Annotated in this window: 195 protein-coding genes, 1 tRNA gene and 1 riboswitch (2 of these 197 running past the window's edge); of the genes, 75 read left to right on the top strand and 121 right to left on the bottom strand. The window is 58.5% G+C overall.

Annotation, left to right across the window (positions count from 1 at the left end; translation table 11 throughout):
• From CLH62_RS11945 to CLH62_RS11935, 3 genes are all read right to left on the bottom strand, one after another.
• Positions 1-318: the 5' end (the start) of a lysophospholipid acyltransferase family protein gene (locus tag CLH62_RS11945; RefSeq protein ID WP_099618372.1), read on the bottom strand. The gene continues 603 nt to the left of window position 1, outside the view; 318 of the gene's 921 nt are visible here — the first part of the coding sequence; the start codon lies at positions 316-318; the stop codon falls past the left edge of the window.
• A gap of 138 nt (positions 319-456) precedes the next feature.
• Positions 457-1,983: a flavin-containing monooxygenase gene (locus CLH62_RS11940; protein ID WP_099618371.1), complete on the bottom strand. Its 1,527-nt coding sequence runs from the start codon at positions 1,981-1,983 to the stop codon at positions 457-459.
• Between the two features lie 135 nt (positions 1,984-2,118).
• Complete coding sequence (locus tag CLH62_RS11935; protein ID WP_099618370.1) at positions 2,119-3,552, bottom strand: aminotransferase-like domain-containing protein; 1,434 nt, start codon at positions 3,550-3,552, stop codon at positions 2,119-2,121.
• A 127-nt stretch (positions 3,553-3,679) separates the two neighbouring features.
• Between CLH62_RS11935 and CLH62_RS11930 the strand changes: the two genes are divergently transcribed.
• Together CLH62_RS11930 and gabT (CLH62_RS11925) are read left to right on the top strand one after the other, a co-directional pair.
• Positions 3,680-5,146 (top strand): NAD-dependent succinate-semialdehyde dehydrogenase, encoded by a 1,467-nt coding sequence (locus CLH62_RS11930; protein WP_099618369.1) that lies wholly within the window; start codon positions 3,680-3,682, stop codon positions 5,144-5,146.
• Positions 5,147-5,205: 59 nt separating this feature from the next.
• Positions 5,206-6,477, top strand: coding sequence for a 4-aminobutyrate--2-oxoglutarate transaminase (gene gabT / locus CLH62_RS11925; protein WP_099618368.1), 1,272 nt, complete (start codon positions 5,206-5,208; stop codon positions 6,475-6,477).
• 63 nt (positions 6,478-6,540) lie between these two features.
• Here gabT (CLH62_RS11925) and CLH62_RS11920 read toward each other — a convergent pair whose 3' ends face one another.
• The 9 genes from CLH62_RS11920 to CLH62_RS11880 are packed head-to-tail and all read right to left on the bottom strand — an operon-like array spanning position 6,541 to position 14,392.
• Positions 6,541-7,314, bottom strand: coding sequence for a transporter substrate-binding domain-containing protein (locus tag CLH62_RS11920; RefSeq protein WP_099618367.1), 774 nt, complete (start codon positions 7,312-7,314; stop codon positions 6,541-6,543).
• A 25-nt stretch (positions 7,315-7,339) separates the two neighbouring features.
• Entirely contained in the window at positions 7,340-7,801 is a 462-nt protein-coding gene (locus CLH62_RS11915; protein ID WP_099618366.1) for a GNAT family N-acetyltransferase, read from the bottom strand.
• A gap of 3 nt (positions 7,802-7,804) precedes the next feature.
• Positions 7,805-8,527: an amino acid ABC transporter ATP-binding protein gene (locus tag CLH62_RS11910; protein ID WP_099618365.1), complete on the bottom strand. Its 723-nt coding sequence runs from the start codon at positions 8,525-8,527 to the stop codon at positions 7,805-7,807.
• Positions 8,524-9,177 (bottom strand): amino acid ABC transporter permease, encoded by a 654-nt coding sequence (locus CLH62_RS11905; protein ID WP_099618364.1) that lies wholly within the window; start codon positions 9,175-9,177, stop codon positions 8,524-8,526. The genes CLH62_RS11910 and CLH62_RS11905 overlap by 4 nt, the downstream gene beginning before the upstream one ends.
• 35 nt (positions 9,178-9,212) lie before the next feature.
• On the bottom strand, positions 9,213-10,388 hold the full coding sequence (locus CLH62_RS11900) for an acetyl-CoA C-acyltransferase (protein WP_099618363.1): 1,176 nt from the start codon (positions 10,386-10,388) through the stop codon (positions 9,213-9,215).
• Positions 10,385-11,668, bottom strand: coding sequence for an ArgE/DapE family deacylase (locus CLH62_RS11895; protein ID WP_099618362.1), 1,284 nt, complete (start codon positions 11,666-11,668; stop codon positions 10,385-10,387). Before CLH62_RS11895 ends, CLH62_RS11900 begins: the two co-directional genes overlap by 4 nt.
• Positions 11,668-12,321, bottom strand: a complete 654-nt coding sequence (locus CLH62_RS11890) for a 3-oxoacid CoA-transferase subunit B (RefSeq protein ID WP_099618361.1) — start codon at positions 12,319-12,321, stop codon at positions 11,668-11,670. The genes CLH62_RS11895 and CLH62_RS11890 overlap by 1 nt, the downstream gene beginning before the upstream one ends.
• Positions 12,311-13,012, bottom strand: a complete 702-nt coding sequence (locus CLH62_RS11885; protein WP_099618360.1) for a CoA transferase subunit A — start codon at positions 13,010-13,012, stop codon at positions 12,311-12,313. The genes CLH62_RS11890 and CLH62_RS11885 overlap by 11 nt, the downstream gene beginning before the upstream one ends.
• A gap of 6 nt (positions 13,013-13,018) precedes the next feature.
• Positions 13,019-14,392: an aminotransferase family protein gene (locus CLH62_RS11880; protein WP_099618359.1), complete on the bottom strand. Its 1,374-nt coding sequence runs from the start codon at positions 14,390-14,392 to the stop codon at positions 13,019-13,021.
• A 104-nt stretch (positions 14,393-14,496) separates the two neighbouring features.
• On the opposite strand from CLH62_RS11880, the gene CLH62_RS11875 reads away from it, so the two are divergent.
• Entirely contained in the window at positions 14,497-15,432 is a 936-nt protein-coding gene (locus tag CLH62_RS11875; RefSeq protein ID WP_099618358.1) for a LysR family transcriptional regulator, read from the top strand.
• Here the strand turns inward: CLH62_RS11875 and CLH62_RS11870 are convergent.
• Together CLH62_RS11870 and CLH62_RS11865 are read right to left on the bottom strand one after the other, a co-directional pair.
• The gene (locus CLH62_RS11870) at positions 15,429-15,719 is read right to left on the bottom strand and encodes an encapsulin-associated ferritin-like protein (RefSeq protein WP_099618357.1); all 291 of its coding nucleotides are present in this window, start codon (positions 15,717-15,719) and stop codon (positions 15,429-15,431) included. The genes CLH62_RS11875 and CLH62_RS11870 overlap by 4 nt on opposite strands.
• 121 nt (positions 15,720-15,840) lie before the next feature.
• Entirely contained in the window at positions 15,841-16,389 is a 549-nt protein-coding gene (locus CLH62_RS11865) for a YgjV family protein (RefSeq protein ID WP_099618356.1), read from the bottom strand.
• A gap of 143 nt (positions 16,390-16,532) precedes the next feature.
• Here CLH62_RS11865 and CLH62_RS11860 point away from each other — a divergent pair, with 143 nt between their 5' ends.
• Both CLH62_RS11860 and CLH62_RS11855 read left to right on the top strand, forming a co-directional pair.
• The gene (locus CLH62_RS11860) at positions 16,533-17,564 is read left to right on the top strand and encodes a histone deacetylase family protein (RefSeq protein WP_099618355.1); all 1,032 of its coding nucleotides are present in this window, start codon (positions 16,533-16,535) and stop codon (positions 17,562-17,564) included.
• Positions 17,565-17,662: 98 nt separating this feature from the next.
• On the top strand, positions 17,663-18,325 hold the full coding sequence (locus CLH62_RS11855; RefSeq protein WP_099618354.1) for a transglutaminase-like domain-containing protein: 663 nt from the start codon (positions 17,663-17,665) through the stop codon (positions 18,323-18,325).
• A gap of 27 nt (positions 18,326-18,352) precedes the next feature.
• Here the strand turns inward: CLH62_RS11855 and CLH62_RS11850 are convergent, their stop codons facing one another.
• Positions 18,353-19,123, bottom strand: a complete 771-nt coding sequence (locus CLH62_RS11850; RefSeq protein ID WP_099618353.1) for a substrate-binding periplasmic protein — start codon at positions 19,121-19,123, stop codon at positions 18,353-18,355.
• A gap of 176 nt (positions 19,124-19,299) precedes the next feature.
• The gene (gene ahpF, locus CLH62_RS11845) at positions 19,300-20,886 is read right to left on the bottom strand and encodes an alkyl hydroperoxide reductase subunit F (RefSeq protein ID WP_099618352.1); all 1,587 of its coding nucleotides are present in this window, start codon (positions 20,884-20,886) and stop codon (positions 19,300-19,302) included.
• Positions 20,887-21,144: 258 nt separating this feature from the next.
• Here ahpF and CLH62_RS11840 point away from each other — a divergent pair, with 258 nt between their 5' ends.
• Complete coding sequence (locus CLH62_RS11840; RefSeq protein ID WP_099618351.1) at positions 21,145-21,900, top strand: DUF3581 family protein; 756 nt, start codon at positions 21,145-21,147, stop codon at positions 21,898-21,900.
• Positions 21,881-22,357, top strand: coding sequence for a peroxiredoxin (locus CLH62_RS11835; RefSeq protein WP_099618350.1), 477 nt, complete (start codon positions 21,881-21,883; stop codon positions 22,355-22,357). Before CLH62_RS11840 ends, CLH62_RS11835 begins: the two co-directional genes overlap by 20 nt.
• 77 nt (positions 22,358-22,434) lie before the next feature.
• Here CLH62_RS11835 and ahpC read toward each other — a convergent pair whose 3' ends face one another.
• From ahpC to urtA, 20 genes are all read right to left on the bottom strand, one after another.
• Positions 22,435-22,998 (bottom strand): alkyl hydroperoxide reductase subunit C, encoded by a 564-nt coding sequence (ahpC, locus tag CLH62_RS11830; protein WP_099618349.1) that lies wholly within the window; start codon positions 22,996-22,998, stop codon positions 22,435-22,437.
• A gap of 128 nt (positions 22,999-23,126) precedes the next feature.
• On the bottom strand, positions 23,127-24,344 hold the full coding sequence (locus CLH62_RS11825; protein WP_099618348.1) for a BCCT family transporter: 1,218 nt from the start codon (positions 24,342-24,344) through the stop codon (positions 23,127-23,129).
• 209 nt (positions 24,345-24,553) lie between these two features.
• Positions 24,554-26,248, bottom strand: coding sequence for a choline dehydrogenase (gene betA, locus CLH62_RS11820; protein WP_099618347.1), 1,695 nt, complete (start codon positions 26,246-26,248; stop codon positions 24,554-24,556).
• 27 nt (positions 26,249-26,275) lie between these two features.
• Complete coding sequence (gene betB / locus CLH62_RS11815; RefSeq protein ID WP_099618346.1) at positions 26,276-27,745, bottom strand: betaine-aldehyde dehydrogenase; 1,470 nt, start codon at positions 27,743-27,745, stop codon at positions 26,276-26,278.
• A 63-nt stretch (positions 27,746-27,808) separates the two neighbouring features.
• Entirely contained in the window at positions 27,809-28,402 is a 594-nt protein-coding gene (betI, locus tag CLH62_RS11810) for a transcriptional regulator BetI (RefSeq protein WP_099618345.1), read from the bottom strand.
• A gap of 120 nt (positions 28,403-28,522) precedes the next feature.
• Positions 28,523-28,735: an acetyltransferase gene (locus CLH62_RS11805; RefSeq protein ID WP_099618344.1), complete on the bottom strand. Its 213-nt coding sequence runs from the start codon at positions 28,733-28,735 to the stop codon at positions 28,523-28,525.
• Between the two features lie 94 nt (positions 28,736-28,829).
• Complete coding sequence (locus CLH62_RS11800) at positions 28,830-29,405, bottom strand: DUF6647 family protein (protein ID WP_099618343.1); 576 nt, start codon at positions 29,403-29,405, stop codon at positions 28,830-28,832.
• 173 nt (positions 29,406-29,578) lie between these two features.
• Positions 29,579-29,866, bottom strand: a complete 288-nt coding sequence (locus CLH62_RS11795; protein WP_099618342.1) for a hypothetical protein — start codon at positions 29,864-29,866, stop codon at positions 29,579-29,581.
• 88 nt (positions 29,867-29,954) lie between these two features.
• Positions 29,955-30,884 (bottom strand): homocysteine S-methyltransferase family protein, encoded by a 930-nt coding sequence (locus CLH62_RS11790; RefSeq protein WP_143752370.1) that lies wholly within the window; start codon positions 30,882-30,884, stop codon positions 29,955-29,957.
• A gap of 37 nt (positions 30,885-30,921) precedes the next feature.
• The gene (locus CLH62_RS11785) at positions 30,922-31,980 is read right to left on the bottom strand and encodes a ribonucleotide-diphosphate reductase subunit beta (protein WP_099618340.1); all 1,059 of its coding nucleotides are present in this window, start codon (positions 31,978-31,980) and stop codon (positions 30,922-30,924) included.
• Positions 31,981-32,074: 94 nt separating this feature from the next.
• Positions 32,075-34,840, bottom strand: a complete 2,766-nt coding sequence (locus CLH62_RS11780) for a ribonucleoside-diphosphate reductase subunit alpha (protein WP_099618339.1) — start codon at positions 34,838-34,840, stop codon at positions 32,075-32,077.
• A gap of 109 nt (positions 34,841-34,949) precedes the next feature.
• Positions 34,950-35,163, bottom strand: a riboswitch (cobalamin riboswitch).
• Between the two features lie 85 nt (positions 35,164-35,248).
• Positions 35,249-35,602, bottom strand: coding sequence for an FmdB family zinc ribbon protein (locus CLH62_RS11775; RefSeq protein WP_099618338.1), 354 nt, complete (start codon positions 35,600-35,602; stop codon positions 35,249-35,251).
• A 5-nt stretch (positions 35,603-35,607) separates the two neighbouring features.
• Positions 35,608-36,840, bottom strand: a complete 1,233-nt coding sequence (fmdA, locus tag CLH62_RS11770) for a formamidase (RefSeq protein WP_099618337.1) — start codon at positions 36,838-36,840, stop codon at positions 35,608-35,610.
• Between the two features lie 104 nt (positions 36,841-36,944).
• Entirely contained in the window at positions 36,945-37,988 is a 1,044-nt protein-coding gene (locus CLH62_RS11765; RefSeq protein ID WP_099618336.1) for an AAA family ATPase, read from the bottom strand.
• Between the two features lie 15 nt (positions 37,989-38,003).
• Entirely contained in the window at positions 38,004-39,050 is a 1,047-nt protein-coding gene (locus CLH62_RS11760) for an aliphatic amidase (protein ID WP_099618335.1), read from the bottom strand.
• Between the two features lie 158 nt (positions 39,051-39,208).
• Positions 39,209-39,898: an urea ABC transporter ATP-binding subunit UrtE gene (gene urtE / locus CLH62_RS11755; protein WP_099618334.1), complete on the bottom strand. Its 690-nt coding sequence runs from the start codon at positions 39,896-39,898 to the stop codon at positions 39,209-39,211.
• A gap of 2 nt (positions 39,899-39,900) precedes the next feature.
• Positions 39,901-40,659, bottom strand: coding sequence for an urea ABC transporter ATP-binding protein UrtD (urtD, locus tag CLH62_RS11750; protein ID WP_170005792.1), 759 nt, complete (start codon positions 40,657-40,659; stop codon positions 39,901-39,903).
• Positions 40,659-41,858 (bottom strand): urea ABC transporter permease subunit UrtC, encoded by a 1,200-nt coding sequence (urtC, locus tag CLH62_RS11745; RefSeq protein ID WP_099618332.1) that lies wholly within the window; start codon positions 41,856-41,858, stop codon positions 40,659-40,661. The genes urtD and urtC overlap by 1 nt, the downstream gene beginning before the upstream one ends.
• A gap of 9 nt (positions 41,859-41,867) precedes the next feature.
• On the bottom strand, positions 41,868-42,794 hold the full coding sequence (gene urtB, locus CLH62_RS11740) for an urea ABC transporter permease subunit UrtB (protein WP_099618331.1): 927 nt from the start codon (positions 42,792-42,794) through the stop codon (positions 41,868-41,870).
• Between the two features lie 83 nt (positions 42,795-42,877).
• A complete protein-coding gene (gene urtA, locus CLH62_RS11735; protein ID WP_099618330.1) occupies positions 42,878-44,149 on the bottom strand; it encodes an urea ABC transporter substrate-binding protein in 1,272 nt (423 codons plus the stop codon).
• Positions 44,150-44,458: 309 nt separating this feature from the next.
• Here urtA and CLH62_RS11730 point away from each other — a divergent pair, with 309 nt between their 5' ends.
• The 3 genes from CLH62_RS11730 (at position 44,459) to CLH62_RS11720 (ending at position 49,523) form a co-directional block, all read left to right on the top strand.
• On the top strand, positions 44,459-47,842 hold the full coding sequence (locus tag CLH62_RS11730; protein ID WP_099618329.1) for a hybrid sensor histidine kinase/response regulator: 3,384 nt from the start codon (positions 44,459-44,461) through the stop codon (positions 47,840-47,842).
• Positions 47,829-48,734, top strand: a complete 906-nt coding sequence (locus CLH62_RS11725) for a response regulator transcription factor (protein ID WP_099618328.1) — start codon at positions 47,829-47,831, stop codon at positions 48,732-48,734. The genes CLH62_RS11730 and CLH62_RS11725 overlap by 14 nt, the downstream gene beginning before the upstream one ends.
• Before the next feature lie 69 nt (positions 48,735-48,803).
• Positions 48,804-49,523: a DUF3047 domain-containing protein gene (locus CLH62_RS11720; protein ID WP_099618327.1), complete on the top strand. Its 720-nt coding sequence runs from the start codon at positions 48,804-48,806 to the stop codon at positions 49,521-49,523.
• A gap of 18 nt (positions 49,524-49,541) precedes the next feature.
• On the opposite strand, the gene CLH62_RS11715 is transcribed toward CLH62_RS11720, so the two are convergent.
• Together CLH62_RS11715 and nhaB are read right to left on the bottom strand one after the other, a co-directional pair.
• Positions 49,542-50,378, bottom strand: a complete 837-nt coding sequence (locus CLH62_RS11715) for a substrate-binding periplasmic protein (RefSeq protein WP_099618326.1) — start codon at positions 50,376-50,378, stop codon at positions 49,542-49,544.
• Between the two features lie 92 nt (positions 50,379-50,470).
• Complete coding sequence (nhaB, locus tag CLH62_RS11710) at positions 50,471-51,976, bottom strand: sodium/proton antiporter NhaB (RefSeq protein WP_099618855.1); 1,506 nt, start codon at positions 51,974-51,976, stop codon at positions 50,471-50,473.
• Positions 51,977-52,554: 578 nt separating this feature from the next.
• Between nhaB and CLH62_RS11705 the strand changes: the two genes are divergently transcribed.
• The 7 genes from CLH62_RS11705 to CLH62_RS11675 all read left to right on the top strand — a co-directional run bounded on the left by CLH62_RS11705 (position 52,555) and on the right by CLH62_RS11675 (position 60,829).
• Positions 52,555-54,219: an AMP-binding protein gene (locus CLH62_RS11705; protein WP_099618325.1), complete on the top strand. Its 1,665-nt coding sequence runs from the start codon at positions 52,555-52,557 to the stop codon at positions 54,217-54,219.
• Positions 54,220-54,254: 35 nt separating this feature from the next.
• The gene (locus tag CLH62_RS11700) at positions 54,255-55,022 is read left to right on the top strand and encodes an SDR family NAD(P)-dependent oxidoreductase (RefSeq protein WP_099618324.1); all 768 of its coding nucleotides are present in this window, start codon (positions 54,255-54,257) and stop codon (positions 55,020-55,022) included.
• Positions 55,023-55,053: 31 nt separating this feature from the next.
• Positions 55,054-55,836: a 2-ketocyclohexanecarboxyl-CoA hydrolase gene (badI, locus tag CLH62_RS11695; RefSeq protein WP_099618323.1), complete on the top strand. Its 783-nt coding sequence runs from the start codon at positions 55,054-55,056 to the stop codon at positions 55,834-55,836.
• Positions 55,837-55,860: 24 nt separating this feature from the next.
• On the top strand, positions 55,861-57,000 hold the full coding sequence (aliB, locus tag CLH62_RS11690) for a cyclohexanecarboxyl-CoA dehydrogenase (RefSeq protein ID WP_099618322.1): 1,140 nt from the start codon (positions 55,861-55,863) through the stop codon (positions 56,998-57,000).
• Between the two features lie 83 nt (positions 57,001-57,083).
• Positions 57,084-57,545: a MarR family winged helix-turn-helix transcriptional regulator gene (locus CLH62_RS11685; RefSeq protein ID WP_099618321.1), complete on the top strand. Its 462-nt coding sequence runs from the start codon at positions 57,084-57,086 to the stop codon at positions 57,543-57,545.
• Positions 57,546-57,752: 207 nt separating this feature from the next.
• Positions 57,753-58,733 carry a substrate-binding domain-containing protein gene (locus CLH62_RS11680; RefSeq protein ID WP_099618320.1) on the top strand — a complete coding sequence of 327 codons (981 nt, stop codon included), beginning with the start codon at positions 57,753-57,755 and terminating at the stop codon, positions 58,731-58,733.
• Between the two features lie 62 nt (positions 58,734-58,795).
• A complete protein-coding gene (locus CLH62_RS11675; protein ID WP_170005791.1) occupies positions 58,796-60,829 on the top strand; it encodes a diguanylate cyclase domain-containing protein in 2,034 nt (677 codons plus the stop codon).
• Between the two features lie 45 nt (positions 60,830-60,874).
• On the opposite strand, the gene glmS is transcribed toward CLH62_RS11675, so the two are convergent.
• The 16 genes from glmS to CLH62_RS11595 all read right to left on the bottom strand — a co-directional run bounded on the left by glmS (position 60,875) and on the right by CLH62_RS11595 (position 77,643).
• Positions 60,875-62,707: a glutamine--fructose-6-phosphate transaminase (isomerizing) gene (gene glmS / locus CLH62_RS11670; RefSeq protein WP_099618318.1), complete on the bottom strand. Its 1,833-nt coding sequence runs from the start codon at positions 62,705-62,707 to the stop codon at positions 60,875-60,877.
• 30 nt (positions 62,708-62,737) lie between these two features.
• Positions 62,738-64,102 carry a bifunctional UDP-N-acetylglucosamine diphosphorylase/glucosamine-1-phosphate N-acetyltransferase GlmU gene (glmU, locus tag CLH62_RS11665; protein WP_099618317.1) on the bottom strand — a complete coding sequence of 455 codons (1,365 nt, stop codon included), beginning with the start codon at positions 64,100-64,102 and terminating at the stop codon, positions 62,738-62,740.
• Between the two features lie 149 nt (positions 64,103-64,251).
• A complete protein-coding gene (locus CLH62_RS11660) occupies positions 64,252-64,674 on the bottom strand; it encodes a F0F1 ATP synthase subunit epsilon (RefSeq protein ID WP_099618316.1) in 423 nt (140 codons plus the stop codon).
• Between the two features lie 47 nt (positions 64,675-64,721).
• Positions 64,722-66,116 (bottom strand): F0F1 ATP synthase subunit beta, encoded by a 1,395-nt coding sequence (gene atpD, locus CLH62_RS11655; protein ID WP_099618315.1) that lies wholly within the window; start codon positions 66,114-66,116, stop codon positions 64,722-64,724.
• A gap of 55 nt (positions 66,117-66,171) precedes the next feature.
• Entirely contained in the window at positions 66,172-67,035 is an 864-nt protein-coding gene (atpG, locus tag CLH62_RS11650) for a F0F1 ATP synthase subunit gamma (RefSeq protein WP_099618314.1), read from the bottom strand.
• A 77-nt stretch (positions 67,036-67,112) separates the two neighbouring features.
• On the bottom strand, positions 67,113-68,657 hold the full coding sequence (gene atpA / locus CLH62_RS11645; RefSeq protein WP_099618313.1) for a F0F1 ATP synthase subunit alpha: 1,545 nt from the start codon (positions 68,655-68,657) through the stop codon (positions 67,113-67,115).
• A gap of 28 nt (positions 68,658-68,685) precedes the next feature.
• Positions 68,686-69,222, bottom strand: coding sequence for a F0F1 ATP synthase subunit delta (locus CLH62_RS11640; RefSeq protein WP_099618312.1), 537 nt, complete (start codon positions 69,220-69,222; stop codon positions 68,686-68,688).
• Positions 69,223-69,237: 15 nt separating this feature from the next.
• Positions 69,238-69,708, bottom strand: a complete 471-nt coding sequence (locus CLH62_RS11635; RefSeq protein ID WP_211285736.1) for a F0F1 ATP synthase subunit B — start codon at positions 69,706-69,708, stop codon at positions 69,238-69,240.
• Between the two features lie 68 nt (positions 69,709-69,776).
• Positions 69,777-70,034 carry a F0F1 ATP synthase subunit C gene (gene atpE / locus CLH62_RS11630; protein ID WP_012138088.1) on the bottom strand — a complete coding sequence of 86 codons (258 nt, stop codon included), beginning with the start codon at positions 70,032-70,034 and terminating at the stop codon, positions 69,777-69,779.
• A gap of 75 nt (positions 70,035-70,109) precedes the next feature.
• Positions 70,110-70,982: a F0F1 ATP synthase subunit A gene (atpB, locus tag CLH62_RS11625; protein WP_099618310.1), complete on the bottom strand. Its 873-nt coding sequence runs from the start codon at positions 70,980-70,982 to the stop codon at positions 70,110-70,112.
• 19 nt (positions 70,983-71,001) lie between these two features.
• On the bottom strand, positions 71,002-71,400 hold the full coding sequence (locus CLH62_RS11620; RefSeq protein ID WP_099618309.1) for a F0F1 ATP synthase subunit I: 399 nt from the start codon (positions 71,398-71,400) through the stop codon (positions 71,002-71,004).
• A gap of 271 nt (positions 71,401-71,671) precedes the next feature.
• Positions 71,672-72,547 (bottom strand): ParB/RepB/Spo0J family partition protein, encoded by an 876-nt coding sequence (locus tag CLH62_RS11615; protein WP_099618854.1) that lies wholly within the window; start codon positions 72,545-72,547, stop codon positions 71,672-71,674.
• Positions 72,548-72,607: 60 nt separating this feature from the next.
• Positions 72,608-73,402: a ParA family protein gene (locus CLH62_RS11610; protein ID WP_099618308.1), complete on the bottom strand. Its 795-nt coding sequence runs from the start codon at positions 73,400-73,402 to the stop codon at positions 72,608-72,610.
• 49 nt (positions 73,403-73,451) lie between these two features.
• Positions 73,452-74,096 carry a 16S rRNA (guanine(527)-N(7))-methyltransferase RsmG gene (gene rsmG / locus CLH62_RS11605; protein WP_099618307.1) on the bottom strand — a complete coding sequence of 215 codons (645 nt, stop codon included), beginning with the start codon at positions 74,094-74,096 and terminating at the stop codon, positions 73,452-73,454.
• Positions 74,097-74,105: 9 nt separating this feature from the next.
• The gene (gene mnmG, locus CLH62_RS11600; protein ID WP_099618306.1) at positions 74,106-75,992 is read right to left on the bottom strand and encodes a tRNA uridine-5-carboxymethylaminomethyl(34) synthesis enzyme MnmG; all 1,887 of its coding nucleotides are present in this window, start codon (positions 75,990-75,992) and stop codon (positions 74,106-74,108) included.
• 352 nt (positions 75,993-76,344) lie between these two features.
• The gene (locus CLH62_RS11595; protein ID WP_099618853.1) at positions 76,345-77,643 is read right to left on the bottom strand and encodes an MFS transporter; all 1,299 of its coding nucleotides are present in this window, start codon (positions 77,641-77,643) and stop codon (positions 76,345-76,347) included.
• 228 nt (positions 77,644-77,871) lie between these two features.
• On the opposite strand from CLH62_RS11595, the gene CLH62_RS11590 reads away from it, so the two are divergent.
• On the top strand, positions 77,872-79,137 hold the full coding sequence (locus CLH62_RS11590; RefSeq protein ID WP_099618305.1) for an EAL domain-containing protein: 1,266 nt from the start codon (positions 77,872-77,874) through the stop codon (positions 79,135-79,137).
• A 5-nt stretch (positions 79,138-79,142) separates the two neighbouring features.
• On the opposite strand, the gene CLH62_RS11585 is transcribed toward CLH62_RS11590, so the two are convergent.
• The 3 genes from CLH62_RS11585 to CLH62_RS11575 are packed head-to-tail and all read right to left on the bottom strand — an operon-like array spanning position 79,143 to position 83,993.
• The gene (locus tag CLH62_RS11585) at positions 79,143-82,289 is read right to left on the bottom strand and encodes an efflux RND transporter permease subunit (RefSeq protein ID WP_099618304.1); all 3,147 of its coding nucleotides are present in this window, start codon (positions 82,287-82,289) and stop codon (positions 79,143-79,145) included.
• A 3-nt stretch (positions 82,290-82,292) separates the two neighbouring features.
• The gene (locus tag CLH62_RS11580) at positions 82,293-83,387 is read right to left on the bottom strand and encodes an efflux RND transporter periplasmic adaptor subunit (RefSeq protein WP_099618303.1); all 1,095 of its coding nucleotides are present in this window, start codon (positions 83,385-83,387) and stop codon (positions 82,293-82,295) included.
• Positions 83,388-83,432: 45 nt separating this feature from the next.
• Positions 83,433-83,993, bottom strand: a complete 561-nt coding sequence (locus tag CLH62_RS11575) for a DUF3833 domain-containing protein (RefSeq protein WP_099618852.1) — start codon at positions 83,991-83,993, stop codon at positions 83,433-83,435.
• Between the two features lie 246 nt (positions 83,994-84,239).
• Between CLH62_RS11575 and CLH62_RS11570 the strand changes: the two genes are divergently transcribed.
• Positions 84,240-86,060, top strand: coding sequence for an acyl-CoA dehydrogenase C-terminal domain-containing protein (locus CLH62_RS11570; RefSeq protein WP_099618302.1), 1,821 nt, complete (start codon positions 84,240-84,242; stop codon positions 86,058-86,060).
• 9 nt (positions 86,061-86,069) lie between these two features.
• On the opposite strand, the gene CLH62_RS11565 is transcribed toward CLH62_RS11570, so the two are convergent.
• The 8 genes from CLH62_RS11565 to rpmH all read right to left on the bottom strand — a co-directional run bounded on the left by CLH62_RS11565 (position 86,070) and on the right by rpmH (position 93,385).
• A complete protein-coding gene (locus CLH62_RS11565; RefSeq protein WP_228152836.1) occupies positions 86,070-87,998 on the bottom strand; it encodes a bifunctional diguanylate cyclase/phosphodiesterase in 1,929 nt (642 codons plus the stop codon).
• A gap of 39 nt (positions 87,999-88,037) precedes the next feature.
• A complete protein-coding gene (locus CLH62_RS21420) occupies positions 88,038-88,430 on the bottom strand; it encodes a hypothetical protein (protein ID WP_228152835.1) in 393 nt (130 codons plus the stop codon).
• 24 nt (positions 88,431-88,454) lie between these two features.
• Complete coding sequence (locus CLH62_RS11560) at positions 88,455-89,213, bottom strand: tetratricopeptide repeat protein (protein ID WP_170005790.1); 759 nt, start codon at positions 89,211-89,213, stop codon at positions 88,455-88,457.
• A gap of 141 nt (positions 89,214-89,354) precedes the next feature.
• On the bottom strand, positions 89,355-90,725 hold the full coding sequence (gene mnmE / locus CLH62_RS11555) for a tRNA uridine-5-carboxymethylaminomethyl(34) synthesis GTPase MnmE (protein ID WP_099618300.1): 1,371 nt from the start codon (positions 90,723-90,725) through the stop codon (positions 89,355-89,357).
• Between the two features lie 81 nt (positions 90,726-90,806).
• Positions 90,807-92,531, bottom strand: a complete 1,725-nt coding sequence (gene yidC / locus CLH62_RS11550; RefSeq protein WP_099618299.1) for a membrane protein insertase YidC — start codon at positions 92,529-92,531, stop codon at positions 90,807-90,809.
• 4 nt (positions 92,532-92,535) lie between these two features.
• Entirely contained in the window at positions 92,536-92,829 is a 294-nt protein-coding gene (gene yidD, locus CLH62_RS11545; RefSeq protein WP_099618298.1) for a membrane protein insertion efficiency factor YidD, read from the bottom strand.
• Positions 92,829-93,236, bottom strand: a complete 408-nt coding sequence (gene rnpA / locus CLH62_RS11540; RefSeq protein WP_099618297.1) for a ribonuclease P protein component — start codon at positions 93,234-93,236, stop codon at positions 92,829-92,831. The genes yidD and rnpA overlap by 1 nt, the downstream gene beginning before the upstream one ends.
• A gap of 14 nt (positions 93,237-93,250) precedes the next feature.
• Positions 93,251-93,385 carry a 50S ribosomal protein L34 gene (rpmH, locus tag CLH62_RS11535; RefSeq protein WP_008172542.1) on the bottom strand — a complete coding sequence of 45 codons (135 nt, stop codon included), beginning with the start codon at positions 93,383-93,385 and terminating at the stop codon, positions 93,251-93,253.
• Positions 93,386-94,064: 679 nt separating this feature from the next.
• Here rpmH and dnaA point away from each other — a divergent pair.
• The 5 genes from dnaA to gyrB all read left to right on the top strand — a co-directional run bounded on the left by dnaA (position 94,065) and on the right by gyrB (position 101,689).
• Positions 94,065-95,522 (top strand): chromosomal replication initiator protein DnaA, encoded by a 1,458-nt coding sequence (gene dnaA, locus CLH62_RS11530; protein ID WP_407657783.1) that lies wholly within the window; start codon positions 94,065-94,067, stop codon positions 95,520-95,522.
• A 55-nt stretch (positions 95,523-95,577) separates the two neighbouring features.
• Positions 95,578-96,681: a DNA polymerase III subunit beta gene (gene dnaN / locus CLH62_RS11525; protein ID WP_099618295.1), complete on the top strand. Its 1,104-nt coding sequence runs from the start codon at positions 95,578-95,580 to the stop codon at positions 96,679-96,681.
• A 13-nt stretch (positions 96,682-96,694) separates the two neighbouring features.
• A complete protein-coding gene (locus tag CLH62_RS11520) occupies positions 96,695-97,966 on the top strand; it encodes an ABC1 kinase family protein (protein ID WP_099618294.1) in 1,272 nt (423 codons plus the stop codon).
• 126 nt (positions 97,967-98,092) lie between these two features.
• Positions 98,093-99,220, top strand: coding sequence for a DNA replication/repair protein RecF (recF, locus tag CLH62_RS11515; protein ID WP_099618293.1), 1,128 nt, complete (start codon positions 98,093-98,095; stop codon positions 99,218-99,220).
• Between the two features lie 54 nt (positions 99,221-99,274).
• On the top strand, positions 99,275-101,689 hold the full coding sequence (gene gyrB / locus CLH62_RS11510) for a DNA topoisomerase (ATP-hydrolyzing) subunit B (protein WP_099618292.1): 2,415 nt from the start codon (positions 99,275-99,277) through the stop codon (positions 101,687-101,689).
• 93 nt (positions 101,690-101,782) lie between these two features.
• Here gyrB and CLH62_RS11505 read toward each other — a convergent pair whose 3' ends face one another.
• From CLH62_RS11505 to CLH62_RS11495, 3 genes are all read right to left on the bottom strand, one after another.
• A complete protein-coding gene (locus CLH62_RS11505) occupies positions 101,783-102,541 on the bottom strand; it encodes a VC0807 family protein (protein ID WP_099618291.1) in 759 nt (252 codons plus the stop codon).
• Between the two features lie 151 nt (positions 102,542-102,692).
• Positions 102,693-103,970: a 4-aminobutyrate--2-oxoglutarate transaminase gene (gene gabT / locus CLH62_RS11500; RefSeq protein WP_099618851.1), complete on the bottom strand. Its 1,278-nt coding sequence runs from the start codon at positions 103,968-103,970 to the stop codon at positions 102,693-102,695.
• A gap of 89 nt (positions 103,971-104,059) precedes the next feature.
• Positions 104,060-105,790, bottom strand: coding sequence for an ABC transporter transmembrane domain-containing protein (locus CLH62_RS11495; protein WP_099618290.1), 1,731 nt, complete (start codon positions 105,788-105,790; stop codon positions 104,060-104,062).
• Between the two features lie 254 nt (positions 105,791-106,044).
• Between CLH62_RS11495 and CLH62_RS11490 the strand changes: the two genes are divergently transcribed.
• Positions 106,045-107,838 carry an ABCB family ABC transporter ATP-binding protein/permease gene (locus CLH62_RS11490; protein ID WP_099618289.1) on the top strand — a complete coding sequence of 598 codons (1,794 nt, stop codon included), beginning with the start codon at positions 106,045-106,047 and terminating at the stop codon, positions 107,836-107,838.
• A gap of 123 nt (positions 107,839-107,961) precedes the next feature.
• Here CLH62_RS11490 and recD read toward each other — a convergent pair whose 3' ends face one another.
• From recD to recC, 3 genes are read right to left on the bottom strand one after another with little or no spacing between them, the layout of a single operon-like run.
• Positions 107,962-110,217 (bottom strand): exodeoxyribonuclease V subunit alpha, encoded by a 2,256-nt coding sequence (gene recD, locus CLH62_RS11485; protein WP_099618288.1) that lies wholly within the window; start codon positions 110,215-110,217, stop codon positions 107,962-107,964.
• Positions 110,214-113,939 (bottom strand): exodeoxyribonuclease V subunit beta, encoded by a 3,726-nt coding sequence (recB, locus tag CLH62_RS11480; RefSeq protein ID WP_099618287.1) that lies wholly within the window; start codon positions 113,937-113,939, stop codon positions 110,214-110,216. The genes recD and recB overlap by 4 nt, the downstream gene beginning before the upstream one ends.
• On the bottom strand, positions 113,936-117,556 hold the full coding sequence (gene recC / locus CLH62_RS11475; RefSeq protein ID WP_099618286.1) for an exodeoxyribonuclease V subunit gamma: 3,621 nt from the start codon (positions 117,554-117,556) through the stop codon (positions 113,936-113,938). Before recC ends, recB begins: the two co-directional genes overlap by 4 nt.
• 78 nt (positions 117,557-117,634) lie before the next feature.
• Here recC and CLH62_RS21535 point away from each other — a divergent pair, with 78 nt between their 5' ends.
• Positions 117,635-117,757 carry a hypothetical protein gene (locus CLH62_RS21535; protein ID WP_265734807.1) on the top strand — a complete coding sequence of 41 codons (123 nt, stop codon included), beginning with the start codon at positions 117,635-117,637 and terminating at the stop codon, positions 117,755-117,757.
• 5 nt (positions 117,758-117,762) lie between these two features.
• Here CLH62_RS21535 and folM read toward each other — a convergent pair whose 3' ends face one another.
• Entirely contained in the window at positions 117,763-118,470 is a 708-nt protein-coding gene (gene folM / locus CLH62_RS11465; protein ID WP_099618284.1) for a dihydromonapterin reductase, read from the bottom strand.
• A 105-nt stretch (positions 118,471-118,575) separates the two neighbouring features.
• On the opposite strand from folM, the gene CLH62_RS11460 reads away from it, so the two are divergent.
• From CLH62_RS11460 to CLH62_RS11450, 3 genes are all read left to right on the top strand, one after another.
• Complete coding sequence (locus CLH62_RS11460; RefSeq protein WP_099618283.1) at positions 118,576-120,285, top strand: VRR-NUC domain-containing protein; 1,710 nt, start codon at positions 118,576-118,578, stop codon at positions 120,283-120,285.
• Positions 120,282-122,546, top strand: a complete 2,265-nt coding sequence (locus tag CLH62_RS11455) for an ATP-dependent DNA helicase (protein ID WP_228152834.1) — start codon at positions 120,282-120,284, stop codon at positions 122,544-122,546. The genes CLH62_RS11460 and CLH62_RS11455 overlap by 4 nt, the downstream gene beginning before the upstream one ends.
• A gap of 190 nt (positions 122,547-122,736) precedes the next feature.
• Positions 122,737-123,051: a BON domain-containing protein gene (locus tag CLH62_RS11450; protein ID WP_228152833.1), complete on the top strand. Its 315-nt coding sequence runs from the start codon at positions 122,737-122,739 to the stop codon at positions 123,049-123,051.
• A gap of 53 nt (positions 123,052-123,104) precedes the next feature.
• On the opposite strand, the gene CLH62_RS11445 is transcribed toward CLH62_RS11450, so the two are convergent.
• Together CLH62_RS11445 and CLH62_RS11440 are read right to left on the bottom strand one after the other, a co-directional pair.
• Positions 123,105-125,639 carry a chemotaxis protein CheB gene (locus CLH62_RS11445; protein WP_099618282.1) on the bottom strand — a complete coding sequence of 845 codons (2,535 nt, stop codon included), beginning with the start codon at positions 125,637-125,639 and terminating at the stop codon, positions 123,105-123,107.
• Positions 125,639-126,241, bottom strand: coding sequence for a PAS domain S-box protein (locus tag CLH62_RS11440; RefSeq protein WP_099618281.1), 603 nt, complete (start codon positions 126,239-126,241; stop codon positions 125,639-125,641). Before CLH62_RS11440 ends, CLH62_RS11445 begins: the two co-directional genes overlap by 1 nt.
• Positions 126,242-126,466: 225 nt before the next feature.
• Here CLH62_RS11440 and CLH62_RS11435 point away from each other — a divergent pair, with 225 nt between their 5' ends.
• From CLH62_RS11435 to CLH62_RS11425, 3 genes are read left to right on the top strand one after another with little or no spacing between them, the layout of a single operon-like run.
• Complete coding sequence (locus CLH62_RS11435; protein WP_211285734.1) at positions 126,467-126,868, top strand: DUF4398 domain-containing protein; 402 nt, start codon at positions 126,467-126,469, stop codon at positions 126,866-126,868.
• Positions 126,865-127,725: an OmpA family protein gene (locus CLH62_RS11430; protein ID WP_099618280.1), complete on the top strand. Its 861-nt coding sequence runs from the start codon at positions 126,865-126,867 to the stop codon at positions 127,723-127,725. The genes CLH62_RS11435 and CLH62_RS11430 overlap by 4 nt, the downstream gene beginning before the upstream one ends.
• 4 nt (positions 127,726-127,729) lie before the next feature.
• Positions 127,730-129,100, top strand: coding sequence for a diguanylate cyclase domain-containing protein (locus CLH62_RS11425; protein WP_170005789.1), 1,371 nt, complete (start codon positions 127,730-127,732; stop codon positions 129,098-129,100).
• On the opposite strand, the gene CLH62_RS11420 is transcribed toward CLH62_RS11425, so the two are convergent.
• Entirely contained in the window at positions 129,097-129,846 is a 750-nt protein-coding gene (locus tag CLH62_RS11420) for a Crp/Fnr family transcriptional regulator (RefSeq protein ID WP_099618278.1), read from the bottom strand. The genes CLH62_RS11425 and CLH62_RS11420 overlap by 4 nt on opposite strands.
• A 134-nt stretch (positions 129,847-129,980) precedes the next feature.
• Positions 129,981-130,991 (bottom strand): catabolite repressor/activator, encoded by a 1,011-nt coding sequence (gene cra, locus CLH62_RS11415; protein WP_099618277.1) that lies wholly within the window; start codon positions 130,989-130,991, stop codon positions 129,981-129,983.
• 132 nt (positions 130,992-131,123) lie between these two features.
• Here cra and ptsP point away from each other — a divergent pair, with 132 nt between their 5' ends.
• Genes ptsP through CLH62_RS11400 form a run of 3 tightly spaced genes read left to right on the top strand, consistent with a single transcriptional unit; the run spans position 131,124 to position 136,680 of the window.
• Positions 131,124-133,955 carry a phosphoenolpyruvate--protein phosphotransferase gene (gene ptsP, locus CLH62_RS11410; RefSeq protein WP_099618276.1) on the top strand — a complete coding sequence of 944 codons (2,832 nt, stop codon included), beginning with the start codon at positions 131,124-131,126 and terminating at the stop codon, positions 133,953-133,955.
• Positions 133,955-134,920 carry a 1-phosphofructokinase gene (gene pfkB, locus CLH62_RS11405; RefSeq protein WP_099618275.1) on the top strand — a complete coding sequence of 322 codons (966 nt, stop codon included), beginning with the start codon at positions 133,955-133,957 and terminating at the stop codon, positions 134,918-134,920. The genes ptsP and pfkB overlap by 1 nt, the downstream gene beginning before the upstream one ends.
• On the top strand, positions 134,917-136,680 hold the full coding sequence (locus CLH62_RS11400; RefSeq protein WP_099618274.1) for a PTS fructose-like transporter subunit IIB: 1,764 nt from the start codon (positions 134,917-134,919) through the stop codon (positions 136,678-136,680). Before pfkB ends, CLH62_RS11400 begins: the two co-directional genes overlap by 4 nt.
• A 51-nt stretch (positions 136,681-136,731) precedes the next feature.
• On the opposite strand, the gene CLH62_RS11395 is transcribed toward CLH62_RS11400, so the two are convergent.
• The 5 genes from CLH62_RS11395 to CLH62_RS11375 form a co-directional block, all read right to left on the bottom strand.
• Positions 136,732-137,103, bottom strand: a complete 372-nt coding sequence (locus CLH62_RS11395; RefSeq protein ID WP_099618273.1) for a VOC family protein — start codon at positions 137,101-137,103, stop codon at positions 136,732-136,734.
• Positions 137,104-137,163: 60 nt separating this feature from the next.
• Positions 137,164-138,453 (bottom strand): sensor domain-containing diguanylate cyclase, encoded by a 1,290-nt coding sequence (locus CLH62_RS11390; protein ID WP_099618272.1) that lies wholly within the window; start codon positions 138,451-138,453, stop codon positions 137,164-137,166.
• Between the two features lie 26 nt (positions 138,454-138,479).
• Positions 138,480-138,890 carry an EAL domain-containing protein gene (locus CLH62_RS21415; RefSeq protein WP_099618271.1) on the bottom strand — a complete coding sequence of 137 codons (411 nt, stop codon included), beginning with the start codon at positions 138,888-138,890 and terminating at the stop codon, positions 138,480-138,482.
• A 64-nt stretch (positions 138,891-138,954) separates the two neighbouring features.
• Positions 138,955-139,383 (bottom strand): GAF domain-containing protein, encoded by a 429-nt coding sequence (locus tag CLH62_RS21410; RefSeq protein WP_099618270.1) that lies wholly within the window; start codon positions 139,381-139,383, stop codon positions 138,955-138,957.
• A gap of 89 nt (positions 139,384-139,472) precedes the next feature.
• The gene (locus CLH62_RS11375) at positions 139,473-140,741 is read right to left on the bottom strand and encodes an NAD(P)/FAD-dependent oxidoreductase (RefSeq protein WP_099618269.1); all 1,269 of its coding nucleotides are present in this window, start codon (positions 140,739-140,741) and stop codon (positions 139,473-139,475) included.
• A gap of 223 nt (positions 140,742-140,964) precedes the next feature.
• On the opposite strand from CLH62_RS11375, the gene CLH62_RS11370 reads away from it, so the two are divergent.
• A complete protein-coding gene (locus CLH62_RS11370) occupies positions 140,965-141,408 on the top strand; it encodes a DsrE family protein (protein ID WP_099618268.1) in 444 nt (147 codons plus the stop codon).
• A 68-nt stretch (positions 141,409-141,476) separates the two neighbouring features.
• On the opposite strand, the gene CLH62_RS11365 is transcribed toward CLH62_RS11370, so the two are convergent.
• The 5 genes from CLH62_RS11365 to CLH62_RS11345 form a co-directional block, all read right to left on the bottom strand.
• The gene (locus CLH62_RS11365) at positions 141,477-142,079 is read right to left on the bottom strand and encodes a cytochrome b/b6 domain-containing protein (protein WP_099618267.1); all 603 of its coding nucleotides are present in this window, start codon (positions 142,077-142,079) and stop codon (positions 141,477-141,479) included.
• Positions 142,076-143,695, bottom strand: coding sequence for a tetrathionate reductase family octaheme c-type cytochrome (locus CLH62_RS11360; protein ID WP_099618266.1), 1,620 nt, complete (start codon positions 143,693-143,695; stop codon positions 142,076-142,078). The genes CLH62_RS11365 and CLH62_RS11360 overlap by 4 nt, the downstream gene beginning before the upstream one ends.
• A gap of 97 nt (positions 143,696-143,792) precedes the next feature.
• The gene (locus CLH62_RS11355) at positions 143,793-144,338 is read right to left on the bottom strand and encodes a rhodanese-like domain-containing protein (protein WP_099618265.1); all 546 of its coding nucleotides are present in this window, start codon (positions 144,336-144,338) and stop codon (positions 143,793-143,795) included.
• 170 nt (positions 144,339-144,508) lie between these two features.
• Complete coding sequence (locus CLH62_RS11350) at positions 144,509-145,135, bottom strand: peroxiredoxin (RefSeq protein ID WP_099618264.1); 627 nt, start codon at positions 145,133-145,135, stop codon at positions 144,509-144,511.
• Between the two features lie 177 nt (positions 145,136-145,312).
• The gene (locus tag CLH62_RS11345; protein ID WP_099618263.1) at positions 145,313-146,893 is read right to left on the bottom strand and encodes a hypothetical protein; all 1,581 of its coding nucleotides are present in this window, start codon (positions 146,891-146,893) and stop codon (positions 145,313-145,315) included.
• Positions 146,894-147,135: 242 nt separating this feature from the next.
• Between CLH62_RS11345 and CLH62_RS11340 the strand changes: the two genes are divergently transcribed.
• Positions 147,136-149,463 carry a putative bifunctional diguanylate cyclase/phosphodiesterase gene (locus tag CLH62_RS11340; RefSeq protein WP_099618262.1) on the top strand — a complete coding sequence of 776 codons (2,328 nt, stop codon included), beginning with the start codon at positions 147,136-147,138 and terminating at the stop codon, positions 149,461-149,463.
• 11 nt (positions 149,464-149,474) lie between these two features.
• A complete protein-coding gene (locus tag CLH62_RS11335) occupies positions 149,475-150,329 on the top strand; it encodes a phosphate/phosphite/phosphonate ABC transporter substrate-binding protein (RefSeq protein ID WP_170005788.1) in 855 nt (284 codons plus the stop codon).
• Between the two features lie 10 nt (positions 150,330-150,339).
• On the opposite strand, the gene CLH62_RS11330 is transcribed toward CLH62_RS11335, so the two are convergent.
• The 4 genes from CLH62_RS11330 to CLH62_RS11315 all read right to left on the bottom strand — a co-directional run bounded on the left by CLH62_RS11330 (position 150,340) and on the right by CLH62_RS11315 (position 155,658).
• Positions 150,340-152,454 carry an FUSC family protein gene (locus CLH62_RS11330; protein WP_099618260.1) on the bottom strand — a complete coding sequence of 705 codons (2,115 nt, stop codon included), beginning with the start codon at positions 152,452-152,454 and terminating at the stop codon, positions 150,340-150,342.
• A gap of 13 nt (positions 152,455-152,467) precedes the next feature.
• Positions 152,468-153,328, bottom strand: a complete 861-nt coding sequence (locus CLH62_RS11325; RefSeq protein ID WP_099618259.1) for an efflux RND transporter periplasmic adaptor subunit — start codon at positions 153,326-153,328, stop codon at positions 152,468-152,470.
• Positions 153,329-153,337: 9 nt separating this feature from the next.
• The gene (locus CLH62_RS11320) at positions 153,338-153,538 is read right to left on the bottom strand and encodes a DUF1656 domain-containing protein (protein ID WP_099618258.1); all 201 of its coding nucleotides are present in this window, start codon (positions 153,536-153,538) and stop codon (positions 153,338-153,340) included.
• A 452-nt stretch (positions 153,539-153,990) separates the two neighbouring features.
• Positions 153,991-155,658: a methyl-accepting chemotaxis protein gene (locus CLH62_RS11315; protein WP_099618257.1), complete on the bottom strand. Its 1,668-nt coding sequence runs from the start codon at positions 155,656-155,658 to the stop codon at positions 153,991-153,993.
• 143 nt (positions 155,659-155,801) lie between these two features.
• On the opposite strand from CLH62_RS11315, the gene CLH62_RS21240 reads away from it, so the two are divergent.
• Positions 155,802-156,047: a hypothetical protein gene (locus tag CLH62_RS21240; RefSeq protein ID WP_099618256.1), complete on the top strand. Its 246-nt coding sequence runs from the start codon at positions 155,802-155,804 to the stop codon at positions 156,045-156,047.
• A gap of 275 nt (positions 156,048-156,322) precedes the next feature.
• Here CLH62_RS21240 and CLH62_RS11300 read toward each other — a convergent pair.
• The 8 genes from CLH62_RS11300 to def all read right to left on the bottom strand — a co-directional run bounded on the left by CLH62_RS11300 (position 156,323) and on the right by def (position 164,441).
• Positions 156,323-156,399 (bottom strand) — tRNA-Pro (locus tag CLH62_RS11300).
• Positions 156,400-156,434: 35 nt separating this feature from the next.
• Entirely contained in the window at positions 156,435-156,992 is a 558-nt protein-coding gene (gmhB, locus tag CLH62_RS11295) for a D-glycero-beta-D-manno-heptose 1,7-bisphosphate 7-phosphatase (RefSeq protein WP_099618254.1), read from the bottom strand.
• A gap of 2 nt (positions 156,993-156,994) precedes the next feature.
• Positions 156,995-159,076 (bottom strand): glycine--tRNA ligase subunit beta, encoded by a 2,082-nt coding sequence (glyS, locus tag CLH62_RS11290; protein ID WP_099618253.1) that lies wholly within the window; start codon positions 159,074-159,076, stop codon positions 156,995-156,997.
• A 2-nt stretch (positions 159,077-159,078) separates the two neighbouring features.
• A complete protein-coding gene (gene glyQ / locus CLH62_RS11285) occupies positions 159,079-160,104 on the bottom strand; it encodes a glycine--tRNA ligase subunit alpha (protein ID WP_099618252.1) in 1,026 nt (341 codons plus the stop codon).
• Positions 160,105-160,205: 101 nt separating this feature from the next.
• Complete coding sequence (trkA, locus tag CLH62_RS11280; RefSeq protein ID WP_099618251.1) at positions 160,206-161,609, bottom strand: Trk system potassium transporter TrkA; 1,404 nt, start codon at positions 161,607-161,609, stop codon at positions 160,206-160,208.
• Complete coding sequence (gene rsmB, locus CLH62_RS11275; protein ID WP_099618250.1) at positions 161,606-162,907, bottom strand: 16S rRNA (cytosine(967)-C(5))-methyltransferase RsmB; 1,302 nt, start codon at positions 162,905-162,907, stop codon at positions 161,606-161,608. Before rsmB ends, trkA begins: the two co-directional genes overlap by 4 nt.
• Before the next feature lies 1 nt (position 162,908).
• Positions 162,909-163,844: a methionyl-tRNA formyltransferase gene (gene fmt / locus CLH62_RS11270; protein WP_099618249.1), complete on the bottom strand. Its 936-nt coding sequence runs from the start codon at positions 163,842-163,844 to the stop codon at positions 162,909-162,911.
• Positions 163,845-163,937: 93 nt separating this feature from the next.
• A complete protein-coding gene (gene def / locus CLH62_RS11265; RefSeq protein WP_099618248.1) occupies positions 163,938-164,441 on the bottom strand; it encodes a peptide deformylase in 504 nt (167 codons plus the stop codon).
• Positions 164,442-164,867: 426 nt separating this feature from the next.
• Between def and CLH62_RS11260 the strand changes: the two genes are divergently transcribed.
• From CLH62_RS11260 to CLH62_RS11225, 8 genes are all read left to right on the top strand, one after another.
• On the top strand, positions 164,868-165,884 hold the full coding sequence (locus CLH62_RS11260; RefSeq protein WP_099618247.1) for a LysM peptidoglycan-binding domain-containing protein: 1,017 nt from the start codon (positions 164,868-164,870) through the stop codon (positions 165,882-165,884).
• A 62-nt stretch (positions 165,885-165,946) separates the two neighbouring features.
• Positions 165,947-167,095, top strand: coding sequence for a DNA-processing protein DprA (gene dprA, locus CLH62_RS11255; RefSeq protein ID WP_099618246.1), 1,149 nt, complete (start codon positions 165,947-165,949; stop codon positions 167,093-167,095).
• A gap of 44 nt (positions 167,096-167,139) precedes the next feature.
• A complete protein-coding gene (locus tag CLH62_RS11250) occupies positions 167,140-167,712 on the top strand; it encodes an L-threonylcarbamoyladenylate synthase type 1 TsaC (RefSeq protein WP_099618245.1) in 573 nt (190 codons plus the stop codon).
• 8 nt (positions 167,713-167,720) lie between these two features.
• Complete coding sequence (gene hemF / locus CLH62_RS11245) at positions 167,721-168,647, top strand: oxygen-dependent coproporphyrinogen oxidase (RefSeq protein WP_099618244.1); 927 nt, start codon at positions 167,721-167,723, stop codon at positions 168,645-168,647.
• Positions 168,640-169,467: a shikimate dehydrogenase gene (aroE, locus tag CLH62_RS11240; RefSeq protein WP_099618243.1), complete on the top strand. Its 828-nt coding sequence runs from the start codon at positions 168,640-168,642 to the stop codon at positions 169,465-169,467. The genes hemF and aroE overlap by 8 nt, the downstream gene beginning before the upstream one ends.
• 55 nt (positions 169,468-169,522) lie before the next feature.
• Positions 169,523-170,296 (top strand): motility protein A, encoded by a 774-nt coding sequence (locus CLH62_RS11235; RefSeq protein ID WP_099618242.1) that lies wholly within the window; start codon positions 169,523-169,525, stop codon positions 170,294-170,296.
• A 4-nt stretch (positions 170,297-170,300) separates the two neighbouring features.
• Entirely contained in the window at positions 170,301-171,134 is an 834-nt protein-coding gene (locus CLH62_RS11230) for a flagellar motor protein MotB (protein WP_099618241.1), read from the top strand.
• Between the two features lie 114 nt (positions 171,135-171,248).
• Positions 171,249-171,566 (top strand): PA4642 family protein, encoded by a 318-nt coding sequence (locus tag CLH62_RS11225; RefSeq protein WP_099618240.1) that lies wholly within the window; start codon positions 171,249-171,251, stop codon positions 171,564-171,566.
• Between the two features lie 31 nt (positions 171,567-171,597).
• On the opposite strand, the gene CLH62_RS11220 is transcribed toward CLH62_RS11225, so the two are convergent.
• The 3 genes from CLH62_RS11220 to CLH62_RS11210 all read right to left on the bottom strand — a co-directional run bounded on the left by CLH62_RS11220 (position 171,598) and on the right by CLH62_RS11210 (position 174,366).
• Positions 171,598-172,053 (bottom strand): Hsp20/alpha crystallin family protein, encoded by a 456-nt coding sequence (locus CLH62_RS11220; RefSeq protein WP_099618239.1) that lies wholly within the window; start codon positions 172,051-172,053, stop codon positions 171,598-171,600.
• A 188-nt stretch (positions 172,054-172,241) separates the two neighbouring features.
• Positions 172,242-173,789, bottom strand: a complete 1,548-nt coding sequence (locus tag CLH62_RS11215; RefSeq protein WP_099618238.1) for an alkaline phosphatase family protein — start codon at positions 173,787-173,789, stop codon at positions 172,242-172,244.
• A 40-nt stretch (positions 173,790-173,829) separates the two neighbouring features.
• On the bottom strand, positions 173,830-174,366 hold the full coding sequence (locus CLH62_RS11210) for a gamma carbonic anhydrase family protein (RefSeq protein ID WP_099618237.1): 537 nt from the start codon (positions 174,364-174,366) through the stop codon (positions 173,830-173,832).
• Between the two features lie 211 nt (positions 174,367-174,577).
• On the opposite strand from CLH62_RS11210, the gene prlC reads away from it, so the two are divergent.
• Entirely contained in the window at positions 174,578-176,623 is a 2,046-nt protein-coding gene (gene prlC / locus CLH62_RS11205; RefSeq protein WP_099618236.1) for an oligopeptidase A, read from the top strand.
• 138 nt (positions 176,624-176,761) lie between these two features.
• Complete coding sequence (locus CLH62_RS11200) at positions 176,762-177,019, top strand: YheV family putative zinc ribbon protein (protein WP_099618235.1); 258 nt, start codon at positions 176,762-176,764, stop codon at positions 177,017-177,019.
• 56 nt (positions 177,020-177,075) lie between these two features.
• Here CLH62_RS11200 and CLH62_RS11195 read toward each other — a convergent pair whose 3' ends face one another.
• Together CLH62_RS11195 and CLH62_RS11190 are read right to left on the bottom strand one after the other, a co-directional pair.
• Entirely contained in the window at positions 177,076-178,398 is a 1,323-nt protein-coding gene (locus CLH62_RS11195) for a Na+/H+ antiporter family protein (RefSeq protein ID WP_099618234.1), read from the bottom strand.
• Between the two features lie 116 nt (positions 178,399-178,514).
• On the bottom strand, positions 178,515-178,745 hold the full coding sequence (locus CLH62_RS11190; protein WP_099618233.1) for a DUF1653 domain-containing protein: 231 nt from the start codon (positions 178,743-178,745) through the stop codon (positions 178,515-178,517).
• A 158-nt stretch (positions 178,746-178,903) separates the two neighbouring features.
• Between CLH62_RS11190 and CLH62_RS11185 the strand changes: the two genes are divergently transcribed.
• Entirely contained in the window at positions 178,904-180,700 is a 1,797-nt protein-coding gene (locus tag CLH62_RS11185) for a sensor domain-containing diguanylate cyclase (RefSeq protein ID WP_099618232.1), read from the top strand.
• Positions 180,701-180,709: 9 nt separating this feature from the next.
• Here CLH62_RS11185 and CLH62_RS11180 read toward each other — a convergent pair whose 3' ends face one another.
• The 7 genes from CLH62_RS11180 to CLH62_RS11150 all read right to left on the bottom strand — a co-directional run bounded on the left by CLH62_RS11180 (position 180,710) and on the right by CLH62_RS11150 (position 187,714).
• Positions 180,710-181,096, bottom strand: coding sequence for a DoxX family protein (locus tag CLH62_RS11180; RefSeq protein ID WP_099618847.1), 387 nt, complete (start codon positions 181,094-181,096; stop codon positions 180,710-180,712).
• Between the two features lie 75 nt (positions 181,097-181,171).
• Positions 181,172-181,621, bottom strand: a complete 450-nt coding sequence (locus CLH62_RS11175; protein WP_099618231.1) for a group I truncated hemoglobin — start codon at positions 181,619-181,621, stop codon at positions 181,172-181,174.
• A gap of 2 nt (positions 181,622-181,623) precedes the next feature.
• Positions 181,624-182,499, bottom strand: a complete 876-nt coding sequence (locus tag CLH62_RS11170) for a DUF3034 family protein (RefSeq protein WP_099618230.1) — start codon at positions 182,497-182,499, stop codon at positions 181,624-181,626.
• Positions 182,496-184,850: a putative bifunctional diguanylate cyclase/phosphodiesterase gene (locus tag CLH62_RS11165; RefSeq protein WP_099618229.1), complete on the bottom strand. Its 2,355-nt coding sequence runs from the start codon at positions 184,848-184,850 to the stop codon at positions 182,496-182,498. The genes CLH62_RS11170 and CLH62_RS11165 overlap by 4 nt, the downstream gene beginning before the upstream one ends.
• Positions 184,850-185,512: a methylamine utilization protein gene (locus CLH62_RS11160; protein ID WP_099618228.1), complete on the bottom strand. Its 663-nt coding sequence runs from the start codon at positions 185,510-185,512 to the stop codon at positions 184,850-184,852. The genes CLH62_RS11165 and CLH62_RS11160 overlap by 1 nt, the downstream gene beginning before the upstream one ends.
• 16 nt (positions 185,513-185,528) lie before the next feature.
• Positions 185,529-186,179, bottom strand: coding sequence for a hypothetical protein (locus CLH62_RS11155; protein WP_099618227.1), 651 nt, complete (start codon positions 186,177-186,179; stop codon positions 185,529-185,531).
• Positions 186,180-186,385: 206 nt separating this feature from the next.
• Entirely contained in the window at positions 186,386-187,714 is a 1,329-nt protein-coding gene (locus CLH62_RS11150) for an MATE family efflux transporter (protein WP_099618226.1), read from the bottom strand.
• A 203-nt stretch (positions 187,715-187,917) separates the two neighbouring features.
• Here CLH62_RS11150 and coxB point away from each other — a divergent pair, with 203 nt between their 5' ends.
• The 3 genes from coxB (at position 187,918) to CLH62_RS11135 (ending at position 191,637) form a co-directional block, all read left to right on the top strand.
• A complete protein-coding gene (gene coxB / locus CLH62_RS11145) occupies positions 187,918-189,042 on the top strand; it encodes a cytochrome c oxidase subunit II (protein ID WP_099618225.1) in 1,125 nt (374 codons plus the stop codon).
• Between the two features lie 57 nt (positions 189,043-189,099).
• On the top strand, positions 189,100-190,683 hold the full coding sequence (gene ctaD, locus CLH62_RS11140; protein ID WP_099618224.1) for a cytochrome c oxidase subunit I: 1,584 nt from the start codon (positions 189,100-189,102) through the stop codon (positions 190,681-190,683).
• Positions 190,684-190,749: 66 nt separating this feature from the next.
• Positions 190,750-191,637 (top strand): cytochrome c oxidase subunit 3, encoded by an 888-nt coding sequence (locus CLH62_RS11135; protein WP_099618223.1) that lies wholly within the window; start codon positions 190,750-190,752, stop codon positions 191,635-191,637.
• A 9-nt stretch (positions 191,638-191,646) separates the two neighbouring features.
• Here the strand turns inward: CLH62_RS11135 and CLH62_RS11130 are convergent, their stop codons facing one another.
• Positions 191,647-191,850, bottom strand: coding sequence for a twin transmembrane helix small protein (locus CLH62_RS11130; RefSeq protein ID WP_099618222.1), 204 nt, complete (start codon positions 191,848-191,850; stop codon positions 191,647-191,649).
• Positions 191,851-191,930: 80 nt separating this feature from the next.
• On the opposite strand from CLH62_RS11130, the gene CLH62_RS11125 reads away from it, so the two are divergent.
• From CLH62_RS11125 to hrpB, 6 genes are all read left to right on the top strand, one after another.
• Positions 191,931-192,668 carry an SURF1 family protein gene (locus tag CLH62_RS11125; protein ID WP_099618221.1) on the top strand — a complete coding sequence of 246 codons (738 nt, stop codon included), beginning with the start codon at positions 191,931-191,933 and terminating at the stop codon, positions 192,666-192,668.
• On the top strand, positions 192,649-193,299 hold the full coding sequence (locus CLH62_RS11120; protein WP_407657778.1) for a hypothetical protein: 651 nt from the start codon (positions 192,649-192,651) through the stop codon (positions 193,297-193,299). Before CLH62_RS11125 ends, CLH62_RS11120 begins: the two co-directional genes overlap by 20 nt.
• Positions 193,300-193,364: 65 nt before the next feature.
• Positions 193,365-194,426, top strand: coding sequence for a COX15/CtaA family protein (locus CLH62_RS11115; RefSeq protein WP_211285767.1), 1,062 nt, complete (start codon positions 193,365-193,367; stop codon positions 194,424-194,426).
• Complete coding sequence (gene cyoE, locus CLH62_RS11110; RefSeq protein ID WP_099618219.1) at positions 194,423-195,343, top strand: heme o synthase; 921 nt, start codon at positions 194,423-194,425, stop codon at positions 195,341-195,343. The genes CLH62_RS11115 and cyoE overlap by 4 nt, the downstream gene beginning before the upstream one ends.
• Positions 195,344-195,490: 147 nt before the next feature.
• Positions 195,491-196,156: an SCO family protein gene (locus CLH62_RS11105; protein WP_099618218.1), complete on the top strand. Its 666-nt coding sequence runs from the start codon at positions 195,491-195,493 to the stop codon at positions 196,154-196,156.
• A gap of 50 nt (positions 196,157-196,206) precedes the next feature.
• Entirely contained in the window at positions 196,207-198,690 is a 2,484-nt protein-coding gene (gene hrpB, locus CLH62_RS11100) for an ATP-dependent helicase HrpB (RefSeq protein ID WP_099618217.1), read from the top strand.
• On the opposite strand, the gene CLH62_RS11095 is transcribed toward hrpB, so the two are convergent.
• Positions 198,644-199,498, bottom strand: coding sequence for an eIF2B alpha/beta/delta subunit family protein (locus CLH62_RS11095; protein WP_099618216.1), 855 nt, complete (start codon positions 199,496-199,498; stop codon positions 198,644-198,646). The genes hrpB and CLH62_RS11095 overlap by 47 nt on opposite strands.
• Before the next feature lie 141 nt (positions 199,499-199,639).
• Between CLH62_RS11095 and CLH62_RS11090 the strand changes: the two genes are divergently transcribed.
• Together CLH62_RS11090 and CLH62_RS11085 are read left to right on the top strand one after the other, a co-directional pair.
• Entirely contained in the window at positions 199,640-200,458 is an 819-nt protein-coding gene (locus tag CLH62_RS11090; protein ID WP_099618215.1) for an ATP-grasp domain-containing protein, read from the top strand.
• Positions 200,459-200,638: 180 nt separating this feature from the next.
• Positions 200,639-201,814, top strand: a complete 1,176-nt coding sequence (locus CLH62_RS11085; protein ID WP_099618214.1) for a type III PLP-dependent enzyme — start codon at positions 200,639-200,641, stop codon at positions 201,812-201,814.
• Between the two features lie 31 nt (positions 201,815-201,845).
• Here CLH62_RS11085 and CLH62_RS11080 read toward each other — a convergent pair whose 3' ends face one another.
• The 4 genes from CLH62_RS11080 to CLH62_RS11065 are packed head-to-tail and all read right to left on the bottom strand — an operon-like array spanning position 201,846 to position 206,351.
• The gene (locus CLH62_RS11080) at positions 201,846-203,054 is read right to left on the bottom strand and encodes an MFS transporter (RefSeq protein ID WP_099618213.1); all 1,209 of its coding nucleotides are present in this window, start codon (positions 203,052-203,054) and stop codon (positions 201,846-201,848) included.
• Between the two features lie 11 nt (positions 203,055-203,065).
• Positions 203,066-203,461, bottom strand: coding sequence for an ectoine synthase (locus tag CLH62_RS11075; protein ID WP_099618212.1), 396 nt, complete (start codon positions 203,459-203,461; stop codon positions 203,066-203,068).
• Positions 203,462-203,511: 50 nt separating this feature from the next.
• Complete coding sequence (locus tag CLH62_RS11070) at positions 203,512-204,942, bottom strand: GTPase/DUF3482 domain-containing protein (protein ID WP_099618211.1); 1,431 nt, start codon at positions 204,940-204,942, stop codon at positions 203,512-203,514.
• Positions 204,939-206,351, bottom strand: a complete 1,413-nt coding sequence (locus tag CLH62_RS11065; protein ID WP_099618210.1) for a DUF2868 domain-containing protein — start codon at positions 206,349-206,351, stop codon at positions 204,939-204,941. The genes CLH62_RS11070 and CLH62_RS11065 overlap by 4 nt, the downstream gene beginning before the upstream one ends.
• Before the next feature lie 88 nt (positions 206,352-206,439).
• Between CLH62_RS11065 and CLH62_RS11060 the strand changes: the two genes are divergently transcribed.
• A complete protein-coding gene (locus CLH62_RS11060) occupies positions 206,440-206,802 on the top strand; it encodes a DUF6164 family protein (protein ID WP_099618209.1) in 363 nt (120 codons plus the stop codon).
• A gap of 105 nt (positions 206,803-206,907) precedes the next feature.
• Here the strand turns inward: CLH62_RS11060 and CLH62_RS11055 are convergent, their stop codons facing one another.
• Positions 206,908-208,005 (bottom strand): class I SAM-dependent methyltransferase, encoded by a 1,098-nt coding sequence (locus tag CLH62_RS11055; RefSeq protein ID WP_099618208.1) that lies wholly within the window; start codon positions 208,003-208,005, stop codon positions 206,908-206,910.
• A 131-nt stretch (positions 208,006-208,136) separates the two neighbouring features.
• On the opposite strand from CLH62_RS11055, the gene CLH62_RS11050 reads away from it, so the two are divergent.
• The 9 genes from CLH62_RS11050 (at position 208,137) to CLH62_RS11010 (ending at position 222,188) form a co-directional block, all read left to right on the top strand.
• Positions 208,137-209,213 (top strand): GlxA family transcriptional regulator, encoded by a 1,077-nt coding sequence (locus CLH62_RS11050; protein ID WP_211285732.1) that lies wholly within the window; start codon positions 208,137-208,139, stop codon positions 209,211-209,213.
• A gap of 267 nt (positions 209,214-209,480) precedes the next feature.
• Positions 209,481-211,580 (top strand): 3-hydroxybutyrate oligomer hydrolase family protein, encoded by a 2,100-nt coding sequence (locus CLH62_RS11045; protein WP_228152832.1) that lies wholly within the window; start codon positions 209,481-209,483, stop codon positions 211,578-211,580.
• A gap of 147 nt (positions 211,581-211,727) precedes the next feature.
• Positions 211,728-213,140 (top strand): sigma-54 interaction domain-containing protein, encoded by a 1,413-nt coding sequence (locus CLH62_RS11040; protein ID WP_099618844.1) that lies wholly within the window; start codon positions 211,728-211,730, stop codon positions 213,138-213,140.
• Positions 213,141-213,469: 329 nt separating this feature from the next.
• The gene (locus CLH62_RS11035; protein ID WP_099618206.1) at positions 213,470-214,522 is read left to right on the top strand and encodes a TRAP transporter substrate-binding protein; all 1,053 of its coding nucleotides are present in this window, start codon (positions 213,470-213,472) and stop codon (positions 214,520-214,522) included.
• A gap of 117 nt (positions 214,523-214,639) precedes the next feature.
• Positions 214,640-215,278: a TRAP transporter small permease subunit gene (locus CLH62_RS11030; protein ID WP_099618205.1), complete on the top strand. Its 639-nt coding sequence runs from the start codon at positions 214,640-214,642 to the stop codon at positions 215,276-215,278.
• Positions 215,278-216,642, top strand: coding sequence for a TRAP transporter large permease (locus CLH62_RS11025; protein ID WP_099618204.1), 1,365 nt, complete (start codon positions 215,278-215,280; stop codon positions 216,640-216,642). Before CLH62_RS11030 ends, CLH62_RS11025 begins: the two co-directional genes overlap by 1 nt.
• An 11-nt stretch (positions 216,643-216,653) precedes the next feature.
• Positions 216,654-217,433, top strand: coding sequence for a 3-hydroxybutyrate dehydrogenase (locus tag CLH62_RS11020; RefSeq protein ID WP_099618203.1), 780 nt, complete (start codon positions 216,654-216,656; stop codon positions 217,431-217,433).
• 16 nt (positions 217,434-217,449) lie between these two features.
• Complete coding sequence (locus CLH62_RS11015) at positions 217,450-219,438, top strand: acetoacetate--CoA ligase (protein WP_099618202.1); 1,989 nt, start codon at positions 217,450-217,452, stop codon at positions 219,436-219,438.
• A 506-nt stretch (positions 219,439-219,944) separates the two neighbouring features.
• Positions 219,945-222,188: an NADP-dependent isocitrate dehydrogenase gene (locus tag CLH62_RS11010; protein WP_099618201.1), complete on the top strand. Its 2,244-nt coding sequence runs from the start codon at positions 219,945-219,947 to the stop codon at positions 222,186-222,188.
• Between the two features lie 107 nt (positions 222,189-222,295).
• Here the strand turns inward: CLH62_RS11010 and CLH62_RS11005 are convergent, their stop codons facing one another.
• Both CLH62_RS11005 and ybaK read right to left on the bottom strand, forming a co-directional pair.
• Complete coding sequence (locus CLH62_RS11005; RefSeq protein WP_099618200.1) at positions 222,296-223,489, bottom strand: cation:proton antiporter; 1,194 nt, start codon at positions 223,487-223,489, stop codon at positions 222,296-222,298.
• Positions 223,490-223,492: 3 nt separating this feature from the next.
• On the bottom strand, positions 223,493-223,963 hold the full coding sequence (gene ybaK, locus CLH62_RS11000; protein ID WP_099618199.1) for a Cys-tRNA(Pro) deacylase: 471 nt from the start codon (positions 223,961-223,963) through the stop codon (positions 223,493-223,495).
• Between the two features lie 234 nt (positions 223,964-224,197).
• Here ybaK and CLH62_RS10995 point away from each other — a divergent pair, with 234 nt between their 5' ends.
• Both CLH62_RS10995 and CLH62_RS10990 read left to right on the top strand, forming a co-directional pair.
• Positions 224,198-225,379, top strand: coding sequence for a sensor domain-containing diguanylate cyclase (locus CLH62_RS10995; protein ID WP_228152831.1), 1,182 nt, complete (start codon positions 224,198-224,200; stop codon positions 225,377-225,379).
• A gap of 116 nt (positions 225,380-225,495) precedes the next feature.
• Positions 225,496-226,782 carry a serine hydrolase domain-containing protein gene (locus CLH62_RS10990; RefSeq protein WP_099618197.1) on the top strand — a complete coding sequence of 429 codons (1,287 nt, stop codon included), beginning with the start codon at positions 225,496-225,498 and terminating at the stop codon, positions 226,780-226,782.
• A 10-nt stretch (positions 226,783-226,792) separates the two neighbouring features.
• Here the strand turns inward: CLH62_RS10990 and CLH62_RS10985 are convergent, their stop codons facing one another.
• Entirely contained in the window at positions 226,793-227,137 is a 345-nt protein-coding gene (locus CLH62_RS10985) for a hypothetical protein (protein WP_099618196.1), read from the bottom strand.
• A 200-nt stretch (positions 227,138-227,337) separates the two neighbouring features.
• Here CLH62_RS10985 and CLH62_RS10980 point away from each other — a divergent pair, with 200 nt between their 5' ends.
• Positions 227,338-227,589, top strand: coding sequence for a hypothetical protein (locus CLH62_RS10980; RefSeq protein WP_099618195.1), 252 nt, complete (start codon positions 227,338-227,340; stop codon positions 227,587-227,589).
• Here CLH62_RS10980 and CLH62_RS10975 read toward each other — a convergent pair.
• Positions 227,586-228,656, bottom strand: coding sequence for a hypothetical protein (locus CLH62_RS10975; protein ID WP_099618194.1), 1,071 nt, complete (start codon positions 228,654-228,656; stop codon positions 227,586-227,588). The two genes, CLH62_RS10980 and CLH62_RS10975, sit on opposite strands and share 4 nt — an antisense overlap.
• A gap of 172 nt (positions 228,657-228,828) precedes the next feature.
• Between CLH62_RS10975 and CLH62_RS10970 the strand changes: the two genes are divergently transcribed.
• Positions 228,829-230,686 carry the 5' portion of a response regulator gene (locus CLH62_RS10970; protein ID WP_228152830.1) on the top strand. It continues 1,628 nt past the right edge of the window, so the window shows 1,858 of its 3,486 coding nt (coding positions 1-1,858); the start codon lies at positions 228,829-228,831; its stop codon lies beyond the right edge, outside the window.

Genomic DNA, 230,686 nt, shown 5'->3' with positions numbered 1-230,686 from the left:
ACAATAAGGCGTCATGTCCCGCCACCAGGCATGCACGCTTTCAAGCACCCCCCGGGCGGACGCCACAAAAGCATCTTCAACAAGCTGCCTGCGGGCCGTTTCATCCAGTTCCGGCATGCAGGCCGCCAGATTGGCATCCGCGACCCGGGCGCGGGACTTCAGTTTTCGGGAAAGCAGTCTGCCCAACCAGCGACCAAAGCGCTGTTTGACGCTCATCGGCAGGAACGATAACAACCAGAGAACAAAAACCAGAACCCAGGAGCCCCAGAAAGCGGGATGCCAAAGGGCGCGTTTTGCAGTTTTTCCGCGGGAGGCCATACAACGGTCTCTGTAAGGTGCGAACGTCCGGCCAATCAAATGACGAGTACAAAGCCGGCACACAAGCTGCGCAGACTGACATATTCTGCGCCGGTTTGGTAGTTGAGTTCCTCACCGACTGGTTCCACCGTTGACTGATCAGGCCCCGAACAAAGCCGACCGTATTGGCCGCAGGAAGCCACCGGATTCGCCCGCTCTGGCGTGGGTCCGCTTGCCGTCAAACTCCAGGTAACCATCTTCAATCGGCTCGAAGCGCAGGATTTTCACATCCTCCAGGTAATTCTGTGAGGATTTCCAGGGGCCATGGGTGCCCTGTCGTGGCAAGCGATCAGCCGCACGGCGGATGTAGCCGGAATTGAGAGAGCCCAGAATGGTATCGTCGCCACGGCTGTTTTCCGTGTCTCTTGCGACCACGGTTCGGTAACCGCGCCTGTCCATCAGGTTCAACAGGCGGCACAGGTACTCGGCGGCGATATCCACCTTCAGGGTCCAGGAGATATTCGTGTAGCCGAAGATCATGCCGGCATTGGGCACACCCTCGACCATCACGTTCTTGTAGATCACCTTGTCCTTCATCACCACTTCCCGGCCATCAACCGCCGGCCGAATGCCGCCCAGCATCTGGATCTCAAGGCCGGTGGCCGGGATGATGATGTCGGCCTCCAGCTCTTCACCGGATTTAAGACGGATACCGGTTTCCGTAAAACACTCGATGTGATCGGTGGCCACGGATGCCTTGCCGGCTTTGATGGCCTGAAACAGATCCCCGTCCTTGACTACGCAGAGGCGTTGGTCCCAGGGATTGTAGTCCGGCGTAAAGTGGCGCATGTCGGCATTGCCGGCTACCTGTCGCTTGATGATTCCGAGAAACAGCCGCCGCATGAACCGGGGACTTTTTCGGGAGCGCAGGTAGAGAAAACGGGAAATGGCGATATTCCTCGCGCGGGTCAGCCTGTAGGCGGTCTTTTCCGACAGTACTTTCTGCAGAGCCAGGGTTATCTTGTCGGTAGAAGGCAAGGGCATCAGATAGGTGGGCGAGCGCTGCAGCATGGTGACATGGGCAGCCTTCTCCGCCATGGTCGGCACCAGGGTAATGGCCGTTGCACCACTGCCGATCACCACCACCTTCTTGCCGGTATAGTCGAAATCCTCCGGCCAGTGCTGCGGGTGCACAATCTGGCCCCGGAAATCGCCCTCCCCCGGGAAGTCGGGTTTATAGCCGTGGTCATAGTTGTAGTAACCCGTGCAGCCGATCAGGAAACTGGCAGTGAAGTTTTCTGTTTCACCAGTAGCTTCATTCAGGGCAGAAAGCTTCCAGCACTTGTCGACACCGGACCAGTCCGCCGTTTTTACCGCCACCCCATAGCGGATGTGGCGCTCAACATCATGCTCTCTGGCGGTTTCGCGCACATAATTCTTGATGGCAGCACCGTCGGCCAGCACCTTGCCACCTGTCCAGGGGCGGAAGTTGTAGCCGAAGGTAAACATGTCCGAATCGGAGCGGATACCGGGATACCGGAACAGGTCCCAGGTGCCGCCCAGAGACCGACGGCGCTCCAGGATGGCGAAGGGTTTGCCCGGACACTCGCGCTTCAGGTGACACGCCATGCCAATGCCGGAAACGCCGGCGCCGATGATCAGGACGTCAAAATGGTGTTGGCTCATTGTGCTTGCCTCTCTGGTAATAGGCACGTTTCGCCGGCTTTCTGTTGAAGTTTAGACCCGAGCCGGTTCGTTATGCTTCAACAGTAACGAGTTCCCGTGATTCGCAAATTGGCCCTCGCCACACGAGGTCCATGCTCAAACGGTCAGTCGCCTCAGGACGTCCCTGAATCGGATGGCCTCTTTTCTCAACGATTCACGGTTCAGCATGCCCACCCCCATGATCAATCCGCTACGCCTGTCTCCGGCGGCACAGACGGCGCTGAGCGGTTTGACAATAAAATGCTCCCTGAACAACTGCCTGGTGATCAGGATGTCGTCTACTGAATCCGCAAACTGGACACAAAGACTGATCGCGTGGCTGGGAGCGGACAGCTGCGTAATGGCCGGCACCTGGCGGAGCTGGTCGTGCATTACCTGTTGTCGGGCCAGATACTCTTTCTGGATGCGCTGATACCACAAATCCAGATCGCCATTGGCGATAAAGGTCGCGAGCACTGCCTGATCCAGCATTCGCCCTTCACGGAAAACCTCGCTGCGCAGCCGGCTGATCGTGGCCGCCAGGTGGTGCGGAATCACGAGGTAGCCCAGCCGCAACCCGGGAAACAACAGCTTGGAGAAAGAGCCCGCAAGGATGTGCTTCTGCGAACGCGGGTCGAATACCAGCCGGGTATCGCGCTGGCCGTTGAATTCATAATCGTCTTCGATGATGTAATCCGGTGACAGGCGCTGCGACAGGGTCTCCTTGTCCGCCCGCGAGGTAGGCACACTGAGCGGGTAATGCTGGGACCCGGTGAAATATAGCAGTTTCGGCGACGGCTGCGCCTCACCCCTGTGTCCCCCACCGGGATACCAGGGCAACATCTCAAGCGTAAGTCCGCAGGCTGTGAATACATTTCGTGCACCCCAGTAGCAGGGCGACTCCATCACCACCCGGTCGCCGGCATCTGCCAACGCCAGGGCACAGAGTTCCAGACCATTGTGAGTGCCCTCGGTAATGATGATCTGCTCGGGATCGCAGTCAAAATGCCGCCAGCGGCGGAGAAAGTCCCGGATAGCCCGCTTCAACGGGCCATAGCCTCCGGTGGAGTAAGACAACAGTAAGGCATTCTGGGGCACCGTGACACTGGTATAGAGCTGGCGCCATTTACGCATGGGGAACTGCGCTATATCCGGTATCCCGGGCACGAAGGCACCGCTCTGGACCTCCGCCGCCCCCGGCTGGCTGAGCAGTTCACGGGCTCGCCCGGACAGGCCATCCAGGGCTGGTCGCGCCGGCAGAACGGATCCGGACGGGGGCCGATGGGTCCAGGTGCCCTGGCCATGACCGGTCACCAGCAGCCCGTCCTCCACCAGCGTATTGATCGCCCCAGCGAGGGTATTACGGGCCAGTCCCAGCGCACTGCAGATGCGGCGGTGGGAAGGCAGCTTCAGGCCTGATGGCCAGTCCTGCTCGACCAGAAGGCGCAGTGACTGCTGCGCCCTGACCTGTTTGCTGAGGCTCTTCGGCTGTTGCCGGTAACGGCGGACCAGGCTCTCGAGCGGATCGTTGGGTATGAGGTCTTCGGTCATCGGGGCCCTGTGCCGGAATCGACCACATCAAAGTGGTCCAGTTGAACTCGAAAGTGGTTCATGTCCAGGCCCTAGCGTACCTGCTAGGGTGCCTGGCATTCCAGTTACTTTCGAGAGGAATCGGTTCATGTCTCCACTAGATACGCCTTTGTTAACCAGCGTGCTGAATGACGAGGTGCCCGCCCTGATCGGCCAGCACTGGTGCCAGCGCGAGGAGCGCTTTGAGGTCACCAACCCCGCAACCGGCGAGATCCTCGCCAGGGTCGCCGAATGCAATGCAGACGATACCCGCGCAGCGGTTGCGGCGGCGGAGCTTTCAGGTCAGTCCTGGAAACGCGTACCTGCCAAGCAACGTGCCGGCATCCTGCGCCGGTGGTTCGAGCTCGTTACTGCACATACCGATGAGCTGGCCCGCCTGATGACCCTGGAACAGGGCAAGCCGCTGGCAGAAGCTCGGGGTGAAGTAACCTATGGCGCTTCGTTCATCGAGTTCTTCGGCGAGGAAGCCAAGCGGATGGCCGGGGAAACGCTACCGGGCCAGGGTCCGGACAAGCGCATACTGGTGATGCGCGAGCCAGTGGGTGTGGTTGCTGCCATTACCCCCTGGAACTTTCCCATGGCCATGATCACCCGCAAGTGCGCCCCGGCCATTGCCGCCGGCTGCACGGTAGTGATCAAACCCGCCGAAGCCACGCCACTCACGGCCCTGGCTCTCGCCCGGCTGGCTCTGGAGGCCGGCGTCCCGAAGGGCGTAATCAACGTGGTCACGGCTTCCGAACCGGTCGCGGTGGGCGAAGTGCTAAGCACCGATCCGCGGGTGCGCAAACTGTCCTTCACAGGCTCCACCGCCGTCGGCAAGAAACTGTTGGCTCAATGCGCCTCGACGGTAAAGAAAACCGCCATGGAGCTGGGTGGCAACGCCCCCTTTATCGTGTTTGATGATGCCGACCTGGACGCCGCCGTTGACGGAGCAATTGCCTCCAAATTCCGTAATGCCGGCCAGACCTGTGTCTGCACCAACCGTTTTCTGGTGCAGGACGGCGTCTATGACGCCTTTCTGGAGAAGCTGACAACCCGGGTTGCCGAACTGAAAGTCGGCAACGGCCTGGAGGACGGCATCGCCGTTGGCCCCCTCATCAACCGGTCCGCCATCGACAAAGTTCAACGTCATGTGGACGACGCCGTCGCCAAGGGCGCCCGGGTAACCGGCGGAGGTCAGCCGCATGAGCTGGGACCCAACTTTTTCACCCCGACCGTGCTCGCCGATGTAACCCCTGACATGGCCGTCGCCACCGAGGAAACGTTTGGACCGCTGGCGCCGGTCTTCCGGTTCCACACTGCCGAGGAAGCCATTGCCATGGCAAATGACACCCCCTCAGGCCTGGCGGCCTACCTCTATGCCACAGACTACCGGCGTATCTGGCACACCCTCGAGGGCCTGGAGTACGGCATGGTGGGGGTCAACGAAGGCCTGATCTCCAGCGAACTGGCACCGTTTGGCGGGGTGAAGGAATCCGGCCTCGGGCGCGAGGGCTCCCACCATGGCCTGGATGAATTCACCGAACTCAAGTACGTCTGCCTGGGCGGCCTGTAATGGGTGCCCGGGCAGGCTCCTGTGCATGACATCACGCAACACTTACGAGAGATAACACCATGAACAACGCAGAACTCAACGCCCTGAAAGAAGAGTACGTCGCGTTCGGCGCGGCGACTCCCACTACCGAATTTGCCGATCGGGCCCAGAATGCCGAACTCTGGGATGCCGACGGCCAACGCTGGATCGATTTTGCCGGCGGTATTGGCGTGCTCAACCTGGGTCACCGCCATCCGAAAATTGTCGACGCCGTCCGGGCGCAGCTGGACAAGGTCATGCACACCAGCGCCGCAGTCATCTCTTACGCGCCCTACGTCCAGCTCTGCCAGAAGCTTTGCCAGCTGGCGCCGGTACGAGGCCCCAAGCGCAAGGCAATGCTGGTCAACACCGGCGCCGAGGCGCTGGAGAACGCTATCAAGATTGCCAGGGCCGCCACCGGTCGCACCGGCATTGTTACCTTTGATGGCGCCTTCCACGGCCGCACCATGATGACCCTGGCCATGACCGGGAAGGTGCTACCCTACAAGAACGACTTCGGCCCGATGCCCGGCGATGTTTTCCGGGCGCCCTACCCGAATCCGATTCATGGCGTCAGTGAAGAAGCGTCACTGAAAGCCCTGCGCACCCTGTTCAAGACCGATATCGCTCCACACCGGACCGCGGCCATCGTGATTGAACCGGTGCAGGGTGAAGGCGGCTTCTACATCGCCTCCCCGGCCTACCTTAGGGCATTACGTGAGCTCTGCGATGAGCACGGCATCCTGCTGGTCGTGGATGAGGTACAGTCCGGCTTCGCCCGCACCGGCAAGCTCTTTGCTCTGGAACACAGTGGCATCGAGGCGGATCTGCTCACCACCGCCAAGAGCCTGGCCAACGGCATGCCTCTGTCAGCGGTGGTCGGCAAGGCCGAAGTGATGGACGGCTCTGGCCCCAACTCCCTTGGCGGCACCTACAGTGGCAATCCGCTCTCTTGCGCAGCTGCACTGGCAGTGATCGAAGTTATCGAGGAAGAAAATATCCTCGAACGCAGTGCCGTACTCGGAGAAAAACTGGCCGACCGTTTTGCCGCGTGGGAACAACGCTTTGACCGGGTGGGTCATGCCCGCAACCTGGGGGCGATGGCCGCCTTCGAACTGCTCGACAGCGATGGCAATCCCGATCCTGCCCTCACCGGGGCAGTGTGCGCCAAAGCACGTGAGCATGGCCTGATCCTGCTGTCCTGCGGTTTTTACGGCAACACCATTCGTATTCTGGTACCGATCACGGTCGAGGATTGGGTTCTGGAGGAAGGCTTGAATGTAATTGAAGGGGCACTTGAAGCGCTGTGTTAATAAGGTCGGGTCGGGGTAACTCACCCCGACCCGACGGCGCTTTTCGCTCGCTCAGGTGGATGCTTACTCGGCGATATTGCGACCGAAGTACTTCTCGCTGATCTCTTCGTACTTGCCGTTAGCCTTGATCTTTGCCAGAGCCTGGTTGAGCTTCTCAAGAAAGGCCTCGTTGCCCTTGTTGACCGCAATTCCGATGTCATCAACGTAGATCGGATCGCCCAGCGGCTTGACCTCCAGGCCGGCGTTCAGGATGGCATTCTCGCCGATCAGCTGATCGGTGATCACCGCGTCCACGCGACCACCCACGGTGAGATCCCGCAGCGCAGTGACGTCGTCGGTATAAGTGGTGATGTTGTCACTGTACTCGCGGGCGGCCTTGGCGAAGCTGCTGGAAACCAGAACGCCAATGGTCTTGCCACGGATACCCTCAACCTCGGTGATTTCGTCATTATCGGTGCTGACGAAAACCTGAGCCCCGGAGCTGTAGTACGGATCGGTGAAGTTCACCTGTTTCAGGCGCTCCTCGGTGATGGCCATGCTGCCGATAATGGCATCAAAGCGATCCGACTTGAGTGCCGCGATCAGGGTCTGCCAGGGATTGGAGACCGGATTCGGCTGCATACCCATTTCCTCGGCCAGCGCCTGCCCGACCTCCATGTCAAAACCGTAAAGATCGCCGCTTTGACGGAAGCTGAAGGGCGGATAAAGACCGGTCATGGCGTAGGTAAAGACCTCTTTATCGGCGGCCTTCGCGGTGTCCACGTGCGTTATGTTGATGGTGACGGCGATGACCAGCGCACTGGTCGCCCCAATCAAGTTACGGATCAGTTTTTTCATCGTGTTCCCCTCTCTTTGAAGAAGATCAGTGCAATGAGATCTTCATAATTTCCACTGGGTGGTCGTTGAGTTTGTAGTTTTCGACGTTTATCCAACCCATCCGGGCGTAATAAGGGCCCTTATCCTCCGTGATCAGGTAAAGCGCGTCGTGGCCCTGTCGACGCATTTCCGCCTTGGCCCGGTCGATCAGGGCCTTGCCGACCCCCTTGCCTCGGTGTTCCGGTGCCACAAAGATTCGCGATAGCCAGGGCGAATACTGCGGCCGATCCGACGTGTCATGTGCCACCAGGCAGATGCTGCCGACCAGTTCGCCGTCCTCGAGGGCAACGAAGGTGGCCGGTAGCGAACGGGTGTCACAGTGCTCGGCGAGCCGTTTCCGACGGACGGCCTCGTTCACCGAGTCGTCGAGGTGATACCACTGGGCCTGGTGCCAGGCTGCCAGCTGATCGATAAAACGCGGTTCCAGCGCCTGGATCGCGATACTCATGGCTTACAGCACCCGACTGAGAAACTGTTGCGCTTTGGGGTGCCGGGGATTACTGAAGAAGGTTTCCGGGTCCCCCTGCTCTGCAATCTGCCCGTTATCCAGGAAGACGACGCGGTCGGCGACCTCCCGGGCGAAGCCCATCTCATGGGTCACCACCACCATAGTCATGCCGTCGGCGGCCAGGCTCTTCATGACTTCAAGCACTTCGCCTACGAGTTCGGGATCAAGGGCGGATGTGGGCTCATCGAACAGCATGACCGACGGCTCCATCGCCAGAGCGCGGGCAATAGCCACGCGCTGTTTCTGCCCGCCGGACAGTTTCTCCGGGTAGACGTCGCCCTTGTCACCAAGGCCGACCTTTTCAAGCAATTCCCGGCCGCGCTTGAGGGCCTCGGCCCGAGGGACCTTCTTGACGTGGACCGGCGCTTCGATGACGTTTTCCAGCACGGTCATGTGCGGGAACAGGTTGAAATGCTGGAACACCATGCCGACGTGCTCACGCACCTTGTTCAAGGGTGTGGTGGCCGGGTCCACTTCCTTGCCATCAATCAGGATGCGCCCCTGGTTCTTCATCTCGAGGAAGTTGAGGCAGCGCAGCAGCGTACTCTTGCCCGACCCGCTGGCACCGATCATGACCACCACTTCCTGGGGGGCCACCTCAAGGTCGACACCCTTGAGAACGTGGAGGTCACCGAAGTACTTGTGGAGTTGCTCGACTTTGATCATTTGGCTGTATCCATCCGGTTTTCAACGCGGCTCAGAACAAAGGTGACCATGGCGACCATGGCCAGGTAATACAGGCCTGCGATGGTGTAGAACTCAAGCTGCTTGAAGGTCACGGCAGCGTTATCCATGGACAGGCTGAAGATTTCCGTGATGCCAATGAAAGCCACCAGCGACGAGTCCTTGAGACCGATGATGAACTGGTTACCCAGCGGTGGGATGGCCCGTTTCAGAGCCTGGGGCAGGATCACCCGACGCATGGCCAGAGCCCGCTTCATTCCCAGGGATTCCGCAGCCTCCATTTGCCCCTTGTCCACCGACTGGATGCAGCCACGGAAGATTTCGGCGATATAGGCACCGCTGTGAATGGCGAGGGCGATGGTGCCGGCCCAGAAAGCCGAGAGCACAACGATGTTGGTTATGCCGAAGTACAGCCACATGATCTGAACGATCAGCGGCGTACCACGGATAATGCCCACATACCCGTTGTAGATCAGGCCCAGCCAGCGGACACCGGTGACCTTTATCAGTGCAAAAATCAGCCCGATGACCAGGGCCAGGACCAGCGAAACCCCGGTCAGGCGCAGAGTCATCCAGGCGGCTTCCATAAAAGCCGGAAAGGTGGATATCAGGTTTTCAAAAAACGACGTCATTGTTTAATCCTTGTTGGCCGTTGTAGCTGCAAAGGTCAGCACCGCTCGATAATCATCGCGATCCCCTGGCCGCCACCAATGCAGGCCGCTGCGCATCCGTAGCGTTCACTCCGGTGTTGCAAGGTGCGCGCCAGCGTGCCCGCCAGACGAACGCCTGTCGCGCCCAATGGATGTCCGAGCGCCAGGGCGCCGCCGAAGATGTTTACCCGCTCCGGGTCGATGTCCAGAGAACGGATGGCGTAAAGCGGCACGGCGCTGAACGCCTCATTGATTTCCCAGGCTCCGATATCACCGGCGCTCAGGCCAGCGGCCTTGAGTACACGCTTCGCCGCCACCGCCGCGCCGGCGCCCATGCATTCGGGCGTTACGCCGCAGTCGGCAATCGCCACAAGTCTGGCAATCGGCGACAGACCGAACCGGCTCAGCGCGGCCTCGGACATCAGCAGTGCCGCACCAGCTCCAGAGGTCAGTGGCGAACTGTTGCCGGCCGTCACCTGGCCGTCCTCGGAGAATGCGGGCTTGAGTTCGGCGAGGCGCTCAGCGCTGGTGTCCGGTCGGATGTTGGCGTCCTGGGCGACGAGGGCACCGGCCGGATTCCTGAGTGCCAGACGCTCCCCTGCAAACCAGCCGTCCTGCTCGGCCCGGGCCGCCCGTTGATGGGACCGGACCGCGAAGGCGTCCATCTCCTCACGACTTATCCTGGTCTCCCGCGCCAGCCGCTCGGCGGTCAGGCCCATATTCATGGCGACCGTCAGATCAAGCTCTTTCTGTTGCAGGGGCTCCGGGACGGTCAACACCCCCTCCTGGAACAGGCTGGGGCCCATCGGGACGCGGGACATATTCTCGTAACCACCGGCCAGGCCGGTTTCGATCGCCCCGGTCTGGATCTCCCGTGCAGTGGAACGCAGTGCGGCCAGGCCGGAACCGCATTGCTGGTCAATCTGACGGGATGGGCATTGGATGCCCACTCCGGACAGCCACTGGGGGTAGCGGCCGCCAAAACTCCATTGATCCTTGACCGGCAATGCGCAGCCTACACTCAAATCTTCGACCGCGGTTCCCGGCACCCCGGAGCGATCCAGTAGTGCGTCAATTACCTGGCCCAACAGGACGTCGCCGCGCTGACCGGACCAGGCATCGACCTCGGGTTTGCGGGGATGGGCACGGGTGAAGGCCGAGCGGGCGAAGTCGGCGATATACGCGTCGTTCATAGCACGCTCCTTGCAGATTCGGTATCGGTGGACCAGCGACTGAGGAACAGGGCATAGGTAGTCAGAACCTGGCGAATTGACTCGATATCGACACACTCATCCACGCCGTGGATGCGCTGGGCAACGGGGCCATAGCAGGTGCCGTTGATGCCACCAGAGACATGAAAGGCCCGCAGGTCGGTGGTACAGGTCGAGAGGTAATGGGCCGGAGGCTCCCCCACGAGATCCTCGTGGCACCGGGACAGCAGCCGGATGCCTGGGGTCTCGAGATCCACCAGATGGCCCTCGGAGCGAAAGCCATGGAACTCCACGCGTGGCTCCGGGGAGCCATCACCCAGGGCTTGGTGGTGGTCGGCGATCACCTGACGCACCCGGGTCATGATTTCATCGGGCGATGTACCCGGCGGGAAGCCAACCCGGCCTTCCAGAATGGCGTGAGCGGGTACGCTGGAAGCCCAGTTGCCGCCCTCGATTTTGCCGATGCTCAGGTTGAACGGATGCGCCTTGGCCTCGTAGGGCGCAGGACGCGGCAGGCTGTTGATTTCCTCTTCCAGTGCCTTGAACGCTGGCAGGTAGGTCTGAAGCGTCTCGATGGCATTGCGACCGGCCCTGGTGTCCAGTACGTGAGCCGGCACCCCATCGATGCGCATGCGGAACCAGAGCACGCCCACCTGGCCACTGTAGATCTGGGCGCCGAAGGGCTCGGGAATCAGCACAAAATCGCCGGTGTAGCCCTGATGAAGGCAGGCCAGTGCGCCATTGCCGGTACATTCTTCCTCGATGACCGTCTGCAACGTCAATGGGAAATCAATCTCCACGCCGGCCTGGCGCACCGCCTCGACCGCCATCACCATCGCGGCAATGCCTGCCTTCATATCACCGGCGCCACGACCATACAGCCAGCCATCCTTCTCCCAAGGCTCCCAGGGTGACCGGGTCCACATATCGGTCGGCTCAGCCGGCACCACATCCAGGTGGCCATTAAAGATCAGGTGCGGTTTTTTGGAGGAGGGATTAAGACGGGAAACGACGTTGTAGCGGCCTTCACTGGACCATTCGGTGGGGGCGCGATGGGGATGCTCCGAGAAACCGGGGGCATCCAGCGCCACGCGTTCCACCGGCAAATCCAGGCGCTGGAACCAGCTCTCCATGGTTTCCAGCGCGCTGTGCTCGCGGCCGAGAACGCTATACCCCCTCACCAGTTCACGGGTAAGCTCCACGGTGTCGCCCATGAGCTCATCACAACAATCCAGAATGCGTTGTTCGATGGCGGTCAGCATCAGAATCTCCCGAGCCGGCTTTCATCAATGATCAGCTCGGCCTCCGTGGCAGCGCGCAAGCTTTCCACATCCACACCATCTGCGAGATCAATCACTTCCAGCCCTTTCTCCGTCACTTCCATTACCGCCTTCTCGGTCACGATGAGCGAGACACACCGGGGGGCTGTGAGCGGCAATCTGCATTGTTTGAGAATCTTCGGGTTACCGTGCTTGTCGTTGTGTGAACACAGCACCACCAGCTTCTCGACTTTCTGGGCCAGTTCCATCGCCCCACCGATACCCGGAGAGAATTTGCCCGGGATTTTCCAGTTGGCGAGGTTGCCCTGCTGATCCACCTCGAACGCGCCCATGAAAGTCACGTCCACGCGGCTGCGCCGGATCATGGCAAAGGACAGGGCACTGTCGAACACACTGGCACCCGGACGGGTACCGATGTAGGCTCCGCCGGAGTCGATCAGCTCGTAGTCCGGGGCCACGCCCAGTCCCAGAGGCTGACAGCCGAGCACGCCGTTCTCGGAGTGCACCAGCACCTCCAGATCCTCGGGCATGTAATGAAACAAGCGCGTCGGCAGACCGATACCCAGGTTCACTATCTGGCCGGGCAGGATTTCCCTGGCGGCGCGGGCAAGCATTCTTTCCTGATCAGACGGCATGGGCACGTATCCCCTGTTCACTGGTGGCAGGATCGACCCGGACCACATGGTTAACGAAGGCGCAGGGCGTATGAACGGCTTCGGGTTTCAGGCCTCCCGGTGACTCCACCCGGAAGGCCTGGGCAATCACCTTGTCCGCAGCCATGGCCATCAGGGGGTTGAAGTTGATTGCCGTGCCCCGGTAAGCGAGGTTGCCGTAGGTATCGGCGACATCCGCATGAATCAGGGCAAAGTCCGCAGTGATGGCGGGCTCGATGGCACATTTGCGGCCGTTAAGCTCCAGTTCACGCCGTTGCTGCGCGATCTCGGTCTCAAGCCCGATGTCGGTCAGGAAGCCGAGGTGGCCGGCACCGGCACAGCGGATCTTCTCCGCCAGCAGGCCCTGGGGATACATTTCCACCGCCAGCCGACCCTGGTTCATTTCTTCAATCGCCACACGGTTCAGGCCGATGTGCGAGGTGATCAGGCGATCCACACGACCCGCACGGATCAGCCGCCCGATCCCGATATCCGGCTCGTTGGCGTCGTTTTTGATCAGGGTTAGTCCCTTCTGGCCCTGGGCCAGCAGTTCGTCCAGCAAGGCGAACGGGGTGCCCGGTGAGCCAAAGCCGCCGACCATGATGGAAGCACCATCGGGAATCATCGCGATGGCATCTTCGACGGACGTGTATTTCTGGTTCAGCAGTGTCATGCGAGATCAGCCTATGGTGCTTTGGGCATTGGGTTCGGCGATTGTGGCGGCCAGGGGCGCCACCACTTCGCTTTCAAGACGTTGCAGGGCCCGGGTCAGGCGCTCCAGCAGTATCGTGATTTCCTGTTCGGAGATGTTGAGCGGAGGGCTGATCAGGAAATGGTCACCGGCCAGCCCGTCCAGGGTCCGGCGGGGGTAGATCAGCAGTCCCTCTTCCTTGGCGAGGGCGGTCACACTGGCAAACAGGTTGGCCTCCGCAGGAAACGGCGACCTGGTCGCCGGGTCCATGACCAGCTCCACGCCCCAGAGCAGTCCGATGCCGCGAACATCGCCCACGAAGTCATAACGGGCTTTCAGGGCCTCTAGGCCTTCGCGCACCTGCTGACCCCGGGCGACAACGTTATCCAGCAGCTTCTCGTTCCGTATCGCTTCCACGGCAGCCAGACCCGTTGCGCAGGCCAACGGATTGCCGGCATAGGTATGGCCATGCTGGAACCCTCCATTGGCCATGACGGTATCGACAATGTCCTCCCGGCAAAGCAGTGCACCCACCGGGTAATAGCCGGCTCCAAGGCCCTTCGCAGTGGTCAGCAGGTCCGGCGCAACGCCCCAGTGCTGATAGGCAAACCAGGTGCCGGTGCGACCGACGCCAGACAGGACTTCGTCAAAAATAAGCAGACAACCAATCTCGTCACACAGCTTGCGGATGCCTTCCAGGTAGGCCTGGCTGACCATGCGGGCGCCGGTACTGGCACCACCGACCGGCTCCAGAACCACCGCGATAATGCTTTCGCTACCGGCAGAGTCGATCCGTTCACGGGTTTCCCGGAGCACTTTGCGGATATGGGCGTCGTCATCCCCCTCGGTGTGGCGATAGAAATCCGGTCCGGGCACCTTGATGGAAGCTTGGGTAATGTCAGCGAAGGGTGCCTCCAGGGGCTGATAGCCGGTCACGCCGAGCGCGCCAAGTGTACTTCCGTGATAAGACGGGCGCAGGGAGACAAAGTGTCGCCGATGGGATTCACCACGGGCTACGAAATACTGGCGCGCGAGCTTGATCGCGGATTCAACCGACTCCGAACCGCTGGACACAAAGAAGACCTTTTCCAGGTCCCGGTTAGTCATGGTGACCAGTTCTTCAGCCAATGCCATGGCCGGTGCATTCTCGAACTGGGTGCGATAGGTAAAAGCCACCCGGTCCAACTGCGCCAGCATGGCATCACGGATACCGTCATGGTGGTGCCCCAGGTTGCAGGAAATGGCACCTGAGCAGCCATCTAGATATTCCTTGCCGTCCGTATCCCAGAGATAGACGCCACGTCCGTGGGAGACTTCAGGCATGGCCGGGCCGGCCTGGTAGAAAAGAGGAGAAGATGACATGTTGCAATCCGTTATGGTTGTACTGTTGTTGATTTGCAGTCTAGAAAGATATGTAAGAGTATTTCAAGATATGATTTTTTTACCGGATTCGATGACTTTTAATCATGCCTGACGTAAACATTCATTCCCTGAAATCGCTGGCGATCTTCAAGACCCTGCTGGAAGCCGGCAGTGCCTCGCAGGCTGCACGGACGCTCGGCATCACCCAGTCCGGGGTGAGCCGGTCACTGGCTCAGCTGGAGGAAAACCTGGGAATTCAGTTATTCCTGCGGGAGAAAAACCGACTGGTGGCGACACCCGAGGCGCATGAGCTTTACGAGGAAATTCTGCGCCTGATGGGGAATATCGAGGAACTGCGGCACAGCGTCCTGGCGCTGAAAGAGTTTGGCACCTCTCGCCTGCGCATCGCTGCGATTCCGGGGCTCGCATTCGGATTTGTTCCCCGCCTGATTGGCACACTGCTGGAAGTGAATCGCGGTTTCAGCATCAGTTTCGACATGATGTCCAGCCACGATGTACTCCGGGAGGTGGAGTCGGGGCATGCTGACATCGGCTTTGTAACACTGCCTGTAAGCTCCAGGCTGCTCAGGATCGAGGAATGGCTGACAACCGAGGCACGCTGCCTGGTCCCTGCGAAGCATCCGCTGGCACAGAGGGACGAGGTCACCATTGCGGACTTGCAGAACGAGTATCTTGTCATCAGCAACCAGCCAAACGTCGGTGCGGACCCCCTGCTCCATCTGGCCGCCAGCCACTCGATTTCCATTGCCGGCAAAACCGAGTCGAATATCGGCGCCATTGCCTCAATGGTGGCCAACGGTGTCGGGATCAGCGTGATGAATCCAATCACAGCGACGGATCAGCTGGTAGGCCGCACCGATGTGGTCATGCGGCCCTTCTCTCCGCGGATCTCTTTCAGTTTCGGGATGGTCTACCGGGAAGACTGGAAGAACGTGCAGGCCCTCGACTCCATTCGCCGGACAGGCAACAAACTTCTGAAAACCTATCCGGACTGCAAGCCGCGATCGAAAGCTGGCTAGTCATGGTGGCCGATCGGGCCATCCGTGAACAGGAACTCCCGCAGATACTTGTCCATGGTGGGATCTTTGCGGCGGATCCATTCCAGCACCATGGCTGCGTGTTCCTTTTCCTCGTCCCGATTGTGTTCAAGAATCGCTTTGAGTTCAGAATCCTTGCAGGCCGAAGCGCGCTGGTTGTACCAGTCCACGGCCTCGAATTCTTCCATCAGGGAACTGATTGCGCGGTGCATGTCCCGGGTGTCATCAGAGAGCTCTGCTATCGGTTCATGATAACTGTCGCTGGCCATGGTCGGATCCTTTTCTCGGTGGAATTTGGTGGTTCAGCGTGGCGAAACCTCTATGACAATAGTCCAGAATGCAGCATGAGAAAAGCCTGGGAGCACGCGCAGACCGGCCTGATCAGGTCCCTTAGTCGCCTAGCCGGAATTCCGGATACTTTTTCTGCAGCCGGTAGAGCCGGATGATGGTGATGATGTTGGTAACCAGCACCATACCCTCGGCCAGAGTGCCACCCACTGAACCGATGACAATGTTGTTCAGCATCCAGGCCGTGGCTGCCAGACCCAGGATGATCCGCAGGGGAATGCCCCGGAGCATGAACATCCCCACGGTACCGAGTACCGCGGCGGTGAGCGGAAAGATATCCGTGACCGATTTCCAGGTCACCCAGGCGACCACCAGATTCACTGCCAGCATCACCGCCATGATCTGCCAGTTGCCCTGATACTTGCGGGCGAGGGTGATACGCACAATCACCAGCACCGTCAGCGCAGACGCTGTCCAGCTCTCGAAAAAGGCGAACATCAGGGCGAAGGCGACGTTGGCGGAGATCAGCAGCACCATCAGCCGGTCGTCGTTCCTGTTGGCGAAGCCGACAATGCAGAATCCCAGAGCAACCAGACCGCACAGCTGGCCAAGCCCTTCGACCAGGGACATGTCCGCAATCAGATCAGTCATAGCTCATCGGCAAATCATGAGGCGCCATAACGGTAATCCCCTCTCCCTGAAAAGGGCTCCAGCCTGCCACAATTGCGGCAGTTGAGCCACGCCCTCCCGTGTGCCACAGTGATCGCAATCATTCAGTAAGGACTGTCCGACCCATGAAAACCGTTTTCTCACCCCTGCACAGCCTCCGTCACGTGAAGACCGAACTCGACGGTGGCCTGCTGATTGAACCCCACGAGAAACCCTCCCGTATTGAGACCATCCTGGCGCGGGTGAAGGATCAGGCTCTTGGCGAGGTCTTGGCCCCGGAAGAGTTCGGACTTGGGCCCATCAAGCGCGTGCACACTGCAGACTATGTGGCATTTCTCGAGAGCTGCTGGAAGGAGTGGCTGGCAGCGGGCAAGCGCGGTGAGGCCATCCCCACCTTCTGGGTTGGGCGCGGTATGCGTGCCCGACTGCCAAAGGATATCGACGGGCGTATCGGCTTTTACAGCCTCGGAGCAGACACCTCCATCTCGGACGGCACCTGGGAGGCGGCCCGGGCCTCGGCCAATGTTGCCCTCACCGCCCAGAAACTGGTCGCCGGTGGCGAGCGCGCCGCCTTCGCCCTGTGCCGCCCACCGGGGCACCATGCCCACGCTGATGTGTTTGGCGGCTACTGCTTTTTCAACAACGCGGCCATCGTGGCCCAGGCATTCCGGGACCAGGGCTACGGCAAGGTGGCGGTGCTTGATGTGGATTTCCACCACGGCAACGGCACCCAGGCGATTTTCTACGATCGCTGCGATGTCTTGACCATCAGTCTGCACGGCGACCCGGACCTGGTGTTCCCGCACTTCCTCGGGTTTGAGGACGAAACGGGTGAAGGCGAAGGCGAAGGCTTTAACCTGAATATCGTCTATCCGCCCAATACGCCCTACAGTGTCTGGAGCCAGGGGCTCGAAAAAGCCTGTGAGCGGATTCAGGCATTCGCACCGGATGCTCTGGTGGTAGCGCTGGGTGTCGACACCTTCGAGGACGACCCGATTTCCTTCTTCAAGCTGGTCTCGGGCGACTACCTGTCACTCGGCCAGCGCATCGAACAGCTGGGCCTGCCGACCGTGTTTACCATGGAAGGTGGCTATGACGTGGACGCCATCGGCGTGAACGCGGTCAATGTAATGCAGGGATTTGAAGGCAAGGCCTGATCGATGCGGGCAATGGCTTTGGCGGAAATGGCCATTGCCCGTAGGTTGCTAATTGGCCACGATCAAGGCCCGATACCCCCGAAACCGGATAAACACCTATGGAACGCTACCTCCAGCCAACGGCCTTCTTTGATTACGACCAGCCGCAGCTAAAGGCCTGGATTGAAGCACAGCTGGAAGGCGTACCAGCGGAGCCTGTGGAACAGGTCAAGGCGCTCTACCTCTCGGTCCGGGACAGCATCAACTACAACCCCTATGTGTTCCAGACCGATCCGGACACCTTCAGTGCCAGCTACGCCCTGGAAAGTGGTGAGACCTACTGCATTCCCAAGGCGGTTCTGTTGGGTGCCGCCGCCCGTTCCATCGGTGTTCCCAGCCGGCTGGGCCTGGCGGATGTGCGCAACCACCTGTCCAGCCCGAAGCTGATTGAATGGCTACAGTCGGATATCTTCCGGATGCACGGCTTTATCGAGTTATACCTGAACGGGCACTGGGTAAAAGCCACCCCCGCGTTCAACCGGCAACTCTGCGAGCTGATGAGCCTGGAGCCTCTGGCATTTGATGGTATCCACGATTCAGTCTTCCAGGAGTACACGGAATCCGGCCAGGCGCACATGGAGTACATCAACGACCACGGCGTGTTTGACGATGTGCCTCATGCGTTCATTGTCGATGGTATACGAAGCGCCTACCCCCACCTTTTCCCGGAGTCGGGACAAGAGCCGGCGGTGGCCGGAAGTCTGGAAGCGGATCTGGAGTGAATCCTGAATTCCACCAGAGCAGACATCTCAGTTAGCGGAGGATGCTTCGGTGGCAAGAGGGCCGCTTTCAAACTCAACATAGAGACCGCCCGCCAGCTGTTCGTACACGCCCTCTTCCTTAAGGCGCTTCATTTCTGAAGACAGCTTACCCAGGAAGGCACGATTCTCTTCCGTATTGTGGCAGGTCAACCGGTCGTAACTTTCGAGCAGGGGTTGCTCGGGCTCGTAGCTGAGCTTGTCCAGGAAAGGCAGGATGTCGGGAACGGCGGCAATCATGGCGCTGAACCGTTGATGCTCAAGCATGGCCACATTCTGGGCGTCACTTTTAGACCAGATCACATCGATGTTGTGGTTATCCAGAACTTTGTCCAGATAGGTCTCGTGGCCAATGACCGCGCCCACGGCCTTACCCTCCAGGCGCTCAAGAGAGCCGACAGGTTTGCTCCCTTTCGAGGTAAAGAGGTAGTAACTGAACTTGCCGAGGGGGAAGCTCGCAATGATGGCGTCCTCGCCCAAACGCTCCACCAGAACTTCGGTGAAGGAGTAAATGCAATCCGCATCGCCCTGCTCAAAAATCAGCATGGCCCGCTTGTAGGGGTAAAAGCTCTCACGCACCCCCACCTCTGTGGCTTGCAGGGCCCGATGCAGGATTTTCTGGTACACGCCGTCCTGATTTTCGGTCAGGAGGCTGGTTATATCCGGAACGGCCAGCCGGATATCCGAATCCGCCATCACTGGCGCAGTCAGGGAACCGGCGCCTAACAATAGCGCGCAGAAGGTGTAAAGAAAGCGTTTCATAACGTGCGCATCAGTCCGTGACGACCAGTAAGTGAGCATTTTTTATACAGGTTTCGCAGTATGGCAAGGTCGTTTCACAGTGGCCAGAAAAACCTTGTTAAATATGCGGGTTTGCCTGCGACAAAAAGGCACCGGATCGCTCCGGTGCCTCTCTCATCAGTCGGCTTCGACTTCGTTTACGCCGCTTCGTTCTCGCTTTCATCCACGGAGTTGCGGATCAGGAAGTCGAAGGCACTCAGAGCTGCCTTGGAACCTTCCCCCATGGAAATAACAATCTGCTTGTAAGGCACGGTGGTGGCGTCGCCGGCGGCAAAGACCCCCGGAATCGAGGTTTCATTGCGGTCATTCACAATGATCTCGCCGTGCTGGCTCAGCTCGATATCACCTTTCAGCCACTCGGTGTTCGGCACCAGGCCGATCTGAACGAACACGCCTTCCAGGGAAATGTGATGCTGCTCACCGGAATTTCGGTCCTTGTAGTCCAGGCCGTTGACCTTGCCGTTTTCACCAGTAATTTCCGTTGTTTGCCCGGACGTTACAATTTCCACATTCTTCAGGCTACGCAGTTTCTTCTGCAACACTTCATCAGCGCGCATCTCGGCACCGAATTCAATCAGAGTCACGTGGCCAACGATTCCGGCCAGGTCGATGGCCGCTTCCACGCCGGAGTTACCGCCACCGATCACCGCCACACGCTTGCCCTTGAACAGGGGGCCGTCACAATGCGGGCAATAGGCCACACCCTTGTTGCGGTATTCCTCTTCACCCGGCACACCCATCTGGCGCCAGCGGGCACCGGTAGAGAGAACCAGACTCCGGGCTTTCAGGGAAGCGCCGTTGGCAAGGCGCACTTCATGCAGACCACCCCTTTTGGCCGCCGGAATCAGCTTCTCGGCACGCTGCATATTCATGATGTCCACGTCGTACTCTTTCACATGCTGCTCCATGGCAGCCACCAGCTTTGGGCCTTCGGTGTAGGGCACGGAAATCAGGTTCTCGATGCCCATGGTGTCCGCCACCTGGCCACCAAAACGCTCGGCCGCAATACCCGTTGAGATACCTTTACGGGACGCATAGATCGCGGCAGCGGAACCAGCCGGGCCACCACCAACCACCAGCACTTCGAAGGCGTCTTTCTGGTTGATCTTCTCGGCTTCTTTCTCGTCAGATCTGGTGTCCAGCCTGGCGACGATCTCTTCCAGGGTCATCCGACCCTGGCCCCATGGCTCACCATTCATGTAAACGCTGGGTACTGCCATGACTTCCCGCTGCTCCACTTCATCCTGGAACAGGGCACCGTCGATGGAGGTATTCCTGATGTTCGGGTTCAGCACGCTCATCAGGTTCAGGGCCTGAACCACGTCCGGGCAGTTCTGGCAGGACAGGGAGAAGTAGGTTTCAAACTCGAACCTGCCGTCCAGTGCCTGGATCTGCTCGATCACATCCTGGGACGCCTTGGACGGGTGGCCACCGACCTGCAGCAGGGCCAGGACCAGAGAGGTAAACTCGTGGCCCATAGGAATGCCGGCAAAGCGAACGCCGATATCGGAGCCAATCCGGTTGATGGCGAAGGAAGGACGACGCACATCCACGGCTTCTTCAGTCCGCAGGCTGATTTTGGAAGACATCGGCTCGAGTTCTTCCAGCAGCTCCCGGAGTTCCTGGGATTTCTTGCTGTCGTCGTAGGCCGCCACCAGCTCGATTGGCTGCTGCAGCTTTTCCATGTACGCCTTCAGTTGTTCCTTGATGTTGGCATCCAACATAGTTGTACTTCTCCTTTAGATATTGAAACGAGGTATCCGAATGTGAAACGGTCGCTAAGCGAAGATGGTGCAAAGATACGGGCTGGCCAGCCAATGCTCAAATTAATTGACCCAAACTGTTTGATAGGTCCTTGCTATGCCGATTTGTCAGAGGTTCCCGGAGCTTGACCAATAGCGCATATCCACCCGAAGCCTGTACACGTATCATGTGAAAAGGACGTCGCAACATCATTCTCTGGGACCCAGAATAGGCAACGCATGTTTCTAGACCGTTTCCACTCCGTCGAGGACGGACACGTAGTCATCTCAGCCCTACAGGCCAGTCAATTCGCCAAAGAGGTCGCGGGGGACTTCAACCCTATCCACGATCCGGATGCCCGCCGCTTCTGCGTTCCCGGGGACCTGCTTTTCGCGATTATTCTGGCCCGCTTCGGGCTCTCGGAACACATGACCTTCAGATTCCGCAGTCTGCTCGGCGCAGGTGTGCCGCTGCGGTTTGTGGAAAGCGAGAGCACTATTGATGTCTGCGATGACGCAGGGAAGGTCTATATCGAAGTAATCCGCAGCGGTGCCCGGACCCGGGACGAGCAACTGATCGAGGACATTACTCTCACTTATGTGTCGGCCTCCGGCAAGAACTTCCCTCATACTCTCAAGCCTTTAATGGAGTCAAACGGGGTGATGTTCAATCCAGACCGCCCGATGGTCATGTACGAGAGCATGAGCCTGGCCCTGGACAACCTGGACCTGCCATCACCAGGCCTTGAGCTGCACAATGCGACGCTGGATGCGGCCGGAAAGCGGGGCAGCGTTCTGCTGGAGTACCAACTGACTGCAAACGGAAACACCGTCGGTGAAGTTACCAAGCGCCTTGTTCTCAGCGGTCTGCGGCCTTATTGCCCGGAAGCCATGGCCAACGTCATTGAGGAGTTCTATCGCCTCAAGGCCCGGGGCGCGAATTACTTTAATAACGACAATAGCGGAGATCAGGGCAATGCCAATTCGGCCCGGTGACACCCTGCCAGACATCGAACTCCAGGTAATGGGCGAAAATGGCCCGAAAAAGGTCCGTACCAGTGAACTGTTCGCCGGCAAAAAAGTGGTGCTGTTTGCGGTACCCGGTGCTTTCACGCCCACGTGTTCAGCGGCCCATCTGCCCGGCTTTGTGGTGAACGCCGACAAGCTGCGCGCGAAAGGCGTCGACAGCATCATCTGCACGTCAGTCAACGACACCTTCGTGATGGACGCCTGGGGCAAGGCCCACAATGCTGAAGACCTCGTCATGCTGGCCGATGGCCTGGGCGAGTTTGCCAAAGCCCTGGATCTGACCCAGGACCGGACCGCCAGCCAGATGGGCATTCGCAGCCAGCGCTACGCCATGATTGTGAACGACGTTACCGTGGAGCTTCTGAACATCGATGCCCAGGGCCTGGACCAGACCAGCGCCGAAACCATCCTCGACGCGCTCTGAGCCGCCGTTTCCCCAGACACAAAAAAACCCCGGAAAATCCGGGGTTTTTTGCTCTTGGGCGTCTCTCGGGGAGGCGCTTAGATCTTGCCAACCAGGTCCAGAGACGGAGCCAGTGTTGCTTCGCCTTCTTTCCACTTGGCCGGGCATACTTCGCCTGGGTGCTTGCGCACGTACTGAGCAGCTTTCACCTTATCCATAAGATAGTCAGCGTTACGGCCAACACCTTCAGCGCTGATTTCCACGGACTGAATAATGCCATCCGGATCGATCAGGAAGGTAGCTCGGTCTGCCAGGCCCTGGCCTTCACGCATAACACCAAAGTTGTTGGTGATGGTGCCGGTCTGGTCGCCGACCATGTAGTAGCTGATCTTGCCGATGGTCTCGGAGCTGTCGTGCCACGCCTTGTGCGTGAAGTGTGTGTCGGTGGACACGGAGAACACTTCCACGCCAAGCTTCTGCAGCTCTTCGTACTTGTCTGCAACGTCGCCCAGCTCGGTCGGGCACACGAAAGTGAAGTCGGCCGGGTAGAAGAAAAAGACAGCCCACTTACCTTTTACGTCCGCGTCACTGATCTCAACGAACTCACCGTTCTTGAAAGCAGTGGCGTTGAACGGCTTAATCTCGCTGTTAATAATACCCATTAAAGATAACTCCTTGTTGATGGATTCACAGGTTGGTGAATTGACGGTCCTCACCTTACGGATTTTGGCCGTCCGGATAAAATTGATAATACCCAAACCAAAGATAGGCTCTGCCTATATATGGGGGCCTAACTCGCAAGTTCAATCTTATGGAAGTCGAGAATATTCTCTTCCGGTGACGCTTTGATGGCAGCCACTTCCATCCGCTTCTTCGTCAGGATGTAGACAAAGCAGGCGAAATAAAGACCAATGACCAATGCCCCTACCCACTGAATCCGCAGAAAATCCAGCTGGAACAGCAGGGTCAGGCCACACATGGCCACCAGGTTGCTGAGCACATACGGCACCTGACCAAACCGCTTCGCCGTCAGGTTGAGGTTGTCGGTGTACAGCCGGATCAGGGAATCCAGCGAGTTCACAACCATCAGAACCCCCACCGTAATCATCGCAACATTAATGAAGCCGGCAATGTTCATGCCCTCTGCGTGATAGTGATAAAGAATGGTAAACCACGTACCAATAGCGATGGAAGGCACCACCAGCATGGCGATCAGCAACTGCCAGGTCCGCACACCACTGACAAAACGCGCCGTAAACTGGCCAATCATGATGCTCCAGGAGAACCACCAGAACAGGTAGAACTCATGGTAGTCATTCAGCGGCAGCATGAACTGGTGCAGGTTGGTGAAGTATTCGCCGATCAGCCCAACGGTGTTCAGGAAGTCTGACGGGCTGCCGTTCCCCATCAGGAACGCACGTCCCCACATGACCGCAATCAGAGCAATGAAGAGCACGCTCGAACCAATGCTGAGAATACGCACGTATTTGATCTTACTGCTCGAATACACAGCGAGGGCAATGGAGGCCAGCACAATCAGATAAAACGAGGGCACCACCGATTCACCGTCTCCGATTTGGGGCAGGTACCAGGGCAGGTTGACCAGCAGCAAGTAGGCCGTGAAGGCACAGGTACCGATGATCACCACGTTGTTGATGACCTTCACGAGCGGGATTTCGAAAAACTTCACTCTCGGTTCGATGATGCAGAAATAGAAGCAGGTCAGGAAATAAAAGCCCCAGATCAGGAAGGCCCAATAACCGAACTCAATCGCCAGGGGATTGGCAAAACTGTATTCCGGGTTCTCCGTGAGATTGCCATAGCCGCCGAACTCGGTGAGCGGGAACATGATCAGCCCCACGTCGAGCCCCGAGGTGAACAGAATGGCAATAAAGGTAAATGTGCGGACGGGCGTCACACCGATGCACTGCACGTCCCACCACTTGTACATAATCAGCACAATGGTGGCGAAGGTAAAGATCAGGCCTGTTGATAACCAGAGTGTCATAACGCCCTCCGGTTACTTTCTTTCATAGTAATGAACAGCATGGGTGTTCCTCCTCTACTTTTAAGCTGTTGCTCGTTCGAATCGGACACAAACCCAGGACTTGCCTATCCGGCGCCCGATAACGGCAGAACACCGCCTCGCTGATAGGGAAATCCTGAGGGCTTGCAAAACCCCGGGCGCATTGCACGCCCGGGTGGGATGACGACGCGCTATGCCAGCGCGCGCTTTGCCTGTCCCGGTCGCTGCCGCACCTGCCATTGGTCGTCCATCACCACAGGCGCATCAGACGGTTGCAGGGGCTCCCTGCCCCGAATCAGGTCGGCGGCCCGTTCGGCCACCATGATGGTGGGCGCATTCAGGTTGCCATTGGGTATGGTCGGGAAGATGGAGGAATCCACCACCCGCAATTTGCGGATGCCGTGCACCCGGGTGTCCGGGGCCACCACTGCCAGCTCGTCAGTGCCCATTTTGCAGGTGCAGGACGGGTGGTAGGCGCTCTCCACCGCCTGACGAACAAAGGCATCGATTTCCTCGTCGGTCTGAACCTCAATCCCGGGCTGGATTTCAGCACCGCGGTATTCGTCCATAGCCGGCTGGTTGATGATTTCCCGGGTCAGGCGCACACAATCCCGGAAACCTTCCCGGTCGGCTTCGTGTTCCAGATAATTGAAGCGGATGGTCGGCGCCTGCTTCGGGTCGGCCGACTGCACATGCACATAGCCCCGGCTCTTCGGCTTGTTGTGGCCAATATGCAGCTGGAAGCCATCACCGTCGAAGGCTTCCTTGCCGTCATAACGCATGGCGGCCGGCAGGAAGTGGTATTGCAGGTCCGGCCACTCGACACCGGCCTTGGACCGGATAAAGCCGCAGGACTCGAAATGGTTGGTGGCCCCCAGCCCGTCCTTACGCAGGATCCAGCGCACGCCAATCTTGAGCTTGTTCCACCAGTCCAGCTTGCCGTTCAGAGAGACGGGCTGCTTGCAGCGGTACTGGAAGTAGAATTCCAGGTGGTCCTGCAGGTTCTCGCCCACGCCCCGCAGCTCGTGCTGCACGTCAATGCCGGCATTTTCCAGCACCTCGCGTTTGCCGATGCCGGACAGCTGCAGCAGATGCGGTGAGCCAATCGAACCGGCAGACAAGATGACTTCCTCTGCGGCCTTCGCCTCGTGCACCTTGCCGCCCTGCTCGTAACGGACTCCGGTGGCGGTTTTGCCCTCCTGTTCATCCAAAAGCACCTTGTGCACCAGGGCATGGGTGACCACAGTCAGGTTCGGGCGTTCCATGGCCGGGCGCAGATAGGCGTTGGCGGTGGACCAGCGACGGCCGTTCTTGACCGTCATGTGCATGGCACCGAAACCTTCCTGCTGGGCGCCGTTGTAATCGCCGGTCTCGAAATAACCGGCATCCGAACCCGCCTTGATAAAGGCCTCATAAAGCGGGTTCTGCATGTTGTTGCCGTTGTTCACGCCCAGCGGGCCCTTGTTGCCCCGGTAGTCATCGCTACCGAAGGCCCAGGTTTCCGCCTTCTTGAAATACGGCAAGACGTTCCGATAATTCCAGCCGGTAGCACCCTCGGAATCCCATTGATCGAAATCCCGGGCATGGCCACGAACATACACCATGCCGTTGATGGACGATGAGCCGCCCAACACCTTGCCCCGGGGGCAATGCATGCGCCGGTTGTCCAGAAAAGGCTCCGGCTCGGTCTCGAACTGCCAGGCGTATTTTTTGGTGTTCATGGGAATGGACAGGGCGGTGGGCATCTGGATGAAGATGCTCTTGTCGCTGCCGCCGGTTTCCAGCAGCAGCACCCGGTGGCGCGCGTCCTCGGTGAGCCGGTTAGCCAGCACGCAACCGGCGGAACCCGCACCCACAATGATGTAGTCGTATCGGTTTTCTGTCATACGCGTTCTCCTGTGCGGCCTGCGGAATTAAAACGGGGCGTCCAGATCCTGCATTCCGATGTAAACGGACTTGATCTGGGTATAGTGAGCAATTGTCTCGCGCCCGTTTTCGCGGCCGATGCCGGAGAGCTTGTAGCCGCCAACTGGCATTTCCGCCGGGGAGGCGCCGTAGCTGTTGATCCAGCAAATGCCTGCCTGGATCTGATGAATCACCCGGTGGGCCCGGCGGATATCATTGGTAAACACGCCAGCGGCCAGACCGGTATCGGTATTGTTGGCCCGGGCAATCACCTCGTCTTCATTGGAGAACGTGAGCACGGACATCACCGGGCCGAAGATCTCTTCCTTCACGATGGTCATGTCATCGGTGCAATCGGTGAAGATGGTGGGCTCCACGAAATAGCCCCCTTTGGAATCCTCAGGCTCAAAAGCCCGGCCGCCATGGCTCAGGGTGGCACCTTCAGAAAGCCCCTTGGCGATATAATCCAGCACCAGATCCCGGTGTTTTTCGGAGATCAGGGCACCGAAGTTGGTGTTCGTATCCATCGGATCGCCCGGTTTGATGTTCTTGCGGGTGCGCTCCAGCATGCGCTCCATAAAGCGCGGGTAGAGATCCTCGTGAACAAACACCCGGGTGCCGTTGGTGCAGATCTCGCCCTGGGTATAAAAGTTGCCCACCATAGCGGCGGAGATCGCGTTCTCCAGGTCGGCATCGTCAAAGATGATCAGCGGAGACTTGCCGCCCAGCTCCATGGTGACGTCTTTGAGTGTGGAAGCCGCAGCAGCCATCACCTTCTTGCCGGTGGCCACCTCACCGGTGAACGATACTTTGGCAATCTCCGGGTGATGGGTAAGCCACTGGCCAACTTCCGCCGCGCCCTGCACCACGTTGAATACGCCCGCCGGCACACCGGCCTCAACAAAGATCTCCGCCAGCTTCACGGCCCCCATCGGGGTCTCTTCCGAGGGTTTGAAGATCATTGCGTTACCGCAGGCCAGCGCCGGAGCGGACTTCCAACAGCTGATCTGCAACGGGTAGTTCCAGGCGCCGATGCCCGCACAAATGCCCAGCGGCTCCCGGCGGGTGTAGTAGAAATCGCCGCCCAGATCCTGCTGATTGCCTTCAATGGACGGCGCCAGGCCGGCAAAGAACTCGAGAGTGTCGGCACCGGTAACCACATCCACCGCTTCCGCTTCCTGCCAGGGTTTGCCGGTGTCCCGCACTTCCACCGCGGCCAGCTCATCATTCCTCTCTCTCAGGAGCGCCACCGCCCGCAGAAGAATCCGGCTGCGGGCGATGGCGGTCATTGCCGACCATTCCGCGAACCCCGCACGGGCACTTTCAATGGCAGCCTGCTGCACAGACTCATCGGCCACTTCCACTTCGTAAATGGCCTGGCCAGTGGCGGGATTGATCACCGGGAAAGTTTCACCGGTGCGGTTGGCCAGGAAACGCCCATGCACAAAATTTTGAACAACAGGAAGATATTCAGACATAATCAGTAGGTAACCTCGGTTCGGTGTCTTCAGGCCTTGTAGGCCGTTTCAATCTGATAATGCTCAGGTTGTCGCCTGAGCCAGTGTCTCGTGGACAAATTTCTTGCAAAGCCGCTCGCCGGCCTCAAAGCTCTCCGCCGGATCCAGGCTCAGCGCGCTGCGCAGCCAGAAACCATCAATCATTGCCGCCATTTGCCGGGCGGCGGCTGTCGCCGCCTTGGGCGGGAGTGCTTGGGCAAAGGAATAACGCAGATTGCTGTACAGCCTGGCATTGTTGATCTGCTGCAAACGCTTCAGCCCGGGCTCATGCATCGAACGAGCCCAGAAGCTCAGCCAGGTTTTCGCCGCCAACGCCGAGCGCTGAAACTCGGAAAAGTTGGATTCGATGATGCAGTTCAGCCGCTGCTCGGGAGAGCGGTCGGTCCTCGCCATGCGCTCCCGCAATTCCTTACCCAACTGATCCAGCAGGTAACGCAACGCCGCTTCAATCAACCCCTGCTTGCCACCGAAGTAATGGCTGATGATGCCCGAGGACATCCCCGCCCGCTTGCTGATGCTCACAATGGTGGTGTTCTGCATTCCCAGCTCAGCGATGGAGGCCATGGTGGCTTCGATCAACTGCTGTTTGCGTGTGTCTTTTACTCCAACAATCGGCATGGTGGCTTCGCTGTTTTCCGGTTCACGTTTTATTAATTGAACGTTCAATTAACATAAAGCGTACAGAAACATTACGGCGGTTTCAAATTCGATCAAAAAAGAAGCGGAAATTTCCGGGACTTAACGCCGGCGGCGGTAATCAGGGTCCGTCCAGCACACAGGCAACGGCTCGCCGGAGGGGAATACCAACTCGGACTTGGGATACGGTTCCGGATCCTGGGCTTCCTCACCATAGTGGAGGCTACCCTGCACCGCCGTCATATGAGGATCAAACAGGGCATTGGTGTCCAGCACCTCAATCAGGTGCCCGGTGGCTTTCTCGGCAACAAACATGGCAGTCTCCCTGGGATCGGATGTGCTTCCCTAAACTTAACAGAAGACGCCGGATTCTGCCTGTTGACTCTATGGTCCGGGCCCCGATGCGACATTATCTCGGCGAGGCCTCCAGCATGCGGAGCGTTCTTTCGTCGACGCCCAGTTTCGTCATGGCATCGGTCACGTCGTTTTCCACAAGCCAAAGCAGCTGCATTCGAAGCGCCTCGGCCTCCATTACCGGCTTCTGGCGCCTGCTGGGGAGCGAAAGATTTTGCGTCTGAAAATGATGCACCAACTCATGCAGAAGATAACTGAGATCGAGGACGCTGTCGGTGTCGAAGTCGGTATTCAGATAAATGGTATTCGATCGGGCGTCGTAGGCACCTCGAATACGCGGTAGAAGATCATGGGTAAAGCCCGGAAAACACAGCTCCTGCAGACCAGCCTGGGTTTCCAGCAGAATTTCCGGCGGTGCCGGTTCCAGGTAGCTGGTATGAAGGGCTATCCATCCGCTCAGCTCACCGGCGAGCTCCTGAAGCCCGCCCTGAGGTTGCTTCCGGGATTCAGCACTCGCCAAGGTTGTGTTTACCAGCACCAGTACCAGCCAAAGGGACAGCGTTCGCACTCGGATCGCCCTGTGGCAGTCCTCGGGAGGCCGGGATCGTTCATCGTCTGTGTCCCGTGCCATGGCTGCCCCCTTCCCTGAAAGGTTGCTGGATTTCAACCGCACCCGGTAGCCAGGTCGATCAGGCACCTACGGTCGGCAAGCCTCTCGACTGGACAGGGTTCTGACTCATCATCTGGCCCTCCCTGTGTATAAAACTAGACCTTTTGACTGGAGATTTCCAACCTCTGGGGCCACTACTGTTCGAGGATGGAAACACCCTCGATTTCAGCAACGGTTTTGGCATCCGATCGCTCAATAATCTTCACCAGCGTCGATTGGATTGTCTCGTCCTCTCGAGCATCGCTTTCACTCACAAACTTTTGCTTCTGTGGTTCGGCGTTCTCTTCGAGAGTGAATGAAATAACGACGTCCGTTGCAGACTCAGCCGTCTTGCCAAAGTACTCCAGCGAAATCAGGGGATAGCCATTAAAGCCTTTCTTGACCTGCTTTTCGATACGCTTTTTTGCTTTATCCACATTCATAATTGGTTTAACCATCCCCCATAAATTGGAAAGCCTAATAGAGCCTCAAACCCACCGGAAATGGCGAAATCCAGAGTTGGCGGGTTTGTCAGCTTTTCATATTTTCTATCAGGTATTGCAGATGCTCGACACTGGTTCCACAACACCCCCCGAATATCTTCAATCCATAGAGGTTGTTGAGGGTTAACATCAGCTGCCCCCACTCAATTACATCGTCGGCCTGTAATTCATCAGCCTTTTCCAGATCACAGTGATCAAGTGATGAAGCATTGGCCTGGTAGCCGACCAATCGATTGAAAATGTCGCCCGGCTGATGTTCCGGGCACAGGAAGGACGGATGGGCACAATTAACCATATAGCCAAGAGGCGGCCGGCTGGTACCGGAATCAATAAGGTCAATTGCGGCCTCCAGACTCGAGCCATCCAGTACTCGGCCATCTCTGGAGATGACGAAACTGATAATGTACGGAACACCTGTCACCTCCATGGCTTTTGCTATACCGAGCGCTTCCTGAACATTCGGCAGCGTTTCAGCAATCAGGAAATTCACGCCTCCGCTGGTCAGCTGTTGGATTTGCCATGTGTGAAAATGCTGGGCCTCCAGAGCGGACAACCCTTCATCGGGCTGATAGCAATCGTTCTTGCATCCGATCATTCCGCCAATCTTCACAGACGCATCGCAATAACCTTGTGAGTCGCGAAGTTCTCGCATGAATGAAACCGCGTCCAAATTGACGGTATTGCTGACATCGGATTCATACACCCTGTCCCGGTTGGCTCGCCAGGTAGGTGTGCAAACGAGAATTGGTAAACGTTTACTCTGCGCCAGCCTCATGTACTCCAGGTAGATGGCGCTCATGATTTCTCTGGCAGCAGGGTCATATATCAACGGCGCATTTACCAGCGTGTCATGAAGACGTACCTCTCCAGAGCGCCGCAGCTGCTCAACGATTGCGGCTTCCATCAATATAAACGGTTTATTTTCGAGAAGTTGTTTCATATTTTGGGCTGAGGCCAATAGCACGCTCCTGTCGCTGAACTCCGGACCACTGACTCTACCATTCCAACTGCGCCCCGGTCTGATATTCAATCACCCGCGTTTCAAAGAAGTTCTTCTCCTTGCGCAGGGTCGCCTGCTCATCCAGCCACGGTGAGACGTTCTTCGCGCCGGGGAACGGCTCTTCCAGACCCACGGTTCTGGCTCTGCGATTGGCCACAAAGCGAAACTGTTCCGTGTGGTACTCCGCGGAGTAGCCAAGGATCGGATCCCGCAGGATGTAGTTGGCATAGGCACTTTCTGCGGCTTCGGATTCGTCCCACATCTCGCGCACGGCGTTCGGGTCAAAGCGGATGTTTTCCTCCTCCACGATCTGATTCACCACCTTCAAGCCGAAGGAAAAGTGCATGGCTTCGTCCCGGAGAATGTACTGGAGCTGTTCGCCGGTGCCACGCATCAGGCCCCGGCGTTGCAGAGCGAAGATGGGGCTGAAGCCGTTGTAGAACCAGGTGCCTTCGAATACCGCCGCGAAGAACAGGTAGGACATGATGAATTCCTGCAGGTCGTCCCTGTTGCGCAGGTTCATGTCCGGGCGCATGGCGGCGTCCAATCGGCGGTTGGCGATCTTGATCTTGCCGTTGATCGCAGGCACCACCCGATAGCGGTTGTAGATCTCGCTCTGGTCCAGGTTCAGGGTTTCGATGCAGTGCTGGTAGGCCCAGGTGTGCATGGCTTCTTCATACACCTGCCGGGCCTGGTAGATCTGCAACTCCGGCGCGCTCATCTTCTCCATCACCGCCAGCCCGATGTTGCGCATGGCGAGGATGTCGGAGGTGGTGAGGTAGGCCAGTACGTTTTCATAAACGTGCTTTTCCGGCGCTGTGAGCCGGTGGTGGTAATCGGATACGTCCTGGGCCATGTTCACATCGAGTGGCGTCCAGTGGTTCTTGTTGGCGTTCATGAAGTACTCCCAGGCCCAGGGGTACTTGAAGGGTGCCAGCTGGTTGATATCGGTTTCGCCGTTGACGACGCGTTTGTCGTCTACGTTGACGGGGGCCGGGGCGTCTGGATTGACGGCCTTGGTTTCGGTTTTTGGTTCGTCGTCCCAGTTCAGCATTGTTCGCTCCTTTTAATTTGATTTGCCACGGACAAAGACAAAGATGTTTTTTCGTCCGTGTGGGTCCGTGAGTGTCCGTGGCTAAAAAAGTCAGTTACTGACAGGCCTCGCAGTCCGGATTATCGATGCTGCAAACCTGCGGCTGTGGCGCGGATACGGGTGCGGTTTTTTCGGCGCCGGTGGCACCCAGGGAGCGCAGGTAATAAGTGGTTTTCAGGCCACGCTCCCAGGCCAGTTGGTACAGGGCATCCAGTTTCTTGCCGCTGGGCTCGGCCATGTACAGGTTGAGGCTCTGGGCCTGGTCGAGCCATTTCTGGCGTCGGGCGGCAGCCTCCACCAGCCATCTCGCATCGATCTCGAAGGCGGTGGCGTAGCGGGCTTTCAGCTCATTCGGAATGCGGTCAATCTGCTGCACACTGCCGTCGAAGTACTTGAGGTCGTTGACCATCACGTTATCCCAAAGGCCTTCGGCCTTGAGGTCGCGGACCAGTGAGGGGTTCACCACCGTGAACTCGCCGGAGAGGTTCGATTTCACGAACAGGTTCTGGTACGCCGGCTCGATGGACTGGGACACACCCACGATGTTGGAGATGGTGGCGGTGGGGGCGATGGCCATCACGTTGCTGTTGCGCATGCCGTTTTTCGCGATAAGTTCCCGCACCGGTGTCCAGTCCAGCCGGGCGTTGGTGTTCAGGGCCAGATCACCGTCCCTGCGATTTTCTTTCAGCAGGCTGATGGAATCGATGGGCAGGATGCCCTGATGCCACAGGGAGCCTTCATAGGTTTCATAGGCACCGCGCTCACCCGCCAGCGTGGCGGAGGCGCGGATGGCAAAGTAACTGAGTTGTTCCATGGCGACATCGGCAAACTCCACCGCTTCCGGACTGGAATACGGCAGGCCCAGCTGGTACAGCGCGTCCTGGAAGCCCATCAGGCCAAGACCCACCGGGCGATGTTTGAGGTTGGAGTTTCTGGCTTGGGGCACGGCGTAGTAGTTGATGTCGATGACGTTATCGAGCATGCGCACGGCGGTGTTTACTGTGCGTTCCAGGCGCTGCACATCCAGTTCGCCGTTGTGAATGTGGGCGGCCAGGTTCACCGAACCCAGGTTACACACGGCGATTTCATCGGCGCTGGTGTTCAGGGTGATCTCGGTACACAGGTTGGAGCTGTGCACCACGCCCCGGTGCTGCTGGGGAGAGCGCAGGTTGCAGGCATCCTTGAAGGTGATCCAGGGGTGGCCGGTCTCGAACAGCACGGTGAGCATTTTACGCCAGAGCTGCTTGGCGGGAATCTTCTTGAACAGTTTGATCCTGCCCTGCGCCGCCAGCGCTTCGTAATGCTCGTAGCGTTCCCGGAAGGCATTACCGTAGAGATCGTGCAAGTCCGGCGCGTCGCTTGGGGAGAGCAGGGTCCAGTCTTTGTCTTCGCGCATGCGTTCGATCAGCAGATCCGGCACCCAGTTGGCGGTGTTCATGTCGTGGGTGCGGCGGCGTTCGTCGCCGGTGTTCTTGCGCAGTTCCAGGAATTCCTCGATGTCCAGGTGCCAGCTTTCCAGATAGGCGCAAACCGCGCCCTTGCGTTTACCGCCCTGATTCACCGCCACGGCGGTGTCGTTGACCACCTTCAGGAATGGCACCACGCCCTGGCTCTGGCCGTTGGTGCCCTTGATGTGGGATCCGAGCGCCCGCACCGGGGTCCAGTCGTTGCCCAGGCCACCGGCCCATTTCGAAAGCATGGCGTTGTCGCGGATGGCACCGTAGATGTTCTCCAGGTCGTCGCCGACCGTCGTCAGGTAGCAGGACGACAGCTGGGAATGACGGGTACCGCTGTTGAACAGCGTGGGTGTGCTGGCCATGTAATCAAAACTGGACAGCAGGTTGTAGAATTCGATCGCCCTCGCATTCGGGTCATCTTCCCGAAGGGCCAGGCCCATGGCGACGCGCATGAAGAACACTTGCGGCAGCTCCAGGCGCACGCCGTTCCAGTGCAGGAAGTAGCGGTCGTACAGGGTTTGCAGGCCCAGGAAACCAAACTGCAGATCCTGTTCGGACTTGATGGCGGCCCCCAGGCGCTCCAGATCGAAGGCGGCCAGGGCTTCATCCAGCAACTCGTAGCGGATACCGGCGTGGATGAATTTTGCCAGCGCCTGCGGATAAACCTCCGCCAGCGGCAGCTCCCGGGGCAGGCCCAGAGCATCCACGTTCTCCAGACGCAGCTGCTCCAGCAGCAGGCGGGCAGTGACGGCGCTGTAGTCAGGCTCCCGTTCAATGCGGCCGCGGGCGGTCATCACCAGGGCGGAAAGTACGTCGTCCTCGGCGATGCCGTCATAAAGGTTGGTCAGGGCGTCATCCACCAGGGAATCACAGTCGATACCTTCAAGCCCGGTCGCCGCCTGTTCCACCTGAAGCTTCATCAGGCCCAGATCCAGGGGCGCGATGTCACCGTTGGCTTTTTTCACCGTCAGGTGTGGATGGGCTTCCACGGGCGCGTTCAAGGCCCTCTCTCGGGCATGTTCTTCCCGGTACAGCACGTACGCGCGAGCAACTTTCTGTTCCTCTGCCCGCATCAGGGCCAGTTCCACCTGGTCCTGGATGTCTTCGATATGGACCTTGCCGCCAGCTTTCAGGCGACGGCTGATGGCCTGGACCACCTGTTCGGTGATCCGGTGCACAGCATCGTTGATGCGGGCGGACCCGGCGGCCTTGTCGCCTTCCACGGCGAGGAAAGCCTTGGTGACGGCAACACTGATCTTGGACGGATCAAAACCAACGAGGGTGCCGTTGCGTTTGATGACCTGTAGGGATGCGGTTTGAGACTGTGAGGCAGGCTGGGGTTCAGCCAGGGCAGAGGCAGACATGTGAGTTCTCCTGAATACGCGTTGATTCCTTTCACCTTCGCGTAGGCAGAGAGTCGGAGCGGTCTCATCACAGGTCCGACCTACGACTCTGCTCACCTTATACGCGAAGGTGCAGTGATATTCCCTGGCAGGTCTTCGGACTCAGGGGCGTGAATCTCTCGATTCGGCCTTGCGTGGCGACTTCCCGGTTTGCGCCAGTGTCTTGATGCCCCGCTTGTTCCCCAATACCGCTGCGCGTCAGTTCCGGAGTCTCACCGGATTCCCGATACCAAGATGCTCAAAAAAACAACATCTGGTGTTTGACCAAGGATGAAAACACTATATACACGATATTCAGGAGGGACAAGGCGGGGCAATAAAAAAGGCCCCCTAAGGAGCCAAACACGTGACCGACTCAATATCGGTTGATTAGTGGCTGATCATCCAGGGTCGCATGGAAGGGAACATTTTGTTCCCGTCGGCGGTGTAGAACAGCATGGACTTGCCGGGTTTTAGAGAACCACAACCGCAGCTGCGGCTGTGCTCCTTGTCGTGTGCTCTCCGATCCGCGGTAGAAAACACGGGCTCGTGGCGAGAGCGTTCATTTCTCTCTTCGGCCGCGCGTTTCGCCGGGTCCATGCCCGCAATGTGCGATGGCAGCATGATCACTCGCGGCGACAGCGACTTGCAGGTCGGACACTCCGCCGGCTTGGCTGCATCGTCCATGGTTGCCAGGGTATTGAACAGGCCGTGCTCCCGGCACTTGTAGTCGTACACAGGCATGGCGCTTACTCCTTGTCTTTCGACAGCGGCACATCCATGCCCCCACTGACTTTCTTCTGGGGACCATCCGCCGACGGGTTGATGTCGAAATCAAAGATGCCCGTTGGCAGCCAGAGCGTGGCGCAGGCGTTGGGGATGTCCACCACCCCACTGATGTGGCCTTCCACCGGTGCACAGCCGAGAATCGCATAGGCCTGGGCCTTGGTGTAACCGAACTTGGTCATGTATTCGATGGCGTTCAGGCAGGCCTGGCGATAGGCCACGTGCACGTCCAGATAATGCTGGCCGCCGTCTTCATCCACCGAGATGCCTTCAAAGATGACGTAATCATCGTAACGGGGCTTGATCGGGCTGGGCTTGAACACCGGGTTCTTGATGCCGTACTTCTTCACGCCGTCTTTGATCAGATTCACCCGCAGGTGAATCCAGCCGGCCATTTCGATGGCGCCACAGAAGGTGATTTCACCGTCGCCCTGGCTGAAGTGCAGGTCGCCAACAGAGAGGCCGGCACCGTCCACGTACACCGGGAAGTACACCTTGGAGCCACGGGAAAGGTCTTTGATGTCACAGTTACCGCCGTGCTCACGGGGCGGAACCGTACGGGCTGCTTCGGCACCGGCGGCCTTGGCGGCCTCACCGGTCATTTTCCCCATGTGAGCGGTTGAACCGTCTGGCAGGGTTGCCAATTCCGGTACGCGCTCGGGATCCGTCGCGACCAGTCCGGCCTCACGCTTGTTCCAGGTGTCCAGCAGCTCTTTGGACGGCAAACACCCGATCAGGCCCGGGTGAATCAGGCCGGCAAATTCCACGTTGGGGATGTGGCGGGACTTGGTAAACATGCCGTTGAAGTCCCAGATGGATTTCTGAGCTTCAGGGAAGTGTTCGGTCAGGAAGCCACCGCCGTTCTGCTTTGAGAAGAAGCCGTTAAAGCCCCACTGGCTCTCTTCGAAGGTGCCGATGTCGAGGATGTCCACTTCCAGCAGGTCGCCGGGCTCCGCGCCTTCCACGCCAATCGGGCCAGACAGGAAGTGCACCTGGCTGAGATCCACGTCGCGCACGTCGTCGGCGTTGTCATCGTTCTTGATCTGTCCGCCCGTCCAGTCGTAGCACTCCACGATGAAATCATCGCCCGGCTTGACGGTCGCCACCAGAGGGATGTCCGGGTGCCAGCGGTTGTGAATTTTGTCGTTCTCGTAGGCCGACTTGTTCAGATCGATCTTGATAATGGTTTCAGCCATAGCGGAGGCTCCTTGGAATTATTGGCTTGCACGTTTAGGTAACAGCTTCACTATCCGAAATCCGGCGCCGGGGAGGTATTCGCGAAATGCCCCCGGTGCCTACGTCATTCGACGTATTGGTGCACGGTCACTTCTCTGTTTTCCAAGCTGGCTTCAAACCGCTGGCAGTCCGGATGCGCCAGCAACGCCCTGGCAACGGCCGGTTCCAGGCGCTGCCGGAACGCCCGCAGCATTTCCCGGGCGCCATAGCGGGCGTCGTAGCCTCGGCACAGCTCTGCGCGCAGCTCCGGCGACAACGACAGCTCCGCGTGCTTTTTGGCCAGCCGGCGGTTAAGGCCCGCCAGCTCGATGTCCAGCAGGGCCTCCAGCCAGTTCTCGGTGAGGCGATTGAAGGTGAGGATCTGGTCAATACGGTTAAGGAATTCCGGATCGAAATGCCGGCGCAGGGCGGTATCCCTTATGGCTTCGGCCTTTCCGGGGGAGAACCCGAGCCAGCGTCGCCAGCCGCTTTGATAAGTCTGTTCGTGCGCCTCGGCATCCAGCGCCCCGGCGTTGCTGGTCATAAAGATCAGGGTGTTGCGGAAGTCGATCTCCCGATTGCCGGAGGGGAACACCAGCCGGCCGGTATCCAGCACATTCAGCAGGGTGCGGACCACTTCCTTGCTGGCTTTCTCGATTTCATCAAACAGCACTATGCCGGGCTTGCTGAACGAGCCCTGCACCTTGTCCAGATCGAACAGGCTGTGGCCTTCCTTGCTGCCGACATAGCCCGGCGGTGCGCCGGTGAGTGCTGCGGCGTAATGCTCTTGGGCCAGGGTGTTCATGTCGATGCGGCACAGGCCATCGCGGTTGCCGTGGATGGCTTCGGCGATCAGGCGCACGGTTTCGGTTTTACCCACCCCGGTGGGGCCAAGGAACAGGTGCACCGCCAGCGGCCGGTTTTCTTCACCGATATCGGCTTTCACCCGCACCAGCATGGATTCCATGGCCGCGAGGGCCTCATCCTGGCCCACAATCTTGTCCCGCAGGCGGGCCATCACGGCTTCGGGCTCGAAGCGGAACCGGGAAGCACGAACCGGGCCTGAGGCGGCCCGGTCCTTCTCAATGGATTCCCGGTTGGCTTCCAGCCGTTCGTTGATAAACGGCATCAACGCCTCCCGGGCTTAAGCCCCTGCGGATTTTTCCTTGCCATCGAACGGCAGTTCCCCCACCGGGCACTCGGCGGTGCCCACGGTTTTGCGGGTCATGGCTTCCACGTTTTCCTGCGCCTTCTGCGCGTCCATCACCCAGGTGCGATAGAACTCAAACGGGCAGTCAGCCACACCCTTGTCGCCGTCACCAGATGCATGCACGCCGGTGTAACCGCGGTGCAGCAGCTTGAACAGGTGGTTCTGGGACTGGTCGTTGGCACGAGCATCGCGGATCTGGCTAACCGAAAGCTGGGCGTACTGTATGCCCATGTCTTCCTCACCACATTCTCCGAGGGTTCGGCCATCAAAACCAATGATTGCGGAATGCCCGAAGTAGGAATAGACACCGTCAAAGCCAGAGGCGTTGGCCACTGCCACATAGCAGTTGTTGGCCCAAGCCATGCTCTTGGCCATCATCACCTGTTGTTCCTTGGCCGGGTACATGTAGCCCTGGCAGCGCACGATCAACTCCGCCCCCTTCATGGCGCAGTCGCGCCAGATCTCCGGGTAGTTGCCATCGTCACAGATGATCAGGCTGATCTTCATGCCCTTGGGGCCTTCGGTCACGTAGGTGGTGTCTCCGGGGTACCAGCCTTCGATCGGGCACCAGGGAATGCACTTGCGGTACTTCTGGACAATCTCGCCTTCGTTGTTGATCAGAACCAACGTGTTGTATGGCGCCTTTTTGGGGTGGTCTTCATGGCGCTCGCCGGTCAGTGAAAACACACCCCAGGTATTGGCTTCACGGCAGGCGGCGGCGAAGATCGCGGTTTCGTCCCCCGGAATGGTGGCAGCTGTCTCCATCATTTCGTCGTTGTCGTACATGATGCCCATGGTGCTGTATTCCGGAAACACCACCAGATCCATACCCGGCAGGCCCACTTTCATGCCCTTTATCATCTCGGCAATCTTGCGGGCGTTATCAAGCACATCGTCTTTGCTGTGCAAGCGGGGCATCTTGTAGTTCACCACCGCCACGCCAACGGTATCGTTACTGCTGGAAATATCACCGTGTCTCATAAGTTACTCTCCCGAAAATCTTACTCAGAATTTTGGGCCGATGGGGCGGGGCACTTCTTCCGAAACCGTATGCGGCAGGGATGCCGCATCCGAGACTACATGGATGTATTCACGGCGTGTTTCGGAAGAAGTGCCCCGCCGCAGCGGCTTGCACCAAACTAAACGGCCAGATAGCTGGCAATCTTGTCCTGGTCCGCGTCGGCCCGGTTCTCTTCATGCACGATGGCGCCCTTCTCGATCACCAGAATCCGGTCCGCCGCGTCCATCACAAAGCTCAGCACCTGCTCCGACACCACAATCGACAGCCCGCGCTCATCGCGAATCTTCCGCAACGTCTTGGCGATCTCTTTGATGATGTTGGGCTGGATGCCTTCGGTGGGTTCGTCCAGCAGCAGCACCTTGGGCCGAGTGGCCAGGGCCCGGGCGATGGCCAGCTGTTGCTGCTGGCCGCCGGATAGGTTGCCGCCGCGCCGGCTCTGCATTTCCTTGAGCACCGGGAACAGCTCGTACAGATCCTCGGGCACCTTCTTCTCGCCCACCGCCGCCAAGGCCGTCTCGATGTTTTCCCGCACCGTCAGGGTGGGAAAAATCATCCGCCCCTGGGGCACAAAACCGATCCCGGCACGAACCCGCTGGAAGCTCTTGAGGTTGGAGATATTGGTGCCGTCGAGGCTGACTTCTCCGCCCCTGGTCGGCGTCATCCCCACCAGGGATTTCATCAGCGTGGTCTTGCCCATGCCGTTACGACCCACCACGGCGACAATCTCGTTTTTCTCCACATCGAGGTTCAGGTCCTCGATGATGGTGCTCTGGCCATAGGCCACCGAATGATTTTTGACGCTCAGCATGATCAGTGCCCCAGGTAGACTTCGATGACTTTCGGGTCCGCCTTCACGTGCTCGATGGACCCTTCAGATAGAACCTTGCCCTGATGCATGACCGTGACCCGGTCGGCGATGTCGCCGACAAACTGCATGTCATGCTCGATCACCAGAACCGTATGGTCCTTGGTGATCACCTTGAGCAGCTCGGCGGTTTTCTTCCGCTCCGTGACCGACATACCGGCCACCGGCTCGTCCAGCATCAGCAAATCCGGCTTCTGGATCAGCAGCATGCCGATCTCCAGCCACTGCTTCTGGCCGTGGCTGAGCGAGGCCGCCGGCTCGTTCAGGGCGTCGGTGAGGAAGATGGTTTCCGCCACCTCTTCCACGGCTTCAATGACCACCTTGTCGCGCTTGAAGGCCAGCGCCCCCATCACGCTGTGAGCCTTTGGGTAAGACACTTCGAGGTTTTCGAACACGGTCAGGTCCTCAAACACCGACGGGGTCTGGAATTTACGGCCCACGCCCGAATGAACGATCTGGTGTTCCTTGAGTCTGGTCAGCTCCTTGCCGGCAAACTTGATGGACCCGGCGGTGGCTTTGGTCTTGCCACAGATCAGGTCCAGTACCGTGGTTTTACCGGCGCCGTTGGGGCCGATGATGACCCGGATCTCCTTGGGATCGAGGTAGAAGGACAGGTCATCCACGGCCTTGAAGCCATCGAAGGATACGGTCAGGCCCTCGACCGCCAGCAGGAAATCACGGCTCTTGCTCTTGGCTGCGCTCATCACGATTTCTCCGGGCTGTAGGAATCGATCATCGGATCGTAATCATCGGTCTTCTTCGCGACCGGCTTGGTGGCTTCAGGTTCAGCGGCGGCTACGGCTTCAACCTTCTTGCGCTTGAAGATCTTGTCTTCCAGGGGCATCACGTAGGTCTGGTAAAGACCGGCCATACCATTCGGGAAGGCCAGTACCACGCCGATGAACAGGGCGCCCATGGCGAAGGGCCAGAGTTCCGGGAAGGATTCCGAAAACCCGCTCTTGGCCGCATTGACCAGCAGCGCACCGTAGACGGCACCGAGGATGGACAACCGGCCGCCCAGGGCACAGAAAATGACCATTTCGATGGAGCCGACGATGCCGATGAACGAAGGCGACATGAAGCCAACAATCAGGGTGAACATGGCGCCACCGACACCGGCAAACGCGGCGGCCAGGCAGAACACGAAGATCTTGAATGCGGCCACGTCATAACCGGAGAAACGTACCCGGGTTTCCTGAGCGTTCATGGCCACCAGGATGCGGCCCAGTTTGCTGTTCTGGACAAAGCGCGCCACAAACAGGACCAGGAACAGCATGCCGACGCAGACGAAGTAAAGGATGTTCCGGGCTTCGTCGGTTCGAATGTCCCAGCCCTTCAGGGTCTGCAGGTCGGTAATGCCGTTGACGCCACCGGTGAAGCCCTGCTGCCCGATGATCAGGATGGTCAGGACGGCGGCGATGGCCTGGGTGATGATGGCGAAATACACGCCACCGACCCGCCGGGTGAACATGGCGAGTCCGATGACGAAGGCCAGCAACACCGGCACACCGATCACCGCCAACAGGGTGAACGAGAAGCTGTGGAACGGTTCCCAGAACCAGGGCAGCTCGGTGAGCTGGTTCCAGTCCATGAAGTCCGGAATACCGGGGGTGGACTGGATGGCGGTGGCCTCCGGTGTGGAAGCCTCCAGTTTCAGGAACATGGCCATGCAGTAGCCACCGAGGCCAAAGAACACGCCCTGTCCAAGACTGAGGATGCCGGCCTTACCCCAGCACATCACCAGCCCAATCGCGACGAAGGCGTAGGTCAGGTACTTGCCCACCATGTTCAGGCGGAACGGATCCAGGATCAGTGGCAGAATGACGACCAGCAGCGCCGCCAGTCCCAGGTAATACAGTCCCTCGCGGGAGACAAACCATTTCATTGGGGATGAAGTTTTCATCACAATCTCCTAACGACGGACCTTGAGGGCCATGAGTCCTTCCGGACGCAGCATCAGAATGCCGATGACGAACAGCAGGGTGAGTACCTTGGCCATGGAACCACTGAGGAAAAACTCCATGGTGGACTGGGCCTGGGAGATGCCGAAGGCAGACACAATGGTGCCAATCAGGCTCTGCGCGCCGCCAAACACCACCACCAGGAAGGTATCGACGATGTAGGCCTGGCCGGAGGACGGGCCCGTTGACCCGATCATGGTGAACGCAGCGCCCGCGACACCGGCGATGCCACACCCGAGGGCAAAGGTGGCCCGGTCGATACCCGCACTGTTGATACCCACCGCTTCGGCCATGGGGCGGTTCTGCACCACGGCGCGTACTTTCTTGCCGTAGCCGGAGCGGTACATGAGGAGGTAGAGCCCAACGGCAATAGAAAGGGCAATAATCATGACGAACAGGCCGTTAATCGGCAGTTCCACCAAGTCCGTCACCTGGAAGGCGCCCAGCATCCACTCAGGCAGTTCGACACCCACTTCCCGGGCGCCAAAGATGGAACGATAGGCCTGCTGCATGATCAGGCTCAGGCCCCAGGTCGCCAGCAGGGTATCGAGCGGTCGATGATAGAGGTGGCGTATCATGAGCCACTCAACGAGCGCCCCTAAGGCGGCGCAGACCAGGAAAGCCAGGATCATGGCGACAAAGAAGTAGCCTCCAAAAAGCCCCGGCAAATAAGACTGGAAAAAACCCGAAGTCAGGTAGGTTGTGTAGGCGCCGAGGATCATGAACTCCCCGTGAGCCATATTGATCACGCCCATCTGACCAAAGATGATCGTCAGGCCCAGAGCCATCAGTACGAACACTGAAAACAGGGAGAGCCCGGCAAACCCCTGCATGGCAAATATCGACATCAATTCACTGCTGGTGTAGCCATCAAACATGACCCTATCTCCCGTTCAAACCAACCTGCTTCGCGTTGTAACGACAATGGACGCCGGCGCCCGGGGGCGCCGGCTATCCGGACTTACTGGTAACCTTCCGGGAAAGGATCAGGCTCCATCAGCTCTTCGGTCTCGAAGACAACCTTGTACTGGCCGTCAGTCTGGGCCTGGCCGATACGGGTCTTGGACCACAGGTGATGGTTCTCGTGGATGCGCACGTAACCTTCGGGTGCCTTCTTGAACTCGATGCCGGCGAACTCTTCGCGGATCTTGTCAATGTCGAAGGAGCCGGCTTTTTCAACCGCTGCTTTCCACAACCATGGGCCGAGGTAAGCCGCCTGGGTCACGTCGCCGATGACCATGTCATCGCCGTAGGCTTCTTTGAAGGCCGCAACAAACTCTTTGTTGTTGGCATTTTCGAGGCTCTGGAAGTACTTCATTGACGCGTAGATGCCGTCTACGTTCTCACCCCCGATACCGCGGATTTCGTCCTCGGTCACCGAGATGGTCAGCAGCAATGGCTTTTCGTCGGTGAAGTCGATACCGGCCGCTTTCATCTGCTTGTAGAAGGCCACGTTGGAGCCGCCGACTACCGAGGCAAAGATCACGTCCGGCTTCTTCAGCTTGATCTTGTTGATCACCGAGTTGAACTGGGTGTGGCCCAGCGGGTAGTACTCCTCACCGGAAACCTTCAGGCCCAGCTTGTCTTCGATGTGCTTGCGGGCAATCTTGTTGGAAGTACGGGGCCAGATGTAGTCCGATCCGAGCAGATAGAAGCTTTTCGCGCCTTTGGTTTCTGCCGCCCAGTTAAGGCTGGCAAGGATCTGCTGAGTCGCTTCCTGGCCGGTGTAAACCACGTTCGGAGACTGCTCAAGGCCCTCATAGAAAGTCGGGTAATAGAGCATACCGTTGTACTGCTCCATGACCGGCAGTACCGCTTTACGGGACGCTGAAGTCCAGGCGCCGAAAATGGCGGCTACATTGTCCTGGCGCAGCAGCTTGCGGGATTTTTCCGCAAACGTTGGCCAGTCACTGGCGCCGTCTTCCTGGACAAAATCAATCTGGCGGCCGAGTACGCCGCCGGAAGCGTTGATCTGATCAATGGCAAGTTTTTCCGCCTGCACCGAGCCGATCTCACTGATTGCCATGGTGCCGGTAATGGAGTGCAGGATGCCGACCGTGACGGTGTCGTCAGTAACAGCCAGTCCGGTGGTGTTGACCTCAGCCGTGCTCGGCGTCGCCGCTTGCGCGGATGTAGCCAGCATGACGGACGCCGCCAGTGTCATCAGGCTCTTTCGAAACCCTAATCCCTTGCTGAACGACCGCCCGCTGGCGGCTATATCTGTCGTATCCATGGTGAATCCTCGCAGTGTTTGAAAGCCGGTACCGCGCTTCCTTTCGAAAGCACAGCGCCCACGTCAATCATTCTGCTCGGACCCCTCATGGGTGCCCATTCGCCAATCACCCCAGCGCACTACGTCATTTGACGCATTCCGGTCGCCGGCCACACAGGCTAAAACGCAGGTACACGACAAAAATGAGACTGCTTCTTCTGGCGCACCAGGCTATGGCACGGAACTTGATATCACTTTCAGTTCCGGTGCGCCGAACCACAAAACCGCACTAAAACCGGGCACCTCCCAGGTTACACAGGCAAGGCAGCAATGGCCGCACGACAGAACATTTTCCGGGTTCGGCGCAGTTACAACCAATGGGTCGCCAACCAGACGCTGGAAGACTACGCCCTGCGCTTTACCGCCAAGAGCGCGCGGCGCTGGTCTGCCGCCCGGGTCAGTAACACCGCCCTGGGCGCCATCTCGTTTCTCGCCATGGAGGCCATTGGCGGGTCCATTACCTTGCACTACGGCTTCGACAACGCCGTAGCGGCGATTCTGATGGTCAGCCTGGTGATCTTCCTGACCGCCATCCCGATCAGCTACTACGCCGCCCGCTATGGTGTCGATATTGATCTGCTCACCCGGGGCGCCGGTTTCGGCTACATCGGCTCCACCATCACCTCGCTGATCTACGCCTCGTTCACCTTCATCTTCTTCGCCATCGAGGCGGCGATCATGGCGATGGCCCTGGAGATGCTGTTCGACATACCTCTGGTGCTCGGCTACCTGATCTGCGCGGTGGTGATCATTCCTCTGGTGACCCACGGCATTACCACCATCAGCCGGTTTCAGGTCTGGACCCAGCCGGTGTGGATTCTGCTGCAGTTGGCGCCCTTTGTGTTCATCATCTACGCCGATGCCTCCTCGATCAGTGACTGGACCCAGTTCGAAGGGCTGGGGCTCAACGCCGGCCAGGGCCTCAATGTGGTGATGTTTGGTGCTGCTGCTGCCGTGGTGTTCTCGCTGATTGCCCAGATTGGCGAACAGGTCGATTTTTTGCGTTTTATTCCGGAACCCCGGAACCGGGCAGAAAAACGCCGGTGGTGGCTGGCGGTCATGTCCGGTGGCCCGGGGTGGATCGTGATCGGCATGCTGAAGATTCTGGCGGGCTCCTTTCTGGCGGTCCTTGCCCTGAATCAGGGCGTGTCGCCCGAGGAGGCGGCTGACCCGACCCAGATGTACCTGGTGGCGTTCGGCTACATCACCCACTCCCCGGAAGTCTCCCTGGCGGTGGCCGGTATTTTCGTCATCCTGTGCCAGCTCAAGATCAACGTCACCAACGCCTATGCCGGCTCTATTGCCTGGTCCAACTTCTTCTCACGGCTGACCCACAGCCATCCCGGGCGGGTGGTCTGGCTGTTCTTTAACGTCGCGATTGCCCTGCTGGTGATGGAACTGGGGGTTTATCGGGCGTTGGAGGAAACCCTCGGTTTTTACGGAATTATCGCCATTGCCTGGGTCGGCGCTTTGGTGGCCGATCTGGTGATCAACAAGCCGCTCGGGCTCAGCCCCCGGCACATCGAGTTCAAACGGGCCCATCTTTACGACATCAACCCGGTGGGTGTCGGTGCCATGCTCGCCGCCTCCGTGGTGGGCATCGTATGCCACACCGGCGCGCTGGGAGTGTATGCCCAGGCCCTATCGCACTTCATTGCCCTGGGGGTAGCACTGCTGGCGGCGCCGCTGATTGCCTGGAAGACCGGCGGCCGGTTTTATACCGCCCGGCCCTTCGTGCCCCTGGCGACGGACCACCAACTGGTGCAATGCACTATTTGTGAGCACAAATTCGAGCCCGAAGACGTTACCTCCTGCCCGGTCTACGACGGCACCATCTGTTCCCTGTGCTGTTCTTTGGACGCCCGGTGTGGCGACGCCTGCAAGCCCGGCGCCGGTTACCAGGAGCAACTCCAGCAGTTTCTCGGCAAGCTCATGCCCCAGTCGGTGCTTGGCCGCCTGCACTCCCGCCTTGGCCACTTCCTGACACTCCTGGTCCTGATCAACGGCTTGTCGGGCCTCCTGCTGTGGTTAATCCACTCCAAGACGCCAGTGGCTTCGGCGCCCGAGGCTCTGCTGCTGTCGGTCACCCTCTGGAAGGTCTTTTTTATCCTTCTGATTATCACCGGGGTGGTCTGCTGGCTGTTTGTGCTGGCTCATGAAAGCCGGGTGGTGGCCGAGGAGGAATCCGGACGGCAAACCCGGTTGTTGATGGAAGAGATCGTCGCCCACGAGCGCACCGACCAGGCCCTGCAACAGGCGAAGGAACAGGCGGAAGCGGCCAACGGCGCGAAAAGCCGTTACCTGACCGGAATCAGCCATGAGCTCCGGTCACCCCTCAACGCCATCCTGGGCTACGCCCAGCTTATGGAGAATGATGAGACGGTGCCGTCCCATCGCAAGGAAGCCCTGGGTGTGATCCGTCGCAGCGGCGAATACCTGGCCGATCTGATTGAAGGGCTGCTGGATATCTCCAAGATTGAAGCCGGCCGGCTGGATCTGCACCGGGATCAGGTACGCATCGGGTTGCTGATGGAGCAGTTGGTGACCATGTTCCGGCTGCAGGCCGAAGAGAAGGGCCTGGCCTTTGATTACCATTGCCCGAACCCGTTGCCGGAAATGGTGACCACGGACGAAAAGCGCCTGCGCCAGATCCTGATCAACCTGCTTTCCAACGCCATCAAGTACACCGACCGGGGCAGCGTTTCCCTGACTCTGCGATACCGAAGCCAGGTGGCGGAATTTACCGTGCGGGACTCCGGTGAGGGCATTGCCGAAGAAAACATTGAACGTATCTTCCGGCCCTTCGAGCGTATTCGTCTGCCAGGGCAGAGCCGCATTGGCACCGGGCTGGGCCTGACCATCACCCGCCTGCTGACCGAAATCATGGGCGGCGATATCAACGTGGAAAGCGAACCGGGCCAGGGCAGCACGTTCAAGGTCAGCCTGATGCTGTCGAGTCTGCATAGCGCCAGCCCCCGTTCGATCTCGGCTCCGGCCCGCCGGATCTACGGTTACCAGGGCACCCGGCGCAAAGTCCTGCTGGTGGACGACGATACCTCCCACCGCCAGGTCATCCGCGCCATGCTATCGCCACTTGGTTTTGAGATTTTCGACATTGGCAATGCCCTCAAGGTGCGGGAAACCGTCGAAGCCGAACGCCCGGACCTGGTCCTGCTGGACGTCTCCATGCCCGGATACACCGGCTGGGAGGTCCTTCAGCAGTTACGGGCAGACAAGCATACGATGCCGGTGGTGATGGTGTCCGCCGATGCCAATGAAGGCCATCACTCGGCGGACTCGCCCCGACTGCACGATGGCTACATCATCAAGCCGGTGCGGCTCAACCTGCTGCTGGACACCATCGCCCGGGTGCTCGGGCTGGAGTGGCGGTTCGAGAAAAGTGCCGAGCCGTTGGCCGCCAATCCGGTTCCGGAAACCGGCGATCTGCCGCTTCCGGACCTTGTGCATCGACGGTCACTGGCCGACCTTGCCCGCATCGGCCACCGCAAGGGATTGCTGGAGGTGCTGCACGATCTGAAACACCAGGGCGAGGCGATTGAACGTTTTACCGACGAGCTGACCCAGCTCACCAATGATTTCCAGTTTGAAAAAATTCTTGAATTACTCGAGGTAGCCGAACATGAAGCTTCATGATGACCAGAAAACCGTGGTGATGGTCGTGGATGACGCAGTCGACTCCATTCGAATGATTAACGATGCCCTGGAAGAGGCTGGCATGACGGTATTGGTAGCGCTTGAAGGCAACCAGGCACTAACCATCAGCCGTAACATTACCCCCGACGTGGTGCTTATGGACGCCCTCATGCCTCACATGGACGGCTTCGAGACCTGCCGCCGACTCAAGGAAAATCCGGCCTTTGCCGACATTCCCATTATATTCATGACCGGCCTGAGCGACACCGAGCATGTGGTCATGGGGCTGAGTGCGGGTGGTGTGGATTATGTGAACAAACCCATCAACACCACGGAGTTGCTCGCCCGCATGGACGTGCACCTGACCAATGCCCGGATGACCAAGAGTGCCCGCTGCGCCCTGGATACCGCCGGCCAGAACCTGTTTGCTGTAGACCGCGAAGGCAATCTGCTCTGGGGCACCCCCCAGGTCTGCAGATGCCTGCCAGACACCGGACACCCCGAGTTTACCGATGTCCGCGCCCGACTGGAGGAGTGGCTGGGCCACAACCCGGACCCGGGCCACAGTATGCCAGTGGACATCATGGGCACCGCGCGATCTGTCGAATTCCTGGCGCTGGTGGATAACCGCGAATACCTGCTTCGGCTGAAAACGCCCCAGAGCCAGAACAGCGCAACGGCGGCCCTGCGGCAACGGTTCGAACTGACCCTGAGAGAATCCGACGTGTTATTGTGGATCGCCAATGGCAAAACCAACCGGGAAATCGGCCAGATTCTGGACATGAGCCCGCGGACGGTCAACAAACACCTCGAGCAGGTCTTTCGAAAGCTGGGTGTGGAGAACCGCACCGCTGCCGCAGCGAGTGCGATTCGACTGTTGGCCATCCAGTGATGGTTTACGGGCACTTTTGAGCCGCCCGCCGGTCCATCGGATAGCCTTTCCCCGCAACAGAGAAAGACAATGAGGATAACTGCAAGATTTCTGGCACTGCTGGCCTTGTTCAGCCTCTCGGGATCCGTGTTGTCTGAACAGGGACCGGCACTCACGCCGTTTTCCGAAATGCAGTCATTGGGCGACGGCTGGGAGCCGTTGGAATTTCCAAAAATCGACCAGCTCACCCGCTATGAGTTGGTCACCGAGGACGGAATACAGGTGATAAAGGCCACCACGTCAGGCACGGCCTCGGGCCTGATTGCCCGGGTGAATATCCCGCCCTCGGAGTCGCTGGTGCTCCGATGGCGGTGGAAAGTCTCGAATGTGTTCGAGCAGGGCGATGCCCGGAAGAAGTCCGGGGACGACTACCCGGCGCGCATCTACGTGGCCTTCAAATTCCAGCCGGAAAAGGCGGGGTTCTTTGAGCGGGCCAAACGCACAACCGTGGAGGTGCTGTTCGGGGAATCGCTTCCGGGCAATGCCCTGAACTACATCTGGGCCAATACCCTGCCAAAGGGGGAGTTTGCGCCTAACCCCTATACCGATAAAACCATGATGGTAGCCGTCAATTCCGGTGCCGGGCAGGTTGGCGAGTGGGTCACCGTTGAAAGGGATATTATGGCGGATTACCGAAAGGCGTTTGGTGAGGCTCCGCCACCAGTGGTAGGCATTGCCATTATGTCGGATTCGGACAACACCGGAGAAACAGCAACGGCCTGGTACGGCGATATCGTACTGAACCCCTGACCTGCCCCGGAAGCCAGTTTAGCGCAGCAACTGGGGAAAACCGGGAATGACATAGCCCCCGGTAATTTCGCGCACCGGAGGCACTTCACCCTTCTCCACCAGCCGCAGATAGGCGTCATCAAACTCCTCCCGCAGCAACGCTGCACGAGGGTTTGCCAGCGAGAAAACCCACGCGGCATTACGTGTACGCAGTTCTGATTCCCGGATGACACTGTCGGTGGGCTCAGTCAGGATTTCCTTAACCGGTTGCCGGTAATCCAGGAGATAGTCTCCCCGCTTACGCTTCAGCATATCAACAGCGGAGCGGTGGTTCGGCGCTTCGGTTACCCGTATGCCGACACTCTTTTCCAGCCAGGCCAAAAGGCCGCCATAGGTGTAACCGCCAATCACGATCACCTGCTTGCCCTGGAGCTGATCAAAATGGTCAAGGGCCGGGGTACCTTCACAGTACCAGGCACTCAGCTGCGCAGGGAACGGGCTGACCCAGCTCTCCAGGACGTCGTCCTCGAGGTTTGCAACCTCGGTAACACCGGGCCATACATCGATCCCGCCATTGCTCAGGTAGAGATAGGTGCGACTCACCGGCAGGTAGATAAATTCCGGTTCGTAGCCCGCTTCAAGAGCAACTTTGCGAGTAAGTTCAATAAAGCTGCCTGCCGGTGCGCCGTCGTTGGCTTGATAGGTAATGGGGGGGAACTCGATATAGGCCACGCGAAGGGTTTTTGCGCCCGTTTCGGACTGGGCGGTGGCGCTTGTCGATAACAGAGCGGCTATCAACAGGATAAATATCCGGGCGGTAGAGGAGAGCCCGGGTGTCAGAAAGACAAACAAGTTAACTGAAAAGCTGCTGCGCATAGAGTCCGGAGATGTCGGGCCTGTTTAAGTGAAGATTAACAGACCCGACCAAATCTGCACTGACACTAACCGCAAAAAATCCGGACAGATTGTCAAATATAGTTAATTACCATGTACAGGCCGACTCCACCCATCACCAGTGTGTAGGGAAACGCCATGATGACCATCTTGCCATAGGATAAACGCACCAGCGGCGCAATGGCAGATGTCAGCAGGAACAGGAACGCGGCCTGGCCATTCGGTGTCGCCACGCTGGGCAGGTTGGTACCGGTATTGATGGCTACCGCCAGATCCTGGAAGTGCTCGTAACTGATACTGCCAGCATCCAGGGCCTGCTTGACCTCACTGATGTAAACCGTCGCTACAAACACATTATCGCTGATCATCGAGAGAATGCCGTTGGCGATGAAGAACATGCCGGGCTGCTGGCTGACCGGCAACGAGAGCACGTAATCAATGATTGGTTTGAACAGGTGCTGTTCGTGAATCACAGCCACTACGGCGAAGAACACCACCAGCAAAGAGGTGAACGGCAGGGATTCCTGGAACGCCTTACCGATCTGGTGCTCGTCGGTAATGCCGGTAAACGAAGTAATCAGGATGATCACCAACAGGCCGATCAGGCCGACTTCCGCCAGATGGAATGCCAGCCCCACCACCAGAATCAGCGCAGCGGCGGCCTGTACCCACAGGGCTGCCTGGTCGGCCTTGGTGCGTTTGGCGCGCTCGTTATCGGCAAACTCCTCCAGCACCCGGCGAACGGGTTTTGGCAGCCGGCCGCCGTAACCAAACCAGCGTAGCTTCTCCAGGGCCCAGCAGGTGAACAGGCCCGCCGCCAGTACCGGCAAGCTGACCGGCGCCATGTGCAGGAAAAAGCTCGCAAAGTCCCATCCCACCACTTTCGCAATGAGCAGGTTCTGGGGCTCGCCCACCATGGTCGCCACGCCCCCCAATGCGGTACCGATGGCGCCATGCATCAGCAGGCTGCGCAGGAAGGCCCGGAAGTTTTCCAGGTCTTCCCGGTGCAGTTCGATAACCTCATCATCACTACCGGCATTGTGATCGGCGTGTTGATAGCCCTTTCCGGAAGCCACCTTGTGATAAACAGCATAGAAACCCACCGCGACCGAAATAATAACGGCGGTTACCGTCAGGGCATCCAGAAAAGCTGACAACAACGCGGCCGCACCGCAAAACAGCAGCGACAGTGCTGACTTGGACCGAACTCCGACCAGGATCTGAGTAAAAGTGACCAGCAACAGCTCCTTCATGAAATAGATCCCCGCCACCATGAACATCAGCAACAGGATCACCGGGAAGTTGGTCAGCACTTCCTGATATACCGCATCCGGCGAGGTCAGGCCAATCAACAGGGCCTCCACCGCCAGCAGGCCACCGGGCAGCAGCGGATAGCACTTCAGGGCCATGGCCAGCGTGAAGATAAACTCGGCAATCAGAAGCCAGCCAGCCACTCCGGGCCCAAGCACATACATCACAATCGGATTGGCAATCAGAAACAGCAGGATCACCTGCTTGTACCAGACAGGTGCCTTGCCGAGGAAATTGTGGGTAAAGCCGGAGATAACAGTCGTGGGCATTGCGAAAATCTTCTGAGAGAACGGGTTGTTGGTATTGTGTGGCAGAGCGCCAGCATCTTCCTTGATATTTATGTACCGGGGTATGGTCCCAAGGTACATTTTTTGACCGTATTTGGTCTTAATAACAAGAAGAAGGCGAGGTAGGTCTAACCACTACGGATTTTTTACGTAATATTACTTAATTGAAGCAATAGGAGCGTCCGCATTTTAACCGATTCCCGGCGCAATGCGGGCGCTTTGTGAAAAAAATAACAAACCCGGTGTCAGAAGAACGCCTGAATCCCGGTCTGGGCACGGCCGGGAATCAGGGCATGGACATCGTCGATGCCCTTGGCCGAGTGAACCGACAGCCTCACGCTTTAAAGCAACATATTGCCTCAACTCATAACCATCGCTACTAAGATACGATCCTTTATTCCCATATAAACACTACAAAATCACCATATTCAATAAAAACCAGCAACACCCATATATTTTTAAAGCAACATGTTGACTTATTATTTGATGTGAGCGTATTTTTACCTTGTCCTTTCGAGCCGACGCCAACAACAACAAACCGGACACAACAGGTGACTCAGATGGAAACAGGCATCACTCTCAACCCGGACCGCCGCTCAGCCATGCTGGAAAGCGGCGCGTGGAACGACAAACTCATTACCGACTACCTGGACCAGGCCGTGGCCAGCAACCCTGACAGGGAAGCTATCGTCAGCTACCAGGTCACGGGAGATAACCGCACCGCCCTCACCTACCGGGAACTTAACGAGACTGTTACCCGCATGGCCGCCGGCCTGGCCGGGATGGGAATCGAGAAGGGTGATGTGGTGGCCTGCCAGCTGCCGAACTGGTGGCAGACCACCGCCCTGCACCTGGCCTGCATGCGCATCGGCGCTATTCTGAACCCGCTCATGCCCATCTTCCGGGAGCGCGAGCTCCGTTTCATGCTGAAACACGGAGAAGCCAAGCTACTGGTGATTCCTAAGATTTTCCGGGAGTTCAATTACGAAGCCATGGTGGACGGCATCAAGGCCGAGTTGCCCGACCTGAAAACCATTCTGGTGATCGGTGGTGAAGGTGAACGCAGTTTTGAAGACCGCCTGCTGACCAAAGCCTGGGAGCAGGAACAGAACACTGACGCCCTGTTCCGGAAACGCCAGCTGACCGCAGATGACGCCATCCAGATCCTTTATACCTCCGGCACCACTGGCGAACCCAAGGGCGTCATGCACACCTCCAACACCCTGTTTTCCAATGTGCGCCCCTACGCTGACCGGCTGCACCTGACATCGGAAGACAAAGTGCTGATGGCCTCGCCCCTCGCTCATCAAACCGGTTTCCTTTACGGCATCATGATGCCTGTCTATCTGGGCACCACGGCCATCCTTCAGGACATCTGGGACGCCGGCTATGTGTGCAAGGTGATTGCCGCCGAGAAACCCGCTTTCACCATGGCCGCCACACCGTTCCTGGCGGATCTGGTAAAAACCGCACCCAATCACGAAGGCGAACTGGATTCCCTGCGTATTTTTGTCTCCGCCGGCGCACCTATTCCGAGTGCCGTGGTGGAACAGGCCGGCAAGGTGCTGAAAGCGAAGATTGTCTCTGCCTGGGGCATGACCGAAAACGGCGCCGTCACCATGACCTGCCCCGAAGACCCTTCGGAACGCGCCAGCCAGTCTGATGGAAAAGTGCTGCCCTACATGGAAATCAGGATCACCGATTTCCAGGGCAATCCGCTTCCGGCGGGCGAAGAAGGTAACCTGCTTGTGCGCGGTGCCAGCCAGTTCGTGGGCTACCTGAAACGCCCGGAGCTCTTCGGCACTGACGAAGACAGCTGGTTCAGCACCGGCGACCTCGCACGCATGGACAAGGACGGCTACATCCGCATCACCGGCCGTACCAAGGACGTGGTGATCCGCGGCGGCGAGAATATTCCCGTCGTGGAGGTGGAGAACCTGCTCTACAAGTTCCCCGGCATTGTCGATGTCGCGCTGGTGGGTTGCCCGGACGAGCGCCTGGGCGAGCGTCTGTGCGCCTATGTCACCCTCGACGAGAACGCCACTGACCTGACCCTGGACCAGGTCAAGGCCTACCTGACCGAACAGCAACTATCCAGGAACTACCTGCCGGAATATCTGGAAGTGATCGAGGCCATGCCCCGCACCGCCTCCGGCAAGATTCAGAAATTCAAGCTGCGCGAGCAGGCCAGAGAGGTTCGCCTGGAACCGGCCAAGCGCGGTTGATCCCATTGATTTAACAGCAACAGGAGCAAGTCATCATGAGAGGCCTTAACGGAAAAACAGTCATCGTGACCGGCGGCGGGGGCGGCATCGGCCGCGCCGTGTGCCAGCGCTTTGCCCAGGAAGGCAGCCTGGTGGCCGTCCTCGACCGGGATGAGAGTTCGGCCCAGGCCACAGTCGACCTGATCTCCGAAGCCGGCGGCACCGCCCGCGCCTATACCACAGACATCACCGACTACGCCGCCATAACCGAGACCGTGGCGGCCATCGAGAGCGACCTTGGCGTGCCCACGGTGCTGGTAAACAACGCCGGTTTCGACCGCTTCATGCCGTTCCTCAAGACCGAGCCAAAACTCTGGGAGCAGCTGATTGCCGTGAACCTGACCGGCGCCCTGAACATGCACCACGTGGTACTGCCGAAGATGGTGGCTGCCGGCGGCGGCAAGGTTATCAACGTGTCGTCCGATGCAGCCCGGGTCGGTTCTTCGGGTGAGTCTGTCTATGCCGCCTGCAAGGCCGGTCTGGTGGGCTTCAGCAAGACCGTGGCCCGGGAACTGGCCACGAAGAACGTGTGCCTGAACGTGGTTTGCCCCGGCCCCACCGACACTGCCTTACTCAAGGGCGTAGCGGAATCCGCACCCAACCCGGAGAAATTGCTGGAAGCGTTCCGCAACGCCGTGCCCATGAAGCGCCTGGCCCAGCCCGAGGATTACCCCGGCATTATTGCCCTGCTCGCCAGTGACGACGCCAACTTCATCACCGGCCAGGTCATCAGCGTGTCCGGCGGCCTGACCATGGCCGGCTAATGCCTGCTTTCACGAACACGGAGAACACACCATGAATTACGAAGACATCCTGTACGACGAAAATAACGGGGTTGCCACCATCACCATCAACCGTCCGGACCGATACAACGCCTTCCGCGGCCAGACCTGCATGGAACTGCTGGACGCCTTCCACCGCGCCGGCTGGAACAAGGACATCGGCGTCATCGTGTTCACCGGCGCCGGCGAGAAGGCCTTCTGCACCGGTGGCGACCAGGGTGCCCACGAGGGCCAGTACGATGGCCGCGGCCTGATCGGTCTGCCGGTGGAAGAACTGCAGCGCCTGATCCGGGAAGTGCCCAAGCCGGTGATTGCCCGGGTCAACGGTTTCGCCATCGGCGGCGGACACGTGCTGCACGTGATCTGTGACCTGAGCATCGCCTCGGAAACCGCCGTCTTCGGCCAGGTTGGCCCGAAAGTGGGCTCGGTGGATCCCGGTTTCGGCACCGCCTACCTGGCACGGGTCGTGGGTGAGAAGCGGGCCCGGGAAATCTGGTACCTGTGCCGCAAGTACAGCGCGCAACAGGCGCTGGAATGGGGTCTGGTGAACGCCGTAGTCCCACCCGAGCAGCTTGATGCGGAAGTTCAGAAATGGTGCGACGAAATCCTGGAGAAGAGCCCGACTGCTCTGACCATCGCCAAACGCTCCTTCAACGCGGACAGCGACAATATCGCCGGCATTGGTGCCCTCGGAATGCAGGCACTGAGCCTGTATTACGACACAGAGGAGTCCAAAGAGGGCGTGAACGCCTTCAGGGAAAAGCGCAAGCCGGAATTCCGCAAATACTCCAAGTAACGGCCTTACAACCCGGAGAACACCATGAATTTCGGATTCAATGCAGAACAAAACGCGATCCGCGAAGTAGTGGCCCGTTTCAGCGCCGAGGTGCTGGCTCCGGGCTATCGCAAGCGCGACCAGGAAGGCGTCATCGAAAAGGATGTCATCCGCCAGCTCGGCGAGATGGGCCTGCTTGGCGGCGAACTGCCCGAGGAATTCGGTGGCAGCGGCATGGACTGCATCACCAGCGGCCTGATCATCGAGGAAATCTCCAGGGGAGACTTCAACGTCGGCTACATCCCGCTGCTGACCTCCCTGAACGGCCAGATCATCGCCAACCACGCCGCGCCAGACCTGGCGAAGAAGTGGCTGCACGGCATGACCACGGGCCAGAAGGTTGCCTGTATCGCCCTGACCGAACCCCATGGAGGTTCCGACGCTGCCAACCTGCGCCTGAAGGCAGAGAAGAAGGACGACGTCTACGTACTCAACGGTGAGAAGACCTCTATCTCCATGGCCGACCAGGCTGACGTGGCGGTGGTGTTCGCCCGCACTGGCACGGTGGAGCAACGGGCCTCCGGAATCAGCGCGTTTCTGGTCCCGATGGACAGCCCGGGAATCACCACCACCCGGTTTGAAGATAATGGCCAGCGCGCCATTGGCCGCGGCTCCATCTTCTTTGACAACGTTGAAGTGCCGGCCAGAAACATGATGGGCGACGAGGGTAAAGGCTTCAAACAGGTGATGCAGGGGTTTGACTACAGCCGTGCGCTGATCGGCCTGCAGTGCCTGGCGGTGGCCCAGCAATCCCTGGAGGAAACCTGGCAGTGGCTGACCGAGCGCACCGCCTTCGGCCAGCACCTGTCGGCGTTCCAGGGCCTGACCCATCCACTGGCGGAATACCAGACCTACGTTCATGCCGCGCGCATGCAGTGCTACCATGCGCTCTGGCTCAAGGACAACAACCTGCCCCACAACGCCGAGGCTGCCATGAACAAGTGGTGGGGCCCCAAGCTGGCCTTCGATGTGGTGAAACAGTGCCTGCTGGCCCACGGCCACACTGGCTGGGGTGAAGACCTGCCCTTTGCCCAGCGATTGCGGGATGTCCTTGGCCTGCAGATTGGTGACGGTACCGCGCAGATCATGAAGAACATCATCGCCCGCGAATACCTGCCGAAGTGATGCACTCCATGTCCTCTGCGATTCGGGGTGCCAGTGACAGACTGCCCTGGCCTGAAAGCCAGGGCGGCACTACAGGAGCACAGATGATCGTCAACGAATCCGGAGGCATACCCAACCGCCTGTTTTTCCGTCTGTTCCAGACCGGAAACATCCTCCAGCGCCAGGTCCAGAACGAAATGGGCATCAGTGCCGTGCAATGGGCAGTATTGGGCGCACTGTCGCGGGAAGGGTTTGAGGAAGGCACCTCCTTCAACCAGTTGAAGGAATACCTGTACGTCAGCCGGCAGAATCTGGACGGCGTCCTCAAGCGCATGGAACGGGATGGCCACGTGATCCGGATTCCCGACCCCCAGGATCGCCGGGCCAGACTGGTGGTACTGACCGATACCGGCCGGGAATTCTGGGACGGGCTGCAGGACACCATTACCGAATTCTACCGCCAGGCGTTACTCGGGATGAGCTTTGATGATGGCGTCAGCCTGCTGCATCTGCTGAAAAAACTGCAGCATGATATGACCGCGATTTCCTTGGATTCGAAAGACTGAATTTCCCTCACGTTGGCAGTTTCGGGATGTGCTCAAGAAAAGGAGCACAAACCGGTCCCTTCTGCAGTCAATTATGACGTGAATCAAGAATGCCCGGCATTGAGCGAAATACCGAGGGTTTTTCGCTTGATTATTATCAGCCTGACCAAGAACATGTCGCTTACGTATACGCAGTAAACACCTTTTACTCATCGACAGTCCCGAACCATGAAAGCGACCAGGTCCGCTTGCAAAGCGGTTACGAGTTCCCTCGCTTTTTTCTTGTGCCTACTTGGCCCTCATGTCCATGCCCAGGAAAAACGCCTCGCCTATCTTGTGTCTGATGCCCGGATACCGTTCTGGAGCATTATGGCCGATGGCATCAGACACAAGGCCCAAAAGCTGGGTTACAACATATCTGTTTACAGCGCTGACAATCAGGCCAGGCATGAGCTGGAGCTAACCGTAAAGGCCATCAATGAGGGTGTTCAGGGCATCATCCTGTCCCCTACCAACTCCTCAGCAGCGGTGACCATTCTGAAGCTGGCCCAGCGAAATGACATTCCGGTTGTTATTTCCGATATCGGCGCGGGAGCTGAAAATTATGTCAGCTACATCGAGTCGGACAATGACCAGGGCGCATATGATCTGGGCGGTGTGCTTGCCTCAACGTTATCAGAAAAAGGTTGGCAAGACGGCAGCGTTGGTATTATTGCGATTCCCCAGAAACGGGCCAATGGTAAAGCCCGAACCGAAGGGTTTCTGAGAGCTCTGGAGGAACAGGGCATCAGGACGGCCGGAATACTTCAGCAATCTGACTTCTCCTATCGGGAAACTTACGAATTCAGTCGAACTCTCATTGCTCAGAATCCGGATCTTCGGGCCATCTGGCTCCAGGGCTCAGACCGTTATCAGGCAGCTCTGGACGCTATTTCCGAAGAGGGAAAAGAGGGGGACATACTGCTGATCTGTTTTGATGCCGAGCCGGAGTTCGTTGAGCTGATTGCGAATGGCCAACTTGTAGGGGCCGGAATGCAGCAGCCTTTCCTGATGGGTGAAACAGCTGTCGAAACGATGGATCTTTATCTGAATGGTCACAAGGTCGAAAAAATACAGCAGCTCTCTGTGCTGCCGGTATCCAGCCAAAACCTGAAGCAATTGTTACCCGTCATAAATCGAAATGTGCTCGGTAAGGAGGCTGCAAGATGATGGGTGCGTCCAATCGCCCAAACAGGAGCGCGCCGTCCCTTCTTACGCGAGTCACTCTCGCGATGATTGCTGCCATCTTGTTGGTTTTTGCCTTCCATGCCATCTATGTGTATTCCAGTCAGCGGGCCGAGCATATTGCGGAGATGCGACTCGACGTCAGCGAGAGCCTGGAACGGCTGAGCAAGAACATTGCGCCCTTTATCGAGGCCTATTCGGTTAATGAATACGAAAAGCTGGTTGCCACCGAGACTGCACTCAAACAACATTTCGCCGTGGTTGTGCAGGATTACGAAATGGGCGAAGTCACCAACACACCCTACTACGTTTCCGGCCAGGTTCTCACAGAAACCGGGGACTATGCTCCCTACCGGGAGCAGGATCCAGAACTGAACCAGCGACTCAGGCAGGCCTTCTACACCGACACGGCCTCCATACTCGGCTCAAATGGTGAGCCCCTTGGCCAGGTCTCGATTTACACCTCCGACGAGGCCCTGATCGGTAAGCTGAACAGGGTTCTCCTCGAAGAGCTCCTCATCATATTCGTGCTTGCACTGACGCTCTCGCTGTTACTGATTGCCGTTTTAAGACGTTACTTTTTACGCTCAATCATGCACATAGATTCGGCAATAAAAAATTGTGACAGCGGGGGAATTCCCCTGGAACGAATACCCGATTTTCAGTATCGGGAGATCGCCCTCTTGAGTAACACCATTAACACGATGCTGGACTCAATCAGGGAATCCCGGGCGAGGCGGAAAATTGAAAGACTCCGTCTGTACAATACGATCACGGGAACCCGCACTGGAACCTGGGAGTGGAATGTCAGTACGGGCGAAACGGTTTTCAATGAACGTTGGGCTGAAATTGTCGGTTACTCGCTGGAAGAACTGGAGCCAATTTCCATTGATACCTGGATGAATCTCGCCCATCCCGATGATTTGCAGCGTTGCGATGGACTGCTCAATAAACACTTCCGGGGCGAGCTTCCCTACTATGAATGTGAAGCCCGTATGCGGCACAAGGATGGACACTGGGTCTGGGTTCTCGACCGCGGAAGCGTTCTGTCCTGGAGTGAAGACGGGCAGCCCCTGATGATGTACGGAACCCACCAGGACATCAGCGAACGCAAGGAAGCAGAAAGCAGGCTCGCAATGGCAGCAGGCGTTTTCAAGTATGCACGGGAGGGAATCATCTTAACCAGCGCTCAAGGGGTTATTCTGGATGTGAACTCCGCGTTTACAGCGTTGACCGGTTACACTCATGGTGACGTTGTTAACCAAAACTACAGACGCCTTCTTGTACCTGACCTGCGTGGCGATGGTTTCGAAGGGGCAGTTCTGAATTCATTGAAAGAACAAGGCGTCTGGAGTGGTGAGTACTGGGTACCCTGTCACGACGGATCGGCTTTCCCATCCCTAATGACAATTGCCGCTGCCCGGAACAATGCCGGTGATATTCAGCATTACGTTACCCTTTTCGCCGATATATCCCACCTGAAACAAAATGAAGACAAGTTGCGGTTGATTGCGCACTACGATTCGCTCACGGGTCTGCCAAACCGTGTCCTGCTGAGTGAGCGCCTACGCCATGCGGTTTCAATGGCCCGGCGCCATGAAGACGTGTTGGCCGTCGTTTTCCTGGATCTTGACGGTTTCAAGTTGATCAACGACACCTATGGACACGCCGCCGGTGATGAACTTTTGATTGCTCTCGCCAGACGCATGCAGAAAACCCTTCGGGACTGTGACACAGTCGCCCGGCTTGGTGGTGACGAATTCGTTGTGCTCCTGCCAGATTTGTCAGGAAGACGGGAATGCGAACCTGTTCTCGATCGCCTGCTTGCAACCTTGTCGTCCCCCATCAGTCTCGGGGATCAAATTGTCCAGGTATCTGCCAGTCTTGGTGTCAGCCTGTATCCCCAAAACCCCGATGTGGATGCGGACATCTTACTCCGCCAGGCAGATATGGCCATGTATCAGGCCAAGCAGCGCGGCAAGGGTCAATATCGGTTCTTTAGTGAAAAGAACGCCAAGGCCATCGACCGCAGGCCGCTCCAACCTTTAACTGGTGACCGGTCCGGGGAAATTTCAGGATAACGTCAATTGTGAGAAAGGCGATCACACCGCCAATTGTGTAACAGGTTATTCCACCGTCACGCTTTTCGCCAAATTCCGAGGCTGATCCACATCGGTGCCCTTCAGTACTGCAACGTGATAGGACAGTAACTGCAGCGGAACCGTATAAACGATCGGGGCCGTAATCGGGTGCACCGAAGGAAGCTGCATCACATGGATGCCCTCGTCCGGCTTCACGTTCGCCATTTTATCGGCGAACACAAACAGCTCGCCGCCCCGTGCACGAACTTCTTCCAGGTTGGATTTGAGCTTTTCCACCAGGTCGTTGTTCGGCGCTACGGTGACGACCGGCATTTCGCTGTCGACCAGCGCCAGGGGACCATGCTTGAGCTCACCGGCCGGGTAGGCTTCTGCGTGGATGTAGGAGATTTCCTTCAGCTTCAGCGCACCTTCGAGGGCAACCGGGAACTGGGAACCACGGCCCAAAAACAGGCTGTGGTGCTTGTCCATAAACGCCTTGGACATCTCGGCGATCTCGCCATCCAGGGCCAGCACATCGCTCACCTGGCCAGGCACCAGGTGAATGGCCTTAACAATCTCCGCCTCCTGCTCCTCAGGCAGGCCGTTTTGGCGGGCCAGCGCAAGGGTGAAAATCAGCAATGCGGTCAGCTGGGTAGTGAAGGCCTTGGTAGAAGCCACGCCGATTTCCGGGCCGGCCTGGGTCATGATCACCAGGTCCGATTCCCGCACCAGGGAACTGCCGGGTACGTTGCAGATGGCCAGCGCGGCACGGAAACCGGCTTTCTTGGCCTGACGCAACGCGGCCAGGGTATCGGCCGTCTCACCAGACTGGGAGATGCACAGGAACAAGGTGTCCTGCTGGATGACGTGCTTGCGGTATCGGAACTCGGAAGCCACCTCTACGGAGCAGGGCACGCCGGCCAGTTCCTCAATCCAGTAGCGGGCCACCATACCTGCGTGGTAGCTGGTGCCGCAGGCGATGATCTGGACGTGACGAACGTTTTCGAGCAGATTTTCAGCGTCGGTACCCAAGGCCTGCTCCAGTACCCGGGTATTGGTTACCCGGCCTTCCATGGTGGCCTTGATGACTCTGGGCTGCTCGTAGATTTCCTTGAGCATGAAGTGGCGGTACTCGCCCTTGTCGGCGGAATCCGCGCCGTGCTCGAACCGGGTAATCTCCCGCTCCACGCTCTGCCCTTCGCGATCGAGGATGGCAATACCATCCTTGCGAATATCAGCAATGTCGCCCTCTTCCAGGAACATGAACCGGTCGGTTACCGGCAGCAGAGCCAGCTGGTCGGAAGCAATGAAGTTCTCGCCGATGCCGACGCCAATCACCAGGGGGCTGCCTTCACGGCAGACCACGAGATGATCGGGCTCATCCGCGTGAACCACGGCCAGGGCATAGGCGCCCCGAAGTCGGGCAATGGCCGCCCGGACCGAATCATAGAGGCTACCCAGGGAACGGTAGTTCTTTTCGATCAGGTGCGCGACCACTTCGGTATCGGTTTGGGAGGTGAACTCAAAACCCTCGCCACGCAGCTCCTCACGGAGCTCCTGATAGTTCTCGATGATGCCGTTATGAACGATGGCGAGGCGGTCACCGGACATGTGCGGATGGGCGTTGATCTGTGACGGCTCGCCATGGGTCGCCCAGCGGGTGTGAGCAATGCCCAGGTGTCCGGCCAGGGGGTTGGTCTTCATGGCCGCCGCGAGGGAGGCTACCTTGCCCACTTCCCGTGCTCGCTGGACGCTGTGGTCACCACCGATAACCGCCATACCAGCAGAGTCGTACCCCCGGTATTCCAGACGGCGCAGGCCCTCAAGAAGGATGCCCTGGACGTCCCGTTCCGAAACCGCGCCTACAATTCCACACATGTTGCTCTACCTGTCAGTTAATCGTTTGAATCAGTTTTTCCCGGGCTTTTCCCAGCCGGAAATATTGCGCTGGCGGCCCCTTGCCACGGCCAGTTCGCTGTCCGCAACGTCCCGGGTAATGGTCGAACCGGCACCGATGGTGGCGCCTGCCGCTATGGTTACCGGAGCCACCAGGGAAGTGTTGGAGCCCACAAACACGCCGTCACCGATCACCGTGCGGTACTTGTTCACACCATCATAATTACAGGTGATGGTTCCTGCACCCACATTCACATTACGGCCAAGAGAGGCATCACCCACGTAGCTGAGATGGTTGATCTTGCTTCCTTCGCCGACAACGGCCTTCTTGGTTTCGACAAAATTACCAACCTTAGTATTGGCGGCCAGTTCGGTGCCGGGGCGGATACGCGCAAACGGCCCGATCTGGGCGTTGGCACCGATCGTGGCACCTTCAATCACGCTGTTCGCCCTGATTTCAGCGCCCTGGGCAATGGTCGAATCCTTGATCACGCAACCGGGCCCGATCGACACATTGCTGCCAAGTGTGACCTTGCCCTCGAAAACCACATTCACATCAATCCACAGATCGTTGCCGATGGTCAGCTCTCCGCGCACATCAACCCGCGCCGGGTCAGCCAGGGTTGCGCCTTCGGTCATCAACCGGTCAGCCTCCCGACGCTGGAACCAGCGCTCGAGTTCAGCCAGCTGAAGGCGGTTGTTCACACCCTGTACCTCATACGGGTCCTCGGGCTGGGAAACCGAAACGCTCAAGCCCTGTTCCACGGCCATGGCGATAATGTCGGTCAGGTAGTATTCGCCCTGGGCGTTGCTGTTGGACAGCGCAGGTAGCCAGGTTTTCAGATGTTTCGCTGAAACCGCAAGAATACCGGTGTTGACCTCACGGATGGCCAGCTGCTCCGGAGTCGCATCTTTCTGCTCGACGATGGAAACCACCTTGCCTTCCGCATTACGGACAATTCGGCCGTACCCGTGGGGATTGTCCATGGTCACGGTCAGAAGCCCAAGGGTGTTGTCATCCAGGGTGCCAACCAGTGCCTCCAGGGTATCGTGGCGGGTGAGCGGGACATCGCCATAGAGCACCAGCACCCTGGCATCATCGGGAAGGTCGGGAAGCGCCTGGGCAACGGCGTGCCCGGTACCCAGCTGTTCATTCTGGGTTACCCAGTTCACCGAGGCCTCGGTGGTGGTTTCACGAACTTTCTCAGCACCATGCCCAATCACCGTGTGGATCCTCTCGGCGCCGAGCTGCTTTGCCGTGGCAATCACATGATGGAGCATGGGTCGACCGGCCACCGGGTGCAAAACCTTGGGCAGGGCGGATTTCATTCTGGAACCCTGGCCAGCGGCCAGAATGACAACGTGTAACGGGCTCATGGAATGGTCAGGCTCCCGGTGTATTGAATGTCTGAAATCGGAAAATAAAAAAACCGCATTCCTCAGGACTGGAGGTCCAACGCCGGGCGTTGGCCTTCCAGCCGCTCAGGATGCGGCTTCGGTGTTCGGCAAACCCGAAACAGAAATGCTTAGCGCATTTTGTTACGCAGCTGCTGGATGGTACGAAGCTGGGCAACAGCTTCGGCCAGCTCTGCAGCGGCACGGGAGTACTCGAATTCACCGGTCTTGTTGGCAAGTGCTTTCTCGGCTTCTTTCTGAGCCTCAAGTGCGGCTGCTTCGTCCACATCCTTTGCACGAACCGCGGTATCCGCCAACAAAGTCACCAGATTGGCCTGGACCTCCAGATATCCGCCGGACACATAAAGAATCTCTTCTTCACCGCCCTGCTTGATGATCCGAATGGGACCCGGCTTCAGCTCGGTCAGCAGCGGGGTGTGACCCGGGGCAATACCCAGGTCACCTTCAGAGCCCGCTGCGATCAGCATTTCTACCAATCCGGAATAGATCTTTGTTTCGGCACTTACCACATCACAATGCACGGTCATACCCATGTCAGTTGCCTCTTTGATCGATCCGGAAACAAGTTCTCAGGCCCAAATTACTTCTTGGCCTTGCCCTTCATTTCCTTCGCTTTCTCGACCGCTTCCTCAATAGTACCAACCATGTAGAACGCCTGCTCGGGCAATTCGTCATAGTCGCCATTCAGGATGCCCTTAAAGCTGCTGATGGTTTCCTTGAGGGAAACGTATTTACCGGGGGAACCGGTGAATACTTCAGCAACGTGGAACGGCTGGGACAGAAAACGCTCGATCTTACGGGCACGGGCTACGGTCAGCTTGTCTTCTTCTGACAGTTCGTCCATACCCAGGATGGCGATGATGTCTTTCAGCTCCTTGTAGCGCTGCAGGTTTGTCTGCACGCCACGGGCCACTTCGTAGTGCTCATGGCCGATGACCAGTGGATCCAGCTGACGGGAGGTGGAATCCAGCGGATCGATCGCCGGGTAAATACCCTTGGAAGCGATGTCACGGCTCAGTACCACGGTCGCATCCAGGTGCGAGAAGGTGGTCGCAGGCGACGGGTCAGTCAAGTCATCCGCCGGTACGTAGACCGCCTGGATAGAGGTGATAGAGCCGTTCTTGGTGGAGGTAATCCGTTCCTGCAGCTCACCCATCTCCTGGGCCAGCGTCGGCTGGTAACCAACCGCAGAAGGCATACGACCCAGCAGTGCCGATACCTCGGTACCGGCCAGGGTGTAACGGTAGATGTTGTCAACGAACAACAGTACGTCACGACCTTCGTCACGGAACTTCTCAGCGATGGTGAGACCGGTCAGGGCCACACGCAGGCGGTTTCCGGGAGGCTCGTTCATCTGGCCGTAAACCATGGCGACTTTATCAAGGACGTTGGAGTCCTTCATTTCGTAGTAGAAGTCGTTACCTTCCCGGGTCCGCTCACCAACACCCGCGAATACGGAGAGACCGGAGTGCTCTTTCGCGATGTTGTTGATCAGCTCCATCATGTTTACGGTCTTACCAACACCGGCACCACCGAACAGGCCAACCTTACCACCCTTGGCGAACGGGCAGATCAGGTCGATAACCTTGATACCGGTTTCCAGAAGGTCAGCAGACGCGGCCTGGTCGGCATAGCTCGGAGCCTTACGGTGAATGGCCCAGCGCTCTTCTTCGCCGATCTCGCCGGCTTCGTCGATAGGACGACCCAGAACATCCATGATACGACCCAGAGTCTGGGTGCCAACCGGTACCGAAATCGGCTTGCCGGTGTTTTCTGCGTTCAGGCCACGCTTCAGGCCTTCGGTACTGCCCATGGCGATGGTACGTACAATGCCGTCACCCAGCTGCTGCTGGACTTCCAGAGTTGTTTCGCCACCTTCAAGCAGCAGTGCGTCATATATTTTGGGCACGGAGTCACGTGGGAATTCCACGTCGATAACCGCGCCAATGATCTGAACGATTTGTCCGCTACTCATGCTCGGTTCCTCGTTATCTTGATAGTCAATGAAACCAGTTGGATTGTGGGCCGGATCAGACCGAAGCGGCGCCGCTCACAATCTCCGATATCTCTTGGGTAATGGCTGCCTGACGCGCCTTGTTATAAGCCAACTGAAGTTCGTCGATAATGCTACCGGCGTTATCAGTTGCGCTCTTCATGGCGATCATCCGGGCTGCCTGTTCACATGCCAGATTTTCTACCACACCCTGGTACACCTGGGATTCAATAAAACGTGGCAGAAGGCCATCGAGGATCTGCCTGGCATCGGGCTCGTAGAGATAATCCCACTGGTTCTTGATCTCTTCTTCGTCTTCGCTCGGAGGCAGGGGCAGAAGCTGCTGTACCTTCGGGCTTTGGGTCATGGTGTTGACGAATTCGTTGCTCACCACGTACAGGCGATCAATCTTGCCCTCAGAGAACGAATCCAGCATGACCTTGACGTTGCCGATGAGTTTTTCAGAGCTCGGGCTGTCACCCAGGTGGGTCAATGCCGCAATGACATTGCCGCCATAGCTCCGGAAAAAGGAAGCCCCTTTCTGCCCGATGGCGCACAGATCGGTTTCCACTCCCTTTTCTTTCCACGCTTTCATTTCACGGACAAGCGCTTTGAACAGGTTGATGTTCAGACCACCGCAGAGGCCACGATCAGTTGACACCACAATATAGCCCACGCGCTTTACGTCGCGCTCGACCATGAACGGGTGCTTGTACTGAGCATTCGCCTTGGCAATGTGCCCGATCACCTGACGCATCTTGTCGGCATACGGGCGAGTCGCCTGCATGCGTTCCTGAGCCTTGCGCATCTTACTCGCAGCCACCATTTCCATGGCGCTGGTGATTTTCTGCGTGCTCTTGATGCTTGAAATCTGGTTACGTATTTCTTTGCCGATGGCCATAACTCACTGCCTTCTCAAGTTAGACACTCGTTGCTACGAAAAGCGGCCCGCGACTCACATGCCGCAGGCCCATTTTCTTACCAGCTCTGAGTGGTCTTGAATTTCTCAAGTGCAGCTTTTAGGCCGGCAGCGATTTCATCGTTGTAATCGCCTTTCTCGTTGATCTTGTCGAGCAGGTCTTTCTGTTCGGAGCGCATCCAGTCGAGCAGCTGCGCTTCAAACTTCACTACCTTGTCAACATCAACGTCGTCCAGGAAGCCTTCGTTGGCTGCAAACAGAACCGTACCCATTTCAGCCACAGACATCGGGCTGTACTGGTTCTGTTTCATGAGTTCCGTTACCCGCTGACCGTGCTCAAGCTGCTGCCGGGTTGCTTCGTCAAGGTCGGAAGCAAACTGGGCGAACGCGGCCAGTTCCCGATACTGGGCCAGGGCCAGACGGATGTTACCGCCAAGCTTCTTCATGATCTTGGTCTGGGCTGCACCACCTACCCGGGATACGGAGATACCGGCGTTCATTGCCGGACGGATACCGGAGTTGAACAGGTTGGTTTCCAGGAAAATCTGGCCATCGGTAATGGAGATTACGTTGGTCGGTACGAACGCGGAAACGTCACCGGCCTGGGTTTCGATGATCGGCAGTGCGGTCAGGGAACCGGTCTTGCCTTTCACTTCACCGTTGGTCAGTTGCTCAACGTAATCTGCGTTAACACGGGACGCACGCTCCAACAGACGGGAGTGCAGGTAGAATACGTCACCCGGGTAGGCTTCACGGCCTGGCGGACGACGCAGCAGCAGGGAAATCTGGCGATAGGCCACAGCCTGCTTGGACAGATCATCATAGATGATCAGGGCGTCTTCGCCACGGTCACGGAAGTATTCACCCATGGAAGTACCGGAGTACGGAGCCAGGAACTGCATCGCTGCAGGATCCGCGGCACCGGCGGCAACCACAATGGTGTGATCCATCGCACCGTGCTCTTCCAGCTTGCGCACAACGGCGGCAATGGAAGACTGCTTCTGGCCAACGGCAACGTAGATACACTTGATGCCGGTGGCTTTCTGGTTGATGATCGCGTCGATCGCAACCGCGGTCTTACCGATCTGGCGGTCACCGATGATCAGCTCGCGCTGGCCACGGCCGATCGGCACCATGGTGTCGATCGCTTTCAGACCGGTCTGGACCGGCTCGTCAACGGACTGACGAGCGATAACACCCGGTGCAACTTTCTCGACCGGGGAGGTCAGTTCGGTACCAAGGTCGCCCTTGCCGTCAATCGGGTTACCCAGAGCGTCGACAACTCGGCCCATCAGTTCCGGGCCAACCGGTACTTCCAGGATCCGGCCGGTACAACGAACCTTCTGACCTTCCGCCAGATCCTCGTAGTCGCCCAGCACAACCGCACCAACGGAATCACGTTCCAGGTTCAGAGCCATGCCGAAGGTGCCGTTGGCAAATTCAATCATCTCACCGTACATAACGTCGGCAAGACCGTGGATCAGCACGATACCGTCAGAAACCGACAGGATCGTACCTTCGTTTTTTGCTTCCGAAGAGATATCGAGCTGTTCGATTCTCTTCTTGATGATGTCACTGATCTCGGATGGATTCAGTTGCTGCATGCCAATATCCTCAAACCTTGTGCTGAAATCAGGAGCCCAGAGCGTCGGCCAGCTTGGCCAGCTTTCCGCGTACAGAAGCGTCAATGACCAGATCGCCGGTGCGAATAATCACGCCGCCAATCAGTGACTTGTCCAGTGACGCTGCGAGTGACACTTGCCGCTCGAGCTTCTTCGAGAGTGCCTGGGCGAGCTTCTGTTGCTGTTCGTCCGTCAGCTCGAAAGCCGCGGTAACTTCGATATCAACAGTGCGCTCCAGATCAGCCCGGTACGTGTTGAAGAGCGCTGAAATCTCAGGAAGAAGAGTCAGCCGGCGTTTTTCCGCCAGTACAGCGAAAAAGTTCCGGATCTGTTCGGTGACGCCTTCTTCGACGACCTCCAGAATCAGATCAGCCTTCTTCTGCTCTTCGAGACCCGGATTCGCGAGAAGCTGTCGAATGTCTTTGTTCGCGGTGACCTGCCCGGCAACCGTCAGCACCTGTGACCACTCAGCCAGCTGCTTATGCTCCTGAGCGGCACCAAATGCTGCCTTTGCGTAGGGACGGGCCAGCGTTCTCAGTTCTGCCATGATGAACCTCGTCGTTTAGAGTTCTGCCGCCAGTTTGTCCAACATCTCGTTGTGCTTGGAGGCATCGACAGAGGTTTCCAGGATCTTCTCAGCACCGGCGACAGCAATAGCGGCAACTTCTGCACGCAGCGCGTCACGAGCCTGATTCCGCTCCTGTTCAATTTCGGCCCTGGCCTGCTCAATCAGCTTCTGGCCTTCCTTGCGGGCGTCATCCTTGGATGCTTCCACAATCTGGGCCGCACGCTTGTTGGCCTGTTCAATCAGGCCAGCAGCTTGCTGCTTGGCTTCACGCAGTTCCTGTGCTGACTTTTCCTGAGCCAGTTCCAGATCGCGCGAAGCGCGGTCTGAGGCAGCCAGTCCGTCAGCGATCTTCTTTTGACGCTCCTGCAGTGCGGCCATAATTGGCGGCCACACGTATTTCATGCAGAAGACGACAAAGATAAAGAACGCGATGGCTTGACCAATCATCGTCAAATTAATGTTCACGTCTTCACCTCTCGCCTGTTTTGTTAAGAATCATCTGACCGGGGTAACCCCCGGCTCTGGCGACTCGATTAACCGGCGATCTGGCCGACAAACGGGTTGGCGAAAGTGAAGAACAGAGCGATACCAACACCGATCATGGTTACGGCGTCCAGCAGACCTGCAACGATGAACATTTTAACCTGCAACATCGGGGTCATTTCCGGCTGACGCGCGGCGCCTTCCAGGAACTTGCCGCCGAGGATACCAAAGCCAATCGCAGTACCCAGGGCACCCAGGCCAATCAGCAGTGCAACGGCAATAGCGGTCATTCCAACTACAGTTTCCATGATAACTCCCAGTTTTCAGTTAGGTTTTTCAGTTTAAGGGTTTAGGGTTTAGAACTACGGCTTAATGGTGCCCGATCAGTGAGTGTCCTCATGAGCCATGCTCAGGTACACGATCGTCAACATCATAAAGATGAACGCCTGCAGGGTGATGATCAGAATGTGGAAGATCGCCCAGGGTACAGACAGTGTCCACTGCGCCCAGAACGGCAGCAGTGCAATCAGGATAAAGATCAGCTCGCCCGCGTAAAGGTTACCAAACAGACGCAGTGCCAGTGAAACCGGCTTGGCCAACAGGCTCACGCCCTCGAGCAGGAAGTTTACCGGCACCAGCAGGATTTTCAGGAACAGGTTGTCGGATGAGAAGGGGTGCAGGGTCAATTCGCCCAGGAAGCCACCCACACCCTTAACCTTGACGCTGTAGTAGATGATCAGCGCAAATACCGACAGGGACATGCCCAGAGTCACGTTCACGTCTGTGGTCGGAACCACCTTCATGTATTCCAGGCCCATCAGGTGGAACAGCTGGGGCAGGAAGTCCACCGGCACCAGGTCCATCAGGTTCATCAGGAATACCCAGCAGAAAATGGTCAGTGCCAGCGGCGCGATGACCTTGTTCCTGCCGTGGAAGGTTTCCTTGACGCTGTTATCGACAAACTCGATCATGACTTCAACGAAGTTCTGCAGCCCACCGGGCTGACCGGATGTAACACGCTTGGCCGCCAGACGGAAAATGAACAGGAAAATCACGCCCAGGGCGACGGACCAGCCGAGGGAATCGACGTGCAATGCCATGAACCCCATATCGGAGGCTTCAGCCGCATTGTGGGCCATAGTCCACTGCGCTTCCTGCAGTACCGTGCCGTCGGCGCGTTCGTAACCCGCAGGCAACTTGCCATACGTCAGGTTCTGGAGGTGATGCTGGATATATTCGGATGCACTTCCTGCCATAACGGTTTCCCAGGTCCAGTTAGCTTTGCTGCGTATTGCTGCCCGCCAGAAGCGGTGTCAACCAGTTGGTGACCAGCATGATCGCAAATGTTAAAAAAAGTGCCGCTACGTCGAGCGGCTGAATCCATTTGAACACCATCGTGAAAAGGATGGCGCACAGGATGAGCTTGCCGGCCTCACCCTGGTAAAAAGAACTCATGATCTGTCTGGCAGACCGCGCGCCGGAGTAGCGGAATGCCTTGAGCGCAAAATAACCATGGGGGATCAGAAAGATAAGTCCGCCCAGAAGCGCTGAATAACCAGCCACCTGGCCTCGCAAGAGAAACGCCAGGCTGACGACGACAAGTATCACACTTTCTATTACAAACCATCGTGCGATGGGCGGGCGGCGGATACCGCCCGAAGTTGCCTTCGTCATGTTTGTCCCGAAAGTACGGTGCTTTTCGTCCGGTGCCGTTTAAAAAGTAAGCAAATACACCGATACGAGCGCCGCAGATTATATGTGTTCAATGTGCACGAATCAACAAAACCCGGTGCTGGCTGGCCCGTCAGAAGCGGCGTAATGACTGGCTTTTGGCTATTTTCGTCACAAATAGGCGTTCGTTCAGTTTTTCACCACTACATGTTGTGTGCGTAGTGGAATACGAACTTTCGTAGGGGGTCGGAAAGCCCACAAAACCCCGACGTTTTTATTTGATATGGCCGAGAATGCCGTCCAGCTCGTCCAGGGAACTGTACTCAATCACCAGTTTGCCCTTGCCACGCTGACGGTGGTCAATAGACACCCTGGCACCCAGACGCTCCGCCAGGTCATCCTGCAGGGCCCGGATGTTGGGGTCCAGCGTCCCTTTTTTCCGGGATTTACTGTCCGGCGTTTCCTGCTGGACCCGACGCACCAGAGCTTCGGTCTGGCGAACAGACAGGGATTTCGCCACCACCTGTTTCGCCACCTGCATCTGCAGTTCCGGCGCCAGGGTCAACATGGCGCGACCGTGGCCCATCTCCAGATCGCCATGCTCCAGCATGATACGGACATCTTCCGAAAGGCCGATCAACCGTAGCAGGTTGGTGATGGTGGTCCGGGATTTACCTACGGCTTCCGCAACCTGGGCCTGGGTCAGGCCGAACTCGTCCTGCAGGCGCTGCAGGGCAAAGGCTTCTTCAATAGGATTGAGGTTTTCGCGCTGGATGTTCTCGATCAGCGCCATGGCGATGGCGGCTTCGTCCGGAACATCCCGGATGATGGCGGGGATGCTGTCCAGACCGGCCATCTGGGTGGCACGCCAACGGCGTTCCCCGGCAATCAGTTCATAGCGGCCTTCGGCGATGGGGCGAACCACCACCGGCTGCATCACCCCTTGCTGGCGAATGGAATCAGCCAGTTCCTGTAGGGCAGCCGGATCCATATCCCGCCGGGGCTGGAAACGGCCACGCTGGATCAGGTCGATAGGGACTTCGCGGAGCTCACCGTCGTGGTCTTTCAGCTCCTGGTCGAGATTGACCTTCGAGCCCGCCAGCAGGGCGCCCAGTCCACGTTCGCCCAATCCTCGTTTCTTAGCCGCCATGGTGTCAGTCATTCTTCCCGTTGAAAATCGTTGTGCTTCAGTGAGTGACAGGGCGGTATGTTACACCGCAACCGGTGCGGATGTCTTTTTTGAACCATGGCGGCGAACCATCTCGCCGGCCAGGGCCAGATACGCGATAGCACCCTTGGAAGCCCGGTCATACTTCAGGGCCGGCATGCCATAACTTGGCGCCTCGGCCAGACGGACATTACGGGGAATAACCGCACGGTAGACCTTGTCGCCGAAATACTCCGTCAGCTGGCCGGACACATCCAGTGTCAGGCTGTTTCGGGGGTCGTACATGGTGCGCAGGATACCCTCCACCTCGAGATTCGGGTTCACGGTCTCCTGGATCTGCTCGACTGTGTTCATCAGCGCGGCCAGGCCTTCCAGGGCGTAGTACTCACACTGCATCGGAATCAGTACCGCATCCGCTGCGGACAGGGCATTCACCGTCAGCAGACTGAGCGAGGGCGGGCAATCGATCAGGATGTAATCGTAGTTGTCGCGAACGGTATTGAGGGCAAGACGCAGACGGTGCTCGCGGCCGATTTCGTTCATCAGTTCCACTTCAGCGGCGGTGAGGTCGCCGTTGGCCGGCAGGATATCGAAGCCCGACGCTTCTGCAGGAATGATGACTTCGGCGGCGCTGGCCCGTTTGGTCAGCATGTCGTAACCGGAGAGCTGCAGGGTATTTTTATCGACACCGCTGCCCATGGTGGCATTGCCCTGGGGATCCATATCCACCAACAGCACCCGGCGTTTGGTTGCAGCCAGGGAGGCAGCAAGATTGACGCAGGTGGTGGTTTTGCCCACACCGCCTTTCTGATTGGTCACTGCAATCACGCGCGCCATGTCTTGCCTCCTTGTTCGGGGTTACCGGTTATGAATTTCAAGTACAGAGCTACCGGGATTGCGCTGCCCGGGAGATCACCAGTAAATGGCGCTCGCCATCGGCACCGGGGACTTCCAGGGAATATCTGGATTTTACCTGCCAGCCGGCCGGAAGAGCAGCCACTTCATCATCCGGAAACTGGCCTTTCATGGCAAGGAACTCGCCCTCATTTGCCAGCAAACCCCCACACCAGCTCACCAGATTCTGCAGCGCGGTGAAAGCCCGGCTGCTGATCTGGGTAAAAGGCTCGGCAGGGGTGCAGGCTTCCGCCCGGCCGTGAATCACCTTAACGTTGTCCAGGCCCAGCTCCAGAACACACTGGTTCAGGAACCGGGTTTTCTTGCCGTTGCTGTCCAGCAAGGTAAACCGCTTCCCGGGCAGGGCGATGGCCAGGGGTATTCCAGGCAGACCACCCCCGGCTCCGACATCCAGCAGATGATCCGTGGTTACCCAGGGCAGGATACTGAGGCTGTCCAGCAGCTGCCGGGACACCATTTCCCCCTCATCACGCACCGCAGTGAGATTGTAGGCCCGGTTCCATTTGTTGAGCAGGCCAAGAAAGGCCAGCAGCTGTTGCTGCTGGCCGTCGGTCAGGGAGAGACCCATTGCCGCCAGTCCGTCCCGGAGCTGACCCTGCCAGAGCGTATTGGTCATGGGCGCGGATCAGGCTGTCTGTTTGCGCAGCAGGTCGCGCTTTTTCAGGTGCACCAGGATCTGGCTCACCGCCGCCGGGGTCACGCCCTGGATGCGGGATGCCTGGGCCACCGTCTCCGGACGAACAGTCTGGAGTTTCTGTTTGATCTCGTTGGACAAGCCGCCAATCACCTCGTAATCCAGGTCCACCGGCAAAGCGGTGTTTTCGTTCCGGCGCAAACGCTCGATTTCGTCGGTCTGGCGGGAGATATAGCCTTCGTACTTGATCTCGATCTCCACCTGATCAGCAACCACCGGGTCATCCGCCTGCTCAGCACCGATTTCGGCAATGTGGCTGTAGCCGATCTCGGGACGACGCAGCAGTTCAGCCAGGGACTGGTCCCGGGTCATCGGCTGCTTGAGGAAGCCTTTCGCCCGCTCCCCGGCTTCGGTATTCGGATGAATACGAGTGGATTCGAGACGGCTGCGCTCGGTGGCGATGGCCTCGCGCTTGTCGTTGAATTTCTGCCAGCGCTCCTCGTTCACCAGGCCCAGCTTGCGGCCGGTTTCGGTGAGGCGCAGATCGGCATTGTCTTCGCGCAGGATCAGCCGGTATTCGGCGCGGCTGGTGAACATGCGGTAGGGCTCGGAGGTGCCCATGGTAATCAGGTCATCCACCAGCACGCCCAGGTAGGCCTCATCACGGCGCGGGTACCACTCGTCTTTTTCCTGGGCTTTCAGGGCGGCGTTGATGCCGGCCAGCAGGCCCTGGGCGCCGGCTTCTTCGTAACCGGTGGTGCCATTGATCTGGCCGGCAAAGTACAGGCCCTGGATGAACTTGGTTTCCAGGGTGTGGCGCAGGTCCTGGGGGTTCAGGTAATCGTATTCGATGGCATAGCCCGGCCGGGTGATGTGGGCATTCTCAAAACCCGGAATGGAACGCACCGCCGCCAGCTGAATATCGAAAGGCAGGCTGGTGGAGATACCGTTCGGGTACAGCTCGTTGGTGGTCAGGCCTTCCGGCTCCACAAAAATCTGGTGCGAATCCTTGTCGGCAAAGCGGTTGACCTTGTCTTCAATGGACGGGCAGTAACGCGGGCCCACACCTTCAATACTGCCGGCAAACATCGGCGAACGGTCGAAGCCGCTGCGGATGATGTCGTGGGTTTCTTCGGTCGTGCGGGTAACGTAGCAACAGACCTGTTCCGGATGCTGGCTGCGGCTGCCGATGAAGGACATGACCGGCACAGGGTCATCGCCCCACTGTTCCTGCATTACCGAGAAATCCACAGACCGGGCATCAATTCTCGGCGGCGTGCCGGTTTTCAGGCGGCCCACATTGAACGGCAGTTCCCGCAGGCGTTTGGCCAGGGCGTTGGCCGGCGCATCGCCAGCCCGACCACCAGCGTGATGTTGCATACCGATGTGGATGACCCCGCCGAGGAAGGTGCCGGTAGTCAGCACCACCGTCCTGGCGTTGAAGCGGATGCCAGTCTGGGTCACCACGCCGGTCACCTGGTCGTTTTCCACAATCAGGTCGTCGGCCGCCTGCTGGAACAGGGTCAGATTGGGCTGGTTTTCCAGGGTGTGGCGGATGGCCGCCTTGTAAAGCACCCGGTCTGCCTGGGCACGGGTGGCACGGACAGCTGGCCCTTTGCGGCTGTTCAGGACCCGGAACTGGATACCAGCCTGGTCCGTGGCTTCTGCCATGGCGCCGCCCAGTGCGTCGATTTCCTTCACCAGATGGCTCTTGCCAATGCCACCGATGGCCGGGTTACAGGACATCTGGCCCAGGGTTTCAATGTTGTGGGTCAGCAGCAGGGTTTGGGAACCCATGCGCGCAGCCGCCAGTGCGGCCTCGGTACCGGCATGGCCACCACCAATGACAATGACATCGAAACGGGTCGGAAAATCCACAGTTCACCTCGGAAATCGGGCTGAAAAAAAGGTATAAAAACAGGGCGGCGAGTATAACGCCTCACCCGGGAAAATGCAGTCGGAATGTGCAAATTTTAACCAGATCAAAAGGCGGTTGAAAGCCGGACAGGGGTCACAAAGGGCAGGCAGCCGCTTTTTTCACCGATTCATCGGATAGTGGAAAACCGAAATTTTTGGCTTTTCATAGGCTTGGATCGCTCTTCTCAGAAAAGTTTTCAAGAAAGTTATCCACATGCAAGGCTACTTGTTAACCACCTCAAATAACACCTTAACCTATTGTTTTAATTAATATACCTAAAATTAATCCAGAGTCTGTCCTTAGGTTGTCCAACTAATTATCCACAGAACCAGCCGCGGTTCTGCGCCGCAATTGCCAGACCACCACCAGAACCACCCCGTTCAGCAATGACAACAACAGGAAAAAGCCCGGGATGCTCACTTCAAGCAGGCCAAGGACCACAATTCCGCAAAGGGCACTGACCACCATGAACAGGGCATTGATCACATTCAGCGCGGCAATGATCCGCGCGCGTTTGTTTCGTGGGGTTTCATGCTGGATAAAGGCGTACAGCGGCACGATGAACAGACCGCCGCATACCCCGATGCCAACCAGGTCCAGCAGAACTCTCAGGTATACGGGGTCGGTCAGCAGGGTCCACCAGGTGGAGGCAACCGGATCGTCCGGTACCGCGAAGTACAGATCAATCCCCAACAGGCTCAGACCAAGGGCACCCCAGGGCACGGGCACCAGGGTAATCCGGTGTTTGGTCAGCCGCTCGCACATCATCGAGCCAATGGAAATGCCGATAGTGAACATGGCCAGCAGCAGGGTGACCACGGTTTCATCGCCAAGCAAGCTGGTGCGGGCAAAATTGGGAAACTGGGTCAGGTAGGCGGCGCCGAGAAACCAGAACCAGGAAATCGCCAGAACTGCCAGCAGTACCTGGCGTCGCTCCGCCGCCAGGGCCATCAGATTCCAGGTTTCCAGCACCGGCCGAAAGCGAACCGTGATGCCGGAACCGTCGGGCTCGGTTGCGGGAACCTGACGCGCCGACAAATATCCCAGCACCGCCATCACCACCACGGCAACCGCCGTCAGCCTGGCGGCGGTTTCGAAGCCCATCAGCAAACCCGCGGCAATCGTGCCCAGAAGAATGGCGACAAACGTGCCCATGCCCACCAGACCATTGCCCCCCACCAGCTCATCATCCGCCAGCACCTGGGGCAGAATGGCGTATTTCACCGGGCCGAAGAAGGTGGACTGGGTGCCCATCAGGAACAGCAACACCAGCAGCAGCTCGTACCAGCCAAACCAGAGGCCAAGGGCCGCAATAAACATGATGATGATTTCCGCCAGTTTCACATTCCGGATAATCCGGGCTTTTTCGTAGCGGTCCGCCATTTGCCCGGCAATGCCCGAGAACAGGAAGAACGGCAGAATGAACAGGAAGGCTGCGAGGTTGACCACGACATTCACCGACAGCCCCATCAAACCGCCGGCGCTGTAAGTAATCAGCAGCAACAGGGCGTTCTTGAACAGATTGTCGTTAAAAGCGCCGGAGAACTGGGTCAGGTAGAACGGCAGAAACCGGCGCTGACCGAGCAAACGGAACTGACTGTGTGTTGCCATGAAAAATCCTGTTTTGGTGCAGCCTGTTAGACCGGTTTTCTTTTTCGCGCCAATCCGGTGCACCGGAGCGCCGGGTTCCCGGCCCCGGGATTTATTTGACGCCATGAACCACCAAAAAACGCATGATTTCTGGCGTTCTGGTACGGAATTCGCTTTAACCTGCTGTTCAGACACCCAAAACCGTGGCCAGGATGGCTCGAACAGATCCGTAGTATAAGGTTCCTGACCATGAGCAGCGTAGTCCGACTTCCCCGTCGCAGCCATCGCCGGGCTGGCACAGCCCCGGCCCCGGATATTATCCAACGTTACGATTTCAACTCTGTGTACCAGCCCATTCTCAGCCCCACCCACCAGAAACTGGTGGGTTACGAAGCACTGGTCAGGGTCAGCCGGGACAATCAACCGGTGCCTCCCATCGAACTCTTCGAACAGGCCGACAGGCACAACCAGACACCGGAACTTGACCGGCACCTGCTGCAGCTCCACCTGGACAACTTTGTCGCCGGTTCCCAGCCGGTGTGGCTGTTCCTGAATATCAATCCGGCCACCTGCATTCACCCGGAAGCCTCTCTGGAGCGACTTGCCAGTCAGTGCCAGCAAAGTGGCATCCATCCAGAGAAAGTGGTGCTGGAGCTGGTGGAAACCGCATCCGAGAATCCCTCTGCCCTGCTGGAGTTTATCCACAAGGCCAAGGCCCGGGGCTTTCAGATTGCCATTGATGACTTTGGCATGGGTGACTCCAACTTCGAGCGCCTGTGGCGCATCAACCCGCTGATTGTGAAACTCGACCGAAGCCTGCTGGTGAATGCCGAAACCAACAGCCGGGCCCGAATGCTGCTGGAAAGCCTGGTCAAAATGATTCGGGAAAGCGGCAGCCTGGTGCTGCTTGAAGGGATTGAGAACAACGCCCAGGCCCGCATCGCCCTGGATACCGAGGCGGATCTGTTGCAGGGTTTCCTGTTCGCCAGACCCGGTAGCCTGGATGTGCACCAGGCCGAACAGACAGAGCATGGCCTGAGAGCAGTAATTGCCGATTCCAGTGAATGGTCACTGCAGGATGTTCGCGATCAGGAAAGCTATTTGCGGCTGCTGCGTTTCGAGATTCTTGAAGCCTGCCATTCGCTGAGCCGGGAATTACCCTTCGATAGCGCCTGCGGCCGGCTTCTGGCGGTGGACGGTATAAAACGCTGTTTTCTACTCAACGCCCAGGGTATCCAGCAGGGCAACCTGGCCCGGGCCAACCCGGATATCCACCGGGGCAAATTCAATCCGTTATACCACTCGGCCGGGGCCCGGTGGGCGCACCGGGAGTATTTCCGGAACGCTCTGGACCGACCCCAGCACATCAGCAGCTGCCGGCCCTACGTCGGCCTGCCGGATGCCAAACGCACCGTCACGCTCTCGACCATGCTGCCGGGGCAGCGGGTCTTTTGCGTGGATATCCATCCGGACGAAGTGTTCGGCGGCCAGATCAGTTTGCCGGCCACTCTCTAGCAACGTCAAAAATCGTCAGCACGCTTCTGGGGCGCTGCCACCAGTCCCGCGCCGCCGGCCTGGCCTGTGGCCTGACGTTCCAGTTCCTTTTCCACCGCGTTGGAGGACTTGGCAAATCGTGCCAGGAGGTTGTAAAGAACCGGGATGATAAACAGCGTCAGGGTGGTCGCGAAGACCAACCCGCCCAGAATCACCATACCTATGGCCGCCCGGCTTTCGGCCCCGGCACCGGTGGCTATGACCAGAGGAACCGCCCCGAACACCGTGGAAATCGTGGTCATCAGTACCGGCCGGAAACGCAGGCAGGCGCCCTCTAGAATGGCATCCTTCACCTCATAGCCCTTGTCCCGGAGCTGGTTGGCGAACTCCACGATCAATATGCCGTTCTTGGCCATCAACCCGAGCAGCATGATGATCCCGATCTGGCTGTAGATGTTCAGGCTGATGCCCGACCACCAGAGCGCCAGCAGGGCACCGGTCACCGCCAGTGGCACGGACAGCATAATGATCAACGGGTGAATCCAGCTCTCGAACTGGGCCGCCAGCACCAGAAAGACAATCACGAACGCCAGGCCAAAGGTGACGTAGATCGCTGCCGAGGATTCCTGAAATTCCCGGGACAGCCCCTTGTAGCTTACCCGTGCCTCAGGTGGCAGGTTGTCCACCGCCAGATTGTTCAGGTAGGTCAGGGCCGAGCCTAGATCGTAACCCTCCGCCAGGGAGGCACTGATCACCACTGCCGGCAAGCGGTCGATGCGGCGAAGGTCCGGGTTGGCGCCGATTTCCTCCACCGATACCAGTGACTGAAGGGGTATCAGGGTACCGCCCTCCCGGGGCCGCAGGAAGATCTGGCCCAGGTCCGACGGCGTTGCCCGGTCTGCGTCCGCAGCCTGGATAATGACATCGTATTCCCGGCCCCGGTCCAGATAGGTGGTCACCTGGCGGGACGCCAGCATGGTCTGCAGCGTGAGCCCGACATCTTCAATGGTGATATCGAGGTCTGCCGCCCGCTCCCGGTCAATCGACACCCGCAATTCCGGCCGGGTCAGTTCAAAATCCGTCTCCAGGTTGAGCAGGCTGGGATTCTGCTTGGCCAGCTCCACGATTTCCTGGCTCCAGGCCTGCACCGATTCATAATCGGGGCCTGCCACCACAAACTCCACCGGCTGGCTGAAGCCGCGCTGGCCCAGGCCGGGCGGGTTGACTGCCACGGTGCGGATGCCGGAAATCTGGCTCAGCTTGCCCCGCAGCTCGGTGGTGATCGCCTGCTGCTTCACCGACCGTTCTTCCCAGGGCACCAGGCCCATGATCATGAACGCGTTGTCCTCCTCACCTCGGAACCCCACGATGGACAGCAAACGGTTCGCTGAGCCGTCCTCCAGGTAGGGCAACAGAGCCTGCTCGGCCTTGCGCACATAATGGTCAGTGAACTCAACGGTCGATCCCCGGGGCGCACTGGTGGGCATGATGATCACCCCCCGGTCCTCAGTGGGGGCCAGCTCCTGGGGCAGACGCGGGAAAATCACCACGGCAACAATCAGTCCCACGATCCCAAGCCCCAGCAGCAGCCCCGGCTGATTGAGGGAAAAACGCAGCATGCGCTCATAGCCGTTGGTCAGGCCATTGAGGACTTTTTCACTGGCGGCCCAAAGACGATGGCCCTCGGCGGATTCCGGGCTATGCCTCAACCACTTGGAACACAGCATCGGCGCCAGGGTCAGGGCCACCAGGCTGGAAACCACTACGGCCGCCGCCAGGGTAAAGCCGAACTCGGCAAACAGCCGGCCGACATTGCCGCCCATGAATGAGATGGGCACGAACACCGCCACCAGCGTGAGGGTAGTGGCAATAACAGCGAACGCCACCTGTTTCGCGCCCCGGTAGGAGGCCAGCAGCGGCGGCTCGCCCTCATCGATACGGCGCTGGATGTTTTCCAGCATGACAATAGCATCGTCCACTACCAGGCCGATGGCCAGAATCACCGCCAGCAGGGTCAGCACGTTGATGGAAAAGCCCAGGAAACCCAGGCCGATAAAGGCACCGATAACCGCCACCGGAATGGTCACCGCCGGAATCAGTGTCGCCCGCCAGGAGCGCAGGAACAGGAAGATCACCAGAATTACCAGGGACACCGCAATGGCCAGGGTGGTGACGACCTCCTTGATGGAGGCGCGGATGAAGATGGATTCGTCATAGCTTTCGGCGATGGTGACTTCCGGCGGCAGGGTTTCCCGGATCTTCACAAGCTCCGCCCGAACCGCGTCGGACACCGCCACGGTGTTGGCCTTGGACTGTCGGATCACGCCCATGCCGATGGCGGTCTGGCCGTTGGCCCGCAAACGGCTGACGTCAGACTCCACGCCCATCTGCACGTTCGCCACTTCGCCGAGACGCAGCAGATCGTTGCCATCACGGCGTATCACCAGATCCCGGAACTGCTCAACGTCGGTCAGCCGGCCCTCGGCCCGGACCGTGAAATTGCGGGTGGAGGAATCCACCGAACCGGCCGGCAGCTCCACATTATTGGCCCGCAGCGCCCGCTCGACTTCAGCCACCGTGATATCCCGGGCGGCCAGGCGCTCACGATCGAGCCAGACCCGGATGGCGTAACGACGTTCACCACCAATACGGACATCCGCCACCCCGTCCAGTACCGACAGCCGGTCCGCCAGCACCCGTTCGGCAAAATCACTGAGTTCGGCACTGTCCCAGATATCGCTACGCAGGGTGACCCACATCATCGGTCGGGCGTCGGAATCGGCCTTGCGCACCACCGGCGGATCAGCCTCGTCGGGCAACTGGTTGGCAACCCGGGAAACGGCATCGCGAACGTCGTTGGCGGCAATATCCACATCCCGGGAGGTTGAAAACTCGATACTGGTACGGGACTCCCCCTGTTCGGTTGAGGATTCTATGGAGCGGATACCCTCGATGCCACTGATAGCGCCTTCAATTACCTGGGTAATCTGGGTATCCACGACTTCCGCGGCCGCGCCGGTGTAATCGGTGGAAATGGACACCACGGGCGGATCGATATCCGGGTATTCCCGCACTGGCAGGCCCAGCAGGGCCGCGAGGCCAAACACCACAATCAGCAGGCTGAGAACGGTGGCAAAGACCGGGCGCTTGATGGAGATATCAGACAGGATCACGGATCAGGACTCCATGGACTTGGCGAAGCGGTTATCGGGAATGACGTTTTCCCCTTCCTTCACATCAATCCGGTCACCGCTGCTGAGCCGGTCCTGGCCGGTAACAATGATCTGGTCATCCATGGTCAGGCCGTCAACGACCTCAACCCGACCTGGCATCCGCGAGCCCAGGGTGACGGACATCCGGCGGGCAATGCCGTCCTCCGCCACAAACACATACTTTTCATCACCCCGGATCATCACCGCCTGTTCCGGAATCACCAATGCATCCCGCTCCCGCAGGGTCAGGGTGGCGGACATGAACTGACCTGGCCGCAACCGGCCTTCCGGGTTATCGATCAGTGCGCGCACCGGCAGGGTACGGCTAAGCTCATTGATACGGGTACCCAGTTCCGCCAGTTTGCCGCTGAATGTCTGATCAGGATACGCAAGGGACTGGCCGCTGACCGGTTGGTTCAACGCCACCTGGCCCAGGAAGCGCTCGGGAATGGCAAAATTCAGTTCCATTGTATCGGTGCTGTCGAGAGTGGTGACACTGGTGCCTGAGGTCAGGTAGGCACCAATGCTGATGTCGCTGAGCCCCACCACGCCGGTAAATGGCGCTTCGATGCGGTGGTTTTCCAGGCGCACCCGTGCTGACTGGCGCTGCGCCTCAGCCACATCCACGACGGTGCGCAGTTCTTCCACCTGGGATTGCGAAATGCTGTTGTTCGAGCGCAGTTGCCGGGCGCGCTCGTACTGCCGACGGGCATCCGCCAGCTGCGCCTCGATGACCTCCAGATCGGCCCGGGCCTGACGATCGTCCAGGCGCACTAACAATTGGCCCTTATCAACACGGCGGCCGGTTTCCAGATTCAGCTCGATTACCCGGCCACTCACCTCGGTGGTCAGCTCCACGGCATTGAGCGCCTTGAGGCTGCCAACCGCCTTCACCACATCGCGAACGGTGTCGCGTTCCGGAACAACCGTGTTGACCACGCTGGCCGGGCGTTCCCTGCCATCCTGGGCCGCTGTTTCGCTATCCAGATTCTGAAACACAACGGCACCACCGACAGCCACGGCCACCAGCACCAGCGCAATCAACCACTGTTTCAACATAGTATTTCCAGGCTCTTGTCTGTCTCGATTAATCGTTCATTCGGGCTATTTCTTCTGGATCACCAGTACCACCTCACCCACGTCAATTCCCCATTTGCTCATGGTGGTCTCGTTGATCAGGGTGTCCGGGGTTATCAGGTACATCCAGTCATCCATCCGCACATCCAGGGTGTCGTCGCCGTAGGGCACACGGAGCACATAATTCATGTGAATCGCATTGCCGCGCCAGCGCATGGTGCCCGGCTCCACCACATCGCCGGCTTCGGCACGATACCCTTCATCCGAAGGCGTCAGAGTCCAGACTCGGGTCTGGACCTCGCCATCGTTAAAACGGAAGGTTTCATCCAGAGTCCCGACGCCTTTGTCATCCCAGGAGGCGCTGATGTCGGCATCGAAGGTGCGGATCACCTCGCCGGAAAAGTTCTTGACCACACCACGAGCGGAAAGTTCGCCGGTAAAGAACTGCTCAGGGACCAGTTGCGGGGTCCTGTCGGCGTAATCATCCAGCGACGGGCTGGCACAACCACTCAGCAACAGTGCAGAGAACACCATCCAGAGTATAGGAGCCGGTAAGCGTTTCGAAATCCCGGATAATAGGCTTTGCATGACTTTTACACTCTTACTGAGGGTTTTTGACAAGGCATTGGCGCTGAAGAATACGCCGGCCCGCTCTGTAGCGATCATTTAACAACACAGACGGGGCCGACTTCGTCATTTCGGCCAATTGTCCATTCTGACAGTCCCATCAGTGCTTTTCGTCAATGGCAGTGCTCCGGGAATGGCGTAAAACAGCAGGCAAGAGGGCAGAGTTCGCCCCCACCCGATTCCGCGACAGACCCAGAGGATTCCATTATGCCCGTTTATAAGGCGCCCCTGCGCGACATGAAGTTTCTGCTGAACGAAGTGTTCGACTACCCGGGACATTATGCCACCCTGGCCAGTGGCGAAAACGCCACGCCGGATATCGTGGAGGCCATACTCACGGAGTGTGGAAAACTCTGCGAGGAAGTGCTGAGCCCGCTGTACCTGTCAGGGGATGAAGACGGCTGCAAGCTTGAAAATGGTGAGGTGACCACACCGGCAGGCTATCGAGAGGCCTACCAGCAATACGTCTCGGGCGGCTGGCAGGGGCTCTCTGCCCCAGAGGAATTCGGAGGCCAGGGCCTACCCGCCTCCATGGGGCTGCTGAAACAGGAAATGATGGGTACCGCCAACTGGTCGTTTTCCATGTATCCCGGCCTGTCCCTGGGCGCCATGAACACGATCTTCCTGCATGGCTCCAACGACCAGAAGCAGACCTACCTGCCACCACTGACCGAGGGGCGCTGGGGCGGCACCATGTGCCTGACCGAACCCCAGTGCGGCACCGATCTGGGACAGGTGAAAACCCGGGCTGAACCCCAGGCCGATGGCAGTTACCGGCTTACCGGCACCAAGATCTTTATCTCATCCGGCGATCACGATCTGACCGGGAACATCGTGCACATCGTACTTGCCCGCCTGCCGGACGCTCCGAAAGGCACCCGGGGTATCAGCCTGTTTATCGTTCCCAAGTTCCTGCCCGACAGCCAGGGTGGCGTGGGTGAACGCAACGCCGTGGTCTGTAGCAGCCTCGAGAAAAAAATGGGGATCAAGGCCTCTGCTACCTGTGTGATGAACTTCGACGGCGCTACCGGCTTTCTGATCGGGCCGGAAAACGAAGGCCTGAACTGCATGTTCACCTTCATGAACACCGCCCGCATCGGCACCGCCATTCAGGGCGTCGGACCAGCAGAACTGTCCTATCAGTGGGCCCTGGCCTACGCTAAGGAGCGCCGTTCCATGCGCGCACTCTCGGGTAAGAAAGAACCGGACCAGGTGGCCGACAGCCTGATCCACCACGCCGATGTACGCCGGATGCTCCTGACCCAGAAGGCCATCGCCGAGGGCGGCCGGGCTATGCTCTATTACGCTGCCCGTCTGGCGGATCATATGGTGGAGGGCTTTACCGAAGGGGACGACAAAAAAGCGGAGAAGTACGACGACAAACTCGGTTTTCTCACCCCGATCCTCAAGGGTTTTCTGACCGAAATGGGGTACGAGGCGGCTAACCTCGGGGTGCAGGTGTTCGGAGGCCACGGCTATATCCGCGAACATGGCATGGAACAGATTGTCCGGGATACCCGCATTGCCACATTGTACGAAGGCACTACCGGCATCCAGGCACTGGACCTGCTTGGCCGCAAGGTCCTGCTCATGACCCGGGGCGGCGCCGTGCGCGAATTCACTCTGAAAATTGCCAACTTTGCCCGCAAGCACCTGACCGACAAGCGGCTTCGGCCCTATGCCCTGGAGCTTCTCAAGCTGACTGGCCAGTGGAACCTGCTGACCGTGCGCATCATGCTCGCTGCCCGCAAAGACCGGGATGTAGTGAGCTCAGCGGCCTACGATTTCCTGATGTACAGCGGTTACGTCACCATGGCCTATGTTTGGGTCCGCCAGGCTTCGGTGGCTGTGGATAAACTCGACAACGGCGGGGACGAATCCGACGCCTTTTACCAGGCCAAACTGGCTACCACGGAATTCTATTTTGAGCGGTTGTTACCACGGGCCCAAAGCCACGCGTCGACCATGCTCAGCCCAAGCAAAAACCTGATGCAGCTGGCTGTGGATGATCTGGCCTTTACCGGATAGTGTCCCGGTTCAATCCGGATCCGCCGTCGCCAGGCCGAAGTATTCGCCCTGGGAAAAATCGATGCCCAGCTCCCGGACGCACCGCTGCACTGCCTCGCTGTGGACAAATTCCGCAACGGTCTGGATCTCCAGGCTACGGGCAAACTGGACAATACCACTGGTCACCAGATAGGCCGTGCGGTCGGTGTCCAGGTGACGGATCAGGCTGCCATCAATCTTGATGAAGTCCACATTCAGGCTCAGCAGATGGGCAAAATTGGAGTAGCCGGTTCCAAAATCATCAATGGCGATGCGGCAGCCGTATGCCTTGACCCGGTCAATAAACGACCGGATCTCGGCATAGTTCTCGATACCGTCGGATTCCAGAATTTCGAAAATGACCCGGTCACCAATACCGGTCTGCTCCAATGCGTCCAGAACATGAGCCAATGTCTCGGATTCGGCAATGTCGCCGTAGGACAGGTTGATAGAGAATGCCTCGTCCCGGTCCCGGAACCAGGCAAAGCACTTATCGATCATCATTCCGGCAATCTTGCCATTGAGGCGCAACCGGCCGGCGATTTCGATGAACTGGCCAGCATTGGCAACGCGGCCGTCAGGCTCCACCATTCTGACCAGGCACTCATACTTGTTGACCCGTTCATGGTGGTTGTCATAAATCGGCTGGAACCAGGGCACCAGCCAGTCGTGCTCGATGGCGGCTTTCAGGCGGTTGGCCCAGTGCAGATTGCTCTCGTAGTTCTCCTCAACCCCCACTGCCGGATCGTACAGCAGGTAATGACGCGATTGTTCCCGGGCCTGCAACACCGCGATCTTGGCCTGACTGACCAATTGATCCGGGGCTTCTTCCGGCGCCCGGCCGGGCCGGATTGCCATGCCGATACTGATATCCACTGTGACTGGTTGCTGTTGCCAATAGATCTGCTCCCGGGTCACAGAGTCCCGCACCTGGCAGGCGATATCCTCGATCTCTTCCGGCGCCAGTTGCGGCATCAGAATGGCAAACTCATCGCCCGGCAGGCGATACACATCCAGCCTTGCCGGGCTGATCTTCCGGCGCAGATTTTTGAGCCGGGAAGTGACCGCCAGCAATACCTGGTCTCCGCAGACACTGCCAAACAGACTGTTGATTTCCTTGAATCGGTCGAGATTTACTATCAGCAATGACGCCTGAGCCGTTGCCTGCAAATCCCGCAGAAGGCGGACCCGATTAGGGAGCCCGGTCATCTGATCGGTGTAGGAGGCCTGCAGCTCCCGAATCAACTGGGCAATCCGGTACAGCAGATACAGGCTGAGGAGCAGCATGGCCGCCACTGTTCCAGCCAGTATGTTGCGATTGGTCCGCTCCATGGGCAGCAGAACCGCATTGATTTCACTGACCGGCACGCCAGCTCCGTACACCATGCCAGCCATTGTGGCGGCAAAATAGAGCTCGTAATCGTCGCCGTCAATCGTCAGGCGGCGGGTGGTTAACTCTTCCGGCGGATTATCAGTGCCGGTCAGCGGAGAAGACAGGGTATCGCCCAGGTTCAGGGACAGGACGGCGTCAATGATTGCCTGTTCACGGCGAGTGTCCTCGCCCTGGCTGAGACTGGACAGATTCCGGTTATTTCGGTCGTTCAGGAAGGCAAAACTGTGCTCAGTAACATTGATCCGGCTCACCAGCTCAATCACCTGATCCGCACCCCAGGCCGTGGTGGCCATACCCAGCAATCGCCCATCCGGATCAAACATGGGGCTCGCGAGGGTCAGAATTGCCCGTTTTGTGTTGAGGTCGAAGTACACTGGTGACCAGTACACTTCCCCGGCCTTATCCGGTTCCGGGCGCCAGTCGGCGGTCAGTGTGCGCATAAACCAGGGAGCTGCCCGGTATTGGGTGAAACGGCTTACACTGTCCAGTCTCTGTGTCTTGCCGTCGTCGAGGACAAAATACGGCATGAAGCTGGAACCTGATGTCGCCAGTACTCCGGGTTCAAATCAGAGTCCGGCACTGGCTGCGCCTTCGAAATCCAGCAGATGGGCCTGCAGTGTTTGCTCAAGCTGACTTCGCAACTGATCTCGCCCAGCGTCCGAGTCACTATCTTCGGCCAGAGACTGAAAACTCTCACCGACATTGGCCAGCGTTGCGGTATAGCTGGCCAATGCTGACTGACGGGCGTTGATCCGTGCCAGACCGGCGCCAACCACCTCTTCAATCTGCTCCCTGCGGAGCTCCGAAAGTGCCTCCCGGGAATAGGTCAAATTGAGACTGGAAAGCAACAACATGCCAGCCACAAACACCAGCAGCAACAGACCCAGCAACCACATGATGGACTGTCGTGACGACGAACGTTTCCGGAAAAACAGGCTGCTACGAGGCATACCCGACATAGATGATGGCCCTGGGTGTGGAAATCAGCTATCGCTGCCAGACACCCTGTTGCCGTTTCGCTTCAGGATGCCAATGGCCTGTTCGTGGCCCTGACCGGCCGCTTTGGTATACCAGTATACGGCCTGTTGCTCATTGGGTGCGACGCCCTCACCTGCAGCGTACATCTGGCCGAGCAGATACGCTGCCTCACTGGATTGGTCAGCAGCTTCCCGGGCCCATTGGAGCGCCTCCGGATAATCTTCAAACGCATAGGCAATGATTGCCAGATTGGTCTGGGACTGGGTATCACCAGCTCTTGCCGGCGCCAGACATGCCTCCCGGGCAGCACTGAAATTACGAATTGAGGTGAGCAGGTAACAATCGCTCATGGCCCGCTGATCAGGGGAGGGACCAACCGGTTCCGGGCCGGAAACGGTTGGCTCGGGTTCTGCCACGGGCGGGCTGGCCCGGGACCGGGTAACACGCTCGGAAAAGGCCGCTACCCGGGCCGGACAGGAAAAAAGATAGCCCGCCCGAAACTGTGCCAGTATCGGTTCCGTCGCCGGCTTTTCGGCGTATTGGTCGGCAATAACACGGCATCTTCTGTCCCGTTCAGCTCTGACACGGCCCATGGTCGCAGCCCGGTTCTCGTCTTCCCTATGCTGTCTCAGGTAATCCGTCAGTGGATCAATATAAGGTTGTTCGAACAGAGCCCGGAGCTCCTGTTCGTATGTATCGGGGCCGCTCACGATATCGTGCAGGACCTTGCCAGTCCGGTCCAGGAGATCCGACGAGGTGTCCATCAAGCGATCCTCGTCGATGCTCGCGCATCCAGACGTGATTGCAAGGAACAATACCAGGACATAGCGACAGTACATCGGTTCTACCTGCCTGTTACCAGTGGCTTGATGATCAGGATCGCTCTTGATTGCTCAAACACATTATCACTTGCCGATGCAGAAGCTGCTGAAAATCTTGCCCAACAATTCATCCGGTGTCAGGTGACCGGTTATTTCCCCGAGGGCATCCTGGGCCGCTCGCAGGTCTTCCGCCAAGAGCTCGCCGGCACCGAAGCCTTCAAGCTGACTCTGACCCTGCACCAGTAATGCCAGGGCCCGTTCCAGGGCATCCAGGTGCCGTCTGCGGGCCAGGAAACCGCCTTCGGTGGTGCTGGCAAAGCCCATACACTGTTTCAGGTGATCCCGGAGAACCTCCAGTCCCTCAGAGGACCTGGCAGCCAGTCGGATAACCGGTGCACTCTGATGATAGTCCGCGCTAATACCAATCGCTTCACCGGAAAGGTCAACCTTGTTACGGACAACCGTAACCGGTGCGTTGGCAGGCAACTGGTCAATAAAATCCGGCCAGATCTCATGGGGCTCTGTTTTTTCGGTCGTCGTGGCATCGACCATCAGCAAAATTCGGTCCGCTTGCCGGATTTCGTCCCAGGCCCGGGCTATACCGATCTGTTCAACCTCGTCACCGCTTTCCCGCAGGCCGGCGGTGTCTATGATGTGCAGTGGCATCCCATCAATGTGGATATGTTCCCGTAGAACATCCCGGGTGGTGCCTTCAATCGCGGTCACAATCGCAGCCTCCCGGCCGGCAAGAGCATTGAGCAGGCTGGACTTGCCCGCGTTCGGCCGCCCGGCAATGACCACTTTCATACCGTCCCGCAAGATAGTCCCTTGCTGGGCGTCGGCAAGAATCCGCTCAAGCCGGCCAAGCAGAGCCTGAAGATCGCTGGCGACCTTGCCATCGGCCAGAAAATCGATTTCTTCTTCCGGAAAATCAATGGCCGCTTCAACGTAGATCCTGAGGTGGGTCACCGCCTCTACCAGATCGTCTACCTGGCGGGAAAACACACCCTGCATGGATCGCACAGCGCAGCGGGCTGCCTGTTCCGAACTGCTCTCGATCAGATCGGCAATGGCCTCGGCCTGAGCCAGATCCAGCTTGTCGTTCAGGAACGCCCGCTCAGAGAATTCACCCGGGCGTGCCAGTCTTGCGCCCCGGCTACAAACCTCACGGAGCAGAAGATCCAGGATCACCGTGCCACCATGGCCCTGTAACTCGAACACGTCCTCGCCGGTAAAGGAGTTTGGATTGGGGAAAAACAGTCCTATCCCTTCATCGATCAGTTCACCGTTGCTGTCCAGGAAGGGACCGTAGTGGGCATAACGCGGTTTTGGGCGGAAACCCAACATCTGTCGGGCAATCTCGGAAGCCTTGGGACCGGAGACCCGGACAATGCCAACACCGGCCTGCCCGGGTGCCGTGGCAATGGCGGCGATAGTGTCAGAACTCTGGCTCATGTTGGTTGTTCCTCGGGGCCGAAACAACAGAGGCTCCGTGAAGGAGCCTCTGTTTGGTTTAGGTCAGATCAATTGCACGGGTCAGTGCTTCCTGGCTGCCGTTTCTGCTTCAATCTTGCGGGTAATGTACCACTGCTGACTGATCGACAGAATGTTGTTTGTCAGCCAGTACAGTACCAGACCTGCCGGGAACCACAGGAAGAACACGGTAAACACCAGAGGCATCATCTTCATGATCTTGGCCTGCATCGGATCCGGCGGTGTCGGGTTCAGGTGCATCTGCAGGAACATACTTGCACCCATCAGGATTGGCAGGATGAAGTAAGGATCCATTTGGGAAAGGTCATTTATCCACAGCATGAACGGGGCATGACGCAGCTGTACACTTTCAAACAGAACCCAGTACAGGGAGATGAACACCGGCATCTGCACGAGGATTGGCAAGCAGCCACCCAGCGGGTTGATCTTTTCCCGTTTGTACAACGCCATCATTTCCTGTGACATGCGCTGGCGATCATCGCCATAGAGTTCTTTGAGGCGGGTCAGCTGCGGAGCTGCGGCTCGCATTTTCGCCATGGATTTGTAGCTGGTCGCGGACAGGTGGAAGAACACCGCTTTCACCAGAACGGTCAGCAGAATAATGGCAGCGCCCCAGTTTCCAACGATGCTGTGGAACCAATCCAGGATGATGAACAGTGGCAGGGAAATGAAGAATAGCCAGCCGAAATCGACGGTGCGATCCAGATTGGGCGCCATGTTTTCCAGGCGATCAATAACCTTGGGCCCAACGTAGGCACGGGCTCCGATTTCTGCAGTCTGGCCAGGCTCCACAGTAGTGGCAGGGTAGACAAAGCCCATTACATGATAAGGCCCGCGACGGGTAGTCTGGAACTGGGCAGTCTGATCGCGTTCGGGAACCCACGCTGAAATGAAGTAGTGCTGCAGGAAGGCCAGCCAGCCATTGGTGACCGACCGGTTGACTTGTTCTTCCTGAAGATCGTCGAATTCGAATTTCTGGTACGGATCCTCAGGGGAACTGATAACCAAACCCAGGAAGGCCTTGATCCCCATGCTGGCGGAGGATGTCGGGTCGGGGGATTGGTCACGAACTATTTTACCGGTGAAGTTTGCCTGCCAGTTTTCACTGGACTGGTTTTCAACCAGGTATTTCACACCAATTTCGTAACTGTTCCTTTCAAACTGATAGCGCTTGATGATCCGGACGCCGTTGTCGGTCGTGAAGGTCAGGTCAACGGTGAGCTGATTATCGCCTTCGGCCAGTTCATAGCTCGACGCTTCAGTCTGGTAAACCGGGGCCGTACCGTTTTTGCGGCTATCCGGGCCGTCACGGCCAATCAGTCCACTCTCAAGAACATACAACCGGTTTTCAGTGTTATTGAGCAGGGTCAGAGGTTCTTTGCTGTTCAGTGACTTGTCGAAATCCAGAAGTTGCGTGCGGACAAGATTGCCGCTGACACGGTCGATAGTCAGTTCGTAAACATCAGTCCGGACTTTCACGAACTGATTGGTAACGGTGGTACCGGCTTCGGCCTGGCTGACTACGGCTTCTCCGGTTTCCGGAGTGGCGAATTCTTCAGTGCCCTGATTGGGAACGGATAAGCCAGTACTGTCTTCCGGCAGCACCATATTGTCTGAATTGCCTGAGCCGTCAGTGGTTTGTGACGGAGCTGATTGAGCAACCTGGGCGGTCTCCGGTTGCTGGTGATAATCCTCATTCCAGGCAAGCACCATCAGATAACTGACAATAGCCAGGCCGGCAAATAATACGATGCGTTGAATATCCATAGAGTTACTGTCTGGTCTGGGTTGTTGTATGGGAATGATCAGCGTGTACGCAGTGTGTTCCGGATTCCAGGCCCACGGATTGTTCTGTGCCCGGCACCGGATCATACCCGCCTTCCGCCCAGGGATGACACCTTAACAGACGCCGGATTGCGAGAAATAACCCTTTCAGGGCGCCATGATGGGTAATGGCTTCAACGGCATATTGTGAGCAGGTGGGGTGGTGGCGGCAATGGCTGGCCATCATGGGACTGATGGCATATTGGTAGAAGCGAATGGGCAGGAGCAAAAGTTTGCGCATTAACCCGTTCCTCGACCGGCAGTCTCCGATGATGCTGCCCGGGATGGCTGAGATTGAGAGTGTTTTTTTCTGAGCCGTCGCCAGAGGTCGTCCATGGATGCGCGAACGGTTGGGTTGTCCAGGGAAACAAGGCCCTGTCTTCCCAGTACCACAACGTCAAGTCCCGGGAGGTCCGCCTGATGTCGGAAACTTTCCCTGACCTGGCGTTTTATCCGGTTTCTCTGCACCGAGAGCTTCAGGTTTTTCTTTGAAAAAATCAAACCGATCCTGGCGTGACCGAGATTATTCGGTGTCGCCAGGATCAGAAAATTCCTGTGCGGAACTTTCAGCTGCACGTCGTCGAAGACTTTACCGTAATCAGCAGGTCGCAGGAGACGGTTCGATTTCGGAAAACCCAAAGCCTTCATTCGGCGAACAGAGCTTACGCGGACAGACGTGCGCGGCCTTTGGCACGACGACGGGAAATAACCTTGCGGCCGTTGGCAGTTGCCATACGGGCACGGAAACCGTGAACGCGCTTACGCTTCAGGACGCTTGGTTGAAACGTTCTTTTCATGGTGATGATCTCACAATTCGTAAGTTGGGAATTCAGTAACTGGCTGGAAATTGTACAGCCGAAACAGGAGCGGCATTCTATGCAAATAGCGGTGGGAATTCAATGTTTATTCCTACGGTGTTATGAGGAGTTTTGTGCGGAGGATTACGCCGGTGGCTGAAAACGGGAAAAGCTTCGGACAGGTAATAAATTCAGTAGGTCTTTTAGAATTTCTTTAAGAATTAATTATTACTGTTATTAGGGGCGACGTTTTCTGTGGATAAGCAACAATAAGTTCCAAAAAACAACATCTTGTTTGGTTGACAAGGGTATTGACAAAGCGCCTTGAGGGCTGTGGACGACGCAGGGGCGAAATGTGGGTAACACGGTTTGGGCGAATCTGACCGAGTTATCCCCGGTTGTGTCCCAGTCTTCCTAACAGGGTTTAACCACGGTTGTACACACAGGGCTGTGCATAACCTTTTAAGCGGGAATTTTCTGTACACAAGGTTGTAGGTAAGTCTGTATTAAATTGAAATATAACGAAATAAATTTCCACAGGCTGTTCATGAACCGGCTTTAGCTCTTTCACTGAGAGCGCCGGCGGGTTAGAATCCGGGGTCATCTCTCTGGACAGGATGGTCTTATCCGTTCAGCGACATTTCAGGGTTATCGGGAGCAGGCTGTCGTGCCAAACAGTATGTGGCATCAATGTCTTGAAGTACTCCGGGACGAGTTTCCCGCACAACAGTTCAATACCTGGCTCCGGCCCCTGCAATCCGATCACCGGGAGGGGCAGCTGATGTTGTTCGCGCCCAACCGCTTCGTTATGGATTGGGTCAACGAAAAATATCTTCGGCGTATTGAAGAAGTTCTCAAGGATCTGAACGGTGGCCAGGCGCCCCGGGTCAATATGAAGGTTGGATCTGCACCCCGGGAAAGTGATCCGGTCAAGCGTTCGGAAATGCCTGCCCGGGTGAACGGTCAGGTGCTTGAAGAATCAGGGAGTCGGGTCACGGAAGAGGAAAGAGGCGTCGCCGCGATGGTGCCTGGATCAACGTCGGCCGGGTCAACGTCTGTGCGACCCAAAAGCTTTAATGAGCGTCGGCCGGTTCAGATTGAAGGGGACATCAAACACCAGAGTTTTCTCAATGAAGGTTTCACCTTCGAAACCTTTGTGGAAGGTAAGTCCAACCAGCTGGCGCGGGCTGCTTCGATGCAGGTGGCCGAAAATCCAGGTGGTGCCTACAATCCTCTGTTTCTCTACGGTGGGGTAGGTCTGGGTAAAACCCACCTGATGCATGCTATCGGGAACGAGATAGTCCGTCGCAATCCCAGGGCCAAAGTGGCATACCTCAGATCCGAGCGTTTTGTGGCCGACATGGTCAAGGCGTTACAGCTGAATGCCATTAACGAGTTCAAGCGCTATTACCGGTCAGTGGATGCCCTGCTTATTGATGACATCCAGTTTTTTGCACGCAAAGAGCGCTCCCAGGAAGAATTTTTCCATACCTTCAATGCGTTGCTTGAGGGCGGACAGCAGGTCATTGTGACCTGTGATCGTTTCCCGAAAGAAATTGTCGACATGGAAGAACGCCTTAAATCCCGGTTTGGTTGGGGTTTAACGGTTATGGTCGAGCCCCCTGAGCTTGAAACCCGGGTAGCCATATTGATGAAGAAGGCGGAGCAGGCCAACGTCAAGCTGAGCAGCGAAGCGGCCTTTTTTATCGCCCAGAAAATTCGTTCAAACGTTCGTGAGCTAGAAGGGGCGCTTCGTCTGGTGATAGCAAATGCTCACTTCACGGGTTCTGAAATCACGCCCCCGTTTATCCGTGAAAGTCTGAAAGACCTGCTGGCACTTCACGAGAAGCAGGTGAGTATCGACAATATTCAACGCACGGTAGCGGAATATTACAAGATCAAGGTGGCAGATCTGCTGTCGAAACGGCGGACTCGCGTAGTGACCCGGCCACGGCAGGTTGCCATGTCCCTGTCCAAGGAATTGACCAATCACAGCCTCCCGGAGATAGGCGATGCCTTCGGCGGTCGCGATCACACCACTGTGCTGCATGCATGCAAGAAAATCGTGGAGTTGCAGGAGACTGATCCGGGCATCCGCGAGGATTATCAGAATTTTATGAGACTGCTGACTACCTGATGCCGGGCGTTGGCGAACAACATTCACCCTTCCAACATAAAGAAAGCTGAGTGCCATGAAACTGACGATCAGCCGTGAATCCCTGCTTATCCCGCTGCAAAGCATTGCGGGTGTAGTGGAAAAGAAACAGACCATGCCCGTGCTGTCCAACGTACTGCTGGTGGCAGAAGACAACACCCTGACCCTGACCGGGACCAACATGGAAGTGGAGCTGGTTGCCCGGGTAACACCGGTGCATGTGGATCAGCCCGGCCGTATTACCGTCCCGGCCCGCAAGCTTTCCGACATCTGTCGCGCGCTGGGCGATGAGGCACCGATGGAGTTGTCACTGGAAGGTGACCGTTTGCATCTTCGGTGTGGGGCGAGTCACTTCACTCTGTCGACGTTACCGGCCGAGCACTTTCCCAATGTCGAAGACGAAGCAGAGAGTTTCCGGCTGGAATTGCCCCAAAAGGAGCTGAGTCGGATGCTGGATGCAACGGCCTTTGCCATGGCCCAGCAAGACGTTCGTTACTACCTGAACGGGTTGTTGCTGGAAGTGGACAAGGATCATGTGCGGACGGTGGCCACCGATGGTCACCGGCTGGCTATGGCTCACCTGGAACTGCCGACCAATTGTCCGGAACTCCGCCAGGTGATTGTGCCGCGTAAGGGCGTACTGGAACTGGCTAGGTTGCTTGAGGATGTGGAAACACCGGTCACCCTGGTGATTGGTGATAATCACCTGCGTGCCACAGTGGGCGCTTACACCTTTACCTCAAAGCTGATTGAAGGCAAATTCCCGGACTATAACCGGGTAATCCCTCGCGGCGGTGACAAAGTGGTATTGGCAGACCGTGCAACGCTCAAAAACACACTGCAACGGGCCGGGATTCTGTCTCACGAGAATATTCGGGGGGTGCGCCTGAATCTGGCCCCGAACGAACTCCAGGTGTTCGCTAACAATCCGGATCAGGAACAGGCCGAAGACGCGCTGCCTGTGGATTATCAGGGCGAATCCCTGCAGATCGGTTTTAATGTAGGCTACCTGGTGGATGTGATGAACGCTCTGGATGAGGACCAGGTCAAGATGACCCTGTCCAATCCCAACAGCAGTGCGTTGATTGAAGCGCAGAATGATAGCCGTTGCCTGTACGTGGTCATGCCCATGAGGCTTTAGGAGGATGAGATTGATGAGTGCCGTAACGAATGGAATCAAAGGAGCTTTCAGGATTGGCCAGACTGTGTCGGTACTCGGGCGCACAGGAATCAACTGGGTTCGGGGCGATCGTCCCCCGACACCCAGGCTGCTGAGGCAGACATTTGAATCGCTGGGTGCGACCTACATCAAACTCGGGCAGTTTATCGCCAGTTCGCCAACGTTCTTCCCAAAGGAGTACGTGGAGGAATTCCAGAACTGCCTGGATAAGACTCCTAATCTGCCTTTTGGCGTGATCAGGAAGATCATTGCTGACGAACTGGGGCGGCCGCTGGATGAAGTCTATGCGGACATCGATCCTGTAGCCCTGGCGTCTGCCTCTATTGCGCAGGTCCATGCCGCGAGACTGGTGACCGGTGAAGACGTGGTCATCAAGGTACAGAAGCCGGGCGTTGAGAACATTCTGCTGACGGATCTGAATTTTCTGTATTTATCCGCGCGGATTCTGGAGACGCTGGCGCCTAGATTGTCCTGGACTTCCATGTCCGGCATTGTCGAAGAAATCCAGCGGACCATGATGGAGGAGTGTGACTTCATCAAGGAAGCCAATAACCTGAAGGTGTTCCGGGAATTTCTTCACGACACCCATAACGAAGATGCGGCAGTCCCCCGGGTTTTCGAGAATTGCAGTACCCGTCGAATTCTGACCATGGAACGTTTTCACGGGGTGCCATTGACCGATCTGGAAAGCATCCGGGGTTATGCCCGGGATCCGGAACGAACTCTGATCACGGCAATGAATACCTGGTTTGCGAGCCTGACCCAATGTGAATTTTTCCACGCTGACGTTCATGCCGGAAACCTGATGGTCCTGAAAGACGGGCGAGTCGGGTTTATTGATTTCGGAATCGTTGGCAGGATAAAGCCGGATACCTGGCAGGCGGTCAGCGATTTCATTTCCGCAGTGATGGTTGGGAATTTCGAAGGCATGGCGGATGCCATGATCCGAATTGGGATCACTCGTCAGGCGGTCCAGGCGGACGATCTTGCCGGCGATCTTCGCAGGCTCTACCAGCAGATGGACAGGATGGTACCGGATGAGGTTCCGTATGAAGCCGATAAGGCTGAAGACGATGTGAATCATATTCTGATGGATATGGTAAAAATCGGGGAAAGCCACGGACTCCATTTCCCCCGTGAATTTGCCTTGTTACTGAAACAGTTTCTGTATTTCGATCGCTATGTTCACATCCTTGCGCCGGAAATGGACGTGTTTATGGATGAGCGGCTGAATATGCTTCATTGAGGCGGTCGCCTTCAGGCATTGGCTTTTGTACACTAAGGCAGCGTTACCGGGTCCGGTAACGCTGCCTTTTTCATTGTGCGGATGAATTTTTCTTCTCCTTCCTTTCCGCTTCGAGCTCTCTTGTCTATGGCGCTAGTTAAATTCCAGACTGAAAATTTCCGCAATTTGTCCCCGGCGCCCGTGAGTTTTTCTCCTTCCTTTAACCTCATATACGGAGAGAACGGCAGTGGCAAAACCAGTGTACTGGAAGCTATTGGATATCTGGGTTTGGGGAGATCGTTCCGGGTAAACCGGCATCAGGCGGTCGTACGCCATGGTGAACAACGACTGACCGTGTTTGGCGGACTCGATCACGGGCTGACGGACGATGCCGGGCAAAGCGATAATGGTCTTGTACACCGGTTGGGTATCTCCCGGGATGTGGTGCAGAAAGAAACGGCATTGCGGGTCGATGGTGAAGGCGTTCGAAGTCTGTCTTCGCTGGCAATGCACTTACCGGTATCAGTGATTGACCCGGGCGTTTTCGATGTCGTTGCCGGGGGGCCCGGAAAACGACGACAGTTCCTCGATTGGGCAGTGTTCCACGTGGAACCTTCTTTTGCGTCAGTGTGGCAGCAATGCCAGAGAGCGACATCACAGCGGAATCAAACGCTCAGAAATGGTAGACTAGATGAATCCCTGTTGCGGGTCTGGGATCGCCAGTACGCTGCATTGAGTGACCGGATCAATGAAGCCCGGGTGAATACGTTTGTGCGCTTCAAGGCGGCATTTGAAGCGCTGGTCCGGGAAGTTGAAGTGCAGTGGACCGAAGGGCTGAAGCTTGAGTTTTACGCCGGGTGGGATACCACTCAATCCCTGGTGGACGTTTTGTTAAGCCACCGGGAACAGGAGCGTAAAATGGGGCACACCCTTTATGGGCCCAACCGCGCAGATATCCGGTTGAAGTTTCAGGGGCGACCCGTTGCTGAAACCTTCTCCCGAGGCCAGCAGAAAACCCTGGTGATTTTAATGAAGATTGCCCAAGGCATGGTGTTGAGCGACATGGGCAAACAGGTGACCTTTTTGCTTGATGATATCAATGCCGAGCTGGATGAAGGGCACAGGGCGATGTTGGCCAGCAGGTTACAGGCATTGCGTTGTCAGGTGTTTATAACGTCGATCGAGCGGCCTCTGGTTGGGCAGCTTTGGCCGGACGGGAAGGCACCAGAATACAGAATGTTCCACGTGGAACATGGCAAATTGACGGAAGAATAAGACCGGAGCGGAACGCTAAGATGCCCCGGCCTATCACGCTTCAGGAGTTACCGAATGAGCGAATCGAACTACAATTCCTCCAGTATCAAAGTCTTGAAGGGACTGGATGCGGTGCGAAAGCGGCCCGGCATGTACATCGGTGACACCGATGATGGCACAGGCCTTCACCACATGGTCTTTGAATTGGTGGATAACTCCATCGATGAAGCGCTCGCGGGCCACTGCTCCGAGATCGGCGTTATCATTCACCCCGATGAATCGGTTACGGTAAAGGACAACGGTCGTGGTATCCCGGTGGATCTGCACGAAGGAGAAGGCGTCTCCGCCGCCGAAGTTATCATGACGGTTCTGCATGCCGGTGGTAAATTCGATGACAATTCCTACAAGGTCTCCGGTGGTCTGCACGGCGTAGGGGTGTCCGTTGTTAATGCCTTGTCCTCTACCCTCACCCTGACAATCCGCCGGGATGGCAAGGTTTACGAGCAAACCTATACTCACGGTGTTCCTGACGCGCCTCTCGGCCCCGTTGGTGAAACCGAAGCATCCGGTACCAAGGTTCACTTCATTCCGTCACCGGAAACCTTTACCCACATCGAGTTCCACTACGACATTCTGGCCAAGCGCCTGCGGGAACTTGCGTTCCTGAACAGTGGTGTGCGCATTCGTCTCACAGACGAGCGCAGCGGCAGAGAAGAGGTGTTTGAATACGAGGGCGGTCTGCGGGCCTTTGTTGAGCATCTGAACACCAATAAAACGCCGATTAACCGGGTGTTTCACTTCAACCGTGAGCGTGAAGACGGCATTTCCGTAGAAGTAGCGATGCAGTGGAACGATGCCTTCCAGGAAAACCTCTACTGCTTCACCAACAACATTCCCCAGCGGGATGGTGGTACTCACCTGGCCGGCTTCCGCGCCGCCCTGACCCGCTCTCTGAACAATTACATCGAGCACGAAGGCCTCGGTAAGAAAGCCAAGGTCAGTACCTCTGGTGACGATGCCCGGGAAGGCCTGACCGCGATTGTCAGCGTCAAGGTGCCGGATCCGAAGTTTTCTTCCCAGACCAAAGACAAGCTGGTGTCGTCGGAAGTGAAAACGGCGGTCGAGCAGGAGCTGTATCAGAGCTTCGCCGACTATCTCCAGGAACAGCCGAACGAAGCCAGGCTGATCGTCAACAAGATGATTGAAGCGGCCAGGGCCCGTGAGGCGGCGCGCAAGGCCCGGGATATGACCCGTCGCAAGGGTGCACTGGACATTGCCGGCCTGCCCGGAAAACTGGCCGATTGCCAGGAGAAGGATCCGGCACTTTCAGAACTGTACATTGTGGAGGGTGACTCGGCCGGCGGCAGCGCCAAACAGGGCCGGGACCGCAAAACCCAGGCGATCCTGCCATTGAAGGGCAAGATCCTGAACGTGGAGAAAGCCCGTTTCGACAAGATGCTGTCTTCCGCGGAAGTGGGCACCCTGATCACCGCTCTCGGCTGCGGAATCGGCCGCGAAGAATTCAACCCGGACAAGCTTCGCTACCACTCGATCATCATCATGACCGATGCGGATGTCGACGGCTCCCACATCCGTACCCTGCTGCTGACCTTCCTGTTCCGTCAGATGCGCGAAATCATTGAGCGGGGCCATGTCTTTATTGCCATGCCGCCCCTGTACAAGGTCAAGCGCGGTAAACAGGAACAGTACCTGAAGGATGAGAAAGCAAAAGAGGCCTACCTCACCCAGACCGCTCTGGAAGGCGCGCAGCTGTACGTAAATCCTGAGGCTCCAGCGATCAAGGACTCCGCGCTGGAAACCATGGTGAAGGATTACCAGGCCGTGATGGCGATGATCACAAGGCTTCGCCGGGCGTATCCTGCCAAGGTGCTGGAACAGATGCTTCAAAACGTCACTCTCAAGGCGGAGCACCTGAAGGATGAAGAAGCGGTGGCCCGCTGGGTCGCACGCCTGGGCGATGGACTGGATCTCGATACCCGTACCGGTACCAAATACACTTTCTCGGTCACCAAAGATTCCGAGCGTGATCTGTACCTGCCAAAGGTCACCATCTATGTTCACGGGATTCCCCATGAGCACGTCTTCAGCCATGAGTTTTTTGAGTCGTCGTCCTACGGCGCTATTGCCCGCATGGGCGAAACCCTGGATGGCCTGATTGAAGAAGGCGCCTATATCCAGCGTGGTGAGCGCAAGCAGCCAGTTCTTTCCTTTGAAGGGGCTCTGGACTGGCTGATGAAGGAAGCCCAGCGCGGCCTGAGCATTCAGCGCTACAAGGGTCTCGGCGAAATGAACCCGGATCAGCTGTGGGAAACCACCATGGATCCGGAAACCCGTCGCATGATGAAAGTGACCATTGAAGATGCCTTTGCGGCCGACCAGATCTTCACCACCCTGATGGGTGACGATGTGGAACCGCGGCGTAACTTTATCCAGACCAACGCTCTGGAAGTTACCAACCTGGATATCTGATTCGTCAACGTTCTGATGGGTATAAAAAAGCGGCGAAGGTTATCAAACCTTCGCCGCTTTTTTTTGTCTCGAACTTCCCGTTACCAGCGTTCTCTACTTTCCTGACGTTGAATCGGCGGACTTTTTATCTTCCTTTTCAGCAAGATGCGGTGCCATCACCTCTTCCAGAGTAAACCCGGTGAGCCGACGGATGGTGCGCCACAGATAGTAAAAAATGAGCATCATCATCACCATGGAAGGAATGGCAATCATGGGATAGCTGACCAGCGTCATTTGTCCAAGTTCTTCGTTGAACGCCTGAGTGCCCGAAGGGCTGACTACGATCCACTTGGCGAGCACATAATTCATGATCGACGAAAACAGAAAGGTGCCCGCGAAAAAGTAGCTGGCTTTCAGTAACCGTTCCTCAAACTCGGCAACACAATTGTGCTCTTCCAGGGAGCGCTGAATCTTCCCGACATCCAGCACGGTCGGGTTGTAGAGCAGGGTCCGGACCAGCGGGTATTTCGTACGTGTCGATACCAGCACCGCCAGCCCGATGATGGCCGGAATTGCAGCTTCCTTGATCGCCAGCCAGCCGGCATCCAGCTCCAGTAAACCGATGCCACCGGTTAGACCGACACTGATCAGACCCAGCACGGCAATAAAGTTTTTCTTGTGATACTTAACCAGCTCGAACAGTCCCCAGCCCAGTGGGAAAGCGAGCCCGATCAGCAAGGCATTCACATTGCCCAGGTACTCATCGCCACTGAATTTCATCAGGATCACGGACGGAATAATGATACTGACCAGCAGATCGACCCAGGGCCTTGGCTTGTGGTCCGGAATGTTGGAGGAATTCGGAGAGGTCATGGTTTAGCCTGGTTGGTGAAACAGCAGCAGGCCGAACGGCACTGCCGGAGAACTCACCGCAGTATACGATGAATTCGAAGGCTTGCGTAAGCGCACAAAAAAGCCGGGCCCTTGAGCCCGGCTTTGATGTTCGCAGAAAGCTTAATAGGTTTTAAGCCCCAACTTCCTTCAGGCTCTCTTCCACAATCGCGAGCCCTTCTTCCAGCACATCGTCTTCGATGGTCACCGGCATCAGGAACCGCAAGGTATTGCCATACATACCGCAGCTCAGCAGAATCAGTCCCTTCTCCTTGGCCTTCTTGGTAACGGCCGCCGCCAGTTCCGGCTTGGGCGTATGGCTTGATTTGCTTTCCACCAGCTCGAAAGCTGCCATCGGGCCGAGGTTGCGGACGTTATCCACATGCTCGAACTGCTCTTGCCACTGGCTGAAGCGCTTGTTCAGCTTTTCGCCGAGTGCCTGGGCCTTACCAAGGATGTCCTCTTCCTTGAACACATCGAAAACCGCCAGAGCCGCCGCACAGGCTGTCGGGCTGCCAGTATAGGTGCCGCCCAGAGAGTTCGGGCCAGAGGCATCCATGTGCTTGTCCGTACCTACAATCGCGGAAATCGGCATACCATCGGCCATACTCTTGGCCATGGTCATCAGGTCCGGCTCTATACCACTGTGCTCTATGGCAAACATCTTGCCGGTCCGTCCGAAGCCACTCTGAACTTCGTCCACAACCATCAGAATGTTGTTCTCATCGCAGATCTTGCGGATTTCCTTCAGGAAACTGGCCGGAGCTGCGTAAAAACCGCCCTCACCCAGGACCGGCTCGATCACGATGGCCGCGGTAATGTTGGCCGGCGAGTCCGCTTTCATGGTCATCTTAAGACCACGAAGTGCTTCGTCTTCGCTGACGCCGTGATATGGAACCGGGTATGGCGCACGGAAGACCGTACCAGGCATCGGACCGAAATCCGTCTGGTAGGGCGCCGCCTTACCGTTCATGGCCATGGTGTAAAAAGTCCGGCCGTGATAACCGCCATCGAAGCAGATCACGTTGGTTTTGCCAGTCGCGGCCCGCGCGATCTTCATTGCGTTCTCCAGGGCCTCCGCACCGGAGTTGGCCAGCATGACCTTGGCGTGGCCCTTGACCGGAGCCACTTCGCTGAGCTTCTGTGCCAGTTTTACATAGCCCTCATAGGGCATAACCGTCTGGCAGGTGTGCATCAGCTTGTCCAGCTGTGCCTTGACCGCTTCCACCACTTTCGGGTGGCGATGGCCGATGTTGAGGACACCAATGCCGCCGGCAAAATCAATCATGCGTTTGCCGTCTGCATCCCACAGCTCCGCATTCGTTGCGTGGTCGGCAAACTGTTCATTGGGACTTGCCGCGCCCGCTGCAACGTAGCGTTCTTTGAGTGCCTGCAATTCTTTATTGCTCACTTTGCCATTCTCCCTGGGTTCAGGTTCAAAAGTTTCACCTACCAGTGTAAGTAGTACGGTGACAGGAAACAAACCGACTATTGTCGCTGTCAGGCGGCGTTTTCCCGGAACTGCAGTTTTGCCAGCCGCTGATAGAGATCATTATGGCGCATTAATTCGTTATGGCTACCCACGGCCAGCAGGCGGCCCTGATCCAAAACCGCGATGCGATCCGCATCTCTGACCGTTGCCAGTCGATGGGCAATGACCAGGGTGGTGCGCCCGGTTGTAAGTGCCGGCATGGCCTGCTGGATAAGATTCTCACTCTCCGCATCCAGCGCACTGGTGGCTTCGTCCAGCAGCAGAATCGGTGCGTCCGCCAGCAAGGCCCGGGCGATGGCAAGGCGCTGCTTCTGTCCGCCCGATAACCCGAGGCCGGCATCACCTAGTGCTGTCTCATAGCCTTTCGGCAGGCCCTGGATAAAGTCGTGGGCGTGGGCAATCCGCGCGGCCTGTTCCACGTCCTCCTGGCTGGCATCTGGACGGGCATAGCGAATGTTGTCTGCCACCGTGCCATGAAACAGCGCCGGGTTCTGGGGCACCAAGGCAAAACAGCGGCGCAAAGATTCCAGAGACAGCTCGCCCGTATCCACCCCGTCAATCAGAATCCGGCCCTGATCGGGCTGGTAAAAATGCAGCAGCAGATCGAACAGGGTCGATTTTCCGGCGCCGGAGGGGCCCACCAGTGCCAGGGTTTCCCCGGCGGTCACCGCCAGTGAAAAGTCAGTGAGGGCAGGCTGCTCCGATCGCCCGGGGTAACTGAAGCCCAGATGCTCAATGCGGATCTCCCCTTTGATGGGCTCTGGAAGGGCTTTGCCCGCATTGTCTCGAACAAATTCCGGCTCGGTTTGCAGCAGTTCGAACAGCCGCGCCGCCGAGCCTGCCGCTCTCTGCAGTTCACCAATCACCTCACTGATGGCGCCTGCGGCCACGCCCACCAGCAGGCTGTAGAACACAAAGGCGGCCAGTTCGCCCGGGCTGATCCGGCCCTGAATGACATCCAGCCCGCCAATCCAGATCACGATGCCGACGGCCCCCATCACCAGTGAAATGGCAAGAGTGGTCAGCCAGGCCCGTTGCCGGATCCGGGCACGGGCTATGTCAAAGGCCTTCTCCGAGACCTCCGCAAAAAACAGACGGTCATGGGGCTGGTGATTAAAGGCCTGCACTGTCTTTATCTGGGTCAGATTCTCGCCCACGTAACTGCCGACATCGGCCACCCGGTCCTGACTGAGTCGAGACAGCTGCCGCACCCGCCGGCCGAAGAACAGGATCGGCGCGATCACCAGGGGGAACCCCAGCAGGATAATGCTGGCCAGCTTGGCGTTGGTGATAAACAACAGCAGCAAGCCCCCGATCAGCATCAGGGCGTTACGCAGGGCAATGGACACGGTGGAGCCAATCACCGACTGCAGCACCGTGGTATCGGCGGTAAACCGGGACTGGATCTCCAGCGCCCGGTTCTGCTCAAAGAAGCCGGGATGCAGATCAATCAGATGGTTAAAGACCTTTTTGCGGATATCCGCCACCACCCGCTCCCCGATCCAGGACACCAGGTAGAACCGGGCAAACGACCCGAACGCCAGGCCCAGCACCAGCACGAAAAAAAGCCCGATGGCCTTCGCCAGGTTCTCCGGAGATTCCGTGGCTAATCCCTGATCCACCAGAATTCGTAATCCCTGGCCAAGTCCCAGAGTAATTCCGGCCGTGAAAATCAGAGCCACAAGAGCTCCGGCGACAGCCCGGCGGTAGGGGCTGATGAATTCAACAACCAGTTTCAGGGCTTTGCGGTGACGGATGTTAATGGTATGCCTCCTGGATACGCGGTGCTGTAGACTCTGGCAACAATACAGTTTGTACTCGTAACAAGACCTATCATACAGCTACGCAAGAGCGTACGGGGTGGGGCGGCCTGCCAGGACCGTCAAAAGCCAGGGATGGCTTTTGCCGAGCGTACATGGACGTATTCACAGCGTGTCCTGGCAGGCCGCCCCACCCCGTGCGCTCGACTACTCTGAAGCCGAAGGAAGACCAAGTGCGCGCCTACGCCGACAACGACTACCCTGCAGACCATAAACCCGACTGGAAAGTGATCTCCGGTCTATGGCCCTATCTGGCCGAGTTTCGGGGCCGGGTGGCACTGGCTTTCGCATTGCTCGTGCTGGCCAAGCTGGCAACAGTCGCCACACCCCTAGCCCTCAAGTACATCGTGGACTATCTGGACCAGACCCGTGCCGAGGACATGCTGTTATGGATTCCGGTAGTGCTGGTGGTGGCCTATGGTTCCCTGCGCTTCGGGGCAACCCTGTTTAACGAGCTGAGGGATGCGGTGTTTGCCCGGGTGGCGGAGCGGGCCATGCGGCGGGTGTCGTTGCGGATTTTTGAGCACCTGCACCAACGGGAACTGGCTTTTCACCTGGACCGGAAGACCGGCGGTCTGGCCCGGGATATCGAGCGGGGCACCAACGGCATCAGTTTCCTGCTGCGTTTTACCCTGTTCAACATTGTCCCTACCCTTCTGGAAATCCTGATGGTCGCCGGCATCCTGTTTGTGGCGTTCAACGTGGGGTATGTGGTGGCCATACTGGTGGCTGTGGTGGTTTATGTGGTCTTTTCCATCAAGATCACCGAGTGGCGTACCAAATTCGTGCGGGAAGCCAATGCCCGGGATAACCAGTCCAACTCGCGGGCGATAGACAGTCTGCTTAATTATGAAACCGTCAAATACTTCAACAATGAACGCTATGAGGCGCAATTATACGACGTCGATCTGGAGGACTGGGAACAGGCCCGCCTGAAAAACAGGTTGTCCCTGGCGGCCCTGAACTCGGGCCAGGCGCTGATCATCGGCCTGGCGATGATCGTGATTATGGCGATGGCGGTCCGGGAAGTCGCCAGCGGTGAAATCACCCTGGGTGACTTCACCATGATCAACGCCTACCTGCTGCAATTGTTCATTCCCCTGAACGCCCTGGGGTTTGTCTACCGGGAAATCCGTCAGGCGCTGGTGAATGTCGAGCGCCTGTTCAAGCTGCTCGGGGACGAGCCTGCCATTCAGGATGCACCGGACGCCAAAGAACTGGCTGTGGAAAATGCTGAGGTGCGCTTTGAGCATATTCACTTTGCCTACCGCCCGGATCGCCCGATTGTGCAGGATGTGAATTTTACCATTCCGGCCGGTCACACGGTGGCGGTGGTCGGCGCCAGTGGCGCCGGCAAGTCCACCCTCGCCCGCCTGCTGTTCCGATTCTACGATGTGGACAAAGGCACGATCCGCATTGATGGTCAGGATATCCGGCATGTCACCCAGGACAGTCTGCGCTCGGCCATTGGCGTGGTGCCCCAGGATACGGTGTTGTTCAACGATACCCTCTACCGGAACCTCGCTTATGGTCGGCCGGAAGCCAGTGAGGAAGAGGTGTACCGGGCAGCACGCCTGGCCCATCTGGAAGATTTTATCCACAGCCTGCCGGATGGCTATGAAACCAGAGTGGGTGAGCGTGGCCTGAAATTGTCGGGTGGCGAGAAGCAACGGGTGGCCATTGCCCGGGTGATTCTCAAGAACCCGCCGTTGCTGATTCTGGATGAGGCCACTTCCTCCCTGGATTCGCTGTCCGAACAGGCAATTCTGGGGGCTCTGAAAGAAGTCAGCCAGCAGCGCACCACACTGGTGATTGCCCACCGTCTATCCACCATCCGTGATGCCAACACCATTCTGGTGATGGACGGCGGCCGTATTGTCGAGAGCGGCAGTCATAGCGAGTTGCTGGCCCGCGGTGGCCACTACGCCCATCTTTGGGAGCAGCAGCACCGGAGTGGCGAACAGTAAGGGGAGGGGCCCTTCCAAAACACGCTCCTTCGGCACATCCATGTGACGCTCGGGCTCCGCCATCCCTGGCTCCGCACGGTTTTGGAAGGGCCCCTCCCCTTACTGTCGCATCAAGCCTGGGCATTAACGTTCTTCAAGCCGAAGCGCCAGCCCGGAAGCCCGCACCACCTGCTGACCGACGCTGTCTTTCAGCACCTGGGCATCGCCGGTGATCAGGCTGAACCAGTTTTTCGCCCGGGTGATGCCGGTGTAGATCAGTTCTTTGGTCAGTACCGGGCTGAGCCGATCCGGCAGCACCAGGCAGGTGTGGTTGAACTCGGAACCCTGGGATTTGTGCACGGTCATGGCGTATACGGTTTCCAGTTGCTGCAGCCGGCTGGGAGAAATCCAGCGGATGCCACCGGTGCTGTCACCGCTCGGGAAGGCGACACGCAGAGTGTCCCTGGCCTCACCGTTCTCCGTCTTGTCCCAGGGTACTCGAAAGGTAATGCCGATATCCCCGTTCATCAGGCCCAGGTTGTAGTCATTGCCGGTGACCAGCACCGGCCGGCCGGCGTACCAGCCTTCCGCTCTCGGGATCAGCTTTTCCGCCAGCAGATGCCGGGCGACCCGGTCGTTCAGGCCTTCCACGCCCCAGGGCCCTTTGCGCAAGGCACAGAGAATCTGGAAGTCGTTGAAGGCTTCCAGCACCTGTGCGGCGTGGGCGTCCCAGTCGTCCCGGTCGCTGTCAGCACTCAGTCCATGGTTGTGCATCATTGCCAGGTAGTGCCGGTAACCCACCGGTGGCGGCAGTGCCTTATCATTCACGACCCGCCCCTGGCCGGCGTTGCGGAAGGCTTCCGGTGTGCCGTTGATGGCGTGTCGGCAGATCTGATCGAGGGTTTGTTCAAGCTCGGGTTTGGCGTGCTGGCTATTGAGCCAGATCACATCCTCGAATTCCGCCTCCCGGATCTGGCGTAACACCGCGCTGTCCAGAGCGCTGGTATTGACCGCTTCTGCCAGCTTGCGAATGCCACTGTCTTCCTCGAACCGATAGCTCTTGCGCAGCATGGCCACGGCCTGATCCATGGGCTGGCCGTTCGGGTCGATGAGGGTGTCCGGGACCGGATCGCCAGTGATGGCCGCCAGCCACCGGGCGGTGTCCGGTGCGTAATGCGCGTCCAGAGCGCGCTGGCACAGCTCACCCAGTACTGCGCCAGCATCCACCGAAGCCAGCTGGTCCTTGTCCCCCAGCAGAATCAGTTGGGCATTGGCGGGTAGGGCGTCGAACACCGAGGCCATCAGGTCGACATCGACCATCGAGGCTTCATCGATCACCAGAATATCCACCAGCAGCGGGTTGTCCCGGTTGTGGCGGAACTTGCGGGTATCCGGCCGGCTGCCGAGCAAACGGTGCAGGGTGGTGACCCTGGTGGGAATGTCCTCCAGGTGTACCTTGCCCGGCAGTTGGTCCAGTGGCAGACGACTGACCGCACCACCAATGGATTCGTTCAGGCGGGCGGCAGCCTTGCCGGTGGGGGCGGCCAGACGAATGCGGTATTTCCGGCCGGCCCGTTGCGGAGACTCTCCCGCCACCGCCTGCAGGGCTGCCAGCAGGTTTACCACGGTGGTGGTCTTGCCCGTGCCGGGGCCGCCGGTGATGACCGCGAAGCGGTTACGGGCGGCCAGGGCGCAGGCCAGTTTCTGGTAATCAACCGGTTCCGGTGATTGGAACAGTTGGCCCAGGGCTTTGGCCAGGGTTTGGGCCGCAGCGGAATCCGGGTCGGCCAGGGGTGATGGTAAGGCCAGCCGTTGCAGGATGCCGTCGGCAATGCGCTGTTCATACCGCCAGAAACGGCGCAGGTAGAGTCGGGTCTCGTTCAATACCAGTGGCGTAGTCAGTGAGCCATCACTTACCGCTAAAGATCCGCTCAGGGCGACCTGGCAGTCGGCCAGGGTGACCCGCGCAAGCAGATCACCGGGTTTCAGCTGGTTCAGCTCAGCGGCTTTGGATTGAGTGAGAGTATCGCGAGCCGGCTCCTCCGGCGGCAGCGACAAGGTGTTGCCCGCATCCGCCAGCAGGTTGGCCAGATCAATACAGACATGGCCCCGGCCCACCTGATGGGAGGTCAATGCTGCCAGCAGCAGGATCAGCGGGCTCGGAGATTCGCCCTGCTCTTCCGACAGCTCACAAATCAGCCGGGCAAATCCCACATCCAGGGGGCGGATCCATTCCGCCAGTTGCCATTGCTGCAGCAACGCTTCGGTCTGTTCGAGGCTGGCCAGCAAGCCGGATTTATCCACAGCTCTGGATTCGGCGATTGGCGCCGGAGCAGTGGCCGCGGGGTCATCCCCCAAATCCAGGGTTATCTGATTGTCAGTGTTCCGGGTACGGCTCATGCGGCTACCTCCCCAGATACCTGTTCGCCATCAAACAGGGCATCCAGCTGTTCTATCAGGGCCTTTGGCGGTTTGTCGGTGAAGGCTCCCCCACTGGGGGAATGGACCCCTCGCAGGAACAGGTACACCGCCCCGCCTATGTGCTGGTCGTAGTCGTAACCGGGCAGCCGGGCTTTCAGCAGGCGGTGCAGGGCCAGCAAGTAGAGGACGTATTGCAGGTCGTAGCGTTTATTCAGAATGGCGTCACCCATGGTCTGATCGGTGTAGGCGCTGTCGTTCTCACCCAGGGCATTGGATTTGTAGTCGAGCACGTAGTACTGGCCGTTGTGTTCAAACACCAGGTCGATAAAGCCCTTGAGCATGCCGTTGAAGCGGTTCTCTTCGACCCGGGGCCGGTCGGCTCCATTCAGGGTGTGATGGGTCACCAGCTGGTCGAGCTTTTGGATGCTGACATTACGGCTTTCGAACCAGAATTCCAGTTCCGGGCGCAGGGTGGCCAGGTCGGCCAGGCTGACGCTTTCGTTGCCGGAGCGTTGCAGCTGCAGTGGCCGGGTGATCAATGCCAGTAACCACCGTTCCAGCGGTTCCACCCAGTCGCTCCAGCCCTGGGTGCCGCAACGGCGGCTGAGCTGCTCCCGGAGCATGGCTGGGCTATCCACAACCCGCTGGAAGCCGTGCTGGCTGCACCATTCCAGCAGCTCGTGCAGGAAGGTGCCGGGGCCGGCGCCTTTGGGGAAGTTGTGGTGGTTGCGATGGTCCGGTATCGGGGACGTTTGTTCGCCTTCGTCCTGGGCGCTTTCTTCCAGCAGGTTCTGGGTCTGGGCGTCCTCCACCTCGCCGGTGAAGGCGATACCGGTGCCCGCCATGCCGGTGTACTCGATGGACGAGTAACTGGCAATCCACCAGTCCTCTTTCGCCTCACGGGTGGATTCCAGCGCAGGCCCCAGGGCTTCCGGTGCCGGTTCGGTGTACTGGGTCGGTTCGGCCTCTGGCAGCGGAGCTACGGTAATTTCCGGCCGGCCTTCACCCAGCCGGGTCAGGCAGTCGGTGATGCGGCTGGGTGCTGCACTGGCAATCAGATAGCCCAGGCCACTTTGTTGCCAGTTGTCGAGGGCCGCAGCGCCGACCCAGGTGGCAAACCGGGCCCGGGTCAGGGCTACGTAGAGCTTACGGATATCCTCGCCCAGGCGCTCCTGGTCGGCTTTGGCGACGTCGTTGGGAGTGGGATCGAACACGGTGATCAGTTTGCCCTGGCTATCGTGGTAGTGCACAAACGCCTGCTTTTCACTCTGGGCTCGATACGCCGTGCCAAAAGGCAGAAACACCAACGGGTATTCCAGGCCCTTGGATTTGTGCACGGTAATCACTTTTACCAGCCCGGCGTCGCTTTCCAGGCGCAGGGTGCGGTGTTCGTCTTCCTCGTCGGCGGCCCGCAAAATCTGGGTGAAGTGGTGCACCAGGGCGTGTTCGCCGTCCAGTTGCAGGCTGTCCTGCTGCAGCAGTTCAGCGATGTGCAGAATGTCGGTCAGCCGCCGCTCGCCATCGGCCCGTTGCAGCAACCGGCCGGGTACTCCGAAATCCATCAGGAAGCTGCGCAGCATCGGCAGCACACCCTGTTTCTGCCATTGTTGTTGGTAACCCATGAACCGTTCGATTTGCCGCTCCAGGGCGAGTTCATCGGTAAGCAAAAGGTCCAGGGCCTGCCAGGACTGGCCCAGGGTGGGCGTGGCCAGCGCTGCGCGAATATACGCCAGTTGCCGGGGTTCGGCGAAGGCCCGCAGCCAGCACAGCATTTCTTTGGCTTCCTGGGACGTCAGCACCGAATCCCGGTCCGACAGGTACACGCTCTTGATTCGTCGTCGGCCCAGGGCATCCCGCACCGCACCCGCTTCGTTGCGGTTGTTGACCAGAATGGCGATGTCTTTGGGGGCGACCGGTTCCAGGTCAGCGGGGTTGTCCGGCAGCGCAAAGCCAGCTTGCCCGGCCTGACCCAGGGTCAGCAGCCGGGCAATTTCGCTGGCGCTGGTTTCCGCCACATCGGCGGTGGCGGTGCCTTTGGCCAGGCCTTTCGGGGTGCCGTCTTTGCCCTCTTCTCCGGATTCGTGGGTCCAGAACATCAGGCTGGGCTGCCGTTCGCCGTTCACCGACCACAGGCGTTTGGTACCGTTGGCCGCCACGCCCTGGAACGGCAGCGGCGAAGTATCGCCCTTGCCGAACAGGAAGGCGCCATCGCGGCTGTGCTGGTCGCTGTGTTCGAACACCCGGTTCACCGCCGCCACCATGGGTTTGGCGGAACGGAAGTTCGTGCCGAGGGTCCAGGTGCGTTCTTTCACGCCATGGCGGGCCTGCAGGTAGGTATAAATGTCCGCACCGCGGAAGCCGTAGATGGCCTGTTTCGGATCGCCGATCATCAGCAGGCAGGTACTCGGGGCACCATCCGCCACGCTATAGATCCTGTCGAAAATGCGATACTGCACCGGGTCGGTGTCCTGGAATTCATCAATCAGAGCCACCGGGAACTGGCGGCGGATGGTGGCGGCCAGTTGGTCGCCACGAGGTCCGTGCAGGGCATCGTCCAGGCGGGTGAGCAGGTCATCAAACCCCATTTCCGAGCGTTTCTGTTTTTCCGATTCCAGTCGTTCGGCCATCCAGTGGCTGGCGTGGCGCAGGATGTCGGACTTGGCACTGGGCTGATTCTGGGAGAACGCCATGAGTTCTTCGATGGCATCGAAAGCCGGGTGATGAGGCGCGGGATCGTCCCCTTTCAGAATGTTATCCATGCCTTCCGGGGTCTGGTTTTTGAAGCCAGCGACACTCTCCAGCTTGTCCGGCAGCAGGTCATCGGATTCGGCCCAGGTAACGAGCGGGTCCCAGACCTTGAGCATCGCGTTCTTGCTACCGCCGTGGAGCCGTTTGCTCTTGTTCAGATCGTTCAGCAGGTCACTCACGTCTCCCTGCCACTGGGCCCAGGGATAGGCTTTCAGTTCCTGCGATCGGGCCAGGCGCTGGCTCACCACCTGATTGATGGCCTGGTCTACGTCGTTTGGCGGTGTGCCCAGGCTGTCCGGCTCATCGATCAGGTTGCGCACGGCCTTGCGCAATTCCCCCGGGGTTTTCCAGTGACTCAGGGCTTCGTCCATCAGCGCCGGTGGCAATGGGTAAACAAAGGTGCGCCAGTAATCCCGGGCGACTTCGTCCAGCAGTTCACTCTGGTCGGTTTCCAGGGGGAGCTTGAACAGGCTGCCACTGTCGAAGGCGTGTTCGCTGAGCATGCGGTTGCAGAAACTGTGGATGGTGGACACCGCGGCCTCGTCCATCCATTCGGCGGCCAGCAGCAGCTTTTTCCGGCAGTCTGGCCAGGTCGCCGGGTCCGGATAGCCTTCATTCCGAAGCTGGTAAATCAGCGCCGTTTCCGCCGGTGGCTCGGGCTCGTCGGGCGCATCGGAAAACACCTCGGCGGCCTGGGTCAGCCGGGTGCGGATACGATCCCGCAGTTCCTTGGTGGCGGCCTCGGTAAAGGTCACCACCAACAGATTGGGCGGCAGCAGGTTCTGCAGTGGGCTGTCTTGGGTCTGGCCATGGCCCAGCACCAGGCGTACGTAGAGGATGGCGATAGTGAAGGTTTTGCCGGTGCCGGCACTGGCTTCAATCAGCGCGCTGCCGTTGAGGGGTAGCGCTAGCGGATCCAGGTTGGGGTTACGGTTACTCATCTGGTCAGTCATTCCATGCTCCCGATCTGTTCTGCCGCGGACTTGCCCTGCTCCGCTTCCCACAGGGGCACATAGAGTTCATGCAACAAAGCTTCGAACTCGCCACTGGCCAGCAATAACTCCGGGCTTTCAAAGGCCCCGCGCAGATAGCCGGTATCCCGCTCCAGGGCAGTGCTGTAGGCCTGTTCCGCATCGCTGATGGCCCGTTCGTGGTCACCCAGGAATTTCTTGCTCTGGTAGAAGCTGTAAATCCAGGCAAAGCCGGCATCGCAGTGAATCGGCAGTGCCCGGGTGGTGGCGGCCATCCAGCAACTGAGAATCGCGTCGAAATACTGCCTCGCCTGTTCCGGTGCCATTGGCAAAAAGCTGAACTTGCGGCCTTCTTCCTTGCCCAGGATCAGGGTTTCAAACGGCTGCCCGCTGAGCTGTCCGGCCAGGTGCATCACCCAGTCCCGCATCAGGTTGGCGTAGCGGACTTTCTTGCCATTACCGGAGCTGGTCAGCAGGCCGGAACGGGCCACCACCAGCCGGCACAACTGGCCGTCGGCGTTGCAGCGGAGGCTGTCGATCAGATCCACCACGTCCACGACCCCCATTGCGTTTTCAAGCCGGTAGTCGAAGGGCAGGGGCTCGGCCACGGCTTCCGGCCACTCGGCCAGGGCACTCTGATAACGCTCAAACAGATCCGGTAACCGTCCGGACAGCTCCGAGCGCAGCCGGTGTTCAGTTACCCCCATGCCCAGGTCGCCCCGGCGGGCCATGCGGTTGAGGGTGGTTTCCAGACGTTCGTACAGCTCTTCTTCGGAGCCGGCTTTCAGCAGGCCTTGGTGAATCAGTTCGTTATCCAGGCGCCATCGGTCCAGACCGTTCAGATCGAAGTTCTCGTTGTCGGTGTCGTCGTCTTCCACATCGTCAAAACGCACCTGAAGGCGACGCTGGTAGAAAGTGTCGATGGGCTTTTTCAGGAAGCCAGCCAGATCGTTCAGGCTGATGGGCTCCTCCGGCGCCTGATACCACAACGCATCCTGCACCTGATCTGCGGCTTCAACGCCATGGGCGCTGCGCCATTCCCGTTCGTAGGTGAACAGGTTTCGGGCCTGAAGCACCTGGGCCAGGGGTTTGGCTGGGTTGTGCTCACTGTCACCGCCGCCCTCGCCCATGCCATTGGCTTTCGGGAAATAGGCCCGGCTGAAAGGTTGCAGCGGGTGTTGCGTGGTCAGGGCTTTGGTGACGTTTGCATCGGGTTGCCCGGCCACGGACCACAGGCTGTCCAGATGGTCCTGGAGCTGGCCCACCAGCACTGACGGTGGCCGTTCGGAGTCGTCCTTGATGCTGCGCCCTACCCAACTGATGTACAGCTGTTCCCGGGCCGACAGCAGCGCTTCCAGGAACAGGTAGCGGTCGTCTTCCCGGCGGGAACGGTCCCCCGGCCGATAATCCTGCGCCATCAGGTCGAAATCCACCGGTGGCCGGGAACGCGGATAATCACCATCGTTCATGCCCAACAGGCAGACCTTGCGGAAGGGAATGGCCCGCATCGGCATCAGGGTGGCGAAGTTCACCTTGCCGGCCAGGAAGCGCTGGTTCAGACCGCCTTCGTCCAGGCCTTCAAGCAGGACATCCTTGACGATGTTCAGGGGCAGGAGCTGAGTATCCAGACCGGCGGCCAGAGAGTCCTCCAGCCACTGTTCCAGCTGGCGGCGGAAACGGTTGAGCAGCAACAGATCGCTGCCCTCGACCTTGTGGAAAAACTGCCCGAGCATATCCGAGAACAGGATTTCCCAGTCACCAGGGCTTCGTGTGCTTTGCAGCGCCTGCCACAGAGTTTCCAGTTGATGCACGAATTCACTCAGGCGGCCGGCCAGGCTGGCTTGCAGACCGCCGATTTCGCCATAAGGCTCCACGCCGCCCCAGGGCTCGTCTTCGCCCATGCCGTAACCCAATAACATGGCCCGCAGCCCGGATTGCCATGTATTGCGATCCAGGTCGGCGGGAAGGTCCAGGCTTTGCCGGTGTTGGCCGTGCAGGCCCCAACGGATGTTGGCGCCTTCCACCCAGCGCCGGGCCAGGGGAATCTCGTCTTCGCGGATGCCAAAGCGGTTACGGATACCGGGCACTTCCAGCAGGCTGATGATTTCACTGACTCCAAACCGGCTGCGGGGCAGCGACATCAGGGTTTCCAGGGCGATCAGCACCGGCTCGTGGTGGCGCTGGCCCTGGTCGGAAATGGTAAAGGGAATGTGGCGCTTGCGGCCGGGCGGGTAACGGCCAAACACCGCCTGAATGTGGGGCGCGTAGACGTTGATATCCGGCACCATCACGATCACATCCCGGGGCCGCAGGTCAGGATCCGCATTGAAGGCGGCCAGCAGTTGGTCGTGCAGGATTTCCACTTCCCGCTGGGGGCCGTGGGCATCGTGAAACACCAGGGAATGGTCGTGGGTCAGATCCAGCTGGCGGTTCTGCTCGCGGATTTCCTGCAGCGGCGTCAGGTTGTGAATGTCGTTCTGCAGCTGGTGCAGCAGGCAGGGTTTCTCCCCAGCGCCGTGTTCCGAGAAGATGTCGATTTTCTGGTCCGGGGTACGGAAGCTGTCCCGATATTCGTCGGGGTTGTCGAACTCGTCCAGCAGGCGGATATAGTCCCGGCCCTGCTTGCCCCAGGCCGCCAGTAACGGGTTGGCGTGCTGGTGCAACTGGTCCGGATCATCGATCTGTGACAGTACCGGATGGGCCTCGCCCCGCTTGCGCTCGGCTTTCAGCAGCTCCCGGTCGCTGATGATATCGGCCCAGTAGAACTGGCTGGGATTGTGGACACAGAGCACCACCTGGCTGAACCGGCTCAGAACGTACAGGGCTTCCAGGGCTTGTCGGGGCAGTGATGATACGCCAAACACCACAATACGCCTGGGCAGCCGGGCCGGATTGGCCGGAGCGTTGATGCGCTGGCCCTGTTCCATAAAGCGGGTGTGGATTTGCGAACGGCTGGAATGAGCGGCTTCACCCACGTCGTCCACCAGCTTGCGCCAGAGCAGCGGCTGCCAGAGTGTTTCCGGGTCCAGCGCTTTTTCTTCGCCCCGGGCGGTGATGATCACATCCTTGCCCTGCTCCCAGGCTGCCAGCCAGTCGGCCCGGAACACCTGGTACTGATCGAACAGGTCCGCGACTTTCTCAGCCAACTGGAAATTGCGCAGATCCGGGTCGGTGCCGTCCAGAAACCGGGCCAGTGGTGTGAAGGCGTTGTCCTGCCCCACCAGTTCCGGCAGCAACCGGTAAAGGCGCCATACCAGCCGACGTTTGTCGAAGGGCGACTGCTCCGGCACTTCGCCGTCCGGTAACACCGCCCGGTAGGCCTGCCAGATAAATCGGGCCGGGAACAGGAAGTCCATGCCGGCGGCAATACCCAGACCGCCCTCAATGCCATCCTCCGTGCGCTTTTCCGCCAATGCCAGCTTCAGCCACTGGGCAATGCCGTTACTCTGCACCAGAAAGGTTTCGCTCTGCAGTGGCGGCATCGGGTTCTGGCGGCAGATGTACACCACCGCCCGGCGCAGGTCTTCCAGGTGGTTGGCGTGAATGGCGTGAAAGCCGGGTTCGATGGCGGCGGGTTTATCGATGGACGGAGCGGCCATGGGTTTCCTTGTCTGGTGTGCAGTTCAATCCTGATGCCACAGGTTACCGTATGTGACCACAGATGCGGACAGTCTGAAATGTCTGATTACAGTAAAGCTCAGCTTCAGGTTAACGGGTCGTGGCGAGTAGCTGAAGCCGATGAAACGAGCGTCTGGAAAATCGCCGGCGTTCGCCTGCTCCCGGCGGAACAGGGCATCTGAAGCGTTCAAGCCAGGTGACGACCCCCATCCAGGGCGATAGTCCGTCCAGTCAAGTACGGGTTGTTCAGAAGAAAGTGCAGGGCTGCCACGGCCACCCCCACACCGGGTTCTATTCCCATCAGCGATTTTTTCAGAGTTTTTTCCCGATAGGCGTCGCCGTCCCCTTCATTGAACATAATCAGTGAAGGGGCAACACTGTTGACCTTGACTCGCGGCGCCAGCAATCTTGAAAACGACAGTGTGAGGTTTGCCATCGCCGCCTTGCTGGCGGCATAGGCGATGTGTTTTGCACTGCCCTTTTCGACCACATAATCGGTCATGTGGATAATGTCGGTAACGGAATCGCCGTTCTCCAGCAGCCCCCGGCACGCAAGGTTGAGCCGGTAAGGGGTCATGGCGTGAATCTGCATCATGGCATTCATCACCTCCGCGGTGTCAGACTCATCGCTTTCGGGCATCCAGTCCGAGGCATTGTGAATGATGGCCCTCAGGCGGTCGGTTTTCGTCTTGAGGGTTTCAACAAACGCATCAATCCCTTCATTCGTGGCAAAATCCGCGTGGATGCAATCGGCACCGGCTTTTTGCAGGGCGTCGACCGCAGGGCGGTAGCTGCGATAGGTAACGATAACGGGCTGGCCCTGTTCAAGACAGGCTTTGGCAAAGGCAAGACCGATGCGCTGGCCGGCGCCGGTGATCAGAATAGGTGCGGTCATGGGGTTCTCCTGTAATCGAACCTGTCGATACGTTTACGCCGCCCACCCGGGTCATTGCGTCTGCTTAAACCCCGGGGACCACTTGCGAGAGAACTGAACCAGGCTATGGCATTTCAGAGTCCGATGGACACCAGACCGGGTACGGCGGATCTCGAGAATCCGCTGTATTACCTCGAAAACATGGAGACAGTGGTTGGCTGGGTGTTGAATCACCACGCCGATTTGCTGACCACGGAGGAGCAGGACCGGCTGAGAGCATTTCAGGCGCTTTCATTGCCGGCACGGGCGCTGCTGACCCGGATGGTGATGCGTACGGGTGAACTGTTTCGTGCCGATAAACTGCGCTACCCGGAACTCGGCGTGCCGGAAAGCGAAGCGCTGGAAGAACTGGTGGCGGACTACTGGCTGGATGCGGAACCTTTGCTCACCCTCGACCAGTTGTTTCGTCTGTATACCCTGGGGGAATTACGTCCGGTGTTCGCGGCGGCGCTGCAGGAAGCGGGATGGCAAAAAACCCTGCCGAAATGGCAAATGCTGGAGGTATTGCAGCAATCTTTTCCCGATGCGCTGTCGCTGGCGGACTGGCTTGGGATGGACGTGCAACCGGTTGTTTGCATCAATCCTATGGCGCTGTTTGACCGGGTCCGGTTGATGTTCTTCGGTAACCTGCGCCAGAGCTGGTCCGATTTCGTTCTGGTGGAACTGGGCCATCAACGTTACGAGCCGGTGACATTCACCCCGGATTCCAGGGCGTTCCAGCATCGTTCGGAGGTGGACATCTACCTGACCATGCACCAGTGCCGGGAATGGCTGGACGAGGGCGTGCCCGCCCGTGAGGTCTGGCCAGAGGTGCCTGCGCCGTCGGACAACGCCTGGCTGGCCAGCCGCCGGGACCGGCTGTTGCTGGAGTTGGGCCGGCAAGCGGAACGGCAGGGGGAGCGGGAGCTGGCCCTGCAGGCATTCGGCACCAGTGGCCACCGGGAAGCGCGGCTGAAGCAGCTCCGGTTGCTGGAGCGGATGAAACGTCACCGGGAAGCCTGGGCCATCGCCTCGCGGTGGCAAACCCAGGACCTGAGCGACGCCGAGGCCCAGGGGCTGGCACGCATTCTGAAACGCCTTGCCGCAAAGCTGGGTGAGGGACCTCCGCCGGCGCTTACTCCTCCGCCTATCCGGGAATTCACCCTGACCCTGCCAAAACCGGCGCTGGGCTCGGTGGAATTCGCCGCGCAACAGCATCTGTGGCGGGACGATTCGCCGGTGTTCTATGTGGAGAACACCCTCATTAATGGCTTATTCGGGCTGTTGTGCTGGCAGACTATCTTTGAACCCGTGCCGGGTGCCTTCTTCCATCCGTTTCACGTGGGGCCGGCGGATCTGACCCGGGAAGATTTCGTGGCCCGTCGCCAGGCGTCGTTCGACCGGTGTTTCGCCTGCCTGCAGGATAACAGCTACCGGGAGCGCATCCTGGACAATTACCGGGCCAAACAGGGTACCACCAACCCCTTCGTGATCTGGCCGGTACTCACCGAGGAACTGTTGAGCCTGGCGCTGGATTGTATTCCACCGGCGGATCTGGAGCGACTGTTCCGTCGCCTGCTGTTGAATATCCGGGAACACCGCAGCGGTTTTCCGGATTTGATCCGGTTTCACCCTGGCAACACAGGGCCTGATCGCCAGTACGAAATGATCGAAGTGAAAGGTCCGGGTGATCGGTTGCAGGACCACCAGATCCGCTGGCTTGAGTTTTTCGCCGGTGCGGGGATTCCAGCCAGTGTCTGTTACGTACGCTGGCAGGAAACTGGAGTGCCGGAATGACGGTGAAGGTTGCCATCCGCACCCTCTGCGAGTTTGCTGCCCGCCAGGGCGATCTGGATTTCCGCTACACCCCGGCGCCCAGTGCCGAGGAGGGCATTGCCGGCCACCAGGCAATCCAGTCCCGGCGCGGTTACGGTTATATAAGCGAGTACTCACTTACCGGAGAATGTCTGGGATTAGAGCTTTCCGGGCGTGCGGATGTCTATAACCCGCACCGTGGACGACTGGAAGAGATCAAGACTCACCGGGGCGATCTGTCCCGCATCCGCGAACATCAACGGTCGCTCCATCGGGCCCAGCTGAGGGCCTACGGCGCGCTGCTGTGCCGCCAGGAAAACCGGAAAAAACTGGAACTGGCGCTGATCTATTACAACGCCAGCAAGGACCGGGAAACGCCGGTTGTTGAAAACGCCAGCGCGGACGAGCTCTGGCAGGAGCTGGAAGCTCTGTGCGGCCTTTACAAGGATTGGGCTGAACAGGAAGAACACCACCGGGAGCAGCGCGATGCCCTGCTTTCCGGGCTGACGTTTCCCTTCCCGGCGTTCCGCCCCAGGCAGCGGCAGCTCGCGGAGACCGTCTACAAGAACTCGGTGAAGTCCGGCACCCTGCTGCTTGAGGCCCCGACCGGTCTGGGCAAAACCCTCGGTACCCTGTTTCCCGCCCTGATGGCCATGCCGGCGGCACAGCAGGACCGGCTCTTCTACCTGACCTGCCGCAACACCGCCCGCCAGCTTGCCATGGATGCGGTGGCGCGCCTGCGTTCGGCCCAGGTCGCGCCGCACTGGCCCCTGAGAACCCTGGAGCTGGTGTCGAAAGACGACGCCTGTGAACATCCGGACAAGGCCTGTCATGGTGACTCCTGCCCCCTCGCCGAAGGCTTTTTCGACCGCCTGCCGGATGCCCGGGCTGAAGCCGCCCAGACCGAAAGTACCCTTGATAAGGCAATATTGGCGAAGATCGCCGCGGGTCATGACATTTGCCCCTATTTCCTGGCCCAGGAAATGGCCCGCTGGAGTGATGTGGTGGTCGGCGACGTGAATCGGCTGTTCGACCAATCCGCCCTGCTCCACGGTCTGATTCGCCAGAATAACTGGAAGGCCAGCGTTCTGGTGGACGAAGCCCACAACCTGGTGGACCGGGGCCGGGGCATGTATTCGGTGCGGCTGGACCAGCAACGATTGCTAAGGCTGAAAAAAGCGGCTCCCAAGCCGTTGAAGTCGGCAATTGACCGCACGGCCCGGGCCTGGCAGAGCCTGATCCGGGATCATCAGAGGGAGGATGACGCCCCGGTCTTTCTGGAGAGCCTGCCCGCCCAGTTGCTCGGCGCCCTGCAAGCCATGGTCTCCAGTCTTTCCGATTACCTGGCCGATAATCCGCCGGATCTGGCTTTGCAGGAACTACTGTTTGAAAGTGTGGCTTTTATGAAACTCGCAGACTCCTTCGGTGACCACTCCCTGTGCGAGTTCCAGAGGGCCGGTCGGGGCCGCGCCAGTCTGACCATCCAGAACCTGATACCGGCGGATTTTTTACGGGAACGGTTTGAAGCCGCGAACTCGGTGCTGCTGTTTTCCGCCACCCTGAGCCCGGGTGTCTACTATCGGGATCTGTTGGGCCTTCCGGAGGACTCGCGCTTCACCTCACTGCCCAGCCCGTTCAGTGCCGACCAGTTGCAGGTACACTTCACTCCAGGCGTCAGTACCCGTCAGGTTCACCGGGAAGCCTCGCTGAAGCCGATCGCCGACCTTATTGCCCGCCAGTTTCGCGATAGGCCCGGGCACTACCTGGCGTTTTTCAGCAGCTTCAAATACGCCAGGCAGGTCAGTGACGTGCTGGCCCGTGAAGCGCCGGATGTTCCCCAGCGGGCCCAGCAACCGGGTATGTCACCCCAGCAGAGGGCAGCGTTTCTCGCGGGTTTCAAAGAATCAGAGGGCAGTGTCGCATTCGCGGTGCTCGGTGGCGTGTTCAGCGAAGGCATTGACCTGCCGGGAGATCAATTGATCGGCGCCTTCGTCGCCACCCTTGGTCTGCCACCGTTCGACGCCTGGCATGAAATTCTGAAGGCCCGCCTCGAGCAGCGTTTCGGTGCCGGCTACGAGTACACCTACCTGATTCCCGGCCTGCAGAAAGTGGCCCAGGCCGCCGGGCGCGTTATCCGTACGCCGGAGGACGAGGGCGTAATCTGGCTGATTGATGATCGGTTTCTACAGCCGGGGATCAACCGGCTTTTGCCGCGCTGGTGGTTCCCGAAAAGCTCCGTTTAGGGAAGCCGACTATCCGCCAACGAGTGAGTCTGCTCAGTTGCCGGGTTTACCAGTAACCTGTGTTGGCCATCGAACAGATGAGATGTGGAGACAGCGTTAATCTGGGAGTGTGCCCGGTCAGTCAACTGCCGAGGCTCGGCCCCGCCGGGGCCGCATGATGTCGGTGTTGGCGAAAACAGGAGAACAAGATATGGAACGGATAATGCGATCAGTGCCGATGTTGGCAGTAGCAATGTTGTTGGCTCTATTCGTCGGGTGTGCCTCTACCGAGTCCAGTTCTGGCACCGGTGAGTATATCGACGATACGGTGATCACCACCAAGGTCAAGGCGGCGATTTTCAACGAACCGACGCTGAAAAGTGCTGAAATCAACGTTGAGACCTACAAGGGTGTCGTACAGCTGTCGGGCTTCGTGAGCTCGAAGGCCGACATCCAGACTGCGATCAGGGTGGCCCGTAGCGTGAAGGGCGTTAAATCGGTCAGTAACGATATGGAGCTGAAATAGGGACTGGCGATCTATTCAGGGATCCTCCGGAATGCCTCAGGCTTGGCGATGCGTCAGGCCTCGGGCTTATTCCGCAATGAGGATTCCAGATTCTTCGTTTCGGTAATATCCACCAGGGTGATGACGACTCCGTCAATCATATTGTCCAGTCTCCGGTAAGGAATGATCCTTACTGAAAACCAGCGTTCATCGTCGGTGGTAATCTGTTTTTCGCTGACCGCCAGGGTATCCAGCGTATTCCGGGCATCTTCCTGAAGCTTCGGGTAACGAAGGCTGGTGGTCAGGTCGCTCAGCGGGCGGCCGATGTCGCTTTCGCGCAGGTTGATAATGGTTGCGGCCCGCTCCGTGTAGCGCCGTACATTCAGGTCCTGATCGAGGAAAAGAACCGCGATTTCGATGCTGTTGAGCACGTTCTGCATGTCGCTCTGGGCCAGAGCGAGATCATCCAGCTTGGTTTGCAGCTCTGTGTTAATGGTTTGCAGTTCCTCGTTCATTGACTGCATTTCTTCTTTTGACGTTGTCAGCTCCTCATTGGCCGACTGCAACTCTTCATTGGTCGACTGAAGCTCTTCGTTGGACGCCTGCAGTTCCTCCCGTGTCTGTTTTGCCTGCTGCCTGAGGCTTTCAATTTCCTTCTGATACCGCTGGATTTCCAATGCGTAGTCCGATTCGGTCACAGAGGCTGGTTTGCGGCGCCGGGAGACCGCGGGCGTCGGCGCATCTCGGAACACAACCATGGTCATGCCCTTCAGGGCATCGGGTTCACGGAGGGCCTGAAGGGTCACATCAACGGCCTGAGCGCCGGCGCCGGTCTGTACCAACACTCCCGTAAGCTCAAGCGGTTCCGACTGGTCCGAAGCCTGCCGCAAGGCGGTATACAAGGGTTCACGCAAGCCTTCCCGGGCCATGGCATGGATGTTCCAGTTGGCTTTTCCAGCTGCAGGTTCCAGATACTTGCCGGTACGCCCGCTGATATAAACGATATCAGCATCCGCATTGAGCACCACAGCGGCCGGCGCATAGAACTGAAGCAACACATGGTCTGCGGCGGACTGCAGGGTGTTGGTAGCCCCCTCCGGGGGAATGCGGGTAGATTGCACGGGTTGCTCCTGGGGCATGGTTGACATCGGTGGGAACGATTTTAGCAAGAAGTCGGAGTGGCGGTCTGATTCGAAGGGTTTGCATCGGTACAGCCGCATTTTAGGCTTCAGCGGTACAAACAGATGATTCAGCCGGCCGATGGTTTCCGAGCTGCCCAGCATCAACAATCCGTTGGGGCGAAGGCTGTAGTGGAACAGGGGCAGTATCCGTCGCTGCAGTGACAGGTCAAAATAAATCAGCAGGTTGCGGCAGGCAATCACATCCAGCTTGGTGAATGGCGGGTCCAGGATGACATCGTGTGTCGTGAACAGTATCTTGTCCCGTATTGATGGCTGTATCTGGTAATAATTGTCGTGTCTGGTGAAAAAACGCGCCAGCCGGGTCTCGGACACGGTACGTTCAATACTGAGTGGGTACTGCCCCCGCCGCGCCACCGCAATGGCTTCCGGACTGATGTCGGAGGCAAAAATCTGCAGATTCAGTGCCTGCCCAGGCTTGGTGTTTTCCAGTGCCTCTGTAAACGCAATCGCCAGGGAATAGGCCTCTTCCCCGGTTGAGCAACCCACCACCCAAGCTCGCAGCATGTGTTCCTTTGGTTGACTGGTGAGCAGTTCAGGCAGGCCAGTTTCGACCAGGTAGTCCCAGGTTTCCGGATCCCGGAAAAACTGGGTAACACCGATCAGCAGTTCCCGGAACAGCAGTTGCACTTCCTGGTTGTTCTCGGCCAGGAAGTGGGTGTAATCGGCCAGATCCGAAATGCCATGGATGGCCATACGCCGCTCAATCCGGCGGTTCAGGGTTGTGGGCTTGTAGAGGGAAAAGTCGTGCCGGGTGTGCCGTTGCAGGAGGCTGAGAAGTGGGTCCAGCCGCCTCAGCGAGATGTCAGCCTGGTGGTCAGGTTCCGGGCTCTGATTCGGATTCGGTTCCGGAACGCGGCGAACATAGGCCAGTATGCGTGCCGGTAATTCATCAGCCGGCGCCACAATGTCGGCACAGCCGGCGGTTATGGCGCTTTTGGGCATGGCATCAAACTGGGCGGAGGCAGGACTCTGCACCACCGTCAGCCCGCCTGTGGCCTTAATGGCCTGCAGGCCCAGGGTGCCATCAGAGCCCATGCCGGAAAGCACGACGGCAATGGCCCGTTCGTTCTGAGCGCTTGCCAGGGATGAAAACAGCACATTGATGGGCAAACGCAGCCCCCGGTTTTGCGTCGGTTGCTGCAGCTTCAGGGTTTGATCAAGCACCCGCAGCTCGCGGTTCGGCGGGATGACATAGATCGAATCCGCGCGAACTGGCATATTTTGCCGCGCTTCAAAAACCGGCATCTCGGTAAAGCGTTGCAGGAGTTCCGGCAGCAGCGCCTTCTGGGTCGGGTCCAGGTGCTGCACCACCAGAAATGCCATGCCGGTATCGCAAGGCGTATTGCGGAAAAAGTCTTCCAACGACGCCAGGCCGCCAGCGGAGGCGCCGATACCCACCATACGCATCAGGACGTCGCGGCGTTTGCTGTGGCTTCAATCAGTATCATCAGAATGCTGTCCCTGGCAGCTGCAGACCGTGCGATGATTTTCACGCGCCTGCGATCCGGAAGTTCAAACGATGCACTCGCTGGCTCCTCGTTCCCGGAATTCCTGAGCAGTGTATTAACCGTAACTTCCTCGCCTGGTGCCAGAACTGAACTCAAGGCGTTGCCGGCAAGATCCGTGGTGGATTGCCCGAAAAGCACGCTCGCTGCCTGGTTGCCTTCAATGATTTCTCCATCGTTGGCAACGATCAGATAGGCGACAGGCGCCTGCTCATAAAGCGACCTGTAGTGAGCCAGCTCCTCGCTGATTTCGTGTTCGTTGGCCTGAAGCTGCTCATACAGAAGATCAAGCTCGACCTGGTAGGTCTGAAGCTCATGGAGCAATTTGAGGGCGTCCCCAGCGGTTTCGGCTCTGCTGGCTTGCTCGTAAAGCAGTTGCAGCGCATCCACGCTGAGGTTGCCGCCGCAGTGGGGTGGCGATACCCCGTGGTCAATCAGATCCCTGGCACTGCGCCTTAATCGGTCATAGCTTTCGGCATTCGGGTATCGATCCGTGTCCTTCATAGTCCCTCCATGATGTGTCTCCCGAAACCGGCGTCTGGGTTACGTGAAATGAGTTTACTCGACCTTGGGACACCCGAATAGCCGGGTTTGGAAGTTTTTGACAAGGGGGAGCCCGCTGTGTGCGCTAGCGAACAGAAGATCTGTTGGGCGAGGCCTAGTGTGTTTGTAACGGAATGTTGTCGGGCCGCTGAGGCCCGCGTTATACCGTGGCATAAGGAGCCTGCTATGACTATTGACCCAATCCGGTGTGCTTTCAGACGCATCGGTCTTTTCACTGTTTTGATGTTTGCCACACTGACTCTGGTTGCCTGCGCGTCTGCGCCGCTGCCGCCAACGGAGTCCCTGAATGCTGCCAGAGATGCCATCGCCAGTGCCGAACAGGCTGAAGCCCGGCAATACGCAGGGGCCGAGCTGGAGGAAGCGAATCGGCATCTGGCGGCAGCCAATGAGGCTGTTGCAGCGGAACGAATGGCCGAAGCCGAGCGCCTGGCCAAACAGGCGCGAGTTGCCGCCGAGCTTGCAATCGCGAGAACGGAAGCGGCCAAGGCCGCGGCTATCAATCGTGAAATGGGGCGTGGTGCCGAAGCTCTGGATGAAGAAATGCAGCGTCAGGGAGATCAGCAATGAAGATTCCATCGTTTTTGAAACCGGTTTCTGGCGTGAAAACCGGCGCCGTGGTTTTGCTTTCCTCGCTGCTTCTGAGTGCATGCGCCATGTCGCCGACGAGCCCCGACGGCTCGGAGGATGTGCGCGCCAAGCTGACGCAGTTGCAACAGAACCCGGACATGATGACTCACGCCCGCGTGGAATTGCGGGATGCGGAAGCGGCGGTTGTACTGGCCGAACAGCCGGTGGATGACAACGCGGTGGCCGCTCACCGTATTTACATGGCAGACCGGATGGTTGAAATTGCCCGTGCCAAAGGCAAGGCCGGGTCGCTGGAGGCTGAGCGGGAGCTGTTGGGCGAGCAACGGGATGAGGCCCGACTGGCGGCCCGAACCAGGGAAGCAGACCGGGCCCATGCCGAGGCTGAAAGTGCTCGTAGCTCGCAAGCACAGGCGGCCGCTCTGTCTGCCCGTGAGGCCGAGGAACTGCAGCGTCAGATCGACACCCTTGAGGCCGAGGCGACTGAACGGGGGCTGGTCCTGACCCTGGGCGATGTCCTGTTTGCCACCGGCAGTGCGGAGCTTCAGGGCGGCACAAACCAGAACCTGGAAAAACTGGTGAACTTTCTCAAGCAGTACCCCGATCGCCAGGTGTTGATTGAAGGTCATACCGATAACGTGGGCAGCGCCGCCTTCAATCAGACATTGTCCCGTCAACGGGCTGAGTCAGTCCGACGGTTTCTGGTAAACCGTGGCATCGAAAGCAGCAGGCTGTCGGTGTCCGGATATGGCTTTGAGCGACCAGTTGCCAGTAACGACACTGCCATGGGTCGTCAGCAGAACCGTCGTGTCGAGGTCGTCATTGAGAACAAGGAATAATGGCATGCTGCGATATAGAGACTATTTCCCGTTAGCAGCGGATACCCAGGCCAACGCTGGCCTGGGTAGGAGTATTCCGCTGAGCGATGCCCTGCCGCTGGGCATTCTGGTGACCGACCAGGATGGCAAATGCCTCTACAGCAATATCGCTTATCAGAAACTCTGTGGCTGGACCGGTGATGAGCTGATCGGATCGCACTGGAGTGCGGTGATCCACCCCCAGGATCATGAGAGGACTGTCCGGCATTGGGATGCGGCGGTGCTGGGGCACAAGTCCTTCGTATGTGAAGCGCGCTTGAAGTCGGCGAGCGGGAAGGTCATCTGGACCCGCCGCAACGCGGCCCTGCTGACTGACGACATGCCCGGCGAGGGATACGTGCACACCATCGAAGATATCAGCACCTATAAAGCCCATGAGAAGGCCCGGAGAAAGGCCGAGGAGCAGTTGTTCGAGGAAAAGGAGCGGGCTCGGGTCACCCTGGATTCTATTGGCGACGCGGTGTTGTGCACCGATATCGACGGCCAGGTGTCCTACATGAATGTGGTGGCAGAGACGTTGACCGGCTTCAGCCGCCTGGAAGCTATCGGGCGGCCCTTGAGCGAGGTTTTTCATGTGGTGGATGCGACCAGCCACGAGCCGACGACCGATCTTGCCCGGCGAGCCATTCAGACCGACAGCATCGTGGCGCTGGAAGCAAATGCCCTGTTGGTGGCCAGAGACGGTACGGAGCTTGCCATTGAAGACTCGGCGGCACCGATCCATAACCGCTTCGGTGTGGTCGTCGGGGCGGTGATCGTATTCCACGATGCCCGCTTTTCCCGGGAAACCACCGATCGCATGGAGCACCTTGCGCAACATGATGAGCTGACCGGGTTACACAACCGCAACGCCTTTTACGAGCGATTTGACCAGTCTCTGGCACTGGCACGCCGGCATGGCAAACAGATGGCCCTGCTGTTCATTGATCTTGATAATTTCAAAAGCATCAATGACGTTCTTGGCCACAACAGTGGTGACATCATCCTCTCGGTACTGGCGGGTAAACTGAAGAGCTGTGTGAGGGCTGCGGATACGGTTTGCCGGTATGGCGGCGATGAGTTTGTAGTGTTGTTGGGCGAAATTGCGCAGCCCGATCACGCCCATGCCGTTGCCGATAAAATACGGGAAGCCGCCGCATTGCCCATGATTATAGGTGGTCATGAGGTGATGCTTCAGCTCAGCATCGGGGTGAGTGTGTATCCCGAAAACGGGGAAACCGCCGATGAGCTATTAAAAAAAGCAGATATGGCCATGTACCGGGTCAAGATACTGAACCGGCGACCTGTTGCTGAGGACCTGGTGTCAGCGCCGGGAAGTCTGCAACGCCAGACCTAATGACTGACCTGGCGTGAGGTCAGGCGGTCTGTCTCCCGCTTTACTGCGGCGTAGCATTCGCAGCAAAGCTCTTCGAGCCCTGGCCGATTCATCACGGTGATATGGCCGCGATGGTATTCGATAATCCCCAGTTTTTGCAGTTTGCTCGCGGCCTCGGTGACGCCTTCCCGACGGACACCCAGCATGTTGGCAATCAGTTCCTGGGTCATCGTCAAATGATTGTCCGGCAGGCGATCAAGAGATAACAGCAGCCAGCGACACAGTTGCTGGTCAATGGAGTGGTGCCGGTTACACACGGCGGTCTGGGACATCTGGGTAATCAGTGCCTGAGTGTAGCGCAGGGCCAGGAATCGAAGCTCGGGTGTGTTGTCGAACTCAGCCTTGAGCTCCTGGGCCGGCAGCCGGTATGCGAAGCCCTTGCTTTGCACAACCGTGCGGCTGGGGGTGCTGTCTCCCCCCATGAATACAGAAATACCGACCATACCTTCGTTACCCACCACCGAGATTTCGGCGGAAGAGCCGTTAAGCATCACGTAAAGCAGCGAAACGATGCAGTTGGTGGGGAAGTAGACGAACTCAATGGTCTGGCCGGATTCATGAATCACGTCGCCGAGGTTCATTTCAGCCAGTTTGAGCCGGGGGAAAATCCGCTGTTTGGCACTGTCCGGAAAAGCGGCCAGCAAATGATTCTGCTCGGGAGTAATTGAAGCCTTCGACGCAGTCGAAGCAGTTGAAATATCAGGCATAGTCACCTCCCTGGCGAAGCTATTGGCGATCTGCGCATTCCTTTAAGAGATTGATCGCTGACAGGTTCGAGCGGGCCTGCCAATCACCACAAGAAGCTAGCACAAAATAATCATTCTGACTGCAAGATTCTTGCTTAATGTTTGTTCGTGTTTTGCCTGGCTACGGGTCGTTCTTTCAGGGTCCGGTTAACGGTGACGGTATTACCCCCGCTGTCCTGAGCAATGGCGGCGAAAGCCTGCTCCAGGGTCGCCCTGGCAATGGCTTCGTGATTCTGGGGCAGGGAGTTCACCGCAAGCGGCAGAAAGTCCAGCAGACGATCGTCTCCGAATGTCGCGAGGCGCAGGCTGTCCGGCAGCCCGCCGGGTTGTTCCAACAGTACATCCAGAACCCCCTGAAGCAGTGTGTAGGAGGCCGTTACCAGGGCATCCGGCAGGCCACGCTCCCGGAGAATCCGGTTCATCATTGCCGCACCTGAGGCGCGATCATAGTGGGGACCGCTTTCGATGAAGGTGGTGACCCCGGCCTGGCCGGCGGCAGCCAGAAAGCCCTCGCGTCGTTCGCGGGTCATGGCAATCCCGGGCACGGCGTCCAGCCAGGCGATGGTGGTGGTGTCATGCCCCAGCACTGAACGGGTCAGGGCGTCTGCCGCCGCCCGGTTATCGCTGACCACGCATCGGATCACTCCTGGCGACTGGGCGCGGTCCACGGCAATCACCGGCAGGCCATGCTGCTGCAGGTCCGGGTAAAACGGATCGTCCTGGGCCAGGGCACTGGCGACGATCAGTGCATCACAGCGCCTTGCCTTCAAGGCCCGGGCCAGGGATTTCTCGGTTTCCGGGTCGTCGTCGGAGCCGGCAATCAGAAGCTGGTAGCCCCGGGCCCGGGCGCCTTGCTCCAACAGCTTGGCGAGCCGGGCGTAACTGGTGTTTTCCAGGTCCGGCAGGATGAAGCCCAGGGTTCGGCTGGCGCCCCCCCGCAGGGCCGCTGCCTGGGTATCCACCTGGAAATTATGCTCGCGAGCGGCCGCAAGCACCTTCTCGATGGTGTCCGGCTTGATGCGTCGGGCAGCCCCCTGGCCATTAATGACATAACTGGCGGTGGTTCTTGACACGCCGGCAAGCCGGGCAAGTTCCGCAAGGGTCATGGGCAACGGCTCCGATTAAAAGATTGCTTGATTTCTGATCATATCTGTTTCATGATCGATTTTAAGCATGCTGACACGATTCAGCAACAAAAAAGACACGCACGATCAAAACAACAAAGCGAGGCAACGCTCATGCTGACGCTGACCGCCAACGACGTTCGATTGGGTGCCACGGCCACTGACTGGCAAGACGCACTGCAACAGGCCGCCCGGGACCTTGAAGCTGCACGCCGAACCTCCCCCGATTACCTGGCCGGAATGATGGCCCGTGAACGGCAGTCGTCCACGGTGCTCGGTAACGGCATTGCCATTCCCCACGGTACACCGGAAAGCCGGGATGCCGTTCTCAAAACCGGTATCCGCATTCTTCAGTTCCCGCAAGGCATCACCTGGCACGACAATGCCCGGGTGCATGTGCTGGTGGTCATTGCGGCCCAGTCTGATGAACACCTGGATATTCTCCGCCACCTCACCCGTGTCCTGGACAAGCCCGGATTGGCGGAAAAGCTTGCTCGGGCTACTGACGCCACCGAACTGGTTGCCCTGCTTTCCAAAGCCCCTGCGGTGGCCAAATGCGACAACGAGACCCTGTGCCTGGGCATCGACGCTTCCACTCCTAACGAACTGGCCCTGATTGCCGCCGCCCGCCTGCAAAGCTTGCGCTGTGTGAGTACCGATTTTCTGGCGGAAATTATCGGCCAGCCGCCGGTGGCTCTCGGGCAGGGATTCTGGCTAACCCATCATACCGTTGGTGCCAGGCGTCCGACCCTGTCACTGGCCACGCCAAAGCGGGCGACGCCGGAACTCCGGGGTGTGTTCTGTCTGGCCGGGCCTGGCGATGAGTGCCACGACCTGCTGGACCGCATCGATAATTTCCTGGCACGCAATGAACCGATTGACGGCCTGAGTGGAGATGCCCTTCTGGCCCGGTTGTCCGGTGAGGCTGCCGATGCGGTCACCGCAAAAGTGACTCTGCTCAATACCCATGGGCTTCATGCCCGGCCGGCCAAGTATCTGGTGCAGGAGGCGCGACGCCATAACGCCAGCATCCGGATACGCGTGCTGGAAGGGGATGGCAGCGCTGTTTCGGCCACCAGCCTGACGCGCGTCATTGGTTTGGGTGCTCGCCGGGGGCAAATGCTGCTGCTGTCGGCGACCGGAGACGAGGCCGATCAGGCCATCGTGTCGCTGACCAACGCCATCGAAGACGGTTTGGGCGAGAACGTTGATCCGCTTCGCTCTGCTGAACCGCGCGCCCCGGTGCCGGAGGCTCAGCCTCCCGAACCCCTGGCCGATGACCAGCCGGTCAAAGCCGTTGCCGCCTCACCGGGGCTGGCGCTGGCGCCGGCCTTTGTGATGCGCCAGCCCGCGCTGGAATACCCGGATTCCGCGGCAGACAGCGAACAGCAGATCCAGCGCCTGAACCAGGCCATCGATGACGCGGATGGCCAGCTCCGGACCCTGATCCGCCATGCGGAGGGCGGTGAAGCCGCGCCAATTCTCTCGGTACACGTGGAAATGCTTCAGGACGAGGACCTGTATCAGGCCACGTTGGAGGCGATTAACGAAGGGGCCTCCGCCGAAGCGGGCTGGTGGAAAGCCATAGATACCGCGGCCCGCGCCCAGGAAGCGCTGTCTGACCGACTGCTGGCGGAACGTGCCGCGGATTTGCGGGACGTCGGCCGACGGGTGCTGGCCAATCTCTGCGGCGTGGCCATGCCAACGCCGCCGGATACCCCTTATATTCTGGTGGCCGACGATCTCGGGCCGTCGGATGTTGCCCGGCTGGATACGACCCGGGTACGTGGCCTGGTCACAGCCCGGGGTGGCGCGACCTCCCACAGCGCCATCCTTGCCCGGGCCCTTGGTCTGCCGGCTGTGGTGGGTGCCGGTGAGCAAATACTTACTATCGCCAATGGTTCCGACCTGGTGGTGGATGGTGAACGGGGCTGTCTGGTACCGAATCCGGGGGCTGAGCGCTGTGAACGGATTCGCCGTCGCCTGGAAAAGCTGGAAGCCTTGCAGGCTCAGGCCCATGAACACCGCAATCAGCCAGCCACCACAGAGGATGGTCACACCATCGAAGTCTGTGCCAACCTCGGCAATACCGCTCATACACCGGATGCCGTGGACCGGGGCGCCGACGGTGTCGGCCTGCTTCGTACCGAGTTCATTTTCATGGCCCATCCGGAAGCGCCGGACCTGGCTACTCAGGTGCGTGAGTACCAACATGCGTTCGATGCCCTGAACGGTTTGCCCCTGGTGGCCCGAACCCTGGACGTGGGTGGCGACAAGCCTCTGGATTACTGGCCCCTGCCCCAGGAAGACAACCCGTTTCTGGGCATGCGCGGCATCCGGCTGTCCCTGACCCGGCCGGATATTCTCGAAACCCAGGTGCGCGCCCTGCTGACTGCGGCGGGTGATCGGCCCCTGCGCATCATGTTTCCCATGGTCAAGGATCTGGAAGAATTCCGGGCTGCCCGGGCGATCGTTTCCAAAGTGCAGGCCGAAGTACCAGCCGGTGATGTTCAGGTCGGTGTAATGATCGAAGTGCCCTCCTGTGCCCTGCTGGCCTCTACCCTGGCGCCGGAGGTGGATTTCTTCTCCGTCGGCACTAATGATCTGACCCAGTACACCCTGGCCATCGACCGTGGCCACGGTCAGCTGTCGGCCGAGTCGGATGGCCTGCATCCGTCGGTGTTACGGCTGATCCGGATGACGGTAGAGGCGGCCCATGCGCATGATCGTTGGGTCGGGGTTTGCGGCGAACTGGCCTCCGATCCACAGGCCATCCCGGTCCTGGTGGGCCTGGATGTGGACGAGCTCTCGGTGACCAGTCGCCGGGTGCCTCTGGTGAAGGCCTGCATCCGCGGCCTGAACCTGGAAAACGCCCGCCAGCAGGCCGAAAAGGCCTTGGCCATGGCAACCGCTGCCGAGGTACGTGATGCCCTGGAGGTCTGGTGATGGCCAATATCCTCACCATTACCCTGAATCCGGCCCTGGACCTGAGTGTAGAAACCCCCGCTCTGGCCCTTGGCGAAGTCAATCGCACCGGTAACACCCGGCTGGAACCGGCTGGCAAAGGCATCAACGTGGCCCGTGTGCTGGCGAGGCTGGGCCATTCGGTCACCGTGACCGGCTTGCTGGGCGAAGCCAATGCCACCCCTTTTGAGCGGCTGTTCGCGGCTGAGGGGTTGCAGGACAGTTTTGTGCGCGTGCCAGGCCTGAACCGGATCAACGTCAAGATCGCCGAGCCCGGTGGCCGGGTGACCGACCTGAACGGACCGGGGTTCCAGATGCCGGAAGACGCCCTCGAGCGGCTGGAATCGCGCCTGGCGCGGCTGCTGGCCGAATGCGACGCGGTGGTTATCGGCGGCAGTCTGTCCGAGGGTTTTCCACCTGCCGGCGTTGCGGGTCTGGTGCAACAGGCTAACCGCGCTGGCAAACCGGTTTGGCTGGATGCCAGTGGTGAGGGTCTTAAAGCCGGGATCGAGGCGGGACCTTTTGCAGTAAAACCCAATACCGATGAGCTGTCCGGTTGGGCAGGGACGCCCCTGAACGATATGGCAGCCGTTGAATCCGCTGCCGCCCGGCTTCAGGGCGAGGGCATCGCCCATGTGGTGGTCTCCATGGGGCCAGACGGTGTGCTCTGGCACTCGCCCGCCGGCACCCTGAGATCCCGGGTGCCTCCGGTCCGGGTGGTCAGCACCGTGTGTGCCGGCGATACCCTTCTGGCGGGCATGCTGCACGGTGTTCTTGACCAGCAGCCTGCTGAAACGGTGCTGCAATACGCCACTGCCCTGTCTGCCGAATGCGTGCAACACATCGGTGTTGGCGATCCTGAAGCACCTGGTTTTCCAACCCTTCTCCAACAAACCCGGGTCTACCCCTGGCCCGGGGACAATAACACCGGGGAGACACCGTTATGAACCTGATTATTGTGACTGCCTGCCCCCAGGGTGTGGCAACCCGCTTTCTTGCTGCCCGGGCACTGGAGCGGGCAGCAAACCGTCGCGGCTGGTCGGTAACCACCGACAGCCGTGGACCGGATGGCAAGGCTGAAAGCCAGCCCGATGCTGAAACCATCGAACAGGCGGACCTGGTTATTGCCGCCGTGGGCGTAGCGGTAGACCTCGAGGCCTACGCCGGCAAACGCCTGTTGCAGATCCCGGTAACCGCCGCGTTGCCCGATCCGGATGGGATTCTGGACAGGGCTCAGGCGGAGGCCACGCCCTGGGACCCGGCCAGAGCCAACCAGGCACCAGTGACGCCGACAGCCTCTGGCGAGAGTGCAACCGCCGGTAAACGGATTGTTGCTGTAACCGCCTGCCCCACGGGCGTAGCCCATACCTTTATGGCGGCTGAGGCCCTCACCGCCGCGGCCGAATCCGCTGGCCACCAGATCCGGGTGGAAACCCAGGGCTCCGTTGGTGCCCAGGATCCCCTGACCGACGGGGAGATCGCTGACGCCGATGTGGTTATCCTTGCCTGCGACATCGAGGTGGATCCGAGCCGGTTTGCCGGCAAGCGGGTGTGGCGGACCTCCACCGGCGCGGCCCTGAAAAAACCCGCCAATACCGTTCGTGATGCTCTGGCCCAGGCCGTGGTCCTTGAGGCCGGACAGCAGAAAGCCGCCAGCAGTGCCGGCAGCGGAGAAAAGCGGGGACCCTACAAGCACCTGCTTACCGGCGTTTCCTTCATGTTGCCGATGGTGGTGGCCGGCGGTTTGCTGATCGCCCTGTCCTTCGTGTTCGGGATCGAGGCGTTTCAGGAAGAAGGCACCCTGGCAGCGGCCCTGATGCAGATCGGTGGCGGCACCGCGTTCAAACTGATGATTCCGTTGCTGGCCGGGTACATTGCCTGGTCCATCGCCGACCGCCCGGGCCTGGCGCCCGGCATGATTGGCGGCTATCTGGCCGGTGAGCTGGGAGCCGGCTTTCTCGGCGGCATTGTGGCGGGCTTCCTGGCCGGTTATGTGGCGCGTTTCATCAGCCAGAAGCTGCCGATGCCGGAAAGCATCGAATCCCTGAAGCCGATCCTGATCATTCCGCTGCTGGCCAGCCTGGTCACTGGTCTGGGCATGATCTACGTAATTGGCGAGCCCATGGCCGCGATCATGGACGGTCTGACCGGTTTCCTTGAGAGCATGGGCACCACCAATGCGATTCTGCTCGGCGGTATCCTTGGCGCCATGATGTGCTTCGATCTGGGCGGCCCGGTCAACAAGGCAGCCTACACCTTCGGCGTTGGCCTGCTCTCCGAGGGCAGCGGAGGTTCCGCACCCATGGCGGCCATCATGGCGGCGGGCATGGTACCTGCCATTGGCATGGGTGTGGCCTCGTTTGTGGCCCGCCGCAAGTTTGCCGAGGCCGAACGCCAGGCGGGCCGGGCCTCGTTTGTGCTGGGCCTGTGCTTTATCTCCGAGGGTGCGATTCCGTTTATGGCCAAGGACCCGCTGCGGGTGATTCCGGTGTGCATGGTCGGTGGCGCCATTACCGGCGCCTTGTCGATGCTGTTCACGGTGAAGCTGATGGCGCCCCATGGCGGGCTGTTTGTCTTGGCCATTCCGAACGCGGTCAGTTCGGTGCTGCCTTACCTGGTTGCCATTGCCGTGGGATCACTGGTGATCGGTTTCGGGTACGCCCTGGTGAAAACGGGTAAGGCGGAAGTGGCGGCAGCGACAGGCTGAAGGCCGTTGGCAGATGAATCAAAAATGGCCCTGCAATGAGGGCCATTTTTGTTAACCGAAGTGGAAAAACGCCAGCTTGTTACCGTCCGGGTCTTTCACGTAGGCGCCGTAGAACTGGTTGGGAATGCGTTGCCCGGGTTCGCCGTCGCAGGTGGCCCCCAGTTCGATGGCCTTGTTGTAATGGGCATCCACCGCCTCTTTTGAGCCCGGCTGCAGGGCCAGCATGTTGCCGTTGCCAGGATGGTTCGGCTCACCGTTGAACGGTTTGCACACCGCCAGCATGGGAGAGCCCATGTTCTTGCCGATAAAGGCAATGCGGTCCAGATCCAGAAGCACTTTTGCGTCCAGATCCGCCAGCAGATCCGAGTAAAATTTCTTCGCTTTCTCCATATCACTGACGCCAAGGGTGACGTATCCGATCATGGTTTTTCTCCGTTAATGATTGGTTTGGGACTGGTTATTACGTCCGGCCCGCCGGCAGGATCACTTTCCCACTCCGTTTACGACTATCCGGTTTCTGCCTGCTCGCTTTGCAGCATACAGCGACTGGTCGCAGGCTGAGAGCAAATCCCTTACTGAGGTGGCATTGGCGCCGGCCCCGGACCAGTTAACCACGCCCGCGCTGAAGGTCACGTTAAAGGCTTCGCCATCATCGCTCACGAATTCTTCCGCCTCAAGGGCAACCCTCAGGGACTCTGCCACCTGCTCGGCCTCGTCCAGGACGGTACTGGGCATGAAGATGATAAACTCTTCGCCCCCGGTCCGGGCCACAATGTCGGATTTACGTGTCCGTTTTTCGATGATTGTGGCAAACCGCTGCAGTACTGCATCACCGGTAGGGTGCCCATAGGAATCGTTAATGCTCTTGAAGAAATCGATATCCAGCGATACGAGGGAGAAATCATCGCCATAGCGTTCACTTTCCGCAACCGATTCTTCCAGTTTCCTGAGCATGTAGCGGCGGTTATAAAGGCCGGTCAGTTCATCGGTAATGGACAGTTGTTCCAGTTCCAGTTCCAGACCCTTCTGCCGGTCGATGTTAGTGATTATGCCGTGCCAGGTAATCGTGCCATCCGGATCTTTTTCAGGCCGGGATACTCCTCTTACCCAGTTGACCCGGTCATTGATTGCAACACGGTATTCGCACACCCATTCGCCCATCGTCCGGGCGGAAACAGAGATGCTCTCATGGAGCGCGGCCAGATCTTCCGGATGGACCATGTTGAAGATTGTGTCTGGGTCGCGAAGCGCCGCTTCGGGGGATACCCCGTAAAAGTCCCAGGTTTTCTCGCTCATGAACGAAAAGTAATAACGCCCATCCGGTTCAAGAACAAAGGTGTAGATAATACCCGGCAGTGATTTGGAGAGCTGCTCCATCTGGTGCTGGCTCACCACCTCCCGGGTAACATCAAGGTGGGTTCCCATCAGCCAGCGAGTGTCGCGACCCTGATCGTCAGTCAGCAGCGTTCCGCGGGTGTGGATATAGCGCCAGTCTCCGTCCTTGTGGAGCATGCGGATTACACATTCAAACTTCTGGCTTGCTCCGTCGAGATAGCGGGCGAGTGCCTCTCTCGCCTGTAGGAGATCGTTGGGATGGCACAGGTTTTCCCAGGTCTGGAAGGTAACAGGTTCGAGTTCTTCCAGGCTGTAACCGAGAAGCTGGGCCCAACGATCATTATAAATAACCTCCTGGGTATCGAGGTGCCACTCCCAGGTGCCAGCGCCCGTGCCTTCAAGAATTGCTTTCAGTCGGATTTCCGGTGTCAGTTCCATGTGTTCCGTCACTTTGCAGCCTGGAGTCAGGCTCCAGTGCCCGCCCTGTTTTCCCAGTTGAAGGTTTGTGCCCAGTCCAGTGCCTGGCTCAGGGGCAGCGGTTTGCTATAGAAAAAGCCTTGACCGAGATTGCATCCCAGTTCTATCAGTTTGGCTTCAACGGCGAAACTTTCAATGCCTTCGGCGACCAGGCGCCGTTTGAAGCTTTTCGAGAGGCTGACGATAGCGCTTACGATCATGTCGCTGTCGTTATTGTCGAGCATGTCCATTACGAAGGAACAGTCGATTTTGATTTCCTTGGCAGGCAGACGCCGGAAAAGGTCCAGTGAAGAGTAGCCGGTACCGAAATCATCAAGAGAAATATCAACGCCCAGTTCCCGGCACGCCGGCAGGTAGCTCTCCTTGGCGGCGATCTGAGGCCAGATCGCTGGAGACAATCACCTCGCCGGTTACCATGGGCTGGCCCAGAATGTTGTCCAGACGGTCAAAAACCAGGCCCCGTTACTGAAGTACTTCGCCTATGAAACCGAACTCGCTACCAGTCAGTGACAGCAAATCACTGAGCATCAGCTCGAAGGCCGCCCGCTCGATGTCACTAGTCAGGAAAACATTCTGGGCCCGGTGAATCGAGCGGCTGAGGTGGGAAACGGGGACATGTTTATTGTCGTCAATAATGCAGAGCGTGCCTATCTTGAAACCGCTGGGTTCACGTACGGGCATGCCAGCATAAAAACGTGTGTGAGGTTTGCCGGTAACCAGGGGGTTCTTCTGGAAGCGGGGATCCCTGGTGGCATCTTCCACCAGCAGAATCTTGTCCTGCTGGATGGCATAGTCACAGAATGCCACGGATCTTGGTGTTTGAGGGGTATCCAGAATACCCAAGCGATCGAGCGCAGCCAGTCTGCGTTTTTCGATGCTCGGGTTTTCCATGGGCCAGTCTTCGCATGAGGTTCAGCGTCGATTGTTAGTTTATTCGCCTTTAAAACGGCCGGGGCTCATAACCCCGGCCATCAAAGAGGTCAGTTTACGCCTGAACGGGGCGCCGGCTTAGCCAGCCACTCGTGTCCTTTCAGCATGCCGTGCCAGTAAAGGGCGGGCAGTTGTTTGGCTTTCAGGTACCAGGCGGCCCTGGTTGCCTTGGTGCCATCGTTGATCCATTTCGGGAAACTCGGCTGTAGCACGCCGCCGTAGCCGAACTCCGCCAATACGATCTTGCCGTTTTCCACCGTGAGAGGGCAGGAGCCATAGCCAAGATAGGCGGCCCGCAGAGGTTGGTTGTGCAGGCTGGCAACCAGGTTTTCGGCCACTACCGGCGCCTGTTTGCGAACCGCGGCGGCGGTTTTGGCATTTCCCGTGCCACTGACATCGCCAAGACCAAAGATGTTGGTGTGGGTCTTGTGGCGAAGGGTGTCATCTTCGAGATCCAGCCATCCGCCCTCGTTGGCCAGGGCAGATTCCCGGATGAAGTGGGGAGCCCGCTGGGGTGGCACTGCATGCAGCATATCGAAACTGACTTCGCGGTCCTGGCTGTTGCCGTCACCGTCTGTTGTCCGGAAGACAGCGGTTTTCGAGGGGCCGTTTACCGCAACCAGAGTGCTCTGGAAGTTCAGATCAATGCCGTATTTCTGGATATAGGCCTCAAGAGCCGGTACATAATCCGGCACGCCAAACAGAACGGCCCCGGCGTTATGGAACTGGATGTCCAGGTTGTTCAGCACACCATGCCTGAGCCAGTAATCCGCCGACAGGTACATGGCCTTCTGGGGTGCGCCGGCACACTTGATCGGCATCGGCGGTTGGCTGAACAGGGCGCGGCCCTTCTTCAGACTCTGGACCATCTCCCAGGTGTAGCTGGCCATGCCTTCGCGATAGTTGGATGTTACGCCGTTGGAGCCGAGGGCGTCCTCCAGCCCCTCAATACCAGCCCAGTTCAGTTCCAGCCCCGGGGCTAGCACCAGGGCCTTGTATTCAACCGAAGAGCCGTCTTCCAGAACGACCTGATTCATTTCTTGATCCACCGACGTCACCGCCTGCTGGTACCAGGACACGAAGCCGGGCATAACTTGCGACATGGGTTTGGAGGTGACTTCCGGCCGGAAAACACCGCCTCCCACCATGGTCCAGCCAGGCTGATAGTGATGTCTGTTGGCCGGTTCGATGATGGCAATGTCGATATTGCTGTCACGTTTTCGAATGCTGGAAGCGACCGAAATGCCGGCAGCCCCGCCGCCCACGATTACGACCGTATGTGTTTTGACGCTGCCATTGGGTGTTGTGGTGCTGGTCATGCCTGGAACCTCTTGTCTTTGTTTTGCTGTGCGTGCTTTCGCTTGAGATATATCAAAGCCTACCAAACAAAAGGTTCTATCGTTAGAATATTTACGAATATGCCAGGTGGAGCCTCTTTGTCGCAGGCATAAAATCGAAAGTGACTTTGTCACTGAAGGATGTTCTGAAGCCGAGTAATTTAGATGTGTAGTTTATCGATCAACTGAAAAAGGAGATTTTCCCATGATCAAATCTTTCAAGGCCATGGTTGTTGCCGCATTGCTCGCGCTTGCGCCTTTCGGTGTGCATGCCGATAACCATAAGGGTGCCATTGAAGAAGTACTGGTGATCCTGTCCAGCGATTCCCTGCAAACCCAGGGTATGGCGATGGTGCTCTCCAATACCATGGCTCAGCAAGGGGCCAAGGTGAATGTACTGCTATGTGACAAGGCTGGTGATCTGGCCCTGAAATCCTATGAAGCCCCGGCCCTCAAGCCGAAGGATGTCACCCCTGGCCAGATGCTTCGCGGCCTGCTAAAGCAGGGTGGTGAGGCCAAAGTCTGTGCCCTGTACCTGCCCAACAGTGAGTACAGCAAGGATGACCTGATTGACGGCGTTGGTGTTGCCATGCCGCCAGAGATGGCGGGACAGATGCTGAACCCGAAGATGCGCACGTTCACATTCTGAGTATGCAGGCCTGAGGCGGTCGGCAAGACCGCCCAGGCCGTGCGACGCCGGGCGATCTGTATTGAGGATTAGCGGGTGTCTTCGAGGTCTTCGTAACCGGTAACCATGGGTTTGATCAGGCTGGTCACCTTTGCGCCCATGGTTGCCATGTAGACATGGGCAATGATGAAAATGAGCATGGCAAAGGCTGCTGCCGTGTGGACGAGGGCTACCGTTTCCAGTTCCAGCGCTCCGGAAAGCGTTGCCGGCCAGTCGTTATAGAACAGGTAGAGCAACCCGGTAAGCCAGATCACAGGTGTAATCATCAGCTTGAAAAACAGATAGGCGAGCCGCTGCAGAGGGTTGTGCTTGGCCCGGGTGGTTTTTCGGTACGGGTGCTCGGCGCCGGTAAATGTACCGATGAGGTAGTAACGGATGACTGGAAACAGCCCGTTCCTGGTCGGGATGTATTGGCGCCATTCGCCAGTGGTAATGTGCCAGAAAATGGCAAACAGCCACAGGACGATCAATGCCCAGGCAGCCAGGGTATGTAGCCGGGCAGCATCACCGAAGCCGAGTACCGAATAACTGCCGTGGATCTCGAAGCCGGTAAACAGCAATGCGAAGATCAGCAGCGCCTGGAACCAATGCCAGAAACGCTCGAAACGTTTGTAGATCATTACCCGGCTCATGACCGCTTCCTCCCTTTGATCAGAATTCGCGCCACGCCATGAAGTACTACGCCCACCAGGGTCAGTGCCACCAGCAGCCAGCCGATGCGATCCAGCCAGATGTTGCCGTTGTGCCCCGGCATGTAGATCCCGGCAATTCCGGCCAGCCGGCTTTCACTGGCATGGCAGGAAGCGCAACCCAGCGCCTGCTCGGCCGGAGGCACCATGTGGGTAATAGGCCAGTGCATGGTGGTTTCGATAAAGTCGTAACTGCCACTGAACGGCATGCCGGACATCTCGCTGCCCGCCTGAAGGGCTTTCGGCCAGCTGAAGTTGCTCCACAATGACGTATCGTCGGCACCAAACACATGGGTGGCCAGCAAGGTTTCCAGTTCGGTGTCATAGGGCTGTTTACCGCGCATGACCTTGAACGGCCAGATGCGGGACCCCGGGTCGTCCGGGCCGCCTTCAACCCGGTTGATTTCAACAGGTGGATGGTCCACGTCCAGTTTTTCATCCACAAGGGTGTATTTAACCGTGCCATCGAACCAGGCATAGCTGGGCACCACATTCTCTCCGTGGCGGAAGTCCCCTTTCTCACTCATGTAGCTGGGGTGGCCGCTGTCATCGTATTCGGTGATCGGCTCTCCGTTTTCATCCAGCCTGCCGGCGGTTGACCAGTCCCACCAGATTTTAGTGGGGACGCCGCCCCGGGCGAATGCCGGCACATGGCAGGTCTGGCAGGCGAGGGTGTCGACATGGTCGTTGAGTTTTTGCTTCTGGTGCGGCGTAGCCCCATGGCAGGATTCGCAACTGGCGCGGCTGAAATCGGTGTGCCCCGGCACATCAATGCCCAGGGTGTCTTTGGCGTTCACCTGGTAGCGACTTCCGGACACCTGATGGCCCCAGCTGGTATGGCAATCGGCACAACCGAAGTTCAGGCCGTCCGGCGACATGTGCACGTCCAGTGACCGTGGTGGATCGACCAGGGAGGAGTCCAGATCGCCGTGCTTTACCCCGTCACCGCCGCCACCGTAGAAATGGCAACTGCCGCAGTTGGCCCGGCCACTGGCGCCGACATTTTGTGCGATGGACTCAAGATCTGGCGGTTGAACCATCTTGCCGCTGCCTTTGGGCCATTCCCGGGGCATGTAGGTGGGATGACCGGCCAGGGTGGGAAACTTCCAGTATTCGCCGGTGGTGTCGTGGCACACCAGGCAATCGACAGCGTTGTCTGCGGTGGGCGGTGGCTGCTTCATGTCTTCCCAGCCATAGCCAACGTGGCAGGAGGTGCAGCGCGCTTCATTGGTAATCGCCATACCACAGAAGCTGTTAATGACCTTGCTTTTGCCAAGGGTCTGCCCGGTTTCCGGGTGCTCGTAGGTCCAGGTCCAGTGAGTGGTTGCGCGGATCTGTTCGCCGGCTTCGGTATGGCATCCCAGGCAGGCTTCCGTGACTTCCTGTGCGTTGTCAAAGGGGCCCTCAAGCACCTCGAACTTGCTGTGATCGGCTGTGGCGGGTGGGCGCTCGGCACCAGAAACAGCAAAGCCGGAGCAGATTAATGCCCCGGCCAGTGCAATATTCGCAGCGCGCCTGCCAAAACGACCAAGCAGACGGTCCCTTGCTGATCTTTCCATGTTCTACGCTCCCCGATCCCGGATTCGGAATCATCAGAACTGCCGATAAACTCCCTGCTACTGCAACATCAAGGCTGAAAATCAGTATAGTCCGGGGTTAAGGACGATAGATTTTTTCCGGGTTCAGGGTCATTGACCAAGGCAGCCCGTCGTTCTGCCAGCCACTGACGATCCTCATGCCCTTTTTCTTGCCGTCTTTGGCTCCACCGCCCTGAAAGCCGTTATCAATGTATTTCACATTGGTAAAGCCCCGCTCCAGCAGGTATTCGGCACTGGGCTTGCCCCGGGTGGAGCCCGAACGGCACATGGTAATGATCAGTGCGTCTTTGTTGAGGCCTTTTTCCTTCAGGGCTTTTTCCACGTCTGCCGCGAAATCCGGATTGGTGTTCATGGCGAACCGGCCCTTGTCGGCAAGAAACTCAGAGCGATCCACCAGTTTGAACGGGATGTTTTTGTCGATTGCGTCTGTGTAGCCGATGAACATGATCTCCACCGGATCGCGGACATCGACAAAAAGGATCTCATCGCCCTGTTCCTGAACCATGTCATAGGTCTGCTGGGGGGTAAGAGAGAGGGCATCCTCGGCTTGGGTGTTGAAGCTGAGAGCGAATGCAATTAAAAAACCGAATACTAGATGTTTCATCGTCGTTTCCTCCTGGAATCAGACTTCCCCCGACTGTTTCTTGAGCATACCCCTGCGGTGTCGGGCCCCTCAAGTACTGTTATAAGCCTATAACTTCTGTCTTGACCGGGATCAAAGCGGAAAGGGGTGCCTGCCGGCTGGCAAACACCCTTTGTTATCCGCGAACCAGATTAAAGCTTGGTGGTGCGAAGGTAAGGACGGATCTCATTCCAGCCATTCGGGAACAGGCCCTTGGCTTCCTCGTTGGAGATGGAGGGCGGAATGATCACATCATCACCCTTGCGCCAGTCAGCAGGCAGGGCACAGTTGTTCGCGTCGCTGGTCTGGAGCGCATCAATCACTCGCAGAATCTCATCGAAATTCCGGCCCACCGCCATCGGGTAGGTCATGGTCAGACGGATTTTCTTGTTCGGATCGATAATGAACACGCTGCGTACCGCGGCGGTTTCACTTTCACCCGCATGGATCATTTCATACAGCTCAGCCACCTTGTGGTCCGCGTCGGCAACGATCGGGAACTGCAGGTCACAGTTCTGGGTATCGTTGACGTCTTCAATCCACTTGACGTGCTCTTCAACGGTGTCTGTGGACAAACCCAGCGGCTTCACGTTGCGGGCCGAGAACTCCTTCGCAAGCTGGGCAGTACGGCCCATTTCAGTGGTGCAGACCGGTGTGAAATCGGCCGGGTGGCTGAAGAAGAATACCCAGGAATCCCCCGCCCAGTCGTGAAAGTTGATCTGGCCGGCGGTGCTGTCGATGGTAAAGTCCGGTGCGGTATCGCCAAGTCTTAAACTCATGGTGAATCTCCTGTCGGGTTTTGCTTCTGGAGGCTGGGCGCCTCGTCATGTCGAAATCACAATAACCCTTCAGTCTCAGGTTATGCAATATAGTTCTATCTATAGAACTCATAGGCTTAACGAATCGAGGACCTTAACACTGGCTTTTCCGGGCATCAGCCCGGAAAAGCGGACCGTTCAGGCCTCCGGGAAAGCCGTCCAGCCGTCCAGCCAGGTAGATGTAGCGCGGGGGTTGATCGCACCCTGATATTCTGCGGATTCGTCGAAAAATTCACTTTTCGGTGGCCGCTTCGCTTTCATGGTGCGCATCATTCCAAGGGGCCTGAAATGGGGGAAGGATTCGTCACTGGCTGAGATCTGCAGGCCGCTCTCCACCTGCACCGAATTGGACAGCGAGGGCGTACGAATCCATTTCTCCTCATTGAAATCAAAATCATCATCTTCCGCTTCTTCCGTCGCATTAAGATTGCCAAGACGGCCATTATTCGACAGCAGGTTATGGCTGAAGGTCAGGGCTTTCATGCCGACAAGCGCGGTTATTTCGTCGCGGGTATCCAGCGCTTCAATGGCAAAGCTGTCGATAATCATGTTGTGGAAGTGGCCACCGGACCCTTCACGCAGAAGGATAGCGCGATGTTCCTTGGCCGAGCGGCCACTGCCATACAGGGTGACGTTGTAGAACGTAGGTTCTGATCGCGGCAGAGCGGAATGGTTAGACCCGTTATTATCGCCTTCAAAGGCGTTATCTCCGGCATCCCGGTGTTGCTGGATAACGGCAAACTGAACACGGCCATTCCAGCCCCAGTCCCAGTCAATACTGTCATCGGCGGCACCGGTGACCACAATGTTCTGAAGGTCCACGGTACCCCCGAACATTTCAATCCCGTCGTCCAGTGCCCGATGAACCTGCACGTTCTGCACGATGGTGTTTGAACCACAAGCGCCCAGGGTGAGGCCATTAAGCTCGTTATTTTTGTAAACTTCAAATCCGGCGAACTCGATTCGTGTGTATTGCAGCACGCCACAACTGTGCTCTGGATCCGATCCACCGAACCGGCCTCGAAGATCGGTTTCAGGTACCCCTTCTATGGCGGCATCGGGCTCATTAACGGGTGCCTTGCCTAGCAGAACCACCCCACCCCAGTCGCCCCGGGCTCGTTCGCCGTCTGGCTTTGCGCTGGTGAATACAACGGGTTCGTTCCGGCTGCCCCGGGCAAAGAGTTTGGCGCTGGATGTGACAATGAGCGCGGAACCGGCCTCGCCTTCGATAACCACACCGGGCTCAATGGTCAGTTGGGCGTTGTCTACGAAGATCGTTTCTTCGAGCACGTAGCGTTTTCCCGTCTCCCAAACCGTATCGGTGACGATATCCGAATCGACACGCACCGCACGGTTCTCGAACGCGGTGAAGCCAGCCACTGTGGCCACGGCCACACCCAGAACCGGTAGAACCACCAGGGCATTGCGGCCAAACCAGCTCCGGCGATTGGCCGGGCGGGCTGCAGATGTTTTCAGTGGCTGATCAGGAGCCTTTGCCATTAGCGGCCGGCCATCATCGTTGGCCATGACTTCCCGGGCCAGCGCCTGCAGCTCCGGGGTGCCGTTGGCTTCGACACGTCTGAGAACATCCGTCCGATACGCCGGCTCCCGGAGCAACACGTTCAGGTGGACAAAGTCGACACCAGGGCATGCCCCTTTATCGATGCGGCGTTTAAGGCGCCAGAGTTTTTCTACCAGAAGGGATGAGTGGTCGGACATTACTGCTGCTCCGTTGGAATGGGAGCACCGTTTTACAGGACGCAGATGAAAGCTTTATGTCAAAGGCCTGAATCAATGTCCCGTTCGGGCGCTGTCACTCAATTGCCATAACCGGCTGATAGCTTCAGAGCCAATCTGGCCAGGCTACAGATCCGCCTGCCATCTGATTCAGGACCAGGAAAGTTGCCAACGGAAGGCTCGTCGAACCACCAGCAAAACGCCATTCCGCCAGAGTGACTTGAATGCACCATAAGCTCACCTCCTCCCTCAGTGCTGTCCAGATTGCCATGCTGGTTCTGGGTGCGTTAACGGTGGTTTTCATCTGGGCCCTGTTTGTTTTCCAGACCAATACGTCCCGTACGGAAGCACTTCAGGCATGGCAGTCCGAGCACCGCAACCTTGCTCTGATCGTTTCTGAAAGCCTCAAGCAGATGACAGACCGTGCCAAGGTGATGGGCAGCCTGGTGACAGAGGATTCACAGGACGAAACCTTTGGCTCTGAGCCGTTGCTGACCTTGCTGGCTGAAGACCCGGTGTTTAACCGGCTGAGTGTTTACGACGGCAACGGGCAATTACTGTATGCCAGCCACCCGGACTCCGCCCGGGCCAATCTCGCTCAATGGTACGGCCAGCTTGAAAATCATCTGAAACAGTACGGTTTCGTGCCGGTGTTGCCGCTGCGAACGGAAGCACCCGAATCCGACAATGGCGCGCCCGGATGGCGTTTACCTTTCCTGGTGCCCACTGGCGAGCGGGATCAAACCGGTTTGACCAGACTGGTCCTGATTGAGCTGGATATCGGCTACCTGGCAGGCCTGCTCCAGCATGTGGAACTGGGGTCAAAGGGATTCATTCAGGTACTGGACGCCCAGGGCGATGAATGGATGCGTGCCGATACCAGCGGTGTCATCGTGGGTGGTATCCGGGTGCCGCGCATTCAGCCAGCCTTGCATGGCCGGGTAAGCAGTGGCCATGCGACCTTTGAGGAGAATGGCGAGCCCTATCAGTACATTTTCGTCACCCGGGCTATTCATGGCTTTACCGTGAGTGTTAGCCAGCCCAACGGTGAGATTTTGGGTCCACTGCGCAGCGATCAGAACAAACAGCTGGTGCTGAACATTCTGATGACCCTGTTGGTGGGCGCCATTGTGTTCTGGCTGGTTCGTGCTCTGAAACAACAACAGTCTGTGTTGCATGCACTACAGATATCGGAGCAAAGAAACCGGCAACTGATTAACCGTCTTGAAGGCGAGCATGCCCGCAGCAGCCGGGCAGCATCCATTGACCATCTCAGTGGTCTGTATAATCGCCGGCAATTTCTCGATATTGCCTCGGATGCCCTCAGTGATCAGAGGCGGAACCGACGGCTGTCGGCCTTGTTGTTCATCGACCTGGACCGGTTCAAGTTGATCAACGATTCCCTGGGTCATGAGGTGGGCGATCTACTGCTCCAGGCGGTTGCCGGCAGAATCCGGCGATTGCTGGGGCCTGAGGACGTGGCGGCCCGCTTTGGCGGTGATGAATTCGTGGTGTTGCTAACGGATAATCGAACCGAAAGTGATATCGAGCAGTGGGCGGCCGGGCTCACCAGCCATTTGTCCGCCACCTATGAACTCAACGGGACCGAACTGAACAGCAGCCCCAGCATCGGTATCGCCCTGTGCCCGAGGGATGGCCAGACCATTGAAAACCTGCTCCGCTGTGCCGACGCGGCCATGTACTCCGCCAAGAAGGCAGGCCGGGGCCAACATCGGTTCTTTGACCAGTCGCTCAACCTGAAGGATGTGGAGGAATTTCATCTGGAACAATCCTTCGCTGAGGCTCTGCGCAACCGGGAATTTGTGCTTCATTACCAGCCCCAGGTTTGCCTCGATTCCATGAAAATCATCGGTTACGAAGCCCTGGTGCGATGGCAGCATCAGGAGTTCGGCCTGCTTTATCCGGACCGATTTATCCCGATGGCGGAAAACAGCGGATTTGTAATTCCTCTGGGGCTGGAAGTCCTGCGTCTGGCCTGCGCCCAGGTTACCCAATGGCAGGTTGAGGATGTCCCCGTACGGCTTGTCGCCGTCAATGTCTCTCCGATCCAGCTGGCCCAACCGCAGTTTTGCCGGCAGGTGCTTGAAATAATCAGCGAGCACGGCTTGAAGACCGGCCAGCTGGAGCTGGAAATTACCGAAACCGCCATGCTGGATGCGAGGGCGGTGGAGAGCCTGCATTGCCTCAAGGCGGCGGGGGTGAAACTCAGCCTTGATGACTTTGGCACCGGCTATTCCGGATTTGCCCACCTGGAAGCCGTGCCGGTGGATAAACTCAAGATCGACCGGAGCCTGATCGCAAAAATCTGCAACAGCCACGACGACAGCCCGATCGTCTCCTCAACGATTATTCTGGCCAAACGGATGCACCTGAAAGTCGTGGCCGAAGGCGTGGAAACCCGTGAGCAGCTGGTCCATCTCAAGGTTGCCGGATGCGACATTGCCCAGGGTTACCACCTGAGCCGTCCGATACCACCAGCGGAGGTACCGGGCTTTCTCAGGGCGTTCGCGGGGTCGGAGGCGGTGGTCTGATGGTCAGGGTCATGGTTTTTTTGGTTGGAGTTTCTGTCTCCTGTTTTCTGACAGCCGGCGAGAAACAGGCAGGCGAGTGTGAGCTCTCGGGGCTCACCTTTACCGTGATTCCAAAGAAAGATATTGATGAGCAGCTCAAGGAATACCAGCCCCTGATGACGCTTATCAGCGAGGGCCTCGGTGTGCCGGTTGAAATGGTCCGCGCCAGCTCCTATGAAAGCGTGATTGACTCGATGGTGTCCGGCGCTGTGGATGTGGCTGTATTAGGGCCGGCGGCCTACATGATTGCTCACAGAAGAAACGCTGGCATTGAAGCCTTTGCTTCCCTGGCTGTCGATGGCGGGCACTTCACGCCCGCTGGTAGTTTTTACTACTCGATCCTGATCGTCAGGGGCGATAGTGACGCAACGGCAGCCAGGGAATTACGAGGTGCCCGTGTCGCTCTGGGCGATCCCTCCAGCACCTCGGGTGCCCTGATCCCGAAAGCCGTTTTCCCTGACGCGGTTGGCCTGCCTTTCGGCCAGTTTTTCGGTGCCCGGGTTTTCGCCGGAGGCCACGACAAGTCCATGGACGCCCTGCTGGCCGGAACGGTTGACGCCGCCTTTGTCTCCAGCGCCCGCGCCGATGAATACCTGAAGCGAGGAATGATCAGCAGGGATACCTTTCGCGTGCTCTGGCGATCACCACCCCTGCACTACGATCCTTTCGTTTTCCGCGGTGACTTGTGCCACTCTGTCCGTCAGGGAATTATTGACTTGATGACAACACCCTCAGAGCGTTTGCAGGTCTTTCTTGCAAGCCAGCATGCGTCCGGAATTACCCGCATGACGCATGGGGATTACGAGGCGCTTGATCGATTGATGTAGACCACCTCCGTCACTTCGCCTTGATTTTCGAGGGCTCGTGAAACAACGGGGTATACTCGACAGGTAAGTCGAAACTGCCCGCCTCAGCCACAGTTCTGGCAGTTCGCTCCAACGTCAGTGCCAGCCGCTCAAACATGCCTTCGATGATAACCGTTTTCTGATCCGGGTCCCTTTGGGCATGAATCGCCTCAAGCAGCCTGGCGCTCACCTTCCGGAACGCCGGATTGACGGCACCCCGGGCGCTTAACAGGTAGGTTTCGGCCAGGGTCTGCTGCCACTCCTTCAGAAGCGTATCAACCGTGGGACTGCGATGGTCCTGAATCAGCCTGCGCAGCCGAATGGACACATGCCCGAGATTAAGCCCGGTGAACCCCAAGTCTGTCATCGTGCGTTCGCTGCTTTCAGAGCTCTGGTCATAATTGGCCAGCCGCAACAGGCGCTCCCCCATACGGCCATTGAACCAGTTTTCCGGCTGTTCGTGATCGTCAATTGCGGTCAGATCACGGGCCGTTGATCTCAGCAGGCGGCGCTGCATAAACCGGCTGTCCGGCGGGGTGATGAGTTTGAATACCCAATAGAGAATACTGATCCCCACAAACAGGCCCAGCGCGATATTCACCGCGCTTTCGGCATTGAATGTCATGCTGTTGCTAGGCTGCGTGATGATGGTGAACGGAATACAGAAGCCCAGCCCGTACGGCAGCGTGGAACGTTCAGCAAGGGCCAGCAGGCCAAAGAAATAAGGGCCGGCCAGAACCAGAACCAGGAGTTCAAAATTACCACTGGCCCGGGACAACAAGCCCAGTCCGAAGATCAGGGCGACGGGAATAGCCGCCGTTGCACCAATCAGAACCCGCCGCAGAATAGGCGTCAGCGCAGCCAGCGAGAAGCGGGCAAACATCACGGAAAATACCACGGGCATGATCATGATCATCAAGGCCGCCAAGCTTGCCGTCTGGATCCAGATCACCGCCCCGATGAAAAATATCATGGCGGTGCGAAACCCGTTGATTAGTCCGATCAGTGGATCCCGATGGGTTTCCAGCATAGGCGCTTTGAGCAACGTCTGATCCCGGCTTTCCAGCGCGTTATAGGCCCGCAATACCACCACCAGATCACTCACCAGCTCCAGTGCCGTCCTGGTCAGCCGTGTGACGATGGCGGACTCATTCCTGAACCCGGTCCGCTGCTCCAGCAAGGATCGCCGCAGCGCATGGGCAAGCCGGTAACCTTCCTGGTAGTTGTCTGCTTCCGCGATTTCCCCGAAGTAGTGGCGCATTTGGCTGAGCACCTCACTGAACGCGGGTGACACCAGGTCGCCATGATTCCGGTGGAAACGCCCTAAAATCTGAGTAACCGCCAGCAGGGACATCACCTTGTTGCACAACAGATGGGCCGCCCTGCTCCGGCCCGCGCCTTCCGGGCCTTCGTAGGTAACAGCGCTGGAATCGTCATTGAGCGCCACCAGGGTTTCGAGAATCTCGTCTGCATGTTGGTGACGCTGCTCGTGGGAGCTTCCAGGCTCCAGCTCCAGCGTGAGATAGGCCAACGTTTTGTTGATCACCTTGCGGGCATTCGCACGCAAACCATCTTTCACAGTGACCGGCCACAACAACTGGCTCACCAGCATGGCACACACTGCGCCGGTGGCGATTTCGCTGATCCGGGCCTGGGCGATGGCAAAAACCGCCTGGCTGTTAGTTGTGCTGGCATCCGCCATCACCAGGATAACGACCAGCCCGGCCGTCATCCCCGCCATCGCGAACGCGTAGATATAGTTGGTGTTGTGCACCATGGAGGAGGCTGCCGAATTCAGACCAATCCACAGCGTTAACAAGCCCAGCGCCAGAAGGGGGTACGGGGTCAGGAATGCAAGCACCAGAATGCCAAAGCCGCCGCCAACCGCCGAACCCACGATCAGGCAAAGCGCCTTCTCGATCACCAGTCCGCTTTCCGGTCGGATCTGCAGGAAAACCGCTGCAACCAGCGCCCAGTAAGGACGATCCAGTTGCAGGGCCATCGACACAAACAACGCCAACGCCATGGCGACCACACCCTTGATCGCGAAGATCACGGCGTATCGGTTCGGCGTCAGGAGTTGCGCCAATAGCGGATGGTGAGACATAGGCGCCGGCCAGCTACTCGGAGTCCAGATCAATCGAAACCGTCATCCCGGCACTCAGATGTATACCCTCCGGCACCGGGTCCAGTGCAATATCCACCGGAATTCGCTGGGCCAGCCGCACCCAGTTAAATGCCTGCTGCACCTGTGGCAGCATCTGCGGGTTGCTGCTGGTATTGGTATCGGCAATCCCCGGAGCAATGCTGACGACCGTCCCAGTCAACTTCCGGTCGCCACCCATCAGTGTCATCCGAGCGGTCTGCCCCACCTGCACCAACTGCAGTTTGGTTTCTTCAAAGTACCCGGTGACATAAAACGAATCGGTTTTCACCTCAGACAACACCGCCTCCCCTTTGTTGACGTAATTGCCCTGCCGCAAATGGAGGTTGTTGATGGTGCCGTCTGCCGGCGCCACCACCTGTGTGCGCCCCAGATCAATACGCGCCGACTCCAGTTCCGCCAGGGCAAGTTGGTAACTGGCTTTTGCTGACTCCACATTAATGCGGTAGGTTTCCAGGTCTTCCTTGGTGATGGTTTGGGGATCAGAGACCCCCTGTCGACTCTGATACCTATGCCTGGCCAGCTCCAGAGCACTGTGTTTCTCTGTGACTTTTGCTCTGGCTTGTGCAAACACCGCCTGATAGCGCGTGTCGTCAATAGTAAAGAGCGGATCGCCCTGGTTTACAGCCTGATTGTTCTTCACGCTCACTTGCGTGACCCAGCCTGAAACATCTGGCGCAATCGTGATGACATCGGCACGTATCCTTCCGTCGCGGGTCCAGGGCGAATACAAGTAATGGTTCCAGACCCAGCTGCCGGCAACAACCGCTAGCGCAACCACCAGCAACGTAACACCAACACGCAATAGCTTTCCCATCGGTCTTTCCTAGTTTCCAAACAGATAAACAATCATTGCCAGATAGCACACAAACGATGCGACATCGAACCATGCCTGCTTCCAGATGTATCTGCGAAGGTCCAGGCGGTGCAACGCCAGCCGGGTGACCGCGCTCAAGATAAACGCCATCGGCACCAGCACCAACAATGGACTGAAAAGCATTCCGCCAAAGCTCAGTTCGTGAAGCATGCGTTCCTTCTCGTTGCGTGGTGAGGTGGCTACCCCCGAAAACTCAGAACTCACCCGTCATGGTAGTTGGAATTCCACCCGACGTTGGACTCTCTCAATAAAGTTGGGCGAGACAGAGGTTTGAGGGTGAATTGGCAGTCTTTTAACAGGCTGGTTTGCAGCTGAGCAGAAGCTTTTGAGATAAGGGGAATAACCAAGCGGGAAAGTGGTGCGCTTATTTTCTATTGAGACTATCTAATCAATCGTCCGGTACTCGGCTTCGGAGAAAGTGATCTGATCCATGGCGGCAACGAATCTTATGCGATTGGCGATGACCGTATTATCACTGATTTCGAGACTTATTCAGAGTCTCCTTAGCACTATATGTGGGCTCATCACGAGCCCAGCAGAGAATTATTCTGCCGGGCTACCTGAAGGGCTGATTGAGCGATAAAAAGCGATAGCTGGCGGTTTCAGGAGGTCCGGAATCGGCTTACCAGTCCCGACAATGATTTTGAGTTGTCGAGCAGAGTATCCGCCGAGACAGCTGTTTCTCTGCCCTTCTCACTGGTTTCTTTTGATTTGTCTGCAATGGTTACCAGCCGTTCTGTAATGTCCTCACAAACACTGGTCTGCTCTTCCGAAGCTGAAGCAATCTGCTCGTTCATTTGGGTTATTTCACCAATCGAACTGACAATACGGTTGATGGCATCCACTACCTCGGTATTTTTCGTTAAAGCCTTGCTACTGCGGTCGTTTGATTGCCGGATAGAATCAACTGCAGACCTCGCCTTTTTATCAAGAGAAGCGATCATCTCGGCGATTTCGTCCGTGCTCCTCTGAGTTTTCTGGGCGAGGCCTCTGACCTCATCGGCAACCACCGCAAACCCACGGCCATGCTCCCCTGCTCTGGCAGCTTCGATAGCTGCGTTCAGGGCTAGTAGATTTGTCTGTTCTGCAACACTGTTGATTACTTCTACAACCTTGTTGATGCTTCCGACCCCCTGACCCAACTCTTCAACCTCATAAGCCGCAGCGGAAATGTCATTAGCCAGCGCGTTCATTTCAGCTGCAGCGTCAGAAACCGTCTGTTTCGCAGTGGCGGTTTCTTTTTCTGCATCTGTAGCTGCGGACGCGGCAGTTGAAGCATTTGAGGAAATTTCGTTAGCAGCGGACGTCATTTCGGTGACGGCCGTAGCCACCTGGTCCGTTTCTGCATCTTGTTCATTCACCAGATCGGCCATTTTACCTGCATGGCCAACGATGCTTTCCGAATTCTCATGGGCCCGCTCCGCGTTGGCCTTAACGTCCGTTATCAGGCCCCCAAGCAGTCCAAGGAACCGATTGAAATTATCGGCAAGCTGACCCAGCTCGAATTTATCGTTAACTTTTATCCGAGCCGTCAGGTCAGCATCACCTTCAGAGAGGTCCGCAACAGACTTGGAGATTGTCGCAATCGGTGAGCTGATCGTCCGGCTAATTAAAATGCCCACCAGCACCGAGCCGATCACTGCAATAATGGCTATGGACATAAAAATGATTTGTGAGCTTTTGAGCTCGGATTCGCCGGCTTCTGCTAGTACGCCAAGGACAGCGTTAACGTCATCAAAATAAAAACCCGTCCCAAGCACTACATCCCACTTTTCAAGGTGAATGCTGTATGAGGACTTAGGTGACGCCTCGGATTCACCAGGCTTGGGGAACCAATAGGTGTAGTACCCATCACCGTTCACCGCGCTTTTTACAATCCCCCGGACCAGGTAATTCCCCTTTTGGTCCTGTAAATCCCAGAAGTTCTCGCCAAATCCTTTGTCGGATTGGCCAAGTACAACGCGATCTCCGGTCTCTGTGTAGCCAAAGATGTAGCCGCTTTCACCGTATTTCAGATCTTTCAGGATTGGCAGGGCATCTTCCAGGTCGCCACCGTTTTCGTAAATGTGAGCAATGGAGCTGTATGTCATTTCCATCAGCTGTTTCAGCTCGCTGCGCTTCAGTTCAGTGACATCTGCGCCAACCGATTCCATCTGCTTATCAACAAGATTGCGGGTCTGATATCCAAAGGTGAAATATAGGATGACCCCCAAAGACAAAACAGGCAGCAGAGCGAGCAACAGCAACCTGCTGCGGATTGAAATCGGCATAACTTTACCTCAGCGTATGCCGAGTCCATGGCATGTATGTGTTTGATGAAATGATGAATTTATTTTACATCATGACAACTTGATGTGTGTAGCGCATCTTTTATCAGGGGCGACCAGGTATCTGTAACCATTTCCCAACGTCGATGCGTGAGAACAGTAATTATTGGGTCGATATCTACGATCCGTCATCCGTTCTCACAGATGCTAATGAACTCCTTTTTGCTTACACCTTCTTGGGAGAATTAGCTTATGCGCAGTACAAGTTTCCGTCACGAATGGACAGTGATCAGGTGACCCGCATTGCTGAAATGGTCGCAACCAAATACGAACGGTGGGACAAGGTTTCTGGGAACCCGGAGCTGGGACCACTTCAAGGTTTTGGTGGCTGATCAAAATGATCGGCGAGTGACTATTGTCCATTGCGAGGCTCTACGAGGTAGGTTCAAGAGCGCAAAAGAGCTGGGTTATAGGTTGCGGCTCATCTGCGTGATAAAAATAGAGGTGACGGAAGCGAAAGCGTTCGAGTGCAGAGATACTGCATTTCAGGATGACGTTGAGTGAATCGATGTGGATGAGGGGCCGTGTTGGGTTTATGTACCCAATCTGTACCCAGCCGGAAACGAAAAAGGGCCCACCCGAAGATGCGCCCTAAGTCGTTGAAATCTGGTCGGCGTGGCAGGATTCGAACCTGCGACCCCTTCGTCCCGAACGAAGTGCGCTACCAAGCTGCGCCACACGCCGATCAACGGCCGGTATTATACGGATTCGCTTTGGTTTTACCAGCCCTCGGCGGATAAAAGCGCATCTGCAAACTTGCTGAGGTTGTCGTAGATGGTTACCTCGACGCCGGGTATCGGCCTGGCGTCCAGATGGCGTTCGGTGTCCTGGCCGTTGCCGGTTCTCACCAATACCGGTTGGCATCCTGCGGCGTGGCCGGCTTCCAGATCCTTGCGGCTGTCTCCCACCATGATCGCGCCTTTGAGGGTGTCCAGGTGAAAATGCTGGCGGATCTGTTCCAGTAGCCCCGTTAGCGGTTTTCGGCAGTGGCACTGATCGTTGGGGTGGTGGGGGCAATACGCGATGAAGTCGATGCAGCCGCCCTGGGCTTCCACCAGGCGCTCCAGCTTTTCATGCATGGCGTCCAGTTCATCGAAGCCGAAATAGCCTCGGGCGATGCCGGACTGGTTGGTGGCGATGGCGATGCGGTGGCCGGCGTTACAGAGCCGGGCCACCGCTTCAACGCTGCCGGGAATGGGGTGCCATTCATCCGCTGAGCAGATGTAGTTGCCATCGTACTCGTTAATGACCCCGTCCCGGTCGAGGATAATCAGCATCGTTAGCCAGCGGTGGGCAACAGCGAGATATCCGCAACGCGCAGGAACAGATTGCGCAGCCGGTTCAGCAGCGCCAGGCGATTGTTCCGGATGGCGTCGTCGTCGGCCATCACCATCACTTCATCGAAGAAACTATCCACCGGTTCCCGCAGGCTGGCCAGGGAGGTGAGAGCGCTGGCATATTCGCCTTTCTCGAACAGTGGCAGCACCTTGTCCGCTTGCTGGTTTACCTGTTCCGCCAGGTCTTTTTCAGCACTGTCCTGGAGCAGGCTGGCATCTACGGTTTCGCCGATACTGTCGCCCCCCTGTTTGGTCAGGATGTTGGAGACCCGCTTGTTGGCACCAGCCAGGGCTTGCGCCTCTGGCAGCTGACGGAAGGCCTCCACGGCTTTCACCCGGCGGTCGAAATCCAGCGGGCGGGTCGGCCGGCGGGCGTGTACCGCGAGGTAAACCTCGGCACCGATTCCCTGCTCGTCGTAATGGGCCCGGAAACGCTCCAGCATATAATCCACTACGGTGGTGGCGGTGTTCTTCTCGGTCAGCACCGTGAAGTTTGCTTCCGCCCACTCGCAGCAGGTTTGCAGATCCAGCGGCAGCTGCCGTTCGATAATGATGCGCAAAACCCCGAGGGAGGCCCGGCGCAGGGCGAACGGGTCACGGGTGCCGGACGGGGGCTGGTTGATGCCGAACAGGCCGACCAGGGAGTCCAGGCGGTCGGCTATGGCAATGGCACAGCCGGTCAGGCTAGTGGGCAGGTCATCCCCGGCGAAGCGCGGCATGTACTGTTCGTTCAGCGCCCTGGCCACATCTTCCGGCTCACCATCGTTGGCTGCGTAGTACTGGCCCATGATGCCCTGGAGATCGGTGAACTCCAGTACCATCTCGGTGACCAGATCGGTCTTTGCCAGCATGGCGGCGCGCTCGGCCAGGGCCGGGTCACTGCCGATGGCGTCGGCAATTTTCCGGGCCAGGGCAGCGACGCGCACGGACTTGTCGTAGATGCTGCCGAGTTTTTCCTGGAACACGATGGGCTTGAGGGCGTCAACACGGTCCTCGAGCTTCGTCTTCCGGTCGGTTTCGTAGAAGAAAGCAGCGTCGGACAGGCGGGGCCGGATCACCTTTTCGTTGCCGGAGACCACCTGCGCGGGGTCCTTGCTCTGGATGTTGGCGACGGTAATGAACAGGGGCAGCATTTCGCCATCGGCGGCCACCACGTGGAAGTACTTCTGGTGTTCCTTCATGGAGGAAATCAGGGCTTCCGCGGGCACTTCCAGGAAACGCTCCTCGAATCGGCCCATCAGGGGTACGGGCCACTCGTTCAGGGCTGTCACTTCGTCCAGCAAATCTTCATCAATCACGGCCTTGCCGCCGGCTTCCTTCTCGGCGAGTTCAGTTACGCCAGCGCGAATCTGTTCCCGGCGCTCGGCGAAATCGGCAATCACATAGCCTTCCTGTTTAAGCACCACTTCGTAATCACCGGGGGTCGGCACAATCAGGGATTTCGGGCAATGGAAACGATGGCCACGGGTCTTGTTGCCCGGCGTCAGGCCCATGATTGGCGTATCAATCACCTTGTTGCCGAACAGCATCACCACCCAGTGTACCGGGCGCACAAATTCGGTCCGGTGGGCGCCCCAGCGCATGCGTTTGGGAATGGGCAGGCCGGCCAGGGACTGTTCCACCAGTTCCGGCATCAGTTCCACGGTGGGCTTGCCCTGCTCCACGGTGCGGTAAACCACCCAGGCACCCTTGTCGGTCTCGAGGGTGTCGAGCTGATCGGGAGTCACACCCAGGGAGGTGGCAAAGCCGGTCAGCGCCCGGGTCGGGTTGCCGGCGTCGTCGAAGGCGGCCTTGACTGCGGGGCCGCGTTTTTCAACGGACTTGTCCGGCTGGGCATCGGACAGGCTCCGGATGCGAACCGCCAGGCGGCGTGGTGCGGCGAAGGACTCGACCTCGCCGAATTTGATACCGGCCTCTTCCAGGCCCCGGGCAATGCCCTGGCTGAAAGCGTCAGACAGTGTCTTGAGGGCCTTGGGGGGCAGCTCTTCGGTGCCCAGTTCGACCAGAAAATCCTGTGTTGCCATGATTATGCGTTCCCCTGTTCCTGCGGTGCCTTCTTGGCTTTCTTGCCCTTTTTACTCCTGGCCTTGTCATCGGCTGCCTCGGCGGCGGCCATAACTTCCTTGCGCAGAGCCTCGGGCGCCAGCGGGAAGTTCAGAGCCCGGCGGCTGTCGAAGTAGGCCTGGGCGACTGAACGGGCCAGGGTACGTACCCGCAGGATAAAGCGCTGGCGCTCAGTCACGGAGATGGCGTGGCGGGCGTCCAGCAGGTTGAAGGTATGGGAGGCTTTCAGAACCTGTTCATAGGCTGGTAGTGCCAGGCCGGCTTCGATCAGGCGGGCACTTTCCCGCTCATGGACATCAAAGCTGTGGAACAGGAACTCGGTATCGGCGTGTTCAAAGTTGTAGGTGGACATCTCCACTTCCTGCTGGTGGAACACGTCACCGTAGGTGACCACACCATCAGGGCCTTCAGTCCAGACCAGATCGTAAACGCTGTCGACGCCCTGCAGGTACATGGCGATCCGCTCAAGCCCGTAGGTGAGCTCGCCGGTGACCGGGAAGCATTCCAGGCCGCCCACTTGCTGGAAGTAGGTAAACTGGGTGACTTCCATGCCGTTAAGCCAGATTTCCCAGCCCAGACCCCAGGCGCCGAGTGTCGGCGATTCCCAGTTGTCTTCCACAAACCGGATGTCGTGCACCAGCGGGTCAAGACCCAGGGCCTTCAGGGAATCCAGGTAGAGTTCCTGGATGTTGTCCGGGGACGGCTTGAGGACCACCTGGAACTGGTAGTAATGCTGCAGGCGGTTGGGGTTCTCTCCGTAGCGGCCGTCGGTTGGCCGGCGGCTTGGTTGAACGTAGGCGGCATTCCAGGTTTCCGGTCCGATGGCCCGCAGGAAGGTCGCTGGGTGGAAGGTACCAGCGCCCACTTCCATATCCAGTGGCTGGAGGACCACGCAGCCATGCTGCGCCCAGAAATTCTGCAGTGCCAGGATCAGGCCCTGGAAGGTCCTGATGTCCGGAGTTGTCTGTGCTGTTGCCTTGTCTGTCACGACGGTTGCCTGCTGATCAGTCTGTGTGTGGCACCCCGGTTGTCCTTCGGGGCACTCCGAAAAAAGGCGCATTATACGCGTGCTGGGTGTGTATTTCTAAATCAGAAGAAGGTGAGTCCCACCTGGAACAGTTTTTCCACTTCCCGTATCCGGGTTTTGTCCACCAGGAACAGAATTACGTGGTCATCCGGCTGGATCCTGAGGTGATCGTGGGCAATCAGTACTTCGTTGCGCCGCACGATGGCACCGATGGTCGTACCTTCCGGCAAGGTGATTTCGTCCAGGCGTCTGCCGACAACTTTCGATGATCTGTGATCGCCATGAGCGATGGCCTCAATGGCTTCGGCAGCGCCCCTTCGCAGTGAGTGAACATTGACCACATCGCCCCTTCGAACGTGGGTCAGAAGGCTGCCAATGGTGGTTTGCTGGGGAGAGATGGCGACATCAATGTCGCCGCCCTGAATCAGGTCCACGTAATCCGGGTTGTTGATCAGGGTGAGTACCTTTCGGGCGCCCAATCGCTTGGCCAGTAGTGAGGCCATGATATTCGCTTCGTCATCGTTGGTCACTGCGCAGAACACGTCGGTATTCTCGATGTTCTCTTCCAGCAGAATGTCTTTGTTGGCCGCGTTTCCTTCAAGTACCACGGTTTTGCGAAGATTTTCTGACAGCATCACGCAGCGGTCGTGGTTCCGTTCCAGAAGTTTCACCTGGAAACGGTTTTCCAGCGTGTGGGCCAGCCGCTGACCAATGTTGCCGCCACCGCAGATGAAGATGCGTTTATAGGGCTTCACAAGGGGCTGCAGCTCGCTCATAACCGACTTTATATGATCGCCGGCTGCAATAAAGAATACCTCGTCGCCATCCTCGATAACGGTGTTACCCTCGGGCATGATGGCCCGGTCTTTCCGGAAGATTGCCGCCACCCGGGTATCGATCTTGGGCATGTGGGTGCGAAGGTAAGACAGCTGATGGCCGACCAGTGGCCCACCCCGGGTGGCGCGGATGGCTACCAGTCGGGTCAGGCCTTTCGAAAATTCCAGCACCTGCAGTGCACCGGGGTTTTCGATCAAGCGGGTAATGTGCTTGGTCACCAGATGTTCCGGGCTGATCAGAACGTCGATGGGAAAACCACGCAGGCTGTCCAGATCTTTCGTTTGATCGCGCTGGTAAAACAGCTCGGATTTTGCCAGGTAGGCACTGGCCCGCACGCGGCAGATGGTGGTTGGTGTCTTGTAAAGCAGCTTGCTGACCTGGCAGGCCACCATGTTGGTTTCATCGCTGTTGGTAACGGCGATCAGCATGTCGGCATCTTCGGCACCGGCTTGTCGCAACGCTGTCGGGTAAGACGCCTCGCCCTGGACCGTGCGGATGTCGAGTCGGTCCTGTAGCTCACGCAACCGGGCACCATCGCTGTCGATAATGGTGATGTCGTTGGCTTCGTTGGCGAGGTTTTCCGCGAGTGTGCCGCCCACCTGGCCGGCACCGAGAATCAGGATTTTCATGGTTCGGGTTTCTCCAGCACGGCATAGAAGAAGCCGTCATGGCTGAACGGATCCGGGAGCAGTTGCCGCCCGGCACCCATATCACGCCCCCATTGAGCGTCGGGCTCAACAAGGATGGCATCGGTCTGCTGTTTGCAGAACCGCTGAATTATACGGTGGTTTTCCTGGGGGAACACCGAGCAAGTGGCATACACCAGCCGGCCACCGGGTTTCAGGATAGACCACATGGCGTCCAGTAGCCCAAGCTGGATAGCGGCCAGTGGGACAATGTCGGACTCCCGGCGCAGTAACTTGATGTCCGGGTGGCGGCGGATCACGCCACTGGCGCTGCAGGGCACGTCCAGAAGAATCCGGTCGAAAACTTCGCCATCCCACCATTGCTCGATAGCGGCGGCATCCGCCTGCTTAAGGGTTGCGACCAGATCCAGGCGATCCAGGTTTTCCTGTACCCGGGGCAGACGATCAGCGGATTCATCAATAGCAACGACCTCTGCCAGTTCAGCGCAGCTCTCCAGGATTGCACAGGTTTTGCCTCCCGGCGCGGCACAGGCATCCAGCACCCGTTGGCCCGGAGCCAGATCCAGCAGGGTGGTGCAAAGCTGCGCAGCTTCGTCCTGGACACTGACAGCACCATCGGCAAACCAGGGCAGGCGCTCCACGGGAACCGGGCTGGCCAGCTGAATGCCATGGGGCGCGAACTGGGTCGGGCCGGCCTCAATGCCGGCCTCTTGAAGCAGCCCCAGATACTGGTCCCGGTTAAAGCGCAGAGCGTTGACCCGCAGTGTCATGGGCGCCTGGGCGTTGTTGGCCTCCAGAATCCGTTGCCAGTCTTCCGGCCAGTTATGGCGGAGCTTCTCCACCATCCATACCGGGTGGCTGAAGCGGGCAGCGTCAGTGGCCGGTTCCGGCGCGCCTTCCCGCTCGGCGGCTCGCAGTACACCATTAACCAGTCCGGTCAGGTGCGGTTTGTCGAGGGCCCGGCAGGCTTCCACGGTTTCGTTCAGCACGGCGTAGGTGGCCTGCTGGCTGAAACGCAACTGAAAGAGCGCGACCAGCATCAGGTGATGGACAATGCGATCGGGTTTGCGAAGCGGTTTTTTCAGCCGGCCATTGAGCTCGCTATCAAGCCGGTGGAACCAGCGGCAGGTGCCATAACACAGGGCCTGAAGTTCCGGGCGTTCGTTCGGTGGCAGGCGATTCAAGGCTGGCGGCAGGCACTGGGACAGGGACTGGCCGTTCTCCACTGCCAGCATAACTCCGGCGGCAATGGCGCGCATGGGTTGGGGGTGGTCGCCCATGTCAGCGTAACTCCTGGCCGGGCATGAGCAATTCCTTGCCGCCGTTAATCAGGTCGTTCACGCTCTGGGCCCGGGAGCCTGGCAGTTGCAGCCGGGTGATACGCAGAGTTCCGGTTCCGCAGGCAATGTCGATGCCCTCCCGCTCGCGCCGAAGTACGGTACCCGCAGGCTTGTTGGCGGTGTCATTCCGGGCTTTGGCGTCGTGGATCCGGATGCGCTGATCGCCCAGATCGGTGTAGGTTCCGGGCCAGGGGTTGAAGGCACGAATCAGTCGTTCAATGTCGATTGCGTCTGTGGACCAGTCAATGTGTCCCTCGTCCTTGCTCAACTTGCGGGCATAGCAGGCGAGCTCGTCGTTCTGGGCTTCGCCACTGAGTTCGCCTTTTGCCAGCAATTCGAGGGCCTTGACGATGGCCTTGCCACCCATCTCCGCCAGGCGGTCGTGGAGGCTGCCGCCGGTATCGTTTTCTTCAATGGCGGTCAGGGATTTCAGGAGCATGGCACCGGTGTCCAGGCCCTCGTCCATCTGCATGATGGTGATGCCGGTTTCTTCGTCGCCGGCGGCAATGGCTCGCTGGATAGGCGCGGCGCCGCGCCAGCGGGGCAGCAGGGAGGCGTGGATGTTCAGGCAGCCGTGGGTCGGGATCGCCAGGACGTCTTTCGGCAGGATCAGGCCATAGGCGGCGACGATCATGACATCGGGCTGTAGATCCGCCAGCTCTTGCCGGGCTTCCGGTGTTTTCAGGCTCTGGGGCTGGAACACCGGGATATTGTTGTCCAGCGCTACCTGTTTGACCGGGCTTGGTTGCAGCTTCCGGCCACGGCCGGCGGGCCGGTCCGGCTGGGAGTAGACACCCACTATGTTGTGGTGTGTGGCTATCAAGGCCTCAAGAGCGGTAGCAGCGAAATCCGGGGTGCCGGCAAAAACAAGTCGCACGGTGTTTTGATCTCTGTTCCGTTGAATACGAAAAGACCGGGTCGTGACCCGGTCCGGAATAGCGTCTGATTTTGTGACCCGCCCGCAGGCGGATCAGGCGCTCTTCTTATGGAGTTTCTCCAGCTTCTTGCGGATGCGGGTGCGCTTCAGGGAGCTGAGATAGTCCACGAACAGCTTGCCATTCAGGTGATCCATCTCGTGCTGGATGCAAACCGCCAGCAGGCCCCTGGCTTCCAGCTCGAATGGTTTGCCGTCACGCCCCAGCGCCCGGATCTTGCAGTGTTCGATCCGCTCAACGTCCTCATAAAAACCGGGTACCGAAAGGCAGCCTTCCTGCATGGCTTCTATTTCGCCATCCAGCACTTCCACCTGCGGGTTAATAAACACCCGGGGCTCACTCTTGTCTTCCGACAGATCCATAACGATGATCTGTTTGTGAACGTTCACCTGGGTGGCCGCAAGCCCAATGCCGGGCGCATCGTACATGGTCTCGAACATGTCGTCGATCAGCTTGCGGTCCGCGTCTGTCACATCTTCAACCGGCTTGGCGATGGTGCGCAGACGGGGATCCGGGTATTCGAGAATCTCTAGTATCATATCTTCGTACTTTTGGCCTGTATGTCGGGACGCCAGCCTGTCGGCCGATGTCTCTATTAACTTTTGTAACCTTTGAGCGCTTTGTAACAGTGTGAAACCGATCTCCGAAATGCGACAGCGTACTGCGCAAATTTTCGCCCTGACTTTACTATTATCGGGGCGGGGCCGCAGCTTTCAACGGCTGACGGAGTCTCCAAGGTTCGATTTCCTATTATCTAACAATTCGGCGATTGAGTACAAACTGATCAGTTAATAGTTAAAATCTTTCACCCACGGGATAGAATTTACTGGAAGAACAAAAGATAACATCACAATTTGCGAGACTTCTTCTATAGTAACTGGAATAACAACGTAATAAGCTGCATCTAACTGACTGCATCCCAACAGAATGCAAAGAATCAAGGCACGCGATCAAGGACTTACACAATGAGGAAACTGCTGTACGCTCTGGCAGCAACTACGCTGCTTTTAACCTCCTGGGCCCATGCGGCACCGGAGCTGCGGTCCGACCACCCCGAGCGTTACACCGTTGTGAAAGGTGACACCCTCTGGGACATTTCGGCCCGTTTTCTGGATAACCCGTGGTATTGGCCGGAAATCTGGCATGTGAACCCGCAGGTAGCCAACCCTCACCTGATCTACCCCGGCGATCGCCTTGCCCTGGTTTACATTGATGGCAAGCCCCGTATTACCAAGGTAGCAACCAGCGACGTGGTCAAACTGTCGCCGCAGATTCGCTCGGAGCCGATCGATACGCCGATTCCTGCGATTCCCCTGGATGCCATCGGAAGTTTCCTGACTGATACCCGCATCGTAAGTCCGGACGAGATCAATGGCGCCCCTTACGTGCTGGAAGGTGAAGACGGCCGGATCATTACCGGCGCTGGCGACCGTGTTTATGCCCGTGGTGAAAAGCCGGCGGACAAGGTCGGTATCTTCCGTCGCAGCAAGGAATTCAGAGACCCGGACACCGGTGAGTTCCTGGGCCTCGAGGCCCGCAGCATCGCCCGCGGTGATGTGGTCAGAGAAAACGGCGATGTATTGACCGTAAACCTGTCCAGCTCTAACGAAGAGGTACGGATCGGCGATCGTCTGCTGGTGAGTGAAGACCGCCGACTAACTACCAGTTTTGTGCCCAGCTCGCCGAGCGAGGCCATTGAAGGCCAGATGATCTCTGTCGACGGTGGTGTCAACCAGATTGGCCAGTACGATGTGGTTGCCATCAACCGAGGTACCCGTGAGGGTCTGGAAGCAGGAAACGTGATGGCGGTGCTAAAGAGTGGCAACCTGGTTCGCGATCCCGTGACCGGTGAAACCATTGAGCTGCCCTCCGAGCGAGCCGGGCTGCTCATGGTTTTTCAGGCCTATGAAAAAATGAGCTACGGCCTGGTGCTTCAGGCCAGTCGTGCCCTGGCAGTTGGTGACAAGGTCACCAACCCCTGACAGACTGATTTTGAGTGGCCGGACCAGGAAGGTCCGGCTGACGCTTTTGCAAGGATGATGCTGTGTTTTCCTCCCCTTCAGCCCAGTGGCTGCTTCTTACCTGCTTACCAAAATTCGGCCGCGCCCGACGCCGGGACTTGCTGGCGGAAATTCCTGAACTGATCAAGTTGCTCACCATGAATCCGGCGACCATACGGGCACTTGGCCTGACGGCAGAAAGCCTTGCGGCCATCCAGGCATGGCAGCATCGGGATGAAACGCATCCGGTGGTGCGAGAGGTCCGGACCATTCTGGAAAACTGCCGGCGCCATGGCATTGGCCTTGTCACCTGGCAGGATGCGGACTACCCGGAACAGCTGAAACACATTCACGATGCCCCGCTGGTGCTCTATACCCTCGGCGACCCCGGGCTTCTGGGTCGGGAGCAGATCGGCATTATCGGCAGCCGCAAGGCCACCCGGGCGGGCCTGGATCATGCCCGCCGGTTTGCGGCCGAACTCAGCGCCCGGGAGTTACTGGTCACCAGTGGCCTGGCGCTGGGTGTCGACGGTGCCGCCCACGCCGGCGCCCTGGATGCGGGCTTTTCAACTACGGCGGTGATCGGGTGCGGGCTGGACCGTATCTATCCAACCCAGCATCGCCGGCTTGGCGAGCGGGTTATTGCCGAGGGCCTGATGATTTCCGAATACCCGCCCGGTACCCCGGCCAAAGCGGCCCACTTTCCCCAGCGTAACCGCATTATCAGTGGCCTGAGCCGCGGCGTTCTGGTGGTGGAAGCCGGTCTGCGCAGTGGCTCCCTGATCACCGCGCGGATGGCTCTCGAGCAGGGGCGCGAGGTGTTTGCAATTCCGGGGTCGGTCCACAGCCCGGTCGCCCGGGGATGCCATCATCTGATCAAGCAGGGCGCGCGCCTCGTTGAGACGATAGACGACATTCTCGAGGAGCTGGGGTCCTGGTGGTCCGCGCCTTTGTTGGATGAGCCCACTACCACGGCGGAGCCGAAGCGGCAGAACTGGTCCAGCCAGTCTCTGGCCGGTCTGGATAGCCGGGAAATCGCGGTATTTGAGGCTTTAGGGTATGATCCCCAATCAACCGACGCACTGAGTTCAGCCACTGGTCTTCCCGCGGATCAGCTCATGCAGTCCCTGCTGCTCCTGGAGTTGCAGGGGTTGGTGAGTTCCGCTCCGGGAGGTTTCCAGAAAATTGCCTGAGCTCCGTGTGATCATCCACCCCGATTGATTCTGACAAGAGCAGTATGGCCGTTTCCAACCCGCTTTCTGACTGGCAATTGCATTGTGTTCGTCGCACCGTGTTACACGGAGGCGTGATCGCCTATCCCACCGAAGCGGTCTGGGGCCTCGGCTGTGACCCCTGGGACGAACAGGCGGTGGAACGGATTCTGGAGCTGAAGCGTCGTCCGGTGGAAAAAGGCGTGATTCTGGTGGCCTCATCGGTGGATCAGATCCGCTTTCTGCTGGATCCCCTGCCCCGTTCGCTTCAGGCAGAGGCCGAACGCCATTGGCCCGGGCCAGTGACCTGTCTGTTGCCCGATGTGGAGCAGCAGGTGCCGGAATGGGTACGCGGGCAGCATCGTTCCATTGCGGTCCGGGTCAGCGAGCATCCGGTGGTGCGTGCCTTATGCGACACTGCAGGCATGCCTCTGGTGTCCACATCCTGCAATCCGGCGGGTCGCCAGCCGGCCCGGAATATCTGGCAGGTGCGGCGGTACTTCGGTGACCAGCTCGACTGGATTGTGCCCGGCGCACTCGGAGGCAATCGCAAACCCAGCCGGATTATTGATATTGTCAGCGGTAGGCAGCTTCGCTAGGAGAGTCCATGTCACAGCAACCCGATAGCCATGCGGTAAAACAGTACCTGCTGGGGCTGCAGGAAACCATTTGCAGCCGTCTGGAGACCGTCGACGGCGGTGCAGCCTTCATCCGGGATGCCTGGGATCGCCCGGAAGGTGGCGGCGGCGTAAGCCGGGTGATCACTGAGGGACGGGTATTCGAGAAAGGCGGGGTCAACTTCTCCCATGTGATGGGCGAGACCATGCCGGCTTCGGCAACGGCCCACCGGCCGCACCTCGCCGGGGCGCCCTGGGAAGCCATGGGCGTTTCGCTGGTGATTCATCCGAACAATCCCTATGTGCCCACCTCCCACGCCAACGTCCGGTTTTTTATCGCCAGGCCACAGAACAGCGAACCGGTTTACTGGTTCGGCGGCGGTTACGACCTCACCCCCTATTACGGCTTCGAGGAAGACTGTGTGCACTGGCACAAGACCGCCCACGCCGCCTGCGAGCCTTTTGGCGAGGGAACCTACCATCGTTTCAAGCACTGGTGCGACGACTATTTCTATCTCAAGCACCGGGATGAACCCCGGGGTGTGGGTGGCCTTTTCTTTGATGATCACAACACCGGGGATTTTGACCAGGATTTCGGCCTGATGAAAGCCGTGGGTGATAGCTACATTGAAGCCTATGAGCCCATTGTCCGGCGGCGGATGGGTCACCCTTACGGTGATCGTGAGCGGGATTTCCAGCTCTATCGGCGCGGGCGTTACGTGGAGTTCAACCTGGTGTATGACCGCGGCACCCTGTTTGGCCTGCAATCCGGCGGCCGGACCGAGTCCATCCTGATGTCCCTGCCACCGCTGGTGCGCTGGGATTACAACCGGACCGCAGAGCCGGGGTCTGATGAGGCCCGGCTTACCGAGTTTTTCCTCACTGGCCGGGACTGGCTGGAGACGAGCCATGAATAACGATCTGTACGCCGTTGTCGGTAACCCGATCAGCCACAGCAAGTCGCCGAGAATCCACAGCCTGTTTGCCTGCCAGACCGGCGAAGCGATGGAATACACCGCCATCCAGGCACCCCTGGACGATTTTCCGGGCACCGTCAGGCAGTTTTTCGAGCGCGGTGGCAAGGGCCTGAACGTAACTGTGCCGTTCAAGGAAGAAGCCTGGAAGCTGGCAGACCGCAGGACCGAGCGGGCCGAAAAGGCCGGCGCGGCCAACACGCTCTATCTGGATGTCGACGGCGTGCTCACGGCTGATAACACCGATGGCTGCGGCATTGTCCGGGATCTCGTCAGTAACCACGGTGTGCGCCTCGGGAGTGCCCGCGTTCTGGTGCTGGGTGCCGGAGGTGCAGTTCGTGGTGTTCTGGGCCCGATACTGGCGGAGCGTCCTATGGTCCTGACCATCGCCAATCGCACGGTGGCCCGTGCCGAGGCTCTGGTTGAACTGTTTACCCCGGTGGCCGGGGCCGCGCGGCTATCTGCCTGCGGTTTTGAGCAGCCCCGGGAGCCTTTTGACCTGATCATCAATGGCACCAGTGCCAGCCTGCAGGGCGATCTGCCGCCGCTGTCACCCGGGGTTATCGGTGAGCAAACGGTGGTCTACGACATGATGTATTCTTTGCAGACCACAACCTTCAACCAATGGGCGCTTGATCAGGGAGCAAAAACCGTTTACGACGGTCTTGGCATGCTGGTGGAGCAGGCGGCCGAGTCATTCCGGATCTGGCGTGGTGTCAGCCCGGAAACCGCGCCGGTGATTGAAGAATTGCGCAACGATTGAGCCGCTGACCCCGGATTGGGTTATGCTCAGGGTCAACTTTCCGTAGGGATTTTCGATGGATATTCTTACCCTTGTGGGGCTTGTGGCCGGCGTCCTGATTGTCATTCTGGCAATGCTGGCTAACGCTTCCTTCCTGACATTCCTGAACCTCCCGGGGCTGGCTATCGTACTCGGCGGAACCTTTGCGGTTACCCTGATCAAGTTCCGGATGGCGTCGGTGATGAGTGCCTTTCGCCTGGCGATGTCGGCAGCGTTCACTGACCGCATGGACCGGCCAGCGGAATTGATCCGGGAAGTGGGCTCGTTGGCCATGGTGGTTCGCAAAGAGGGCATTCTGGGGCTGGAAAATCACCAGACCGAGAACGAATTCCTGCAGAAGGCCATCAATCTCTGTGTCGACGGCCATCCGCCGGAACTGGTGGAAGAGGCACTGGCCCAGGAAACCCAGCAAACCGCGGAGCGTTATGAAGTGGCCGAGCGGGTGTTCCGGGGTATAGGCGAATCGGCGCCAGCCATTGGTATGCTTGGTACCCTGGTGGGTCTGGTGCAGATGCTCAATACCCTGGACGACCCCTCCTCCATCGGCCCTGCCATGGCCATCGCCTTGCTTACGACGCTATACGGCGCCTTTATTGCCCAGCTGATTGCCCTTCCGCTGGCGGATAAACTCCAGCTCAAGGCCGAGGACGAGGCGCGCAATAACGTGCTGATTATCACCTCGATCAAGAACATCATGCGCGGCGAGAACCCGAGGGTCATGACCGAGCTGCTGTCATCGTTCGTCACGCCCGAACAACGGATCGGTCTGGCGCCGGAGCGGGAGGCCTGAGGGTTTGGAGCTGGTCCAGAAGAAAAACAGGAAGCGCCTGCAGAACCAGACTCCGGCGTGGATTGTCACCTTTGCCGATCTGGCCACCCTGCTGCTGACCTTTTTTATTCTGCTGTTGTCCTTTGCTGAAATGGACGTTGAGAAATACCGTGTCATGGCCAATTCAATGGCCGTGGCTTTCGGCTCCGATAACGTGCTGGCAGAGGGTGTGGGCGGTTCACCGCTGACCCTGATCGAATCGGACACGGTGTCTCTGCCGGAGCCGCCCGAGTCCCAGGCCCGAGTGCCGGAGTTCATAGACGAACGTACAGAAGATGGCGCACCCACCAAAATTCCCGGCGGTGTGATTGATCTGGCCAGCCGGATGATTCGGGAACTTGAATCGGAAGTGGCCTCCGAGGCTCTGAGTGTCAACTACGATGAGAACAAGGTGGTTATCCGGTTCTCCGAAGAGGCCACCTTTCGATCCGGAGAGGCGGCCATCAAGCCGGAGATGATTCCGATCATTGAGCGGGTGGTAAACGTCCTATCCGCCTGTACCGGCGATGTTCTGGTTTCCGGTTACACCGATGACCGCCCCATTTCCAGTGACCGCTATCGCTCCAACTGGGATCTGTCGGCGGCCCGTGCGGTTTCGGTGGTTCACGAGCTGGTGATGAACCGGCAGGTTCCCGCTGAGAGGGTGGTTGCTGCCGGCCGTGCCGAGACCAATCCGCTGGCGCCGAACGATTCCCCCGAAAACCGGGCCCTCAACCGGCGGGTGGAAATTGCCATTCGTAATCCGGAGTGTGACGACGCGATCCCTACGGGTGACCTTCCGGTTGAAGTAATGCCCTGAGCCTTATAGCTGTCATGCAGTCTCTCATTCGTAATCCATATAACTGATGTGCTTTCAGGGCTTTATACTGTTCGGCCATATATTTCACTGGCAAAGCGACATGAGAGAGCAACCATGAGCGGACCGGACAAGCCCAAAGTCATTGGCGAAGAATGGAGCGATGAGCGGGTCAGGAGTTTTCTGGACATCCGGCCCTGGGACGCTGCCGAAAATGCCGATTACCATGCCTTGCTGAAAGCCTACCAGGCCATGCGGGCCGGAGATTTTGAGCGTTTCATCGGATTCTTCGTTGCCGAGGGCCGGGATCTGAACGCCACCAATAGTGAAGGTGAAACCATCCTTGATCTGATTTCCCGGCATCGCCGGGGCGTTGACTACGCGAAGGCGCTGGAAAAGGCCGGTGCGAAAAAAACGGCCGCAGCCGGGAGCTGATCCCGGTGCGGACGCGTGAAGCCGGCGAAGTTTACTGCACGTCGACTTCGATGGCCTTGGGCTCTTTCGGTTCGGCCTTCTGGAGTGTCAGGGTCAGCATGCCGTCCTTGAAATTGGCTTTCACGCTGTTTTCATCGACATTTTCCGGCAGCGTGAAGCGGCGCAGAAAGCTGCCGTAGAAGCGCTCGACCCGGTGGTGCTTCTTGTCGTCGGATTCTTCCTCGCTCTTGCGTTCGCCCTGAATGCTCAGAACGCCGTCCTGCACGGTGACCTTCACATCCTCTTTGGACATGCCTGGCAACTCGGCTTCAATGGTGAAGGCTTCCGGGGTCTCCTTGATATCGACCGCCGGTGCCCAGTCGCTGCGGCTGAACAGGTCCTTGCCCTCACGTTCACCACCGGAGCGGGTCACGCCGAACATGCGGTTGTAACGGTTCATCAGGTCCTCAAACTCATTGACCGGATTCCAGCGGGTAATATTGCTCATAAGGATCTCCTCCTTTTCATCGGAACGAATCTGAATAAAGAACTATCAGCCTCGATCGCGGAACAGCTCCATGCCGGTAGCGCAAGCCGGATGGTTATCCGTGAACCTCTGCTAGTTCTCAATGTAGGTGTATCAGACTGGTTTTCAAGGGCTGGCCTGGTTGATATTTGACCAGCGTCAATCGGGGCTCATAATTCCCCGAAGTTCCGGTGCAGGAAAGGTCGAAACCGGTTCATGGGGGCTCCGGCGGTTTGCAGGTCCGGCCGGGTGCCAGGCTGGAATCCGGGCAGTTCACCGGACAGGAACGGTTCAATCAATTCCGGATCGGCACTGATCACATGAATAATCACATCCCGGCTGGCATTTTCCCCGGTAATCAAAGGTGCGGGTTGATGATCACCGAGAATGATCATCAGGGTTTCTTCTTGCACGTAGCGGGAAGCGAAACCTCCGGCAACCTTGAGGGCATAAGCGGTGGCCTGCGCGTAGTGTTCCCGGACCCGGTCCGGGTCACGCCAGAGCGATACCGGCGCTTCTCCAGCGCCCTCCCAGCGTTGGAACACCTGGCCGTCACCGATGGTTTCCCAGTCGTCGAGCACGGGCAGTATTGGTACCCAGGGCGCATGACTGCTGATCAGCGCCAGCTCGGCAAACAGCGGTCCCTCGTGCTGTTCGCGGATGTGCTGAAACCGGCGCCAGGTGTACTGATCCGGCATGGTGACCCAGTTGAACGGCGGCCCCCGGTAGCCAAGGTCGTTGTGGTCGTAGATCTGGTCATACCGGAATAACCGGCCCTCTGGCCAGGCTTCGGTGATGGCTGGCATGATTGCCACAGCCCGGTGGCCGGTACTGCGAAAGTCATCGATCAGGGTAGAGTGGTCGCTGCTGAGCAGTGTCTCATAAGCGAGCTGGTTATGAACCCACTGGCCGCTGAGAACCGACAGGTGCCCGAGCCAGGATTGCCCACCCTGGATCGGTGATTGCAGCCGCCCGGTTGCAATGGTCAGTCCGGCCGCCTCAAGCTCCTCAGCCATGGTATCGAGGCTTTGGCCAATGACCTCCCGGTACCGTTCATCAGTGACTGCGGACACACCGTAAGATTCAATAAAGCCGAGGATCACATCTTTGTTGCCCAGTTGCGGTAGTGGCGTGGGCTGGCTCCGGATTCCGGACGGGGTCCGGAGTTGCTCGGCGAAGGTTTGCGTGGTTTGGTGGGTATGGCTGATCAGGGCGGCCTGGTTGGCCACAAAGGCCAGCGCCGGGCTGCCGATCCAGGGAGTTACCGCGCCGGCCGCGGCCAGTCCGGCAACCAGCCAGAGCGGTTTGGCCAGGTATTTCGGTGAATGATGTGTCAGTCGGTCCAGCCCGTGTCGAACCAGCCAGGTGAAGCCGGCCAGCAAGGCCAAAAACAGTGCCAGGGCCAGAACCGCGAGCAGGGCGCCCAGGTTGGTGGTCATCAGGTTCCAGGCGGCGTCCAGCAGTCGCACTTCCAGATACAGGTTCAGGCCGCGCCCCAGGCTTTCCCGTACCAGAGTGTCCGCCAGAACAAGGAGCGCCAGCAGTCCATAGAGAACTGCGAGGCCCAGGGTGACACGGTACCGCCTGCCCGACTCAGGAAGCGCGCACAAGGTCGCCCACACCATCAGGGCCTCCAGCGAGAACCATGGAGAGGCGCCCGGCAGAGCCAGCGACGGAACCAGAAACAGGCCGTTGAGAAGCAGTAACCAGAGAATCATCGTCAAAATACGAGCTCCGGTAGCCTTTCAGACCACTGGCTTACTGTTCGCTCAGGTAGTCATCCTTGAGCCGGACATAATTGGCAGCAGTGTATTTGAAGAACCCGCGTTCCTGATTGGTCAGCGCCCGGGCCTTTTTACACGGCGAGCCAACGTACAGGTGCCCCGATTCCAGGGTCTTGCCCGGGGGCACCAGACAACCGGCCGCGACAATCACCTCGTCTTCCACCACGGCGCCATCCATAATGATGCAGCCCATACCGACCAGTACCCGGCTACCAATGGTGCAGCCATGCAGCAGCGCTTTATGGCCCACCGTTACGTCGTCACCCAGGGTTAGCGGATAACCCCCCGGGTTATAATCACTGGCGTGGGTGATGTGCAGCACCGATCCGTCCTGGATACTGCAGCGATCCCCAATGCGGATCTGGTGCATATCGCCACGCACCACGGTCATGGGCCAGATAGAAACGTCATCACCGGTCTGGACATCACCGATCACTACGGCACTTGGATCAATCCAGGTGCGTTCCCCAAATTGTGGCGTGATACTCTTGTATGAACGTACATTCGTCATTACATATACCCATATAGCGTTTACCCGGAGATTCGGGGTACCTGTGGGAGAGGCCGTCCCAAAACTGTGCGGAGCCAGGGATGGCGGAGCCCAAGCGTCGCATGGATGTGCCGCAAGGAGCGTGTTTTGGGACGGCCTCTCCCACAGGTACCTTCCCCGAGGTTTGACTAAACGAAATTACCTGAGATTTTAATAGCTGAGAAGGGGACCTATGAATAACCCGTTACTGACCGACGACCTGTTGCCGAAGTTTGACCATGTGCGCACTGAACACATGGAAACGGCAATTGACCAGATTCTCAGTGAAAACCGCGTCAAGATTGGGAGCCTTGCCCAGAATGAGGATCCCACCTGGGACACCCTGGCGCAGCCAATGCAGGCGATGGAAAACAAGCTGAGCAATGCCTGGTCGGTCATTTCACACCTGAACGGCGTGATGAACAGCGACGACCTGCGCAAGGTCTACAAAAACTGCCTGGAAAAGCTGACCGAGTACACCACCGAAGTCAGCCAGAACGAGGCACTTTGCAACGCCTACAAGAAAGTGGCGGCGCGAGAGGACTTCAAGGATCTGAGCGAAGCCCAGCGCAAGTCGGTTGAAAACACCCTGCGGGACTTCCATTTGGGCGGTGTCGATCTGCCTGAAGACAAGAAAAAGCAGTATGCCGATCTGTCCCGGGAGCTGGCGGAACTGTCCAATCGGTTCAGCGACAATACTCTGGATGCGACCCAGCACTGGTTCAAACATATCACCAATGTGGATGAGTTGAGCGGTATCCCGGAAACGGCCATTGAAGGCGCCAAGCAGGCCGCCCGGCAGAAAGAGCTGGACGGCTATGTGATTACCCTGGATTTCCCCAGCTTTTTCCCGGTTCTGACTTATTGCGACAACCGCGACCTGCGCCGGGAAGTCTATGAAGCCTTTGGCACGCGGGCATCGGATCAGGGTCCCGATGCTGGTCAGTGGGACAACACACCGGTCATGGCGGAAATTCTGAAGCGTCGTCACGCTCTTGCCCAGCTGCTGGGTTTTGACAATTTTGCCGAGCGCTCGCTGGCCACCAAAATGGCCCGTAGCAGCGATGAAGTGCTGGAGTTCCTGAACCAGCTCGCGGCCAAGGCAAAGCCCCAGGCCGAAAAGGAATTTGCCGAGCTGAAGGCGTTTGCCAAAGACGAGTTTGGCGCTGATGACATGCAGGCCTGGGACATTGGCTATTACAGCGAGAAACTGCGCCAGAAGCGTTATGACATCTCCCCGGAAACCCTGCGACCCTGGTTCCCGGTGAACAACGTGGTGCCCGGCCTGTTCCGGGTGGCAGAGAAACTGTTTGATGTACAGATTGAAGCCAGGCCCGAGGTGGAGACCTGGCACGAAGACGCCACCGCCTACTGCATCAGCCGTAACGGCGAACCCCTGGCCTGGTTCTATCTGGACCTGTTTGCCCGCCAGGGTAAGCGTGGCGGCGCCTGGATGGCTGATTGCCGGGTTCGGTGGCGCAACCAGCGTGGTCACTTGCAGCTGCCGGTCGCCTTCCTGACCTGTAACTTCACGCCACCGGTGAATGGCAAACCGTCGCTACTGACCCACGACGAAGTCACTACCCTGTTCCACGAATTCGGCCACGGCCTGCACCACATGCTGACCCAGGTCGACGTGCTGGACGTATCTGGCATCAACGGCGTGGCCTGGGATGCCGTGGAGTTGCCCAGCCAGTTCCTGGAAAACTGGTGCTGGAACCCGGAATCCCTGGGGTTGATCGCCGCGCACCACGAAACCGGCGAACCACTCCCGGAAGACCTGTTGCAGAAGCTGCTGGCGGCGAAGAACTTCCAGTCCGGCATGGCCATGGTGCGCCAGCTGGAATTCTCCCTGTTCGACTTCCGCCTGCATGCCGAATTCACCAGCGAGGCACCCACCAACCCGCTGGATATGCACCGCAAGGTCCGCAGCGAGATTGCTGTGGTGCCGGCCCCGGAATTCAACCGTTTCCCCAACTCGTTCTCCCACATCTTCGCGGGCGGATACGCAGCGGGTTACTACAGCTACAAGTGGGCGGAAGTGCTGGCCGCCGATGCCTTCTCCCTGTTTGAGGAAAAAGGCATCTTCGATCCGGAAACCGGTAAGGCTTTCCTTACCAACATCCTTGAGAAAGGCGGCTCGCAGGAGCCCATGGAACTGTTCAAGGCCTTCCGGGGTCGAGAGCCTCAGGTGGATGCGTTGTTGAGACACTGCGGCATTGCGGGCGAAGCAGCCTGACGAAACGCGATGTCGGATTACGCTTCGCTAATCCGACCTACAGCATTGGTGTCGTCTGCCGGATCGTCAGGAACGTAAGTCGGGTTAGGCCAAAGGCCGTAACCCGACAACCAATGCCCAAATTTACTGGAGTATTTTATGGCGAGTCCAAAACGTTTTATCGCCGGCGCCGTCTGCCCCCGCTGTGCGGAGATGGACAAGATCATGATGTTCACCACCGACGACGATGACCAGGTCCGCGAGTGCGTGGCCTGCGGCTTCACCGATGCGGTGTCCGACGTCGAACAGCCGGCCAACCCGGAGCTGGAAACCCGGGTGAACAAGCGCAAGAACGAGGATGATCACACCGTCAAACAGGTGGTGTTTTTCAAGGCATCCGCCGACGACGGGGAGTAGCCTGTCCCTCGCAGCCCCCCAACCAGGAAGGCTACAAAGGACAGCAACCTCCGAGTTCAGAGAATCACGGCCGCCAACCACCCGAAGCCAAGCAACGGCAGGTTGTAGTGCAGGAACGTCGGCACCACGGTATCCCAGATGTGGTTGTGCTGGCCGTCGGCGTTCAGGCCGGCGGTTGGGCCGAGGGTGGAATCTGAGGCCGGGGAGCCGGCGTCACCCAGGGCACCGGCGGTGCCGACCAGGGCGACGATGGCCAGGGGGCTGAAGCCTATTTCCAGGGCCAGGGGCACGTACAGCGCCGCGATGATGGGGATGGTGGAGAACGACGAGCCGATGCCCATGGTGATCAGTAGGCCCACCACCAGCATCAGGAAGGCCGCCATGGCCTTGTTCTCACCGATGGTCGCCACGGAGCTTTCGACCAGTGTGGCGATTTCGCCGGTTTCCCGCATGACTTCCGCAAAACCTGAAGCAGCAATCATGATGAAACCGATCATTGCCAGCATTTTCATGCCCTCGGTGAACAGGTCATCCGCTTCTTTCCATTTCACCACACCCGAGATATTGAACAGCACAAAGCCTGCCAGTGCGCCAAGGATCATGGAGCCCAGCCAGAGCTGCACCACAAAGGCAGTGACGATGGCCACCAGGGCCATGATCAGGGTTCGCGGGCTGTAGCTCACGTCGACCCGCTCCGTGCGGGCGATGGCGTTCATGTTGTAGCGGCGCTCGCCACGATAGCTGAAGAACACCGCAATGATCAGGCCGCAGAGCATGCCCAGGGCCGGCAGGGCCATGGCGGACATGACGTTCAGGTCGGTGGTATCAACACCGCTTTCGTTCACGTTCGCCAGCAGGATTTCATTCAGGTAGATACCGCCAAAGCCCACTGGCAGGAACATGTACGGGGTGATCAGGCCGAAAGTCAGTACGCAGGCGACCAGGCGACGGTCCATGTTCAGTTTCGCCATCACGTACAGCAGTGGCGGTACGACCAGGGGAATAAAGGCGATGTGGATTGGCAGGATGTTCTGGGACGAGATGGCGATGGCCAGCAGAAGGCCGATAATCAGGAAGCGAATGCCATTGACGGCCTTGCCTTCGTCTTGCCGGCCAACCAGAGCCAGGGCTTTGTCCGCCAGGGCGTGAGCCAGGCCGGACTTGCCGATGGCGACCGCGAAAGCCCCCAGGGTGGCGTAGGACAGCGCCACGGTGGCACCGCCGCCGAGGCCACTATTGAAGGCTTCAATAGTGGCATCCAGGGACAGGCCTGCGATCAGGCCGCCGGATACGGCACCGATAATCAGGGCAACGACAACGTGAATGCGGCACAAACTCAGGACGAGCATGATGGCAACCGCAGCAACAACGGCATTCATGGCAAAACTCCGGGTAGGAATTAATAGTTTATCCCGCCCCTTGTGGGGGCTGGGATCATGAAAAGCGCGGTAATGTGCAGGAAATGAACGTGGTAGTCAAAGCGGTTGTGTAACGGTCAGGCCTCGTCCAGCCGGGCGAAGCGGGGTACCTGCTCACCGGCCACTTCCACGGTTTCCCGGAACATGGCCAGAGGGCGCACCCAAAGGCTGTAATCGCCATACAGGCAGCGGTAAACCACCATCTGCTCCTCGGTTTCACTGTGCCGGGCGATGCCAATCACTTCGTAATCGTTGCCCTTGTAGTGGCGGTAGCGGCCGGGGCGTATCTCGTTTTTGCGCTCAGTCATTATTGGCCTCATCAAACCAGACTAATCTGGCTTTGCAGGAATGGCGGACGCGGTATGCGTAACCGTCTAAACTGTGGAAAACTGTATGGATGCAAAAAGACTCAGTCAGGGACTGAAAGTTTAGAACAACCGGCCAGGCCCGGAAACCGGAAAAAGCTATGAAGCGGCAGGTCCCCCGCATCCTTTTGATTCTATTGTGGCTGGCAGCTCTGGCCGGCGCTTCGGCTCGGGCCGCCCCGGTGGCTTTCGAGTGGCTGGAGGCGCCGGCGGATGAGCTGGTGCTGGCGGATGTCCGCACCTTGCCGCCAGACAGCTGGCAGGCCTTCGGTGCCGGTGATGTGTTCAATCGTGGATTCAGCGATGGCAGTTTCTGGCTGAAGATCGAGGTTCCGCCGGACCCGGCCAACCGGGTACTTGAGATTGGCTATCCGCTGCTTGACGAAGTGTCCGTTCACTGGGTTCTCAATGGAGAACTGATCCAGACCCATCATACCGGCGACACCCTGCCCTTCAGTAGCCGTCCCATCTATCACCGCGATTTCGTGTTCCTGGTGCCTTCAAATACCGAACCGGTGACAGCCTTCGTGCGGGTGAAAACCCTCGGTTCTGTGCAAATTCCCGTGGCGGTCACGCCCTCGGCCGATTTTCTGGCCAATGAGCAGTTGTCCTATGGGTGGCAAACGGTATTTCTGGGCATCATCATTGCGATGGCGCTGTATAACCTGTTCCTGTTCGTGATTGTCCGCCACTCCACCTATCTCTGGTACGTGCTGACCGTTGTTGCCACCGGACTGGTCCAATTGAATTTCCATGGCCTGCTGTTCCAGTGGTTGTGGCCGGATTTACCCGGGATCAACCGGTACTTCACGGTACCGGCCATCAGCCTTGCCCTGTTTTTTGCCGTCACATTTACCCTCAGGTTTCTGAACGTCCGCCTTTATAGCCTGACCAGTTACCGGTTCCTGCAGTTCGTTCGCGCGGGCGCTGTCTTTTCGTTACTGTTCGGCCTTTTTGGCTCATACCAGGCCGGTATTGTGTTGGTCAGCGTCCTGGCTGCGCTGGCAACTCCAGCGGCCTGGCTGATTGGCGTTCAGGTCTGGCGCAAAGGCCAGATTCTGGGTGGCTTCTATGTGCTGGCCTGGACGCCGTTGCTGATTGGCCACCTGATTCTGGCTTTGAGCAAGCTTGGGGTTATGCCCCGCAGTTTCCTGACGGAATTCGTGCCCCAGGTCGGTGTAGCCCTGGAAGTGATCCTGCTTTCCTTTGCCATGGCCTACCGGATCAATCTTGAGCGTCGCAGACGGCAGGAAGCCCAGGAGCAGGCGTTGGTTATTCAGCAACAGGCGAACCAGACCCTGGAAATGCGGGTTCAGGAGCGTACCGAGGAGCTGGAGCGTGCGAACGAGCAACTCAAGGCGATCAGCCTGACTGATGGTCTGACGCATGTCGCCAACCGACGTCAGTTTGACGAAAAGCTGGAAGACGAGTGGAAGCGGGCTCTCCGCCACAGCCATCCGTTAAGCATGCTGTTGCTGGATATCGATCACTTCAAGCGGGTAAACGATGAACTGGGGCACCTGGTGGGCGATGACTGCCTGACCGAAGTGGCGGCCCTGTGCGCCGCCGAAGTCCAGAGAACGGGGGATCTGCTGGCCCGTTATGGCGGCGAGGAGTTCAGTATCCTGCTGCCGGCAACGCCGGAAGAAGGCGCAGTTCAGGTTGCCGAGCGGGTTCGCCAGGCAATTGCCCGCTCCCCGGTGCATTCCGGAGAGGGGGTGGCGCCGGTCAGCCTGACCGTCAGTGTGGGTGTCGCCACCCTCGTGCCCACTCAGGGCATGGAAGCCCACGAGCTGATCCGGCAGGCCGATGACGCGCTGTATGCAGCCAAGGAATCGGGCCGTAACCGGGTGATGGTTGCCCGTGGACTCAGGGAGGCGTCGGTCCCCGGCGTCTGACCAGAGCAGTCAGTTCTTCAGTTTGTAACGCCCCGGCCCGAGGAAAATCACTGCCACCGCTGTGAACAGGAAGAAACCCTGGAGCTCCAGCGCCCAGCCTCCACTGCGGCCAAGGGCCAGCAATTCGTTGGCATGCACAAGCGCAATCGCCACCAGCATATTGAACACGATCAGCAGGGCGCCAATGCGGGTCTGGTAGCCCAGAAGCACCATTAGAGGGGCAATGATTTCGCCCACGAAAACCCCGTAGGCCAGGAAGGTAGGCAGCCCATGGCTGGCCAGCTCGCTCTCAATGAAACCAACGCCGTTGAGCAGTTTGGCAATACCGTGGAACAGCATCAGGCCGCCAAGGGTCAGGCGAATAATCAGTTTTCCCAGATCAGCGTTTTCGAGCAAGGTGCGGGTCTCCATTTCTGGCTGGATCGGCAGTGGTCAGATGAGCCGCACAGCTTACCCTTTTATAAGGGGCTCTCAAAGATTTCGAATGTCCGGATAAAGTGGCAGAAGCTGTTTGATCAGCCTGTTCTGGGCACCGGTGGGTATGTTGTTCTCCTCCATCGCGAGTATCAGGTTCTCGGCCAGGGCATTGAACTGGGTATTGGTGATGGCCATGTCTGCATGCAGCTCCCGCATTTCCCGGCCGGTGTAGGTACAGGGCCCACCACTGAGCTGGCACAGCTGGTCGGTCAGGTTGCGGTGGAACTGCACTACATCAATTCCTTTGAACTGGTGATTGATGCGTTCGTCCTCCACGATCAGGTAAAGCAGATCCTCAACAACATCGGCAATGCCGGCCCGTTCTCCGAGCTGCTGGTACAGGCTGGGCTCGGGCTGGGAGTCCAGCGCCTGGCAGCCACCGAGCATGAGCGCGGCTGCCAGCATCATGGTCAAGGCGCTGGAGTGCAGTTTTAAAGAAAGCATGATCAGAAACTCCCCTGTAGAGACAGGTACAGGCCCTGCTGGTCCTCCAGCGTGGCCACGTCACCCAGGTTGACCAAGGCAGCTGTAACGGCCAGGCGCCGATCCGGAACCCAGGCCACGAACAGGTCCCACCAGTGATCTTCGGCGGCAAAGCCCAGGTTGTCCGGTTTTTGCCGGTATTCGGCGCCCACCAGCCACTGGCGGTTAAGGAACAGCCCGACACTGCCCTCCATCATCAATTCGTAGCTGTTGTTACGGTCGCCGCCGAAACCGAGCAGGCCGCCCTGATTGGCCCGGGTGCTCCGGGCGGTGAGGTTAACCAGCAGGTTGCGCACCATCAGGGCCGCAAAAAACAGCTTGCTGCCACTGACATACACATCGGTGCCACTGTCATCCCGGGCGCCGATCGCCCCCGGAACGGTGAAATCCTGCAGGCGCTTGTGCTGCACACCGGCTGACCACTGGCCCCATGGGCTGTACAGGACATCACCGGCAAGCCGGACTTTGGCGCCGAAGATATTCTGGCGCAGTTCGTCCTGCTCCAGCCCGAAACTGTCCTTGAGAGTGAACACCAGGCTGTCCAGATCCAGGGTCTGTTGCGCCACGGTGAGCTCAATCCGGTTGTTCCAGTTGAGCCCGGCGCCGGTCACGGACAGGCTGTAGTCATCGACTTTGGCACGGCTGATTGCCAGGGTACCACCCCACTCTTCATCGCTGGCGTAACTGCCCAGCAGGGCCCAGGGCACCAGGCCGCCGCCGGCACTGCCTTCAATGGTGGTGACGCCTCCGGTGCCCCAGATTCGACTGCCGATGTCAGCTATCGCCGCGGGTGCAGCAAGGAGAGCCGCCACCAACGAAACCAGAGGCCAATTTCTCATTCCGAATACTCCGGGTTTGGTTCGGTCAGTTCCTGTTTGCGGGCTGCCAGTGATCTTGCGGTCTCCGCCAGATCATCGGCAGAAACCGGGCGGCTCAGGTAGAAGCCCTGGCCCAGGTCGCAGCCCCAGTATTGCAGCAGCTGCCAGGCCTTCAGGTTTTCGATGCCCTCGGCCACTACTTTCAGCCCGAGGCCATGGGCCATATCGATGGTGGACCGGACAATCAGCTGGTCCTGGGGCTCGGAATCCAGCTTCAGCACGAACGACTTGTCGATCTTCAACTCCTGCACTGGCAGCTTACGCAGTTGCGACAATGAGGAATAACCGGTGCCGAAGTCATCAACTGACAGGGTCACGCCCAAATCCCTGAGCCTCTCCAGGGTGGCCATGGCTTCGTCCGGATCCTCCATCAGGGCGCCCTCGGTCACTTCCAGGGTGATGCGCTCCATGTTGTGGTGCCAGTTCTGGAAGGTGTCGGCAATATGCCGGGTCAGTGCTGGCCAGGTCAGGTCCATGGCGGACAGGTTAATGGCCACCCCGGCGTCAACGCCCTGCTTATGCCACTGGCGGGCATCTCCGGCTACGCGCTGGAGGATATGGGCGGTCAGGTCGTGGATCTGTCCGGATTGCTCTGCGAGAAAAATGAACTCCTCGGGTGAGATAAAACCGAGCTCCGGGTGAATCCAGCGCACCAGGGCCTCCACCTGAACCAGTTCGCCGGTGCGATTGTCCAGTTTGGGCTGGTAGTTCATGTGCAGCCCGTTGTTGAGGATGGCGGTATGCAGGTCGGTGATCAGTTTCAGTTCTCTGAGGTGGCTCTCGTCCTGCCCCGGCTGGTAGCGGGTATAGGGTTCTGCATGGGTTTCGGCTTGCTCGAAGGTGAGGTTTAGACGGCGGCGAAGTTCGTTGGTATTGGCGGCATCCTCCGGTAACTCCAGACTAACCATGGTAATGCGCAGGGAAAAGGGTGTCTGGTCGATCTGTAACGGTGATTCGATCAGGTCGTGCAGTTGCCCGGCCCTGCGATCAAGCTCCACTGGCGTCAAAGAGGGGATCAGGGCAAGAAACTCGCCGCCCCCGGTGCGTGCGATGATCCGGGCATCCGGGAGTTCCTGCTGCAGACGCCGTGAGGTTCCGCCCAGCACTTTATCCCCGAATTCCAGACCCAGGGTATCGTTGATGTCGGAGAGATCGTTCAGCCGGATACCGATTAGAGTGCCTTGACCGTTTTCCTTGAACAGCTCGCTGGCGGCGTGCATCAGTGCGTTCCGGTTGCCGAGCCCGGTGACCTCATCGTGCGTTGCGGCGTAGCGAATCTGGGCTTCCCGGTCCCGCAACCTCAGCAGCATGTCCCGCAGGGCATCCCGAAGTTGGGTCAGTTCGCCGCCGGCCCGGATAGCCGGGGCTGTGGGGGTGTCGCCCTCACCTATAGCCCGGGCGTAGTTTGCCAGTTGCAGCACCGGGCGCCCCAGAGTGCGGGCAATCACCAGCGCCAGCAGGATGGCGAAAATCAGTATGGCGGTCACCAGCAAGCCGATTTCCACCGCACGCTTGTAGTAATTCTGGAGGCTGGCATCGCGGCTGATCAGCAGGACCGCCTGAATGGAGGGGGAAGCCGACTCGCCAAGATTGATGATCCGGGTGAAATATCCGGCACTTTCTAGGAAGTTCTGGTCACCGGATGCCCGCGTGAGCTCCTGTTGAAGGTTGTTATCAATGCCGGTGGTGGCGGCGAAATTTCTGAATTCGACGGTGTCTTCGGACCGGGCCCGGAAGATGACAGAGGTGCCACTGAGCCGCGCAATAACCTCCGCCAGGGTTTGGTCCATGGCAAAGCCGGTCACCAGCCAGGCGCGCAGTCCAGGCGCTTCAACCGGAATAACAAGAACCTCGTAGCCCCGGCCGTCAATGGCCAGCAACGATCGGGCGAAACCGTTACGACGGGCGCTGGCCAGTTGTTCGGAGGATATGTCCGGGAGCCTGCGGTTCAAGGTCGAGGCCAGTACTTCCCCGTCGCCATCCAGCAGCAGGGCAAAACCGGCACCAACCCGACCGCTGTGGTTCTCCAGTGTGCTGCCGATGGTCGCCGCATCGCCGCTGGCCACGGCAGAGCGGAAGCCGAAATCCTGAACCAGTACGCTGAGGCGGGAGAGCTCAAGATCAGTACGCCGCTCAATGACCTCCCTGGTCAGCCGCTCACCGATGGTGAGTTGTTGCAGTGCCCGGTTCTTTTCATCCTCGAAGAGGTACACCATCAGCAGGGCAACGATCACCAGGCTGACCAGCGCCACCAGGGAGATCATTGCGGTAATGAGCCGGCCGCGGAACCCGAGGCGAGACGCAAATGCCATTAAAGCTCCCGGAAACGTTGCTGCAGGCGATCCAGTGAGCCATCGGTCGCAGGCTCGGGTTCAAGACTGAGAGTGATGTTCGCCGGCTGGCCGAGGTCGACTTCACGGACCACCGGCCGGGTATTGTCCGGTAGTCGAGGATGCCAGACCTGCAATTCTATCCTGGCCTCGCCGCCCTCAGCGTATTTCGGGTCGATGGCAAGGGTGACCTGGCCCGATTCATTGGTCTGGCCTATGGCCGCTGTATCAGTAACGATAATAAACGCCCGCATGTGGTCGTGTATGTTGCAGCCCAACTCAACAATCCCGGGTTTATCAAAAACAATGGGTGCCTCCGGGCGCCCGGCATAGAGTTCGATGTTGAAGGTCTTGGCTGGCGAGAAAGAATAGACATGGTGCTGGGTGTTGTCACGGTTGGGAAAATCGACACTGGAACCGACAGGAATCACGAGTAGGTGGGGGTGGAACGCGCGATTCTGCTGGTAGATTTCGGCGGAAACCGGCGCCACCTTCCGGAAGGTGGCGATAGAAATTACTGCACCTGTCACGGGTTCGGCGCTGCCACTCTGGGTAACGGTCACAGATAGCTCGGATGAAGTCGCTGCCAGGGGCACGGCAGTCATGATCAGTGCCGCCGTCAATGCTATCGCTGATGGTCTCATCAATCCTCAAAACCTGTCAGGACAGGCCGGAACCGAGGGAGAATCGAATGTGGTTCCTTACCAGCAGATTTTCCCAATAATGCCGCATCCAGTCCCATGCGGCGTTGTTAACCTGTTCGACGAAGGGGTCGAGGTTGAGCTCGTAATAATCCGGCGTGCCTGCTATCTGCAACAAGGTCACGGTAATCGAATCGTCCAGTTCATTGGCAAAAGGCTCGCCAATCAGCCGGTGAGCGAGCAGGTTAGCACGAGTTGCTTCGATATCCACCAGCTCGCTGGCCCGGGTGCAGCGGTTGTTTTCATACATTTCTTCCATCAGCCGATGACACAGATAGGCGCGGATCAGAAGGCCATCGAGACCGTCATAACGGACGAGCAATGCTGAGGGCTGGGTGAAGTAACGGATGGCGGCACTGACAAACGGTTCAAACAGGTCCGCTTTACCTGCCTCCCGGGCGCAGGCTTCCACGCATTCGATCAGCCTCGGCGCCATTTCAATGTATTCAACAACAAACTGAAACAGGCAGGTGGCTGGCTGGTAGCCCTCGATGGTGACGGCAGAGGGCAACTCGGCAACCTTCTCATGCAGTTGCCTGAGGAAGGTGCCGGAACGGGCTTCCTTTCGCCGTGCCTGGTCAATAATTTCGAGGACTACCTGTGGTGTCATTTCAGGAGATGCCAATGTTTGAACAAATTGAGGTCGCAAGGCGCCTCCCGTTGTCAGCAGCTGTTAGCAACGAGTTCCCGGGCAGGAGATCAGGGCTGGCTACCATATCGTGCCTGCCTTTTCTGACAAGTGTAGCCGAGATTTGGCCAGCTGCTTTTCCGGCACTGTGAAAATACACAGTCGTAATGTTACAGATTGAATCCTCATCACTGGCTCTCGAACCATCGTCCGTTCCGGGTATGAGACCAGCACAGCCACCCCATGCTGAGGGCTCGGGCGACCATCAGGGAGATCAACGAGAACCAGAGCCCGTGATTGCCCCAATCCGTGGTCAGCCACCAGGCCGGTGCAAACACCCCCAGAGCAGAGAACAGCATCGTGTTCTGCATGTCACGGGTCCGGGTTGCGCCGATAAACACGCCATCAAGAAGAAAGCCCCATACCGCGGTAAACGGCAATAGCCAGAGCCAGGGCAGGTAACGCCACGCGGTGGTCCTCACCTCCTCAATCCCCGTGAGCAGTGCGATCAGCAGGTGTCCGCCGGCAACAAACACGATGGTGAGTAACAGGGCGCCCCACAGTGACCATCTCAGGGCACTTCGAAAAACCACCCGGAATCGCCGCCGGCTGCCTTTGCCGATGGCTTCACCAATCAGGGCTTCAGCAGCGTTGGCAAAACCGTCCAGGGCATTGGAAATCAGCAACAGGAAGGTGATGAGGACCGCATTGGCCGCCAGGATAGTGTCGCCCTGGCGTGCACCCTGTGCGGTAAAGAATGCCAGTACCAGCAACAGCGCAATGGTGCGGACCATGATGTAACGGTTTACCTGGAGAATCTTCAGGTAATCGCCGAGCGAGCCGAACAGTGCCCGGGTGAGAGTCTGGCCCTCCGGCATTCGGGTCAGCACAATCATAAAGCCAATGGTGGCGGCTCCGTATTCGGCGATGACCGTTGCGATGGCCACGCCCCGGCTGTTCCAGCCAAAAACGGTGACAAACAGAATGTCCAAGACAATATTGAGGCCGTTGGCGGCAATCAGCATCAGCATCGGGCCCCTGGGAAACTGGGTACCGATCAGCCAGCCAACCAGGGTGTACTGGCACAGTACCGCCGGTGCACTCCAGATACGAATGGCTGCGTACTCGGCGGCCAGTTCCGTCACGCCCTCGCTGGGGTTCATCAAGGCTAATCCAATCCGGATCAGGGGCTGGTGGAACAATATCAGTAGCAGCCCGATGCCGGTCGCCAGCAGCACCGAGCGCAGCAGCAACGCGACCTGGCTGAAGCTGTCCCGCTTGCCCCAGGCCTGGGCTGCCAGCCCGGTGGTGCCCATGCGCATGAAGCCGAAGGTCCAGTAAAGAATGCTGAAGAGGTTGGCACCAACGGCGACCGCGCCCAAATACTCCGGGCTCTCAAGGTGCCCGAGCACGGCGGTGTCCACCAGCCCCAGTAACGGGACAGTGAGGTTGGTGAGCATTAATGGCCAGGCCAGTGCCCAGAGGCGCCGGTCGGTTGCCGGCAGATTAAAAGTCATATTCCTTTTGCTTCTTAAAAATTCGTGGTTAGCTTTTTTGGGTTTAGCCGATTTTTTAGTCTTTTCTTGATCTGTGTCTATACTCGGAACTGATGTATCCGTAAGTAGGCTTCCTCTCTGGTTTTTCCGGTGTATGCGAGCGCCAGTCAGATCGGAGGGATAACGCAAAATCCGACAAGAATAACACTCTGTGGAGACACAGTATGCGCGTGCACGCTCAGCGGGCAGGTGCCCTTTTAGGCGGTCTGATGTTCCCCGCCTGGTCCATGGCGGACTGGACACTGAACATGACCCCGGGGGTGACCGGCACCAGTAACGAAATTTTTGACCTTCACATGACCATACTCTGGATCTGCGTCGTCATCGGCGTGGCGGTATTCGGTGTCATGTTCTGGTCCATCTTCGCCCATCGAAAATCCCAGGGCGCCAAACCCGCCAACTTCCACGAAAACACCGTGGTCGAGATTCTCTGGACCATCATACCCTTTGTCATCTTGGTGGTTATGGCGATTCCTGCCACTGCCACGCTGGTGGACATGTACGACTCCACGGAATCTGAGGTGGATATCAAGGTCACCGGATACCAGTGGAAGTGGCAGTACGAGTATATCAACGAGGACTTTGGGTACTTCTCGAACCTGTCCACCCCTGGAGACCAGATAGCAAACCGTCAGACCAAGGGCGAAAACTATCTTCTGGAAGTCGACAACCCGCTGGTGATTCCGGTGGGCAAGAAGGTTCGCTTCCTGGTGACAGCCAACGATGTGATCCACTCCTGGTGGGTGCCGGACTTTGGTGTGAAGAAAGACGCCATCCCTGGCTTCATCAACGAGACCTGGACCCGAGTGGATGAGCCCGGTACTTATCGTGGCCAGTGCACCGAACTCTGCGGAAAGAACCACGGTTTCATGCCCGTGGTGGTCAAGGCTGTGCCTCAGGAAGAATACGCTGCCTTTGTGGCCGAGCAGAAGGCGGCAGCCGAGAAAGAGCGTGAATTGACCCAGAAAGACTGGACCATGGCCGAGCTGATGGAGCGAGGCGAAAAGGCCTATCAAACTGCTTGCGCCGCTTGTCACCAGGCTGATGGCAGCGGTGCGCCTCCGGCATTTCCAGCGCTTAAAGGCAGCCAGATCGCGACCGGAGATATGGCGGCGCACATTGACATCGTTGTGAATGGTAAATCTGGCACCGCGATGCAGGCCTTTGGCAATCAATTGAGCGAGGTGGACCTGGCCGCAGTGATTACCTATGAGCGAAACGCCTGGGGTAACAGCACCGGCGAGATGGTTACACCAAAACAGATCTTTGATTACAAGAACCAGCAGTAATCAACGCCAGATAACAGATATCACCAGCCACGATAAATGGCGGTAACGGGGGTTTTCATGAGTGCGGTTGCAGATACCCACGCCCAGGATCATCATCACGGCCCGGCAAAAGGCTTCAGCCGATGGCTGCTGACCACAAACCACAAGGATATCGGGACAATGTACCTGATATTCAGTTTCACCATGTTCCTGCTGGGTGGAACCATGGCCATGGTTATCCGGGCGGAACTGTTCCAGCCCGGGCTGCAGATAGTGCAGCCGGAATTCTTCAACCAGATGACCACCATGCACGGACTGATCATGGTGTTTGGCGCGGTCATGCCGGCCTTTGTGGGGTTGGCCAACTGGATGATTCCGCTAATGATCGGCGCACCCGATATGGCCTTGCCACGGATGAACAACTGGAGCTTCTGGTTGCTGCCCTGCGCCTTCCTGATCCTGGTTTCGACCCTCTTTATGGAAGGCGGCGCACCCAACTTTGGCTGGACTTTCTACGCGCCCCTGTCGACCACTTACGGGCCGCCAAGTACCACTTTCTTCATATTTGCCGTCCATATCATGGGTATTTCCTCGATCATGGGTGCCATCAACGTAATTGCCACCATCCTGAACCTGCGGGCACCAGGCATGACCCTGATGAAAATGCCCCTGTTCGTCTGGACCTGGCTGATCACCGCATTCCTGCTGATTGCGGTCATGCCGGTTCTGGCGGGTGTGGTGACCATGATGCTGATGGACATCAACTTCGGTACCAGCTTCTTTGATGCCTCCGGCGGCGGCGATCCCGTGCTGTTCCAGCATGTATTCTGGTTCTTCGGACACCCCGAGGTGTACATCATGATCCTGCCGGCGTTCGGGGCGGTTTCCCACATCATCCCGGCATTTTCCCGAAAGCCGCTGTTTGGCTACGCTTCCATGGTCTATGCGGTCGGCGCCATTGCCCTCCTTTCGTTCGTGGTCTGGGCGCACCACATGTTTACCGTAGGCATTCCCATTACCGGCCAGTTGTTCTTCATGTACGCCACCATGCTGATCGCCGTCCCCACTGGGGTGAAGGTGTTCAACTGGGTGGCCACCATGTTCCGGGGTTCGCTCAGTTTCGAGGCGCCGATGCTGTTTGCGGTGGCTTTTGTGATCCTGTTCACCATTGGTGGCTTCTCGGGTCTGATGCTGGCGATTGCGCCAGCTGATTTCCAGTATCACGATACCTACTTTGTGGTTGCCCATTTCCACTATGTGCTGGTGCCGGGTGCGATCTTCGGGATCTTTGCCTCTGCCTACTTCTGGCTCCCCAAATGGACGGGCCACATGTACGACGAAACCCTGGCCAAGACCCATTTCTGGCTGTCATTCGTTGGCATGAACCTGGCCTTCTTCCCCATGCACTTCCTGGGGCTGGCGGGCATGCCCCGGCGGATTCCGGATTACGCGCTTCAGTTTGCCGATTTCAACATGGTCTCCAGCATTGGCGCGTTCATGTTCGGCGCCACCCAACTGCTGTTCCTGTTGATCGTGGTCAAGTGCATCAAGGGTGGCAAGAAAGCGTCAGCCAAGCCCTGGGATGGAGCTGAAGGCCTTGAGTGGACAGTGCCGTCACCGGCGCCTTACCACACCTTCGCGACACCGCCGGAAGTGAAGTGAGGGCGTGAGTTTGTATTTGCTGCACGACAACAACAATTAATAACGAACGAGCCATCGGAGATTGTCATGGCGGAGAACCAGAGCTATTACGTTCCGGAACAAAGCAAGTGGCCGATCATTGCCACGGTCGGCCTGGGGGTAACCCTTTACGGTGCCGCGTCCATCATGGTCAACGGACAACAGGGTGAAAGCACCACGGGTGCCTGGATCATGTTCCTGGTTGGCGCATTGATCATGGCCTACATGCTGTTCGGCTGGTTTGGCAATGTTATCCGGGAAAGCCGGGCGGGGCTCTACAGCCCGCAGATGGATCGGTCATTCCGTTGGGGGATGAGCTGGTTCATTTTTTCCGAGGTCATGTTCTTTGCGGCCTTTTTCGGCGCCCTGTTCTATGTCCGGGTGTTCGCCGTGCCGTGGCTGGGCGGTGAGGGGGACCGGGGCAGCTCAAATATGCTCTGGGAGGGTTTCCAGGCTACCTGGCCGCTGATTCAGACTCCGGACCCCCAGGCCTATCCCCCGGCAGATGCCATCATCGGACCCTGGGGCCTGCCGCTGATAAACACCATTTTGCTGGTGACCTCTTCGTTCACCATCACCGTTGCTCATCATGCGCTGAAAGCGGGCAACCGGGCCAAGGTCAAGATCTGGATGATTGCCACGATTCTGTTGGCCGTCGGCTTTCTGGTGCTGCAGGCCGAGGAGTACATGCACGCGTACCAGGATCTGAATCTGACGCTGGAGTCTGGTATCTACGGCAGCACCTTCTTCATGTTGACCGGTTTTCACGGTGCCCATGTGACACTGGGAACGCTGATGCTGTTCATCATGCTGATGCGCATCAATAAGGGCCATTTCACCGCCGACAGTCATTTCGGTTTCGAGGCCGCGGCGTGGTACTGGCATTTCGTGGATGTGGTGTGGCTGGGTCTGTTCGTGTTTGTCTACATCATATGACGTACCGGGTCAGGGAGTCGGATTCAACGTCAGGCTCCCTTGCCAGAGCGCAATAAGAATCACCGCCAGGAGCAGTATGCTAAGCGTGACCCGAACCGCCAGGGAGTTCACCACCCGATTGGTTTTGCCACCATCCTTGATGAGAAAGAACAGGCCACTGAACAGGCTGACCACGACGGCAAGCATCAACACAACGATAACGGCCTTGAGCATGGGGCTTCCTGTTTTTATTGGTGTTGTGAATGTACGGTCCGGAAGGTTTTCCGGACTCGATGAGGTCACTATAGCAGAGCATGTCTGATTCGCAGCGCCAACGCCGCCACTGGCAGTTCGACTGGCGGTTGCTGGTATTCAGTGGGGTCTTCCTGCCGGTTCTGATCAGCCTGGGTATCTGGCAGCTCAACCGGGCAGCGGAGAAACAGCTACTGCTGGATCAGTGGCAACAGGAGGCTGAAAACCTGGATTGGTCCGACATGGTGGCTCGGGATCTGAGCAATGGCCGGCCGGTGACCCTGACCGGTCTTTACGGAAACCGGAGTTGGCTTCTGGATAACCGGACCCGGGACGGTGTGCCCGGGTATGAAGTCCTTACCGAGTTTCGCCCCTTTGCAGGTCCGCCGGTGGTGGTCAATCGCGGCTGGGTGCAAGCGCTCCGGACCCGGGACCAGCTTCCGGAAGTTTCCTCGCCGGAAGGCGTTTTCACGCTGGAGGGGCGGATCAGCGATTACCCGGTGCCGCCGGTACTGGTGGACCAGCCAGCAGTAGGTGGCCAATGGCCCCGGCGAGTGCAAAGCCTCTCCGAAGAGGCGGCCCGCGCCGAAATTCCGGAGCTTCCCGGCAGGATTGTCCGCCTCTCCGGCGGCCAACAGCCCGGCGCTTACCGGGCCGACTGGGAGCCGGATCTTATGGGACCACAAACCCATTATGGATATGCAACCCAATGGTTTGCGCTGGCCGTGGCGCTGACTATATTGACTGTAGTAGCGAGTTACCGAAAGACAGGAGCCAATAATGACAATGACGATGGCTAACCGGATATCCGACCAGAAGCAGAATGAAGGACCAACCCCGGAACAGGCCCGCCGTGGCCGCCGGACCGCCTTCCTTCTGTTTGCTCTGGGGTTTGGCCCGATGATTGTCGCAACCATCATGTTTTACACCGGCTGGCTGAATCCTGCTGGCCACACCAACAATGGTGTCCTGCTCAAGCCTGTGGCACCTGTGTCTGCTCTGAACCTGGAAGCATCAACGGGTGCCCCGCTGGCCGAGCGCTTCGGACCGGAGGTGGTCGACCCGAACTGGATGATGATTGTCGTTGCCGCTGAGTGCGGCAGCCAGTGTGAGGAGTTGCTCTATCTTGCCCGCCAGGTGAATATTGCCCTGGGCAAAAACGCCCACCGGGTTTCACGGGCGGCGGTACTGGGCAGCGTCCCAGCCGATCTGCAGGCCCGCTGGCCCCGGGAATACAGCTCAATGGAGCGGCTTGTTCCAGCTGCTGGCTCCCAGCCTGCCTGGCCGTCAGGCGTCGAGCCAGCAACTGAACCACGAATTCTGTTGGTGGACCCCTTTGGCAACATGATGATGCATTACGGTTCCGAGCATTCAGGTAAAGACATGCTTGAGGACCTGAAGCGACTTCTCAAACTGTCGCAGATCGGTTAATGCCCAGAGCCGGAGGGTCAGCCTTGAATCAGTCATCCCTTTCACCGCCGCCTGCGGCCCGGGTCATGGCCAAGTGGGCAACGCTTGCGGTTATGTTGGCCGTTGTGGTGATCATGCTCGGAGCATGGACCCGACTGGTGCATGCGGGGCTTGGTTGTCCCGATTGGCCCGGGTGTTATGGATTTCTGACGGTTCCCCAGAGTGAATCCAGTATTGCCATTGCCAACGCGCGTTTCCCGGAAACACCGGTGGATGTTGAAAAAGGCTGGCCGGAAATGATTCACCGTTATGCCGCCGGAACTCTCGGGCTTCTGGTGTTCGGCCTGGCCGCCTATGCGATTCGCCATCGGCGCTGTGGTGTGCCGGTGAAGCTGCCTTTGTTCATTGCGGGTTTTATCATTCTGCAGGGTGCCTTCGGCATGTGGACGGTCACCCTGAAGCTGTGGCCGCAGGTGGTGGCGCTGCACCTGCTGGGTGGCTTTACCACCCTCAGTCTGCTTACCCTGCTCACCCTGCGGCTGAGGCGGCGGGCAAACGCTGAGGCGGCGCGAGAACAAACGGGGGCTGGTGCCTTGGCAGGATTCCGGCCCTGGCTTTATGGCGGGCTTCTGCTGGTGGTTATGCAGATCGCCCTCGGTGCCTGGACTGCAGCCAATTATGCTGCTGTGGCCTGCACCGATCTGCCCACCTGTCAGGGCCAGTGGTGGCCCGAGGGTATGGATTTTCGCCACGGCTTTGATGTCACCCAGCATGTAGGTCCGAACTATCTTGGTGGTCAACTGACGGCTGACGGGAGGGTGGCCATTCATCTGACGCATAGGGTGGGCGCCATGGTGGTGCTGGTGTACTTTGCCGCGTTGCTGACCCTGATGTGGCGCCGTCGTGGTGAAACCGGCCTGGACAATGCCATCCGGCTGGTGGCAGCGGTTCTGAGCGCTCAGATTCTACTTGGGCTGGCCAATGTCCTGTTCAATATTCCCTTGTCCATCGCCGTTGCCCATAACGCCATGGGTGCCGGATTGCTCCTGTCAGTCATTCATTTAATCTGGCAGCATCAGCTGTTACCGACAACGCACACTGAAACCGCAACACACACAACAACAATGAACCAGGAGGTTACGGCATGAGCGAGCAAGTGGAAGCACTGCCGGCCCAGGCAATTGCGAGCGAATCCAGAACAACCATTTCCTGGCGGGACTACTTGGAGCTGACCAAGCCCAGGGTGGTTGCGCTGATGATCCTGACGTCGGTGATCGGCATGTTACTGGCGGCGCCGGGTGTGCCCGGCTGGGGCGTCCTGTTCTGGGGTAATCTGGGTATTGCCCTGCTGGCGGGGGCCGCGGCTGTGGTTAACCATGTGGTGGACCAGAAGATTGACACCATAATGGCCCGCACCCGCAAACGGCCGGTAGCAACTGGAAAGATTTCACCGCTGGACGCCGTCCTGTTCGCGATTATCCTTGCCTGTGTCGGCATGGCGGTGCTCATGTGGCAGGTGAACCACCTGACCGCCTGGCTGACCCTGGCGTCCCTGGTTGGTTATGCGGGTGTCTACACCCTGTTCCTGAAACGGGCCACGCCCCAGAACATCACCATTGGGGGTCTGGCCGGTGCCATGCCCCCGCTCCTTGGCTGGACCGCGGTCACTGGTCAGGTGGAAGGCCACGCCCTGCTCCTGGTGCTGATCATCTTTGCCTGGACCCCGCCGCACTTCTGGGCCCTGGCGATTCACCGCAAGGAGGAATACGCCAAAGCCGGCATTCCCATGCTGCCGGTTACCCACGGCAACAAGTTCACCGAGCTCCACATCCTGCTTTACACCCTGATGCTGCTGGCTGTCAGCCTGCTACCATTTGTCACAGGCATGTCCGGCTGGATCTACCTGGCTGGCGCCCTGGTCCTTGGGCTGCGCTTCCTGCAGTACGCTGTCCGGCTCTTGAAAGGCGATGATCGACGGGTCGCTTTGAATACCTTCAAGTATTCCATCACTTACCTGATGGCGCTGTTTGTGGTATTGCTTGTGGACCATTTTGTGTTTTTCTGAATTCACGACTCTGCCAGAGCGGGTGGGGGCGGCTTTCCGAAACCGTGCGGAGCCATGGATGGCGGAGCCGAGCGTACATGGATGTATTTACAGCGTGTTTCGGAAAGCCGTCCCCACCCGCTACTCCGTAGTTGAACTGGACGTCCCATGAACAGCTCTATTCGCCTTACCCTCTTCAGTCTCCTGTTGGTTGTGCTTCTGATCTTTGGCCTTGTTGTTGGTCGCCAGGTGTTTCTGATTGGTAGCCAGGAACCGGTGCCTGCACCGGAGCTGACAGAGTTGAATACCTATGTGTATGATCAGCCCCGGCAACTGGCCGAGTTCACATTGACGAATGAGAATGGCGAGACGGTGACCCGGGAAAGCCTGAAGGGGCGCTGGACCTTTGCCTTTGTGGGCTACACCAACTGTCCGGACATCTGCCCGGCGGCCATGGCGAACCTGCGCCGTACGGAACAGCTGTTGTCAGACGAGCTGCCGCAACCGGATTATCTGCTGGTGAGCGCTGATCCAGAGCATGACACCCCGGAGAAGCTGAGGGAGTACACCGATTTCTTTGGCGAGCATTTTCATGGACTGACCGGGGATCTGGAAACGTTGCGTGCCCTGGCCAAAAGCCTGAGCGCGGTGTTCGTGCACCGGGAGGTGGATGGTGAATTGCTGGTGGACCACAGTGGCCATTTCGCCTTGCTGAACCCCGATGGCGAGCTTGCTGCCGTGATTCAGCCACCGCATAATCCCGAACACCTGGCTGAAGCCTTCGAGCGTATCTACCAGTGGGCAAAGGCAAATCACGAACGGGCCCGCTCCTGATTCTTTCGAAGTTCTGGTCTCTGCCGAGATAAACCACCGCCCGGACATCGATGCTCCCCATAGACGCCATCCTTCCAGCGCTGAAACGGGCCCTGGGCCAGACCAACACCGCTCTCCTGCAGGCCCCGCCCGGGGCCGGCAAGACCACCCGTGTCCCCCTCGCTCTTCTGGACGCGCCCTGGCGACAGGAAGGCAGGATCCTGATGCTGGAGCCAAGGCGTCTGGCAGCCCGGTCTGCTGCACGCTTTATGGCAAAGCAGCTCAATGAAAAGGCAGGCCAGACCGTTGGTTACCGGACCCGGCTGGATACCCGCGTCTCCAGTGCAACCCGGATTGAGGTAGTCACCGAGGGCATCCTGACCCGCCTGATCCAGGCCGATCCGATGCTGGAAGATTATGCAGTAGTGATTTTTGACGAGTTTCACGAGCGTTCCCTGCAGGCGGATCTTGGTCTGGCCCTGGTGCGGGAATCCCAGCAGGCGCTGCGAGAGGATCTTCGGTTGCTGGTGATGTCGGCAACCCTGGAGACCGCCCCGATTGCCAGGGTGCTCGGGGATGTGCCGGTCATCACCAGTGAAGGCCGGGCCTTTCCGGTGGAGGTGTTGTACCGTCCGCTGGCCCGTAATACCCGGGTGGTGGATCAGGTGGCGGCGGTCATTCAGGAGGCACTGGTGGATCAGACCGGATCCGTGTTGGTGTTTCTTCCGGGCGCCGGGGAGATCCGGCGCGTGGAGCAACAGCTTCGGGGACAACTGGCGGGCAATGTGCTTATCGCACCCCTCTATGGCAACCTGAAATCGGAGCAACAGGATCAGGCCATCTCTCCGCCGCCTGAAGGCCAGCGCAAAGTGGTGCTGGCCACAGCCATTGCTGAAACCAGTCTGACCATCGAAGGCGTGCGGGTAGTGATCGACAGCGGCCAGCAGCGCCGTGCGGTATTTGACCCCAACAGTGGTATGACCCGTTTGGTGACCGGCCGGGTGTCACGGGCCTCCGCGGAACAGAGAAAAGGCCGGGCGGGACGGGTAGAGCCTGGGATCTGTTACCGGTTGTGGAATGAATCGGAACAGTTCGGCCTTGCGGAGTACACGCCGCCAGAGATTCTGGAGGCAGACCTCGCACCCCTGGTGCTGGAACTCGCCCAGTGGGGTGCCCGTGAGGCCGCGAGTGTGGCGTGGATCGATGAGCCGCCACAGGCCCACTGGCAGCAGGCAGTGGCGTTGCTGCAGTGGCTGGACATGCTGGCTGCGGATGGTGCCATTACCGATCATGGCAAGGCCGCCCGGGAGCTGGGTATCCATCCTCGCCTTGCCCATATGGTGTTGCGCGGCAGAGAGCTCGGTTTAGAGGTGCCTGCGGCGGAACTGGCCGCCTTGCTGGGGGAACGTGACCTGCTTGGCCCCGGGGCGGGGGCGGATATGCACGAACGTATTCGCGTGCTCCATGGTGAGCGTCGTGATCGCTCGTTGGACCCTGCACGCCTCAAGGCTGTGCGTCAGGCCGCCAAGCGCCTGTGTGGCTCAGTCAGCCCCGGTGGTCCGACAATGCCCACTGAAACCGACGTCGGCCGTTTGCTGGCCCAGGCCTATCCGGATCGTATTGCGCGCCGGCGACCGGGCCCGGCTCCAAGGTATCAGCTCAGCAATGGCAAGGGGGCGGTCCTGAGAGAGGAGGATCCTCTCGCCAGGAACGACTGGCTGGTTGCCGCGGAGCTGGATGGCAAGGCGCGGGAGGCGACCATTTATCTCGCCGCTCCGGTGAATATCGCCGATCTGGAACAGGATCTGGCCAGCCACATCCGCGAGATCGAAGAGGCGCAGTGGGACGACGCCCGGGGCACGGTGGTGGCAAGGCGAGTGAGGAAGCTGGGTGAACTGGTGCTGCAGGAAAAACCGCTGAAGCAGGTGGACCCGGTTCTGGTCCAGCAGGGCCTGATCAATGCCATCCGCAAGAAGGGGCTGGAATGCCTGCCCTGGACGAACGACAGCCGCCAGTGGTGCGCCCGTGTCCGCCTGCTGGCCGAAACGTTCCCCGACGATGACTGGCCGGATACCAGTGATGCGGCCTTGCTGACAAGCCTGGAGCAGTGGCTGGGGCCGTTTATGGCCGGCATGAGGCGCTGGTCAGATCTGAGCCGGATGGACCTGCTGACTGCTCTTAACAATGTCCTGGATTACCCGAAACAACAACAGCTGCTGGCTCTTGCGCCGGTTGCTTTGACCATTCCCACCGGTCAGCGGGTCAGGCTCGATTATATCCCGGAGAACGGACCGGTTCTGGCCGCCAAGCTTCAGGCCCTGTTCGGCTGGACTGAAACCCCCAGGGTGGCTGACGGCCAGGTCCCGGTCGTTATTCATTTGCTGTCACCGGCCCAGCGCCCGCTGGCCGTGACGGCCGATCTCGCCAGCTTCTGGCAGAACGTCTACCCGGAAGTGCGCAAGGACATGCGGGGCCGCTACCCGAAGCATCCATGGCCGGACGACCCGGTTACCGCCGAGGCTCAGCAGGGAACGAAAAAACGCCCTGTTCGCTGATTCGCAGGCTGACCAGCCGCTGCGGAATGGTTTCGAAATAAACGTTGCGCGGGGTTATCCAGTGCCCCTCCGGGGCCTTGAGCTCGCTGGCGGGCATCTCCTCAAGGGTGACCGAATCGTGGCTGGCATCGCTGTTGCGAAAGCTGTCCGCCAGAACCCAGAAAGGCTTGCCAGCGGCCTGCGCCGACAGTGCAAGCGGCCCTGTGCCGGCCTTGTTCACGAAATAGCCGTCTGTCAGCCAGGTATCACACCCGGTGATGACCACATCCGCGCTGGTGACAAACACGCCCATCTGGGCATCAGTAATCAGGGTGACCGGAACCGCCAGGTCATTCAGGGCGCGGGCCAGGATATGGCCCTCAAACCCGGGACTGCTCTGGGTGCAGATGACCGAGAAGGGCGGACCGGCTTCGGCCAGCTCCCGAAGCAGTGCGAGCACCACCGAGCTGGCGCTGTGGGTCATTATCACGGGATTGTCAGGTAACTGGCGTCGCGCGTGGCGGGCGATCGCCATGCTGGCGTTTTCGAGTTGTCGAAGGGTGTCGAGAATCGCCTGTCGGGGATGGTCCCGGGCTTCTGACCAGCGTTCCTGAACCATTCCAAGGGCGTTGCCAATCACGATCATGCTCGGGCGGGCGGCCCGAAGTTCCGATATCAGGCGAGACAGGGCTTCGGCGTCGGGTTTGACGTCATCCAGGTACGAAAGCAGTTGGTTGAGCGTGCGACTGGCCAGCTGAGTGGCACCGGACTGGTAGTCCTCCCGTACACCAGCGAGTAGAGTCTCCGCCTTTGTATCAAGCGCCTGCATATTGCCTATCCCGAGTGCCATTCAGCCCAAGGGTAGCAGTGGCCAGAGCATTTGTCTGATGGCCTATGGATGAAAATACTGCTTGCCAGAATTCGAGCGCTGTATAAAATGCGCGCAATCTTCCCTGAGTGCCGCTGTAACATGCACCTTGTCTCCTTTGATATTTTCCGGACCCTGGGCTTTCCCAACACCACCGTTGTCAAACCGGATCAGTTCCTGCGCCACAAGGCGCTTCTGCGGGAAGCGGACTGGGTGCTGTTTCCTGAGTACTGGCAGCTGAATGCCCTGGTTCATGGGCTTAAGTGCCGGGTTTTCCCGAGCATTGCCAGTTATCGAATCGGCCACGACAAGATTGAAATGACCCGTGCTTTTCAGACGGTAGCCCCCGAGCACACCCCCTGGACCTGGATCGAGGCCAATGGCCCGGTGGAGCGGGAGATGATCTGGGATACCATGACCCATCCGTTTGTGGCCAAGTTGCCAAAGGCCAGCATGGGTGAAGGGGTGTGGCTGATTGAAACCCGGGCGGACTGGCGCCGTTACTGCGAATGCACCGACGTCCTCTACGCCCAGGAATATCTCCCCCTGGATCGGGATGCCCGGATTGTGGTAATTGGAGACAGGGTGCTGACGGCCTACTGGCGCACCCAGGCAGATCAGGGTTTTTACAACAATGTGGCCCGGGGTGGTCGCATTGACTCCAGCCCGGTACCGAAGGTAATGACGGATCTGGCACTTCGACTGGCCCGGGAGCTGGAAGTGGATCACGCTGGCTTCGACATCGCCCTGGTGGAGGGCTATCCCTACGTGCTGGAATTCAACCGGCTGTTTGGCAATCAGGGACTGGGTCAGGGCACGGATATGCAGGGCGCCATTCTCGGCTATCTACGCCGTCAGACGGAGCCCAGGGACCCCGATGGCCCGGTGGACCCGAGGCCTTTGTGGCCGGTGGCTGTCTGAGAGTTTCCCGGCCAGGTTTCATGCCATAAGTGACTGGTTTGTCGTCGATTACTTATGGGTAGATATGCTCATATCGGGGCCGCCAGAAAAGCCCGATGATCGCGTTATCTTACGGGTGCTGCAGCGTTGCTGGGGCGCCTTTTTTTATGCCTGTTTGCCCTGTGGAGGGACACACCACCCATGACCGAAGCTGCCAACGCCAACATTGCCGATTACTACAGCGCCGAGACTTTCAAGCGCATCAAGGACTTTGCCGATGGCAAAGAAACCCCGTTCGTGGTGATCGATACCGCCACTGTTGATCGCCAGTACGAAGAGCTGGTGGAAGGTTTCCCCTACGCCAGGGTGTACTACGCGGTGAAAGCCAACCCTGCTCCGCAGATCCTGACCATGCTGCGTGACAAGGGCGCCTGTTTCGATATCGCGTCGGTGTATGAGCTGGACAAGGTAATGGCCCTGGGTGTGACTGGTGAGCGCATCAGCTACGGTAATACCATCAAGAAGGCCAGGGACATTCGCACCTTTTTCGAGAAAGGTGTGCGCATGTTTGCGACCGACTCCGAGGCGGATCTTCGTAACATTGCCAAGGCCGCCCCGGGCTCTAAGGTGTATGTGCGTATTCTCACCGAGGGCACGCTGACGGCGGACTGGCCGTTGTCCCGTAAGTTCGGCTGCCAGACAGACATGGCCATGGATCTGCTGATCCTGGCCCGTGATCTGGGCCTGGTGCCCTACGGTGTGTCCTTCCATGTGGGTTCCCAGCAGCGGGAAATTGGCGCCTGGGATGCGGCCCTGAGCAAGGTGAAGGTGATTTTCGAGCGTTTGAAGGAAGAAGACGGCATTGAGCTGAAGATGATCAACATGGGCGGTGGTTTTCCGGCCAATTACATTACCCGCACCAACGAGCTGAAGGTGTACGCGGAGGAAATCGTGCGTTTTCTGCGTGAGGACTTCGGCGACGAGCTGCCGGAGATCATCATCGAGCCGGGCCGGTCACTGATTTCCAACGCCGGTGTGCTGGTGAGTGAGGTGGTACTGATTTCCCGGAAATCCCGGACGGCCCTGCATCGCTGGGTGTTTACCGATGTCGGCAAGTTCGGGGGATTGATCGAGACACTGGATGAGGCGATCAAGTTTCCGATCTGGACGGAGAAGGTGGGTGAAGGCGAGGACTGCGTGATTGCGGGGCCGACCTGTGACAGTGCCGATATCATGTATGAGCACCATAAGTATCCGCTGCCGTTGAATCTGGCCATCGGGGATCGGATGTATTGGCTTTCTACCGGGGCTTATACGACGACCTATAGTGCTATTGAATTTAACGGGTTTCCTCCGTTGAAGGACTATTACATCTGATTGGGTCTGGCCGCAGGGCGGGGTGTCTTTTTTAAGGATCAGTCTTCGGGCTGGTCCTTTTTCGTCTCAGGTCCAGGGTAAACGCCAGGGGGAGAACCAGCAGGCTGTAGGCGATGATGGTGAGGATGGCGTGTCTGGCGTCGCCGGTCCAGTCGGCCAGGAAGCCTCCGAGCATGGGGATGAAAAACGCCAGGGTGTAGCCGACCAGGAATGTGCCGGCGGAGAGGCGGCCGGTTTCTTCTGAGGAGGTGACCAGGGGTGGTACCGCGACCAGCAGGATCAGCAGGATGCCGGCGCTGAGGCTCATGACGGTGGCGCTGGCGATGGACCACCAGCCGGTCAGGGAGATGGCGCCGAGGGTGCCGATGACGCTCAGGGAGGCGGTGATGATGATCGCGGAGCGTCGGCCAACCCACACTCTGGCCATTTTCAGCATGGTCAGGGAGGCGAAGACCTGGGCGATGTTGAACCAGAACAGGGCGTCGGCGAGTTTGTTGAACTGGCCTTGCTGTTCCAAAAGGCTACCCATGTAGGCGTTCAGGCCGAAGAACATGGAGCCTGAGAGGCCCAGAAGCAGGCCGATTTTCAGGGTGAGCGGGTTGCTCCAGTCTGGCAGCCAGGCCACTTTGCGGACGGGGCGGGCGCGGTCCCGTTTTGGCAGAAACAGGGCAGCGGCAACCAGTAGCGCTGGCAGTGACCAGACCAGCAGGGTGGCGCGCCAGCTGTTGTCGAGCAGGGGCATGAGCACTGGCAGGGTTATGCCTGCGCCGATGAATTCGCCCATCAGCATGCCGTTCATGTAGATGGCAGAACCCAGGGCCAGGTGGTGGGGTTCCAGCCATCTCGGCAGCAGTGCAGGCAGTGCCGGTTGCATCATGGCGATGCCAAACCCCATGACGGCGCTGGCCAGCATCAGTGTGAAGGTGTCGGGAACCAGGCCTCGGCCTGCGGAGCCGATCACCATGATCACCATGGCCAGAGCCAGGGTGTTCCGTGGGCCGATTCGGGCGATAGCCAGTGAGCCGGGCATGGAGCCGACTGCCAGCATCAGAATGGGCAGGGTGGTCAGGGCGCCTGTAAGGGCCTGGGTCAGCGCCAGCTCATCGCTGATGAACGGTGCCAGGGGGGGAGCCACCAGCACCGGTATGCGTAGGTAAATGCCGGCCAGCCAAAGCAGCACCGCCACCGGCAGCAGCTTGGCTGGCGATGGCGGTGTGTTTGCGGCCTGGTATTCAGCCACGAATCAGCGGATCAGTCTTCGCTGGTATCCGGCAGGTAGGCGCCGTCTTCGTCGTGTACTTCACTTCCGGTGACCGGTGGGTTGAAGGCACAGATCAGTCGCATGTCTTCTGTGCCACCGCGAAGGGTGTGCTGATCATGCTTGTCGAGTGCGTAGAGTGTGCCGTCGGAGATTTCGTGGGTTTCCCCGGTCGCCTTATCGGTGATGGTGCCGTTGCCGGCAACACAATACACCGCTTCCAGGTGGTGCTTGTACCAGAGGTTGAGTTCAGCGCCCGCCGGGATGATGGTTTCGTGGAAAGAGAAACCCATGCCGTCTTTTTTCAGCAGCATGCGGCGGCTGGTCCAGCCCGGACCGCTGACTTCGCGTTCGGTACCAATGATGTCTTGCACTCGTACGATTTTCATTCGCATTCCTCATTGTGTGATGGAATAGCCTTTAAGTATAAACATCCCTTTCAGGTCCGATTCAACCGCCAATCGTCGTAGACCGCCATGGATTGTTCAATGGCCGCAGTGAATTTCTCCCTTTGGCGTTCGTCCAGGGGACGCCGTTTTCGGCACTTGTCGAAGGCCCGCTGAATGTCTTGTCGGCTACTTTTATCAAGGCTTTCCAGCCAGTGGTGATCCGCTGGCTCCAGATCCAGCAGTTCCCGGCCGGCGTGGTTCCGGTGGCTGATGTGCCACCAGTGATCAATCGCACGCCCTAATACAACATAGCCGAATTGGCTGTCCTGTACAGGTCCGAAGGTCGCTGTTTTCAATCCGTCCCGGAGCACGCCGATGTTCAGCGCCGGCAGGGCGAGCCGGTCGCCGTAGAAATAGCTGCCGGCAGCGCCAATCAGGCCACCTACCAGGGCGCCGGCTCCCAGGGACGAACCGAGAGTCAGGGCGTCGATGCCTGCTCCGCTTACGGCACCTGCGCCGAAGCCGGCGGTGGCCAGGTAACGTTTGCTGACCGACCAGGCTTTGCGGCTGTCTTCGGAAAACAGATCGTGCTCGCTGTGCCACTCCAGCTCCGCTTCCTGGCGGCGGATGCGCTGGTGCTGGTACAGATGCTCAATGTCCACGCGCAGGGTCTGTTCCCGCTGGCGCTGATGGCGATACCAGTGCTGACGTAACTGGTCGGCCAATGAGCCGTCACTGGTTTCGGCGGCCTGGCTGGCGGTCAGAGTGCGTTTCTCCCGGAACGACATCATGTCCTCCAGAGCCCTGGCCACCAGCGCTGAGGCCTGCCGACGGCGTTGCTGCCGCTGCCCGGACAGGTAGTGGGTGGCCTGTTCAAGTGGATCTTCCCAGTCAGGCTCCAGTTGGCCAAATGCGCGCAAAAGACTCAAATGCTGATCAAACGGGGCGCGAACCGCATCGAACTTGCGGACTACCTGAAAGAACTGGCTGAGGGCGGCCTGCCAGGTGGCACTGAAGTCATCGGCACCAATGCTGTTGATCAGAGCGAGGCTTGGACGGCCAGTCCAGCGCAGGATGGTCATTTCCGCCTCATGCTCGGCACTGTAAGGCACCGATCCATCCACCACATAGATAATGCCGGCGCCTTCCAGCAACGGTGTCAGCAGCTCGCATTCATCAACGAACCGCCCATCGCCCTGATGCTGAGTCACGAAAGCCTTCACAGTGTCGGCGTGGTCTGAGGCTGACACACTGTGGGCCTCCAGCCATTCCAGTACCCGCCTCGGGCGCTGGAAACCGGGTGTGTCCACTAGCGTGTAGAGAATTTTTCCGTCCACTTTCAGGGGGTAGGCCTGGCGCTTTCGGGTGGTGCCAGGCTCCAGGGCAATGGCGATGGCATCGTTTTGGGATAGGGTGGCAACCACGCTGGATTTGCCCTTGTTTGGGTGCCCGACCACGGCGAAGGTGGGTGCCTGCGTCATGATGGCTCCCCGCTGGCGGTGTGAGGGACCGGCCATTGAAGTGGTGGCAGTGACACCCGCACGAATTCGTTGCCGACCCGTTCAGCGAACCGAAGCCAGGGCTGAATCTGGTGCCCCGCTGGTTCGCGATTGATATCGGCTGCCAGGGGCACGAGCGCTACCCGGGTGCCACTGGGCCAGATTCCGCGGGCTGAATCCAGGAAATCCTGAAGCTCACCGGTTGGCGGTTCCCAGCATCGGGTCAGCAGAATTACGGTGTTACCTCCGGTCTTCAGGTGATCAGCTATCTGATTCAGGGCCTGCTCATCTTCCGTGAGACTGGCTCTGCCTCCGGCCCGGAGAATCAGTTTTTTCTCTGAGCGCAGGGCCTCGGGCAGTTCCGGTTCTCCGGCGCCAGCCCAGCACAGCAGGGTATCGCTGTCTGGCAGCGGAAGCAGATTGTCGCGAATCCGGGTGTCCGGCAGATCGTCGGCATCGTTGTGCTCATTGCCGGTATCCAGGGCCGGCGTTTCCATGCGGTACAGCAGCGCATGCATTGCCGGGTGGCTGGATATTAGCCGGCGTGCCCGGTTCCGGACCAACGCGGAGGTCAGAAGCAACAGGAGCAGTCTCGGCAGCAGTACCCAGGTCGCCCACAGCATGGTGACAAATGGCCACCATTGCCCCCAGAGGGCAGGATCCGGGCTGGCGCCTTCGGTTCCGGCCCGGAAAAAGCGGGTGGCTTCGATCAGGGCGAGATCGGGCGCTGCCGCCGGCCATAACCAGGCCCAGGGGGAGGCGATGATCTGTACCAGCTGGTGGTAGTTTGCGGCAGCCGTCTCCAGTGTGGTGCTCCAGCCGAAGGCCAGATCCTGTACCACCACCATGACCAGTAGCGTGACCAGGCCTGAGACTGAAAAGCAAAGGCCGCCGAGATGGGCTGCCCTGGCCATCAACAAAGGGTGCAGCCTGTTAATCGTTCCTTTACTCGCCTCGCCGGATTGGAACCGCCTTATAAGCCAGCGCCAGGGCTGCCAGCCGACAATTGACTGCATGCTGGTGAACAGGGCCAGCAGCAACTGGAGCAACCCGAAGGCCAGAAAAACGGTGATATTGATACGCTGGCCACCGTCGTAAAACAGCAGCCCGACCATGGTAAGTACGCCGGCAACGATCCCGACCGCCGCAAAGCCGGTATTGACCCGGCGCCAGAAAGTCAGGGTCTGGTCCGTCGTTGGCGGTGTTGCGTCGGGCCCGCTCAGACGGTTGAGGTGTGCCAGCCAGCGGGTCGCATCCGGGGCAACGCCCTGCTCTTCGCAAACCAGAGCGAATTTGCGGTCGCGGCGATGGAGGAAAGCCGGCGGTTGTGATTTGTCCCGTTGCGCCTGGGCATCAAAACCCAGCAGCAGGCGGAGGGGGCTATCGGTCATTCAGTGTCCCGGGTGGTGGATTCGGCCAATGGTGCTTTGGTGTTAGGATATAGGGATTCCCGCACCCGATACCAGACAACGAGCCTGCATGCCCCACCATCTGATGAACCTGCGCCATGTGCCCGATGACGAAGCCGATGAAATCCGGGCCCTGTTCGAAGCCCATGACGTGGTTTATTACGAGACATCGCCAAGCCGCTGGGGTATCAGTATGGGGGGGTTCTGGGTGCACGATGACGATGAGGCCGCCCGGGCCCGGGCGCTGCTTGAGGCCTATCATCGGCAGCGTCAGGAAACCCAGCGGCGGGTATACGAGGAAAACCTGGCCCGCGGCGAGTCAGGCGGTGTCTGGTTTATGCTCCGGCGCCATCCGGTCCGGACCCTGGCCGCCTGTCTGGCGATTCTGGTGATAGCGGGGCTGAGCCTGCTACCGTTTGTCCGTATAGGGTAAGGCGGAGCGAAGGAACAAACGCAGGTACCTGTTGACGGTAATCCCGGTAGGCCAGTCCGATGGCCGGGCGTGCCATGAGCGCATAGAGCCCTAAAAGGTATTTAGTCATGAGCTGCGTCCCTCCCCGTTGCGGGCAATGAAGTAAACGTTGAACGGGTCGTGCTCCAGACGCTGGGACGTAATATCGCGGAAGCCTGCCTGGCGGAGCATCTGTTCGGCCTTTTCTTCACCCCAGAGCGTGCCAAGGCCAGGTCCGCCCTGAGCGAGGGAAACCGGTGTGCAGTGGGCACAGGATATGGTGTAAAGCAGTGGCCCGAGGGGATGTTCAAGGTTGTTTTCCAGGAAGCTTGAGCCGGCAATATCCTGCATCAGGTAAATCCCTCCAGGCCGGAGGGCTCCGCAAATGCCTTTCAGCAAGGCGGCCGGGTCTGCCTGGTCATGAACCGCATCAAAGCTGGTGATCAGATCATAGGCCGCCGGTTGCCGGAAATCCCGGAGATCCCTGGGTTCGAACGTCAGGTTGGACAGCCCGAGTGAGCGGGCTCTCTCCCGGGTAGGTGCAAACGCTTCCTCGCACAGATCAAAACCGGTGAACCGGCTTTTCGGGAAAGCCTGGGCCAGGGCGAGCAGGGCCAGACCACGTCCGCAGCCGGCGTCCAGCACTGAAATGCCCTGGTTGAGGCGTTCACGCAACTCCGGGACCAGCGGCAGGATATGGTCGAACAGAGCGCTGACCACGGTCTGATGGCTGTCTTCCGCCATCACTTCGTGAAAGCAGGGGTAGGCGCTGTAGGATAAGCCTTCACCGGTCCGGAAACACGCCAGCAGGTCTGACTCCATGCTGCTGATCAGCGGAATAAATCGGGCGGTTACCGCCAGGTTGTTCGGGCTAGCGCTGCGTGTCAGGCAGGCGGCGTGGGCCGGATCCAGCGAAAAGGTCTTGTCGACGGGATGATAATCGACAATGCCGCCGGTCACCATCACCGACAGCCATTCCCTGACGTACCGCTCGTTCAGGCCGCCAGCTCTGGCAATCTGCTCGCTGGTCGCCGGCGGCAGGCTGGCCAGAGTGTCAAACAGGCCTAGCCTATGGCCCAGTGAGGCCATGGCCACGATGGCGGCGTGATTCACCATGTTGGCGAATTGCTCTCCGAACAGTTCGGGTGTCCGAGGGGTTGCGGATGCAGAAAGTGGTGCGTTCATGGGGGGGTCTCCCTGTTTCGGTTTGTGGTTGGTGCACGTCCATGCTGCACCCGCTGCCGTTTGTGCCCTTCAGCGAAATCCGTCAATTACTGGTCGAATCCGCCAGGTGGTCAGGGCGAATTGAAGGTCCTATGATCAGGTTTGAAAGGGAGGGCACCATGGTGGCAGAGAACAGTCCGGAGACGCTTCGCCGGCCGATTGAGGTGGGCATTCTCGCCGTACCCCAGGCAACAGCGTCGCCAATCTATGGTATGCAGGAGGTTCTTGCCTCAGCCGGGCGTGACTGGGACTTTCTGATGCAGGGCACTCCGGGCGAGGGACTGATCAATGCGTCCATCGTTTCAATGGATGGCGAGCCTATGGAGCTGTCGAACGGCGGCTGGGTCAAGCCGGCGAAAACCCTGGACGACCGGTATTGCCCGGATGCACTCTGCATTCTCGAAGTGGTGTTCGACCCTGCCTCCGGCCCCGGTGACCTGTTTGCCCGGGAAACCCGTTGGCTGAAAGACTACTGGCGCAAGGACGGTCTGATCGCCACCGCCTGTACCGGCGCAGTTCTGCTCGGTGAGGCCGGTTTGCTGGCCGGTGAGGATGCCACCACCCACTGGGGGTTCTGTGATTTCATGGCCAGACGTTATCCCGGCGTCCGGATGCATCCGGAGCGGGCCCTGGTGGCTTCCGGTACCGGCCAGCGCCTGATCATGTCGGGCGGTGGTACCTCCTGGATGGATCTTGGTCTGTATCTGATTGCCCGTTTCTGCAGCCAGGCTGAAGCGGTTCGGGTTGCCAAGGTCCATCTGATTGAATGGCACGAGACCGGACAGCAACCGTTTGCTTCGGTAAGTCATCAGCGCCAGTCTGATGATGCGGTCATTGGCCGTTGCCAGCAATGGGTAGCCCATCACTATGACCAGCCCTCTCCGGTGGCCGGTATGATATCGCTTAGCGGTCTGAGCGAACGTTCGTTCCACCGCCGGTTCCGGCAGGCAACCGGTATGACTCCCATTGACTATGTATTGACCCTGAGGCTTGAAGAGGCCAAGCAGATTCTGGAGACCAGCAAGGTTTCTGTGGAGGCGGTGGCGGAAATGGTGGGGTACCAGGACGCCGCCTTTTTCAGTCGCAAGTTCCAGCAACGTGTTGGCCTGACTCCAGCGCAGTACCGTCGGAAATTCGGAGGTGTGGGACGGTTACCCGCTAATGAATAGATGATCGCTTGCCGGATTGTCCGATTATCCATACGGTGTCCGAATTTGCGGACAGTGCCGTCAATCGCCCGTTCCAGGCCATGTCTCGGTAAATTCTTCCACCAAACTGTCCGGATACCTGGATTTTTTTGCCCCGGTTTTCCCGAAAATTAAATTTATCAATTTTAAATCAATGTTTTGGGTGATTGGCACAGGATCCGCATGGCGTTCCATGGGCCCGGCTTGAGGCCTGGTCTATTCGTTTACAACAACAAACAAGGAACGATCATGAAACGAATAATGCTCTGCGCCCTGATCGGCGCTACGGGGATGACCCTTACTGCCTGCAAGGATAAAACACCGTTCAATGAAATCCCTGACTTCATCCAGGGCGATATAAACCAGTCCAGCTACGACGGCATTACCAATGACCTGCTGACCGCCGGTCTGGGCGCCAGCGGTCTGGCGAGCACTACCGCGCCTGCTTTCACAGACGCTCTCAATCCGGCGCCTGCCGAACTCCGGCGCCTCGCCATTTACAACAACTACCGCGCTCTCGTCGATACCGCACCGGGCGGCGGCTATGGCGCCTTCTTTGGTCCCCAGGTGGGCAACGGTGGCGAAGGTTGGATTCCCGGTGACGAGTACATCGCCTATATGGCGGTACCGGGAACCGACGTCCCGGTGACGGTCATGGCCCAGGTGCCCGAGAGCTTTGATCCGGAGCAACCCTGCATGGTTACGGCGCCATCCTCCGGCTCCCGTGGCATCTACGGCGCCATTGGCACAGCCGGGGAATGGGGCCTCAAGAAAGGGTGCGCCGTGGTGTACACGGACAAGGGCACCGGCACCGGTTCACACAATCTGGCCACCAATACCGCCCAGCGCATTGATGGCACGCTGACCTCATCCGAGGAACCAGTGCAGTTCCGGGCCGACCTGACCGATGAGCAGCGAGCGACCTTCGACAGCGCCTGGCCGGACCGGTTTGCCTGGAAGCACGCACACTCCAAAGCCAATCCGGAAGCAGACTGGGGGCTGCATGTGTTGCAGTCCATTGAGTTCGGCTTTTATGTGCTGAACGAAAAATTTGGCCGGGAGCTGGGCAATGGCGAGATTCTGAGGACCATTAATCCCAAGAATACGGTCGTGATTGCTTCCAGCGTGTCCAACGGTGGAGGCTCGTCTGTGCGGGCTGCCGAACTGGATACCGAGGGGCTGATTGACGGTGTTGCGGTATCGGAGCCGAACGTGAATCCGGAAGTGGACCGCAGCTTCACCATCCGCCAGGGCGATGGCTCGGTCATTACCGAGCACAGCCGGAGCCTGCTGGATTACACAACGGCACTGGCTGTCTATCAGGGCTGTGCCAACCAGGCGCCGGCGATTGCGGGCCTAGCGCCTTTCAATTTGGTCGCCCAGGACATTGGTCAGAACATCTGTAACTCCCTTGCCAATAAGGGGCTGGTAACGGGCGCTGAGGTAGCCGATCTTGCAACCGATGCACTGCGCATATTGAACGAGGAGTTTGGTATTCAGCCGGAGCAAAACCTGCTGGCGCCGGCGCACTTCTGGTTGAATGTGGCACAGAGTATTTCCTACACATATGCCAACGCTTATGGCCGGGCCGGTGTTGAAAAGCGAGTCTGTGGCCTCAGCTTCGCCGCGACCGATTCCAGTGGAGCCGTTAGCCAATTGGCTCCCGCAGACGAGGCAGCGCTGTTTTCGGCCAGCAACGGTATTCCACCATCGGCCAAGGTGAACATTGTATACGACGGTGCCGATGGCCAGCCCACCAGCTTGCCCTTAAGCGCGTCACCGAGCACCAATCAGATGGATTACGGCCTGGACGCCCTGCTGTGCCTCCGTAGCCTCGCCCAGGGCAGTGATGTGGTCACCGGTGAAGCCCTTGAAGGGGCCGACGCCGAGCTGGCATCGGCCATTGCAACGGGTATTGACGAAGTGCGCGCCAACGGCGATCTGCAGGGTAAGCCTGCGGTATTTGTCACTGGCCGTGCCGACGCGATCCTACCCATCAACCACACCTCCCGGCCCTATTTCGGCCTGAACCAGCGAGTGGAGGGAAAGAAAAGCAACCTTCGGTACTACGAGATCCTCAACGCCCACCACCTGGATGTGCTCAATGGACTTCCTGGTATTGCTGGTCGTTACGTGCCACTGCACCACTACTACTTCCAGGCGCTCGATCTGGTCTGGGCCAATCTGACAGAGAAGCAGGCGTTGCCACCCAGCCAGGTGGTGCGTGCCGTGCCCCGGGGCGAAAGTGCGCCGCCCTTGGCAGAGGCTAACCTGCCGGCAATCAACCCTGCTCCCGATGCCGCGGATCGGATTGTCTTTACCAACGACCAGCTCCGGATCCCGGAGTAACAGCATGGCAAGCCGGCCCGGCTCATGGTCGGGCCGGCTTCGTTTGCCCCCGGTCCGGGGGCCCCATATACTTCCGTGACTGCACCCGGCCTGCCGGGTGCCAGGGTTTAGACCATGAATGACATTCGACCCGTTGGTGCGCGGTACATGACAGAGCTGTTTAGCGATAAGAACAAGAGTGGCCTGACCCGGGACCTGATCGAAGCCCTGTTCCCGATGTTTGAGGAAGCCAGTGCCGGTGCCATCGCGGTGGACCGGCAGGCCCGGATTACCTGGATCAACAGCAGTTATTCCCACCTGCTGGGCCTGGGGGATCCGTCGCGGGTTATTGGCAAGCCGGTGCGCCAGGTTATTCCTCAGACCCGCATGCCGGAGGTGGTTGAAACCGGCAAGCCCCTGCTGCTCGACATCATGGAGCACAACCAGCAACAGCTGGTGGTTACACGATTGCCCTACTACGACGACGAGGGAGCGATTGTTGGCGCGGTTGCCTTTGTCCTGTATGACGACCTGCAACCTCTGACACCACTGGTTTCAAAGTACCGGCGGCTTCATCAGGATCTGGCCGCGGCTCGCAAGGCGCTGGCGAAGAAAGCCCGGGGCACTCGTTACAGCCTGGGCGATTTTGTCGGTGCCAGCCCGGCGGCACTCGAAGTCAAACGGCGGGCCCGTCTGGCCGCCGGGCGGGAGATGCCGGTACTGTTGCTCGGCGAAACGGGCACCGGTAAGGAGGTATTGGCCCAGGCGATCCATACTGTGTCCGCCCGGGCCGACAAGCCTTTTGTGGGCGTTAATGTCGCAGCCATTCCGGACAATCTGCTGGAAGCGGAATTTTTTGGGGTGGCTCCGGGAGCCTATACCGGCGCGGACCGCCGTACCCGTGAAGGCAAGTTCCAGCTTGCCAATGGTGGCACTCTTTTCCTCGACGAAGTGGGTGATATGCCCCTGCCACTGCAGGCGAAATTGCTTCGGGCGTTGCAGGAAGGGGAGATTGAACCCCTGGGCTCCAACAAGGTGGTGCCGGTGGATGTGCGGGTTATCGCAGCCACCAGCCGAAACCTGGAAATGATGATTGCCGACGGAGATTTCCGGTCTGATCTCTATTACCGTTTGAACGTTCTGGAGATTCCGATTCCGCCCCTGCGCGACCGGCTGGCGGACCTGGGTGTGCTTTGCGAGGCGCTGCTGGAAGATATCTGTGACGGCCTGGAGTTGCGTGGGGAAATCACCGATGCGGGGGTGTCCGCCCTCGGCAGTTACGACTGGCCTGGTAACATACGAGAATTGCGCAACGTTCTGGAGCGGGCTCTGACCATGGGCGAGGATACTGGTCTGCTGGATGCGGATGCCATCTTCAAGGTATTGCCCCGCAATGGCAGTCGGCCGGCTTTGTTAATGACCGCACAACCAGTCCGGCCTTTATCCCAGACCCTTGCCGAGGCTGAGGCCCAGGCCATTGAAGAAGCCCTGGTTGCGAGTCGTGGTAATCGCACACGAGCGGCAAAGCTGCTGGGAATCTCCCGGTCGGTGCTTTATGAGAAACTCGCCAGACTGTTCTGAATTCAGGACACCTGTCCTGTAATTCGTACAATTACCTACGACTGATGTCTAACTGTGTCCGGAATATCGGACGCGGTGCGCCCATGCTTATCTCCCAGAGATTTTTAACCTAATGAAAATAAAGGAAAAAAGTCTTTTGGCATGCTGTCTGCAAATGCCGAGCTGCAGGACGTCAGAACAACGCAGAAAACAAGACTGACGTGTACCGTTGGACCCAAAAAAACTTCCCTGTCCGTCTCGTTGCCTGCGATGTCTGACTACACTCAGACTAGGCCTGTCAGTTCTGAACTGCCCGGCTTACTAAAACAACAATGCTAGGAGACTTGCCAATGAAACTCTTCAAGGCCCTTACCGGTATCGCCGGTGCGATTGCCCTGACCACGGGATCGGCGGTCGCAGATGACCTGCGCTGGAAAATGCCGGTCGCCTTCGCCACAAATCTGCCCGGCCTGGGTTCACCTGCGGCGTGGGTTGCCGATAACCTCAACACTGCTTCGGACGGAAGTCTCCAGGTTCGTGTATACGAGCCCGGTAAGCTGGTCCCGCCATTCGATATCTTGCAGTCCGTTTCCGATGGCAAGGTTGAAGCAGGCTACACCTGGATCGGTTACGACCAGGGCAAGGTTCCTGCGATTCCTCTGTTTGCGGCTGTTCCCTTCGGCATGAAGCCATGGGCCTACACTGCCTGGTATTACTACGGTGGCGGCCATGAGATGCTGCAGGAAGTCTATGCCAATAAGGGCTTCGACGTGCACGCCCAGCTGTGCGGTATTATCGGGCCTGAAACAGCGGGCTGGTATGCCGAGCCAATCAAAACACTGGAAGACTATAAAGGCCTGAAGATCCGCTTCGCGGGCCTGGGTGGCAAGGTTCTGGAAAAACTGGGCGCCTCCGTCACCATGATGCCCGGTGGTGAGCTCTACCAGGCACTGGAAAAAGGCACCATCGATGCCACCGAATTCTCCATGCCCGCCATCGACCAGATCCTGGGTTTCAACCAGGTGGTCAAGTACAACCTGTTCCCGGGCTGGCACCAGCAGTTCACCGCCCAGTACATGCTGATCAACAGGGATCAGTGGAACAAAACCACTGACGCACAGAAAGCGCTGGTCGAGGCCTCCTGTACTGCGGCAACAACTCTTGGCCTGGCCGAGGGCGAATACAAGAATGGTAAGGTGCTGGCCGAGTTCCAGGAAAAGGGCGTTCAGGCTGATCAGATCCCCCGTGACGTTCTGAAACAGTTGCAAACGGTCACCGAGGAAGTGCTGAAAGAAGAAGCCTCCAAGGATGCCGACTTCAAGCGCGTTTATGAAAGCCAGAACGAGTTCCTGAAAACCTATAAGGTTTGGGATACCCGGGCCTACGTTCCGACGGATCTGTAAGGTCGGGGGCCGATCCCGAGACACCGGGGCAAGTTCCGGTGTTCTCTGACCAATTCTGGATGGCCCTTCGGGGCCATCCTTGTTTCACAGTCGGCTTTTTGAGCGAGGAATTGTTATATGACGGTGCTTGGTAAAGACTCACCGCATAACAAGCAAACGTCGGTGTCTGACGCCGATAAATTTATACATAAACACACGGAGCTGCCAACCACCCGCATCAGTCAGTGGATAGACGGTGGGATTTCCTTGATTGGCAAAGGCGCCTCCTGGCTTTGGATCGTGGTGACGGGCGTCATTATCTGGGCCGTCGTTGGCCGATATGTCTTTGACGAGGGTTCCGTGACGCTGGAAGAGGTGCAGTGGCATCTGGCCGGCATCGGCTGGTTGTTGGGGCTGTCCTATACCCTTGTGGTGGATGATCATGTGAGAGTGGATGTGCTCCATGAGCGCCTGTCTCTGAGAGGCCAGGCCTGGATTGAACTGTTTGGCCTGCTTTTCCTGTTGTTGCCGTTCCTCGGGCTGGCAGTCTACGAGATGTTCCCCTATGCCTATCACTCCTGGCAGCAGGGCGAAACCAGTCAGGCGCCGGCGGGGCTTCCGTATCGCTGGGTGCTCAAGGGCATTCTGGCAGTGTCCTTTTCCCTGCTGATTGTGGCGGCGCTGTCCCGCTTGCTGAAAGTAACGGCACTGCTATTCGGCTTTCCCAAGCCAATCCGGGTCGAGTCCGGCAATAACAAGAAAGAGGATGCGTCCTGATGGAGCTTGAAACCCTGTTTGTAATCGGAATGTTCCTGACCTTCGGGGCGCTGCTGATGACCGGCTATCCGGTTGCCTGGGTGCTGGGTGGCACCGCCGTTGTCTGGACCGTGATCGGCGTGCTGGCCGTCGAAAATTTTGGAGCTAACCTCTGGTTTGACTACCCCTCCTCCATGGGGCTCGTGCCGGAGCGAATTTGGGGTATCGTCAACAGCGAGACCCTCGTCGCCCTGCCCATGTTCATATTCATGGGCATCATGCTCGATCAGTCCGGCGTCGCTGAAAAACTGATGAACAGTATGGTAAAACTCTTCGGTGCCGTTCGCGGAGGTTATGCTGTCACGGTGGTTGTCATTGGCGTTTTGCTGGCGGCTACCACGGGTATCATCGGTGCGTCCGTGGTGCTTCTGGGCATGCTCTCCTTGCCAGTCATGATGGAAAACAAGTACGACAAGGGGTTTGCCGTGGGTACTGCCTGCGCCACAGGTACCCTTGGGATCCTGATCCCTCCGTCTATCATGCTGGTGCTGATGGCTGACCGGCTGGCGGTTCCGGAGGCGTCCGTGGGCGACCTGTTCATGGGTGCATTCCTGCCCGGTCTGCTTCTGGGCGCGATGTACGTTGCCTACGTGATGATCCGCCCCCTGTTTCAGCCACACATTGCGCCAGTGCCTGAGGGTACCCAGAAAGTGTCCTGGAGTATTGTCTGGGAAGTGGCCAAGGCCGTGGTGCCTACGGCTGCGCTGATTCTGGGCGTGCTGGGCTCGATCTTTGCCGGCATAGCAACGCCTACCGAAGCGTCCGGTGTCGGTGCCCTTGGCGCCCTGCTGCTGGCCCTGATGGCGGGGCGTCTGAACCTGAAAGTTCTTAACTCCTCGATGCAGCAAACGACACGCACCGCGGCGTTCATTTTTGCCATTTTCCTGGGTGCAACGGCGTTCTCCGTGGTACTGCGGGGTCTGGGCGGCGATCAGGTGATCGAAGATGCGTTGCTGGGGCTGCCCTTCGGGCCCTACGGCGTGATACTGACCATTCTGTTCGCGGTATTCCTGCTCGGCTTCTTCCTGGACTGGGTCGAGATCACCCTGATCATCCTGCCGTTGGTCGCACCGGTAGTTCAGCATCTCGGCTTCGACCTGGTGTGGTTCACCATCCTGTTTGCCATGTGTCTGCAGACATCGTTCCTGACGCCGCCGGTGGGCTTTGCCCTGTTCTACATCAAGGGCGTGGCGCCGCCGGAAATCAAGGTGACGGATATCTACAAGGGCGTCATACCCTTCATCATTATTCAGCTTGTAGCTCTGGCTATCGTGTTCCTGGTACCGGAAATCGCGACCTGGCTGCCGAGCGTGGCTTACGACTAAGGAGATAGACAATGCGTCTGGAAAACCGGATTGCCCTTATTACCGGTGCTGGCCGCGGCATTGGCCGGGCCATTGCCGAACATTATGGCCGGGAAGGTGCCAGGGTCGCCGTTGCTGACCTGACCCTGGAAAGCGCCGGCGATACCGTGCAGGCCATTGAGGCCGCTGGTGGAACTGCCATGGCTCTGGCGATGGATGTCACCGATGAACAGGCCGTCGATGACGGCGTCGCTGCTATCGTGGAGAAATGGGGCGGGCTGGACATCGCCGTGGCTAACGCCGGCATCCAGCATATAGACCCGGTGCACAAGCTCTCATTTGCCGACTGGCGCAAGGTCATCAGCGTGCACCTGGATGGCGCCTTCCTGGTTACCCGGGCCGCGCTCCGTCAGATGTATGCCACTGGCGGTGGCACCATGCTGTATATGGGGTCAGTGCACTCGCTGGAAGCTTCGCCCCTGAAGTCACCCTACGTTGCCGCCAAACACGGCATGCTCGGGCTTTGCCGTGCCGTGGCCAAAGAAGGCGCGGAACATGGGGTACGCAGTAACATCATCTGTCCGGGTTTTGTCCGCACGCCGCTGGTGGACAAACAGATTCCCGAACAGGCGAAGGAGCTGGGTATTTCCGAGGAAGAAGTTATCAGCAAAGTGATGCTGAAAAATACGGTGGACGGCGAATTCACCACGCTGGAAGATGTGTCCGAAATGGCCGTGCATCTGGCGGCCTTCCCTTCCGCAGCGCTCACGGGCCAATCCATCGTGGTCAGCCACGGCTGGCATATGCAGTAAGTAACAGGAGAGACGGATGAGTCACACAGAACAGTCACCGGTGGTCTGGTCTCCCTCGGAAGACACCCTGAAGAACTCCCGTATGGGCCTGTTCAAGGCCTGGCTGGAGCAGCAGGGCTTCGGCCCCTTTGCGGATTACCACGCCCTGCACCAATGGTCTATTGATGAGCTGGACACCTTCTGGCAGAAGGTGTGGGATTACTGCGGCCTGGTGTGTCATACCCCGGCCGACCAGATTCTGGGCAAGCGCGATATGCCCGGTGCCGAGTGGTTCCCTGGCATGAAACTGAACTTCGCCGCCAATCTGCTCCGGCTGGCGGATGGTGAGCACGCGAACCGTGAGGCCGTGGTGGCCTATTGCGAAACCCGGCCGGTGCTGCGTCGCAGTTATGCCCAGCTCAAGGCAGACGCAGGCGCCCTGGAGGCTTTCCTGCGCAGCAAGGATATCCGCCAGGGGGATCGTGTCGCGGGTGTAGTGACCAACGGCTACGAGGCCTTGGTGGGCATGCTGGCAGCAACCAGCCTTGGTGCAGTTTGGAGTTCCGCCTCCCCCGATTTCGGCGTGGGTGCCATTCTCGATCGTTTTGGCCAGATTGAACCGTCTGCGCTGATAGTGGTGAATGGCTATGGCTATGGCGGCAAGGCCTTTGCCCGCCAGCAGGACTTCGCCGAACTGATCGCGGGCCTGCCGACACTCAAAACGGTGGTCAGCGTCCAGCAACTGCCGGACGAAGCGCCCATCCCGGGTGACCTGGTCACGACCTGGGAAGACGCGTTGGCCTTTGGTGCAGGCACGGCGCCCTCGTTCACGCCACTGCCGCCGGATCATCCTGTTTATATCCTGTATTCCTCCGGAACCACCGGAAAACCCAAGTGCATTGTTCATGGCAACGCCGGCCTGCTGGTCAATCATGCCAAGGAACTGATGCTGCACGGCGACGTGGGCCCGGACGACCGCTTCCTCTACTTCACCACCTGCGGCTGGATGATGTGGAACTGGCAGGCCTCCGCCCTGCTCACCGGCGCGGCGGTGATCACCGTTGATGGCTCCCCTGGCTACCCGAGTCTGAGCTTCCTCTGGGATACCGTGGCGGGAGAGAAAGTCACCCACTTCGGCACCAGCGCCCGGTTTATCGCCGGCTGCCGCAAAGCAGAACTCGAACCGGCGAAAACCCGGGATCAGAGCAAATTGCGCATCGTGTTCTCCACCGGTTCTCCGCTGCTACCGGAAGATTACGACTGGATGTACACCGATGGTGCCCCGAATGCTCTGCTTGGCTCAATCGCTGGTGGCACCGACATCTGTGGCTGCTTCGTCGGAGCTACTCCGCTGTTGCCGGTGCGCCGCGGTGAAATCCAGTGCCGTTTCCTCGGGGTCGATGCCGTTGCCTACGGGGATGACGGCGAGCCGGTCAGCGAAGGACGCGGCGAACTCGTTTGCCGTCAGCCGTTGCCCTCCATGCCCGTCTGCTTCTGGGAAGACCCGAATGGTGAACGCTACCGCGACGCCTACTTCAACACTTTCCCGGGCGTCTGGGCCCACGGCGACTTCATTGAATTCACCGAACACGGCGGCGCCATCATTTACGGCCGCTCCGACGCCACCCTGAACCCCGGCGGCGTCCGCATTGGCACCGCGGAAATCTACCGCCAGGTAGAAACCGTGGCCGAAGTCAAAGACAGCCTCGTGGTCGGTCGCCAGATCGACGGTGACGTGGAAGTGGTCCTGCTGGTGGTGCCTGCCGAAGGCCAGGAAGTCACCGACGACCTGCGGAAACAGCTTAAATCCCGCATCCGCGAGGGCGCCAGCCCAAGGCACGTACCGAAGCATATCGTGCAGGTAAACGACATCCCTTACACCCGTAGCGGTAAGAAAGTCGAACTGGCCGTGGCCCGTCTGATTAATGGTTCGAAGAAGGCCGACAACCGGGATGCCCTTGGCAATCCGGAAGCCTTGGATCATATCCGGGAGCGGTTGGCTGGGGTTGGGTTGTTGCCTGGATGATGTCCTGAAAAATGGAGGTGGGGGTCGGATTACGCCTTTGGCTAATCCGACCTACTACCTGGTTCGGGCCGGAGTTTTGTTAACAATAAGCCGGCTCTTACATCCTTGACTCTTTTTCGTGGAATTCACCTGAATAGTCAGAAAAGCGGGGCGGGCAGGGCTGCCAAAAACTGTGCGGAGCCAGGGATGGCGGAGCCCAAGCGTCACAGGGATGTGCCGCAAGGAGCGTGTTTTTGGCAGCCCTGCCCGCTCCGCGACTCCACCGGAGTAATGTTAGGCAATGTTAGAAAGTTTCGTAAATTCCCGCCATTTCATCGTGTTGTAACGGAAGATACGGTACTTTTAGTCCGTTCTTATACTAAGATCGTAACCAAAATTAACGAAAAAATGGTATCTTAGTAGGCCTATCAAAAGTTCCCAATCAGTCATTGCTCAGGTCGGACGTTCAAAAGACGCCTGACCCCGCCATGACCGTCCTGAACCCACCCATTAGCCTGAGGACGAAAATGACATCATCCAAAGCCAAGATTGTCTACACCCTGACCGACGAGGCACCAGCCCTCGCGACACGGTCACTTCTTCCAATCCTGGAAACCTACGCCAAGCCGGCTGGTATCGAATTTGAAACCAGCGATATCTCTCTTGCGGCGCGTATTCTGGCGAACTTCCCGGATTACCTCGAAGAAGATCAGCGGGTTCCGGATGCCCTGGTCGAACTGGGCGACTACACCAAAGACCCCGAAGCCAACATCATCAAACTGCCGAACATCTCTGCCTCCATTCCGCAGCTTCGTGCTGCCATCAAAGAGCTGAATGAGCAGGGCTACAAGCTTCCGGAGTACAAGGAAAACCCGGAGACAGACGAAGAGAAAGAAATCCAGTCCCGCTACGCTAAAACGCTTGGCAGTGCGGTTAACCCGGTGCTGCGTGAAGGTAACTCTGACCGCCGTGCGCCGGCTGCGGTAAAAGCCTTTGCCCGTAAATACCCGCATTCCATGGGTGAATGGAGCCCGGCTTCCCGCACCCACGTGGCGCACATGCAAGGCGGCGATTTCTACTCCAGCGAACAGTCCGTGACCCTCGACAAGGCCACCAATACCCGCATCGTGTTCGAGAACAGTAAAGGCGAACAGACGGTCCTGAAGCCTGAACTGCCGCTGCTCGAAGGCGAAGTGCTCGACGGCATGTTCATGAGCAAGAAAGCACTGGTGAAGTTCTTTGAAGACACCATCGCTGACTGCGAAAAAACTGGCGTGATGTTCTCACTGCACGTGAAAGCCACGATGATGAAAATCTCCCACCCGATCGTGTTTGGTCACGCGGTGAGGGTTTTCTACAAGGACCTGTTCGACAAGTACGGCGACCTGTTCGATGAAATCGGTGTTAACCCGAACAACGGGCTTTCCAGCGTGATCGAGAAGATCAAACAGCTGCCCGAGTCCAAGCAGGAGCAGATCCAGGAAGACCTGCACGCCTGCTACGAGCACCGTCCGGAAATTGCCATGGTGGATTCGGTCAAGGGTATCACCAACCTGCACGTTCCCAGCGACGTGATCGTCGATGCTTCCATGCCGGCGATGATTCGAAACTCTGGCAAGATGTGGGCCCGCGATAACAAGCTCAAGGACACCAAGGCGGTGATGCCTGAGTCCACCTACGCCACCATCTACCAGGAAGTGATCAACTTCTGTAAGACCCACGGTGCTTTCGATCCCACCACCATGGGTACGGTGCCGAACGTCGGCCTGATGGCCCAGAAGGCGGAAGAATACGGTTCCCACGACAAGACCTTCGAAATCAAGGAAGACGGCATTGTCCGTGTCGTGGCCGAGGACGGCACTGTGCTGACAGAGCACAAAGTCGAGAAAGGCGACATCTGGCGTGCCTGCCAGACCAAGGACCTGCCGATTCGTGACTGGGTCAAGCTGGCCGTAAACCGCGCCCGTGCCACCGGCATGCCGGCCGTGTTCTGGCTGGATGATGAGCGTGCCCACGATGCCCAGCTGATCAAGAAAGTCGAGACCTACCTGAAAGAGCACGACACCGAGGGTCTCGAGATTCACATCATGTCGCCGGTTCGGGCCATTCGCTGGACCATGGAACGCCTGATCCGCGGCCTGGATACCATCTCCGTGACCGGTAACGTACTGCGCGACTACCTCACCGATCTGTTTCCGATCCTTGAGCTGGGCACCAGTGCCAAGATGCTGTCCATTGTCCCGCTACTGAACGGTGGTGGCCTGTACGAGACCGGCGCCGGTGGTTCCGCGCCCAAGCACGTCCAGCAACTGCTGCAGGAGAACCACCTGCGCTGGGATTCACTGGGTGAGTTCCTGGCGATCGCGGTATCCCTGGATGAACTGGGCGAGAAGCAGAAGAACGATCGCGCCCGTCTGCTGGGACAGACCCTGGACAAGGCCACTGAACGCCTGCTGGAGAACAACCAGTCGCCGTCCCGTGTTACCGGTGAGCTGGACAACCGTGGCTCCCACTTCCACCTCGCTCGCTACTGGGCAGAAGAGCTGGCGAACCAGGACGAGGACAAGGAGCTGAAGGAGTTCTTCAGCAAGCTGTCCAAACAGCTGGAAGAAAACAAGGACAAGATCCTTGAGGAAATGAGCGTGATCCAGGGTCATCCGGCCGATATCGGTGGTTACTACCATCCGCCGGCGGAGAAGGTTTGCAAGGTGATGCAGCCGAGCGACACCCTCAACAAGATCCTTGCCGATGCCCGCGCATCCGTGAAGTGATGCAATAGCAGTGCATTCGGGTGTCTCGCCTGAATGCCTGCAGAATAAAAAAACCGGATAGCCTGCACAGGCTCTCCGGTTTTTTTGTGTCTGGATCCTGGCTGGGATCAGTCGCGGTCAAGCTCTTCCTGGTAGCCTTTGCCGGCCTCGCCGGCCCGGCGTAACTGGTACATTGCTACTGGAGGGCCTAGAACTTCGAACACTACGGTGGATCCGACCACCAGAGGCAGCAGGAAGGTCAGCTCGGGCATCCTTGCGGTGGCTACCAGCGCCAACCCCATGGCGACACCAGCCTGGGGCAACAGACAGGCGCCATTGCGATAACGTATCTCCCGCCCGGATCCGGCCAGTACCCCGCCAGTGTAGCCACCGAGCAGCCGGCCGGCGGTCCGTGCCAGAACATACACGCCTCCCAGCAGTCCCAGGGACGGCAGTAATGACCAGTCCAGGCTAAAACCGGCGAGGAAGAAAAACAGCGCAAGAAAGGGATCCGAAATCCCCTCTATGGAGCGAAACGGCCGCATGTGATGTCTTGCTACGTTGGCCACGGTCACGCCAAGAGCCATACAGGTGAGCAGGTAGGAGACATTCAGGGCCCCGGCAGCGCCGGCGGCCAGGAACACAAAGCCTGCTGACTCCAGCAGCATCGGTTCACCGGGTCTGATGCGACCGGTGAGCCAGGCCATTGGCAGACCGAGCAGTACGCCAAGGATGATGGAGCCAACGACTTCCACGACCCCGTGTCCCACGGTCGCCATGATACTCACGCCGTTCCCTGAGAACAGTTCGGCAAACACCAGCAGGATGCTGAACAGGATTGCGCCCCAGGCGTCATCGATTGCAACCACCTGTGCCACCAGTCGGGTCAGTGGCCCCCGTGACTCGGATTCCTTGATAACATCCAGGGTGGCTGCAGGGTCGGTGGCAGTGGCTATCGCGGCCAGCAACAATGACGCGGCAATATTCTCGGTCACCAGCCATATCGCCAGAAAAATCACCAGAGCGGTTACCAGAGTTACCGTCAGACTGACGATGATAGCCTGTCGTCCCTGCCGCAGGTCACGAAAGGACATCCGTTCACCAAGCAGGAAACCGACCATGGCGAGGGTCAGCTCGGTCACCAGACTGAAGTTCTCGCTGGTTGTCGCCGGCACGAGGTCCAACATCTGGGGCCCGGCGAGGGCACCAACGAGGATCAGCAGGGTCACCCTCGGTACGTGCAGGCGCTGACCCACGAAATGGGCGCCCAGTGCCAGCAGCATTATGCTGCCAATGAGCAGGAGATCTACGGCATTGGACACAATTTAATCCTGTTTCAGATTGGCAAAGGTAGCTCCAGTCAGTTCTGACAAGTCCTGGGGTGTCAGCTCGATTTCCAGCCCGCGGCGGCCTGCACTGACGAAAATGGTCTCGAAGCTTCGGGCGGAATCATCAATGAAGGTTTTGAGTTTTCTTTTCTGGCCCAGGGGGCTGACTCCGCCCAGTACGTAACCGGTGCTGCGTTGAACGGCCTGTTTGTCTGCCATGGCGGCCTTTTTGCCACTGGCTGCCCGGGCGATAAGTTTCATGTTCAGCATGGTAGTCACCGGAACCACGCCGACGGCCAGCTCCTTTTCGTCAATGGCGACTACCAGTGTCTTGAAAACCCGGGCGGGATCGACAGCCATTTTCTCGGCCGCTTCGGTGCCATAGCTCTCACTGGCCGGATCGTGGTTATATTGATGAATTGTATGGGCCACCCCGGCCTTACGTGCAGCGTTGATGCCCGGCGTCATGTTCAGCTCCTTCAAAGTGACGGCATCCGGGGATTAAATCAGTTAAGCCGCAGAGCAACAACTGTCTTCAGGCCAGCGGGGAGGCGTCCGGAGCTCGTTGATTTTACGGGCAATGGCATTTGACGCTCGACTTAAGGTCCTCTTATGACTATTTTTCGTACATTATGAACAATCAAAACAGATGGCTGTGTACCCATGGAGCCTACACGGGCGAAACATCAGGGACTGAGTACTTTGAATGACAATCAGACGCCCCTGCGGAGGGCGAGCTGGGCGGCTCTGGTCTATCTGATCGCGGGCGTCGCCTGGATCGCGTTTTCGGATTCGGTTGCCGAGGCCTGGTTTCCCGACCCGGAAACGCTGTCTGTTGTTCAGACCTGGAAGGGTTTCTTTTTTGTCCTCACCACCGGCCTGGTTCTGTTTGCCGTGCTTTTTCGCCAGCTCGCCAAGGACAGGGCCCTGCTGTCACTGCAGCACAGCCAGCGCCAGGCTCTGCGCAATCGGGAGCGCCAGCTTCAGGTGTTGATGGACAACCTCCCGGGCATGGCCTACCGCTGCCGTTATGATCCTCAATGGACCATGCTGTTTGTCTCCCAGGGCTGCGCCAGCCTGACCGGTTATGAACCGGAGGAGCTGATCGAAAACCGGGTAACCAGTTATGCCAGCCTGATGGACGACGAGGACAGTGAACGTATTTTCTGCGAAGTTAAGGCGGCACTGGCGAACGACGAATCCTTCTCTCTGGAATACGGCCTGACCTGCAAGGACGGAAGCCGAATCTGGGTCTGGGAGCGTGGTCGGGGAGTTGAGGAAGACGACGGTACGATAGTGCTTGAGGGGATTGTCCTGGATATTACGGATCGCAAGGAGCTGGAAACCGAACTGGAAGAGTTGGCAACCCGGGACCCCCTGACAGGCCTCTTCAACCGACGCGAAATGTCGAAAGTTCTGGAGGAGGAGCTGGAGCGGGCAAGGCGTTATCAGCGCCCGATGGCTTTGCTCTGGATCGATTTTGACCATTTCAAGGACGTTAACGATACCTACGGCCATGCCGCTGGCGATTCGGTGCTCCGCTCTGTCAGTCGTCTGTTGCTGGGCAGCGTTCGCAGTGTCGATTCCGTCGGTCGCTTCGGAGGCGAAGAATTTGTGATTGTCCTGCCCGAAATGGATCTGGACGAAGCCCGTGATACAGCCGAGCGCTTGCGCCGCAGGGTGGTTGAGGCGCCGCAGCCGCTGGGCGATGGAAATACCGTACCGTTAACCATTAGTGTAGGCGTCGCGGTATACCCCGAACACGCGCAAAACGCAGCAGCACTGTGTGCGGCCGCCGACAAGGCCATGTATCTGGCTAAGGACCGGGGCCGAAACTGTGTGGCCATGGCGCACCTCCACGACCAGGTCCATAATGAGTCGTAAGCTCGTTGCCGGGTGGAAGCGTTGACGCTGGCCCGGTCACCGTCCGGCCAATGCGATTCGTGCCGGCGAAACTGAAGATAGAATAAAAACAACCGTCCTGATAAAGGTTTGACCCGATGAACCGACTTGCCCGCCGCGCGCTGCACACCTGCCAGATTCCCGGTGATCTCGACACCGTAACCTTCCGGGACGCTGCCGGTGAAAATCCGGCAGGCGCAGGGGTCAGTGAAGAGACCGTCGAGGCCATTTGGCACAGTGTCCAGGGGCTTTACCGAACAGGCGTGCACCCCGGAATCCAGATTTCTGTTCGTCACCGGGGCGAGCAGGTTCTGCACCGCGCCATTGGCCACGCCACCGGCAACGGGCCGCACGATCCTCCGAATGCGGCCCGGGTTCCGATGACCACCGATACACCGATCTGCTATTTTTCGGCCTCCAAGGCGGTAACTGCCCTGCTGATCCATATGCTGGCGGAGCAGGGGCTGGTTAACCTGATGGATCCGGTGTCCTACTATTGCCCGGAGTTTGCAAGTGGAGGAAAACGTACCATCACGGTTCACCAGATCCTCTCGCACCGAGGCGGTATTCCGGCCATTCCGAGGGAAACGCCTATTGATGTGCTGTGGGATAGCGACGAGATCTGGCGCCTGCTTTGCGCGGCCAGGCCTGTGGAAGTGGACGGTGCCAAGGTGGCCTACCATGCCATTACCGGTGGCTTTGTATTACAGAGGGTGTTGGAAAGTGTCACCGGGGACACCATTGAAAACTATCTCGATCGGCATTTGCGCCAGCCAATGGGTATGAAATGGTTTACCTACGGCATTGCCCCGGAACACCTGAACGATCTGGCCAGCAACTACGCGACTGGTCCAACGCCGCGTTTTCCCGTTTCCTGGGTAGTCAACCGGGCTTTGGGCGGTGACATCCGGACAGTCGAGCGGGTCACTAACGACCCCCGCTTCCAGGAGGCGGTGATTCCCGCCGGGAATCTGTGCGGAACGGCCGAGGAAATGAGCCGGTTTTTCCAGATGATGCTGAACGGGGGGCTCTGGAATGGCCGGCGGATCTGCAGTGAACTCACCATTCGCCGTGCCATCCAGCAGTTTGGCTCGCTCCAGATTGACCGGACCATGATGGTGCCCATGCGGTTCAGCGCCGGCATGATGCTGGGCGGGAATCCCGTGGGCCTCTGGGGGCAGCAGAGCCGGTTTGCCTTTGGCCATATCGGTCTGATCAACAAGCTGTGCTGGGCGGATGCTGCCAGGGATATCTCGGTCAGCCTGCTCAACACCGGTATTCCGATTGTTGGCCATCACCTGCCGGCACTGGCGAGGTTTGTCTACACCGTCTGCAACCGGTTCCCGCTGATTCCGGAGCACCGGCGACCGATGATTGCCGCCTGAGGCAAAGGCCTCACATGGTGCGCAGCTGTGCTTCCAGAATGCCCAGTACGGACGACAGTATGTCCCGGAAATCGGTCAGGGTCTGGGTGCGTTGGATCACGTCCTCCCGGTTTTCATCCAGCCGTTCCAGTTTTGGGACAACCCTCCTGATACCTTCCGTAATCACTTCGTAGGGGTAGTGGTGATCCTGGATGCTGAGCTTATTGATCTCAGCCACTTCCTGGCTGAAGATGCTGATGATGTCATACAGCATGTCTTTATGATGAATGCTGCTGGCTTCCCAGTAGGCATCATCCAGCAGTTCCAGCAATGACAGATATTCACGTAGGGTATCCGCCACGGATGTCTGGGTCATGGGTGCTCCTGTACAGGTGGGGGAATTGCTTGTCTACAGGGAACTATAGCAGGGGTTCTGTCAACTGAACTGAAAGCGGGTTCTGCCAGCGCAAATAAAACTGAAACTCCATTCATTGTTATTTGCGCTTTGTCTGACAGTTGTGCAGACTTGCGAAATGGGAAAAAGGATCTTTCACGACTCAATGGACGAGAAGCCGAATGGACAAGCCCAAACTACCCAGCCATCAGCCAGCCTCCCGCAAGGTCAAACTGGACCATCACGCCAGTGTTCGCAATCATGTGCACCAGCAGGTGCGTTCGGAAGTCGAACGCCTTGAGCGCCGGATTGAAACGCTCCGTTTGGTGAAAGCCCCTCACGCAGCGATCATGATTTCCACCTATGAGCGGATGATCAACCGGAAAAAGGGATTTCTTCAGAACTGGGATCTCAAGGATGGCGGCGTTAACTAACGGCCGGCAATCGCGACCGTCGCCCAGCTGGTGACTGCCGCTGAATCTTCCTGATTGGTGCAATTGGCGGGATTGGCAATGGTATCCTGCTCATCCGCAGAATTCGGGTCGTCAATACGGGTGGGCTCGCCGTTTGAGGCAAAGATCTTCACCACGTTCATGTCGTATTCCAGCTCAACCCTCAAACAGTCCGGGCTGTTGTCGCTCAGCGAATAGCCCGGGTAGCGATCCAGCCCCAGCACTTCGGTGTCGGCACTCTTGATGAACAGGGTGTCGGTATTCTCCTTGATGAAATCCTGCCGAAACTCGATGCTGCCGTAGCTACGGCTCAGGTAGTCTGCCGTGGCAAACTCGGTGGGACTGTATCCCAGCTCCATGAAACTGTTGGCATCAAAACGGCTGCCCGCCAGAACGCTGACAAGCTGCGGCTGATCGGCCTTGACCGTTTCGTCAACACTCCGGCTGACATACTGGATGGTACGGTACACCTTTTCCGTGAGGCCGGAGCCTTCAGGGCCATCCGGCAGATAACGCCAATCGAGCGTCGGGTAGATCCAGACCTGGTCGTTCAGAGGCAGGTCTGCAAGCACGGCGGACTGGTCAGTAAAGCGGATCTGGGCGCCGTTGCCCCGGGAGTTGTAGGTACCCGCCGCGCCATCGGCAATGCGCTGGCTGATGTAACGTTTGCCTTCCTGGAAATTGGTGACCTCGCCGGAGGCCAGAACCTGATTCATCAGGTCCAGGGGGTTGCGGACGCGGCTGTATCCGGTGCCTGATTCTGTGGGCGTGGCGCGGATAAAGATATCAATGTGGCTTCGGATCTCGCCGGTGGTTGCCAGATCATCGGCATTGTCGCCGGACGGCTGGATGCCCCGGTAAAAATGCCAGAACCTGGTGTGTTCGAGGTTGTCCGGTGCCTTTTGGGTGTTCTCCAGATCAAAGCTTGAGAAGGTCAGGTCGACGTCAGTGGCCGGGTTCAGGACCGACGAGCCGGTGTCTTCGAGCCCGCAGCCGCCCAGCGCGACGGCGATGACGGGAATAGCGGCGAACATGCAGGAATGTCTCATTTCAGAGGGCCCCGGGATGCGAAAAACACCGTAAACGGCTAAAGTGAACCACCGGGTTGATATCCCGGCGCGGCTACTGACAATAAATCATAAAACCGGTATCTACCCTCGCGGAGATCACATTTTGCGGCAACGGCTAAAAATGGCGCCCCCTGCGGTGACGGGTTCGTTGATGGCACTGCTGTTACTGGTCACGGCCATGATGCCGATGACAGCCAGTGCGGCGGGGCCTTGCCGTGACGGCGAGATTGTTCTGGGCAGCGGTATCGACAGTATTCGCGATCTGGGCGGCTGTATCTGGTACCTGGAGGATCCAGACCAGACTTACACCCTGGAGGAAGTCCGGAACCGGGAGACGGGCGCGTTCACCCGTCACGAAGGCGGCGTACTGAACTTCGGCTACACCGAGTCTGCCTACTGGGTTCGCCTTGATCTGCGCACAGCCAGGGACCCGGGTCAGACTGACTGGATTCTGGAGCTGGCCCTGCCCCTGGTGGATGAGGTCGCCCTGTTCATGGTCCGCGATGGCGCCCTGGTCGAGCAGCGGCGGGCCGGCTATGAGGATAACTGGGCCGAACGGGATCTGGCGGTGCCCAATCCAACCTTCCGTCTGTCCCTGGCGCCGGATACCCTGAACCGGGTCTACTTGCGGGTCACCAACACCAATACCTTCCGGTTGCCCATCAGCCTCTGGCATCCGGACAGATACATCGAAAAGGTATCCGTGGACGAAGCTGTCCGGGGGATCCTGCTGGGAGCCATCCTGGCAATCCTGGCCTACAATCTGTTTGTTGCTGTCTCGGTTCGCGAGCGCAGCAATATCTATTACGTACTCTACCTGGTGTCCGCGACCATATTTATTGCCACCGAACAGGTCCATGGCGTCCAGCTGCTGGACAGCCGGCCCGCTCTGTTCGACAAGGAATTTCTCCATTTCCAGATTATTCTGACCTGGTTCTGGGGCCTGCTCATGGCCCGGTCACTGCTGGAAACCCGGGAGCGGTCGGCGGATCTTGATCAGGTCATCCGGCTTTGCCTCTACTCTGTCGTCGCCACCTTTGTGCTCTCCCTGTTCCTGCCGTATCACGTGGCCATGGAATGGATCGTTGTCGGCTCGATCCTCCTGAGCATGATCATGATCGTTGTCAGTTACCTGTCCTGGCGCTACTACAATCCGGCGGCGCGCTCCTACTTCTTTGCCTGGACTCTGGCGCTGGTCGGTTTCGGGATCTATGCCCTGACGGTCATGGGCATACTGCCGCTGAACACCTTCACCACCTACTCGCCCCAATTCGGTTTAACGGCCCAGATCATACTCTTCTCGTTTGCCCTGGCGGACCGGATCAAGCAGGTTCAGGGCGAGGCCCTTGGCTGGAGTCAGCGGGCTCTGTCGAACCTGCAGCGGTACCAGTCGCTGTTTGATAACGCCATTGAGGGGGTGTTTCAGATGTCACCAGGCCGTCGTTTCGTCACCGCCAACCCGGCGATGGCCAGATTGCTGGGCTATAACAGCAGTCGGGAACTGCTCCAGCGCAATCCGGACGTACTGGAAACCTGCATTGCCGATGATCGCCTGCGCCGTCTGGTGGTGGAGCAGTTGGAGGCACGGGGCACAGTGAAGGGTATCGAGGCCCGGTACCTGACCCGGGATGGCGATGAGCGCTGGGCCACCATCTCACTGCATACGGTGTACGACGCCGAGGGCGAACCGACGCACCTGGAGGGAACCTGCATCGATGCCACGGAGAGCCATAACCGGCAGCGCATCGAAAGGGAGCGGGAGCAGGAGCGGTTGGAGAAAGAGCTGGCCCGCAACTCGGCGGAGGCTAAAAGCCAGTTTCTGGCCAACATGAGCCATGAAATCCGCACGCCGCTGGCAGCGATCATCGGCTATGGCGAAACCCTGCTTGATCCGGAGCTGAGCGAGCCGGAGAAACGAAGCAGTGCCGAGACAGTGGTGCGCAGCGGGCGGCACCTGCTGGAACTGGTCAACGATATTCTCGATCACTCGAAAATCGACGCCAACAAAT

It is taken from the genome of Marinobacter guineae (assembly GCF_002744735.1).
Lineage (GTDB): Bacteria > Pseudomonadota > Gammaproteobacteria > Pseudomonadales > Oleiphilaceae > Marinobacter > Marinobacter guineae.
The sequence above is the reverse complement of the archived record's forward strand: the minus strand, read 5'-3'. Positions and strand labels throughout refer to the sequence as shown.

Excerpts from the sequence above, each read along its gene's own strand:
- CLH62_RS11940 (WP_099618371.1), bottom strand. The coding sequence starts at position 1,983 with ATGAGCCAACACCATTTTGACGTCCTGATCATCGGCGCCGGCGTTTCC.
- CLH62_RS11935 (WP_099618370.1), bottom strand. The coding sequence starts at position 3,552 with ATGACCGAAGACCTCATACCCAACGATCCGCTCGAGAGCCTGGTCCGC.
- CLH62_RS11930 (WP_099618369.1), top strand. The coding sequence starts at position 3,680 with ATGTCTCCACTAGATACGCCTTTGTTAACCAGCGTGCTGAATGACGAG.
- gabT (WP_099618368.1), top strand. The coding sequence starts at position 5,206 with ATGAACAACGCAGAACTCAACGCCCTGAAAGAAGAGTACGTCGCGTTC.
- CLH62_RS11920 (WP_099618367.1), bottom strand. The coding sequence starts at position 7,314 with ATGAAAAAACTGATCCGTAACTTGATTGGGGCGACCAGTGCGCTGGTC.
- CLH62_RS11915 (WP_099618366.1), bottom strand. The coding sequence starts at position 7,801 with ATGAGTATCGCGATCCAGGCGCTGGAACCGCGTTTTATCGATCAGCTG.
- CLH62_RS11910 (WP_099618365.1), bottom strand. The coding sequence starts at position 8,527 with ATGATCAAAGTCGAGCAACTCCACAAGTACTTCGGTGACCTCCACGTT.
- CLH62_RS11905 (WP_099618364.1), bottom strand. The coding sequence starts at position 9,177 with ATGACGTCGTTTTTTGAAAACCTGATATCCACCTTTCCGGCTTTTATG.
- CLH62_RS11900 (WP_099618363.1), bottom strand. The coding sequence starts at position 10,388 with ATGAACGACGCGTATATCGCCGACTTCGCCCGCTCGGCCTTCACCCGT.
- CLH62_RS11895 (WP_099618362.1), bottom strand. The coding sequence starts at position 11,668 with ATGCTGACCGCCATCGAACAACGCATTCTGGATTGTTGTGATGAGCTC.
- CLH62_RS11890 (WP_099618361.1), bottom strand. The coding sequence starts at position 12,321 with ATGCCGTCTGATCAGGAAAGAATGCTTGCCCGCGCCGCCAGGGAAATC.
- CLH62_RS11885 (WP_099618360.1), bottom strand. The coding sequence starts at position 13,012 with ATGACACTGCTGAACCAGAAATACACGTCCGTCGAAGATGCCATCGCG.
- CLH62_RS11880 (WP_099618359.1), bottom strand. The coding sequence starts at position 14,392 with ATGTCATCTTCTCCTCTTTTCTACCAGGCCGGCCCGGCCATGCCTGAA.
- CLH62_RS11875 (WP_099618358.1), top strand. The coding sequence starts at position 14,497 with ATGCCTGACGTAAACATTCATTCCCTGAAATCGCTGGCGATCTTCAAG.
- CLH62_RS11870 (WP_099618357.1), bottom strand. The coding sequence starts at position 15,719 with ATGGCCAGCGACAGTTATCATGAACCGATAGCAGAGCTCTCTGATGAC.
- CLH62_RS11865 (WP_099618356.1), bottom strand. The coding sequence starts at position 16,389 with ATGACTGATCTGATTGCGGACATGTCCCTGGTCGAAGGGCTTGGCCAG.
- CLH62_RS11860 (WP_099618355.1), top strand. The coding sequence starts at position 16,533 with ATGAAAACCGTTTTCTCACCCCTGCACAGCCTCCGTCACGTGAAGACC.
- CLH62_RS11855 (WP_099618354.1), top strand. The coding sequence starts at position 17,663 with ATGGAACGCTACCTCCAGCCAACGGCCTTCTTTGATTACGACCAGCCG.
- CLH62_RS11850 (WP_099618353.1), bottom strand. The coding sequence starts at position 19,123 with ATGAAACGCTTTCTTTACACCTTCTGCGCGCTATTGTTAGGCGCCGGT.
- ahpF (WP_099618352.1), bottom strand. The coding sequence starts at position 20,886 with ATGTTGGATGCCAACATCAAGGAACAACTGAAGGCGTACATGGAAAAG.
- CLH62_RS11840 (WP_099618351.1), top strand. The coding sequence starts at position 21,145 with ATGTTTCTAGACCGTTTCCACTCCGTCGAGGACGGACACGTAGTCATC.
- CLH62_RS11835 (WP_099618350.1), top strand. The coding sequence starts at position 21,881 with ATGCCAATTCGGCCCGGTGACACCCTGCCAGACATCGAACTCCAGGTA.
- ahpC (WP_099618349.1), bottom strand. The coding sequence starts at position 22,998 with ATGGGTATTATTAACAGCGAGATTAAGCCGTTCAACGCCACTGCTTTC.
- CLH62_RS11825 (WP_099618348.1), bottom strand. The coding sequence starts at position 24,344 with ATGACACTCTGGTTATCAACAGGCCTGATCTTTACCTTCGCCACCATT.
- betA (WP_099618347.1), bottom strand. The coding sequence starts at position 26,248 with ATGACAGAAAACCGATACGACTACATCATTGTGGGTGCGGGTTCCGCC.
- betB (WP_099618346.1), bottom strand. The coding sequence starts at position 27,745 with ATGTCTGAATATCTTCCTGTTGTTCAAAATTTTGTGCATGGGCGTTTC.
- betI (WP_099618345.1), bottom strand. The coding sequence starts at position 28,402 with ATGCCGATTGTTGGAGTAAAAGACACACGCAAACAGCAGTTGATCGAA.
- CLH62_RS11805 (WP_099618344.1), bottom strand. The coding sequence starts at position 28,735 with ATGTTTGTTGCCGAGAAAGCCACCGGGCACCTGATTGAGGTGCTGGAC.
- CLH62_RS11800 (WP_099618343.1), bottom strand. The coding sequence starts at position 29,405 with ATGGCACGGGACACAGACGATGAACGATCCCGGCCTCCCGAGGACTGC.
- CLH62_RS11795 (WP_099618342.1), bottom strand. The coding sequence starts at position 29,866 with ATGAATGTGGATAAAGCAAAAAAGCGTATCGAAAAGCAGGTCAAGAAA.
- CLH62_RS11785 (WP_099618340.1), bottom strand. The coding sequence starts at position 31,980 with ATGCTGAACTGGGACGACGAACCAAAAACCGAAACCAAGGCCGTCAAT.
- CLH62_RS11780 (WP_099618339.1), bottom strand. The coding sequence starts at position 34,840 with ATGTCTGCCTCTGCCCTGGCTGAACCCCAGCCTGCCTCACAGTCTCAA.
- CLH62_RS11775 (WP_099618338.1), bottom strand. The coding sequence starts at position 35,602 with ATGCCTGTGTACGACTACAAGTGCCGGGAGCACGGCCTGTTCAATACC.
- fmdA (WP_099618337.1), bottom strand. The coding sequence starts at position 36,840 with ATGGCTGAAACCATTATCAAGATCGATCTGAACAAGTCGGCCTACGAG.
- CLH62_RS11765 (WP_099618336.1), bottom strand. The coding sequence starts at position 37,988 with ATGCCGTTTATCAACGAACGGCTGGAAGCCAACCGGGAATCCATTGAG.
- CLH62_RS11760 (WP_099618335.1), bottom strand. The coding sequence starts at position 39,050 with ATGAGACACGGTGATATTTCCAGCAGTAACGATACCGTTGGCGTGGCG.
- urtE (WP_099618334.1), bottom strand. The coding sequence starts at position 39,898 with ATGCTGAGCGTCAAAAATCATTCGGTGGCCTATGGCCAGAGCACCATC.
- urtD (WP_170005792.1), bottom strand. The coding sequence starts at position 40,659 with ATGAGCGCAGCCAAGAGCAAGAGCCGTGATTTCCTGCTGGCGGTCGAG.
- urtC (WP_099618332.1), bottom strand. The coding sequence starts at position 41,858 with ATGAAAACTTCATCCCCAATGAAATGGTTTGTCTCCCGCGAGGGACTG.
- urtB (WP_099618331.1), bottom strand. The coding sequence starts at position 42,794 with ATGTTTGATGGCTACACCAGCAGTGAATTGATGTCGATATTTGCCATG.
- urtA (WP_099618330.1), bottom strand. The coding sequence starts at position 44,149 with ATGGATACGACAGATATAGCCGCCAGCGGGCGGTCGTTCAGCAAGGGA.
- CLH62_RS11730 (WP_099618329.1), top strand. The coding sequence starts at position 44,459 with ATGGCCGCACGACAGAACATTTTCCGGGTTCGGCGCAGTTACAACCAA.
- CLH62_RS11725 (WP_099618328.1), top strand. The coding sequence starts at position 47,829 with ATGAAGCTTCATGATGACCAGAAAACCGTGGTGATGGTCGTGGATGAC.
- CLH62_RS11720 (WP_099618327.1), top strand. The coding sequence starts at position 48,804 with ATGAGGATAACTGCAAGATTTCTGGCACTGCTGGCCTTGTTCAGCCTC.
- CLH62_RS11715 (WP_099618326.1), bottom strand. The coding sequence starts at position 50,378 with ATGCGCAGCAGCTTTTCAGTTAACTTGTTTGTCTTTCTGACACCCGGG.
- nhaB (WP_099618855.1), bottom strand. The coding sequence starts at position 51,976 with ATGCCCACGACTGTTATCTCCGGCTTTACCCACAATTTCCTCGGCAAG.
- CLH62_RS11705 (WP_099618325.1), top strand. The coding sequence starts at position 52,555 with ATGGAAACAGGCATCACTCTCAACCCGGACCGCCGCTCAGCCATGCTG.
- CLH62_RS11700 (WP_099618324.1), top strand. The coding sequence starts at position 54,255 with ATGAGAGGCCTTAACGGAAAAACAGTCATCGTGACCGGCGGCGGGGGC.
- badI (WP_099618323.1), top strand. The coding sequence starts at position 55,054 with ATGAATTACGAAGACATCCTGTACGACGAAAATAACGGGGTTGCCACC.
- aliB (WP_099618322.1), top strand. The coding sequence starts at position 55,861 with ATGAATTTCGGATTCAATGCAGAACAAAACGCGATCCGCGAAGTAGTG.
- CLH62_RS11685 (WP_099618321.1), top strand. The coding sequence starts at position 57,084 with ATGATCGTCAACGAATCCGGAGGCATACCCAACCGCCTGTTTTTCCGT.
- CLH62_RS11680 (WP_099618320.1), top strand. The coding sequence starts at position 57,753 with ATGAAAGCGACCAGGTCCGCTTGCAAAGCGGTTACGAGTTCCCTCGCT.
- CLH62_RS11675 (WP_170005791.1), top strand. The coding sequence starts at position 58,796 with ATGATTGCTGCCATCTTGTTGGTTTTTGCCTTCCATGCCATCTATGTG.
- glmS (WP_099618318.1), bottom strand. The coding sequence starts at position 62,707 with ATGTGTGGAATTGTAGGCGCGGTTTCGGAACGGGACGTCCAGGGCATC.
- glmU (WP_099618317.1), bottom strand. The coding sequence starts at position 64,102 with ATGAGCCCGTTACACGTTGTCATTCTGGCCGCTGGCCAGGGTTCCAGA.
- CLH62_RS11660 (WP_099618316.1), bottom strand. The coding sequence starts at position 64,674 with ATGGGTATGACCGTGCATTGTGATGTGGTAAGTGCCGAAACAAAGATC.
- atpD (WP_099618315.1), bottom strand. The coding sequence starts at position 66,116 with ATGAGTAGCGGACAAATCGTTCAGATCATTGGCGCGGTTATCGACGTG.
- atpG (WP_099618314.1), bottom strand. The coding sequence starts at position 67,035 with ATGGCCATCGGCAAAGAAATACGTAACCAGATTTCAAGCATCAAGAGC.
- atpA (WP_099618313.1), bottom strand. The coding sequence starts at position 68,657 with ATGCAGCAACTGAATCCATCCGAGATCAGTGACATCATCAAGAAGAGA.
- CLH62_RS11640 (WP_099618312.1), bottom strand. The coding sequence starts at position 69,222 with ATGGCAGAACTGAGAACGCTGGCCCGTCCCTACGCAAAGGCAGCATTT.
- atpE (WP_012138088.1), bottom strand. The coding sequence starts at position 70,034 with ATGGAAACTGTAGTTGGAATGACCGCTATTGCCGTTGCACTGCTGATT.
- atpB (WP_099618310.1), bottom strand. The coding sequence starts at position 70,982 with ATGGCAGGAAGTGCATCCGAATATATCCAGCATCACCTCCAGAACCTG.
- CLH62_RS11620 (WP_099618309.1), bottom strand. The coding sequence starts at position 71,400 with ATGACGAAGGCAACTTCGGGCGGTATCCGCCGCCCGCCCATCGCACGA.
- CLH62_RS11615 (WP_099618854.1), bottom strand. The coding sequence starts at position 72,547 with ATGGCGGCTAAGAAACGAGGATTGGGCGAACGTGGACTGGGCGCCCTG.
- CLH62_RS11610 (WP_099618308.1), bottom strand. The coding sequence starts at position 73,402 with ATGGCGCGCGTGATTGCAGTGACCAATCAGAAAGGCGGTGTGGGCAAA.
- rsmG (WP_099618307.1), bottom strand. The coding sequence starts at position 74,096 with ATGACCAATACGCTCTGGCAGGGTCAGCTCCGGGACGGACTGGCGGCA.
- CLH62_RS11595 (WP_099618853.1), bottom strand. The coding sequence starts at position 77,643 with ATGGCAACACACAGTCAGTTCCGTTTGCTCGGTCAGCGCCGGTTTCTG.
- CLH62_RS11590 (WP_099618305.1), top strand. The coding sequence starts at position 77,872 with ATGAGCAGCGTAGTCCGACTTCCCCGTCGCAGCCATCGCCGGGCTGGC.
- CLH62_RS11580 (WP_099618303.1), bottom strand. The coding sequence starts at position 83,387 with ATGTTGAAACAGTGGTTGATTGCGCTGGTGCTGGTGGCCGTGGCTGTC.
- CLH62_RS11575 (WP_099618852.1), bottom strand. The coding sequence starts at position 83,993 with ATGCAAAGCCTATTATCCGGGATTTCGAAACGCTTACCGGCTCCTATA.
- CLH62_RS11570 (WP_099618302.1), top strand. The coding sequence starts at position 84,240 with ATGCCCGTTTATAAGGCGCCCCTGCGCGACATGAAGTTTCTGCTGAAC.
- CLH62_RS11565 (WP_228152836.1), bottom strand. The coding sequence starts at position 87,998 with ATGCCGTATTTTGTCCTCGACGACGGCAAGACACAGAGACTGGACAGT.
- CLH62_RS21420 (WP_228152835.1), bottom strand. The coding sequence starts at position 88,430 with ATGTCGGGTATGCCTCGTAGCAGCCTGTTTTTCCGGAAACGTTCGTCG.
- CLH62_RS11560 (WP_170005790.1), bottom strand. The coding sequence starts at position 89,213 with ATGGACACCTCGTCGGATCTCCTGGACCGGACTGGCAAGGTCCTGCAC.
- mnmE (WP_099618300.1), bottom strand. The coding sequence starts at position 90,725 with ATGAGCCAGAGTTCTGACACTATCGCCGCCATTGCCACGGCACCCGGG.
- yidC (WP_099618299.1), bottom strand. The coding sequence starts at position 92,531 with ATGGATATTCAACGCATCGTATTATTTGCCGGCCTGGCTATTGTCAGT.
- yidD (WP_099618298.1), bottom strand. The coding sequence starts at position 92,829 with ATGCGCAAACTTTTGCTCCTGCCCATTCGCTTCTACCAATATGCCATC.
- rnpA (WP_099618297.1), bottom strand. The coding sequence starts at position 93,236 with ATGAAGGCTTTGGGTTTTCCGAAATCGAACCGTCTCCTGCGACCTGCT.
- rpmH (WP_008172542.1), bottom strand. The coding sequence starts at position 93,385 with ATGAAAAGAACGTTTCAACCAAGCGTCCTGAAGCGTAAGCGCGTTCAC.
- dnaA (WP_407657783.1), top strand. The coding sequence starts at position 94,065 with ATGTGGCATCAATGTCTTGAAGTACTCCGGGACGAGTTTCCCGCACAA.
- dnaN (WP_099618295.1), top strand. The coding sequence starts at position 95,578 with ATGAAACTGACGATCAGCCGTGAATCCCTGCTTATCCCGCTGCAAAGC.
- CLH62_RS11520 (WP_099618294.1), top strand. The coding sequence starts at position 96,695 with ATGAGTGCCGTAACGAATGGAATCAAAGGAGCTTTCAGGATTGGCCAG.
- recF (WP_099618293.1), top strand. The coding sequence starts at position 98,093 with ATGGCGCTAGTTAAATTCCAGACTGAAAATTTCCGCAATTTGTCCCCG.
- gyrB (WP_099618292.1), top strand. The coding sequence starts at position 99,275 with ATGAGCGAATCGAACTACAATTCCTCCAGTATCAAAGTCTTGAAGGGA.
- CLH62_RS11505 (WP_099618291.1), bottom strand. The coding sequence starts at position 102,541 with ATGACCTCTCCGAATTCCTCCAACATTCCGGACCACAAGCCAAGGCCC.
- recD (WP_099618288.1), bottom strand. The coding sequence starts at position 110,217 with ATGAGCCGTACCCGGAACACTGACAATCAGATAACCCTGGATTTGGGG.
- recB (WP_099618287.1), bottom strand. The coding sequence starts at position 113,939 with ATGACTGACCAGATGAGTAACCGTAACCCCAACCTGGATCCGCTAGCG.
- recC (WP_099618286.1), bottom strand. The coding sequence starts at position 117,556 with ATGGCCGCTCCGTCCATCGATAAACCCGCCGCCATCGAACCCGGCTTT.
- CLH62_RS21535 (WP_265734807.1), top strand. The coding sequence starts at position 117,635 with ATGTCTGATTACAGTAAAGCTCAGCTTCAGGTTAACGGGTCGTGGCGA.
- folM (WP_099618284.1), bottom strand. The coding sequence starts at position 118,470 with ATGACCGCACCTATTCTGATCACCGGCGCCGGCCAGCGCATCGGTCTT.
- CLH62_RS11460 (WP_099618283.1), top strand. The coding sequence starts at position 118,576 with ATGGCATTTCAGAGTCCGATGGACACCAGACCGGGTACGGCGGATCTC.
- CLH62_RS11455 (WP_228152834.1), top strand. The coding sequence starts at position 120,282 with ATGACGGTGAAGGTTGCCATCCGCACCCTCTGCGAGTTTGCTGCCCGC.
- CLH62_RS11450 (WP_228152833.1), top strand. The coding sequence starts at position 122,737 with ATGGAACGGATAATGCGATCAGTGCCGATGTTGGCAGTAGCAATGTTG.
- CLH62_RS11445 (WP_099618282.1), bottom strand. The coding sequence starts at position 125,639 with ATGCGTATGGTGGGTATCGGCGCCTCCGCTGGCGGCCTGGCGTCGTTG.
- CLH62_RS11440 (WP_099618281.1), bottom strand. The coding sequence starts at position 126,241 with ATGAAGGACACGGATCGATACCCGAATGCCGAAAGCTATGACCGATTA.
- CLH62_RS11435 (WP_211285734.1), top strand. The coding sequence starts at position 126,467 with ATGACTATTGACCCAATCCGGTGTGCTTTCAGACGCATCGGTCTTTTC.
- CLH62_RS11430 (WP_099618280.1), top strand. The coding sequence starts at position 126,865 with ATGAAGATTCCATCGTTTTTGAAACCGGTTTCTGGCGTGAAAACCGGC.
- CLH62_RS11425 (WP_170005789.1), top strand. The coding sequence starts at position 127,730 with ATGCTGCGATATAGAGACTATTTCCCGTTAGCAGCGGATACCCAGGCC.
- CLH62_RS11420 (WP_099618278.1), bottom strand. The coding sequence starts at position 129,846 with ATGCCTGATATTTCAACTGCTTCGACTGCGTCGAAGGCTTCAATTACT.
- cra (WP_099618277.1), bottom strand. The coding sequence starts at position 130,991 with ATGACCCTTGCGGAACTTGCCCGGCTTGCCGGCGTGTCAAGAACCACC.
- ptsP (WP_099618276.1), top strand. The coding sequence starts at position 131,124 with ATGCTGACGCTGACCGCCAACGACGTTCGATTGGGTGCCACGGCCACT.
- pfkB (WP_099618275.1), top strand. The coding sequence starts at position 133,955 with ATGGCCAATATCCTCACCATTACCCTGAATCCGGCCCTGGACCTGAGT.
- CLH62_RS11400 (WP_099618274.1), top strand. The coding sequence starts at position 134,917 with ATGAACCTGATTATTGTGACTGCCTGCCCCCAGGGTGTGGCAACCCGC.
- CLH62_RS11395 (WP_099618273.1), bottom strand. The coding sequence starts at position 137,103 with ATGATCGGATACGTCACCCTTGGCGTCAGTGATATGGAGAAAGCGAAG.
- CLH62_RS11390 (WP_099618272.1), bottom strand. The coding sequence starts at position 138,453 with ATGGAACTGACACCGGAAATCCGACTGAAAGCAATTCTTGAAGGCACG.
- CLH62_RS21410 (WP_099618270.1), bottom strand. The coding sequence starts at position 139,383 with ATGGAAAACCCGAGCATCGAAAAACGCAGACTGGCTGCGCTCGATCGC.
- CLH62_RS11375 (WP_099618269.1), bottom strand. The coding sequence starts at position 140,741 with ATGACCAGCACCACAACACCCAATGGCAGCGTCAAAACACATACGGTC.
- CLH62_RS11370 (WP_099618268.1), top strand. The coding sequence starts at position 140,965 with ATGATCAAATCTTTCAAGGCCATGGTTGTTGCCGCATTGCTCGCGCTT.
- CLH62_RS11365 (WP_099618267.1), bottom strand. The coding sequence starts at position 142,079 with ATGAGCCGGGTAATGATCTACAAACGTTTCGAGCGTTTCTGGCATTGG.
- CLH62_RS11360 (WP_099618266.1), bottom strand. The coding sequence starts at position 143,695 with ATGGAAAGATCAGCAAGGGACCGTCTGCTTGGTCGTTTTGGCAGGCGC.
- CLH62_RS11355 (WP_099618265.1), bottom strand. The coding sequence starts at position 144,338 with ATGAAACATCTAGTATTCGGTTTTTTAATTGCATTCGCTCTCAGCTTC.
- CLH62_RS11350 (WP_099618264.1), bottom strand. The coding sequence starts at position 145,135 with ATGAGTTTAAGACTTGGCGATACCGCACCGGACTTTACCATCGACAGC.
- CLH62_RS11345 (WP_099618263.1), bottom strand. The coding sequence starts at position 146,893 with ATGTCCGACCACTCATCCCTTCTGGTAGAAAAACTCTGGCGCCTTAAA.
- CLH62_RS11340 (WP_099618262.1), top strand. The coding sequence starts at position 147,136 with ATGCACCATAAGCTCACCTCCTCCCTCAGTGCTGTCCAGATTGCCATG.
- CLH62_RS11335 (WP_170005788.1), top strand. The coding sequence starts at position 149,475 with ATGGTTTTTTTGGTTGGAGTTTCTGTCTCCTGTTTTCTGACAGCCGGC.
- CLH62_RS11330 (WP_099618260.1), bottom strand. The coding sequence starts at position 152,454 with ATGTCTCACCATCCGCTATTGGCGCAACTCCTGACGCCGAACCGATAC.
- CLH62_RS11325 (WP_099618259.1), bottom strand. The coding sequence starts at position 153,328 with ATGGGAAAGCTATTGCGTGTTGGTGTTACGTTGCTGGTGGTTGCGCTA.
- CLH62_RS11320 (WP_099618258.1), bottom strand. The coding sequence starts at position 153,538 with ATGCTTCACGAACTGAGCTTTGGCGGAATGCTTTTCAGTCCATTGTTG.
- CLH62_RS11315 (WP_099618257.1), bottom strand. The coding sequence starts at position 155,658 with ATGCCGATTTCAATCCGCAGCAGGTTGCTGTTGCTCGCTCTGCTGCCT.
- CLH62_RS21240 (WP_099618256.1), top strand. The coding sequence starts at position 155,802 with ATGCGTGAGAACAGTAATTATTGGGTCGATATCTACGATCCGTCATCC.
- gmhB (WP_099618254.1), bottom strand. The coding sequence starts at position 156,992 with ATGCTGATTATCCTCGACCGGGACGGGGTCATTAACGAGTACGATGGC.
- glyS (WP_099618253.1), bottom strand. The coding sequence starts at position 159,076 with ATGGCAACACAGGATTTTCTGGTCGAACTGGGCACCGAAGAGCTGCCC.
- trkA (WP_099618251.1), bottom strand. The coding sequence starts at position 161,609 with ATGAAAATCCTGATTCTCGGTGCCGGCCAGGTGGGCGGCACACTCGCG.
- rsmB (WP_099618250.1), bottom strand. The coding sequence starts at position 162,907 with ATGGGCGACCACCCCCAACCCATGCGCGCCATTGCCGCCGGAGTTATG.
- def (WP_099618248.1), bottom strand. The coding sequence starts at position 164,441 with ATGATACTAGAGATTCTCGAATACCCGGATCCCCGTCTGCGCACCATC.
- CLH62_RS11260 (WP_099618247.1), top strand. The coding sequence starts at position 164,868 with ATGAGGAAACTGCTGTACGCTCTGGCAGCAACTACGCTGCTTTTAACC.
- CLH62_RS11250 (WP_099618245.1), top strand. The coding sequence starts at position 167,140 with ATGGCCGTTTCCAACCCGCTTTCTGACTGGCAATTGCATTGTGTTCGT.
- hemF (WP_099618244.1), top strand. The coding sequence starts at position 167,721 with ATGTCACAGCAACCCGATAGCCATGCGGTAAAACAGTACCTGCTGGGG.
- aroE (WP_099618243.1), top strand. The coding sequence starts at position 168,640 with ATGAATAACGATCTGTACGCCGTTGTCGGTAACCCGATCAGCCACAGC.
- CLH62_RS11235 (WP_099618242.1), top strand. The coding sequence starts at position 169,523 with ATGGATATTCTTACCCTTGTGGGGCTTGTGGCCGGCGTCCTGATTGTC.
- CLH62_RS11225 (WP_099618240.1), top strand. The coding sequence starts at position 171,249 with ATGAGCGGACCGGACAAGCCCAAAGTCATTGGCGAAGAATGGAGCGAT.
- CLH62_RS11220 (WP_099618239.1), bottom strand. The coding sequence starts at position 172,053 with ATGAGCAATATTACCCGCTGGAATCCGGTCAATGAGTTTGAGGACCTG.
- CLH62_RS11215 (WP_099618238.1), bottom strand. The coding sequence starts at position 173,789 with ATGATTCTCTGGTTACTGCTTCTCAACGGCCTGTTTCTGGTTCCGTCG.
- CLH62_RS11210 (WP_099618237.1), bottom strand. The coding sequence starts at position 174,366 with ATGACGAATGTACGTTCATACAAGAGTATCACGCCACAATTTGGGGAA.
- prlC (WP_099618236.1), top strand. The coding sequence starts at position 174,578 with ATGAATAACCCGTTACTGACCGACGACCTGTTGCCGAAGTTTGACCAT.
- CLH62_RS11200 (WP_099618235.1), top strand. The coding sequence starts at position 176,762 with ATGGCGAGTCCAAAACGTTTTATCGCCGGCGCCGTCTGCCCCCGCTGT.
- CLH62_RS11195 (WP_099618234.1), bottom strand. The coding sequence starts at position 178,398 with ATGAATGCCGTTGTTGCTGCGGTTGCCATCATGCTCGTCCTGAGTTTG.
- CLH62_RS11190 (WP_099618233.1), bottom strand. The coding sequence starts at position 178,745 with ATGACTGAGCGCAAAAACGAGATACGCCCCGGCCGCTACCGCCACTAC.
- CLH62_RS11185 (WP_099618232.1), top strand. The coding sequence starts at position 178,904 with ATGAAGCGGCAGGTCCCCCGCATCCTTTTGATTCTATTGTGGCTGGCA.
- CLH62_RS11175 (WP_099618231.1), bottom strand. The coding sequence starts at position 181,621 with ATGCTTTCTTTAAAACTGCACTCCAGCGCCTTGACCATGATGCTGGCA.
- CLH62_RS11170 (WP_099618230.1), bottom strand. The coding sequence starts at position 182,499 with ATGAGAAATTGGCCTCTGGTTTCGTTGGTGGCGGCTCTCCTTGCTGCA.
- CLH62_RS11165 (WP_099618229.1), bottom strand. The coding sequence starts at position 184,850 with ATGGCATTTGCGTCTCGCCTCGGGTTCCGCGGCCGGCTCATTACCGCA.
- CLH62_RS11160 (WP_099618228.1), bottom strand. The coding sequence starts at position 185,512 with ATGAGACCATCAGCGATAGCATTGACGGCGGCACTGATCATGACTGCC.
- CLH62_RS11155 (WP_099618227.1), bottom strand. The coding sequence starts at position 186,179 with ATGACACCACAGGTAGTCCTCGAAATTATTGACCAGGCACGGCGAAAG.
- CLH62_RS11150 (WP_099618226.1), bottom strand. The coding sequence starts at position 187,714 with ATGACTTTTAATCTGCCGGCAACCGACCGGCGCCTCTGGGCACTGGCC.
- coxB (WP_099618225.1), top strand. The coding sequence starts at position 187,918 with ATGCGCGTGCACGCTCAGCGGGCAGGTGCCCTTTTAGGCGGTCTGATG.
- ctaD (WP_099618224.1), top strand. The coding sequence starts at position 189,100 with ATGAGTGCGGTTGCAGATACCCACGCCCAGGATCATCATCACGGCCCG.
- CLH62_RS11135 (WP_099618223.1), top strand. The coding sequence starts at position 190,750 with ATGGCGGAGAACCAGAGCTATTACGTTCCGGAACAAAGCAAGTGGCCG.
- CLH62_RS11130 (WP_099618222.1), bottom strand. The coding sequence starts at position 191,850 with ATGCTCAAGGCCGTTATCGTTGTGTTGATGCTTGCCGTCGTGGTCAGC.
- CLH62_RS11125 (WP_099618221.1), top strand. The coding sequence starts at position 191,931 with ATGTCTGATTCGCAGCGCCAACGCCGCCACTGGCAGTTCGACTGGCGG.
- CLH62_RS11120 (WP_407657778.1), top strand. The coding sequence starts at position 192,649 with ATGACAATGACGATGGCTAACCGGATATCCGACCAGAAGCAGAATGAA.
- CLH62_RS11115 (WP_211285767.1), top strand. The coding sequence starts at position 193,365 with ATGGCCAAGTGGGCAACGCTTGCGGTTATGTTGGCCGTTGTGGTGATC.
- cyoE (WP_099618219.1), top strand. The coding sequence starts at position 194,423 with ATGAGCGAGCAAGTGGAAGCACTGCCGGCCCAGGCAATTGCGAGCGAA.
- CLH62_RS11105 (WP_099618218.1), top strand. The coding sequence starts at position 195,491 with ATGAACAGCTCTATTCGCCTTACCCTCTTCAGTCTCCTGTTGGTTGTG.
- hrpB (WP_099618217.1), top strand. The coding sequence starts at position 196,207 with ATGCTCCCCATAGACGCCATCCTTCCAGCGCTGAAACGGGCCCTGGGC.
- CLH62_RS11095 (WP_099618216.1), bottom strand. The coding sequence starts at position 199,498 with ATGCAGGCGCTTGATACAAAGGCGGAGACTCTACTCGCTGGTGTACGG.
- CLH62_RS11090 (WP_099618215.1), top strand. The coding sequence starts at position 199,640 with ATGCACCTTGTCTCCTTTGATATTTTCCGGACCCTGGGCTTTCCCAAC.
- CLH62_RS11085 (WP_099618214.1), top strand. The coding sequence starts at position 200,639 with ATGACCGAAGCTGCCAACGCCAACATTGCCGATTACTACAGCGCCGAG.
- CLH62_RS11075 (WP_099618212.1), bottom strand. The coding sequence starts at position 203,461 with ATGAAAATCGTACGAGTGCAAGACATCATTGGTACCGAACGCGAAGTC.
- CLH62_RS11070 (WP_099618211.1), bottom strand. The coding sequence starts at position 204,942 with ATGACGCAGGCACCCACCTTCGCCGTGGTCGGGCACCCAAACAAGGGC.
- CLH62_RS11065 (WP_099618210.1), bottom strand. The coding sequence starts at position 206,351 with ATGACCGATAGCCCCCTCCGCCTGCTGCTGGGTTTTGATGCCCAGGCG.
- CLH62_RS11060 (WP_099618209.1), top strand. The coding sequence starts at position 206,440 with ATGCCCCACCATCTGATGAACCTGCGCCATGTGCCCGATGACGAAGCC.
- CLH62_RS11055 (WP_099618208.1), bottom strand. The coding sequence starts at position 208,005 with ATGAACGCACCACTTTCTGCATCCGCAACCCCTCGGACACCCGAACTG.
- CLH62_RS11050 (WP_211285732.1), top strand. The coding sequence starts at position 208,137 with ATGATCAGGTTTGAAAGGGAGGGCACCATGGTGGCAGAGAACAGTCCG.
- CLH62_RS11045 (WP_228152832.1), top strand. The coding sequence starts at position 209,481 with ATGAAACGAATAATGCTCTGCGCCCTGATCGGCGCTACGGGGATGACC.
- CLH62_RS11040 (WP_099618844.1), top strand. The coding sequence starts at position 211,728 with ATGACAGAGCTGTTTAGCGATAAGAACAAGAGTGGCCTGACCCGGGAC.
- CLH62_RS11035 (WP_099618206.1), top strand. The coding sequence starts at position 213,470 with ATGAAACTCTTCAAGGCCCTTACCGGTATCGCCGGTGCGATTGCCCTG.
- CLH62_RS11030 (WP_099618205.1), top strand. The coding sequence starts at position 214,640 with ATGACGGTGCTTGGTAAAGACTCACCGCATAACAAGCAAACGTCGGTG.
- CLH62_RS11025 (WP_099618204.1), top strand. The coding sequence starts at position 215,278 with ATGGAGCTTGAAACCCTGTTTGTAATCGGAATGTTCCTGACCTTCGGG.
- CLH62_RS11020 (WP_099618203.1), top strand. The coding sequence starts at position 216,654 with ATGCGTCTGGAAAACCGGATTGCCCTTATTACCGGTGCTGGCCGCGGC.
- CLH62_RS11015 (WP_099618202.1), top strand. The coding sequence starts at position 217,450 with ATGAGTCACACAGAACAGTCACCGGTGGTCTGGTCTCCCTCGGAAGAC.
- CLH62_RS11010 (WP_099618201.1), top strand. The coding sequence starts at position 219,945 with ATGACATCATCCAAAGCCAAGATTGTCTACACCCTGACCGACGAGGCA.
- ybaK (WP_099618199.1), bottom strand. The coding sequence starts at position 223,963 with ATGACGCCGGGCATCAACGCTGCACGTAAGGCCGGGGTGGCCCATACA.
- CLH62_RS10990 (WP_099618197.1), top strand. The coding sequence starts at position 225,496 with ATGAACCGACTTGCCCGCCGCGCGCTGCACACCTGCCAGATTCCCGGT.
- CLH62_RS10985 (WP_099618196.1), bottom strand. The coding sequence starts at position 227,137 with ATGACCCAGACATCCGTGGCGGATACCCTACGTGAATATCTGTCATTG.
- CLH62_RS10980 (WP_099618195.1), top strand. The coding sequence starts at position 227,338 with ATGGACAAGCCCAAACTACCCAGCCATCAGCCAGCCTCCCGCAAGGTC.
- CLH62_RS10975 (WP_099618194.1), bottom strand. The coding sequence starts at position 228,656 with ATGAGACATTCCTGCATGTTCGCCGCTATTCCCGTCATCGCCGTCGCG.